The organism is Burkholderia sp. ABCPW 11, from assembly GCF_001523445.1.
GTDB lineage: Bacteria > Pseudomonadota > Gammaproteobacteria > Burkholderiales > Burkholderiaceae > Burkholderia.
Genome location: NZ_LOVM01000008.1, coordinates 1 through 224,546, shown reverse-complemented (window position 1 = coordinate 224,546; position 224,546 = coordinate 1). Strand labels below are relative to the sequence as shown.

Here is a 224,546-nt window from a genome sequence, read left to right as displayed (position 1 = left end):
GACGCTCAGCGTCGCGCAGCTCGCGACGTACGGGCCGATCTGGGTCGCCGTCGCGCTGACCGCGTGGCACAGCGCGATGCTGATGCGGCGCCTGCCCGCGCGCGGCTAACCGCATCGTCGCGATGTGCCGGCCGTGCGGAACGTGCCGCGCATCGCGTGCATCGTCGACCATCGAAAAGCGCTCGTTTCCCTGCCGAATCCGTCGATACTGACCGTCAACTGGCGCCGCGCTGACGCGAATCTGGCGACGCTGCCTGCTTCGCCGCGCAACGCGCGCGCTTGTAATCGAAGAGAAGATTCGGTTGCATTTTGTTACTTAGGGTCTCCCCCGATCGGTCATTAAACTGATCTGACCGACTTCCCTTCGTATGCAGCTTTTCAATGAACCACCTCCGTGCCGGGCCGGCCGGGTTGGCGCGATGCGAGCATACGCGTATCGCCGCCGATCGCGCTCGCCTGCTTTTTCCCGATCCCTTCTCCGGTGCGCGGCGCACCGCCGCCGCACAGGTGCGCTCATGTCGTTGAGCCCGCTGCACTCCGCCACGGTGCAGTCGTCGCGCAGCGGCCGCCTGATCGAAGTCGATTTCTTCCGCGGGCTCGTGCTGTTGATGATCGTCGTCGATCACATCGGCGCGAGCGTGCTGTCGCGCGTGACGCTGCATGCGTTCGCACTGTGCGATGCGGCCGAGGTGTTCGTGTTCCTCGGCGGCTTCGCGACCGCGAGCGCGTACGGCGCGATCGCCGAGCGGCACGGCGCGCGCGCCGCGCAACGGCGTTTCGTGCGGCGCGCGATGCAGATCTACCGCGCGTTTCTCGCGACGTCGACGCTGATGCTCGTCGTGTCGGCCGTGCTCGACCACTACGGCATCGATGCGCCGAACCTCGCGCTCGACGACGTCAGCGTGATGCTCGCGTCGCCGCTCACGGGCGCAGCCGAGCTGCTGACGTTCCAGCGCCAGCCGTATCTCGCGTCGGTGCTGCCGATGTACGTGCTGTTCGCGCTCGCGTCGCCGGTGCTGGTGCCGTTCGCGCGACGCCAGCCGTGGCTGCTCGTCGCGATCAGCGCCGCGTCGTGGCTCGCGGCGGGATGGCTCGGCCCGGAGCTGCTCGATACCGACGGCTTCCGCTGGAGCTTCAATCCGTTTGCATGGCAACTGATGTTCGTCGCCGGCGTGCTCGCGCGCTGCCAGCCGTTCTACCGGCACATCGCGCTCGGCCGCTGGGGCGCCGCGGCGACCGGGCTCGCGTGCGCGATCGTGCTCGGCTGCGCGAGCTACAAGCTGTTCTCGGGGCTGCCGGTGCCCGAAGGCGTGCTCAAGCGCGATCTCGCGCTGCCGCGTGTCGTGAGCTTCGCGGCCGTCGCGTGGCTGATGGCCGATTGCGTGCGCTTCGGCTGGATCGCGCGGATCGCGCAGGGCGTGCGGCCCGTCGTCGCGGTCGGCCAGCGCGGGCTGATCTGCTTCGTCGCGGGCGCGGCGATCTCGCTCGTGATCGATTCGTTGCTGCATCCGGTCGTGCGCAGCGCCGATCTGCGGCATGTCGGCGTGGGCCTCGTGGCCGACGCGTGCGCGCTTGGGCTGATGATGGCGGTGGCCGGTTCGGGAACGTGGATCGCGCGATGGCGTGGCGCGGTGGCGTAGGCGCGAGCGAGGGGCATGCGGCGCGGCAGGCGCCGCGCGGCGTCAGTGAGGTGAGCCGATACGGGAGCGGGGCGGGGCGGTTGCGTCGTCGGCTTCGGCGTCGTCGCGTTGGTCCTGCGCCGGGTCGTCGCGCTCCGCGAGGACCGCGTCGGCTTCGGCCGCGGCCCGGGCGGCGCGCATCGCGGTGCAGCGCTGCGCGTGCCGGATGTCCGACAGGATCCGCAAAAGTCGCGTCGTTTTGCTTTTCATCGTGCTCTCCCACCAGTGCGCATCTCGCGAAGCGGATGCATTGCCTGCAACCAGTGTAGGACGCGTTCGCGCACCTGGCGGGAGAATGTGGCGTGCAAGCCGCACGCCGAGGGATAGTACTTACTGCGCGGCCGCGACCTGCGCCTGCAGCGCTTCCTCGCGGCGCTCTTCCGTGCAGCGCTGATGCTGGCGCGACAGGCGGTTCATCAGCGGCAGCAGCAGCAGCGCGAGCAGCATGCCGATCGCGGCGAGCCAGCCGAGCTTCTCGAACAGCGACAGGTAGAGCGGCAGCGATTCGGTGGCCGGCAGTTCGTGCGACGGCATCTGCGCGAAGTTCGCGACGACGCTGCCCAGATACTGCGACACGCCCGTCGCGACGAAATACGCGCCCATCATGAAGCCGCTCATGCGCGCCGGCACGTAGCGGGCGATCATCGCGAGGCCGAGGCCGCTGACCAGCAGCTCGCCGAGCGAGTACAGGCCGTAGCCCCACACCATGAACCACGACGACACGCGGCCGTCGACCGCATAGCGGCCGCTGATCGTGAACACCAGGTAGCCCGCGGCGACCGCGCCGAAACCGAGCGCGTACTTCGCGGCGACCGGCAGGTCGCGGCCGCCCTTCGCGACGGCGTTGTAGACCCACACGAGCACCGGGCTCAGCAGCATGATCCAGATCGGGTTCAGCGCCTGGAACTGCGCGGCGCTCCACGTGAACAGCGTCGTGCCGAACAGCATGAAGCGCGGGTCGACGTTGCGCAGCGCGAACAGCGTCAGCGACGTCGACATCTGCACGTAGAAGATGAAGAACAGGATCACCTGGCCGATCAGCACGAGCGCCGCGATCAGGCCCGCGCGCTCCGAGCGCTCCGACTTCGCGATCATGTACGCGAAGATCGCGAGGATCGCGAACGCGGCCGTCCACACGCTGGCGACCGCGAGCTGCTTGTGCTGCAGCACGTACAGCGTGATCAGCGCGAGCGCGACGCCGCCGGCCGCGACCGCGCCGAGGCGCTTCCAGCGGATCGGTTCGTCGTCCGGCTGCGAGCCGATGTGCGCGAGCGTGCGGTGCATCAGCATGAAGTTGAGGATCGCGAGCAGCATGCCGCCGCAGCAGACCGCGAACGCGGTGTGCCAACCCCAGTGATCCTTGATCCACGGCGTCGCGAGCATCGACACCGTCGAGCCGATGTTGACCGCCATGTAATAGATCGTGAACGCGCTGTCGATGCGCGCGTCGTCGCCTTCGTAAATGCGGCGCACGAGGTTTGCCGCGTTGGCCTTGAACAGGCCGTTGCCGACGACGATCACGCCGAGCGATGCGTACATGTACGCCAGGTGATCGTTCGGCACCGCGAGCATCAGGTAGCCGGCGCACAGCACGGACGCGCCGATGATCATCGTGCGGCGCGCGCCGAGCACCTTGTCGCCGATCCAGCCGCCGATTGACGGCGCGGCGTAGACGAGTGCGGTGAACGCCCCCCAGGTCAGGTTCGCGTGGCTGTCGGTGAAGCCGAGGCGGTCGACCATGAAGAGGACCAGAAGCGCGGCCATGCCGTAGTAGCCGAAGCGCTCCCACATTTCGATGAGGAAGACCGTCGTGAACGATCGGGTCTGTGAAACAGGTGCGTGCATCATCAATCTCGTTTGAAACGGACGGCGCGGATCGCGCGTCGCCATGGGGGTCGAACTGGCGCCGGAGCACTGTGGCCGGGTAGGCTTGCGTCGGCGATGGAGCAGTCGGGCGGTTGGCCCGGGCCGGGGTCGGACTCCGCCCGACAAGGCGGAGCGCGGCCCCGACCGGCGCGCGAATGGTAACGTTTGCCGGTCCGGTGCGTCAGGTCCGCGCCACCTAGGGAAACTCCCGATGTGGCAGCAGCTTTCAGGAACATTTGTCTCATCATCTACTTGTAAGCTTGACGCCCGTTCTCCGCAGATTCCCGGAGAGCCGCTTGCAGCTTGCCTGTGAAGCCGGCGAGTCTGGCAAGATAGCGCGTCGTTTCGCTCGCTTCGGGCCCTGTTTAGTGCACCGGGCTCAACGCCGAAGGCGTGTGCGAACCCGAAGATTAAGCTATCTCGTATTAACTTAGTTACTTTCCATCAAACATTTTTTGACGACCACTTTTCGGCCTGCTATGGTTCCCCCCACTGAAAACTCGCGATCGGCAGACGCTGTCGCACTCGGCAGCAAGATTCGCGCGTTGCGCCAACGTCTGAAGCGCACGCTCGACGACACGGCTACCGCCGCGGGGATTTCGAAGCCGTTTCTGTCTCAAGTCGAGCGCGGGCTCGCGTCGCCGTCGCTGACGTCGCTGGCCGGTATCGCGCACGCGCTCGGTGTGACGGTGCAGTACTTCGTGGATACGCCGAGCGAGGAACGCTCGGTTTGCCGAGGCGATCAGTTGCGCTTCTTCGGGTTTGCCGATTCGGCGAACCTGTTCGCGAGGCTGACCAACGTGTCCGAAGGGCGCCAGCTGGAGGCGATCCTCGTGAGGATGCCGCCGGGGCAGAAACGGTCGGAGGTGACGACACATGCAGGAGAGGAGTTCCTGTACGTGATTGAAGGGGAAGTGTCGCTGACGCTGGAAGGCAAGACGTTCGTCCTGCAGGCCGGCGACAGTTCGCACTATCAGTCGACGGTCCCGCACAGCTGGGTCAACACCGCGAAGATCGAGTCGGTGGTGGTCTGGGTCGGTACGCCGCGACTGTTCTAACGCACGGGTATTCCTTCGTTTCTTCGACGGAATGCCCGTCGAAAGAAATGTAAGGAATACTAACATGCAATACGAGAACCACGGGCCTCCTCGATCGCTGCACCCGTCAGCGTCTCACGCGTAATCCGCGGCATCCGCCGCGCGACGCTCACCGAACAACCTTCTCAAGACTGCCACGATGAAATCCTTGCATGCCATGTCGGCCGTGCTGGCCGCGCTCGCCCTGACGCCCGTCGCCCACGCCGTAACCGTTCCGTCGAACGTCGCGCTCGCCCCCCAACAGGACCTGACGCGCCAGGTGCCGGCCGAAGTCGAGTCGCTCGACCCGGCGCACATCGAATCGTGGACCGGCAACACGATCGGCCTCGACCTGTTCGAAGGGCTCGCGCGCATCGATGCGGCCGGCCAGATCGTGCCGGGCGTCGCGCTGTCGTGGGAACGCAAGACGCCGCAGACGTGGATCTTCAAGCTTCGCCACGACGCGAAGTGGAGCAACGGGCAGCCGGTGACGGCCGCCGATTTCGTCTATTCGTGGCAGCGCCTCGTCGATCCGAAGACGGGCTCGAAATACACGATCCTCGTCGAGTTCATCAAGAATTCGAAGGACATCATCGCCGGCAAGGCCGCGCCGTCGACGCTCGGCGTGCGCGCCGTCGATCCGTACACGCTCGAGGTGACGACCGACGTGCCGGTCGCGTTCTTCCCCGAATTGACCGCGATGGCGCCGCTCGCGCCGGTGAACAAGGACGTGGTCGCGAAATTCGGCGACGCATGGACGCGCCCGGGCAACATCGTCAGCAACGGCGCGTACCAGCTCGTCGACTGGCAGCCGAACAACCGCATCGTGGCGACGAAGGACGCGAAGTACTGGAACGCGTCGAAGGTCGTGATCAACAAGGTCACGTATCTGCCGATCGAAAGCGACGAAACCGCGATGCGCATGTACCAGGCCGGCCAGATCGACTACAGCTACTCGATTCCGTCGGGCATCTTCCAGCAGGTGAGCAAGCAGTTCGGCGGCGAACTGCGCCCGGGCCTGCAGCTCGCGACCTACTACTACTACCTGAACAACAGCGACGCGGCGCTGAAGGACAAGCGCGTGCGCCAGGCGCTGTCGATGGTGATCGATCGCGACGTGCTCACGTCGAAGCTCACGCAGGCCGGCGAGAAGCCGATGTACGGGCTGATGCCGAACGGCACGAAGGGCGTGCAGCCGTTTACGCCGGAATGGGCGTCGTGGCCGATGGCCAAGCGCATCGCGACCGCGAAGGACCTGCTGAAGCAGGCCGGCTATTCGGACGCGAAGCCGCTGTCGTTCACGCTCACGTACAACACCAACGACCTGCACAAGAAGGTCGCGCTGTTCACCGCATCGGAATGGCGCACGAAGCTCGGCATCACCACGAAGCTCGAGAACGTCGAGTTCAAGGTGCTGATGAAGCAGCGGCACGACGGCAAGGTGCAGATCGCGCGCGACGGCTGGTTCGCCGACTACAACGACGCGATGACCTTCTTCGACCTGATCCGCTGCGGCAGCTCGCAGAACACCGTCGGCTATTGCAACAAGCAGATGGACGCGCTCGTCGACGAAGGCAACCAGAAGCTCGACGACAAGGCGCGCGCCGCGCTGCTCACGCAGGCGCACGACATGGCGATGAACGACACGCCGATGGTGCCGCTGTTCCAGTATTCGGCCGACCGTCTCGTGAAGCCCTACGTGGGCGGCTATTCGCTGAAGAACGTGATCGACATGCGTGCTTCGCAGGACATGTACCTGATCAAGCACTGAGCGGAGCGATCATGCTGGCCTACGCATTGAGGCGCACGTTGTGGGCGGTGCCGACGATCCTCGCGGTCATCACCGTCTGCTACCTGCTGCTGCATTTCACGCCCGGCGGCCCGTTCGATACGGAGAAGCAGCTGTCCGCCGCGACGCTCGCGAACCTGAACGCGAAGTATCACCTCGACGAGCCGCTGTGGAAGCAGTACCTGCTGTATCTCGGCTCGCTGCTGCACGGCGATCTCGGCCCGTCGTTCCGCTACGTCGACTGGTCGGTGAACGATCTCGTGAAGAAGGCGCTGCCCGTGAGCCTCGGCGTGGGCGGCGTGTCGATCCCGATCTCGATCGTGGTCGGCGTGCTGCTCGGCACCGTCGCGGCCGTGCGCCGCGACAGCGTGATCGATCGCTTCGTGATGCTGATCGGCAACTTCGGCAACGTCGTGCCGCCGTTCGTGCTCGGCCCGGTGCTGGTGTGGATCTTCGCGATCCTGCTGAAGACGTCGGCCGGCAACGGCTGGCTGCCGGCGGGCGGCTGGGGCGACGGTGGCTGGCAGTACCGGCTGCTGCCGATCGTGCTGCTCACCTTCATCAACGTGTCGCTGCTCGCGCGCGTGATGCGCGGCTCGATGATCGAGACGCTGTCGAGCAACTACATCCGCACCGCGCGCGCGAAGGGCCTGCCGGGCTCGACGATCGTACTGCGCCACGCGCTCAAGCCCGCGCTGATGCCGGTCGTGTCGCTGTTCGGCACGGTCTGCATCACGTCGATCACGGCGGCCGTCGTCACCGAATCGGTGTTCGCACTGCCGGGCCTCGGGCAGCTCGTCGTGAACGGCGCCATCAACCGCGACTACACGCTGGTGCTCGGCCTCGTCGTGCTGACGACCGTTTTCGCGGTGCTGTTCAACCTGCTGGTCGACCTCGCGTACGCGTGGCTCGATCCGCGCATCCGTTATTGAGCGAGGCACAGCGATGACTCCGACCACTCCCGTCGTCGGCCTGCCCGTGCAGACCGATTCGCCGCCGCGTTCGCGCTCGCCGCTCGAGCTCGCGTTCGCGCGCTTCCTTCACAACCGCGCGGCCGTGTTCAGCCTCGTGCTGCTCGCGTTGATCGCGCTCGCCTGTTTCGTCGGCCCGTGGCTGCTCGCAGCCGATCCCGCCGCGAGCGACTGGGCCTCGATCAGCCTGCCGCCGACCTGGGCGAACCAGCACTGGTTCGGCACCGACGAGCTCGGCCGCGACCTGCTGGTGCGCACGCTGATTGGCGGCCGCGTATCGATCGAGGTCGGCCTGCTCGGCACGCTCGTGTCGGGCCTGTTCGGCGTCGCGTGGGGCGCGACCGCGGGCTTCGCGGGCGGCCGCGTCGACTCCGTGATGATGCGCATCGTCGACATGATGTACGCGATCCCATACCTGCTGATCGCGATCCTGATGATGACCCTGTTCGGCCGCTCGTTCATGCTGGTCGTGCTGACCATCAGCGCGTTCTCGTGGATCGACATGGCGCGCGTCGTGCGTGGCCAGACGCTGTCGCTGCGCAACCGCGAGTTCGTCGATGCGGCGCGCGCGATCGGCGTGTCGCCGGCGTCGATCGTGCTGCGTCACGTCGTGCCGAACCTGCTCGGCGTGGTCGTCGTGTACGCGACGGTCTCGGTGCCCAATATCGTGCTGACCGAATCGGTGCTGTCGTTCCTCGGCCTTGGCGTGCAGGAACCGATGACGAGCTGGGGCGTGCTGATCCAGGACGGCGCGCAGAAACTGGAATCGATGCCGTGGCTGCTGCTGGCCCCGGCCGTCATGCTGTGCGTGACGCTCTACTGCGTGAACTTCGTCGGCGACGGCCTGCGTGACGCGCTCGACCCGAAGGATCGCTGAGATGACTGCACTACTCGAAGTCGACAACCTCGGCGTGCGCTTCACGCGCAAGGACGCGCCGCCGATCGACGCCGTGAATGGCGTGTCGTTCTCGCTCGAAGCCGGCAAGACGCTCGGCATCGTCGGCGAATCGGGCTCGGGCAAGAGCCAGACCGTGATGGCGCTGCTCGGCCTCCTGGCCGGCAACGGCACGACGACCGGCACCGCACGCTACCGCGGCGACAACCTGCTCGACATGGATACGCGCGCGCTGAACGCGGTGCGCGGCGACCGGATCGCGATGATCTTCCAGGATCCGATGACGTCGCTCAACCCGTTCCTGACGATCGAGCGGCAGATGACGGAGACGCTGCAGCTGCATCGCAAGCTGTCGCGCAAGGCAGCGATCAAGCGCGCGATCGAGGCGCTCGAATCGGTGCGCATTCCCGATGCGGCGCGCCGCATCCGCATGTATCCGCACGAGTTCTCGGGCGGCATGCGGCAGCGCGTGATGATCGCGATGGCGCTCTTGTCCGAACCGGAAATCCTGATCGCGGACGAGCCGACCACCGCGCTCGACGTGACCGTGCAGGCGCAGATCATCGACCTGCTGCGCGAGCTGAACCGCGAGCGCGGCACCGCGATCGTGCTGATCACGCACGACATGGGCGTGGTCGCCGGCCTCGCCGACGACGTGATGGTCATGTACGCGGGCCGCACCGTCGAATACGCGCCGGCCGAATCGATCTTCGCGGCGCCGTCGCATCCGTACACGATCGGGCTGCTCAACGCGCTGCCGCGCCTGACCGACGCGGACGATGCACCGCTCGTCGCGATTCCCGGCAACCCGCCGATGCCCGGCGCCGCGCCGGCCGGCTGTGCGTTCGCGAAGCGCTGCACGTATGCGGAAGAACGCTGCGCCGCCGCGCGCCCGGCGCTCGAAACCTATGGCGCCATGGGCGCGGTGCGCGCGTGCCACCGCCCGGTGGCCGATCTGACGGGAGGTCTGCGATGAGCGTCGATGAACGCCGCCCAGCCGGCGCGACGGACGACACGCTGCTGTCCGTCGAGAATCTGAAGGTGCATTTTCGCGTGCCGCTCGGCGGCTATCCGTGGTCGCCGAAGGGCACGCTGCGCGCGGTCGACGGCGTGTCGTTCGACGTCAGGCGCGGCGAGACGGTCGGGCTCGTCGGCGAATCGGGCTGCGGGAAATCGACGCTCGCGCGCGCGTTAATCGGCCTCGTGCCGATGACGGCCGGCACCGTGAAATGGCGCGGCCAGACCATGGCGCCCGATCACCTGCGCGGCACCGCGATGCGGCGCGAAGTGCAGATGATCTTCCAGGATCCGCTCGCGTCGCTCGACCCGCGCATGACGATCGAGCAGGTCGTCGCGGAGCCGCTCGTCACGCACCAGCCTGGCCTCGGCCGCACCGAAGTGCGCCGCCGCGTGATCGCGATGCTCGAACGCGTCGGCCTGAACGCGCATCACCTGCTGCGTTATCCGCATGAATTTTCCGGCGGGCAGTGCCAGCGCGTCGGCATTGCGCGCGCGCTGATCGGCGAGCCGCAGCTCGTGATCTGCGACGAACCCGTCTCGGCGCTCGACGTGTCGATCCAGGCGCAGATCGTGAACCTGCTGCGCGATCTGCAGCGCGAACTGTCGTTGTCCTATCTGTTCGTCGCGCACGACCTGGCGGTGGTGAAGGCCATCAGCCAGCGCGTGCTCGTGATGTATCTCGGCCGCGTGATGGAGTTCGGCACGCGGCATGACGTGTACGGCGTGCCGCAACACCCGTACACGAAGGCGCTGCTCGATGCGGCGCCGACGCCGGAGCCGGCGCGCGAGCGTGCTCGCCGTCCGATGCTGCTGGCGGGCGAGATGCCCTCGCCGCTCAACCCGCCGTCCGGCTGCGCGTTTCGCACGCGCTGCCCGGTCGCGATCGACGCGTGCGCGCAGGACGTGCCGCTGCCGGAAGTGCGGCAGGGATCGGCGGCGCGCGTCGCGTGCATCCGCGCGGGCGCGGTGTGATGTGAAGTGACGCAGCAAACATAACCAAGGCAGGTCAACAGGGGTAGGTGCGGCGCGAACGATCTTCGCGCCGCGGGTACAGGCGCGCCCTTAGCCGGGCTCGCCGGGGGGCCGGGAGCGGATCGCAACCGGTGTGGACGATATCAACACAAGACGAGAATTATTACGATGAAAAAGCAGAAGACGATCGGGACGGCATCGAAGATGTTGCTCGCATGGGGACTGCCGGCGCTCGCAGGCGTTTCGCTGACGGGCGTCGCGCACGCCGACGACGCGGCGAGCGCGCCGCTGACGGTCGCGCAGGCCGCGCCCGCTGCCGGTACCGGCGCGACCGTTGCGCAGGCAACGACTCCGAACGCCGTTGTCAACGCCGAGGCGACCCAGGCCGTCACGCCGCCCGACGAGCCGTCGGCGCAGTCGAAATCGAACGGCTTCATTGCCGACAGCCATCTCGACTTCCTGTTCCGCAACTATGCGGACGTGCTCGACGCCAAGGGCGGGCCGCATCGCCATGCGTGGATCCAGGGCGCGATGGCGAACTTCGAGTCGGGCTATACGACCGGCCTGATCGGGATCGGCTTCGATGCGTCGTTGTATGCAGCGCTGAAGCTCGACGGCGGTCAGGGCGCCGGCAGCATGGTGCACATCGCGAAGGGCGGCGGCGGCGGCAACCAGCTCGCGTGGGCCTACCCGGGCATCTACGACGTCAAGGCGCGCATTTCGAACACGGTGGTCAAGTACGGTCTGCAGGCCGTCGACAATCCGTTCATGGAGCAGCACGACAACCGTGCGCTGCCGCCGACGTTCCTCGGCGCGACGCTCGTCAGCAACGAATTCAAGAACGTGATGCTCGAGGCCGGCAGCTTCACGAAGACCGACGCGCGCGGCCATACGACGCTCACCAACCTGACGACGCAATACGGCGGCACGCGCATCAATCGCCTGACCTATGTCGGCGGCACGTGGGACTACTCGCCGAACGGCGAAGTCGCGCTGTACGCGAACCAGGCCGACGACGTGTGGCACCAGTACTACGCGTCGGTGAAGCACAGCATCGGCAGCCCGCAGACGATCAAGTGGACCGGCTTCGGCAACGTCTATTCGACGCACGACACGGGCGATGCGCTGCAGGGCAAGATCAACAACAACGCGTACAGCCTGTCGCTGGCCGCGCAGCATGGCCCGCACGAGCTGCTGCTGGGCTTCCAGCAAGTGCTCGGCGACCAGTTCTTCGACTACCTGAACGAAACGAACGGCATCTTCCTGACCAACTCGATGGACGTCGACTACAACGCCCCGCACGAGAAATCGCTGCAGTTGCGTTACACGTTCTACGGCAAGGAAGCGGGCCTGCCGGGCTTCAAGGCGATGGTGTGGGGCGTGACGGGCTGGGGTGCGGACGGCAGCGCGGGCGCGGCGAACGACCCGAGCAAGTCGAGCATCTACTGGAGCAACGGTGCGCCGGTGCAGGGCCGTCACCACGAGTTCGGCTTCATCCCGTCGTACACGTTCCAGAGCGGCAAGCTGAAGAACACGAAGGTCACGTTCATCGCGATGTGGCACAACGGCTCGGCACACTACTCGGACGCGTCGAACACCGAGTACCGTCTGGTCGTGAACCTGCCGCTGCACGCGTTTTGACGGAAGGGGGCGCAAGGCCCCCACTCTCGCACGGCCGGCCTGCGATCGGTGCGATCAGGCCGGCTTGTGCCATCCCGCGACAGGATCGCTCCCGGCGGGCGTTTCTTCCACGAGCGACGTGAGCTGGCGGCCCGTATCGCGCCATGCGTCGAGACCGCCGCGCAGCGCGAGCGCATCGGTGAAGCCTGCATCGAGCAGACGCTTCGCCATCAGCGCGGCCGTCACCTCGTTCGGGCACGAGCAATACACGACGAACTTCTGCGTGAGCGGATAGCGCGCGACGATGTCGGCGATCTGGCGCTCGTCGGCGAACTGCGCACCGGGAATCGCGAACGGGTCGAGCTTGCGGTGCTCGGGCGAGCGGACGTCGAGCACCACCGGGGCGGCGGTGTCGCGCAGCAGCACGTCGAGCTCGTCGACGCCGATCCGCGCGTTTGCGAGCTGGCGGATCAGCGCGCGGCGGCGCATCCACCGCACGGCCGCATAGATGGCGAGCAGTGCGACGATGACGAGCAGCACCGCACGGCCGAGACGGCTCGCGCCGGCGAACAGCCAGTCGATCTGCCGGTAGAACACGAGGCCGGCTACCAGCCCGACGATCGTCCACAGTGCGGCGCCGAGCGCGTCGTAGCCGGCGAACGTGCGATAGCGCGTGCCGAGCGCACCGGCCATCGGCACCGACACCAGCGACAATCCGGGAATGAAGCGCGCGACCGCGAGCACGCGCACGCCGTAGCGGCCGAAGAAGCGTTCGGTCTTTTTCACGCAGGTATCGCGCGACAGCGACAGCCGACAGATCGTCTTCAGCGTCGTGCCGCCGTACCGCCGCCCGGCGACGTACCAGACCGTGTCGCCGATCAGCGCGCCGAGCACCGACAGCACCACGACCGTCACGAGCTGCGAGCCGATCATCGCCGGATGCATCGCCGACATCGCGCCGAACAGCACGAGCGTCGGCATCGCGGGCACCGGCAGGCCGATGGCCGCCGCGAGCACGTTGGCGAACACGAGAAGCGGCCCGTACTGGGCGACGAGGTCACGTAGGAGCATGACGGCTGGCCGAAAAGGAAACGCGTGGCGGGAAATGCAGATGGGCCGATTATCGGCCTTTTTCAACGCAGCGGCGGGAATGATGCAAAGCGCCTGACGGCGGCAGGGGGATGTGGGTGAGCCGACGCATTGCGCGCGGCTCACCGTTCGGAATCACGAGGGCGTGCGGGCGAGCGATGCGGCGCCGTGGTTTTCGCCGGGCAGCTCGGCGCCGTGCGAGCGGATCGCCGCGATCAGTTCGGCCGGGGTGATCTCGTAGCGGACTTCGCGGTGGATGCCGGGCTTGCGTTCGTCGATCTCGATCAGCAGCACGCTCTTGCCGTCGCCGGTCGCTTCGAGCCGGAGCGAGCGCAGTTCGCGGCCATCGGCCGCGTCGTGTTCGGTGAGCAGGGTCATTGCCCCGGATGAGCCGGTAGTGCGCATCGAACCTATCCTCGTGTCGTGGATGCCTTGGCGGCAAAGATGTCTTTGTTGAATACGGCTTGACGCAGTTTAACGCGAACGGGCCGCAACACGGAGCATTTTCGTGGCGGTGAAATGAGGGCTGAACCACCGATCCTTCTGATGTTTGAGCCGCGCCGGGCGGGCGTCTGCACCGGATCGGGCGCCGGCCGAAACCGGTGCCCGAGCGGCGTTCTCGGCCGTGCCGACACGGGCGGCGACGCGCGCTGCGCCGCGCGTCGCCGCGGCGGCGTCAGAAGCGGTCGGCGAGCCCCATCGCCGGGTCGCTGACCGAGTGCCGGCCGGTTTCCACGCGGCCGGCCAGGCGGCGCGAGAAGCTCGCGTCGCTGTCGGCGGTGACGATGAAGTCGTACCAGTAGCCGGTCGAGTCGAGCTTCCAGTGCAGTTCGGACTGGTCGCCGGCGTGCACCGTGACGGTCCACGTGGTGCCGGCGCCATGGCCGTTGCCCCGACCCTGGTCGTTACCGTTTTCGTCGTCGCGGCCATGACCGTGGTCGTCGTTTCCGCCGTGTCCCGACAGCGGCCCGTAGACCTGGTTCGACTTCACCGTGAAGCGCACCGTGCCGCCGCCGTCGTTGCGCAGCCGCAGGTGCAGGTTGCCGCTCGCGCCCGCATAGCCGACGCGTACTTCCGGATGCGGTGCGCGCGCGCCGGCCAGGCGGCTCAGGTCGCCGGTGAAGCGGCGGTGATAGCCGTTCGGGCCGAGCACCCACAGATCATATTTACCGCCATCGTCGGCGCGTGCGGCCCAGTCGCCGTGCAGCGTCTTGCCGGGCTCGACGACGTAGCGCCGCGGCAGCCGGTCGAGGTGCAGCTTGTCATAGACGTGAAACACGGCGGCGGCGCGGCCGGTGTTCGCGAACTTCAGCGTGACCGTGCCGGCGCCGGCATCGGTGCGTGCGCTCCCGTGCAGTTCGTACGGCAACGCGCGCGACGGGCGCACGCCGGTCGCCTGCGCGGGCAGCGCGGGCGTCGCGGGCGGCACGATTTTCGGCGCGGTTTGCTGCGCGGCGCTCAGCGCGTCGACCTGGCTTTTCGTCGTACGGCCCGCGAGCGTCGGCAGCGGCTCGTTGTTCGGCGTGCGGAAATTGAACGCGCTCGTCAGGTCGCCGCACACCGCGCGGCGGTACGCGCCGATCTGCGGCTCCGCGACGCCGAAGCGCGTCTCGAGGAAGCGCAGCGTCGACGTGTGGTCGAACACCTGCGAGTTGACCCAGCCGCCGCGGCTCCACGGCGACACGATCCACATCGGCACGCGCGGGCCCGGGCCGTACGGACGGCCGTCGGTTGCCGGCTGGCTCGACGTGGCCGGCGTGAAGTCGTGATACTCGACCGCGACGTCGGCGGCCGACAGCGTATGGCCGCCCGCGAGCGTGCCGTCGGCGTTGCGCGACGGCACGGCCGGCGACGGCATGTGGTCGAAGAAGCCGTCGTTCTCGTCGTAGTTGACCAGCAGCACGGTCTTGCTCCAGACCTCCGGGTTCGCCGTCAGCGCGTCGAGCACGGCCTGCACGTACCAGCCACCCTGCGCGGGGCTCGACGGCCCCGGGTGCTCGCTGTACGCGGACGGCGGGATGATCCACGACACTTCCGGCAGCTTGCCGTTGCGGATGTCGTCGCGGAACGTTTCGAGAAAGCCGTACGGCATCGTGTTGCCGAAGCCCTTCGCGAGCGGGCTCAGCGGATCGTCGATCGCGGGGTCGTAGAACGCGCCGGCCGCCGTCACCGGCTGCGTGATATCGGTCGACGCGACGTACGCGGGCCGGCGCGCGGCCGGCATCTGCTCGATCGCCGCGCGCCAGTGGCGGAAGCTCATCATCTCGTTGCAGCCGAAGTTGTCGATCAGGCTCTGGTAGACCTTCCAGCTCACGCCCGCCCCTTGCAGCCGGTCGGCATAGGTCGTCCAGGTCCAGCCCTGGCTCGACGGGCCGATGTCGTTGCCGCCGTTGAACTGGTTGTTCAGCGCGGCGATCTTCACGCGGCTGCCGTCGGCCGGGCTGATGCCGTTCGGGCCGTTGGTGCCGCTCCAGTAGAACAGGCGGTTCGCGATCGTGCCCGTGTGCATCCCGCAGTGGTAGTGGTCGCACAGCGTGAACGCATCGGCGAGCGCGCGCTGGAACGGCACTTCGGCCGCGTCGTAATAGCCCATCGACAGCGGCGTCTTCGCGTCCGGCCAGCGGTTCATCCGGCCGTGATCCCACGCGGCCTGCGCGTCGGCCCACGTGTGCGGCGTGCCGCCCGCGCGCTGCGCGTTGCCCTGGCGCGCGTCGAGGTGATACGGCGTCACGGTCGCGGCGGGCGCCGCCTTCGTGTACGTCTGATAGAACACGTCGCGGCCGTTCGGCGACGGCACCGCGAAGCGGTCGCCATAGCCGCGCACGCCCTTGAACGTGCCGAAGTAGCTGTCGAACGCGCGGTTCTCCATCATCAGCAGCACGACGTGCTTGACGTCCTGGATGGTCCCCGTTTCATGGAAGGCGGGAATGGCGAGCGCGCGGCGAATGCTCGGCGGAAACGCGGACAGCGCGGCGGCGGCGAGGCTGGAGCCGGCGGTCTGCTGAAGGAATTTGCGGCGTGACGTCATGGCGTTCGGATCCTGTGAAGGTGGGAGCGTTCGTGAGTTCGTCCGGCGGTGCCCGCGCGTGGTCCCGCCCCGGGACGATCCGCGATGCGTGCGTGTTCGGGGCATCGGCCGTGCGTCGCGGCGGTGCACGTATCGCGCCCGACGCGCGACGTTGCGCGAATACTGCGGCCTTGCCGTCGCGATCCTGTGCGCCGCACGCATCGTGATGCGCGGGGCAGGTGCCGGCACACACCGTCCCGGCGCATGGCCGGGCTGAGGCGGCGCCCAGTCTAGGGACACGACATGACGTCGACGTGATGAAGAAATGACATCGCGTGTCGCGTGCGTGACGTTGTGTGTGCAACGATTCGTTCAAGCGCGAATGCGAGGTCGAGTATGGTAAGAAATTACCGATCGTCGCAGGGGCGACCGGTCGGAGTTTTCCGAATGTTGCGAGGACGGCACACGCGCGTTTCGTTGCGGATGCAACCTGACGTGCGCCGGTGTGACGCCCATGTTTCAAATGCGTGAAATCGGCTAAGCTCGATGCGTTGCTGTGCACGTGCGCAGTCTCCGCGCGTTCGGCGCGACTTTTCGGAACCGGCCCACCCATGACCGATATCAGGATCCGGCACAGCGAGACGCACGACGTCGACGCGATCCGGCAGATCGCCGCGCATCGCGCGGTGTACACGAATACGTTGCAGCAGCCATTTCCGTCGCTCGAGAAATGGCGGAAGCGGCTCGACGACGTGCGCGAGCACAGCGTGAGCCTCGTTGCCGAAATCGACGGTACGGTGGTCGGCCATCTCGGCCTGCATCCCGAGCCGAATCCCCGCCGGCGCCACGCGGCGGCGCTCGGCATGATGGTCGACGCGGCCCATCACGGGCGCGGCATCGGCGGCCGGCTGCTCGCGGCCGCGATCGATCTCGCGGAGAACTGGCTGAACATCACGCGTCTCGAGCTGACCGTGTTTACCGACAACCGAGCGGCGATCGCACTCTACGAGCAACACGGTTTCCGCATCGAAGGCGAATCGCCGGATTACGCGTTGCGCGACGGCGTGCATGCGTCCGTGTATCACATGGCCCGCATCAGGACGCGGCAATGAAGGGCCGGCCGTCGCGGACGTGACGGCACGCGGCCGCGGCGCCGCGCGTCATATTCAATCGAGAATTCGTTCGTTTTCCTTCGGCTATACCTGTCGTATCTTCAAACGATTTGCCGGTCGCTGCGGCCGGCTTCGTGTTTCCGTATCGATGCATGCGCGGCGCTGCATGGCGTTCGGCCTCATCGCCATCGCATCGCGGCCCTCGTTGCGCGCGCGGCATCCCCCTGAAACCGTCCTTTTCAACGGAACCCGCTTCGATGAAAACCGTTCTCCGCAATCTCACCGCCGCCTGCCTGTTCGCTGCCGCCGCTGCGGCGCTTGCCGCTGCCGCGCCCGCGGGCGTCCCGGCGGCGAACGCAGCGCCCGACGGCGCGCATCTGCCGCCCGGCATCGCGTGGCAACACGGCGACGTCGATGCCGCGTTCGCGCTCGCGAAGCGCGAGGGCAAGCCGCTGCTGCTGTACTGGGGCGCGGCATGGTGTCCGTCGTGCAACCAGGTGAAGTCGACGATCTTCAGCCAGCAGGCATTCAAGGCACGTTCGTCGTTCTTCGTGCCCGTGTATCTCGACGGCGATACCGAAAGCGCGCAGAAGCTCGGCGAGCGTTTCAAGGTGCACGGCTATCCGACGATGATCCTGTTCCGCCCCGACGGCACCGAAGTGACGCGGCTGCCGGGCGAAGCCGATCTCGACCGCTACATGCAGGCGCTGTCGCTCGGGATGACGGCCGCGCATCCGGTGCGGCAGACGCTCGCGACGGCGCTGAAGAACGGCGCGTCGCTGACGCCGGACGAATGGCGCCTGCTGGCCGACTATTCGTGGGATACCGACGGCGCGTTGCCGGTGCCGGCCGATCGCGTCGCCGAGACGCTGCAGTCGCTTGCGCAACGCGCCCGGGCGGCGGGTGCGAAAGCCGAATCGGCGCGCTTCGCGCTGAAGTCGGCGGTGGTCGCCGCGTCGGACGACCCGGCGCAGGCCGGTGCGCTCGACAAGGCCGCGCTTGCCGATTCGCTGCGCACGGTGCTGCACGATCCCGCGCTGTCGCGGGCCGATTCGGACGTGCTGGTCGCGGCGCCTGCGCGCGTGGTCGCGTATCTCGGCGGCGACGACGCGCAGCGCACGAAGTTGCGCGGCGCGTACGACACGGCGCTGGCGCGCCTGTCGACCGACGGCACGCTGTCGTCGATCGATCGGCTGATGGCGTTGCACGGCCGCGTGCTGCTCGCGCGCGGCGACGCGCGCAAGGGCGCACCGCCCGCCGCACCGGCGCTCGCCGACACCGCGCGCAAACAGATCGCCGCGTCGGTGCAGCGCGCGGCGAACGCGTACGAGCGGCAGGCGCTCGTCAGCGAAGGCGCGGACACGCTGACCGACGCAGGGCTGTACGACGAATCGGATGCGTTACTGAAGGCCGAGCTGCCGCGTTCGTCCACGCCGTACTACTTCATGTCGGGGCTGGCCGCGAACGCGAAGGCGCGCGGCGACAAGGCGGCCGCGCTCGACTGGTATCGCAAGGCGTACGACGCGGCGAGCGGGCCGGCGACGAAGCTGCGCTGGGGCGCGACTTATTTTGCGAATGCGGTCGAACTGGCGCCGGACGATTCGGCGCGCATCGAAGGGATTGCGGCCAGTGTGCTCGCGCAGGCCGACAAGACCCGGGACGCGTTCTACGGCGCGAACCTGCGCGCGCTGACCAAGGTCGTCACGCAACTGAACCGCTGGCGCGGCAGCGGCGCGCACGATGCGTCGGTCAGGTCGGTCGTGAAGCAGTTCGACGGCGTGTGCGGGAAGCTGCCGGCGGGTGATCCGCAGGCGGCGGCGTGCGCAAAGCTGATCCAGCCCGTGAAGGCGTAACGGCGCACGGAGGGATCGCCGGGCGGGCCGACGATTACCGGCCCGACTCCGACGACGCGCCGCGATCGCTGCCGTATCCGGCGTCGTGCTGACGGGCGATCTTCGCTTCGGCGGATACGATGCTGGCCGGATAGAACCAGTCGCTCGACTGGAAGCCGGCCTGCTTGAGCGCCTTGACTTCGGCGTGGACCTGCGCGCGCGTGAGCGGCGGGTTCGACTGGGCCTGCGCGGCGAACGGGGCCGAGACGGTCAGCGCGATGGCAATGGCTTGGATCAGGCGTTTCATGATGGGGACCTCCACGATTTCCGGTGAATCGCGGCGCTTCGTTCGTCGAAGCGCCGCGAGCGTTGAAACCAGTGTAGGCCGAGGCGGGTGCCTGAAAAATGCGATCGCGCCCAACGCAGTGTTTTGCTGCGGGTAACAATGGGTGGGAGCGGGGTCGGGCGATGGCCCGGGCGACGGCCGGCGTGTCGATTTGGCGCAGGGAAATGAAAATCGGACCGGATGCGCTTGCCGGAATCCGTTCCGGTGCGCATGCGGTCCGATCCTGAACGGCGAGACGGCGGCGCACGAAACGCCGCCCCGATGCCAAGGCTTACACGAGCCCCGTCGCGTAGTACACGGCGATCACGAAGAATACCGCGAGCGTCTTGATGACGGTGACCGCGAAGATGTCGCGATACGACTCGCGGTGCGTGAGGCCCGTGACGGCGAGCAGCGTGATGACCGCGCCGTTGTGCGGCAGCGTGTCCATGCCGCCGCTCGCCATCGCGACGACCCGGTGCAGCACGTCCATCGGGATGTTGGCCGCCTGCGCGCCCTTGATGAACAGGTCCGACATCGCGGCGAGCGCGATGCTCATGCCGCCGGACGCGGAGCCAGTGATACCCGCGAGCGAGCTGACCGACACGGCTGCGTTGACGAGCGGGTTCGGGATGCTCTTCAGCGCATCGCTGACGACGAGGAAGCCCGGCAGCGCGGCGATCACGCCGCCGAAGCCGTATTCCGACGCGGTGTTCATCGCGGCGAGCAGCGCGCCGGCGACGGCGGCCTTCGAGCCGGCCGCGAAGCGATCGCTGACGCGCTTGAATGCGGTCAGCACGACCAGCACGATCCCGAGCAGCAGCGCGGCCTCGACCGACCAGATCGCGACGACCGTCTTGATCGACGTCGTGACCGGCGCGTGCACGCCCGGCAGCACTTCCGGCGCGACCGTGTAAGACGCGGCGCCGTACCACTGCGGGATCAGCTTCGTGAATGCAAAGTTCGACACGCCGACGAGGATCAGCGGCAGGATCGCCAGCGCGGGATGCGGCAGCGCCGTTGCCTCGACGCGCTCCGGCTCGTTGACGAGCGACGTGCCGTAGCCTTCGCCCTTCGCCATCGCCGAACGGCGGCGCCATTCGAGATACGCGAGGCCGACGACGATGATGAACAGCGAGCCGATCGTGCCGAGCGCGGGCGCGGCCCAGGCAGTCGTCTTGAAGAACGTGGTCGGGATGATGTTCTGGATCTGCGGCGTGCCGGGCAGCGAATCCATCGTGAACGAGAACGCGCCGAGTGCAATCGCGCCGGGCATCAGCCGTTTCGGGATGTTGCTCTGACGATAGAGTTCGGCCGCGAACGGATAGACCGCGAACACCACGACGAACAGCGATACGCCGCCATAGGTGAGCAGCGCGCACACCGCGACGATCACCGCATTCGCGCGCGAGCGGCCGATGTAGCGGATCGCCGCATGGACGATCGACTCGGAGAACCCGGACAGTTCGATCACCTTGCCGAACACGGCGCCGAGCATGAAGACCGGGAAATACAGTTTGACGAAGCCGACCATCTTCTCCATGAAGATGCCGGAGAAGACCGGTGCGACGGCGGCGGGTTCGGTCAGCAGCACCGCTCCGAGCGCGGCGATCGGCGCGAACAGGATCACGCTGTAGCCGCGATACGCGGCAAACATCAGGAACGCCAGCGCGGCGAGGACGATCACGAAAGACAAGGGAGTCTCCTAATGGCTTTGGTTGTTGTTCGATCGCGCGGTGCGCCGCGGACCGGCTCAGGTTCGTGCAGGTTTCGTGCCATCGGCCGGATTGCGCCGCCGGACATGGGTCCGCTTGCGGCCGGCGGGCTCGCGCCGGTGCAGGTCTGACGATTCTACATAAAACGTCTCCATCCGGAGACGTTTTAGCCATCCGGTCGACCGTCGAAATCGTGCAGGGCTTTCCCGGACAACGCATTGCGGCGTGTCTCCGGAGTGAGATAATCCGTCTCGTTCCGGAGACATCCGGCCGACGATAAACGGAGACGAAGACACGATGATGAACGACTGGGCCCGCCTGCCCGTCAACTACGGCGACGTGCTGCGGCGCGCTGCCGAGTCGCTGTTCCGGACCTTCGAGGATTCGAGTGCGGGCACGGTGGTGGTCGATCGCAACGCGCGCGTGGTGTGGATGAACGAGCGTTACGCCGCGCGCTTCGGGTTCGCCGATCCGCAGCAGGCCGTCGGCCTCGACTGCGAGGCCGTGATTCCGAACAGCCTGATGCGCGAGGTCGTGTCGACCGGGCAGCCGATCCTGCTCGACATCATGGAGACGGGCCGCGAGCCGCTCGTCGTCACGCGCCTGCCGTTGAAGAACGAGGCCGGCGAGACGGTTGGCGCAATCGGCTTCGCGCTGTTCGACCAGTTGAAGACGCTCACGCCGATTTTTTCCCGCTACGCGCAGCTTCAGCAGCAACTGATTGCGACGCAGCGCTCGCTCGCCCAGGCGCGCCGCGCGAAATACACGTTTGCGAGCTTCGTCGGCACGAGTGCCGCGAGCCTCGAGACCAAGCGCCAGGCGCGTCGCGCCGCGCAGGTCGATTCGCCGGTGCTGCTGCTCGGCGAGACGGGCACCGGCAAGGAGCTGCTCGCCCACGCGATTCACGCGGCGTCGGCGCGTGCACTCCAGCCGCTCGTGACCGTCAACGTCGCCGCGATTCCCGACACGCTGCTCGAAACCGAATTCTTCGGCGCGGCGCCCGGCGCGTACACCGGTGCCGATCGCAAGGGGCGCGTCGGAAAATTCGAGCTGGCCGATCGCGGCACGCTGTTTCTCGACGAGATCGGCGACATGCCGCTGCCGTTGCAGGGCAAGCTGCTGCGCGTGCTGCAGGACAAGGAGTTCGAGCCGGTCGGCTCGAACCGGATCGTGCGCGCGGACGTGCGCATCATTGCCGCCACGTCGGCCGACCTGCCGGCGCTCGTGGCAGCCGGGCGGTTTCGCGCGGATCTCTATTACCGGCTGAACGTGCTGACGATTCATGCGCCGCCGTTGCGCGAGCGCGCATCCGACATCGCGGCGCTCGTCTACGCGACGCTCGAGGAACTGGCGGCTCAGCACGGGCGCGCCGCGCACTGCGAGCTGACCGACGATGCGTTGCGGATGCTGTGCGCGTATCCGTGGCCCGGCAACGTGCGCGAGTTGCGCAATACGCTCGAACGCGCGCTGATGCTGTCGGACCGTTCGGTGATCGACGCGCGTGCGCTCGCGCCGTTTCTGGGGCCGGTGCGCATCTCGCCGGAGGGCGCCGCGCCGGCGCAGCGGGTTGCCGCGGCACCGGCCGAGCAGCGCGCGGGCGATGCGTCGACGGCATCCGGTGCGCCGGCCGCCTCGTATGCCGATGCGCTGGCGGCGTGGGAGCGCCGGTTTCTGACCGATGCGCTGGCGGCCTGTGACGGGAAGGTCGTCGAAGCGGCCGCGCGTATCGGGATCGGCCGCGCGACGCTGTACAAGAAACTGGCGGCGCTCGGTATCGACCGGTAGGCCGATCGGCGACGCCGAAGCGGCTCGACGTAACGCATCGCACGGGAGATCGCGATGAAGCGGATCGGCATTGCAGGATGGCTGACCATGTTGCTCGCGAGCGCCGCACTCGCGCAGGCTGGCGACGCCGATGCGCCCGAGGCGCGGCGCAACTGGTACAACGATCCGTTCGTCGCGCTGTCGCAGGACGTGGCCGAATGCCCGTTGCCGCTCGGCCCGTGGATGACGCGCGCCGAGATGACGGACGATGCGCACTACCGCGCCGAACGCGGCACGACCTGCTGGCTCGCCCATCGCTGCACGAAGCCGAACTCGTATATGTATGACGCGTCGATCGCCGATGCCGCGAAGGCGCACTTCGCCGGCTCCGATCGTCTGCGCGGCACGAGCCTGTGGATCACCGTACAGCGACGTTTCATCTACGTCGAAGGATGCGCGGATACGGCGTTCGATCGTCAGGCGCTGCAACGCGAATTCGAGGCGCTTCCGGACGTCGAGCAGGTTTTCGTTCGCATCACCGAGGATCCGCGCAAGCACTTGCCGTACAAGGCGCGCGGGCAACCCGAGCGCACGCCGGACTGACGGCCGAAGGGCTGCCCATGGCATACTCGCGACATTCAAAAAAAGGTTGACGGGAAGAACGATGAAACACATGCTTGCGTCGGTCTGTCGGTGGCCTCGGGCGGCCGTGATGTTGGCTCTGGTTGCAGGGCTCGGCGGGTGCGGCGGCAGTGCTCCGCTGTTCACTTCGGACGGGCGTCCGACCACTCAGGTGCAATGCACCGGCAGCGACTGGAGTAATTGCACCGACAATGCCCGGGCCATGTGCAACGGAGATTTCGACGTGATCCAGCAATCGACGGATGACGCCGTGCGAAATCTTCTCTTCGCATGCAAGAAGAAGAGCGGTTATTGATCCCGAAATGACCGGCTGAGGAGATCACGATCGGGCGACGCGCTTTTCTGTTTGCTTTGAGTCCCTTGTTTTTCACGAATAACACTCATGGAGTCCCATCCATATGGCGACCTACAGGCAACTGAGCGCGCAGCTCGAACGGCTTCAGCAAAAAATCGACAAGGAACGTGAAAAGGCGGTTGCCGACGCGATTGCGGAAATCCGCGCGAAAATCGACGAATACGACATTACGCCGGAAGAGCTCGGTTTTCTTCCGGCAAAATCGGCTGCCGCCGCTATCGCCGCGAAGCCCAAGCGACCCTTGCCGCCGAAGTACCTGAACCCGAAGACGGGCGAAACCTGGAGCGGCCGCGGGCGGGCGCCCGCATGGCTGGGCAAGAATCGCGGACGTTTCCTGATCAAGGACTGACTCCCGAAAATCCTCACCTTTCGTGCGCCGACCGACGGTGCGAACGGCCATGCGGCCTTCGCACCGTTTTGTTTTGGCGCAATCGTCATGCGATTTTCCCGGGCGAATTGAAGTGCAACGCCGCGCAATCAACGGATCCCGTTTTGCGAATTCCCCGCGATCCGGCCGCATATTGCCGCGAATTCCCGTAAACAGCCGCGTAATGGCGCAATGCATGCGCATTGCCATTCGCGCTTTTCGCGGTGCATGCCTGACGCGGATTTTCATCACCTTTCGCATGCTGGCGCGGTGTGTCGTGCGATTCCCGAAGATACTCACCTTGGCTCCTGTAAATCCTCACCTTTGAGAAGCGGCTGCAGCGTCGTGCCGCGTTACGTGCATCGCGGGAAGAACAGGTGCTGCGACGCCGGCCGCGTGGGTTGCAGTCCATGGTGCGAGCATTGACGTCCGTCGAATAGCCGGCCGTTCGGCATATAGGCAGTCGCGGGCGCTTCGCCTATGCTTGGGATTCGCGTCGATCGGCGCACGGCCTGCGTGGCCGCATGCCGATCGTGTCGTCTTTCGTCACCGCAGGGAGCCGATGTGACCGTTCGCCATCTCGATGCGTTGTTCCAGCCCAAGTCCGTGGCGGTCGTCGGCGCGTCGTCGCGCGCCGGCAGTATCGGCGCGATGGTGTGGTCCCGTGTGCTCGACGGCGCGTTCCGGGGGCCCGTGTGGCCGGTCAATCCTAAATATCGCGAGCTGGACGGGCATGCGGTCGTCTCCGATGTCGACGGGCTGCCCACGCCGCCGTCGGTTGCGGTGATCTGCACGCCGCCCGCGACCTGGGCCGGCATCGTGCGCAAGCTCGGCGAGCTCGGCACGCGCGTCGCGGTGATCGTCGGCGAGGCGCGCACCGAGGCCGATCGCGCCGCGGTCGATCGCACGCTGAAGGCGGCGAAGCCGTTCGTGCTCCGTATCGTCGGGCCCGGCAGTCTCGGCGTGTCGTCGCCCGCGCGGCATGCGCATTTCGGCGCGCCTGCCTATACGGCGCGATCGGGCGGCGTCGCGTGGGTGTCGCAATCGAATGCGCTGACGAACGCGGTGCTTGGCTGGGCCGATGCACGGGGCCTCGGCTTTTCGCATGTCGTCGCGCTCGGCAGCGAATCCGATGTCGATGCGGGCGACGTCCTCGACTATCTGGCGAGCGATCCCGGCACGCGCGCGATCCTGCTCGAGCTCGATACCGTGCGCGCGGCGCGCAAGTTCATGTCGGCGGCGCGCGCGGCCGCACGCAACAAGCCGGTGCTCGCGTTGCGCACCGGCCGTGCCGATCTCGGCGATGCGCTCTATACGGCGGCGTTCCAGCGCGCGGGCATGGTGCGCGTCGATGCGCTCGACGATCTGCTCGACGAAATCGAGACGCTCGGCGTCGGCCGCGTCACCGCGCGGGGCGCGGCGACGCTCGTGACGAGCGATGCGGGCGTGGCGAAACTCGCGGTCGATGCGGTTGCGGAAGTGCGCGACGTGCTGGCCGCCTGGTCGCCCGCGGCAACGTCGGCCGTCGCGGCCGCGCTGCCGCACCTCGCGTCGCCCGGCAATCCGCTCACGCTGGGCGACGACGCGCGCCCCGAGCACTTTGCCGCGGCAATCAAGGCGCTCGCCCCGTTTCCGCAGACGGGCACGCTGTTCGTCGTTCATTCCACTTCGCACAGCGCGCCGGCCGATTCGGTCGCGCGCACGCTGATCGACGCGCGGCAGCATGCGCATCGCGGCATCCTCGCGTGTTTCTTCGGCGCGGTGGACGCGGCGACGCGCGATGCGCTGCACGCGAACGGCATTCCGGTGCACACGACGCCGCAGCGGCTCGCGCGCGCGTATGCGCGTCTGGTCGACTACAACCTCGGGCGCCAATTGCTGATGCAGACGCCGGAGGGTACGCCGCCGCAGCCGGCCGAGTGCGTGGCGTCTGCCCAGGCCGACGCACGTCGCATGGTGGAAGCCGGTCAGCATGAGCTGGCCGGCGAAGCCGCGCTGCACTGGCTGTCCCGTTTCGGTCTGCAGGGCGAGCAGCCCAACGAACCGGCCGGCAAGAACGTCGTCGACATCACGGTCGACATGTACGACGATTCGAACTTCGGTCCGGTGTTTCGCTATGCCGTGCCACCGGCCGACGGCGTATCGGCGCCGCTCGTCGTCTACGGCCTGCCGCCGCTGAACACGGTGCTCGCCCGCGCGGTGATGGAGCGTTCGCCGTATGCGCGCAGCACGCCCGTCGAGCCGACGCTCGACGCGCTGACGGCGCTGTCGCAGGTCGTGTGCGACGTACGCGAAGTCGTTGCGATGTCGATCACGCTGCGCGTGCTGTCCGACCGCACATGGGTGGTCGCGCCACGCATCACGCTGGCTTCGGGGCGTAGCCGGCTCGCGATCATGCCGTATCCGCGGCACCTCGAGCAGACGCTCGAATGGCGTGGCGAGACGGTGACGATCCGTCCGATCCGTCCGGAAGACGAGGCCGCACACAACGAGCTGCTCGGTGCGATGACGCCGGAAGATCTGCGGATGCGTTTCTTCGGCGCGGTGCGCAGTTTCGATCACTCGCAGGTGGCGCGCATGACGCAGATCGACTACGACCGTGAGATGGCTTTCATCGTGTCGTTCACCGATGTGTCGGGGCGCGACCACACGCTCGCGGTCGCGCGTGCCGTCGCCGATCCCGACAACGAGACGGCGGAGTTCGCGATCGCGGTACGGCCCGATCAAAAGGGCAAGGGGCTCGGCCGGCTGATGATGACCCGCATCATCGACTACGCGCGCTCGCGCGGCACCGCATGGATGGTCGGCGAGGCGCTGCGCGAGAATTCGGCGATGATCTCGCTCGCGAAATCGTGCGGGTTTGCGGTGTCGACGACGGAGGAGCCCGGCGTCGTGGGTTTCAGGATGAAGCTGCAGCCGTAGTCGTCGGTTTCAGGTCCGGCGCTTGGGGCAGCGCATGGGTCGACGCACCCGAACATCTCGCCATGTCGCACACTAAATAAGGAATGCAAAGCATTCGGGGCGGCCTTGAAGCAAAGCGTTCGGCAACGTGTCGGACCTGCCGGTCGAAGCGATACCGCAACGCACGCATGGTGTCCGGCGATGCTCGCAGCGTGCTGCGATATTGGCCCGCCGCAGCCGTTTCCACCGATGTGCCTGCAAGCATTCGCTGCCGTGTTCCGGCCTCGCGTTTTCAAAGCCGTCGCCAAGGTGAGACTTTTCGGGAACGGCGAGTGAGCTTTTCCGGGGCAGCATGGTGAGCCGATACGGGAGGGTTCGGTGAGCTCTCCCGGGAACGGCCGGTGAGTACCTGCGGGAGACGCCGGTGAGCCTTTCCGGGAGGCTTCGGTGAGCACCTGCGGGAGCGATTGGTGAGGACGTTCGGGAGCCGTCAGTGAGCGTCTCCGGAGTCTCGGGTGAGGCTTTTCGGGAGACCATGGTGAGCGCTTGCAGGATGCCGAGGTGAGCTTTTTCGGGAGCATGCTGACGCACGGCTCCTGTGGGCGCGACGCCGGCCCGTGCCGGCGTGAAGCGCGAGTGCGGGCACGCAGGAACCGTGCCCGCAATTACATTCACGCAGCGAGTTTCGACGCCGCGTCGTTCACCTGGTCGCGCGAAATCGCGAGTTCCTCGAGGTGCGCATCGGCATAGACTGCACCGGTTTCGCGTTCGAGGCGGGCGATCGTGAGCGCACAGCGCGCGGTGTCTTTCGGCATCGCGATGAAGCGCCTGACCGACTCGCCGGACGTGAACGCGTCGAACAGTGCGCCGCGCACGTCGTCGGGAAGCGTCTTGGTCCACTGGTACGGCTTGCCGTTGAACGTGATCGACGGCGGCAGCGTGCGTTCCTTCTTGGTCGCCGTGATGAGCCCGTAGGTGCGCGCCGCGTCGCCGATCTGCTCGGGCGAGAAGAGTTCATCGGGCGTGATGTCGAACTGCTCGATGTAGTTTTCGATCGCCTGCATTGCGGCGGCACGATCGTCGCGCTTTTTCTGCGCGCGCGCGACGATATCGCGCAACTCGTCCGCTTCCTCGGGCGTGATCGTGAAGCTTGCCTGCTTCTGCTGAAGTTCGGAGAAACGCTGGAATTCTTGATCGTTCAGAAGTTTGGCCATGACATCCATCGAATACGACGGCCGTGACAACCGGCCGCCGTAGTTTTTGAGAGGGCCGCTATTCTAGCGTAGCGCCGCGGGTGCCCGATGCGACGTCGCGCATCGGGCACCGCACGGGCGTCGCGCATATCCGGAGCCGGCGCCGCTGCGCCGTGCCCGTGCATTTTTCCGGGTAACCCGCTCGTCAGCAGGTCTCGGTGCGGCACATCGACAGATGGGCGGCCGTATCGCGCAGTGCGCCGACGACCACGTCGACGGACGGCGCCATGTGCGCATCGATGCGGCGCATGTACGGGCAGGTCAGCACCGCGATCGCGTGGCCGGCCGGCCCGAGGATCGGCACGGTCAGGTCGGTCACGCCATACGCTTGCCGGCTGTCCTGGCGCAGATAGCCGGACTGCCGGATCGACTGACACGCATTCGCGAGCTCCTGCTCGTTCAGCGGCGCCTCGCCCTTGACCTTGCAGTGCTCGGCCAGCATGTGCGCGCGTTGCTCGGCGCTTTGGTACGCCAGCATCATGCAGCCCGACGCCGTATCGGCGAGGCCGACGCGCGAGCCGAGCCGGACCGACACGCCCCACGGGCCGGGCCCGTCCACCTGCGCGATCACGAGCAGGTTGCCGCGATCGTAGACGGACAAGTGGCACGACTGCTCGGCGGCATCGGCGAAGCGCTGCATCGGCGGCAGCGCCTCGGCGATCAGCCGGTTCATCGGCGGATGCCGGTGCGCAAGTGCGAACAGCTTGAGGCTGAGCGTGTAGCGGTCGCCGCCGGTCGAACGCATCACGTAGCGGCGCGCGACGAGGCGTTCGAGCATCCGGTAGATTTCGCTCGCGTTACGGCCGAGCTCCTTCGTGATTTCGGTGCGGGTGAGTCCTTCCTTCTGCTCGGACAGGAGTTCGAGAATGTCGAGGCCCTTGTCGAGCGCGGGTGCGCGATAGCGGTCGATTGCGGCCATCGATTCCCGTGCGTCGCAGCCGGGAAGCGGGTCGTTGGTTGTCTGCATTGTCGGTGTGAGGTTGGGGGATTACCGTCGATCGGTCGGCGACGCACGCTGGCCGGTTCTGCACGCGTACAGGGCGGCCCCGCGGATGGCCATGGAAACCATCCGTGCGAGCTTAGCAATAAACATACAGTGTGCAATGCAGCGTCTTTTTACCGATCGTTACCGAACAAGAACGGATGGGCAAACGTTTTCGATGACAGGGGCACCCCGAATTGCCAGTATTCATGCACCGATGGCAGGCGCCGCCGCGAATGACGGCCGAGCGATCGACGTGGGTGCAGCGGGTGCTGCGCCGCAGCGTCGGCAGGCGCACCAATAGTCGGTATCCGTCGCGCGTCATTTCACGGCGCGCGGCCGATGGTACAAAGGCTTGCGGGCCAGCGACGGCGCGGCCGCGCGTGCAGCCGGCCGGCATGGGCCGGCACGCGTCGCGGATGCCGGGCCGTCGTCGCCGATGCGCAGACCGGCGGCCGCCCGTTCGATGCGCGCCGTACCGTCGTACGGCGCCGCGATCGCTGCGCCCGCGCGACTCTCGCGCGTCGACGGCACGCCGCATACGGCGCCGACGCGTGCACTCGACGATCGACAACCCGTCCGGCGCGCGGCCGCGAAAGGCCGCGTCGGCCGGTATCCTGTCCCATTCGACAACAGAGGTTAAGCACGATGAAACTGCTTCGCTATGGCCCGTCCGGCCAGGAAAAGCCCGGCATCCTCGACGCGGCCGGCCGGATTCGCGACTTGTCCGCGCATGTGCCGGACCTTGCCGGCGATGTGCTGTCCGACGCGGGTCTCGCGCGGCTGCGCGCGATCGATCCCGCCACGCTGCCGCTCGTGTCCGGGGAGCCGCGTATCGGCGCGTGCGTCGGTCGCGTCGGCAAGTTCATCGGCATCGGCCTGAACTATGCCGACCACGCGGCCGAAGCCGGCATGGCGGTGCCGAAGGAGCCGGTCGTGTTCGGCAAGTGGACGAGTTCGATCTGCGGCCCGAACGACGGCATCGACATCCCGAAGGGTTCGGTCAAGACCGACTGGGAAGTGGAGCTGGGTGTCGTGATCGGCGCGACGTGCAAGGACGTCGACGAAGCGCGCGCCCTCGATTACGTCGCGGGCTACTGCGTCGTCAACGACGTGTCCGAGCGCGAATGGCAGATCGAGCGCGGCGGCCAGTGGGACAAGGGCAAGGGCTTCGACACGTTCGGCCCGCTCGGCCCGTGGCTCGTCACGCGCGACGAAGTGCCGGATCCGCAGCGTCTCGACCTGTGGCTCGAAGTCGACGGCCACCGCTATCAGAACGGCAACACGCGCACGATGGTGTTCACGGTCGCGCAACTGATCGCGTATCTGTCGACCTGCATGACGCTGCAGCCGGGCGACGTGATCACGACCGGTACGCCGCCGGGCGTCGGCATGGGCATCAAGCCGTCGCCGGTGTTCCTGAGGGCCGGCCAGACGGTGCGCCTCGGGATCGAAGGGCTCGGCGAGCAGTTGCAGAGCACGCGCAACGCGCAATGAGCGCGTGAGCGGCGCGGGCCGGCGGGAACATGTAGCCGCCCGCGCGCGGGCCATGCTGCCCGATCCGTCGGCATGACCGCCGCCGCGACCGGCGCGCACCGAACGACGAGGTAGTCGAAACCATGGGCCCGGTTCCGCGCGAGGCGGAATCGGGCCTTTGTCGCTCGTCCGGCGTCCGCACGCAGCGGATCAGACGACGTTGTCGAGCTCGCAATGCGCTTCGAGCCGATACCCGTCGGGATCGACGACGAACGCCGCGTAATAGCCGGGGCCGTAGTGCTCGCGCTTGCCGGGCCCGCCGTTGTCCTTGCCGCCGTGCTCGAGCGCGGCGCGGTAGAACGCATCGACCTCGACCGGCGACGCGGCCTTGAACGACAGGTGCAATCCCGAATCGGGATCGGCGACGACGGGGCGAGCCGCGTGCTGCAACCACAGCTCGGGCTCGGTCGTGCCGTACCCGATGGCGCCGTCGTCGCTATACAGACGCTTGTAGCGAAGCGCGCCGAGCGTGATGTCGTCGTACGTGCGGCCGGCGGCGATGTGGATAACGTTGAACGAAAGACGATCGATCATCTGTGTCTCCTTGGATCGAAGGGAAGGGCAGTGCAGCCCCCTGTTTTTAACCACCATGGCGGTTATGTTAGAAATCGCTCGGACGCTTGTCAACTGGCATGGTGGTTAGATACGATCGCACCATGAGAAAAACGCAACCTTCCGTCACGACGAACTGCCTGATCCCGGCGCCGCCCGAAACGCTGAGCCTCGATTTTGCGAACACGCTGTACTGGCGCGGCAGCGACCCGCCGACGGAAACCTTCGGCACGCTGGACGACCTGCTGGCGTGGTGCCGCGAACAGGCGGGCGTACCGGCCGGGCTGGCCGACGCATGTCGCGTGCCTGACGAAGAGAAAAAGGGCGACGAGCCGACGATGCTCGCGCGGGCGCTCGCGTTGCGCGAGGCGCTATACCGGCTGTTTCACGCCCAGGCGGAGCAGCGCGAGCCGCGGGATGCCGATCTCGCGCTGCTCGGCGGCTTTCTGGCGGAAGCGTCGCCGCGCGTTGCGCCGGTGCGCGTCGATGGCCGCTATGCGTGGCGGATCGACGCGCCGGGAGCCCCGCTCGCGAGGCTGCTGAGCCCGGTGCTGTGGTCGGCGATCGACCTGCTCGGCAGCACGCGGCTCGCGAAGGTCAAGCGCTGCGCGAACGATGCATGCCAGTGGCTGTTCATCGACGACAGCAAGAACGGCAGCCGACGCTGGTGCTCGATGTCGTCGTGCGGCAATCGCGCGAAGGCGTATCGCCACTATCACAAGGCCGAATGACCGGGCGGCCCGAACCTATTTCGCCGACAGCTTCCGCCACAGCGTCGTCTTGCTGATGCCGAGCATCGCGCACGCGCGGTCGCGGTCGCCGCCGCACGCGTCGAGCACCGCGCGGATCTCGTCGGCTTCCGCGCGACGGCGGCGCGCATGCAGCGTTTGCGTGTCGTCGGCGTCGGCCGCGTCGGGCGGCGCGGCGAACAGTTCGGGCGCGATCGCCTGCAGCGCGCCGGGGGCGAGCGCCGCGCACGCGGCGCCCGGATCGCTCTCGTCGGCTTCCTCGGCCAGCTCCACCGCGATCCGCTCGACCACGTTCTGCAGTTCGCGGACGTTGCCGGGCCAGCGGTAGCGCGCGAGCGTCGCTTGCGTCGCGTCGAGCACACGCAGCGCGTCGTCGGTGTCGCGCACGCGTTCGGCGAGACGCGGCTCGCGCCGCGCAGCCTGCACGAGCAGCGTCGCCGCGAGCGCGGGAATGTCGGCCGCGCGCTCGCGCAGCGGCGGCAGGCCGACGTTCAGGATGTTGAGCCGGTAATAGAGATCCGCGCGGAACGTGCCGGCCTCGACGGCCGCGAGCAGCGGCCGGTGCGTCGCGGCGATCACGCGCACGTCGATGCGGATCGGCTCGGTCGAGCCGAGGCGGATCACCTCGCGCTCCTGCAGCGCGCGAAGCAGCCGGCTCTGCAGCGACGGCGGCATCTCGCCGATCTCGTCGAGAAACAGCGTGCCGCGGTGCGCGGCCTCGAACAGGCCGGTCTTGCCGCCGCGCCGCGCGCCGGTGAACGCGCCTTCTTCATAGCCGAACAGTTCGCTCTCGAGCAGCGCTTCCGGAAACGCGCCGCAGTTGACCGCGACGAACGGATAGTTGCGCCGCGCGGACAGCGCGTGCAGGCTCTGCGCGATCATTTCCTTGCCGGTGCCGCTTTCGCCGAGCACGAGCACGGTCGCGTCGGATTTCGCGTAGCGGCGCACGAGCTCGCGCACGCGCGTCATCGGCGCCGATGCGCCGACCACGTCGTCGAGCGCGTAGCGTGCGGCGAACTGCTGCGTGGTCGGTTGCGAACGCAACGCGCGATCGAGCCGTTCGACCGCGCGCGATTCCTGGAACGTCAGCACGCTGCCCGACGTGACGCCGCGATCGACCAGCGGCCCGCGATGCACGACGTAGCGCACGCCGCGTATCGTCGCGAGCGCGTCGCCGTCTTCGCCGCGCAGTGTGCGCAGCTCGGGCCGCAGGTCGACGAGCGCACGGCCGACGGCCGCCGCGGGTTCGACCCCGAGCGCCGACGCGAGCCGTTCGTTAATCGCCTCGACGCGGCCGTGCGCGTCGAGCGCGACCACGCCGTCGCGCAGGTGCTGCAGCAGCGTGTCGAGCCGCTGGCGGCGGAATGCCTCCGCGTGCGTCGCATACGCGACTTCGAGCGCCGTCTCGACGGCCTTGCGCACCGACGCGTGCGAATACAGGAACACCGCGCCCATGCCGGCGCTCGCCGCGAGATCGGTAACGAGGCCCGGGCCGACGATCGTTTCGATGCCGCGATCGCGCAGGTCGTGCACGCAGGCTTCCGCTTCCTGCGCGGACTGATATGACGCAAACTGCACGTCGAGGCCGTACGCGGTGACGAAGCGGCGCACCTCGGGCGGCGTTTCGCCGGCGCTGACGAGCGCGATCCGCGCGGCATCGCGCCGCGCGCGCGCGAGCGCCTGCATCACGTCGAAGCCGGTCGGCGACACGACCACCACCGGCACCTGCGCCCGCGTTTTCAGGAAGCCGCCGTTCGAGCCGGCCGCGACGATCACGTCGGGCCGCGCGGCGCCGGCCTCGGCGATCGCGCTCAGCGCGTCCTCGTACGCGCGCGTCACGATGCGCACGTCGGCGCGTTCGTCGAATTCGCCGGCGATCTCGCGAAACAGGTCGCGCAGGCGGCTGATACCCATCGCCCAGATGCGCGGGCGCACCGTGCGGTCGGCAGGGCCGACGGGCTTGGTCGAAGAGAGGTCCATGACGGCCGATTATGTGCGCGCGATTTCATTTTTGAAACATGAAATTGCCGAATTGAAATGAGAGACCGATGCAACGCCCTCGGCGGTTGCTTAAGAATCAGTGGGTTAGCGGCGTTTTGCAAGCTGGCCCGGTCCTTGCTGTTATCGGGCATTCCATCAGGAGGCCGTTCATGAGCAATACGCATCTTCAGAGCGCCGGCGCGAAATTCCGCGCGGCAGTCGCGGCCGAGCAGCCGCTGCAGGTGGTCGGCGCGATCACCGCGTACGCGGCCAAGATGGCGCAGGCCGTCGGCTTCAAGGCCGTGTACCTGTCGGGCGGCGGCGTCGCGGCGAACTCGCTCGGCATCCCCGACCTCGGCATCAGCACGATGGAAGACGTGCTGATCGACGCGACCCGGATTACCAACGCGACCGACCTGCCGCTGCTGGTCGACATCGACACGGGCTGGGGCGGCGCATTCAACATCGCGCGCACGATCCGCTCGTTCATCAACGCCGGCGTCGCGGCCGTGCACCTCGAGGACCAGGTCGGCCAGAAGCGCTGCGGCCACCGCCCGGGCAAGGAAGTCGTGCCGACCGACGAAATGGTCGATCGCGTGAAGGCCGCGGTCGATGCGCGCACCGACGACCAGTTCGTGATCATGGCGCGCACCGATGCGGCCGCCGCCGAAGGGATCGACTCGGCGATCGAGCGCGCGGTCGCGTACGTCGAAGCCGGCGCGGACATGATCTTCCCGGAAGCGATGAAGACGCTCGACGACTATCGTCGCTTCAAGGCGGCCGTGAAGGTGCCGATCCTCGCGAACCTGACCGAATTCGGCTCGACGCCGCTGTTTACGGTCGAAGAGCTGCGCGAGGCGAACGTCGACATCGCGCTGTACTGCTGCGGCGCGTATCGCGCGATGAACAAGGCTGCGCTGAACTTCTACGAAACGCTGCGCCGCGACGGCACGCAGAAGGCAGCCGTGCCGACGATGCAGACGCGCGCCGAGCTGTACGACTTCCTCGGCTATCACGAATACGAGCGCAAGCTCGACGAACTGTTCGCGCAGGGCAAGAAGTAACGCGGCCCGCACCCCCCCGATACCCATTGGAGAAGGAAAACATGAGCGAGACGAAAGACGCAGCAGCACCGGCCGCCGCAGGCGCATTCAAGCCGAAGAAGTCGGTGGCGCTGTCGGGCGTGACGGCCGGCAACACCGCGCTGTGCACGGTTGGCAAGACCGGCAACGACCTGCACTATCGCGGCTACGACATTCTCGACGTCGCCGAATCGTGCGAGTTCGAGGAAATCGCGCACCTGCTCGTGCACGGCACGCTGCCGAACCTGACCGAACTGGCCGCCTACAAGGCCAAGCTGCGCGCGCTGCGCGGCCTGCCGAGCGCGCTGAAGGCCGCACTCGAACAGATTCCGGCATCGGCCCACCCGATGGACGTGATGCGCACGGGCGTGTCGGTGCTCGGCACCGTGCTGCCGGAGAAGGACGACCACAACCTGCCGGGCGCGCGCGACATCGCCGACCGCCTGATGGCGTCGCTCGGCTCGATGCTGCTGTACTGGTATCACTTCTCGCACAACGGCAAGCGCATCGAGACCGAAACCGACGACGACTCGATCGGCGGCCACTTCCTGCACCTGCTGCACGGCAAGACGCCGTCGAAGTCGTGGGTCGAGGCGATGCACACGTCGCTGATCCTGTACGCGGAGCACGAATTCAACGCGTCGACGTTCACCGGCCGCGTGATCGCGGGCACGGGATCGGACATCTACTCGGCGATCACCGGCGCGATCGGCGCGCTGCGCGGGCCGAAGCACGGCGGCGCGAACGAAGTCGCATACGAGATCCAGAGCCGCTACAGCTCGCCGGACGACGCCGAAGCCGACATCCGCCGCCGCGTCGAGAACAAGGAAGTCGTGATCGGCTTCGGCCACCCGGTCTACATGATCTCCGATCCGCGCAACAAGGTGATCAAGGGCGTGGCGCACAAGCTGTCGAAGGAAGCGGGCGACCTGAAGCTGTACGACATCGCCGAGCGCCTGGAATCGGTGATGTGGGACGCGAAGAAGATGTTCCCGAACCTCGACTGGTTCAGCGCGGTGTCGTATCACATGATGGGCGTGCCGACCGCGATGTTCACGCCGCTGTTCGTGATCTCGCGCACGTCGGGCTGGAGCGCGCACATCATCGAGCAGCGCATCGACAACAAGATCATCCGCCCGAGCGCGAACTACACGGGCCCGGAAGACCTGCAGTTCGTGCCGATCGAGAAGCGCTGACACGCCCGCCGCGCGCACCGGCGCCCGCGAGGCGGGCGGCCGGCGCGCGCGGCGCGTCATACCCCGAATTCCCGCCCCACATCATGAATACCGCCAACCGCAAACCCCTGCCCGGCACGTCGCTGGACTATTTCGACGCGCGTGCCGCGGTCGACGCGATCGCGCCCGGCGCCTACGACACGCTGCCGTACACGTCGCGCGTGCTCGCCGAAAACCTCGTGCGCCGCTGCGATCCGGCGATCCTCGCCGAGTCGCTGAAGCAGATCGTCGAGCGCAAGCGCGAACGCGATTTCCCGTGGTTCCCGGCGCGCGTGGTGTGCCACGACATCCTCGGGCAGACGGCGCTCGTCGATCTCGCCGGCCTGCGCGACGCGATCGCGGACGGCGGCGGCGACCCGGCGAAGGTGAACCCGGTCGTGCCGGTGCAACTGATCGTCGACCACTCGCTCGCCGTCGAATGCGGCGGCTTCGATCCGGACGCGTTCGCGAAGAACCGCGCGATCGAGGATCGCCGCAACGAGGATCGCTTCCACTTCATCGAGTGGACGAAGAGGGCGTTCGAGAACGTCGACGTGATCCCGCCGGGCAACGGCATCATGCACCAGATCAATCTCGAGAAGATGTCGCCGGTGATCCAGGCGCAGGATGGCGTCGCGTTCCCGGACACCTGCGTCGGCACCGACAGCCACACGCCGCACGTCGACGCGCTCGGCGTGATCGCGATCGGCGTCGGCGGCCTCGAAGCCGAGAACGTGATGCTCGGCCGCGCGTCGTGGATGCGGCTGCCCGACATCGTCGGCGTCGAGTTGACCGGCAAGCGCCAGCCCGGCATCACCGCGACCGACGTGGTGCTCGCGCTGACCGAGTTCCTGCGCAAGGAAAAGGTGGTCGGCGCGTACCTGGAGTTCCGCGGCGAAGGCGCGGCGAGCCTGACGCTCGGCGATCGCGCGACGATCTCGAACATGGCGCCCGAATACGGCGCGACGGCCGCGATGTTCTTCATCGACGGCCAGACGATCGACTACCTGCGCCTCACCGGCCGTAGCGACGAGCAGGTGAAGCTCGTCGAGACCTACGCGAAGGCGGCCGGCCTGTGGGCCGACACGCTGGCCGACGCGCAATACGAGCGCACGCTGACGTTCGACCTGTCGAGCGTCGTGCGCAACATGGCCGGCCCGTCGAACCCGCACAAGCGGCTGCCGACGTCCGATCTCGCCGCGCGCGGCATCGCCGGCCAGTGGGAAGACAAGCCGGGCCAGATGCCCGACGGCGCGGTGATCATCGCCGCGATCACGAGCTGCACGAACACCAGCAACCCGCGCAACGTGATCGCCGCGGGCCTGCTCGCGCGCAACGCGAATGCGAAGGGCCTCACGCGCAAGCCGTGGGTGAAGAGCTCGCTCGCGCCCGGCTCGAAGGCGGTTCAGCTGTATCTCGAAGAAGCGAACCTGCTGCCGGAACTCGAGAAGCTCGGCTTCGGCATCGTCGCGTTCGCGTGCACGACCTGCAACGGGATGTCGGGCGCGCTCGACCCGAAGATCCAGCAGGAGATCGTCGATCGCGACCTGTACGCGACGGCCGTGCTGTCCGGCAACCGCAATTTCGACGGCCGCATTCACCCGTATGCGAAGCAGGCGTTCCTCGCGTCGCCGCCGCTCGTGGTCGCGTATGCGATCGCCGGCACGATCCGCTTCGACATCGAGCGGGACGTGCTCGGCCACGGCCCCGACGGCCAGCCCGTCACGCTGAAGGACATCTGGCCGACCGACGAGGAGATCGATGCGATCGTCGCGTCGAGCGTGAAGCCCGAGCAGTTCCGCAAGGTCTACGAGCCGATGTTCGCGCGCAGCGCCGACGCCGGCGAGCGCGCGGCGCCGCTGTACGACTGGCGCGCGCAGAGCACCTACATCCGCCGCCCGCCGTACTGGGAAGGGGCGCTGGCCGGCGAGCGCACGTTGAAGGGCATGCGCCCGCTCGCGGTGCTCGGCGACAACATCACGACCGACCACCTGTCGCCGTCGAACGCGATTCTGCCGAACAGCGCGGCCGGCGAATACCTCGCGAAGATGGGCCTGCCGGAAGAGGACTTCAACTCGTACGCGACGCACCGGGGAGACCACTTGACCGCGCAGCGCGCGACCTTCGCGAACCCGACGCTGATCAACGAGATGGCGGTCGTCGACGGCGCGGTGAAGAAGGGCTCGCTCGCGCGCGTCGAGCCGGAAGGCAAGGTCATGCGGATGTGGGAAGCGATCGAGACGTACATGAATCGCAAGCAGCCGCTGATCGTGATCGCCGGCGCCGACTACGGCCAGGGCTCGTCGCGCGACTGGGCCGCGAAGGGCGTGCGGCTCGCGGGCGTCGAGGCGATCGCCGCCGAAGGCTTCGAGCGGATCCACCGCACCAACCTGATCGGGATGGGCGTGCTGCCGCTCGAGTTCAAGCCGGGCACCAACCGGACGACGCTCGGTATCGACGGCACCGAGACCTTCGACGTGATCGGCGAGCGCACGCCGCGCGCCGACCTGACGCTCGTGATTCACCGCAGGAACGGCGAGCGCGTCGAGGTGCCGATGACGTGCCGGCTCGATACGGCCGAGGAAGTGTCGATCTACGAGGCCGGCGGCGTGCTGCAGCGTTTCGCGCAGGACTTCCTCGAATCGTCGCAGGCCGCCTGAACGGCGCACATTGGGAACACAGACATGGCTCATATTCCTCAAATCAGGATTCCCGCCACTTACATGCGCGGCGGCACCAGCAAGGGCGTGTTCTTCCGGCTGCAGGATCTGCCGGATGCCGCGCAGGCGCCCGGCGCCGCGCGCGACGCGCTGCTCTTGCGCGTGATCGGCAGCCCCGATCCGTACGGCAAGCAGATCGACGGGATGGGCGGCGCGACGTCGTCCACCAGCAAGACGGTGATCGTGTCGAAGAGCACGCGGCCGGGCCACGACGTCGACTACCTGTTCGGGCAGGTCGCGATCGATCGCGCGTTCGTCGATTGGACCGGCAACTGCGGCAACCTGTCGGCGGCCGTCGGCCCGTTCGCGATCGCCGGCGGCCTCGTGGATGCGGCGCGCGTGCCGCGCGACGGCGTCGCGACCGTGCGGATCTGGCAGGCGAACATCGGCAAGACGATCGTCGCTCACGTGCCGATCGTGAACGGCGCGGTGCAGGAGACGGGCGACTTCGAGCTGGACGGCGTCACGTTCCCGGCCGCCGAGGTGCAGCTCGAATTCATGGATCCGGCCGCCGAGGAAGAAGGCGCGGGCGGCTCGATGTTCCCGACCGGCAACCTCGTCGACGATCTGGCCGTGCCGGGCGTCGGCACGCTGAAGGCGACGATGATCAACGCGGGCATCCCGACGATCTTCGTCGACGCCGAAGCGATCGGCTATACGGGCACCGAGCTGCAGGACGCGATTAACGGCGACGCGAAGGCGCTCGAGAAGTTCGAGACGATCCGCGCGCACGGCGCGTTGCGGATGGGTTTGATCGACACGCTCGACGAAATCGCGACGCGGCAGCACACGCCGAAGATCGCGTTCGTCGCGAAGCCGGCCGATTACGTCGCATCGAGCGGCAAGCGCGTGAATGCGGGTGACGTCGACCTGCTGGTGCGCGCGATGTCGATGGGCAAGCTGCATCACGCGATGATGGGCACGGCGGCGGTCGCGATCGGTACGGCCGCGGCGATTCCGGGCACGCTCGTCAATCTCGCGGCGGGCGGCGGCGAACGCAACGCGGTGCGCTTCGGGCATCCGTCGGGCACGTTGCGCGTCGGTGCGGAAGCGCGGCGCGAGAACGGCGAGTGGACCGTCACGAAGGCGATCATGAGCCGCAGCGCGCGCGTGCTGATGGAAGGCTGGGTGCGAGTGCCGGGCGACGCGTTCTGATCGACGTCGTCGGTACCGGTGAGGATCCGGGCGGCTTCGGCCGCCCGCGTCGTTTTCGTCAGCCGTGCAGGAAGCGGCGCAGCGCGTCGTGGCTCAGGCGGCGCGCCGTTTCCGAGATGCGCGCGCCGGGCACGATGTCGAACCCGTGTACGCCGCCGGGCAGCACGTGCAGCTCGGTCGGCACGCCCGCGCGGAGCAGGCGCTGCGCATAGTCGAGATTCTCGTCGAGGAACAGGTCCAGCGAGCCGACCGACAGGAACGTGGGCGGCAGGCCGTCGAGCCGCGTGGCGCGCGCGGCCGCCGCGTACGGCGACACGCCGTCGATGCCCGGCGCGTGACCGAGCAGCGCGGTCCAGCCGAACCGGTTGTTGGCCGCATGCCAGATGAATTCTCCGGCATGCGGATGCGGCGTGCGCGTGCAGGTGCGATCGTCGAGCATCGGATAGATCAGGTGCTGGAACGCGAGCGGGAATTCGCCGCGGTCGCGCGCCAGCAGCGCCAGTGCGGCGGCGAGCCCGCCGCCCGCGCTTTCGCCCGCCACGCCGATCCGCGCGGCGTCGACGCCGAGCGTGTCGGCGTGACGGAACACCCAGGCGAGCGCCGCATAGCAGTCCTCGATCGCGCCGGGAAACACGGTTTCTGGCGCGAGGCGGTAGTCGACTGAGATCAGCGCGCAGCCGAGCTGCATCACGAGCGACCGGTGCACCGCTTCGAGATCCTTCGCCGCGCCGCGCACGAAGCCGCCGCCGTGCAGGTGGATGATCGCCGGCAGCGGGCGCGCGTGGCCGTCGGGCAGATAGACGAGGACCGGGACGTCCGGCGCGCCGGCGGGGCCGGGCACCGTGCGGCGTTCGAGCGTGCTGCCGGCCAGGTCGGGCGGCGGCAGCGGCAGCACGCGCTGGCGCGACTGCGCGAGGTTGTCGGCGTCGAGCGTGACGGTCGGCCAGGTCTCGAGCAGCGGGCGGATTTCGGGATCGACGAGATGCAGGGTCTTCAATGCGGGGCTCCATCCTGGGAAGTGGGCGGCGCGCCGCGGTCACAGCACGCTACGTGCGACGACCCAGCGGTGCACCTCGGTCGGGCCTTCGAAGATGCGCATCAGTCGCGCCTCGGTGGCCATCTGCTGCAACGGCATTTCCTTCGTCATGCCCATCGCGCCGAGCGTCTGCATCGCATGATCGATGACGGTCCACGCCATTTCGGTCGCGAACACCTTGACCATCGAGATCTGCGTGCGGGCATCCTGCCCGGCATCCACGCGCGCGGCCGCTTCGTAGGTCATCAGGCGGCATGCGTGGATCTGCGTGAGCGCGTCGGCGACCCACCACTGGACCGCCTGACGCTCCGCGAGCGGCACGCCGAAGGTCGTGCGCTGCTTCGCATGGTCGCACAGCAGTGCCACCGCGCGCTCGGCGCGGCCAATGCACCACGCGGCCATCTCCAGCCGCCGGTTCGCGAGCCGGGCCTGCATCGGCGCGAAGCCGGCGCCTTCCCGGCCCAGCAGTTGCGCCGCGGGAATGCGGCAGTCTTCGAGCACGATTTCGTAGGTCGACAGCCCGCCGATCATCGGAATCCGGCGCTCGATGACGAAGCCCGGCGTGCCGCGATCGACGATGAACGCCGACATGCCGCCGCGCTTGCCCTTGTTGCGATCGGTCAGCGCCATCACGATCGTCCAGTCGGCCTCGGTCGCGTGGCTGATCCAGATCTTCCGGCCGTTCAGCACCCAGCCGTCGCCGTCGCGCACGGCCGTCGTTGACAGCGCGCCCGGATCGGAGCCGGCGCCGGGCTCGGAGATCGCCATCGCCGCACGCGTGGCGCCGCGTGCGTACGGTTCGAGATAGCGCGTGCGTTGCGCATCGTCGGCCGCGTCGCACAGCATCCGCAGGTTGGGCGAGTCGGGCGGCAGGATGTACGGGGTGACGGTCGTGCCGATCGCCTCGTTCACGCCGACCATCGCGACGGCCGGCAGATCCGAGCCGCCCGCGTCGAGCGGTGCGTCGAGTCCCCACAGGCCGAGTTGCCGGGAGCGCGCGTCGAGGTGCGCGCGTTCGTCGGCGAGCAGCCCGAAGCGCTGGCCGTCGGCTTCGCGCGCCATCACCGCCGCTTCGAGCGGAATCAGTTCGTCCTTCACGAAGCGTGCGACGAGCTCGCGGATCATCCGGTGTTCGAGTTCGAGTTCGAGTTCGAAATTCATCAGCGTGGGTCCGTATGGGGAGGAAGAAGTCGCGCCGTCAGCCGGCGGTCGCGTGCGCCGCCGCGCGGGCGCGCAGCGTGCCGAGCATGGCGAGCGCGCCGGCCGCCAGCAGCGCGGCATTGAGATAGAGCCCGCTGCGCATCGACCCGGTGGCCGTGTTGAGCACGCCCATCAGGAACGGGCTCGCGAACGCGCCGATCGCGCCGGTCATCGTGATCGCCGCGATCGCGACGGCCATCGTGCGCTTGGGCAGCGCGAGTCCCGGCAGCACCCAGAACGCGGGCAGCGCCGCGGCGTGCGTGGCGACCGCGACGCACAGCGCGATCATCAGATGCGACGTGCCGGCGCTGGTCGCGAGCGCGGCGAGCGCCGCCGCGCACGCGAGCATCGCGACGGCGCCGTGCTTGCGCCATTCGCGCCGGCGCTCGGTGCGCCAGCCCATCGCGAGCATGCCGACGATGCCGCACAGGTACGGGAGCGCGGACAGCAGCCCGATCTGCATCGCGCCATGCAGGCCGCCGCGATGCAGGATCACGGGCATCCAGAACACGAGCGCGTAGCCGGCGGCCGCGATCGCGAAATTGGTCGCGCACAGCAGCCAGAAATCGCGATGCGCAAGCAACGGCCGCGCCGCGTGCGCGGCCGGCGTACCGGCTTCGGCCTGCGCATGCGCGGCGCGCAGCGCGGCCTTGTCGGCGTCGGACAGCCAGCGTGCGTCGTCCGGCCGATCGTCGAGAAAGCGCAGCGCGACGAGGCCGAGCGCGCTGCTCGGCAGCCCTTCCACGACGAACAGCCATTGCCAGCCGCTCAGGCCGGCCACGCCGTCGAAGTACGACAGGATCGCGCCCGACACGGGGCCGGCGATCAGCCCCGCGAGGTACAGCGCGGTCATGAACAGCGCGAACGCCTTGGCGCGTTGCCGCGGTGGATACCACGCGCCGAGATAGAACAGGATGCCGGGGAAGAAGCCGGCCTCGAACACGCCCAGCAGGAAGCGGCACGCGTAGAACTGCGCGGGCGTCGCGACGAACATCATCGCGGCCGAGCCGAGGCCCCACAGCACCATGATCCGGGCGATCGTCCGGCGCGTGCCGATCCGCGCGAGCCACGCGTTGCTCGGAATCTCGAACGCCATGTAGCCGATGAAGAAGATGCCCGCGCCGAGCCCGTAGACAGTGTCGGAGAAGTGCAGTTCGGCGGCCATCTGCGCGTGCGCGAAGCCGATGTTGATGCGGTCGATGAACGACAGCGTGTAGCAGAGGATCAGGAACGGCAGCAGCCGGCGCGAGATCCGGCGGTAGAGCGCCTGCGGCGCGCCGTCGTCGACGGCGCTCGGGCGGGTCGAAAGGGGCGGGGTCATGGGCACTCCGTCAGAAGCGGTGGGCGAGGCCGAGCGCGAACACCTGCTCGGTGCCGCCCGGATGCGGTTGCAGACCGGCGACGACGGTGTTGCGGGCGTCGCCGCCGTTCTTCATGTAGAGATAGCGTGCGTAGAGCGACGTCCGCTTCGACAGCGGATGGTCGTAGCCGACGCCGAGCGCGGTCGCATCGTTCGCCGAGCCCTTCACGTCGCGGCGCACGAGCGACACCAGCACGCGATCGAGCGCGCCGACGCCGATCGACGCGCCGACGCTCGCGGTCGAGAACGCGGGCAGCCGCGCCGCCGTGCCGACGCCGTACAGGAACGCGGCGTACAGCTTGACCCGCGCGAACGCGTAATTGGCCGCGAACACGTAGTGGCGGGTCGTCGACGGGGCGACGACGGGCGCCAGGCTGCCGGCCGACGTGTCGCCCTGGAAGCCTGCGCCGACGTAGAGCCCGCCGATCCGGTACTGAAGCCCGGCGCCGTAATTGCGTCCGGCCTGCGTCGATAGCGCATTCGGCGTCGGAAAGCCGTACGTGGCCATCACGCGCAGGCCGTTCCAGTCGGGGCTCAGATACGACGCCGCCTGGTTGAAGCGCGGAATCGGCGGGGTCGTGTTGCTCGTGATCGTGTCGGTCGACGTCGCGAGCAGCGCGAGCGGCGACATCCGTTCGTTGAGCCCGAACGGATCGCCGTCGTACACGACGTAGAACGCGGGCGTGTATTGCCGGCCGAGCCGCAGGTCGCCGTAGCGCGTGTTCCGCAGCGACACGTACGCCTGCCGGTAGAACAGCGTGCCGCCCTGGAGCGATCCGTCGGCCGGCGAGAAGCCGCTTTCCAGCACGAATTTCGTCGACGTGCCGCCGCCGAGATCCTCGACGCCCGTCAGTCCGAAGCGGCTCGTCGACGAGCCGCCGCCGCTTTGCCGCACGCTCGACAGGCTGCCGATGCGATCGAATTCGACGTAGCTGTCGACGATCCCGTACAGCGTGACCGACGACGCGTGCGCCGACGTGGCGCACAGCACGCACGCGCCGACCAGGAATGCTTTCCGTTGCATGAAGGTGTCTCCGTCCATGTTTTTGGGGCGCGCCCGCGTTCTGGGAGCGGTGCGCGCCGGGTGCCGCGGTGCCGTGCCGGGCTCAGCGTCCCTTGAACACCGGCTTGCGCTTTTCGAGAAACGCGCGGGCGCCCTCGATCCGGTCCTCGCTCGCGTAGACGTCGGGGCCGACGTCCAGCCGCAGCGCGGCGGCCACCGGCAGCCCCTGGCTGCGCGTCGCGGTTTCCTTGATGCGGCGGATCGTGAGCGGCGCGTTCGCGGCGATCGTCAGCGCCAGTTCGCGCACGGTGTCGTCGAGCGCGGCGCCGGGCACGACGCGGTTCAGCAGGCCGGCGCGCCGTGCTTCGTCCGCATCGAAGCGGCGGCCCGTGAACAGCAGCTCCATTGCGATCGCGCGCGGCAACATGCGCGGCAGCAGCACGCTCGCGAAGTTCGCGCCCATGCCGACCCGCGCTTCGGGCAGCGCGAAGGTCGCGTGATCGGCGGCGATTCGCAGATCGCACGCGAGGGCGATTTCGCAGCCACCGCCGATGGCGTAGCCGTTGATGGCCGCGATGGTCGGCTTGCGCAGCTCCAGGATCAGCTCGTGCACGTTGCGCGCGAGCCCGCGCATCGGCTGCATCCCGCGTATCTCGGGATCGCCGAGGTCGACGCCGGCGCTGAACGCGCGTTCGCCCGCGCCGCGGATCACGATGACGCGAATCGATGGGGTGTCGTCGAGTGTGACGAGTTCGTCGCACAGGCGACGGATCGCTTCGGCGGACAGTGCATTGGCGACGTGCGGGCGATGGATCGTCAGCCACGAGATGCCGTCGGCGTCGTCGCGCAGGATCGACGGAGCATCGTCGCCGGTCGGCGAGGAGTACGAGCGCGGGGTGGTCATGACGCGCTCCCTGCGGCGTCCGCCCGCGTGTCGTGCAGCACGCCCGCCCGCCGTAACGCGTCGCGGTGCGCCGCATCGATCCCGAATGCGTCGAGCACGGCGTCGGTGTCGGCGGCGAACGGCCGGGGCGGCCGGCGAATCGCGCCGGGCGTGCGGGACAGCTTGGCGGGGATGCCCGCGCCGGTGTACGTATCGGTATCGACGAACATCGCGTTGCGCGCCGCCTGCGGATGGCCGAATGCGTCGGCCACGGTGTTGACCGGCCCCGTCGCGACGCCGGCGTGCAGCAGTCGCTCGACGACGTCGTCTGCATGCAGTTCGGCGGTCAACCGGCCGAGCAGCGTGTCGAGCGCCTCGCGATGCGCGACGCGCTGTGCATTGGTCGCGAAGCGCGGGTCGCGCGCCAGCTCGGGCACGCCGAGGGCCTCGACGAGCCGCGCGAACGTACGGTTGTTGCCGGCGCCCGTCGCGACCGGCTTGTCCTTGCACGGATAGACGCCGTACGGCGCGATCGCGCCGTACACGTTGCCGGTCGCGACGGGCACGTCGCCGGTCGCCATCCAGCTCGTGCTGACCGGATGCAGCATCGACAGCGCGGTGCTGAACAAGTCGATGTCGACGTGTTGCCCGAGGCCGGAGCGCGTCCGCTCGACGAGCGCGATCAGGATGGTGGAGACGGCGCTCAGGCCGGCCGCGTAATCGACGACCGGAAACGGCACCTTGAGCGGCATGCCGCCCGGCTCGCCGTTGATCGACATGAAGCCGGCGAGGCCCTGCGCGACGGCGTCGTAGCCCGGAAACCGCGCGAGCGGGCCGTCGGTGCCGTAGCCGGAAATCGAGCAGTGGACGAGGCGCGGAAAGCGCGCGCGCAGGCAGTCTTCGTAGCCGATGCCCCAGCGTTCGAGCGTGCCCTGCTTGAAGTTGTCGATCAGCACGTCGGCCGTCTCGAGCATGCGGAACAGCACGTCGCGCCCGTCGGGATGCGACAGGTCGAGCGCGAGATTGCGCTTGTTGCGGTTGAGACCCCAGTAGTAGCTGGAGATGCCGCTCGGCATCGCGGGCCCCCAGTCGCGCGTTTCGTCGCCTTGCGGCGGCTCGATCTTGACGACGTCCGCGCCGTGGTCGGCGAGCGTCTGCGCGCAGAACGGCCCCGCATAGACGCGGCTCAGGTCCACCACGCGCACGCCTGCGAGCGCGCCTTCGTTGTTGCTGGTCATGACGATGTCTCCTTCGTTGTGGATTCGACGGGCCGGCCGGCATGCGCCGGCTGCACGGCCGCGATGCGTCGCGGGTTCAGCCGCGCGCGGCGAACAGCGCGTTCACCGCCGCGCGATGTTCGGGGCTGGCGTGCGCGAACGCCTGGTACGACGCCGACAGGTCGAGCAGCGAGTCGAGGCTCGCGTGGCGGCCTTCGCGCAGCAGCCGCTTGGTCAGGCGCAGCGCGGTGCCGGAATGACGGGCGATGCGGCCGGCCAGTTCGTGCGCATGCGCGAGGAGGTCGCCATCGGGCACGACGCGCGACACGAGCCCGCAGCGCAGTGCGGCCTGCGCGTCCAGCGCGTCGCCGGTGAACGACATTTCCGCGGCGACCGCGGCGCCGACGATCCGCGGCAGGAACCACGCGCCGCCGTCGCCCGGCACGAGGCCGAGCGCGATGAAACTTTCCGCGAAGCGTGCGCGCTCGGCGGCGATGCGGATGTCGCACATGCACGCGAGGTCGGTGCCGGCACCGATGGCCGGGCCGTTGACCGCCGCGATGGCCGGCACTTCGAGGTGCTGGAATGCGTGCGCGAGCCGCTGGATGCCGCGGCGATAGCTGGTCCGGATCGCGGCGGGATCGTGCGGGCCCGCTTCCGCGAACGCGCGCATCGCCTTCACGTTGCCGCCCGACGAGAACGTCGTGCCGGCACCGGTCAGGATCAGCACGCGGATCGATTCGTCGCGGTTCGCTTCGTCGCAGCAGTCGGTCAGTGCGTCGATCGCGTCGGTGTCCGAAATGGCGTTGCGGGTGTCGGGACGGTTCATCGTGACGGTCAGGATCGCGCCCTGCCGTTCACGGATCAAAAACGCTGCCATGGTGTCTCCGTATGTTCGGTGCCGCGGGGCTTCACGCCGCGGGCCGAAGCCTAGTATCGTCACGACGGTTGGCGGCGGGAAATTCCGTTCCACATACGTGGAAGGCCCGCGCCGGTCGCTGCGGAGAGGCGGGATGAGTGCAAACGTGGTCAAGAGCGCGGCGCGCGTGTTCGAGGTGCTGGAACTCTTCAGCACCTTGCAGCGGCCGCTGAGCGTGCGCGAGATCGCCACGCGCTGCGGGTATCCGGGGTCGAGCGCGGCGGCGCTGCTGACCAGCATGAAGACGCTCGGCTACCTCGCGTACGACGACGCGACGCACGCGTATGCGCCTACCGCGCGGCTCGTCAATCTCGGCGAAGCGCTGGTCGATTCGGCGGCCGGCAGCCGGCGGCACTGGCATGCCGTCGCGAAGCGGGTGGCGGCGCGCACGCACGAGGCGGTCGTGATCGCGGTGCAGAGCGACCTGTACGTGCAGTACATCGATGCGGTCGAAGGCTCGCACTCGATTCCGGTGCAGTTCTATGCGCCGATCGGCACGCGTCGCGAGATCTGCATGTCGGGACTCGGCTGGGCGCTGCTGAGCATTCAGCCGGACAGCACGATCCGCCGGCTCGTGTCGCGCAGCATCCGCCGGATCGGGAAGTCGGGCAGGACGATCGACGAGGACGTCGTGCTCGACAAGGTCGAACAGACCCGCCGGCTCGGTTATTCCTATTCGGCGCACACCGTCACGCAGGGCGCCGCGATGATCTCGATGGTGATCGCGGACGGCTGGAACGGATTGCCGCTGGCGATGGGCGTGGCCGGGCCCGTCGAGCGGATCGACCCGCATCGGGACGCGATCGTGCGCGCGATGCGGGCGGCGCTGGCCGAGCGCGCGGGCGACGGGCTTCGCTAGGGCGCGTTCACGCCTCTCTGTTCGGAGAAATTCGTTCGGGAGGCCAGCGCAAGCCCGTGATTACCGTGATCAGGCTCTGGCCGCGCGAAGCCGGCGCGCGCACGCATTCGCATAGAATCGGAACGTTTCGCCGTTCCTGCCCCGGCTGCATTTCAGCGAGGTCGCCATGCCATTGAACGCGCCGCTTTCCGGCATCCACATCGTCGAGTTCGAGGGGCTCGGCCCCGGCCCGCTCGCGGGCTGGATGCTCGCCGGTATGGGTGCACGCATCACGCTGGTCGCACGCCCGTCCGGCCGCACGAGCGCGCCGGACGCGCTGCAGGCCCGCGATGGCGACCTGCTGCGCGAAGGCAAGACGATCGTCGAACTCGACCTGAAGGCGCCGGCCGGGCGTGACGCCGCGCTCGATCTGGTCGCGCAGGCCGATGCGCTGATCGAAGGGCTGCGGCCCGGTGTGATGGAGCGGCTCGGCCTCGGGCCCGACGCTTGTGCGCACCGCAACCCGACACTCGTCTACGGACGCATGACGGGCTGGGGCCAGCACGGCCCGCTCGCGGCCGCGGCCGGGCACGACCTGAATTACGTCGCGCTGACCGGGCTGCTGTCGCTGTCCGCGCCGCGCGACGGCCGGCCGGGCGTGCCGCCGACCGTCGTCGGCGATGCGGGTGGCGCGCTCGGGCTCGCGTTCGGGATCGTCTGTGCGTTGCTCGACGTGCGCGGCGGCGGGCCGGGGCGCGTGGTCGACGGCGCGATCGTCGACATCGTGTCGATGCTCGGGTCGCTGGCGCTGTGGGCACGCGCGAACGGGCAGCTCGACGGCGCGCAGCCGAGCCTGTTCCACGATGCGCCGTTCTACGACGTGTATCGCTGCGCGGACGGCGAATGCGTGACGATCGGCGCGCTCGAGCCGCCGTTCTATGCGCTGCTGGTCGAACGGCTCGGGCTGACCGACGTCGATCCCGCGTCGCAGTACGACCGGGCGCGCTGGCCCGTGCTGAAGGCGCGTTTCGCGCAGGCGTTCGCCGGACAGCCGTCCGCGCACTGGCGCGCGCTGCTCGAAGGCACCGACGCGTGTTTCGCGCCGGTGCTGAGCGTGGCCGACGCGGCCGTGCATCCGCATAACGCGGCGCGCGGGATTTATCGGACGGACGAGTACGGGAACGTCCGGGCACGGGTGGCGCCGCGGTTTATGCCGCTGGCGGGCGGCGGGGCCGAGTAGGGATATCGAACTTCACGGGTCGAGAGCGAATTCGGTAACGCCTGTTTGGCACCAGAAATCGCACTAAATATAGTGTCAAATAAAGTACAATGTAAATTCGATCGAAAAAGGAGCAGACATGCCCCATACCATCCTGGCTAGCGTGACGGCGAGCGTCTCGGAGCTGAAGCGGAACCCGATGGGAACCGTGGCGGCGGGAGAGGGGTTCCCGGTCGCGATCCTGAATCACAACGAACCCGCGTTCTATTGCATTCCGGCGAAGACATGGGAGGCGATGGTCGAACGTCTCGAAGATATCGAAGACAACGTGCTGGCCGACTCGCGCGCCAAGGAGAAAGCCGTCAAGGTCAAGTTGAATGACCTTTGAGCTCGCCTTTCTCGAACCTGCGTTGAAGGAGTGGAGGAAGCTTGATCGCACCATTCGCGATCAGTTCAAGGCCAGACTCGTCGAACGGCTCGAGAACCCTCGCATTCCTTCGGCGAAGCTGCACGGTCATCCGGACCGCTACAAGATCAAGCTGCGCAGTATCGGTTATCGCCTCGTGTACGAAGTGCGCGATGCGGTCTATCTCGCCGCGATGAAGCGCTAGCGCGACACGCGCTGCGTGTTCGGCGTTCTTTCATTGACCTCGCGACGGGCGTCGTCTCACGCCGTTTCCTCCGGCCTGTCCGGCACCTTTCCGTCGCCGACGCGATTGATCGTGCCTTGCGCGATCGCGACGAGCCGCTCGTGATCGCCGTCGATGACGAACACGTGACACTGACAGGTCGCCTGGTGCCGGCCCGCGTAGACGAGCTTCGCGCGGGCGACGAGCGTGCCGTTCACGGCCGGCCGCAGGTAGTTGATCTTGTATTCGGCGGTGATCACGCGCGGGCCGAGCACGAGCGCGCCGGCGAACGTCAGCGCGTTGTCCGCGAGATAGCTGATGACGCCGCCGTGCACGAAGCCGTGCTGTTGCCGCAGTTCCTCGCGCACGGGCAGACACAGCGACACTTCGTTGTCGCCGATATGCATCAGCTCGGTGCCCAGCAGCATGCTGAACGGTTGCGCGCGCAATGCGCCGCGCGCGTGGTCCGTGATGTCGGTCATCGAACTTCCTTAATGAGTGCCCGCTTGCGCTGAACTCTAGGAAGGGGGCTGCGGATAAGCAAGGAAATTCGTTCGCGTTTCGGGCAAATTCCGGTGCGATGCGACGCGATTATTGCGCTGAATACCCAAAATCTCCGCGTTTGGGGGCGATTCGACGCGAATGCGCGCGCGAAGCGCGCGATAGCCCTGCGCAGCCGGCAATCGGCCTAAAGTCCGACGAAGAAATGCCGCTAATGCCGGGGCATTGCCTCATCGTCCGCTCTCCAGGAACTTCTCCATGTTCGGAAAAATCAAGCTAGCGTCGGGTCTGCTCGGCGTGTTGGCCGTGTTCTGTCTCTTCCTGTTCGCGATCGAAGCGCTCGGCTTCTGGACGCTCGCGTCGACGCGCAGCGGCGTCGACGATCTGTCGAACGTCGCGATCGCGCAGGTCGATGCGGCCAGCCGGGCGACCGAGCAACTGCTCGACGCACGCATCAACCTGTCGCGTGCCGGCACGCGGATGGTGCGCGGCGGCCCGAAGCCCGAAGACATCATCCGCCACGCGGGCGCGTCACTCGCGGAAGCGGACAAGGCATTCGCCGTGCTGACGGCAGCGCAGCCGGTCGACGACACCAACCGAGCACGCGTCGCGGCGCTCGCCGAACGCTATCGCGCGTTGCGCGGCGCGCTGGGCGAGCTCGTGCAGTTCCTCGACGCCGACAACATCCAGGCGTTCCTCGACCAGCCGACCCAAGGCTTCCAGGACGCGTACATCGCCGAACTGCATCGCTTCACCGACTATGGCGGCACCTCGAGCCGTGCGGCGCTCGACACCATTGACGGCGGCATGCTGTGGTTCAAGTCGGTCGGCATCGTGCTGCTGGTGGCGATGCTTGCGGCGAGCGCCGCGATCTACGCGGCCGCGCGGCGTGCGGTCGTCGCGCCGCTGGAGCAGGCCGGCCGTCATTTCGAGCGGATCGCGCAGGGCCGTCTCGACGAAGCCGTGCAGGCGGGCGGCGTGTTCGAGATCGACCGGATGCTGCGCGGCCTCGCCACGATGCAGACGAGCATCGCGGACACCGTGCGCACGGTGCGCCACGCGTCCGATGCGATCCACCTCGGCGCGGGCGAGATCGCGGGCGGCAACGCCGACCTGTCGGCGCGCACGGGCACGCAGGCCGCATCGCTCGAGGAAACCGCCGCGAGCATGGAGGAACTGACCGCGACCGTCCGGCAGAACACCGACAGCGCCCGTGCGGCGAGCGCGCTGGCCGACGCGGCGCTCGAAGCGACGAGCCATGGCGGCGGCGTGGTCGACAGCGTGATCGACCGGATGCGCGGCATCGCGCAGAGCTCGGGGCGGATCGCGGAAATCATCTCGGTGATCGACGGCATCGCGTTCCAGACCAACATCCTCGCGCTGAACGCGGCGGTCGAGGCCGCGCGCGCGGGCGAGCAGGGGCGCGGTTTTGCGGTGGTCGCGGGCGAAGTGCGCTCGCTCGCGCAGCGCAGCGCGCAATCGGCGAAGGAGATCAAGGCGCTGATCGAGGAGTCGGTCGCGCAGATCGACGGCGGAGCGGAGCTCGTCGAACGCGCCGGCGACGCGATGCGCACGGTGTCGGCGTCGATCACGCGGGTCGTGCAGACGATGGCGGAGATCACGGCGGCGTCGGTCGAGCAGAGCGTCGGGATCGAGCAGGTGAACCAGGCCGTCACGCAGATGGATCAGCTCACGCAGCAAAACGCGGCGCTGGTCGAGGAAGTCGCGGCCGCGGCCGCATCGCTGAACGACCAGACCGCACATCTGATGCAGGCGGTGTCGGTGTTCGAGCTGGGCGACGGACGCGCCGCACCGGGCGGCCGCGCGGCGCCGTCGTTCGCCGCGACGGGTTACGAACCGGCCGGCAGCGCCGCGTAGGCGGTCGCGAGGTGGTAGGGCGTGGTCGACGGCATGTCGGCGCGCGACACCTGGCCGTCCGCCGTCTTGCACTCGAACCAGCCGCGCGGATGCAGGAAGCGCGCGGCGAACCGCTCGATCTGGCGCGCGAGCGGCGCCGAGGCCGGCGTGCCGCCGTGGGTCGCGAGCGCGCGCAGGTATTCGGTCTGCGCCCAGATCCGCTGCGTGCCGTCGATGCACGCGCCTTGCGCGTCGAGCGCCGCGCACACGCCGCCCGTCTGCGGATCGACGCCGTATTGCTCGGCGAACGCGAACGCGCGCGACAGCGCGGCGGGAAGCCCGGTCTGCGCGAGCCGCGCACCGGCCGCGTCGACCAGATAGAACCACTCGAACTGATGGCCGGGCTCGAAACGGTTGTCGGCCGCCCCGAGCGGCAACTCGGCCACGCAGCCGGTCGCCGCATCGACGAACGTGCGCTCGACGGCCTGCGCGGTACGCGCGAGCGCATCGTCGAACGCCGGGTCGCCGAACGCATCGGCGGCCGCGAGCCACGCTTCGGTCAGATGCATCAGCGGATTCTGCAGCGGGCCGCTGCCGGATGACGAGAAATCGGCGTGGCGTGCGGCATCGAGCAACGCGTCGCCGTGGCGCGGCGCGAAGCGGTCCTGGATCAGCGCGGCGGTTTCTTCCGCCGCCGTGCGCGCGGCGGCGTCGCGCGACGCCGCATACCATGCGGCGCACGCGAACACGACGAACGCGTGCGTATAGAGATCCTTGGTCGTATCGAGCGGCGCGCCCTGAGCGTCCACGCTGTAGATCCACCCGCCATGACGCGGGTCGCGAAAGTGCCGGCGCAGCGCGTCGAACAGCGTGGCCGCGTGCGCGGAGTCGCCGGCCTGCGCGAACACGAACAGTTGCCGTGCGCACGCCATTGCGCGATAACGGGTCACGGGCAGCGGCGCGTGGGCGGCCGGATCGACGGCCTCGAACGGCAGGTGCAACGCCGGGTCGAACCCTGAACCCCGCCAGATCGGCAAGACGACGTGCGCGAAATGGTGGCGCAGTTGGGCGGCCTGGGCGGAAGCGGAGTCGGAAACGGACATGGCGGGGTTGAGCGCTTGGATCGAAACGTGTCGGCGCGGCCCGGAAATCGGCGCGGCCGGGGCCAAGGATAAAACATTCCGCGCGGCCGGCACCAAAAAAGGAGAGAAATCGGATGCTCAGCAACCTGGAACTCGTGATGCGGCTCGTGCTCGCGGCGGCGCTCGGCAGCGTCATCGGCTTCGAGCGCGAGCGCCTGTCGTGGGCGGCCGGCCTGCGCACGCACATGCTGGTGTGCGTCGGCTCGGCGCTGATTATGATCGTGTCGGCGTTCGGTTTCGCCGACGTGCTCGGCACCAGCGACCACGTCGTGCTCGATCCGTCGCGGATCGCCGCGCAGGTCGTGTCGGGCATCGGCTTCCTCGGCGCGGGCTCGATCCTGCTGCGCGGGGAGATCGTGCGCGGGTTGACGACGGCCGCGAGCCTGTGGTCGGTCGCCGCGATCGGCCTTGCGGTGGGCGGCGGGCTCTATGTCGCGTCGATTTCGGCGACGATCATCATCCTGATCATCCTGGCCGGCATCAAGCCGCTGGAGCGGCGCTATTTCACGGTGCGCCAGCGGCGCCAGCTTGCGTTGACGGTTGCGAGCGGCACGCTGACGTTCGATTCGCTGCACGCGGCGCTCGGCCCCGACAGTGCGCGCGTGAAGCAGTTCATCGTGCAGCGTGCCGACGACTCGGGCGAGCAGGACGAGGTGCGCATCGCGCTGGCGCGGGTGTCGGAACTCGAATACAAGGCGATCTGCGACAAATTGCGTGCGCTGCCGGGCGTTACGCGCTTCGACGACGGGAACGGGCTCGCGGGGGATGAATAGCGTGAATTGGTGGCGGGGCGTGCGACAATGGCCGACCACCGATTCCGTTCGACATCCGGGTCTGCGCGTGTGGGCCCCGCTATCCGATTTCCATGACCGAATCCGTTTCCACGCCACGCTCCCGTTCCACCCGCTCGTCGGCCCGTTCGCGCCCGCGCTCGGCCGCTGCCGCAGGCAGCACGTCCGCAAGAGCGACGGCACGATCCGGCGGCGCACCGGCCGGCGACGCGCTGCGCGACGAACGGACGCTTGACCTGTTCGGCGATCCGGTGCCGGAGCCGGGCGAGCGCATGCCGGTTGCGCCGCGCGATGAAGCGATCGTGGAAGCTGATGCGACGGCCGGTGCCGACGACGGGCGACAAGCCACGCTCGACGGTTTCATCCCGCCTGCGGATGCGGCAACGCATGCGGAAACCGAAGGGACGGCGACGACGGCTGGGGAGATCGCAGTCGTTCCGACGGCTGAAGGCGATATGGCCGCGAGCGTCGACGGCGCATCCGCAGCAGGTCTTGCAACGAAGGCAGCCGAATCGCCTGTGGGCGATGGCGGGGTAACGACGATCGATGTGCTCGCGGCCGACGGCGCCGCGAGTGTGGAGACGAAGCGGCTAGCCGCCGATGGCGCCGCGGCGCAGGCGGCGGAATCGCAAGCGGCAGGTCGCGAAGTCGGGCAGCCTGTCGTCGAGGCGGCAGTCATCAAATCGCGCGAAGGAAAATCTTCGGGCGACGCCGTGAAGGAGCGCCGCGCGTCGTCGGGTGGCAAGCGGCGTGCGCCTGCCGGGGCCAACGAAGCGGCGGCGACGCAAACCGTACCGGTTGCGACGAGCGTCGACTCGAAGCCGGAAGCGGTTGAATCGAACCCGCCGCCCGTCGTCGCAGCGCCGGTCGAGCCGCAGACGCCGGCACAACCGGCACATCCGCCCGAGCCGGCGATCGCCCCGCATTCCGCAAAGCCGCGCGACACGGCTCGGCAGCCCGACGCTTCGCCGTCGTCGGTTGTGCAGCCGGTGGCATCGGCCGCGTCGTTCGTGACCCGGCCATCATCGGAGCGTACGCAGCCGGCCGCGCCAGCCTTCGATCCGGACACGCACCTGCGCCCGCTGACCGACCGGCTCGCCGCGTTGCAGTCCGACGTGGACGGCCTGACGCGCTCGGCCGATCGCGAGATGCGCCGCGTCAACCGCTTGCTGCTCGCGCTGGCCGTCGTCGTGCTGGCGGGGCTCGTCGCGCTGGTGCTGCAAACGCGGCAGATCGCCCACCTGAAGCAGGACGTGGCCGCCAAGCAGCAACGGATCGATCGCCTCGCGGCCGACCTGTCGACGCAGCAGGCCACGCTGATGACGCTCGAGGAGCACCACGAAGCGCTCCTGTCGCAAGTCGACCGACTTCAGCGCAACGCGAACCGTGACGCGGCCGTCGCGAAGCGGGTTCGTCGCACGCGTTAATCGTTTCGACCCTATCCTGGAGACCTGACGAGGCAAGGATCGCCGTTCTGAGGCGGCGATCGACTGTCGCGCACGTGCGGCAAACCGATGCAGTCCACTGGCAGAGTTTAGGGAAAACCCTTAGAATGGTGTTCATCTAAGGGGAAACCCTAGCCATATCTGTCAGGAGTCTCACATGAGCTTCATCTTCGCCCTGCTGCAAAAAATCGACGACCTGTTCGTATCCCCGCACCTGCCGCTCGACGCCGAATACTCGTACGCCGCACGTCACGCCGAGGCCGAGCGCGTGCGCCGTGCGAACCTGGTGCCGATCGTTCTGTATCGTCGCTGATTCGCTGATTCGCTGATTCGCTGATTCGCTGATTCGCTGATTCGCTGATTCGGCGCGGCGTCCGCCGCACCAACCTGTCTGCCCGTTTCCCACCGCCGCATCGCGCGCCGGTGCGCCCGTCCCGCTACACTGGAAGTTCGATTCCGTTCACGGCGACCGGGCCATGTGGCAGATGCGGCCGATGACGGCCGGCGAATTCCGCGCGTACCGCACGCGAGCCATCGACGGCTACGCGAGCGATCTCGTTTCCTCCGGGCAAAATGCTGTCGACGACGCGGCCGATCGTGCGCGCGCCTGTTTCGACACGCTGCTGCCGGACGGCTTGCTGACCGCCGGCCAGACCCTCGTCACGCTCATCGACGGCGCCAGCGGCGATCCGGTGGGCGACCTCTGGTACGCGATCGTCCCCGAAGGGCCGAACCGCACACTGTTCATCTACGACCTCGACATCGTCCCGTCCCGGCGTCGCCAGGGCTGGGCCACGCGCGCGCTCGATGCGCTCGATGCCGAGGCACGCCGGTACGGCGTCACCGAGATCGGATTGTCGGTGTTCAATCACAACGCGGCGGCGCGTGCGCTGTATCGCGCGTGTGGCTTCGCGCCGATCACCACGACGTTGATCAAACCGGTCGTGTCGGACTGAATCCGCCAGCGCGCGATGCGTCGTGACATGCTGCCGGTTCCGCACGCCGTGTAGCCGGCCAACGTCGGCACGCTTCCCGCCCCTTCCTGCTGGCCGAGCGCCGACCGGCCTGTTCGATCGTCCGGCATTCACCGTCTGCCGCATCAACGCGCGCGGCCTTTCCATCTTCGCAGCAGCAACGCATTGGTCACGACGCTGACGCTGGAAAACGCCATCGCCGCGCCCGCGATCACCGGGTTCAGCCACCCGAGCGCCGCGAGCGGCACGCCGACCAGGTTGTACACGAACGCCCAGAACAGGTTCTGCTGGATCTTGCGGTACGTGCGCCTGGAGATATCGATCGCGTCGGCGACGAGCGCCGGGTCGCCGCGCATCAGCGTGATGCCGGCCGTGTGCATCGCGACGTCCGTGCCCGTCGCCATCGCGATGCCGACGTCCGCCGCGGCGAGCGCGGGCGCGTCGTTGATCCCGTCGCCGACCATCGCGACGACGCCGCCGTGCGTGCGCTTCAGCTCGGCGACGACGCGCGCCTTGTCGTCGGGCAATACCTGCGCGTGCACTTCGCCGATGCCGAGCGTCGCCGCGACGGCCGCCGCGCTGCCGCGGTTGTCGCCCGTCACGAGCGCGCTCGCGACGCCGCGCGCCGACAAAGCCGCGATCGCGTCGCGAGCGCCCGGCTTCACGGTGTCGCCGAATGCGATCAGCGCGAGCACCGCGCGCGGCACGTCGGCACGCATCAGCCACGAGATCGTGTTGCCGGCGCCCTCGAGTTCCGCCGCACGGGCGTCGAGCGCCGGCGGTACCGCGATGTCGAGTTCGTCGCGCCAGCGCGTGCTGCCGAGCGCGAGCCGCTGCCCGCCGACGTGCGCTTCCACGCCGCGTCCGGCCACGGCGCGCGCGTCGGTCGCGACGACCGACCCGGCGGCGCCGCCCCGTGCGGCCACGTCCGCGTCATGCGCGGCAACCACCGCACGTGCGAGCGGATGATCGCTCTGGCGCTGCACGGCCGCCGCGAGCGCGAGGGCTTCGTCGCGCGGCACGCCGACGGCGTCGAAGGCCGTCACGGACGGTTTGCCTTCGGTCAGCGTGCCGGTCTTGTCGAACGCGATCACGGTCGTGCGCTGCGCGAGCTCGAGCGCCTGCGCATCCTTGATCAGCACGCCGTGCCGGGCTGCGACGCCCGTGCCGGCCATGATCGCGGCGGGCGTCGCGAGACCGAGCGCGCACGGGCACGCGATCACGAGCACCGCGACCGCGTTGAGGATCGCGGTTTCCATCCCCGCGCCGGCGATCAGCCAGCCCACCAGCGTCAGCACGGCGATGCCGAGAATTGCCGGCACGAACACCTCGCTGACGCGATCGACGAGCCGCTGGATCGGCGCCTTCTCGGCCTGCGCGGATTCGACGAGGCGGATGATGCGCGCGAGCGTCGTTTCCGCACCGATCGCGGTGGTTTCGACGACGAGCGCGCCTTCGCCGTTGATCGAGCCGGCCGTGACGGCGTCGCCGTCGTCCTTCGGCACGGGCAGGCTTTCGCCGGTGATCAGCGATTCGTCGATGTGCGAGCGGCCCGACACGATCCGGCCGTCGACGGGCACGCGCTCGCCGGGCCGAATGCCGACGTGCGTGCCGACGCGCACCTGCGACAGCGGCACGTCGCGTTCGACGCCGTGCTCGACGACGCGCGCGCGATCGGGGCGCAGCGCGTTCAGCGCGCGGATCGCCTCGGTGGTCTGGCGCTTCGCGCGCGATTCGAGCCACTTGCCGAAGCGCACGAGCGTGACGATGACGGCCGACGCTTCGAAATACAGATGGCCGGGATGCGCGGGATCGTGCAGCAGCATCCACAGGCTCAGCCCGTACGCGGCCGACGTGCCGAGCGCGACGAGCAGGTCCATGTTGCCGGTGCGCGCCTTCACCGCATGCCAGGCCGCGCGGTAGAAGCGCGCGCCGAAGCCGAACTGCACGATCGACGCGAGCACGAGCTGGAGCCATCCGGGCAGCATCAGGTCGATGCCGAACGGCGCGGCGAGCATCGGCGCGACGAGCGGCGCGCTCAGCACGGCGGCCCCGATCACCAGGTTGCGTTCGCGGATCGCGTCGCGGCGCTTGCGTGCGTCGGGGTCCTGCGCGGGGCTGGCCGGTCGTAAGTCGGCGCCGGTCGTTTCGCTGGTGGGTGAGGCGGCGGGAAGCGACGCACGGTAGCCGGCCGTGGCGACTGCCGCGATCAACGTGGCGGGATCGAGTGCGCCGGCGCCGTGTACCGACGCGCGTTCGGTCGCGAGATTGACCGTCGCGCGCGCGACGCCCGGCACGGCGGCCAGCGCTTTTTCGACGCGGCCGGCGCAGGACGCGCAGGTCATGCCGCCGATGTCGAGTTCGACGTCTGCGACCGGGGAGGTGGCGGGAGGCGTGGCGACGGCAGCCGGCGTCGCTTCGTAGCCGGCCTGTTTCACCGCTTCGGCAAGCTGCGCGGCGGAGACGTCGGCCGACGCATCGACCGTCGCGCGCTCGGTCGCGAGATTGACCGATGCGCGCGTGACGCCCGGCACCTTCGCGAGCGCCTTCTCGACGCGCGGCACGCAGGACGCGCAGGTCATGCCGTCGATGTCGAGTTCGATGCTTGCGGGTGCGGCGGGCAAGGCAGTGGCAGCGGCCGGGACGGCGATGTCCGGCCCCGTCGGCGTTGCGTCATAGCCGGCCTGCTTCACGGCATCCGCCAATTGCGCGGCGGACACGCCGGCCGTGGCATCGACCGTCGCACGTTCGGTCGCGAGGTTGACCGATGCGCGCGTGACGCCCGGCACCTTCGCGAGCGCCTTCTCGACGCGCGACACGCAGGATGCGCAAGTCATGCCGTCGATGTCGAGTTCGATCGTCGCGGCGGTAGCCGGCGTCGGCGGCGCTGCGGGGAGGGGCGCGTGCGCCGAATGCGCGGCCGCGACGGTTTCGACCGCCGCTTCGCGCACCGCTGCGCGGTAGCCCGCCTCGCGGACGGCGTCGACGAGCCGACCGGGCTCGACCGTCTCCTGCGCGGTGACGGTTGCCGCATGCGCATCGAGATCGACCGCCACGCCGATGACGCCCGGCACGGCGGCCAGCGCGCGCTGCACGCGGCCGGTGCAGCCGCCGCAATGCATGCCGTCGACGCTCAGTTCGATCGTGTGCAGCGCTGCGGAGGCAAGTGGTTCAGTCATATCGGATTCCCCAAAGGCGCGGTTCGTGCCGCGAATGGTTCCAGTATCAACATTCCTATGATGGTAAGGTCAAGCGTCGGCGACGATGCGACGCATGTCGATGCACACAGATTGTCACAATGCGGAAAAAGGCGATCGCCCCGGCTTCCAGACGGACAGCCGGCGCGCGCTGAGGCGCCAGGCTTGGCGCTCGCGAGGCGTTGACGGGTTGATGCTCCCGGCGCAGTTCCAGATTTTTGCCGAATCCCGTGGACTATTTCGGATTTTTTGACGGTTCGGCTAGCGTTCTGCCCGTTATTCGGCATATTGGGGGATGCCCTTAGGCGCTATGATACCGGCCTGACATCAGCGCCCACCGTTACGAATCGTAGCGAAACGGTCATCCGGGCACGCTGGGGTGCCTTGTTTTCGCCGTTCGCGAGGCGAACAGGGCGTTGACTGAAAAGAATGATATTCGGCCAGTAATCGATGATTGAAAACCAGCGAGAATCAGTTTCTCTGCGACGCGCGTGCGCGTCGCTGGCCATTGCGGCGTTGCTTGCAGGGTGCGCGTCGCAACCGGACGCGATCCAGCGGAAAACCGGCTGGATGCGTGCGGAAGTCGCCGACTCCTATATCTATGCGTATCCGCTCGTGTTGATGGACGTCGCGAAGGAAGCGGCGACGGGCGGCGACGGCGCGCAACCGGGGCAGGCCCCGCTCAACACGCTGCGCCACGCGCAGGCGCTGCCGCCCGTCGGCGCGGTCAATCCGCCGTTGCCGGGCGTGGACACGCTCGACTCGACCGGCTGGCTCGACGTCGCCGCCGAACCCGTGATCGTCACGCTGCCCGACACGCGCGGCCGCTACTGGGACGCGCGCGCGCTCGACATGTGGACGAACGTGCTGTGGTCGTCGTCGAGCGTGGCGGCGCGCGGCGCCCGTGGCGCCGGACGGTCGCAAACGATTGCTTTCGCCGCCAAGGACTGGCAGGGCACGCTGCCGAAGGGCGCGCTGCGCGTCGACGTGCCGTCCGCCAACGCGTGGCTCGAAGTGCGGCTGCAGACGAGCGGCGGGCGCGACCTGACGAACGTGAAGAAGCTGCAGCGCGCGATCCGCGTGGTGCCGCTGTCGGTTTACACGGGCGCCGAGCGAGGTGCGTCGGTCGCGGTCCATGCGGGCAGCGCGCCGTCCGAGGCGGTGGGCGGCGGCACGCCGGCCGAGCAGGTGGCCGCGCTCGACCCGAAGGCGTTCTTCACGCGCTTCGCGCAGGCGCTGCAGGACAATCCGGCGCCGGCCGACGACGCGCACGCCCAGGAATCGCTCGCCGACATCGGCGTGAAGGCCGGCTACCCGGTACTGTGGACGGGCGACCGTCTCACGGCCGCGACGGCCGGCATTGCCGAGGCGCGCGCGCGGCTCGCGACGCCGCCGTCGAACCTGCTGAGCGCGAACGGCTGGAACTGGATCGGCGACACGGCCGGCAAGTACGGCCAGGACTACGCGCTGCGCGCGTACGCGGCCTACACGCAGTTCGGCACCGCGACGCGCGACGACGAGACGCTCGCGATCACCCGCGTCGACAGCGACGGCCATCCGCTGAACGGCGCGAACCGCTACGTGCTGCATTTCGCGCCGGGCGCACTGCCGCCGGTGCGCGCGTTCTGGACGCTCACGCCGTACACGACCAACGGCGCGCTGCCCGACGTCGGGTCGGCGCGCCGCTCGCTCGGCGATCGCGACCGGCTGCGCCGCAACCACGACGGCTCGATCGACATCGTCGTGTCGGCGTCGCCGGGCGGCACGCATGCGGCCAACTGGCTGCCGGCGCCGCGTACCGATTTCGCGCTCGCGTTGCGCCTGTACGCGCCGAAGCCGCAGGCGAGCGACGGGTCGTGGATGCCGCCCGTCGTCGTCCGGAAATGAACGGTTGACTGCCGCCGTTGTCCGACCGGCGGGCGCGGCGGTGGCGCCCGACCTCCGTACCGTCACCTCCTGAGCCTATACTTTCGGGATAGCGTGCGCGGCCGCCCGGTTCTCCGGTGCGGCCCGTCATCCATTTCCGAGACATTCAAGCATGGCAAGCGCAGACAAAGAAACCATACCCTCGACCCTCCATGCCCTCGGTGGCGTTGCACGCTCGCGCCGGACCCGGCGTATCGGCATCGGCGTGCTGATCTTCGTCGTTTTATTCGGACTGCTCGGCTTCTTCGCGGCGCCGCCGCTGATCCGCCATGTCGCCGAACAGCAACTGAGCAAGCAGCTCGACCGTCCGGCCACGATCCAGCGCATCGCACTGAACCCGTACACGCTGAACCTCGAAGCCGACGGCATCCACCTCGGCGAGCGCGGCGGCCAGGGCGACTTCATCGACATCGGCAAGCTCGTCGTGAGGCCGTCGTGGTCGTCGCTGTTCCGCGGCGCGCCGATCGTCAACGAAATCCGGCTCGATTCGCCGCGCTTTCATATCGTCCGCTACGACGCGCAGCGCTTCAACTTCACCGACCTGATCGAGAAGTTCTCGTCGCCGTCGCCGCAACCCGACAGCAAGCCGACGCAGTTCTCGGTGTCGAACATCCAGGTCAACGACGGCCGGATCGACTTCGACGATCGCCTGCTGAACGAAAAGCACGTGGTCGACAACTGGACGCTCGGTATTCCGTACATCGCGACGCTGGCATCGAAGACCGACATCTTCGTCGAGCCGAAGCTGCGCGCGCGCTTCGACGGCAGCCCGCTCTCGATCGACGGCAAGACCAAGCCGTTCGCGCAGTCGCGCGAATCGGAGATCGCGCTGAAGTTCGACCGCCTCGACGTGCCGAAGCTGATCTCGTACGTGCCGGCGAAGCTGCCGGTGGCCGTGACGAGCGGCCTGCTGAGCAGCGACCTCACGGTCAATTTCGTGATGAGCGGCGAGACGCCCGCGCTGCGCGTGTCGGGTACCGTCGACCTGAACGACGCGAAGGTGACCGACCGCGCGTCGGCGCCGCTGTTCGCCGCGCGCGGCGTGCACGTCGCGGCGGCTGGCCTCGAGCCGCTGCGCAACGCGATGCACTTCGACGAGATCCGGATCGACCAGCCGGTGGTCGACCTGTCGCGCGACAAGCAGGGCGTGCTGAACGTCGAGAAGCTCGTCGCGCAGCCGGCCGCCGCACCGAAATCCGAAGCCGCCAAGCCGGCCGCGTCGGCCGTCGCCGTTTCCGGCGCTTCCGGCGCCACCGTCGCCGCGGCCAGCGCCGCCAGCGCCGCGAAGGCCGAAGGCAGCGCCGCCGCAAAGGAAGCGCCGCCGCTCGACCTGACGATCCGTCATTTCGCGATCGACGGCGGCACGATCAACGTCGACGACCGCGTGCCGGCGACGCCGACCGCGCTGTCGCTGACGAAGCTCGCCGCGACGCTCGACGGCTTCTCGCTGCAGGGCAAGACACCCGCGAAATACACGCTGTCGACGTCGCTGTCGCGCGGCGGAGACGTGACGGCCGAAGGCGCGTTCAATCTCGCCGCGAAGCAGGCCGACACGAAGCTGACGGTCGCCGCGCTCGCGCTGCCGGCGCTGCAGCCGTACCTGGGCGAGGCGACGCGCGCGCGCGTGCTCGACGGCACGCTCGGCGCGACCGTCAACGCGAAGACCGACTGGGGCAAGACGCCGCTCGCCGCGGAAGTCGCGGACAGCACGGTCAGCCTGAAGTCGCTGAAGATCGCCGCGCCGAACGACAAGGCGCCCGCGATCGCGCTGCCCGACGCGAGCGCGAAGATCGCGAAGGTCGACGTCGCCGCACGCACCGCCGAGATCGCGAGCGTCGACGCGAGCGGGCTCGCGCTCGACGTGAAGCGCCTGAAGGACGGCAAGATCGACCTCGCGGCGCTGGCCGAACCCGCGCAGGCGGCGGTGCCGCAGCGCACGGTCGCGCGCAAGGCCCAGGCCGCCGCGCCGTCGTGGCACTACCGGATCGATGCGCTGAACGTGAAGGACGCGTCCGCGAACTTCACCGACCTGTCGACGCCGTGCCCGGTGAAGCTGGCGATCAAGCCGCTGGAGCTGTCGGTGCAGAAGGTGAGCGACGATCTGACGAAGCCGCTGCCCGTGCAACTGAAGGCGACGCTGAACCGCAAGGGCTCGCTGAACGTGTCGGGCGATGTGACCGCGCAGCCACTGAAACTTGGCCTGAAGATCAACGGCAACCGCCTCGACGCGGCCGCGTTCGAGCCGTACTTCGGCAGCGCGCTGAACGCGACGATCGCGAGCGCGCTGCTCAACGCGCAAGGCAACCTGACGTTCGCGCAGGTGAAGGACACGCCGCGCGCGACCTATCGCGGCGACGTCGCGCTGGTCGACGTGCGGATGCTTGACAAGGCGACCTCCGACCCGTTTGCAGGGTGGCGCTCGCTCGCGCTGTCGAACCTGAAGGCGAACTACGACGAGAAGGGCACCGACGTCGACGCCGCGCGCGTGACGTTCTCGAACTTCTACGGACGCGTGCTGCTCGACGCGCAGGGGCGCCTGAACCTGAAGGACGTGGTCGCGAAGGAGTCGGGCCCCGCGCAGTCGCTCACGCGCGACGCGAGCAAGGGCGAGCCGGTGCCGCTGTCGCCGGGCGTGACGCCGCCGGCCGCCGCGCAGGCCGCCTCGGCCGCGGCCGCGCAGCAGGCGTCCATGCCGGCCGCCGCGTCGGCGACGGTGGTCGTGAAGGCCGCGCCGCAGCCGCAGAATCCGGTGCGGATGCACTTCGGCGAACTGCTGCTGCAGAACGGTCGCGTCACGTACACGGACAACTTCATCAAGCCGAACTACACGGCGAACCTCGTCGCGATCAAGGGCACGATCGGCGCGTTCGGCACGGATTCGACGACGTCCGCGCCGGTCGACGTCGCCGCGAACCTCGCGGGCAACGGGCCGATCTCGATCAAGGGCTCGGTGAACCCGCTGATCGAGAAACCGGCGCTCGACCTCACGGCGACCGCGCACGACATCGAGCTGACCAACCTGACGCCATATTCAGCGAAGTACGCGGGCTACCCGATCACGAAGGGCAAGCTCAACGTCGATCTGCACTACCAGCTCGCGAACGACCAGCTGTCGGCGAACAACCACATCTTCATCGATCAGCTCACGTTCGGCGATCGTGTCGAGAACGACACGGCGACGAAGCTGCCGGTGAAGCTCGCGATCTCGCTGCTGAAGAACACGCGCGGCCAGATCGACGTGAACCTGCCGGTGTCGGGCTCGCTGTCGAATCCGGAGTTCAGCGTCGGCGGGCTGATCTGGCACGCGGTGTTGAACCTGATCGCGAAAGCCGTCACGTCGCCGTTCACGCTGCTCGCGAATGCGTTCGGCGGCAGCGGCGGCGAGGATCTCGGCTACGTCGAGTTCGCGCCGGGTTCGTACGAGCTGACCGACGCGCAGCAGAAGAAGCTCGACACCGTCGTGAAGATGCTGACCGAGAAGCCGTCGATCCGCCTCGACCTGATCGGCCGCGTCGATCCGGCGCAGGACATGCCGGGGCTGCGCGACGCGTACGTCGAGCGGCTGGTGCGCCAGCAGAAGCTGAAGGACGTGGTCGGCCAGGGCGAGAGCGTCGATCCGATGTCGGTGAAGGTCGACAAGGCCGAATACTCGAAGTACCTGACGCGCGCGTACAAGGCCGCCGATTTCAAGAAGCCGCGCAACCTCGTCGGCTTGCAGAAGACGCTGCCCGATGCGGACATGAAGCAGGCGCTCGCCGATCACGCGCCGGCCGACGACAACGCGCTGCGTGCGCTCGCGCAGCAGCGCGCGCAGGTCGTGCGCCAGTATCTCGACGGCAAGATCGACTCGAGCCGCATGTTCGTCGTCGCGCCGAAGCTCGACGCGAAGGGCATCTCGGACAAGGGCGCGACGACCCGCGTCGACTTCGGGCTGCAGTAAGCGTTGTCGCCCTCCGCCGCCGCGCCCGCACCCGCCGGGCGCGGCGGTTTTGTCAGCGCCCGGCGATCGCCGGTTCGCGCTTGTCCAGTTCCTTCCTCGCGGCCAGCGGCAGACGCGCGTCGTCCCACTGCGTCAGCCATTCGACTTCCTTGGCGGTGAACACCTGTCCGTAGTTGCGCAATGCGTACTGCAGCGCGTCGACGACGTGATGGCGAATGATTTCGGGGGTACGTGCATCGTCCAGCACGAACCGGAGAGCTTCCAGGGTTGACATAGTCGTGCTCCGGGTCAGGGAAAACCCTTTATCACACGCCAATAGTCGCGGGCCAAGCCGAAAAAAAATCCGGCCGCGCGGGCCGGCGCACGCCAAGGCCGCGTATTGCGACTGCTTCGTGTCATTTGCGATTGGTTACGTTTGACAGAGAACAGAAAGCCCCGCTTCATCCGACCGCCGCACGACGCGGCGATATTTTGCGCGCCTGACGGCAAGTCGCGTAGTTCAACATCAATCGGTGAGGTGGGGTGATGATTTCCAGGTTCATCAAGCAACGGAAAGTGGCGGTGATGGTGGCGGCTGCGCTGGCGCTCGCCAGCGCGGGCGTGCATGCGGCGCAACAGGACGGCAACGCTCACGGCGAGGGCAACGGGCGGGCAAGCCGCGTCGTGAAGCACGTGCTGCTGCTGAGCATCGACGGCCTGCACGAACAGGATCTCGCCCGCTGCATCGGTGCGAATACGTGCCCGAACATCGCGGTGCTGGCGAAGAGCGGCGTGACGTACGCGAATGCGTACACGCCGGGCCTGTCGGATTCGTTCCCGGGCCTCGCCGCGCTCGTGACGGGCGGCTCGCCGAAGACGGCCGGCCTGTTCTACGACGTGTCGTACGACCGCAACCTGTACGCGCCGAGCGACACGACGTGCTCGGGCAAGCAGGGCTGGAACGTCGTGTTCGACGAGACGGCCGGCATCGATGCGTTCAACGGCGGCGCGCTCGTGCACCTCGACGGCGGCGGCGCGTTCAATCCGCAGGCGATCCCGCATGCGAAGGTCAACGGCCAGTGCGTGCCGGTCTACCCGCACAACTACGTGAAGACCAACACGGTGTTCGAGGCCGTGAAGGCCGGCGTGCCGAATGCGCACACCGCATGGGCCGACAAGCATGCATGGGGCTACGACTGGCTGAACGGCCCGTCGGGCACAGGCGTCGACGACCTGATGCGCACCGAGATCAATTCGATCGACCCGGCGACCAACACCGCCTATACCGACGTCTACTCGCACACCGCGCGCTTCGACAACCTGCACGTGCAGGCGCTGATCAACCAGATCGGCGGCCGCGATTCGACCGGCACGAAGAACGCGCCGGTGCCGACGCTGTTCGGCGCGAACTTCCAGACGCTGAGCGTCGCGCAGAAGGCGCCAGTCGCGAAGGGCGGCGGCTATCTCGATGCCGATTTCACGCCGAACGGGCAGGTCGCGAACGCGATCACGTACGTAGACAACGCGATCGGCCATGTCGTCGCGGCGCTGAAGCAGGCCAACCTGTACACGTCGACGGCCGTGATCGTCACGGCGAAGCACGGCCAGTCGCCGACCGATCACACGAAGCTCATGAAGAACGGCGACACGCTGACGAAGCTGCTCGAAGCGAACAACTTCATCGACCCGAACGGCAACTTCGGCCAGAACAACACGGCGACGGGCAACCTGAACGACGGTTCGGGCCTGGTCGGCACGGGCTTCGTGCAGACCGACGACGTCGGGCTGATCTGGCTGCGCGATCGCAGCCAGCGCACGGCGGTCGTCCAGACGCTGAAGGCGAACCTCGGCTGCAACGCGCCGGGGATCTGCGCGGACGGCCCGCAGGCGTACGTGTTGTACGGCGCGGCGCTGGCCGACCGCTTCGGCGATCCGGCCAACGGCCGCACGCCGGACATCGTCGTCCAGCCGAATCCGGGCGTGATCTACACGTCGAGCACGAAGAAGGACGAGGAGCACGGCGGCAACGCGCCGGACGACAGCCACCTCGGCCTGCTCGTGTCGTATCCGGGCCTGCATCGTGCGCGCACGGTGAACGATCTCGTCGGCACGAAGCAGGTCGCGCCGACGATCCTCGCGCTGCTCGGCGCCGACCCGCGCCTGCTGCAGGCGGTCGTGGCCGAGAACACGCGCGTGCTGCCGGGGCTCGGTATCGGGCGTTGACGGTGTGCCGGATGCCGACGTCGCGCGGTGTCCGGCAACGGGCGCGTGCCGCCGTGCGGCGGTGCGCGCCGTTCGTTTCAGGGCGACGGCGTGCCGTCTTGCGCGCACCCGGCTTCGTCCAGCATCCATGCCCTGAAACGCCGCAATGCATCGCTCGTGTCGAGCCGCTCCGGCGCGTAGCACAGGTAGTGTCCCTGCGCGTCCACGTCGACCGGCGCGTCGAACGGCTCGACCAGCGTGCCCGCAGCGAGATTGTCGAGAATCAGGAAGCGCGGCACGAGGGCGATCCCGAGCCCGGCCTGGGCCGCCTGAATCAGCACCGAATATTGCTCGAAGCGTGGCCCGGCCAGCGCGTTCATTTGCGACGCGCGATGACGTTCCGCCCAGGCGGACCACGCGATCTCCGCCTGTTCGTGCACGAGGCGCGGCGCCGCCGCGGCATCGGCAGGCCCATGCAGCGCATGCCGGTCGGCGAATTCGCGCGAGCAGACCGGCACGAAAGTCCTCCCGCCGAGATAGTCGCTTCGCACGCCTTCCCATCCGCCGTCGCCGTAGCGGATCGCCGCGTCGAGCCCGAACGGAAACACGTCGCCGGGCGCGAGATGACGGCGAAAGCTCAGCGTGACGCCCGGCGCGGCGGCGAGAAAGCGCGTGAGCCGCGGCAACAGCCACTTCGTCGTGAAGGTCGGCACGCTCGCGATCGTCAGCAGGTCGCTGTTCTCGCGGGCGCTCAGCAGCTCGATCGACGCGTTGCCGATTTCGCGCAGCGGGCCGACGACGCGCGCGTGATACACCTGGCCGGCACGGGTGAGCGCGAGGCCGCGCCCCTCGCGCACGAACAGCTTCACGCCGAACAGCGCCTCGAGGTTCGCGATCTGCCGGCTGACCGCGCTCGGCGTCAGGCCCAGTTCGCGGGCCGCGTAGGAGAAGTTCAGGTACTTCGCGGACGTGGCGAATGCATGCAGTTCCGCCACGTTCGGATACAGATGCTTCATGGCGAGCTGTTCCGTCCTTGCACAGGTCGATGCGCGCTTTTTACGTTTTTTTCATGACGATGCCATGTCGGAACCGCACACTGCGCCGGCTTCGACAACGCATGCGGGCCTCGTCCGGCGGGCGTTGCGCGAGGATTTTTCCGATCGTCAGCGAGTGTGTTCATGCCTGCGTCAACCGCCCCGGCCGTGGCCGACGGTATTCCGATTCGTCGTAACAAACCGGCCCGGCCGCCCGTCGGGCGCCTGCTGCTGCAGGCGCTGCTCGCGGCGTTCGCGCTCTACCTGCTGTTGCCGATCGCCTTGCTGCTGATCGGCGCGGTGGGCGAATCGTGGACGAACACGTTGCTGCCCGCCGGCGTCACCGGGCACTGGTTCGCCGACCTGGCTGCGAACCGTAGCTTCACCCGCGCGTTCGGCGTGAGCTTCATCGTCGCGCTGGCGTGCTGCGCGCTCAACGCGGTGATCGGCCTGCCGCTCGCGTATGCGCTGCATCATCGCGCGCAGGCCGGCGGCGGCTTCGCGACGCGCGTCGTGATGCTGATGCCGGTCGCGGTGCCGGCGCTGACGCTCGGCTTCGGCTACATCGCGATCTTCAGCGGCGACGCGCTGCCGTGGCTCGGCACGTTGCCGCTGATGATCGCGGCGCATGCGGTGCTGACGCTGCCGTATCTGCTGCAGACGCTGCTCGGCGACCTGCGCCACCTCGGCCTCGCGCGGCTCGAGGCCTGCGCGGCGACGCTCGGTGCGACGCCGCTGCGCCAGTTCGTCACGATCGTGCTGCCGAACCTGCGCCATAGCCTGTTTTCCGGGCTCGTGATGGTGGCCGCACTGTCAATCGGCGAATTCCAGATCTCGAACCTGATCGCCGGCTTCCGCTACCGGAACTATCCGATCGTGTTGCTGCAGGCGTTCTACGGCGCGACGGGGATGGCGTGCGCCGCCACCGTCGTGCTGCTCGTGCTCGCCGTGCTGGCGACGCTCGTGTCCGTCGGCACCGTGCAACGTCTGAAGTGAGTCATCCATGAGCCTCGAATTCGAACACGTCAGCTTCCAGTATCCGGGCGCCCGCCATGGCGTCGAGGACATCACGCTGTCCGCCGCGCAGGGCGAACTGCTTGCGGTGATGGGGCGCAGCGGGTCCGGCAAATCCACGCTGCTGCGGCTCGCGGCCGGGCTGCTCGACGGCTGGCGTGGCCGCATCGCGATCGGCGGCGACGACGTGGCCGGCGTGCCCGTGTGGCGGCGCGAAGTGGGGATGGTGTTCCAGCACTACGCGCTGTTCCCGAACCTGTCGGTGGTCGACAACGTCGCGTACGGGCTGCGGATGCGCGGCGTCGCGGCCGACGTCCGGCGCCGCCGCGCGCTCGACATGCTCGAGCGGGTCGGGTTGTCGGCGCACGCGACGCGCGGCATCGCGATGCTGTCCGGCGGACAGCAGCAGCGCGTCGCGCTTGCGCGGGCGCTCGTGATCGAGCCGAAGCTGCTGCTGCTCGACGAGCCGCTGGCGGCGCTCGATGCAGGCATCCGTCATCAGCTGCGCGACGAGATCCGGGCACTGCAGCGCGCATGCGGCGCGACGACGCTGTTCGTCACGCACGACCAGGACGAAGCGTTGAGCATGGCCGACCGCGTCGCGATCGTCGACGGCGGTCGCGTGCTTCAGTCCGGCACGCCGCGCGACCTGTACGAACGTCCGGCGACCGCCCAGGTCGCGCGCTTCGTCGGGCATTCGACGCTGCTGCGCGGCCGCGTGCTCGCGCACGGCGAAATCGACGTGCGCTTCGCGACGCTGCGCGCGGAAACGGGCGCGCATCGGCCGGGGACGGAGATCGCGGTGCTGGTGCGGCCCGAGCACGTGCAGGCCGATCCGCCGGCGCAGAGCGCGAATCGCATCGAAGGGCGTCGCGGGGACGTGCGTTACTTCGGCGCAACGCAGCGCTACGACTTCATTCCGGACGGCTCGGCCGACGTGCTGCTGTGCGAAGGGCGAGAGCCCGCCGCGCGCAGCATCGCGATCGACCCGCGCCATCTGCTCGTGCTGCCGGCATCGCCGGATGCGCGCTGATTTCTTTCGTTCAACGGAGATTCACGATGTTTGCAGGCTCCTCTCTTGTGAAGGCCATGCGCGCCCGCGTGCTGGCGCTGGGCGCGCTGGTGGCGCTTTCCTGCGCGGCGGCGCAGGCCGCGCCGCTGTATCCGGGCGAAGACGCGCTGTACGCGAAGGCGGCCGACGAAGGGCTCGTCGTGTCGTTCGATACCGGCCCCGAATGGGCGAACTGGAAGGCGCTGTTCGCCGAGTTCCGCAAGCGCTACCCGAAGGTCGAGATCACCTACAACGACATCGGCTCGGCCGCGACCGTCGTCGCGCTCGACAAGTCGCGCCGCCGCCCGCAGGCCGATACCGCGTACTACTTCGCCGCGTCGGCGCTCGACGCCGCAGGCAAGGACGTCGTCGCGCCGTTCAAGCCCGTCAACTTCGACAGGCTGCCGGGCGTGTTCCGAGCGACCGACGCCCGCTGGTTCGCCGTGCATTCGCTGAACATCGCGTTCCTCGTCAACCGGAAGCTCGTCAAGAACGTACCGCAGCGCTGGTCCGACCTGCTGAAGCCCGAGTACCGCAACGCGGTGGTCTATCTCGACCCGCGCTCGACCGGGCAGGGCCAGGTCGCGGTGTTCGCGGCCGCGTATGCGAACGGCGGCAGCGTCGAGAATCCGAAGCCGGGCGCCGACTTCTTCGGCAAGCTGAAGCAGGCCGGCAACGTGCTGCGCGTGGAAGGCACGACGCCGTACGCGAAGTTCGTGAAGGGCGAGATTCCGATCCTGATCGGCTACGAGAACGACGGCCTCAAGGCGAAGTACGCGGACGGCATGGGCGACGCGGCCGACGTCGTGATTCCGCAGGACGGCAGCGTGTCGGCGCCCTACGCGATGAGTCTCGTGAAGAACGGCCCGAATCCGTCCGCCGCGCAGCTCTGGCTCAACCTCGTGATGAGCGACGTCGGGCAGGCGCTGTTCGCGCAAGGCTACGTGCGTCCGGCGGTGCCGGGCACGCCGGTCGCGCCGGAAGTCGCGGCGAAGCTGCCGAACGCGCCGCAGGTGCGCCCGCTCGATGTCGCGAAGGCGGCGGCGCGCAAGGCCGAGGTCGACCAACTCTGGTCGCAGGCCACGCTCGGCCAGTAAGGGGCGAGGGATGCAGGCTTCCTTACCCGAACGCGGCGTGCTGCGCCGCTTCGGCGCGCTTCCTGCGGCGGCATTGCTTGCCGTGTGCTTCGTGCTGCCGCTGGCCGCGCTCGTCGACGCGGCATGCGCGGGCGGCGGCCGCGCGTTCGCGGCGGTGTGGCGCGATCCGCTCGTCGCCGATGCGATCGTGCGCTCGCTGGCGCTGGCTGCAGGCGCCGGCACGCTGTCGGTCGCCGTCGGCGTGCCGGTCGCGTTCGCGCTGGCCGGACAGTCGCCGGCCCGTCGTCACTGGTCGCTCGCGTTGCTCGGCGTGCCGCTGGCGTTTTCCGGGCTGGTGATCGCGTACGGCTTCATCCTCGCGTTCGGCCGCTCAGGCTTCGTCACCACGCTGCTGGCCGCGCTGGGCGCCGATCCGACCGTGATCGGCGGCGCGATCTACACGATGCCGGGGCTCGCGGTCGCCTATGCGTATTACCTGATCCCGCGCGTCGCGCTGATGATCTACCCCACGCTCGCGAATCTCGACCGGCGGCCGCTCGAGGCGGCGCTGACGCTCGGCGCGCGGCCCTGGCGCGCGTGGCTCGACGTGGCGTGGCGCGAGCTGTGGCCGTCGGTCGCATCCGCATGGTGCCTCGTGACCGCGATCGCGCTCGGCACGTACGGCACGGCGCTGGCGCTGGCCGGCACGCAGATCAACATCCTGCCGCTGCTGATGTACTTGAAGCTGTCGGACGGGCAAACCGATTTCTCGCAGGCGGCCGTGCTGTCGATCGGGCTGACGGCCATCTGTACCTGCGTTCTGGCACTGGGGGAAGGTCTTGTTCGCCAACGACGTCATTGAATGCGCGTGGTCCGAACCGGCCCGCGACGCGCTCGCGCGACTGGCGCAGCGGCAACGCGGCATGCACCGGCACCGGATGCCGGTCGGCGTGATCGGCCCGCGCGACGCGACGGATGAACAGATGCGCGTCGCGGAACGGATCGCGCACGCGGTGGCGGCCACAGGTATCGCGCTCGTCGGCGGCGGCAAGCAGGGCGTGATGGAGGCCGCCGCGCGAGGCGCGCATGCGGCCGGCGGCTGCGCGATCGGGCTGTTGCCCGAAGACGACGCCGCGCTGGCGAATCCGTACCTGAGCGTCGCGTTGCCGACGGGGCTCGGCATCACGCGCAATGCGCTGGTCGCGCGCGCGTCGGTGTGCCTGATCGCGGTCGGCGGCGGGCTCGGCACGCTGTCCGAAATCGCGCTCGGGTTGCAGTGGGGCAAGCCGGTGTTCACGATTTGCGGTGCGCCGCAGGTCGCGGGCGTCGAGTGCTTCGACGACGCAGACCCGCTCGTCCTGCGCGTCGCGCAGTGGCTGGCCGATTCGGCGTAGCGCGGGCCCATCGGTACGGCACGTCGCCCGGCACGCGTCGCGCTCGGGCTTGAAACGGCGCGCGCAACCCGCCATATTGGCCGGGTATCACCCGTTCAACGACGTACCGAAAGGATCGCTCATGCGCCTTCTGCTTGCCCTGCTGCTCCCGTGGTTCCAGTTCTTCACGATCGGCCGCCCGATCGCCGGGATCATCTGTCTGCTCTTGCAACTCACGATCATCGGCTGGTTGCCGGCCGCGATCTGGTCGGTGTACGCGCTGAGCCAGTACAAGACCGATCGCAAGATCGAGGCGGCGCTGACCCGCAGAAGCTGATTCAAGATTGCGCCTGCTCAGGCGTGCTCGACAAAGAAGATTGGCATTTCGGTAGAAAAATATATACTTTACTTGCTGATCGTCTAGTAATTTATATATATTTCTTCCGAAAATGAGCGCGTCCTGCACGATCCAACTCCATGCCGACGGTGCCTGGCACGATATCGGCGTCGTCACCCTGTTCGGCGACCCCGGGGAAGGTTGGCGCGCGCGTGCTTATACCGGGTACGACGTCGAGTGGGCCATTCGGCATCGGCCTGCCCGCGACGCGCATGCGATGACGTGCCGTTTTCCGGTTGGCCTCGAGCCACTGGAGACACCGCATTGGCCTGTTTTCCTGATCGATCTGTTGCCGCAAGGCTTCGGCCGCGAGGAACTGTTGCGCCGCCTCGGTTTGCCGGAAACGGCAGAGGAGCATGCCGACTGGCCGCTGCTGCTCGCGGGGGCCGGTAATTCGATCGGAAATCTGCGTGTCAGGGAGGCGGCGCAATGGCTTGCCGAGCATCAGGGGCCGCGGCAAGGCTTTACCGACGAGGAGGTGGTCGCGCGAGGCGACGCGTTCAGCGAATATCTTGCCGCGCACGGATTCTTCGTTGCGGGCTCTTCGGGTGTGCAGGGCGAGTGGCCGAAGCTGCTGCTGACCCGCGCGGACGACGGGCTGCTCTATCTCGATCACACGCTGCCGGACGAGCGCGCGGTCGAGCATTACATCGTCAAGTTCGGACGCGGCACGAACGCACGCCTTGCGCAGATCCTGCGTCACGAAGCGCCCTACATGTCATTGGCCCAGCGTCTCGGCTTGCGCGTGCATGCACCGCTGGTGCTGCGCGACCGCTCGCTCTTCATTCGGCGTTTCGATCGTGCGCGTGTGGGCGGTCGCGTTGTCCGGCTCGCTCAGGAAAGCGTTGCTTCGTTGACGGGCAACGCCGGCTTCGGTGTCGTGCCGAGCCATGACGAGGTATGCCGGCATCTCGTGCGTCAATGCACGAATCCCCAGGCCGAGGTGGCTGAATACCTGTGCCGCGACGTCGCGAATCTCGCGTTGGGCAACAAGGATAACCATGCGCGAAACACCGCGTTACAGCGCGATTTCGACGGCCGCATCGCGCTGACACCGCTCTACGACTTTGCACCGATGTATCTGCATCCGGACGGCATTGCGAGGCGTATTCGTTGGGAAGGAAATGACGGCGGCCGGCCGGACTGGGCGCGCGTGCTTGATGCGGTCGTTCGGTCTAGCGAGCCGCGGGCGGGCGAGACGCATGTCGCGCTGGACCGTGCTGCATTGCAGGCGCGGCTGAGTGCGATGGCGCCGCGTTTGCAGGAAATCGCCGATCATGGCGCCGGGCTCGGATTGGAGGACGATGTGCATGCGTTCCTGAGGCCTGGACTCGAGCGGCTCGCCGGTGAACTGGATGCGCTGGGTTAGGCGGAGGACGACACGATGGACAAACGCTACAACGCGCTGCCGCTTCCCGAACAGCTTTTGCTCCGGCGGCAAGCGATCGAGGGCGTTCTCGCGCATCCCGAATGGTCGCTGCGCGAATCCGTGCGGTACCTGAAGAAGACGATGCGGCTGACGAGTGCGGAAATGGCAACGCTTGCCGGCGTGTCGACCAAGACGATTCAGGATATCGAACAGGGGCGCAGCGAAGGGACGGTGCAGACGATGAACCGCATATTCGGCATGCTGGGGCTCAAACTGGGCGTGGTGCGGCAGGACGCGTAGCCGGTCGCGCATTCGCCGCCGTCCTGCGCCGCCGATTGCCGACCCGATGTCACAAGGCGCTACGGCAGCGTGCAATACGGCGAGACGGGCGAGGGCTGGATGCGGGGCGTTGCACCCCGCTTCGCCTACTTCACCGCAAACAGCGTGAGGTTCATGAAGATCTTGAACGCATAGCCGAGCGTGACGGCGCCGATCACGCCGCCCGCCCACAGAACGACGAACCACATCCAGCCGCGCATCCGCGGCCGCGGCGCCGCAGGCGGGCGATCGGCGGAATCAGTGGTGGTAGTAATGCTGGTCTTCATGGCGCACCTTGCCTCGGAATACCCAGTAACCCATCGTCGTGTAGGCGATGATGATCGGGAGGATAACCGCTGCGCCGACCAGCGTGAAGGTCTGGCTCGAACGCGGTGCCGCCGCTTCCCAGATCGTCATCGTCTGGGGAATCGCATACGGGAACAGCGTGACGAGCAGGCCGACGTAGCCGAGCAGCACCAGCGCCAGCGCGAGCACGAACGGCGTCATGTCGTGCCGGTCGCGTACCGCGCGACGCATCCACACCGCGCACGCGGCCACCAGGAACGGCACCGGCAGCAGGCGCCAGAACAGCCCCGAATCGAACCAGCGCTGCGCGACGGCCGGATCCTGCAGCGGCGTCCACAGGCTGACGATCGCGATGAAGCCGAGCAGCACGACGGTCAGCGGCCACACGACGCGATGCAGGCGCCGCTGCAGGTCGCCTTCGGTCTTCGCGACGAGCCAGCAGCAGCCGAGCAGCGCGTACGTGACGATCAGGCCGAGGCCCGTCAGCAGGCTGAACGGCGTGAGCCAGTCGAACGCGCCGCCGGCATACACGCCGTCCTTCACGTCGATGCCCTGCAGGAACGCGCCGAGCGCGATGCCCTGGAACAGCGTCGCGCCGGCCGAGCCGCCGATGAACGCGAGATCCCACAGCTGCTTCGTGCGCCGCGCCTTCGCGCGGATCTCGAACGACACGCCGCGGAAGATCAGACACACCAGCATGAAGATCAGCGGCAGGTACAGCGCCGACAGCACCGTCGAATAGACGATCGGAAATACCGCGAACAGCCCGGCGCCGCCGAGCACGAGCCAGGTCTCGTTGCCGTCCCACACGGGCGCGACCGTGTTCATCATCAGGTCGCGTTCCCGCTCGTCCGGGAAGAACGGGAAGACGATGCCGATGCCGAGGTCGAAGCCGTCGAGCACGACGTACATGAAGAGCCCCAATGCGATGATCGCGGCCCAGATTACGGTGACGTCCATAGGTTTTCTCGTATGCGAAAGGAATGGGCTCAGACGGTCTCGATCAGCTCGTCGACGGCCGACATCGGGCGGCGCGCGGTGTGATCGGGGCGCGTGTCCGGCAGGTCGTGCGTCGCGTCGTGCTCGACGGCGGGCAGCGCGGGGCCGGCCTTCATCAGCTTCAGCATGTAGTACACGCCGGTGCCGAACACGAGGAAGTACACGATCACGAACGTCATCATCGACAGGCTGACCTGCTGCACCGACAGCGGCGACACGGCCTGCGCGGTGCGCATCACGCCATACACGACCCACGGCTGGCGGCCGGCTTCGGTCGTCACCCAGCCCGCGAGCAGCGACACGAAACCGGTCGGGCCCATCGCGAGCGCGAAGCGCTGGAACCCCTTCGATTCATACAGGCGGCCGCGGCGGCGCAGCAGCCATGCGAGCGCGGCGAGGCCGATCATCGCGAAGCCGAGGCCGACCATGATCCGGAAGCTCCAGAACACGACCGTCGAATTGGGGCGGTCTTGCGGCGGGAAGTCCTTCAGCCCGCGGATCTCGCCGTCCCAGCTGTGCGTGAGGATCAGGCTGCCGAGGTGCGGCACCTTCACCGCGTAGCGGGTCGTCTCCGCTTTCATGTCGGGGATGCCGAACAGGTTGAGCGGCGTGCCGCCCTTTTCGGTTTCCCACAGCCCTTCGATCGCGGCGATCTTCGCGGGCTGGTGCTTCAGCGTGTTGATGCCGTGCTGGTCGCCGATCACGGCCTGCAGCGGCGCGAGCACCAGCAGCAGCCACAGCGCCATCGAGAACATCTTCTTCACGCCCTTGTCGCGGCGGCCCTTCAGCAGGTGCCACGCGCCCGTCGCGGCCACCACCAGCGCGGCGACGATGAACGCGGCGATCGCCATGTGGAACAGGCGGTACGGGAACGACGGGTTGAAGACGATCGCGAACCAGTCGGTCGGCACGACGCGGCCGTCGACGATCTCGAAGCCTTGCGGCGTCTGCATCCAGCTGTTCGACGCGAGAATCCAGAACGTCGAGATCAGCGTGCCGATCGCGACCATCAGCGTCGCGCCGAAGTGCGCGCGCGGGCTCACGCGGTTCCAGCCGAACAGCATGATGCCGAGGAAGCCGGCTTCGAGGAAGAACGCGGTCATGACCTCGTACATCAGCAGCGGGCCGGTGACGGCGCCGGCGAAGCTCGAGAAGCCGGACCAGTTGGTGCCGAACTGATAGCTCATCACGACGCCGGACACGACGCCCATCCCGAACGCGACCGCGAAGATCTTCGACCAGAACAGGCAGAGCGTCTTGTAGTACTGCTTGCCGGTCTTGAGCCAGCGATATTCGAGCACGGCGATGAAGCTGGCGAGGCCGATGCTCAGTGCCGGAAAGACGATGTGAAAGGAGACGGTGAACGCGAATTGCAGGCGGGCCAGATCGAGGGCCGAAAGTGCGGTGTCCATACCAGTTGACCGAGACTTGACGATACCCGCCGGCGGGTGCCGGCGGACCCCGGCGGACGGCGTCGGGGTTGGCTGGAGTATGGGCCGCGATGTTGCACCGCGAAATGCGCCAACTCGTCGCAGATGTCCAGCCCGTCGCGCGCCCTTTCGGGTTAAATCGTTGATTCGTATCAAGAAGGCCGTTCGCGGCGTGAGTGGCCGCGGCGTGGCGGTCTGACGCACGTGCGTCAATATGGCGCGTCGCGTCATCGGAACGGTTTTGCGCGGACGACAACCGTGTGCCGGGACGGCAATCGGTTTCGATGCGTTAAACGCGTAACGCGCGCGTCCGAACGGGCGGGGCGTCCGTCACACGGGTAACGTCGCGCAACATTCGCGCGCCCGCCCGTAATGGATACCGGATCGCGTGCGGCGTAGCGTTCGGGATGTCCGGTTCGGATCGACGAACCGGCCTGCCGGAGAACGTGACGTGAATGGATTGAAGCTCGCACTGGGCGCGGCGGCCGCGGTGGCGGTCGCGACGGGCGGCGTGGCGCATGCCGCCCGGGTCGGGGTCTATATCGGCCCCGGCTACCCGTACTACGCCCCTGTCGTACCTGCGCCGTACTACTACCCGCCGCCCGTCGTCGCGGTGCCGGTCGCTCCGCCGCCGCCCGAGTATGTCGAGAAGGGACAGCCGCAGGACGACGGCGACGCGAACCTCTGGTACTACTGCGACGCGTCGAAGCATTACTACCCGTATGTGAAGACCTGCAAGTCGGGCTGGCGCGCGGTGCCGGCGCGGCCGCAGTGACGGAGGCGCGACGATGAAGACGATATTTCGACCACTGCGCCTGCCGGCCGCGCTGGCGCTGGCCGCGCTGCTCGGCGCATGCGCATACATGCCGACTGGCCCGAGCGTGATGGCGCTGCCGGGTACCGGCAAGTCGTTCGACCAGTTCCGCGCGGACGACGGCAGTTGTCGCCAGTATGCGTTTCAGCAATCGGGCGGCGTGAGCGCCGGGCAGGCATCGACCGCGAGCGCGGTCGGCAGCGCGGCCGTCGGCACCGCGCTCGGCGCGGCGGCCGGCGCCGCGTTCAACGGCGGCACCGGCGCGGCGGTCGGCGCGGGCGCGGGGCTGCTCGCGGGCAGCGTCGTCGGCGCGGGCGCCGCGCAGGGCTCGGCCTACGATGTCCAGCGCCGCTACGACTACGCGTATCTGCAGTGCATGTATGCGACCGGCAACCGCGTGCCGGTGCCGGGCGGCATGAGCGGCGGTAGCGGCGGCGGGTATGGCGGGGGCGGATACGGCACGACGGCGCCGCGCGCGGCGCCGCCGATGCCGCCGGCGGGCGTCCAGCCGCCGCCGCCGCGATATTGATCCGCGCGATCGCGTGCCTCGATCGGCACGCGCTGCGTGAATTGCGTACACTCTGAGTCTCGTTTTCGGCAGGGCCGGACGCAGGATGCCGGCTCGTTTACTCAGGGCACAGCGATGATCGATTTACGCAGCGATACCGTGACACGTCCGAGCCAGGCGATGCTGGCTGCAATGACCGCCGCCGAAACCGGCGACGACGTCTGGGGCGACGACCCGACCGTGCTGCGCCTGCAGGCGGTGATGGCCGAGCGCGCCGGCAAGGAGGCCGGCCTGTTCTTCCCGAGCGGCACGCAGAGCAACCTGGCCGCCCTGATGTCGCATTGCGAGCGCGGCGACGAGTACATCGTCGGCCAGCTCGCGCACACCTACAAGTACGAGGGCGGCGGCGCGGCCGTGCTCGGCAGCATCCAGCCGCAGCCGATCGAGAACGCGCCGGACGGCACGCTGCCGCTCGCGAAGATCGCCGCGGCGATCAAGCCGCTCGACAATCACTTTGCCCGCACGCGGCTGCTCGCGCTCGAAAACACGATCGGCGGCCAGGTCTTGCCGGAAGGCTATGTGCAGGAAGCCGTCGCGTTCGCGCGCAGCCGCGGGCTGTCCACGCACCTCGACGGCGCACGCGTATGCAATGCGGCCGTCGCATCGGGTCGCTCGATCGCCGAGCTGTGCGCGCCGTTCGACACCGTGTCGATCTGCTTCTCGAAAGGGCTCGGTGCGCCGGTCGGCTCGGTGCTGGTCGGCAGCCGTGCGCTGATCGAGCGCGCGCAGCGCTGGCGCAAGGTGCTGGGCGGCGGGATGCGGCAATCGGGCATTCTCGCGGCGGCGTGCCTGTATGCGCTCGATCACAACGTCGAGCGGCTCGCGGACGATCACGCGAATGCCGCGCATCTCGCGGCCGGCCTCGCGCGCATCGACGAAGTGAAGGTGCTGTCGCATGCGACGAACATGGTGTTCGCGCAATTCCCCGAAGCCGATTGCGCGCCGCTCGAGGCGTGGCTCAAGGCGCGCGGGATCCTTACGCAGATGCTGTATGCGTCGCGCTTCGTCACGCATTGCGACGTGTCGCGCGCGGACATCGACACGTTCGTCGGCGCGGTCGGCGCGTATTTCGCGCAGCGTCGCGCGTGAAGCGGAACGCGCCGGCCGGCGACGGGCCGGCGCGGCGTCGTACGACATGACGTCACGCACGAAGGGGTGACGCGGCGCGTGGTCGATCGATCGTTGCGGCGGATTACGCTTGCCGCGGCATGTCGGCAGGCGGTGTGCCGTCGTGAAATAGCGATTTCAGCTGCGTGCGCAGTTCGGCGCTGTCGGTGTGCTGGTGGACCGAGACCGCATGTTGCACGGCGGCCTCCAGCAGTTCGTTGTCGGAGTCGGCGGAGATTGCGACCGAGCAATGCGTCGCGCTGGGAAACTCGCGGCAATCGATATAGCGGCGGGACATGATGTTCTCCTCACACGAAAGGGAACGGCCGGACCTGGATGGTCGGCCGCGCGGCGCGTTCGCGAGGCCGATGGAAAAAGTATAGGCGGCGCGGCCGACTTTCCTGTCGCCGTGCATCCCGCGCCGGCAACGTCGATCGCCCGCGCGCCAGCGCGTCACGGCAACGGCGCGAGCAGCCGGCGCGCCGCTTCGACGACCCGCGCGGACAGCGACGCCATCGTCGGCGACTGCACGGTCCACGCGTGCCAGTACAGCGTGACGTCGGTCGGATGCGCGGGCGCGAGATCGACGAGCCCCTGCGCGTCGAGCGGCGCGGTGCCGATCAGCGGCTCCGGCACCATCGCGTAGCCGAGCCCGTGCCGCACCGCGGCGAAGTGCGAATGGGTGCCCGGCACGTAGTGGCACGGGTACGCGCCTTCGGGCAAGCCGAACTTCTCCTTCAGGAACGACGATTGCAGCGTGTCGCGCCGCGAATACGCGACGACGGGCGCGTGGCGCGCGCTCGTGCGGTTCAGGCCGCGCGGGAACCAGCGACCGGCGAACGCGGCCGCGGCGAGCAGCCGGTAGCGCATCGTGCCGAGCGGCGTCGCGATGCAGCCGCGCATCGGCTTCGGCTCGGTCGTCACGCAGCCGACCGCCATCCCGCTTTCGAGCAGCGCGAACGTGTGATCCTGATCCTCGACGATCAGCTCGAACAGGATCCGCTCGCCCGCGAGCACGGACGTCAGCGCGGGCAGGAACCACGTGCCGAGACTGTCGGCATTCAGCGCGATCGTCACCGAGATCGGCGATTCGCGCTCGGCCGCGAGCGTGCTCTGCAGGTCGGCCTGCAGCAGCGCGACGCGGCGCAGGTGCTGCAGCACGCGCTGCCCGGCTACCGTCGGGCGGCACGGCCGCGTGCGCAGCACGAGCGGCGTGCCGAGGCTCGCCTCCAGCGCGCGGACCCGCTGCGTGACGGCGGACGCGGTCACGTGCAGGCGCACGGCCGCCTGCTCGAAGCTGCCGGTATCGGCGACGGCCAGCAGTGCGGCGGCCTGCTTCGGATCGATCGTCATCGACATGTCGAGGGCATTCCTGTGATCGGAGACGAGAAGAGGCCGTAGTGTAAGGCAGCGTGCGCGGCCGCCCGGGTGCCGCGCATCGTCCCGCCGTGCGCGATTCGTCGACGGAATCGGTTGCGGGGCAGGGCGATGCCGGCGGCGCAGGCATTTTGACTTACGCTGTATGGATGTGCGAAACGCGGCCGGCGCGATGCCGCCCGCGCGGTCTCGATGTCGTCATGCCGACGTCGACGCCGGCGCCCGGCGACGCGAAGTAGCATTCCGATCAGGCTACACCCCACTGAAGCACCAGCAACGGAGCACCAGCGCCATGATCTTCCGGCAACTTTTCGACCCGCAATCGTCGACGTACACGTATCTGCTCGCCGACGGCGCATCGCGCGAGGCGCTGCTGATCGATCCCGTGTTCGAGCAGGTGCGCCGCGACGCGGCACTGCTCGACGAACTCGGGCTGCGGCTCGTCGCGACCGTCGACACGCACGTGCATGCCGATCACGTGACGGGCGCGTGGCTCCTGAAGCAGCACACGGGCAGCGCGATCGCGATCTCGGCCGCGAGCGGCGCGCAGGGCGCCGACCGCTACCTGAACGACGGCGACCGCTGCGCGTTCGGCTCGCGCTACCTGACCGTGCGCGCGACGCCCGGCCACACGAGCGGGTGCATCAGCCTCGTGCTCGACGACGAATCGATGGCGTTCACCGGCGATTGCCTGCTGATCCGCGGCACCGGCCGCACCGACTTCCAGCAGGGCGACCCGCGCGCGCTGTATCGCGCGGTGCACGGCCGGCTTTTCACGCTGCCGGCCGCGTGCCTGCTGTATCCGGCGCACGACTATCGCGGGCTCACGGTGACGAGCGTCGGCGAGGAGCGGCGCTTCAACCCGCGCCTCGGCGGCGATCTCAGCGAAGACGATTTCGCCGGCTACATGCGCAACCTCGGGCTCGCGCACCCGCGCCAGATCGACGTCGCGGTGCCGGCGAACCTCCAGTGCGGCGTCGCCGCGAACGCGCCCGATGCGCGGGCGACAGCCAACTGGGCGCCGCTCGTCTATACGTTCGCCGGTTTCTGGGAAATCGATCCGCAATGGCTCGAGGATCATCTGCCGGCCGTGCAGGTCGTCGACGTGCGCGAACCGGACGAATTCGCGGGCCCGCTCGGCCATCTGCCCGGCGCGATGCCGATCCCGCTCGGCGAACTGGCCGCGCGCACCGGCGAGATCGCGCGCGAGCGGCCGGTCGTGACCGTGTGCCGGGCCGGCGGGCGCTCCGCGCAGGCGACGGTAATCCTGAAGAAGGCCGGCTTCGACGCGGTCGCGAATCTCGGCGGCGGGATGCTGCGCTGGCGTGCCGAAGGGCGTGTCGTGGCGGATGGCCGATCGTAGCGGCCCGGGCAGCCCCTCGAAAAAAATTCCGGATCGATGTCGAAACGGCCGGGCGCCGTTCGTCGTCAAGGTATCCGATCACGTGGCGCCGCATGACGCGGCGCCGAAACCCTGAGAGACCATCAATGATGCCGACGCTTTACGCCCATCCCTTTTCGTCTTACTGCCAGAAAGTACTGACCGCGCTGTACGAGAACGGCACGCCGTTCGACTATCGCGTGCTCGCGCACGACGATCCGAAGCCGATGCAGGAGCTGGCCGCGCTGTGGCCGCTGAAGCGCTTCCCGGTGCTCGTCGACGCGGGCCGCACGGTGATCGAGGCGTCGATCATCATCGAGTATCTCGGCTTGAACCATCCGGGCCCCGTGCGCCTGCTGCCCGACGATCCGCGCGCGGCGCTCGAGGTGCGGACGATGGACCGTTTCTTCGACAACTACGTGGCGACGCCGCAGCAGAAGGTCGTGTTCGATGCGCTGCGGCCGGAAGCCGAACGCGATGCGCGTGGGGTGGCCGATGCGCGCGCGATGCTCGACACGTCGTATGCGTGGCTCGACAAGACGATGGCCGATCGCGAATGGGCGGCCGGCGACCGTTTCAGCCTCGCCGACTGCGGCGCGGCGCCGTTCCTGTTCTACGCGGACTGGACGCACCGGATCGACCCGGCGTTCGCGAACGTGATCGCGTACCGCAAGCGTCTGCTCGCGCGGCCGTCGTTCGCGCGCGCGGTCGACGAGGCGCGACCGTATCGTTCGTTCTTTCCGCTCGGCGCGCCCGATCGCGACTGACGGGCGCGGCCGTCGCACGGCGTGCCGCGGCCGCGCATGGCCGGCAGCGCGCGCCGGGGCGACGGAACGACAGCAGCAGCGGCAGCATCGCGGGGGCCCGTCACATCGTGCGCGTGGCCGACTGCGCGAGCGTCAGCAACTCGTCGAACTGCGTGATCAACTCGAAGCACAGCAGGAACGCGAGCGTATAGGCCGGCGCGGGAAAGCGCCGGATCAGCTCCATCACCGGCGGCGCGAAGCGCGACCGGATCGCGTCGCGCGTCAGCAGCCATGCGATCGCGATGCCGATCGCCGCGCCCGCGATCAGGTCGGTCGGATAGTGAAAGCCGAGATACGCGCGCGGCAGGCAGATGAACACGACCGAATACAGCAGCGCGACGATGCCGATGCGGCGCGCGATGATGAAGATGCCGGCCGCGATCGCCATCCAGAGCATCGCGTGATCGCTCGGAAACGAACTCCATGTCTGCAGCGTCGCCGCGCGCAGCCCGGCCGACGGAAAGTGCAGGTGCAGATCGGGGTTGTAGATCGGCCGCACGCGGAACGGCAGCACCTGCGCAAGTACGCGGCCGACGGCCAGCGCGATGAGCCCGCTCGCGACGGTGGCGACGACCAGCTCGCGTTGCCGTTCGCGGTTCGGGCCGGGCTGGAACCACAGCCAGCACAGCACGGGAACGAGCACGAAGCCCTTGAACGTGTAGAGGCCCGCGACCACGCGGATCGCGTGATTCATCAACGGGCCGAACGTCACGTGGGTGAGGAAGATCTGGATCGTGGTGTCGAAATCGTTCATGTCCTGTGCGACCCGGGCGGACGCGCAGCGCATGACGGGCGGCCGGCTGGATCGGAAAGCGCGCTCGCACGGAGCGCAACGGGGGGCAAGTATGTCATCCGTTATTTCGAAGAAAATGCGAAAAAATACCGGGAATCCCCTGATAAACCGGGGCCGTGTGGTGGGGCCGGATGGGAGCGCGCCGTGCGGTGCGGCAGGGACGATTCATCCGACGTTTGCGGGCGGGCGTGCACATGCGTCGGAAAAATATTTGGGTGAACTGGACAATTCGGCAGGCCGCCGTCGTCCTTGCGCCGGATGAGCGATTGCCGTGCCGGAACGGCGCGAATCTGCCGCACGGCGCAGCGTCACGTGCGCGCCGATCGAAAATAAAAAAGCGGGCAAACCGCGTGGGCTTGCCCGCCGGCATGGCGCGATGCCGATTTCAGTTGCGCCACACCCGCACGGCGAGCGCGGCCAGCGACGTCGCGACGGCCAGCGCAGTTACCGCGTTCCAGCCCAGTTGCGCGAGCAACGAACTGCCGATCGCGGCGCCGGCTGCCATCCCGATGAACATGCCGACGAACAGCACCGCGTTGAGGCGGCTGCGCGATGCGGGATCGATCCGGTAGACGATCGCCTGGTGCGCGATCAGCGTGGCCTGCACGCCGAGATCGAAGCCGATCGTCGCGAGCGCGAGCAGGACGAGCTGCGCATGCGGCGACATCAGCGGCGCCGCGGCCATCGACGCGAACGACACCGTCGCGATGCCGATACCGATCCGCGTGACGCGCTCGGGGCCGTGGTGATCGGCGAGGCGCCCGGCGATCGGGGCGGCCAGCGCGCCCGCGGCGCCCGCGAGGCCGAAGGCGCCGGCGGCCGCGCTGCCGAGGTGGAACGGCGCGCCGTGCAGCATCACCGCGAGCGTCGACCAGAACGCGCTGAAACCGACGGCCAGCAGCCCCTGCGCGAGGGCGGCGCGGCGCAGTGCCGAATGGTCGCGCCACAGCGCGCCGAGCGAGCCGATCAGCGCACGATACGGCAGCCGCGTGGTCGGCGCGAAGCGCGGCAACCCGCGTGCGGCCACGGCGCCGATCGCGGCGACGCTGACGGCCGCGAGCGCGAACATCGCGCGCCAGCCGGCCGTCTCGGCGACGAATCCGGCCACGACGCGCGACAGCAGAATGCCGAGCAGCAGCCCCGTCATCACCGTGCCGACGATGCGGCCGCGATGCGCGTCGTGCGCGAGCGTCGCGGCGGCCGGCACGACGTCCTGCGCCATCGTCGCGGCGAGGCCGATCGCGAAGCTCGCCGCGAGCAGCAGCCCGAGCGACGGCGCGACGGCGGCCAGCAGCAGCGCGACGACCAGCGCGGCGGCCTTGGTCACGATCACGCGGCGCCGGTCGAAGCGGTCGCCGAGCGGTGCGAGCAGCAGGATGCCGAGCGCATAGCCGAGCTGCGTGAGCGTCGGCACGAAGCCGATTGCTCGCGCCGAGGCGCCGAGATCGGGCGCGAGCGCGCCGAGCATCGGCTGTGCGTAGTAGAGCGGGGCGACGCCGAGGCCGGCGGCCGCCGCGAGCAGCAGCACGAGCCGGCGATCGGGCATCGAATGGGCGGCCGGATGGGCCGGGGCATGCGCCACGCGGGGCGTGGTGTCGAGACGGGTCGGGGTGGACATCGCGTACATCCTCGGTTGAAGAATGGGATGGACGCGAGTGTGGCGGTACGCGGCCGGCGACGGTAGTGCCGGCTGGCGCAGATTTGTTATACGCTACACGCATGACCGAAAAATCCTCTCCCTCTCCCGCTGCTGGCGGGTCTCGGCGCATTCAGACGGTGCCGGTGGATGGCGCCGGCTATCGTTTCGAGCTGATGGAAACCTTCGTGCGCATAGTCGAGGCCGGCAGCCTGTCGGCCGCCGCCGTGCAACTGCATACGACGCAGCCGACCGTCAGCCGGCGGTTGCAGGCGCTGGAAAATTCGCTCGGCATGCGGCTGCTGCAACGCACGACCCATACGATGCGGCTGACCGTCGACGGCGAGCGTTGCTTCAAGCGGGCGAAGGAGCTGCTGGCGAGCTGGGCGGCGTTCGAGGCCGATTTGCGCGGCGCGCAGGAGGAGCCGGACGGGCTGCTGCGCGTGGCGGTGCCGCACGCGTTCGGGCAGCAGCGTTTCGTCGCGCCGCTTGCGCAGTTCCTGCGCGACTATCCGCGCGTGTCGGTCGAGTGGCTGCTGCAGGACGAGGTGCGCGATTTCGTTGGCAGCGGCATCGATTGCGCGATCCAGGTCGGCGAGCCGACCGATCCGGGCGTGGTCGCGATCCGGCTGACGAAGGTGCCGCGCTTCGTGGTCGCCGCGCCATCCATACTGAACGGTGCCGACGTGCCGGCCGATCCGGATGCGCTCGCCGCGCTGCCGTGGCTCGCGTTGCGCACGTACTACCGTACCGAGCTCGTGCTCACGCATGCAGCGACCGGCGACACGCGGCGCATCGCGATCCGCCCGCGCATCACGACCGCGAACCTGTATGCGCTGCGCAGCGCGGCGCTGCTGGGCGTCGGCGCATGCGTCGGATCGTCATGGATGCTGGCCGACGATCTCGCGCGCGGCGATCTCGTGCACCTCGCGCCCGAATGGCAGGCCGCGCCGCTGCCCGTCTACCTGACTTATCCGCATGCGCAGTTCTATCCGTCGCGGCTCGTGCGGTTCGCCGCGATGATGCGCGAGGCCGTGCCGGCGCTCGTCGAAGGGCGCGACGGCTGAAGCGGGCGGCACCCGGGGGGCGGCTCGCGGTCAGCCGCGTCGGATCCCTTCGGGCAGCGCGCTGATGCGGCGGACTTCGGGCGAGTCGAGCCACGCGCGCGACGTCGCGCAGTCGACGAACATGTCGGTCGCGTCCTCGCCCCAGAACAGGTCGCCGTCGAGTGCGAAGGTCGGCACGCCGAACACGCCGTCGGCGATCGCGCGATCCGTGTTCGCGCGCAACGCGTCCTTGACCGGCTGGGCCTCGACGGCCGTCACGCCTTCCGGAAAGCCGACGGCTTCGCACAGTGCGGCGAAGCCTGCCGGCGTCGAGACGTCCTGGCCGTCGCGCCAGATATGCCGGAAGATCCGCCGGATCGCGTCCGGCGAATTGCCCATCGCGATCGCGAGGCGCAGCGGCCTGATCGGATTGAACGGGTGCGCGGGCGGCATCCGGAACGCAATGCCGAGCTTGTCCGCGCGATATTGCGCATGCCGATAGGTGAACACACGCTTGGCCGCGATCTCCGCCGGCGCTTTCTGGCCCCAGTGCGCGAGCAGCGCGCCGAGCACGATCGGTCGCGGCTCGAACACGGTGGCGGGCGGCAACCGGTCGAACCGTTCCTGTTGCAGGTAGGCGAACGGCGAAACGAAATCGAAATACCAGGTGGCGGTGCGCGCGGCGTTCATCGCGGTGTCTCCTCGTGCGGGTCCGGTTGACGGTTGCACGCGCGGTGCGTTGCCTGCGAACGGCGCGCTGCGTGCATCGGCGGCCAGTGTCGCATGCGGCTGCCTTTCTCGCTGCCGTGTCGCGCGCCGGATGCAACCGGCTCCCTACGACCGGGCGACGTCGTCCGCCGACGATGCGAGCCGCGCGAGACTGTCGCGCACGGCGGGCGCGTCGTAGCGCGCGCCCGCGCCGCCGAGTGCGACGGTCGCCTTCTGCGCGAGCGGCAGCAGCATCGCGAGCGCCGCCGTCATCGCCGGCGCGGCGGCGAGCCGCGATTTCGGGCCCGATACCGTCAGCGCGCCGACGCATTCTCCGGCCGCGCCGAACACGGGCACGGACGCCGAGGCCGTCTCCGGGTCGCGCTCGCCGTACGACGCGGCCCACAGCTGTTCGCGCACGTCGTTCCAGCGGGCGTCCTGCGTGTCGGTGAAAGCCAGCAGCACCTTCCCCGATGCGCCTTGGCCGACCGGAAACTCTTCGCCGACGCGGATCGATACGCGCACCGCCCGCGCGGGCTCGACGCGATAGAGCACGGAGCGCACGTCGCCCTGGCGCACATAGAACGATGCCGTTTCCCCGAGTTCGCGGCTCAGCGTCTCGAGGAGCGGCTCGACCACCGGGCCGACGCGGAACGAGCGCTGGTACAGCGCCGCAAGTCGCAACGGCTCGTGCCCGATCGCGTACTGGCCGTCGTCGAGCTTGCGCATGAAACCGCCATGTTCGAGCGCGGCGAGCAGGCGCAGGATCGTGCTCTTGTACAGCCCGGTGCGGCGCGACAATTCGGCGAGCGACAGTCGGTCGTCGGTCTGGCCGAACGCACGGAGGATCGCGAACGCGCGGTCGAGCACGGCGACGCCGCTGGATGCTTCTTCGGTCGCCGGATCGGATGCGTCGCCGGCCTGATTTGCTGGATTCCTCGGCACTACCTGGTTCCTTCGGATAACGGTCGGTCGACTATATCGTTCTATCTGGCAGAACTCAAGTTCCAGAAAAACGCAATTTCCCGGGTATACCCCGCTTATCGTCCACTCGGCACACGCTTAAAGTTCCGTCAAACAGAACTATGTTCTTTCAGATAGAACGATGAGGTGTCGAATGAAGATTTCCAACAATCCGGCGGTGCTGGTCAGCGAGGTCGGGCCGCGCGACGGGCTGCAGAGCATCAAGACCGTGATGCCGACGGCCGGCAAGCTGCGCTGGATCACCGCGCTGGCCGCGGCCGGCCTGCGCGAGATCGAGGTCGGGTCGTTCGTGCCGGCCAGACTGTTGCCGCAGATGGCCGACGTACGTGAAGTCGTGGCGCACGCGCTCGCGATTCCCGGGCTGCATGTCGCCGCGCTCGCGCCGAACCTGCGCGGTGCCGAGGACGCATTCGGCGCGGGCGTGCACAAGCTGACGCTGCCGGTCTCGGTGACGGAAGCGCATTCGCTGGCGAACATTCGCAAGACGCCCGCGCAGATGATCGACGAGGTGCGCGCGATCGTCGCGCTGCGCGACGCGCGCTTCCCGTCGGTGCAGATCGAGGCGGGCGTGTCGGTTGCGTTCGGTTGCACGATTGCGGGCGCGGTCTCCGACGACGAAACGATCGCGATGGCTGTCGCGATGGCTGAATGCGGTGTCGACGAGATCGGCCTGTCCGATACCAGCGGTTATGCGAATCCCGTACAGGTGCGCCGGCTGTTCACGCGGCTGCGGCGCGAAGTCGGCGACAAGGCCGGCGGCGCGCATTTCCACAACACGCGCGGCCAAGGGCTCGCGAACGTCGTCGCGGCGCTCGATGCGGGCGTGACGACGATCGACGCCAGCCAGGGTGGCCTGGGCGGCTGCCCGTATGCAGCGGGCGCGACCGGCAACATCGTCACCGAGGATCTCGTGTTCCTGCTCGAAGCGATGGGATACGACACGGGCATCGACGTCGACGCGCTGCTCGCCGCGCGCGCGATCCTGCATGCGGCGCTGCCGTCCGAGGCGCTGTACGGCCACGTGTCCGACGCAGGGTTGCCGAAGGGGTTCCGCTATGCGGATGGTCGTGCTCCGTCGGCCGTGCAACCGGAAGGATGTCTGCCGGGAGTCGCACGATGAACGATCGGCAATCGGCTTCCACGCTGCCGTACGCGGGCGTGCGCGTGATCGAGATGACGCACATGGTGATGGGCCCGACGTGCGGGATGCTGCTCGCGGATCTCGGCGCGGAAGTGATCAAGATCGAGCCGATCGCGGGCGACGGCACGCGGGCGCTGCGGGGTTCCGGCGCGGGCTTCTTCGGGATGTTCAACCGCAACAAGAAGAGCCTCGCGGTCGACGTTAAGGATCCGCGCGGGCTGGAGATCGTGCTGCGGCTCGTCGCGACGGCGGACGTCTTCAGCGAGAACTTCAAGAGCGGCACGATGGACCGGCTCGGTCTCGGCTACCCGGCGCTGGAGTCGCTGAATCCGCGCCTCGTGTACGTATCGCACAAGGGTTTCCTGCCGGGGCCGTACGAGCACCGCACCGCGCTCGACGAGGTCGTGCAGATGATGGGCGGCCTGGCCTACATGACGGGCCCGGAAGGGCGACCGCTGCGCGCGGGCGCGAGCGTAAACGACATCATGGGCGGCATGTTCGGCGCGATCGGCGCGATGGCCGCGCTCGCGCAGCGCGAGCGCACCGGCCGCGGCCAGCAGGTGCAGAGTTCGCTGTTCGAGAACAACGTGTTCCTCGTCGCGCAGCACATGATGCAGTTCGCGGTGACCGGGCAGGCCGCGTCGCCGATGCCGAGCCGGATTTCCGCGTGGGCCGTCTACGACGTGTTCTCCGTCAAGGACGACGAACAGATTTTCCTCGCGGTCGTGTCGGACACGCAGTGGGCGCTGTTCTGCGATGCGTTCGGCCTGCCCGCGCTGAAGGACGATCCGCGCCTCGCGACCAACAACCTGCGCGTACAGGCGCGCGAGTGGCTGCTGCCCGAGCTGCGTTCGCGGCTTGCGCCGTACTCGGCCGAGGAGATCGGCGCGATCTTCGAATCGACCGGCCTGCCGTATGCGCCGATAACGAAGCCGCAGGATCTGTTCGACGATCCGCATCTGCTCGCCACGGGCGGCCTGGAAGCCGTGACGCTGCCTGCCGACGCGAGCAGCGCCGGGCGGCCGGTCGACACGCGCACCGCGCTGCTGCCGCTGACGCTCGGAGGCGAGCGCCTGCGGCTGCGCTTGGCGCCGCCCGCGCTCGGCCAGGACACGTGCGCGCTGCTCGGCGAACTCGGCTACACGCCGGACGATGCGCGTGCGCTGCTCGATGCCGGCGTCGTAGCGGGGCAGTACGGCGCGGACGCTGCCGCGCACGGCGACGACGGGCCGGGCGGCGCGCCTTCGGCGAACGAAATGGCGAGCGCGTAGCGCGGCCGCGATTCATCGAACGAACAAAGGCGTCCCGGCCGCGCGTCGCGCGGGGGAGGATCGCCGCATCCACGGAGACAACCATGACATCCGCTTCCCCGGCGCTGGCCGCCGATCGCGAGACCGACGCGTCGATCGAGCAACGGGCCGTGCGCAAGGCCGCGTGGCGCTTCATCCCGCTGCTCGCGCTCGCGTATTTCTTCAACTATCTGGATCGCACGAGCGTCGGATTCGCGGCGCTCACGATGAACCGCGATCTCGGGCTGACCGCGACGCAGTTCGGCTGGGGCGCGGGGATCATGTTTGCCGGCTATTGCGTGTTCGAAGTGCCGAGCAATCTCGCGCTGTACCGCTTCGGTGCGCGCCGCTGGCTTGCCCGCATCATGATCACGTGGGGGTTGATGGCGGCCGCGACCGCGCTCGCGACGGGACCGACGAGTTTCTACGCGATCCGGCTGCTGCTCGGCATCGGCGAAGCCGGATTCTTTCCCGGTGTGATCTTTTTCCTTGCCGTGTGGTTTCCCGCGAGCTACCGCACGCGTGTGCTGGCGTGGTTCACCGTGTCGACGCCGCTGTCGTCGCTGATCGGCGGCCCGCTGTCGACGTGGCTGCTGCAGCTCGACGGCACGCTCGGGCTCGCCGGCTGGAAGTGGATGTTCATCGTCGAAGGGCTGCCTGCGTGTGCGCTCGGTTTCCTCGTGCTGAAGCTGCTGTCCGATTCGCCGGCGAATGCCGCGTGGCTGTCGGACGACGAGCGTGCCGCGCTGCAGCGTGCGTTCGAGCGCGACGGCGCGGCGGCCGGCCGCAAGAAGCGCTTCGGCGTCGCGTTGCGCGACGTGCGCGTGTACGTGCTCGCGCTGATTTCGTTCGGCTTCACGATGGGCTCGTACGGGATCGGCATCTGGTTGCCGCAAATGCTGAAGGCGCACGGGATGTCGACGATGCAGACCGGCTGGCTGTCCGCGGTGCCTTACTTCTTCGCAACGGTCGCGCTGCTGGGGTGGGCGAAGCGGGTGGACCGTCGCGGCCGCCCGATCGCGAACCTGGCGATCGGCTTGTGCATCGGCGCGGTGGCGCTCGGCGTGTCGACGCATTTCGTGACCCTCGGGCCGGCGCTCGTCGGCATCACGCTCGCGCTGATCGGCACGATTGCCGGCCGCACGATCTTCTACACGCTGCCGTCGCACTTTCTGTCCGGCCAGGCCGCGGCCGGCGGGCTGGCGCTGATCAATTCGATCGGCGCGCTCGGCGGCTTCGCGGGCCCCTATCTCGTCGGCTACCTGAAGGACAGCTTCGGCACTTTCACGGCCGGGATGCTCGGCCTCGCGATCGTCCTGGCGATCACGACACTGCTCACGCTGTCGCTGTACGCGTTCGACCGGAGCGAATGACATGACCTTTTCGATCAAACGGCGCCGGTTGATCGGTGCGACCGCCGCATCGCTCGCGCTGCCCGCGTTCGCCGACACGCCGGCCCACGATGGAGCTCCCCGCATGACGCAAAGCAACTACCTCGCGGTCCGTCCCGACTGGCTCGCGTCGGCGCTCGAACCGGCGCTCGAGCCCGACCTGCCGATCGTCGACGCGCATCATCACTTCTACGAACGGCCGGGCTGGATCTACATGCTCGACGACTATCTGCAGGATGCACGCTCGGGCCACAACATCCAGGCGTCCGTCTACATGCAGGCGCAGACGCGCTATCGCGATTCAGGCCCGGCGGAACTGAAGCCAGTGGGCGAGACGGCCTATGTCGCCGGCGTGACCGAGCCGCTGCAGCACGGCCCCGTGGCCGTCGCGAAAGGCATCGTCGGTCACGCGGATCTACGGCTCGGCGCGCGCGTGCGCGACGTGCTGGAAGCGCATGTCGAAGCCGGGCGCGGGCGGTTTCGCGGCATTCGGCACCTGACGACGTGGGATGCCGATCCGACGCTCGCCAATCCGCTGTCGGCGGTGCCGCGCGGGCTGCTGTCCGATCCCGCGTACCGGGCCGGCGTCGCGCAACTTGCGCCGCTCGGGCTGTCGTACGACGCGTGGCTGTTCTTTCCGCAGTTGCCCGAATTGTTCGACCTCGCGAAAGCGAACCCCGACACGCGGATCGTCGTCAACCACTGCGGTGGCGTCGTGCGGATTGCCAGCTATGCGGACAAGCGGGCGGAGGTGTTCGCGCGCTGGTCGGCGTCGATGCGCACGCTCGCGCAATTGCCGAACGTGTACGTGAAGGTCGGCGGCCTCGGGATGCGCATCAACGGGTTCGATTTCGAGAAAGGCGAGAAGCCGCCGTCGTCGGCGCAGCTCGCCGACGCGTGGAAGCCGTGGATGATGACCTGCATCGACGCATTCGGCCCTGGCCGCTGCATGTTCGAGAGCAATTTTCCGGTCGACAAGGGGTCGTATGCGTTCGTGAACGGCTGGAACGCGTTCAAGCGACTGACCGCGCAGGCCGGCGCGGACGAGCGCGACGCGCTGTTCCGCGGCACGGCTACGCGGGTGTACCGGCTCGGCTGATGCGCTTGCGCGGCGTCATCCGGTTTCCACCAGCGCCGCGAGCCGCGCCAGCGCCATTTGCCAGCCGGTCTCGTTGTCGGCGGCCGGCACGCCGGGCGGGACGCCGTCATGGACGGCGTCCACGCGCGTGCCGCCCGCTTCGTCCGACAGCGTGATCGTGATCGTCATCGCGCCGCGCAGCATCGGGTCGTCGGTTTCGAATACATCGATCTCGACGATCTGCCGGTCGGGCACGAGCGTGACGAAGCGGCCGTGATAGGTGTCGGTGCGCGCGGCGGTCTTGCCGGTGCCGGCCGACGGCGTGTCGTAGCTCAGCGACACGCGCAGCGCGCCGCCTTCGCGCGCATCGTAAGCATGCACGCGGCAGGTCATGCCGTCGGGCACCTTCCACTGTTCGACCGCGTGCGGGTCGAGCAGCGCGCGATAGACGCGCCCGCGCGGGGCGTTCAGGTGTCGGCTGACCCGGGTCGAATGCGTGTGCGTGTGCAACATGTCGCCTCCCGCCAAGCGCGCGCGACGGTGCACGCCGGCGCCCGGCGTGTCGTCGTGCTTCCTTCAGGAATCCTAGACGCGGGCGCGGCGGCATGCAATGACCGCATGCGAAGCCGCGTTCAGCGCAAGGTGGCGGCGAAGGCGTCGAGCTGCGTGATGCAGGTGTTCCAGCCCTCGAAAAAACCGAGCGCTTCGTGGCGCTCGCGCGTCGCGGCGTCGGGATGCATCACGCGCGCCTCGTAGCGGCTGCCCGCGTCGTCGTCGGCCATCGTGACGATCGCCGTGAAGCCCAGCCACGGCGCCTGCGGCCGCCAGCCGCCCGCGAGCATCGACGTGAACGCGATGCGCGATTCCGGCACGATTTCGAGGAAGCAGCCGGGGTTGTCGCTCGTGCCGCCGTCGGGGCCGCGCATGAACGTATGGAAAGCGCCGCCCGGCCGCAGGTCGAACGCGCGTACCTCGGTGGTCCACGGCTTCGGGCACCACCATTCCTTCAGCAGTTCGGGGTCGGTCCATGCGCGCCACAGCGCGTGGCGCGGCGCGCGCAACGTACGCGTGATGACGAGATCGTTGGCTTCAGCGGGTTCGACGTGGCTTGCTGACATCTTGCTCCTCCTGGTGACGGCGTTCGACGAATTCGACGAGACGATCGGATCGCGCTTCCCACTGCGCGCGCTGCGCGGCGAGCCATGCCTCGGCCTCGGTCAGCCGGCTGCCGACCAGCGCGCAGGTGCGCGAGCGGCCGGTTTTCCGGGTTGCCACGAGGCCGCTGCGCTCGAGCACGGCGACATGCTTCATGAACGACGGCAGCGCCATGTCGAACGGCGCGGCCAGCGCGGAGACGGTCCGCTCGCCCTGGCCGAGCGCGCTGACGATCGCGCAGCGCGTCGGATCGGCGAGGGCATGGAACACGTCGCTGATGCCGGGTTGAAGGTTATCCATTTGGCTAAGTGTAGCCGATGTCGAAACCGGTGCAGCGAAAATTTCCATCGCGTACGATGATGGGGCGGTAACACGCGCCGATCGGGCGCCGCGTTACCGGACGCCTGCCGCCGTCGCGCGAGCCTCGATACCCGGCCGGCGTGCGTTCCGATTCCGGCCCATGCCGAACCCGCGCATGCGGCCCATCTGATTACCGGAGAGGGCATGACCGAACCTGTTACCGTCCGCCGCGTCGGCGCGAGCGAAGCGATGGCCTGTGTCGATGCGCTGGCCGACGTGCTGATCGATTGCGTCGAAGGCGGCGCATCCGTCAGCTTCATGCTGCCGATCGAGCGGCCGACCGCCGTCGCATTCTGGACGCGCGTGGCCGAGGGCGTCGCGAACGACGAGCGCATTCTGCTCGTCGCCGAGGATACGTCGGGCCGGATCGTCGGCACCGTGCAGCTCGTGACCGCGCAGCCCGAGAACCAGCCGCATCGCGCGGACGTCGCGAAGATGCTCGTGGCGCGGCACGCGCGCCGGCAGGGCATCGCCGCGCGGCTGATGGAGGCGGCCGACGCGGCCGCGCGCGACGCCGGCAAGACCGTGCTCGTGCTCGACACGGTGACGGGCGGCGACGCCGAGCGGCTGTACGAGCGGGCCGGCTGGCAACGCGTGGGCGTCGTGCCGAACTACGCGCTGATGCCCGACGGCGCGCTCTGCGCGACGACGTATTTCCACAAGCAGCTCGCGTGATGGCATCCGTCAAACCGTCGCCTCGATGAAACGCACCCATATCGCTTTCGTTCTCGCGGGCCTGCTCGTCACGCTGCCGATTGCCGCGTATGCGCTCGTCAAGCCGCTGCGCGTCGTCGCGCCCGCGCTGGTTCCCGGCGTGTCGTGCCCGAGCGCCGACATCTGCACGGACGATGCCGCGGCGCTCGGCGCTGCGCAGCAGCTCTATCGCGACGGCGCCGCGCGCGCGGCGGCGGCCGTCGGCGCGTTCCGCGCCGCACCGCGCATCGTGTTCTGCGCGACGCGCACGTGCGCCGATGCATTCGGCCTCGGCACGCGCGCGGCGCTGACGCTCGGCGATTTCGGCATCGTGATCGCGCCGCGCGGCTGGCAGACCTACTTTCTCGCGCACGAGTTGATCCATCATCGCCAGGCCGAAGTGCTCGGCAACCTGGCCGTCTTGACCAAGCCGCGCTGGCTGATCGAAGGGATGGCGTATTCGCTCAGCGACGATCCGCGCCAACCGCTCGCGCAACCGTTCGAATCGTGGCGCACGCAGTTCGCCGCGTGGAATGCGGCGCGCGGCACGCAGCCGCTGTGGGATGCCGCGCGGGCGATCGAATAGCGCGACCAGGACGGCGGCGCCGCGCCGAAACGCGCGCCGTTACGCCGACGCGACTGGATCGCCGTGTCGGCCGGTCAGCGCGTCCCGCCCCGCGTCGAGAATCTCGTCGGCCAGCGCGGGATCGCTGCCGGCGATCGCGCGGGACAGCACGAGCGCACCGACCATCTGGCTGAAAACGGCAAGCGCGTCGCGACGCGTCTGCTCCGGCGTGGCGCCGTCGGTCGCCACCATCCGTTCCAGTCGATCGAGATACACGGCGAGTCCGTGCGCGTAGCATCCGCGCGCCGTATCGGTCAGCCGCGGCGCATCGCCCGCGAAGCCGGACAGCGGACACCCGGCCTCGACGTTGTCGCGATGCGCGGGCGACAGATACGCCGCCACTTGCGCGTCGAGGCTGCCGGCGTTCGGAGAATCCGCGCGGTCGCGCATCGCCTTTTCCATGACTTCGGCGACCAGCGCGTCTTTCGACTTGAAGTGGTTGTAGAAGCCGCCCTGCGTGAAGCCGGCCTCCTTCATCAGCTCCGTCAATCCCACCGCATCGACGCCGCGCACGCGGAACAGCCGCTCGGCGGCCGCGACGATCGCGCTTCGGTTCTCGGCCGCCTGCTGTCTGGATACGCCCATCGATCTCTCCCTGATTGTTGCCGATCGCCTCGATTGAAAAACACAATGGTGATCGCCATTGACATGCTCGCCCGGCGCGAACACAATGCATCGTAAAGACGATGGTGAGCGCCATTGACATCGAGTGTAGCCGACTTGGCAGGCAACGCAAAGCCAGGGCGGGGCACGGACGGCAATCGGTCGACGTTTGCGACGTCGCGGAGTCATGCCGGCAGCGGATGGACGGCTCGTCGTTCGCCACCGGCGGCGCAACGGCTCGGCTCGCGACGGCAGCCTCGTTTTTCTCCGGATCTCATGCGCGCGGCGAGCCGGCGCGCAGGCGATTCATCACGCGAAAGGAAAGATCATGAAGATCGAAGGTGCAGTCGTTTTCGTCACGGGCGCGAACCGCGGGCTGGGGCTCGAGTTTGCGAAGCAGGCGCTCGCCCGAGGGGCGCGCAAGGTCTATGCAGCGGCGCGTGATCCGGCCAGCGTGACGCTGCCGGGCGTCGTGCCCGTGAAGCTCGACGTGACGGATCCGGCGGCGGTCGCGGCGGCGGCCGATGCCGCACCCGACGTCACGCTGCTGATCAACAATGCCGGCATTGCGCGGCTCGGTAGCCTGACCGACGACGGTGCGGTCGACGCATTGCGCGCTCACCTGGAGACGAACGTGTTCGGGATGCTGGCGATGTCGCGGGCGTTTGCGGGCACCCTCGCGGCTCACGGCGGCGGCGCGATCCTGAACATCCTGTCGGTCGCGAGCTGGGTGAACCGGCCGATCCTGTCGGGCTACGGCGTATCGAAATCGGCCGCATGGGCGCTGACCAACGGGCTGCGCCATTCGCTGCGCGAGCAGCGTACGCAGGTGGTCGGGCTGCATGCCGGCTTCATCGATACCGACCTGACGGCCGGTCTCGACGTGCCGAAGGCCACGCCGGCCGACGTCGTGCGCCAGGCGTACGACGCCATCGAAGCGGGGGCGGAGGAAGTGTCGACCGACGAATTCACGCGGCAGGTGAAGGCCGCGTTGTCGTCGGGCGTCTATCTGGAAGAGCCGGCGCCGTGTTGACGCCGCCGGCAATGCGGGCCCGCCGCACGCGCGGCGGCGGGGCGTGCCGTTAGACCGTCGTGTCGATGATGCCCGGGATCTTCACGTCCGGGTTCACGTCCGCGTCGTAGTCGACACCGGCGATCTCGAAGCCGAACAGGCGCAGGAACTCGGTCTTGTAGCCGGCGAAGTCGGTCATCTCGTACAGGTTCTCGTTCGTCACCTTGTCCCACATCGCGACGACCTTGTTCTGTACTTGCGGATCGAGTTCCTTGTAGTCCGCGCGCAGGCGGCCTTCCTCGTCGACGTGCGGCGTCGCGCCGTACAGGCTGTCCTTCAGGAGCCCGTACACCTGCTCGATGCAGCCTTCGTGCGTGCCGGTTTCCTTCATCACCTTGAACAGCAGCGACAGGTACAGCGGCATCATCGGGATTGCCGAGCTGGCCTGCGTGACGACGGCCTTCAGCACCGCCACGCGGGCATCGCCGCCGTGCGCGGCCAGCTTGTCGCGGATCGACAGCACCTTCTTGTCGAGATCCTTCTTCGCTTCGCCGATCGAGCCGTTCCAGTAGATGTCGTGCGTGATCTGCTCGCCGAGGTACGTGAACGCGGTGGTCTTCGCGCCGTCGGCCAGCACGCCGGCGTCGGCCAGCGCGTCGATCCACATCTGCCAGTCCTCGCCGCCCATCACCGCAACGGTGCCGTCGATCTCTTCCTGCGTCGCCGGTTCGAGCGACACGTCGCGGATCACTTCCTTGTCGGTGTCGAGGCCGCGGAACGTGACGGCCTTGCCGACCGGCTTGAGCGTCGAGCTGATGGTTTCGCCCGTCTTCGGGTGCGTGCGGCGCGGCGCCGCGAGGCTGTAGACGACCAGGTCGACCTTGCCGAGATCCTGCTTGATGGTGTCGATCGTGACCTGCTTGACCTTGTCGGAGAAGGCGTCGCCGTTGATGCTGCGCGCATACAGCCCCTTTTCCGCGGCGAATTTCTCGAACGCGGCGCTGTTGTACCAGCCTGCCGTGCCCGGCTTCGTTTCGCTGCCGGCGCGCTCGAAGAACACGCCGAGCGTGTCCGCGCCCGAGCCGAATGCGGCCGAGATCCGGGCGGCGAGGCCGTAGCCGGTCGACGCGCCGATCACGAGCACCTTTTTCGGGCCATTGGCGATCGGGCCGTGCGAAGTCACGTAGTCGATCTGTTCCTTGACGTTGGCTTCGCAGCCGACGGGATGAGTCGTCACGCAGATGAAGCCACGCACGCGCGGTTTGATGATCATGGAAACCTCTGTCTATCAGAAAGGCGGGGACGGCCTGAAATCGGAAAAATCCCGCGCATTGTAAAGGAAGCGGCCGATCGCGGGCGGGCGCAGCCGGAAGGCGTCGGATCGCCCGGTTATTTCTCTCTTGACACAAATGCGCGCTGCGCGACTTCACGAATCGGCCGCACGCCGATTTCGCGCCCGCGGCCTGCCATCTCCCGCGAGGTCGTGTATAAATTCCGCGTGAACGCGTTCGGAGCCTGCCGTGTGCCCCGAACGCCCCGCACCCGCCCCCACAAGGAGACCGCATGCTGCACGTCCTCGGCAAGATTCCGTCCATCAACGTCCGCAAGGTGCTGTGGCTGTGCACCGAACTGAACCTGCCGTTCGAACAGGAAGACTGGGGCGCGGGCTTTCGCACCACCCACGATCCGGCCTATCTCGCGCTGAATCCGAACGCGCTCGTCCCCGTCATCAAGGATGACGATTTCGTGCTCTGGGAATCGAACACGATCATCCGCTACCTCGCGAACCGCTACGGCGGCGATGCGCTGTATCCGGCCGAGCCGCAGGCGCGTGCGCGGGTCGACCAGTGGATCGACTGGCAAGGCTCGGACCTGAACCGCTCGTGGGTCGGCGCATTCCTTGGCCTCGTGCGCAAATCGCCCGACCATCAGGATCCGGACGGCATCGCGCAGTCGATCGCGGGCTGGACGAAGCACATGCAGGTGCTGAATGCGCAGCTCGAAAAGACCGGTGCGTACGTGGCCGGCAACACGTTCACGCTCGCGGACATTCCGATCGGCCTGTCGGTGAACCGCTGGTTCGGCACGCCGTTCGAGCATCCGGACCTGCCGGCGGTGTCGCGCTATATCGAACGTCTCGCGACGCGCGAGGGTTTCAAGCAGTACGCGGGCAGCGCGAATCCGTAATGCAGCGCAGATAGCGCGCGAAGCGGCGGCGTTCCTGCCGCCGCCTTGTCGCGTCCGGCGGGCCACGGCCCGTCGTCACGCCCCAGACGCCGGCACCGCGTCGAGCACGCGCGCGAGAAACGCCTCGTGATTCCACGCGGCTTCCGGCCGCGACAGCCCGAGCCGCACGACCACCAACTGACGGCTCGGCACCACGCTCACGAACTGGCCTTCATGGCCGACCGCGTGAAACGCGTCGGCCGGCATCGCGTGTGCATGCGGATCGCGGTCGTTGAACGGCTCCGGCACCTTGACCCACAGGTGCGCGCCGAATTCCTGCCGCGACGACTGCGGCGTCGCGCGCGTCAGATAGCGCACCCAGCCTTCCGGCAGCAGCCGCTGCCCGTTCCACACGCCGTCCTGCAGCAGAAGTTGCCCGAAGCGCGCCCAGTCGCGTGCGCTCGCATACATGTACGACGCGCTGACGAGCGTGCCGGACGCATCGGGCTCGAACACCGCGCTGTGCATCCCGAGCGGCGCGAACAGCGCACGGCGCGGAAACGCGAGGTAGTCGGCGTCGCTGCCGCCCAGCGCTTCGCGCATCACGCGCGCGACGATCGCGCTCGTGCCGCTCGAGTAGGACCATTGCGCGCCGGGCGTCGCGGCAAGCGGCTTCGCCGATGCGAACCGCGCGGTATCGGGTTGCGTGAACAGCATCACCGCGACGTCGGACAGCGGGTCGTCGTAGTCCTCGTTGAACTGCAGGCCGCTCGTCATCCGCAGCAACTCGTCGAGCGTGATGGCCGCGCGCGGATCGCCGCTGCCGCGCCATTCGGGCAGCAACGCCGACGCGTCCGGCGACAGCTTGTGCCGCGCGACCAGCGTGCCGACCAGCGCGGCCGTCACGGTCTTCGTCATCGACCAGCCGGGCAGCGGCGTGTCGGCCGTGAAGCCGGGCGCATAGCGTTCGGCGATCACCTGGCCGCGCCACATCACGACCACCGCCCGCGTGCGCCGCGGCCGCGCCGGATCGGGTTCGTCGAACGCGCGGTCGAGTGCGGTTTGCAGCTTGTGTGCGTCGATGCCGGCGGGCGGCGTGGCCGGCGCGGGCGGTGCGGGCGGTGCGGGTGGTGCGGGTGGCGCGGGCGGCGGATCGGGGAGGGGCGGCAATGCGGCGGGCAAGGTGGCCGCCGCCGCACCGGTCGGGGGCACGAGTGCGAGCGTGCAGCCGAGTCCCGGCCGGAAGTCGGCTTCGCGTTCGGCGAAGCCGGCGAAGGTCGCCACCGCGCGATGACGGTCGGGGTCGATCGACGGGCGCACCAGTTTCAGCAACGGATGGACGCCGGCCATGATGTCGACGTCGATCACGGATGCGGCCGGGCGGCCCGACACGAACACGCCGGAGCACAGCGCCTTGGCTGCATAGCCGGTCGCGATCGGCGCAAGCCGGGACAGCATGTAGCCCGTGTAGCCGATCGCGGCAACGAGCGCGAACGCGATACCGCGCAGAATCAGCTTCTTGAGGGGGATCGTCATGCGCGAGCATCCTCGGTGGCGTGCCGGCCGGCAACGATCCGGCAGTGTCGCAGGTTCGGGCGAGGCGTTGCAATCGCAGCCGCGTGACGCGCGATGACGGCCGCGTGCGTTCGCGCTGCCGCGTGCCCGACAGGCCGGCCGGCGTCGTGCGATCGGCGAGTTGATATCGGGCCGGCCATCGGCCGATAATCGTCCGGCATTGCTCTCTCCCCGTTCCACTGTCCAACCGAGATCGGAAAACGCCATGTCCTATGACAACAACAACCCGTTCGCCAGGATCCTGCGCGGCGAACTGCCCTGCGTGAAGGTCGCCGAAGACGACGCGACGCTCGCGATCATGGATCTGATGCCGCAGGCCGACGGCCACGTGCTCGTGATTCCGAAGGAGCCGGCCGCGCAGATCTTCGAGCTGTCCGGCGATGCGGCCGCGGCCGGCATCCGCATGACGCAGCGCGTCGCGGCGGCAGTGCGCGCGGCGCTCGAGCCGGACGGCGTGTTCATCGGCCAGTTCAACGGCGCGGCCGCTGGCCAGACGGTCCCGCACGTGCATTTCCACGTGATTCCGCGCTGGGAAGGCGCGGAGCTGCGGATGCATGCGCGCGACGTCGCCGACGCGGCGACGCTCGAAGCGCTCGCGCAGCGCATCCGCGCCCGCTTCGTGTAACGGCCCGACGCACCCGGTGCAGCCGCCGTCCACCGGCCGCCGTGCCGCCCGAGCCTGTTTCAGCGGTCACACCAGGTAACACGTGTAACCGGCCGGGAAACTCGGCCGGCCGGGCCCGGCGCTAGACTCCGCGCATTGTTTCATCGAGCGACAGGAAGGGCGGATCGCCTCTTCGTGCCGGCCGCCGCCCGTCGCGGCGGCACGGCCTTCGCGCGGTGCCATTCGTCTTTCGCGCCGGGAACCGAGCCATGTCCAGACTTCTCATTACGCTTGCCCTGATCGCCGGCCTGTCCGGCTGCTACGTCGCGCCGCCATACGGTTACGCGCCCGCGCCGGCTTACTACGGGTACGGCTACGGCTATGCGCCCGCGTACTACGCGCCGCCCGTCAGCATCGGAATCGGCGGCCACTTCCGCATCCGCTGATCCGCCGCAGTGCGCCAGCCCGGGCCATACCGGCCCCGGTTGGCCGCGTGCGGCTTGACGATGCGCGCGCCGCATGACGGCGGCGCACGGCACCGGGTGTGTGCAGTTCCTATACTTCACGGGAAAGCACGCCCCCGCGAGGCCGTCATCATGACAGTTACCCCCAAGCTCGTCGTCCTGTCGAGCGTCGCCACGCTCGTCTACCTCGGGCTCGCCGTGCTCGGCAGCGGCGGGTTCGCCGCGTTCTTCTCGCATCCGCCGTTGATCGTCGTCGTCGTCGCGACGTTCGCGATGGCCGTCGCCGCACTGTTCACCGAAGGCAACCTGAGCAGCGGCGAGCGCGAGAACCGCGACAATCGCTGGGTGCTCGCGGCGTTCGCGGCGAGCGGCTTCCTGCTCGCGTACTTGCCCGCGCTGACCGACCGGCTCGACGTCTGGACCTTCGGCGGCGACACCGTGCGCTGGACCGGCGTCGTGCTGTACATCGCGGGCGGCGTGCTGCGCATCTGGCCCGTGTTCGTGCTCGGCAAGCGCTTCAGCGGGCTCGTCGCGATCCAGCCGGGCCATACGCTCGTGACGGGCGGCGTCTACAGCCGCATCCGCAATCCGAGCTATCTCGGTCTGCTCGTCAATTCGCTTGGCTGGGCGCTGGCGTTTCGCTCGGGCATCGGCGTGCTGCTGGTCGCCCTGATGCTGGTGCCGCTCGTTGCACGGATCCGTTCGGAGGAGGCATTGCTGCGTTCGCAATTCGGCGCCGAATACGACGCGTACTGCGCGCGGACGTGGCGGTTGCTGCCCGGTGTGTACTGACCCCGTCAACTTTTCTCCGCCCACCGTTTGGAGGCCGCTTACGGCATGTGCAGATGTGTTGCCACGTGTGTCTCAAACGTGCGTTCGCGCGCATGAGCGGTCTGCGTCGGTGTGGGGCCGGACCCTTGCTTGAGTCAATACCAGCAAGGATTTCGAGCGATTTCCGGTACGCGTTCGACATGCGTGATTCGTAAACAACTTGTTACCAGAATGTCCACGGCAGGAATGCGGGACCGGTGCTATTCTTCGCCGCAAGCTCATTGAAATGAATTGGTCCGCGGTTCGGCACAATGCCTGGCCCGACGTCGATCGATTCAGATCGTCGTAACGAGCGGACTTCGATAACCAGAATTGCGAACAAGGAAGAATACGGGAATGTGGAAGAAAATCGCCCCCGCTCTCGTCGTCGCCGTGCTGACCGGCGCGACCGCACTGCCGGCAGTGGCCGGTGACTTGAACAACGCGCTCGGCGGCGCGCTCGGCGGGGTTGCCGGCGCAGCGGTCGGCGGCGCGGTCGGCGGCAGCACCGGCTCCGTCATCGGCGGCGCGATCGGCGGCGGCGCCGGCGGCGCGGTGACGTCGAACCGTCGCGAGCGCACCGGCGCGATCATCGGCGGCGCCCTTGGCGGCGGCGCAGGTACCGCCGCAGGCAACGCGATGGGCGGCCGTACGGGCGGCCTGCTGGGCGCGGCAGTCGGCGGCGGCGCCGGCGCGGCACTCGGCGGCAACATGTCGCGCAGTTCGTACGATCGCGATCACGGCGACCGCGGCTACCGTCACCGCAAGCATCGTCACCACCGCGACTGGGACTGATCGCCGCTGGCGCGGTACGGTGCGCGAGCCGCGCACCGGCGCGCCGACGGCGTCGGCATCCCGACGCGAGCTTCAGCCCGGCGTCCTGCCGGGCCGCTTCGCCGGCCAGACTGGCGATTGTCCTCCAACTGCATCAGCCGCTGTCATGTGCCCGATCGACGGCCGGCCATTCTCCTCCCGCCGTTTTGCCCGTTTCTCGACGACACCAGTCGCCGCGTCGTAACGCGTCCGAATGCGTCCGCACAGGATCGGCCGAACGACATCTGCTTTTCCTTCGACACGTCGACTCGTTCCAACCTGACTTGACCTGATCGTCTCCCGCGATCCTGCCGCAGCGATCCGCTGCCGCGCACGTAGCAACCGACTTCGATCCGCGTCACGAAATGCACCGAGACCGTCGCTTGCGCGCCGCGTTGCCGTGTATGGACGCATTGCACGAACGTCGCGACCGTCAGGATTTCCCTGATAGTCAGCGCGCCTCGCGACGCCTCCCGACCGCGCGTCGCAGGCGCCGCCGGGTAGTGGTAAATCGAATGGATGTCATCGCAACATTTAATTGGTCGATCGCGATCGACTTCGCTATCGTCGGCGATGCTCGCGTACGGAGTCGAACCGTGCCGTCGTCCGCGCCTCGCCGCATGATCGCGAGTGCGGCGGCCCGGCCGCCGGCCCGACGACCCGGCCCGCCGCGTCCCCCGAACCGGACGGACCCGACGCGAAGCCTGGCCGACCGATCGAAGGCGCATGCGCTTTCAAGCCACCCCGGCAACGATGTCCCGCCGCCGCATGCGTGCCCCACGCGTATGCGAACCGCCCGATGCCGTTTGCGCCCGGGGCCGGACCAACCCATTGCCTGGATGCAATATGTCTAAGACAACGTATTACGCGCCGCACGGCGGCCACCCGCCGCAAACGGATCTGCTGACCGATCGCGCGATGTTCACCGAGGCGTACGCGGTGATTCCGAAGGGTGTGATGCGCGACATCGTCACGAGCTGGCTGCCGTTCTGGACCCACACGCGCCTGTGGGTGATCGCCCGCCCGCTGTCGGGTTTCGCGGAAACCTTCTCGCAGTACATCGTCGAAGTGAATCCGGGCGGCGGCAGCGACAAGCCCGAGCAGGACAAGAACGCCGAAGCCGTGCTGTTCGTCGTCGAAGGCGAAGCCGAGCTGACGCTGCAAGGCAAGCAGCACACGCTGAAGCCGGGCGGCTACGCGTTCATTCCGCCGGGCGCGGACTGGACGCTGCACAACGTCAGCGATGCGGCGGTGCGTTTCCACTGGATCCGCAAGCATTACCAGGCCGTCGACGGCATTCCGCTGCCCGAAGCGTTCGTGACCAACGAGCAGGACGTCGAGCCGATCCCGATGCCGGGCACCAACGGCGCATGGGTGACGACGCGCTTCGTCGACATGAGCGACATGCGTCACGACATGCACGTGAACATCGTGACGTTCGAGCCGGGCGGCGTGATTCCGTTCGCCGAAACGCACGTGATGGAGCACGGCCTGTACGTGCTGGAAGGCAAGGCCGTTTATCGCCTGAACCAGGACTGGGTCGAGGTGGAAGCCGGCGACTTCATGTGGCTGCGCGCGTTCTGCCCGCAGGCGTGCTATTCGGGCGGGCCTGGGCGGTTCCGTTATCTGCTGTACAAGGATGTGAATCGTCACATGAACCTGACGCTGAACCCGGCGCGCTGAAGCGCCGCGCAAGTGGGACGCGAAAGCCCGCCGGTGTGAGCCGGTGGGCTTTTTTCATCGGCGATGCGCGCGGTGTGGGGTTACCGGTCAAGCGCGGCCGCAGCCAGCGCGGCGACCTGCAGCCGCGTATCGGGCGGCAGATCGTCTTCGATCAACCATATGGCCGACAGCCCCGACCACGCGAGTATCCATTGCAGCAACCGCCGCCGGTCGAGTTGCGCCGCGTCGGCCACGAGCACGACGCGCCGCTCGAAACGCACCGGATCGACCGCGATGTCGTGCGCGGGATTGCAGAACAGGTTCGCGTAATCGAACGTGCGCTCGCCGCGCAGCCCTTTCGGGTCGATCGCGCGCCAGCCGCGATCGCCGAAATGAAGGATGTTGCCGTGGTGGATGTCGCCGTGCAGCACGACTTCGTCGACGGATGGCTCGGCCAGCAACTGGCGTGCGCTCGTTGCGGAGCGGCGCAGCGTGTCGTTGTCGGCATCGCTCGACAGCAGCGCGTAGAACCAGTCGTGCAGCGGCACGACCGCAGGCACCTGCGGCGCACGATGCGCGTGCAGCCGCGCGACGACGTCGCAGGCGATGCGCATCGTGTCGTCGTCGTGGCCCGCCGCCGACAACGCGGCCAGCGACGGCGCCGGCTGCGCGCGTTCGAGCAGGATCGCGTCGCCGTCGTGCCGCCACACCTGCGCGGCGCCTTGCCCGTTCCACCAGGTCATCAGCGCATTGCCGCGGCGCTCTTCGTCGCAGGTGGCGACTTTCAGCATCGCGGGCCGCGCGTGCCAGACGACCGGCAACAGGCCGCCGCTCGCGGTCAGGATCGGGCCGCCGTCGGGGGCGAGGCCCCACAGGTCGAGATATCGATCGAACATCCGACGATGGTACAAGCGAACCGGTTCATGCGCCCGGTGCGCTCGGTCGCGACGACGTGCCGCAGACCCGCATACACGGCGCGAGCCGGCCCCAAAGCGCTTTCCTAAATAAAATTTAGCCAGCCAAACTTTGGCTAAAGAATGTTCCGGTTTCACGTGATCCCTTCGACAATGCGCGCCTTTCGCGACCGATCGGCGCCGCTCGCGCGCCGGCCGTCGCGGCATTGAAGAAGGAGCCCGACATGACCGACCCCACCGCCAGTCCGCCGCCGCCCGCGCCTCCATCCGCACCGCCGCGCCGCCGTCGCGTATGGCGTACGCTCGCGGGCGCGCTGCTCGGCCTGACGCTTGCGTGCGCAGGCATCGGCGCATGGACGATCGATCGCATCTGGACGCAGTTGCCGTCCGTCGAACACCTGGCCGTCTATCGTCCCGCGCTGCCGCTGCGGATCTTCTCGCGCGACGGCGACCTGCTGGCCGAATACGGCGTCGAGCGGCGCGAGTTCGTGCCGCTCGAACGCATCCCGCCGCTGATGCGGCATGCGCTGCTCGCGGCCGAGGACGCGAAATTCTACGAACACGGCCCGGTCGATGTGGGCGGCCTCGCGCGCGCGACGTTCGCGAACGTCGTCACCGGGCAGCCGGGGCAAGGCGGCAGCACGATCACGATGCAGGTCGCACGCAACTTCTACCTGACGCGCGACAAGGTGCTGAGCCGCAAGCTCGCCGAGATCCTGATGGCGGCCAAGCTCGAACGCGAATACAGCAAGGACAAGCTGCTCGAGCTGTACATGAACGAGATCTATCTGGGCGAGCGCGCGTACGGCTTCGCGGCGGCCGCGCACGTGTACTTCGGCAAGCCGCTCGATGCGCTGAGCGCGGGCGAGGCGGCTGTGCTCGCCGGGTTGCCGAAGGCGCCGTCCGCGTTCAATCCGGTCGTCAACCCGGCGCGCGCGACCGCGCGGCGCAACTACGTGCTCGGCCGGATGCATGCGCTCGGCCAGCTCGACGACGCGGCGTATCGCACGGCCGTCGACGCGCCGATCGTGCTGGCGACCACGCCGCCGCCGGGGATCGTCGCGGCCCCGTACGTTGCCGAGCGCGCGCGCCGCATGATGGTCGAGCGGTTTCACGACGACGCGTACACGTTGGGCCTCGACGTGACGACGACGATCTCGATGCGCGACCAGCGCGCGGCCGAAGCCGCGCTCGAGCGTACGCTGAGCCGGCAGCCGCGCGCGAAGCGCGACATGCGCAACGGGCTCGAAGGCGCGCTCGTGTCGCTCGATGCGGCCACCGGCGACATGCTCGCGCTGGTCGGCGGCGCGGATTTCGACCGCAACGTGTTCGACCATGCACTGCAGGCGTATCGCCAGCCGGGCTCGAGCTTCAAGCCGTTCGTCTATTCGGCCGCGCTGGAGAAGGGCTACTTCCCCGGCGTGCTCGTCGACGATACGCAGCGCACGCTCACGCACGCGGAAACCGGCGCGCGGCCGTGGCGTCCGCGTAATTTCGGCAATCGCTACGAAGGCTTCATCCCGGTGCGGCGCGGGCTCGTGCGCTCGAAGAACCTGGTCGCGGTCAGCCTGATGCAGGCCGCCGACGCGCGCTACGTGCAGCAGCACGCGGTGCGTTTCGGCTTCGACGCGCAGCGCAATCCGGCGTCGCTGCCGCTCGCGCTCGGCGCGGGCGCCGTGACGCCGCTCGAACTCGCGAGCGCATACGGCGTGTTCGCGAACGGCGGGACGCGGATGGAGCCGCGCCTGATCCTGTCGGTGAAGCAGCGCCACGGCGGCGCGATGTACGAGGCGACCGTGCCGGCGGGCGAGCGGGTCGTATCGGCGCGCAATGCGTTCGTGATGGACAGCATGCTGCGCGACGTCGTGCGGGCCGGCACCGCGCGCGGCGCGCTCGCGCTGCGGCGTGACGACACGGCGGGCAAGACGGGCACGTCGAACGGGTCGAAGGACGTATGGTTCGCCGGCTACTCGTCGGGCATCGTCGCGGTCGCGTGGCTCGGCTACGACACGCCGCGCCCGATGGGGCGCGCGACCGGCGCGACGCTGGCGCTGCCGGTCTGGCTCGACTACATGAAGACGGCCGTCGACGGGCGCACGCCGGTCGCTGCGACGCCGCCGCAGGACGTCGCGCTCGTCGACGGCGATTTCGTCTACGCCGAATACACGCGCGGCACGTGCACGGCCGACGTGCCGCCGTATATCCGCAGCCGCTTTGCATGCGGCGGCGCGGCAGCCGTCGATGCGCCGGATGCGCCGGCCGACCACGGCAAGCGCGACGCACCGATGCCTGTCGCCGTCGATGCGGCCGAGCGCGAACGCGTGCTCGACCTGTTCCGGACCGACGACTGACGCGCGCCATGCATACGCTCTATCTGATTGCGATCGTCGCGGAAGCGATGTCGGGGGCGCTGATGGGCATGCGCCGCGGGATGGACCGCTTCGGGCTCGCGCTCGTGGGCGCGGTGACGGCGCTCGGCGGCGGCACCGTGCGCGACGTGCTGCTCGGCCACTATCCGCTCGGCTGGATCGCGCATCCCGAATACCTGGTGATCACGCTCGTTGCGGCGACCGTCGCGTCGTGGGCGGCGCGGCACGTCGCGCGGATGAAGACGCTGTTCGTCACCGTCGATGCGATCGGCCTCGCGGCGTTCACGATCATCGGCTGCGACGTCGGCGCGTCGACCGGCACGGCGCCGATCATCGTCGTGCTGGCCGGCGCGATCACGGGCGTGTGCGGCGGGATGCTGCGCGACCTGCTGTGCAACGAGATGCCGCTGATCCTGCGCGAGGAACTGTATGCGAGCGTCGCGTTCGTTACGGGCGCGCTGTATGTCGGGATGCAGCATCTCGGCATCGACGCGGGATTCGCGACGCTCGTCGCTCTGGCGGCCGGTTTCTCGATGCGGATGCTCGCCGTGCGGCTCGGCTGGAAGATGCGCAGCTTCGGCGCGGCGGACGTCGAGCATTGAGTGCTCGCGCCCGTGCCTGCCGGGCCGGCATTCAGTCCGGCTGCATCACCTGAAAGACGTTCCCTTCCGGATCGATGCCGTCGACCATCCGGTACGGGAAGCCGTCGTAGCGCTTCAGCGCGCGCACGGTCACGCCGTCGCGGGCGAGCCGGTCGCGATACGCGTCGATATCGGCGTCGATCGTGAATACGAGCTTCACGTTGCCGGCGGCCGCGTTCGCGTTCGTGCTTGCCGATGCGGCCGCATGGCGGAACGCCGGGCCGGCCCGATGCAGCGCGAGTTCGATCGCGCCCGCGTCGAGTACGGCCCATTCGCCGTCGATTTCCTCGATGACGGGCAGCGCGAAATGCCGTCGATAGAACGCCTTCAGCAACGCGACGTTGCGGACGTACAGGATGATGCGGGTCATCGGAAGCGGCACGGGGGCTCCTCGAAGGGGAGATACGACGGATCTGGAAAGAACGCCGCAGCCAAAGGCAGCGTACGACATCGAGCGACGCAACGATCCTGCGATACGCGCCCCCGCGCTACGCGGGCACCATCACCGGCGGCGTCCCGTCGCCGGTTTCCACCATCTTCACCGCGAAGCCATAGCACCGCGCGATATGGGCAGGCGTCATCACGTCGCGCGGTGCGCCATGCGCGACGATCGTGCCGCCGACGAGCATCGCGATCGCATCTGCATGCCGCGCGGCGAGGTTCGGATCGTGGACGATCGCGAGCACGCCGAGCTGCCATTCGCGCGCGATGGCGCGCACGGTATCGAGCAGGCGGTGCTGGTGCGCGAGATCGAGCGCGGCGGTCGGCTCATCGAGCAGCAGGTAACGCGGGCCGGGTTCCGTCGTGTGGTGGTCGGGCCACAGCTGCGCGAGGACGCGGGCGAACTGCACGCGCGCGAGTTCGCCGCCCGACAGCGTCGTGACGTCGCGGCCGACGAGCGCATCGGCGCCCGCGCGTTCGAGCGCGCGCCACGCGATGTCGCGATCGCGGTGTGCGATTACGTGCCGCACACCGCCGCGCCGCGCATGCGGATAGCGGCCGAGCAGCACGATTTCGTCGACGCTGAACGGGAAGGCCGGCTGCGCGGCCTGCGGCAGCACCGCGCGCAGGCACGCGAGCCGCCGCGCGTCGATGCGCGCGAGCGGTTCGCCGTTCAGCGTGACGTCGCCCGTCACGCGCACGCCGTTCGGCGCGACGCTGCCGGTCAGCTCGCCGGCGAAGGTTTTCAGCAGCGTGCTCTTGCCCGCGCCGTTGCGGCCGAGCAGCGCCGTCACGCGGCCGGGTTCGATCGACAGCGACAGGTCGCGCAGGATCGTGCCGTGCCGGCGAGTGACGTCGAGGTGGTGGGCGGTCAGCATGGTCGTCGTGAAGAAGGGATTACCCGCCGAGCGCGCCGCGGTTCTTCCACAGCAGCGCGAGGAAGAACGGTGCGCCGAGCAGCGCGGTCAGCACGCCGAGCGGAATGTCGGCGGGCGCGGCGACGGTGCGCGCGGCGAGATCGGCCGCGAGCGTCAGCAACGCGCCGAGCAATGCGGCGCCGGGCAACACGATGCGCTGGTCGGGACCGCACGCGAGGCGCACGCAATGCGGCGCGACGAGCCCGATGAAGCCGACGATGCCCACGCACGACACGAGCGCGCCCACGGCGAGCGCGACCGCGACGAGCACGCGCCGCTTCAGTTGCTGCACGGGTACGCCGAGATGCAGCGCTTCGGTTTCGCCGAGCTGCAGCGCATTCAGCGCATCGCGTTCGCGCACGAGCAGCATGCAGCCGAGCGCGACGCACGGCGCGACGGCCGCCAGCGTCGACCATTGCGCGCCGCCGAGGCTGCCGAGGCTCCAGAAGGTCAGCGAACGCAGCTGTGCATCGTCGGCGACGAACGTGAGCAGCCCGATCGCCGCGCCGGCCAGCGCATTGATTGCGATGCCGGCGAGCAGCAGCAGCGGCAGCGCAAGCCGGCCGCGCGATGCGGCCAGCCGGTAGACGAGCGCCGCGACCGCGAGGCCGCCCGCGAACGCGGCAACCGGCAGCGCGGCCGCGCTCGCGTGTGCGGCGAAGAGCGCGGGACCGAGCACGATCAGCACGGTCGCGCCGAGCGCGGCGCCGCTCGACACGCCGACGAGTCCCGGATCGGCGAGCGGATTGCGGAACAGCGCCTGCATTGCGGCGCCGGTTGCGCCGAAGCCGCCGCCGACCAGCAGCGCGAGCGCGACGCGCGGTGCGCGGATGTCGAACAGCACGGCGCGCGCCTGTTGCGCGGCTGCGTCGCCGCTCAGTGCGGCCCAGGCTTGCGCCAGCGGGATGCGGTACGCGCCGACGCACAGCGCGACGACGGACATCGCGCCCACCAGAACGGCGAGCGCGGCCAGGACGAACGGCGCGAAGCGGCGTGACGTGCCGATGCGCGCGGCGCCGGCGCGCGAGGCGGACGATGGCGCGTTGAAGGGCGAAACGTGAGCGGGCATCGGGTCGATCCGGAATCAGGCGAGCGCATCCGACAGGCGTCGATGCAGGGTCGTGACGGCGAGCGGCAGGCGCGGGCCGAAGCCGAGCAGGAACAGCGCGTCGAGCGAGACGACGCGCCGCGCGCGGCCGGCCGGCGTCGCGCCGAAGCCGGGTGTCGCGAGCAGCGCGGCGTGACCGCCGACGGCCGCCAGCCCTTCGTCGGAGATCAGCACGACGTCGGGTGCGGCCGCCGCGAGCGCCTCGGTCGTCAGCGGCTTGTAGTGATCGAAGCCCTGCATCGCGTTGCGCCCGCCCGCATAGCGGATCATCGCGTCGGCGGCGGTGCGCTGGCCGGCGACGAGCGCCTGGGTGCCGGTATGGTTCAGCACGAACAGCACGCGTGGCGGCTGCGCGCCGCCGGGCACGCGCGCGGCGACCGCGTCGCGCGCGGCCTGCCAGTCGCGATCGAAACGCCGCAGCAGCGCGGCGCCGGCGTCGCGCACGTCGAGCGCCTGCGCGACGCCGGCGATCTTCGCGCGCACCGATTCGACGTCGTGGTGTTCGTCGAACGTCGTCACCGTCACGCCGGCGCCTTTCACCTGCGCGATCGCCGTCGGCGGGCCGGCTTCCGCCGATGCCAGCACGAGATCGGGCCGCAGCGACAGCAGCCCTTCGGCCGACAGCGCGCGCTGGTAGCCGATCTTCGGCAGGCGCTTCGCGGCGTCGGGATACGTGCAGGTCGTGTCGGCGCCGACGAGCCGGTAACGCGGCGTCTCGGCGCCGCCGAGCGCGAACGCGGTCTCCGCGAGCGCACCGCCGATCACGATCACGCGCTTCGGTGCGGCGGGCGCAACTTGTGCGAGCACGCTACCGGGCAGCCCCGCCGCGAGCGCGCCGGCCGCCGCGCCGGCCAGCAGCGTACGGCGGCGCGGATCGAATGGCCGCGCGCTCACCGCGCGGCTCCGCGTGCGGCCGGCGGCAGCGTCGCGACGAGCGCGCGCCAGTCGTCGCGTTCGACCTTTCCCGGCTTGCGTTCGCCGAACAGCAGCGCGACATGGTCGCCCTGCCGGTCGAACAGCTCGAGCGACGTGACGATGCCGTCGCTCGTCGGCTTCTTCACGACCCAGGCGGCGGCGATCAGGTCTTCGCGCACATGCAGGTTGAAACCCGGATCGAGCACGTTGATCCACGCGCCGACCTCGCGCACGTTCGCGACGGGGCCCGTATGGATCTGGATCATCCCCGCGTTGCCGACGAACACCATGATCGGCTGGCCGCTTTTGGCCGCCTGTTCGAGCACGTGGCGCAACGCATGCGCGGTTTCGACCGGATACGCGTATTGCGGATCGGCGAGGCGCAGCGCCTGCATGCGGCTCACGCCGAAGCGCTGCGTGATGCCGAAGAACTGGTGCGTGTCGGTCATCGCGTCCCACGCGGCGCGAAAGCCCGCGACGTCGATCTCGGTGTCCGCGCGCTCGGGCGTTTTCGGCGCGGCGGGCGCGACCTCGAGGCCCGGCTCCTGCGACGGCGCGCGCCAGCGTTCGACGAACGCGTCGTATGCGGCATGATCGCTGTGCGCGCGCAGGTAGACCTTGTGGATCGCATGGCCCTGCGCGTCGAAGAACTGCAGGCTCTTCAGCGGGCCGTGCGCGGTTTCGTCGCGCACCGCGAACGCCGACACCCAGTGACGATAGAAGATGCGCAGGTCGATGTCGCCGAGCGCGAGGCCGACGGGGCCGTCGTGGCTCATCTGCGCGTACTCGCCGTCTTTTTCGTGGACGGCCGTGTCGTTGCGCGTGAGCGCCATCACGCGGCCGAGACGCGGCATTTCCTCGAACATCGTCGGAAAGCGCGCGTCGAGCCGCACGACGTGCTCGCCGACGAATGCGGCGAGCGCCTCGGCTTCGCTGACGCCGAGCGCCTGTGCGACGTCGCGGTTGCGCAGTTGGCGCTCGGTCTTGAGCTTGATGAACGCGTCGCGCAGCGCGGCGGCCGCGCGGGCCGGCGTGGCCGATTGACCGGGAAGGGCGGATGGCATCATGTCGGACTCCTTCAAGTAACGGTTGGGGTGGCAGCGCGGGCACCGCGCATCAGAAATCCACTTTCATGCTGACGGCGACCGTGCGGCCGGGCGACGAATACGCATCGAGCACCTGTGAATCGGCCGCGATGCCGCGCACGTCCGACCAGTTCCAGTACTTGCGGTCGAACAGGTTGCGGATGCCGATCGTCGCGCTCACGTGCTTGTTGAAGCGGTAGCCGCCGCGCAGGTCGACGACGAACGACGACGGCGGCGTGAAGCACGCCTTGTTCGAACAGTCGGACTTGTCGATGTCCTTGTCGCGTTTGGCGGCCTGGAACAGCAGGTCGGTCTGCACGAACCAGCGTTCGCCCGGTTCGTACCGCACGCCGAACACGGCCGAGAACGGGTTCACGGTGTTGAGCGGCTGGCTGGCCGCGCCGTCGTTCTGCGTCGAGCCTTTCGTGAACGCCATCGCCGTCTTCAGCGTGATGCCGTTCGGCATCACCCATTCGGCGCGGCCTTCGAGGCCGTGGATGCGCGCGTCGGCGAAGTTCACGTACTGGAACACGAACGGGTCGACCGGGCGGCCGCTGCCGGCGATCGTCGTGCGCGAGATGAAGTTGCGGTAGCGGCCGGTGAACGCGGCCGCGCTGTAGCGCACGACGCCGTAGCCGGTGCCGGCCTTGCCGCGCAGGCCGGCTTCGAACGTGTCGCTGGTTTCGGGCTTCAGGTTCGGATTGCCGATCGACGTGTAGCCGTACACCGGATTCGAGAAGCTGCTGTTCACCTGGTCGGGCGTCGGCGCGCGGAAGCCGTGCGCGTACTGCACGTACGGAATGACCGCAGGCGTGATCTCGTAGAGCACGGCGACGCGCGGGGACAGTTCGTTCGCGCTCGTCGACACGGCCTTGCCGGTGAACAGCGGATCGTTTTCGGTCGGGCTCAGCCGGTACGTGTCGAAGCGCAGGCCCGGCGTGACGAGCAGGCGGCCGTAGCCGATCTGGTCCTGCACGAACGCGCCGAACAGCGTGTAGTCGGTGTCGGGGAACGCCTTGTTCGGGAACGCTTCGCCGACGCCCGGCACCGTGCCGTCGCGCATGTTCGTCACGCGCGACAGGCTGCCGTCCACGCCGTACAGCAGCTTGTGCGCGAGCGGGCCGGTCGCGAAGCCGCTTTCGGCGAACGCGGCGCCGCCGAACGTGCGTTCCTTGTACTGGTTGTCGCGCGAGCGCGATTTCAGCGGCGCACTGCGCGTCTCGAACGCGTACTGGTCCTGCTTCGCGTCCTGGTAGTAGAACTGCACGTGCGCGGTCTGGAACCAGCGGAATGCGTCGTCGCGGAAGTCGTAGTCGACGCTGAAGCGATTGCGCTCGAGCCGGTCGTGAGTCGTGAGGCCGAGCGTCGCCGGCGCATTGATCGCGGAGAGCACGTCCGTGCTCACGCGCCGCTGCACCGTTTCGGCGGTGAGCTTGACCGTGTCGCGCGCAGTCGGCGTCAGCACGAGCTTGCCGAGCAGCGATTCCGAATAGACGTCCTGCGGGTTCGACGTCGTGCGCAGCGTGCTCGCCGAGTTGTTGCCGCCGCGCGTGTCGACCTCGTGGCCGCGCCGGCCGTCGGCGATGATCATCCCCTGGATGCGGTCGTTGCCGCCTGCTGCCGACACGGTCGCGCCGATGCTGCGGTCGGTCGAGTCGTAGCTCGGCCGGAACGAGAAGTAATAGGGTTTGTCGTGGATCGACAGCAGGTCGCGCGGGTCTTTCGTGATGAAGTTCACCGCGCCGGTCAGGCCGTCGCTGCCGTAGAGCGCCGACGCCGGCCCGCGCAGGATCTCGATGCGCTTGAGCGTGTCGAGATCGGCGTAGCCGCCGCGACCCGCTTCGAGCGGCCCGAACGAGAACGCGTTCGGCAGGCGGATGCCGTCTTCCATCAGCAGCACGCGATTGCCTTCGAGGCCGCGGATGTTGATGCTCGAATCGCCGTCGCGGCCGCCGCCGAGCGCGGCGCTGCCGGGCCGGTACGCGGTGCGGCGCACCGTGATGCCGGGCTCGTAGCGCAGCGCGTCCTTGATGTTGGTGGCCTGCTGCGCTTCGAGATCCTCGTCGGTGATCACCGACACGGACGCCGCCGTGCGGCTCGCCGCGGTGGCGGTGCGGGTGGCCGTGACGGTGACGGGGTCGAGCAGCGCCGCATCGCCGCGCGTGGACGCGGCGGCGGTCAGGACGGCGGCAGGCGGGGTGGCGCCTTGCGGCGACGAATCGGCGTGAGCCGTGGCGGCGGACAGGCCGAACGCGCCGAACAGCGCGGCACAGATCGGCCGCCGCGCCAGCGTATAGCAATGCACAGGTGGTCTCCCATTGACGATAACAAGCCCGAAGGCTGGCTGGGTGACGCGTTCACCTGGCTGGCCCGTTTGCGCGCGGCATGCGGCAAACGGCGATTTGAAAGGCAACTGACAATTTTGTCAGTGTAAATGAGAATTATTATCAATACAAGGACACGAAGCGACCCACGCGAGTGAGTGCTCGCATGCGCGGCTCGCGCGAGCCGGGACGGAAATTTCGGGGAAATGGGGCCTTAAGCGAGCGCTTCGATGCGAATCAGCAGGTTGCGCGCATGCGCGATGAACGCATCGTGTGTCGCGCGATCGCCGTGGCCTTCGATACCGGCCTGTTCGGCGAACGCGATCTGTTCGGTGCAGAGATCGACGAGCGCACGGCGTTCGTCAAGGGGAAGCGCGCGGATCATCGACACGATCAGCAGTTCCTGTGCGCGAAGCATGCCGGACAGCGATTGGGCGTTCATGCTGGCCTCCTCGGACGATGCGGCGGCGGGCCGCTCTTTCCATACTAGGCGGTCGACAGTCGCCGCGCACGCGCGGCACGCGAGACGGTGACGCGGGAAGCCGATTCGACGACGATGCCTCGGCCCGAAACGACGAGGTGCCGCGCGAGCCGATACGCGCCGCGTGCATCCGCGGATCGCGAACCGAAGCGTGCCGCGACGCGAATGGAATCAGCCGGCCGCCGTCGCGGCCTGTGCATCGCGCACGACCTGCGCGACGCGTTCGACGAACGCGGCGTCGACGCTCGACAGCGCTTCGCGCTTGCCGTCGGGCATCTCGACCATCAGGCGATACGTGATGTCCTGCGTGGCCCAGGCGAGATAGCCGACGACGACGAGCATCACGCCGACCACCAGCGCGGCGCTCGACGCGCCGATGCCGCCGGCGACGGCGATGGCCGCGCCGATCAGCGAGATCAGCGACGGCACGAGCCGGTTCTTCGGAATCTTGACGACGTCGACGTGGCGAATGTCACGCAGTGCGAATACCTGCCCGGCGGCCGACAGGCCGTTGCGCGTGACCATGACGCCACGTTCGTTGAATGCGTTTTCCATCGTGTGTTGCGTGGACGAAAACGCGCAGCGTAGCAGGTTTCGTTGCCGCGTCAAACGAGACCGACTGCCGCACGATGCGTGCGGCGCGGCCGAAAGACGGGAGGCGGGTGGAGCGCAAACGCGCTCAGAACTGCAGCCGGCCGTCGCCGTAAAGCCGGCCCGGCACGTGCGACGCGACGACCTCGGCGATCTCTTCGTCGGTCGATTCGGCCGGCACGATCTGGCGCCGCGCGGGTGCGTCGAGATGCATCGTCCACTCGACGAGGCGATACGGACGGCCCCAGGGGCGCTGCATTTCCACCGAGACCCGGCAACTCTGGACCGGCAGCGAGTGTTGGCACGTCAGAATCGCGTGCAGATGGCTGAAAACGGTATCTTCGATCATCGTGGCCTCCGATCCTGTCTTGTGGGCAGTTGATGGCGGTGCCGTAGGGGTGTCTCAAAAAAAAAGCCGCCGATGCTCAGGCGGCCAACAGGGGGGGTGAGAGCATCCTCTCAGCCCAGAATTAAGCGAAACTTAAAAGCCCATAAAAAAGCGCCCCGCGTGAAGCGGGGCGCTGCTTGCCGTCGTGATCCACGCGTGGCGCGGACAGTTAAGCGGATGCTTTAGAACTTGTGACGGATACCGATACGTGCGGCGATCTGGTTCTTCGAACCCGTGCCCGACGTGTTGAAGTAGCTCGTGCTCGAGCCGATCTGCGCTTGCACGCCCTTGCCCGACGCTTGCTGGTACACGACCAGGCCGTACACGTCCGTACGCTTGCTGAGTGCGTAGTCGGCGATACCGTTGACCTGGTTCCAGTGCCACGAGTTGCCGTTCTGCGTGGCGTTCGTGTACGTGTAGCCGAGGCCGCCCGACAGTGCCGGCGTGAACGCGTACTTCGCGCCTGCTTCATATGCGTTGTAGAACGTGCCGCCCGCGCCCGACACGGTCGAGAACTGCGTACGCGTCCACAGCAGCCATGCCGTCGCCGGGCCCCAGACGTAGCGGCCACCCACGCCGTACGTGCGCAGGTCGCGGACGTTGCCGGTGCTCAGGTTCGCGATCGTCGTCGAGAAGGCCGGCGTCGACTGGCTCGGGAAGCGGATGTCCGTGTAGGCAGCGCCGAGCGAGAACGGGCCGTTCGCGTAGTTCAGGCCGAAGCTGTATGCGCGCGACGAGCCTGCCGTCGTCGTCGTGCCCGTCGTCGTCGCCGGTGCGCCTGCGAAGTCGGTCGAGTTCGAGAAGCCGTACAACGCGCCGAACGTGAAGCCCGAGTAGTTCGCGCTCTGGAACTTCACGGCGTTGTTGATGCGGCTCGACGTGAGTTGGTCGATGTCGTTCACGTGGTACGCGTAGTTACCCGCGACCGTGTTGCCGCCCGTCGAGTAGTTCGAGCCGAGGATGTCGGTCGAGAACGAGTACTGGCGGCCGAACGTGACCGTGCCGTATTGCGACTGGCTCAGGCCGACGTAAGCCTGGCGACCGAAGATCGCGCCACCCTGGCCGATCGTGCCGTTGCCGCTGTTGAAGCCGTTTTCGAGCACGAAGATCGCCTTCAGGCCGCCACCGAGGTCTTCGGTGCCGCGCAGGCCCCAACGGCTGCCCTGGGCCACGCCGTCGTCGTACTTGAACAGCTTGCCCGTGCCGCCGTTGGCGGTCTTGCTGTGGTTCACATAGCTGATACCGGCATCGATGACGCCGTACAGGGTCACGCTGCTTTGTGCGTGTGCCGTGCCGGCCGTTGCTGCCAGGGCGGCGAGGGTCAACAGTTTCTTGTTCAAAGGATTCTCCGAGCGAATGAATGGCGTGTCCAGTTGCGGTTCCGGCGCACTCTATGGGCGCTTTCACGGACCGGCGCAACTTTATCGGCGGGCCACGTAATGAATATGACAGCGACTGTCATATGAAGAATGTGTGGTGCCGATGCGACACTGGATTTTGCCCGGTTGTACAGCAGGGAGTTATACCGATTCCGCCTGAGATTCGATGAGGGCCAGGAATATGCACATGAAATAAGCTTGGTTGGTGCCGTTCCGGCCCCGTGCCACGATGCGCGCTTCAACAACGACACGGGACAAGAGGACACCATGCGACGTTCGATCCTGACCGGCCTCGGCGCACTCGCCGCCGCGCTGGCATTCGCCGCGCCCGGCGCGCACGCCGACCCGCAAACGCTGAAGATCGGCACGATGAGCGGCCCCGACGCGCAGATCTGGACCGAAGTGACGAAGGTCGCCGCGCGCGAAGGTCTCGCGATCAAGGTCATTGAATTCAACGACTACGTGCAGCCGAACGCGGCGCTCGATGCCGGCGATCTCGATGCGAACGGCTTCCAGCACCAGCCGTTCCTCGACAGCCAGATCAAGCAGCGCGGCTACAAGATCGTCAACGTCGGGCTCACCTATACCGCGCCGATGGGCTTCTATTCGAAGAAGCTCAAGTCGCTGAAGGATTTGCCGGTCGGCGCGAAGGTCGGGATCCAGAACGATCCGTCGAACGGCAACCGCGCGCTCTTGCTGCTGCAGAAGTACGGGGTAATCAAGCTGAAGGCCGGCGTCGGCACGAACGGCGTGAACGCGACGCCGCTCGACGTCGCCGAGAACCCGAAGAAGATCAGGATCGTCGAGCTCGACGCCGCGCAACTGCCGCGCGCGCTGCCCGACGTCGATGCCGCGTCGATCAACACCGACTACGCGGTCAAGGCCGGGCTCACGCCGGTGAAGGATGCGATCGCGATCGAGGATCTGCGCGGGCCGTACGCGAACCTGATCGCGGTGCGCGCGCAGGACAAGGACAAGCCGTGGGTGAAGAAGCTCGTCGCGGCCTATGAATCGGACGACGTGCGCAAGTTCATCGACCGGAAGTTCGGCGGCGCGATCGTGCCGGCGTTCTGAACGGCGTTCGCGCGCGGGAGGCGGCGGGCGATCGTCGGCCGCCGACGCGCGCTCCGGAAAGCCAATCGCCCGCGCTAGCGGGCGATTGCGTTGGTGCATGCGAGTGCATGCGCAGTGCGGGACGGCCCGGCGCGCGGGCCGCGCACCCAGGCTCAGGCGGACAGCAGCGAGCCGGTGCGGATCGCGGTGGCGCCGGCGATGCGCGCGACTTCCATGCCGGCCGTCGCGAAGCGCACGACCTGACGCGCGTACAGCACGCCCGACACGCTGCTCTTCAGCGTGACGACGCGATCGGTCAGCGGATCGACGATGTCGGCCACGGCCTGGCCTGCCTCGATCATCGCGCCGACCGGCGTACGGAACACGATCACGCCCGACACGGGCGCGACGAGCGGATCGGTGCCCGCGAGCGGCGTGGCCGGGTGCGCGAGCGGCGGCAGCGGCGCCGGCGTGCCTTCGACGATGCCGCGCTCGGTCAGGTATTCGACGATCGCCTGCGCGTCCTTTTCCGCGAACTCGTACGACACGTCGCGTTCGCTGCGCAGCTCCACCGTGACGGAAATCGCGCCGTTCGGGATCGGGAAGCGGTCGCCGAAGCGGCTGCGCAGGTCGGACCAGCAGAAGCTGTGGATTTCGTCGAACGGGTTGCCGACCGAATTCAGCGCGAGCAGCGACGCTTTCGCATCGAGATAGCGCGCCAGCGGCTCGACGTCCGGCCACAGATCGGGGTTCGTGTAGAGATGCATCACCGCATCGCTGTCGCAGTGCAGGTCGAGCACGATATCGGCGTCGAACGACAACTTCTGCAGCGCGAGGCGCTGCGAGTCGAGTTCGGTGCGCGGCTTCTGCTCGTCGAGCGCTTCGCGCATCGCGGTGCGCACGACGGCGAGATTGCGCTGCGCATCGTTCGTGAGGCGGTCTTCGACACGCGGCAGCACGAGCGCCGCGAGATCGTAGAAATTGCGGTTGAAGTTCTGCATCGAGCCGAGCTCGAAGCGGCCGAGGTGATCGCCGAACACGTGTTGCGACAGGCCGATCGGATTGGGCACGGGCACGACGACGATTTCGCCGCGCAGCTTGCCGGCTGCTTCGAGCGCGGCGATCTTGCGGCGCAGCAGCGTGGCGACCAGCATGCCGGGCAGCTCGTCCGCGTGCAGCGACGACTGGATGTAGACCTTCTTGCCGCCGCGCGGGCCGTAATGGAAGCTGGTGATCTGGCGTTCGGTACCGACGGCGGGGGAAATCAGCGGATGGGTCTGCGTTTGCATGATGAGGGGAGTGCGGCGCAGCCGCGAATGATCCATGTGCGTGGAAGATCGATTGTACGTTGCCTTTCTCGCCGCCATCAAACCGGCGCCAGAACGCGCGGTTTTCCGTTGCGAATCATCGGGTTGATGCGGAAAAAATAACGTCGCCGGCGCCGCGCGCAAAAAAAACGGGCTCCTCGCGGAGCCCGTTCTCATCGCGCCGATTCGCGCGTGCGTCGGCCGGATTACTTGCCGTAGACGTCGAAATCGAAGTACTTCTTCGCGATCTTGTCGTACGTGCCGTCCTTGCGCATGCTGGCGATCGCGCCGTCGATCTTCGCCTTCAGGTCGGTGTCTTCCTTGCGCAGGCCGATACCGGCGCCGTTGCCGAGCGTCTTCGGATCGTCGAGATCCTTGCCGGCGAAGTCGAAGTTCGCGCCGCGCGGCGTCTTTAGGAAGCCGATCTCGGCTTGCACCGCGTCCTGCAGCGCGCCGTCCAGACGGCCGGAGATCAGGTCGGCGTAGACCTGGTCCTGGTTCTGGTAAGGCACGACGTTCACGCCCTTCGACGCCCAGTACGTCTTCGCGTAGGTTTCCTGGATCGTGCCCTGCTCGACGCCGACCGACTTGCCCTTCAGCGATTCGGCCGTCGGCATCAGGCCGGCGCCCTTCTTCGTGACGAGGCGCGTCGGCGTGTTGAACAGCTTCGCCGAGAACGCGATCTGTTCCTGACGCGCCGGCGTCATCGACATCGACGACAGCACGCCGTCGAACTTGCGGGCCTTCAGCGCCGGGATCATCCCGTCGAAGTCGTTTTCGATCCACACGCACTTCGCGTTCAAGCGGCGGCAGATTTCGTTGCCCAGATCGACGTCGAAGCCGACCACCTTGCCGTCGGCGCCTTTCGATTCGAAAGGCGGGTAGCTTGCGTCGACGCCGAACCGCACGGTCGTCCAGTCTTTCGCGTACGCGCTGCCGGCCGATACGGCGAGCAGGGCCACGGTCACAGCCGCAAGAATCTTTTTCACTCGGTGACTCCTCGTTTTGTTCGATGGGTGCGCGGTTGTGCCGCGCCGTAAGCCTTCGGCCCGCCGCGGCTTCGCGTCGGACAGTCCGTTTCGCCCGCCCGATGGGGGCGCGCGACGTGCGCAAGATTATCAAGACAAAATACCGGCAGGGCGCCTAGGACAAGCCCCGATACCGGGCCCGGCGGCGGCGCGTCGGACGCGCCGCCGTTTCACACACAGGAACGATTCAGCCGAGCGTTTCGTTGACCGCGCGCTGCAGGCACGTGACGAAGTGCGAGACGGCCGGCGTGGGCAGCAGGTCGCGCCGCGCGATGATCGACAGGTCGAAGCGCGGCATGCTTTCGTCGAGTTCGGCCGTGCGGATGCCGAGCGGCGCGACCATCGCGGCGAGCGGGCGCGTGAAGCAGCCGATCACGTCCGAGCGCGCGACGAGCCCCAGCGTCACCGCGAACGACATCGGCGAGCGCAGCAAACGTTTCGGCAGCGGCAGCCCGTGCGCCTCGAACATCCCGACCATCACGCTGTGCGGAAACTGCTCGGCGCCGACGGTGACGATCCATTCGGCGTCGAGCAGTTCCTCTAACCGGCGCGCATGCGCGAGCGGATGACCGTCGCGCATCACGATCGTGAATTCGGTCGACAGCAGCGGCAATTGCGTGAAATCGCGGTCGAGCGCGGGCACATGGTGCATCGCAGCGATGTCGAGCGTGCCGTTGCGCAACTGCGCGAGCGCGTCGGGCACCGTCACTTCCTCCAGATGCAGGCTGACGTTCGGCATCGACTCGCGGAATGCCGTCACCGCGTGCGGCAACGCGGTCAGCGCGATCGACGGCATCGTGCCGACCGCGACGCGGCCCGACATCTCGCCTTTCACCTGCTCGACCGCCTCGACCGTGCGGCGGATGTCGCCGAGCAATTGCTCGGCGCGCGGCAGCAGCGCCTCGCCGCAGGCGGTCAGCTCGACGCCGCGCACGCTGCGGGCGAGCAGCTCCGCGTTGAGCGCGGTTTCGAGCTCGCGGATCGTGTGCGTGATCGCCGGCTGCGTGACGCCGAGCTCGCGGGCGGCGGCGCGCAGGCTCTTGTGGTGCGCGGCGGAGACGAACGCCTGGAGCTGCGCGATGTTCAAGGGGTTGCGGATGCGGGTCATGGATCGAGTCCGGTGGGCGCGAAAGGGGGCGGCGGATTTATGCTTCGGCGGGGCGATCCCGATGCGCGTTACGCATCGGCGCGCGCGCGGAACGCCTGCCGATAACGCTGCGGCGAGGTGCCGACGATGCGCGCGAAGCGTTCGCGAAACGCGGTGACCGAACCGAACCCGGCTTCCGTCGCCACATGTTCGATCGACAGCTCGGTCACCTCCAGCAACTGCTGCGCATGCCGCACGCGCGCGATCTGCAGCCATTGCCCCGGCGACGTGCCCGTCTGCTCCCGGAAGCGCCGCGTCAGCGTGCGCACGCTCGTCGACGCCTTGCGCGCGATCGCGTCGAGCGTCAGCGGCTTGCGCAGGTTGGCCTGCAGCCAGTCCATCAGGTCGTGCAGGCCGTCGCCGCCGGCCGGCCATTCGGGTGCGATGAACTGCGCCTGCCCGCCTTCGCGCACGCGCGGCGCCACCGCGCTGCGGGCGGCGTCGACGGCGACCGCCGCGCCGTAGTCGGCCTGGATCATGTGCAGGCACAGATCGAGGCCGGCCGCTGCACCGGCCGACGTCAGGATCTGGCCGTTGTCGACGAACAGCACGTTCGGGTCGACGTCGACGGTCGGATAGCGGCGCGCGAGTTCGGCGGCTGCGAGCCAGTGCGTCGTCGCGCGCAGGCCGTCGAGCAGCCCCGCTTCCGCGAGCACGAACGCGCCGCTGCAGATCGATGCGATCCGGCATCCGCGCGCGGCCGCCGCGCGCAGCGCGTCGAGCACGCGGCGCGACGTGGGCGCGAGCGGCGCCGACGTGCCGGGCACCATGATCGTATCGGCGTCGGCCAGCGCATCGAGACGAAACGGCGGACGCAGCTCGAACAGCTCGCCGCCGACGCGCGGCTGCTCGCTGCACACGCGCACGCGGTACGCGGGCGCGACGTCGGGCGCCCGCACGCGCGCGAACGTGTCGCAGGCGACGCCCAGATCGAACGGGACGACATCGGGCAACGCAAGAACGGCGACCGTGTGCATGGCGTGTGCGGCCGTGGCCGGAATCCGTTGAAAGATGTCATTCTAGCCAATGGCTCGAACCCGCACCACACGCGACAATCGCGGCGAACCTACCTGGAGCCCGCCGATGAAACAAGACGATCGCAACGCGTTGCGGAACCTGCAATACCTGTCGCTGCTGGAGGCGACCACACTCGTCGTGCTGGTGTGCGTGGCCGTGCCGCTCAAGCATCTGGCCGGCTATCCGGTCGCGGTATCGATCATGGGCCCGGTTCACGGCATCGCATTCGTCATGTATGGATGGGCGGTGGTCGGCACCGCGTCGAGCGGGCTGTGGAGCAAGAGCGAGGTCGCGCGGCTCGTGCTGTCGGCCGTCGTGCCGTTCGCGGGGCTGGCGAGCGCGGGCTGGATCGCGCGCAGGCGGCACGCACGATGATCTACCTGGTGCTGAAGGCCGTGCATCTGGTCGCCGTCGTCACGTTCGTCCGCGGGTTGCTGTTGTCGTCCGTCGGGGTCCGGATTGCGAACCTCGCCGTGCATCGCGCGGTGCGGCGCTGGGATCGCACGGTGACGGCGCCCGCGCTCGCGCTGAGCGGTCACTGGTTCGGCGCCGCGTGGCTGTCGGCGAAGCTTGCACTCGTCGCCGCGCTGTCGGTGCTGCACGGGATCCTGGCCGGCACGCTGCGGCGCATGGAGCGCGACGATCTCGTCGTCATGCCGGCGCCGTGGCTCGGGCAAGCGGCGGGCGCGGCGATCGTCGCGATCGGGCTCGTCGTCGGGCTGGCCGTGATCAAGCCGTTCTGACGGCGCGACGCCGCGAACGTGGCGCCGGGCGCGAACGGGTATCGCGCCGTTGTCGCGAAGCGCGTCACGCGGCGCCGTACGGGCAAAAAAGGCCTGGAAACTCGCGTTCCCAGGCCTGGAGACCATCGACGACGATGGTGGAGGAGACGATCTCGTCCCGATGCGCGTCACCCTTGTGCAGGCGACGTCGCGCAGGTGTCGCGCTCAGATTGCCCAGCCGCCGAGATAGAACGTGACGAGCACGGCCGCGATGAGCACGGTGCCGACGTTGAGCTTGCGGAATTCGCCGCTGGCGATGCGGCCGATCACGAGCGTCGAGAAGCCGAGCATGATGCCCGTCACGATGTTCGCGGTCAGCACGATGAACACCGCGCACACGAGGCCCGACATCGCGTCGACCATGTCGTCCATGTGCAGCTTGCTCACGCTGCCGAGCATCAACAGGCCGACGTACATCAGCGCCGGTGCGGTGGCGTACGACGGCACGAGTCCCGCGAGCGGCGAGAAGAACATCACGACGAGGAACAGCAGGCCGACCACGGCTGCCGCGAGCCCCGTCTTCGCGCCGGCGGCCACGCCGACGCTCGACTCGATGTAGGCCGCCGCCGGCGCGCCGCCGAGGAAACCGGAGAAGATCGAGCTGATCGAATCGGCGGTCAGTGCGCGGCCGCCATTGATGATGCGGCCGTTTTCGTCGAGCTGGCCGGCCTGCCCGGCGACCGCGAGGATGGTGCCGGTCGCGTCGAACACGGCGGTCATCACCAGCGCGAGCACGCTCGGCAGTACGGCCATCGACAGCGCGCCCTTGATGTCCATCGCGCCGATCAGCGATGCGTGACCCGGCGCGCTGAGCGACGGCAGCGCGAAGATGCCGCGGTATTTCACGCCCGGATCGAAGATCAGGCCGAATACCGAGATCGCGATCACGACGAGCAGGATGCCGCCCGGCACGCGACGCTTTTCGAGGCCGAAGATCGCGGCGAGGCCGACGATCGACATGATGACCGGGAACGCGGTGATCTGGCCGAGCGAGACCGGCAGGCCGGCGCCCGGGTTCTTGATCACGAGGCCGACGTCGTTCGATGCGATCAGCAGCAGGAACAGGCCGATGCCGATCCCGGTGCCGTGCGCGACGCCCGCGGGCAGGTTGCGCAGGATCCACGACCGCACGCCGGTGACCGAGATGCCGGTAAACACGAGGCCCATCAGGAACACGGCGCCGAGCGCGACCGTCGGAGGCAGCCCCTTGCCGAGCACGAGGCCGAACGCGGTGAACGCGGTCAGCGAGATCGCGCAGCCGATCGCGATCGGCAGCTTCGCCCACAGGCCCATCAGCAGCGAGCCGAACGCGGTGGTGAGACAGACCGCGACGAACACGGCGCTCGTGTCGAAACCGGCCTTGCCGAACATGCCGGGCACGACGAACACGGAATAGACCATCGCGAGGAAGGTGGTCACGCCCGCAATGATCTCGCGACGCTGCGTGCTGCCGCGCGACGAAACGCCGAAGTACCGGTCGATGACTCCCTGGGCGCCAAAGTCAGTTTCTTCCGCGCCGACGCCGACCGTCGGCTGCACCGGGGTATCGCTCATGAGCTTGCTCCTTTATCAGCATGCTGAAACGGTCCGTAGCGAACCGTCGTCAGGGTGTCTCGTATCTGGTTGGGATTGTTCGGCAACGTCGTGGAGACGAATGACGCGCGAATCGAAACGATCGCGAGGGTGTCGCGTCGGACGACGCGTGGTGTGGTCGACCCCGTCACGTGTGCTTTGCCGTAGCGAAGGTTAGGCGAGCCGCCGATCACGTCCCATCGGGGGACGAGCATGCAGCGCATGTCGCAGCGCTTATATCGGCGTGCAACGGGGCTCCGTCGCGCCGACACGCGTGTATACGCCTAGTTCGAATCCGTTAAGGCGACTATTTGAATGCAGGGTCGGCGGGCGGGGTGGAAGCGGGCGACGCATTGGATATTACGAACGACTTTCAATATGGCCGGGAACGCCGGTGCGAACAGGGGCGGGCGGCGGAATTCGCGGCCGCGCAACCTGCATGCGGGCGATACGGCCGGCGCGCGTGCGCGGCCTCCGTGCCGGCGCGGGCTCAATCGTGCGCGAGATGTGCGAGATATGCGCAGAACATGTCGGCCATCGCGGCGGAATAGGCGTCGATTTCCGCCGGCGTGCGCGCCGTTTCGGAGAACGCCTTGCCGCCGGCCGTGAGCGTCGTCATGATCAGCTCGCACGCGAGCGCATGCGTGGCGTCGGATACGTCGGGCAGCGCTTCGCGCATGAACGCGTTGAACACCCGGTGGCTCTCCGCCTTCACTGCCTGCGCCTCGGGGGCGTCTCGATAGAGCGGCGCGGCATCGTCGAGGGCGACGCGCATCGGCGCCTCGTCGCATTCCGAACGGATGAACGCGTGGACGGCGGTGCGCAGCCGCTCGGGCGGCGTCTTCCGCGTGTCCTGCAGCATCCCGCACAGCATGTCGTGCGTCTGCCGCCACTCGTCGTGCTGGAGCCGGAACAGCACGGACGCCTTGTTCGGGAAGTACTGATACAGCGAGCCCACGCTCACGCCGGCCCGCTCGGCGACGCGCGCCATCGTGAAGCGCTGCGCGCCTTCGCTCGCCAAAACCTGAATAGCCGCCTCGAGGACGTCCTCGACGAGACGGGTCGAACGCGCCTGCCGAGGCTGCTTGCGCGTGGCAATCGGGGTGTTTCGGCGGTCGGCCATGAGCGGTCTGCCAATGCGAATAGTAAAACCTGAATAGTTCGTCATATTCTAGTCGCACTCAACCCGATACAGGAGATTCGCATGACCACCCTGATGCTCGACCCGCTGGCTTCGCTGCTGGCGCGCCTGTTCGACGAAGCCGACGCGTCGTCGCCCGCGACGAGCCCGGACTTCGCCAACGTGTCGCGCGACGAGCAAGCGCGGCTGATGCGCAGCAAGACGGACTACGCCGATCTGTATGCGCGCCTGAAGGACTATCCGCTCGCCGTGTCGCGCGAGACGGGCACGCTGCTGTACATGCTCGCGCGCGGCGTCGGTGCGAAGGTAATTGTCGAATTCGGCACGTCGTTCGGCATTTCGACGCTGCATCTCGCGGCCGCGCTGCGCGACAACGGCGGCGGGCGGCTGATCACGAGCGAGTTCGAGCCGTCGAAGGTCGTGCGTGCGCACGCGAATCTGGCGGCGGGCGGATTGGCCGATCTCGTGGAGATTCGCGAAGGCGATGCGCTGCGCACGCTGGCCGCCGGTCTTCCGGATCCGGTCGACCTGCTGCTGCTCGACGGGGCGAAGGCGCTGTACCCGGAGATTCTCGCGCTGGTCGAGCCGCGGCTCAGGGCGGGGGCGTTCGTCGTGGCCGACAACGCGGAATACAGCCCCGACTATCTTGCTTACGTGCGTGCGGCGGAAAACGGCTATCTGTCGGTGCCGTTCGGTGGCGACGTCGAAGTGTCGATGCGGACGGGGCGAGCGGCCTGAACGAGCGTGTCGGCGGTTTCGCGCATGTGTGCCTGAAAGACAGGATAACTGAGTAACTGACGGGCTGCCGTGACGACGCCCGGCGCCAGCGGTGCCGCGCGCGTCACTTCAGGAACACGTAGCGCGCGAAGTACGGGAAGCGGCCGACCGCATGCTCGGTCGTGCACGTCGCGGCCGGCGGCGTGCCGCCCGCCGTGTCGAGCCGCTGCACGAAGCGCACGCCGGCGAGCGTGCCGGTTGCTGCTGGCGTCGCCGCGAGCAGCAGTTGCGGGATACTGGCCGGGCTTGCGCTCGGCGCTTCCGCGAGCTTCTTGCCGGTAATGCGGCTACCGTCGAGTGTTTCCCACGACGGCCCCGCACCGTGCCGGACGACGAGCGTGCCGCCGCCGTCGAACAGCATCGCCTCCGGGCGCTTGAAGGTCCACGCGAGCCGGTGGTCGGCATCGTATTCGCACGAATAGATCTGCACGCCGGTCGCGGTGGTCGTCAGCACCGGCGTGGCCGGCGCTGGCGCCGTGAGGCCGGCGGCCTCGTCGGCTTGTGCGGGCGAGGTAAAGGCCGCCAGGGAAAAAACGGCCGCAAGGGCCAGCAGCATGTCGCGTGTCGGGGAGAGGCTTGGCATGACGGAGCGTCCTTTCAGGTCGGGTGACGGTCGTACGGCGTCGATCCCGTCAACGTTAGACGTCGATCGCACCGGCTGCAATGCGGAAATGGCAATCGCGGCGATAGTCGCCGCGATTGCCGAAGGACGGATGCGCGATCAGCGGATCGCGACCGGGTTGATGTTGACCTGCGTGGAGTCGACGGACAGCGGCTGACCGGGCACGAACGGGAGAATCGTTCAGGCCGCGGCTTGCGCGAGCGTCGGGTAGTCGGTCAGGCCGTGGGCGCCGCCGCCGAACAGCGTGTTGCGGTCGTGCGGCGCGAGCGCGGCACCGGTGCGCAGCCGCTCGGGCAGGTCGGGGTTCGCGACGAACGGGCGGCCGAATGCGATGAGGTCGGCCCAGCCGGCGGCGATCGCTTCGCGTGCGCGCTCGGCGGTGTACGCGCCGGCATAGATCAGCACGCCCGGGAACGCGGCGCGCAATTGCTGCTTGAAGGCGACCGGCATCAGCGGTGCGTCGTCCCAGTCGGCTTCCGCGATGTGCAGGTAGCCGACGCCGAGTTCGCCGAGCAGCTTCGCGGCGGCGACGTAGGTCGTTTCCGGATCGTCGTCGACGCAGCCGTTCAGCGTGGTCAGCGGCGCCAGGCGGATGCCGACGCGCGACGCGTCGCCGGCGCCTTCGATCAGCGCCTGCGCGACTTCGCGCAGGAAGCGCAGCCGGTTTTCCAGCGAGCCGCCGTACGCGTCGGTGCGCGTGTTCGCGTTCGAGTCGATGAACTGGTTCACGAGGTAGCCGTTCGCGCCGTGCAGCTCGACGCCGTCGAAGCCGGCTTCGATCGCGTGGCGGGCGGCGGCGCGGTATTGATCGACGATCTCGCGGATCTCGTCGATCGACAGCGCGCGCGGCTCGGACGCCTGCACGAAACCCGGCGTGCTGCCGTCTTCGCCGGCGATGAACACGTTCACGCCCTTCGCCTGGAGCGGCGACGACGACACGGGCTGCGCGCCGCCGAGCAGGCTCGTGTGGCTCAGCCGGCCGACGTGCCACAGCTGCGCGAAGATGCGGCCGTGCGCGGCATGCACGGCGTCCGTCACCTTGCGCCAGCCGGCGACTTGCGATGGCGTATGAATGCCCGGCGTCCATGCGTAACCTTTGCCGAGCGGCGCGATGTAGGTGCCTTCGCTGACGATCAGCCCCGCACTCGCGCGCTGCGCGTAATACGCGGCCATCAGTTCGTTGGCTTCGTCGCCGGGCTGGCTCGCGCGCGAGCGCGTCATCGGCGGCATCACGATGCGGTTCGGCAGCGTCAGCGCGCCGAGTCGCAGCGGTTGGAAAAGCGGGTCCTGGGTCATGGTGGTGTCCTGTCGGTGCCGCGGCCGGCGGGCCGCGACGGGTCATGTCGGATGAGGGCGCGGCGCGCTCAGTCCCACTTCGGCGCGAGGCCGGCCGGGTCGACTTCGCGACCGTTGCGTTCGAGCGCGGCGATCTGCGCCATGTCTTCGTCGGTCAGGCGCAGCGTCTGCGCGAGCAGGTTGCTCGCGAGGTTCTCGCGCCTGGTCGACGAAGGAATCACCGAGTAGCCGAGCTGCAGCGCCCATGCGAGTGCGACTTGCGCCGGCGTCGCGTCGTGGCGCTGCGCGATTGCGCCGAGCACCGGATCGCCGAGCACGTTGCCGTACGCGAGCGTCATGTACGACGTCACGTGGATGCCTTCGGCGTTCAGGAACTCGACCAGCTTGCGGTTCTGCAGGTACGGGCTCAGCTCGATCTGGTTCGTCGCGATCGCGTCCTTGCCGACGGCCGCGATCGCTTCCTTCGTCAGTTCGATGTTGAAGTTCGAGATGCCGATCCGGCGCGTGAGGCCCTTCGCCTTCGCGTCGGCCAGCGCGGTCATGAACGCGTCGATCGACACGCCGTTGCCCGGCGCCGGCCAATGGATCAGCGTCAGGTCGACGTAGTCGGTGCGCAGCTTGCGCAGGCTTTCCTCGAGGCTGGCCGCCAGCTTGTCCGGCGCGTAGTTGTCGACCCAGATCTTCGTCGTGAGAAACAGGTCTTCGCGGCGCACGCCCGACGCGGCGATCGCTTCGCCGACTTCGGCTTCGTTGCCGTAGATCTGCGCGGTGTCGATCGCGCGGTAGCCGACTTCGAGGCCGTTGCGCACCGAGTCGATGACCACGTGGCCTTGCAGGCGGAACGTACCGAGGCCGAAGGCGGGAATCTTGCTCATCTGTGCTCCTGAAAGAGGGGGAACGATTGCGGTATCGGAATCATTCTGGCGCTTGAAACTGATGAAATAAACGCCTTTAGATATCGAAAATATTTGATTTGAAATCAAATATTGGTTGGCGCTTCGCCTATGGGAAGATGCTCGTCGGCCTTATGCGGCACGCGTCTGCGGATTCGTTTGCGGATGGAATGCGGGCAGCACGTCCGCCGCGATCTCGGCCATCGTTTCGTCGAGCGGCCGCCGGTTGCGGCGGAAATGCAGGCCGATGTGCTGCACGCCCGCGTCGCGCATCGCCGCGAGTTCCTCCGTCAGCGCGACGCGTCCCGCGCGGGCGCCGAAGCGATGCCGCTGCAGCGGCGCGTGCGGATCTTCCGCGAGGTCGAGATGGATGAAGCTCACGTACGGCTTGTCGCCGGCCACCGCACGCCAGCTCGCGGCGCGCTGCAGATGATCGGCGGGCGTGCCCGGATACGCGAGGCAGCCGTCCATGTGCTCGCCGATCCACGCGGGCGTCTGCTGCGCGAGGCCCGCGACGAGCAGCGGCACCGGCGAACGGGCCGCGGGAAGCACGTCCAGGCCGGGCGGCAGATGCCCGCGCGCGCCGTCGCGCAGCAGCGCGACCTGGTCGCGGAAGGTCGCGCCGCGCGTGGCGAAGTCGCGGCCGAACAGCGGATATTCGACCGGCCGGTCGCCGCTCGCGACGCCGAGCAGCAGGCGCCCGCCGCTCAATTCCTGGATCGTCGCCGCCGATTTCAGCGTCAGCAGCGGTTCGCGCAGCGGCAGCACGACGGCCGCGGTGCCGAGCAGGATGTCGCGCGTGATCCCGGCGAGGTAACCGAGATACGAGAACGTCTCGAACACCTGCGCGGCGTCGCCGAACGACGGGTCGTACACCGGCACGTCGCGCACCCAGAGCGCGCGGAAGCCGAGCGTGTCGGCCAGTTGCGCGAGCTCCGCGTGGATCTCCATATCGGGCACGCCGGGGCGGCGGCCGTCATGCTGGCGCTTCGCGTCGCCGGCCGGCGACCAGTCGTTGTCGATCGGCAGTTCGATGCCGATGCTGAAGCCGCCGTCTGCGAGCTTGTCGAGCGACGTGGACATGATGGCGCCTCCGTTCAGACCGCGCGCAGGCTGCCGTCGAGCCGGTAGAAATCGAGCGACGACGCGGTGAAGAACGAGCGCGACGTGCCGGCGGCGAAATCGTCGATATGCACGACGGTGGCGCGATCGGCTTCCTGCCACGAGATCGCGTAGGTCTCGCCGGCGACGCGCTGCCACGTGTATTCGACTTCGCCCTTCGCGCCTGCGTACGGGCCTTCGGTGATCTCGTAGCGCATGTGACGGCCGTCTTCGTCGTATGCGTTGAGCGCGGTGAGGCCGTCGTAACGGACTTCGAAAGTCTTGCCGGCGAACGGCGGGCGTGAGGTCGATGCGTTCATGCTGGTGGCTCCTGTAAAAAAGTGGCGTTCAATGGGCGAGTTCGATGGGGCCGGCCGTGCGCTCGGGCAGCCCGTGGCGGCGGTCGAGACGGCCGCTCAGCGCGGTGAGTGCGAATGCGCCGAGCGTGACGACGGCGGCGATCCACGGCGTGTGGCCGAGGCCGACGTTCGCGACGATCAGGCCGCCGAGCGACGAGCCGCCGGCCACGCCGAGGTTGAAGGCGGCGATGTTGAAGCCCGATGCGACGTCGGTGGCGTCCGGCGCGAAGTGGCGTGCCTGCTTGACGACGTACACCTGCAGCCCCGGCACGTTGCCGAACGCCACGGCGCCCCACGCGAGCATCGTCAGGACCGCGAGCCATTTCGCGTGGATCGTGAAGGTCAACGCGAGCAGCACGATCGCGAGCAGCAGGAAGATCCGCTTGAGCGCCTTCACGGGGCCGACGGCGTCCGCGAGCTTGCCGCCCCACACGTTGCCGACCGCGACCGATACGCCGTAGCCGACGAGCACGAGGCTGACCTGCGACGGCGTGAAGCGGGCGATCCGTTCGAGCAGCGGCGCCATATAGGTGAACGCGATCAGCGAGCCGCCATAACCGACGGCCGTCATCGCATAGACGAGCAGCAGGCGCGGCTGGGCCAGCACGCGCAACTGGCGGGCGAGGGGCGCCGGCGGCGTCTGCGGCAGCCCGCGCGGCACGAATGCGACCGCGCCGACGAACGCGACGAGGCCGAACAGCGCGACGATCAGGAACGTCGCACGCCAGCCGAAGTGCTGGCCGATGAAGGTGCCGAGCGGAATGCCGGCGACGAACGCGACGGTCATGCCGCTGAACATCGTCGCGATCGCGCTGGCGGCCTTGTCCTTCGGCACGAGCGTGGTCGCGATGATCGAGCCGACCGAGAAGAACACGCCATGCGCGAGGCCGGTGAGGACGCGCGCGACGATCAGCGATTCGTAGCCGGGCGCCTGCCACGCGACGAGGTTGCCGACGGTGAAGAGCGCCATCAGCCCGGCGAGCAGCGCCTTGCGCGGCACGCGGCCGGTGAGCGCGGTGAGCAGTGGCGCGCCGATCGCGACGCTCAGCGCATACAGGCTGACGAGCAGGCCGGCGGACGGCAGGCTGACGCCGAGGTCCGCACCGATCGTCGGGATCAGCCCGACGATCACGAATTCGGTGGTGCCGATGGCAAAGGCGCTGATGGTCAACGCAAGCAACGCGAGTGGCATGACAGGATCCGGGTTTCAGTAGGAATGGATCGCAGTGTGCCGGCTTTACTTTTGCTGAAAAACTGGTCTATAAACCAAATTGTTTTGATTTCAAATCAACAATGAAGACCACCCTCGACGAACTCCAGGCCTTTATCGCCGTGGTCGACACCGGTTCGATCACGGCCGCCGCCCAGCACCTCGACCTCACCGTGTCGGCGACGAGCCGCACGCTCGCGCGGCTCGAGGAGAAGCTGAAGACCACACTGCTGCGCCGGACCACGCGGCGGCTCGAACTGACCGAGGAAGGGCGCGCATTCCTGCAGGACGCGCGCGCGATCATCGAATCGGTCGAGAGTGCGGAAGAGCAGATGCTCGCGCGGCGCGAGATGCCATCCGGACGCCTGCGCGTCGACGCCGCGACGCCGTTCATGCTGCACGTGATCGTGCCGCTCGTGCGCGGCTACCGCGAACGCTTTCCGAAGGTCGAGTTGGAATTGAACAGCAACGAGGGCATCACCGACCTGCTGGAGCGGCGCACCGACGTCGCGATCCGGATCGGCCGGTTGAAGGATTCGACGCTGCACAGCCGGCGCATCGGCAACAGCCGGGTGCGCATGCTCGCGAGCCCCGCCTACATCGAAGCGCACGGCCAGCCACGCAAGGTCGAGGATCTCGCGAAGCACACGCTGCTCGGCTTCACGCAGCCCGAATCGCTGAACGTATGGCCGATTCTCGGCACGGACGGCGAGCCTTACCGCATCGAGCCCGACGTCTGGTCGTCGAGCGGCGAGACGCTGCGGCAGCTCGCGCTGGAGGGCACGGGCGTCGTGTGCCTGTCGGATTTCGTGACCGCGCAGGATCGCGAGGCCGGGCGGCTCGTGCAGGTGCTCGCGCGGCAGACGCTCGAGGTCGAGCAGCCGATCAACGCGGTGTATTACCGGAACACCGCGATCTCGTCGCGGATCGCGTCGTTCGTCGATTACATGATCGAGATGCTCGGCGCCGGCAGCGGGCGCGATGCGCCGGCTCGGCGCAAGGCCACGTGGCTGCTGTCGCCGTAGCGACGCGGCGCAGGCGGCGCGGCCCCGGCCGGCAACGGGCGTGCCGCGCGGCGGCACGCCGTCGGGCTGCGCTTACGCCTCTTCGGCCCACGACATCCCGTCGCGCGCGAGCAGCGCCGACGAGGCCGCGGGCCCGAACGTGCCGGCCGTGTACAGGCGCGGCCGGTCGCCGAGCTGCTTCCAGCCGTCGAGGATCGGCTCGACCCACGACCACGCCGCTTCGAGTTCGTCGCGGCGCATGAAGTGCGTGAGGCGGCCGCGGATCACGTCGATCAGCAGCCGTTCGTACGCTTCCGCGCGCCGCTCCGGGATCGCCTGCTGCAGGTCGAGGTTCAGGCTCACCGGCACCATGTTCATCCCGCTACCCGGCTCCTTCGCGAGCATCTGCAACTGGATCGACTCTTCCGGCTGAAGCTGGATCACGAGGCGGTTGCTGTAGTGCCGCGGGCCGGTCGGGATGATCGAGAACGGCATGTCCGCGAACTCGATCACGATTTCCGACTGGCGGCGCTGCAGCCGCTTGCCGGTGCGCAGGAAGAACGGCACGTTCGCCCAGCGCCAGTTGTTGATGTACGCGCGCAGCGCGACGAAGGTTTCCGCGCGGCTGTCCGCCGGCACGTTGTCTTCCTCGAGATAGCCCTTGACCGGCTGGCCGTCGACCGCGCCGGCCGTGTACTGGCCGCGCACCGTGTCGCGCGCGACGTCCGACAGCGACATCGGCCGCAGCGAGCGCAGCACCTTCAGCTTCTCGTCGCGCACCGCGTCCGGGTCGAGCGACACGGGCGGCTCCATCGCGACGATGCACAGCAGTTGCAGCAGGTGGTTCTGCACCATGTCGCGCAGCGCGCCGGTGTGGTCGTAGAAGCCCGCGCGACTGCCGACGCCGACCGTTTCCGCGACCGTGATCTGCACGCTGCGGATGCTCGGCGCCTGCCACAGCGGCCCGAAGATCGGGTTGCCGAAGCGCAGCACCATCAGGTTCTGCACGGTTTCCTTGCCGAGGTAATGGTCGATCCGGTAGATCTGCGATTCCTCGAAGTGCTTGCCGACCGCGTCGTTGATCGCCTTCGCGGACGCGAGATCGTGGCCCAGCGGCTTTTCGAGGACGACGCGCGAATGCGCGTCGACGAGGTGCGCGGCCGACAGGTTGTCGCAGATCGTCGTGAACAGCTCCGGCGACGTCGACAGGTAGAACACGCGGATCGCGTCGCTACGTGCCGCTTCGGCGAGCCGCCGGTAGTCGTCCGGCGCGTTCACGTCGATCAGCACGTACTTGAACAGGTCGAGGAAGCGGCTCCACGCGTCGGCGTCGAACGCCTTCTCGTCGATGAACGGGCGCGACTGCTCGTCCATGAACTTGCGGTAGCCGTCGATGCCCCAGTCGCGGCGGCCGACGGCGATGATGCGCGTCTCGGGCGGAAGATTGCAGTGCAGGTGCGCCATGTACAGCGCGGGCAACAGCTTGCGGGCGGCGAGGTCGCCGCCGCCGCCGAAGATGATCATGTCGACGGGCCGGTCGGCCGCGGTCTGGGAAGGCTGATTCGTCATGGGAGGTTCGCGGTTTGAAACGGTGAACGTGAAACGAACGTCGAGGGCATCGGGCGCCGGATGGCCGGCGCCGGTACGGCAAAACGCTAATAGTGCACCGTTTTGATGGATTGCGTATGCGTTCCCCCGGATGTAACCGGGCTTGCATTCTCGACGTCGGGTTGATTATGATTGAGCGCTCACTCATTAAAGGAATCGAACGTGGCCCGACCGCGCAGTCCCGACAAGCACGAAGCCATCCTCGCCGCGGCCGCGCGCGCGCTCGCCGAGGACGGCGCAACCGCGACGACCGCACGCATCGCGCGGCTCGCCGGCGTGGCGGAAGGCACGGTGTTCACGTACTTCGAGACCAAGGATGCGTTGCTGAACGCACTGTATCTGAGCCTGAAGGCCGACTTGCGCGAAGCGATGATGGCCGGGTTTCCGGAGCGCGCGCCGGCCGAGCAGGCCGTGCGGCATGCGTGGAACGGCTATGTGTCGTGGGGCATCGCGAATCCGGACGGCCGGCGCGCGCTGCAGCAACTGGGCGTGAGCGGGCGCATCGACCACGCGCATCGCGCGGCCGGCGCGGAAGGCTTCGGCGCGATCGGCACGCTGCTGCGCGAGCAGGTCGCCGCGTCGGGCGCGCTGAACCGGGACGAAGCGCATGCGTTCTGCTCGGCGTTGTTTACGTCGATCGCGGAAACCGCGATGGAGTCCATCGCACGCGATCCGACGCGGGCCGATGCCTACCGGGAAGCGGGGTTTCGCGCGTTGTGGGCCGTGTTGCGCGCGGTGTGAGTCGAGGATCGCCGTCGTGGCGTCGCGTGCTGCGACGACCGGCAGAGCGTTTCAGGGAGGGCGATGCAGTCCGCAAGGGCTGCTACGTCGCCCATATTAATGAGTGAGTAATCATTCATTTTCGTCGTTTCATCACGATCAAGGAGCGGAAAATGTCGAAAGTCTGGTTGGTAACGGGGGCTGCACGCGGCCTGGGGCGAGCGATTTCGGAAGCGGTGCTGGCAGCCGGCGACCGGCTGGTGGCCGGCGCGCGCGATCCGGCGCGACTGGCCGATCTGGCCGAGCGTCATGGCGACCGGCTGCTGCCGGTCGAACTCGACGTCACCGACGAAGCGGCAGCCGCGCAAGCCGTCGCCGCGGCACGCGCCGCGTTCGGGCGCATCGACGTGCTGGTGAACAACGCGGGCTACGGCCACACGGCGCCGTTCGAGCAGACGGGCGCCGACGTCTTTCGCGACCAGATCGAAACGAACCTGTTCGGCGTGATCAACCTGACGCGCGCGGTGTTGCCGACGATGCGTGCGCAGCGCGCGGGGCACATCTTCCAGGTGTCGTCGGTCGGCGGGCGGACGTCGACGCCGGGATTGTCCGCGTACCAGGCTGCGAAGTGGGCGGTCGGCGGGTTCAGCGACGTGCTCGCGAAGGAAGTCGCGCCGTTCGGCGTGCGCGTGTGCACGCTCGAACCGGGCGGGATGCGTACCGAATGGGCCGCGCGGGCGAAGCGCGGGATCGACGATCTGCTGCCGGACTATCGGCCGTCGGTCGGAAAGATTCTCGACCTGCTCGGCGCGTATGGCGGCCACGAGGTCGGCGATCTCGCCCGGATCGCGGCGCTGATCGTCGAGCTGTCCCGTCGCGACGACGTGCCGATGCGCCTGCTCCTCGGCGGCGATGCGCTGTTCGTCTGCGAGCAGGCGGAGCGGCAGCGCGCGGAAGAGGCGGCGCGGTGGCGCGATGCGACGCTGTCCACGCAGTTTCCGGATGCGACGCTGCCGGACGGGCTGCAAGCGTTGAAGCAGGTCGAGTAGGGGCGAGGCGGCCGCGGCGTCGGCGGCGGCGGCGGGTGTGCCGCGCCGCCGTTGCGCCGGGGCGCGCGGCGGCCGATCGAAGACGGACGCGTGCACGTCAGGATCGCCAGGCAGTCGCCGCGGCCATCGACGCAGCGCCCGCTTCCTGTCACTCGCCGAAGCAAGTCGCGCACGAGAGGGTGAGCTTGACGAGGCCGCCGCGTTGCGCGCCTATCCGGGAGACCTTGTCTTTTACACGAATGTCCGGACTGTCCTTCGATGGTATCGGCGGGCGTAGATGCGCTTCGCGACTATCTCAGAGAATCGAGCGGTAGGTGCCGCCCTCGACGCGCACCGCGGCGCCATTGGATGCCGCGCCCAAAGGACTGGCCAGCAACGCCACCATCGCGGCAATCTCGTCGGCCTCGATCATGCGGGCAATCAGCGAGCTTGGACGATACGTGTCGAAGAAGTGCGATTCGATTTCCGCATCGGTCATATCGGGCCGTGGCGCGGTTTGCCGAAGATAGGCGACGATGCCTTCGGATCGCGTGGCGGATGGCAGTACGCTGTTGACGGTCACGCCGGTTCCCTTCGTCAGTTCGGCCATTCCGCGCGAGACCGCGAGTTGAGCCGATTTGCTGACACCGTAGTGCACCATGTCCGACGGTGTGAATGCGCCGACTTCGCTGGACATGAAGATCACACGCCCCCAGTTCTTCGCAAGCATGCGAGGAAAGTAATGACGTGACAGCCTGACACCCGACATCACGTTGACGTCGATCATTTTCAGCCAGTCGTCATCGGTGATCTCCGCGAACGGCTTCGCTTCGTAGTAGCCGAGATTGTTCACGAGAATATCCGTGTCCGGCTGGACATCGATCAGTTCCGCGACACCTCGGTCGTTGCTCACGTCGGCGACGATGCCGCGGACGTTGCCACGCTGCGCGCTAGCGGAAAGCTCGGCCACGGCCGGGTCGAGCTTGTCACGTTGCCGCCCGGTGATCGTGACCGCGACGCCTTCCGCGGCCAACGTTCGCGCGATCGCCATGCCGATGCCGGCAGTGGCGCCGGTGACGATCGCGGTTTTTCCTTCAAGTTGCAGATCCACGGTTTGCTTCTCCTTGACTCATCGAGGAACCGGCATTGCCGGTCGATTGCACGGCTTGCTTGAGCCGCTTCAGCATTTCGCCGGCGACGTCCAGCGCCGACGCCGGATTCTGTCCGGTGATCAATTCGCGGTCGGTCACCACGTGCGCGGTAAACGGCACCTCGTTACTGCTATAAATGCCGCCCGCGCGTTGCAATGCAGTCTGCGGATAGAACTTCATCGCGCCGCCGCCGAGCAGCCCTTTGGCTTGCTCTTCTTCCGCGTTGCTGATCACCGTCATCCGGTAACCGGCGTAGATCCATTTCGTGTCGCCGTCGCCTGCGTTTCCCGCCGCGAGCTTTCGTGCAAAGCCGGGCGCATCGGGCAGGGTCGACAGCAGCGCGATCGGGCCATGGCAAACGAGCGCCGTGGTCTTGCCGCGCGCGTGAAAGTCGGCCAGCAATCTGCCCACGGCGGGGCTGGTCGACAGGTCCTGCATCGGCGCATGGCCGCCGGGAACATAGACGGCGTCGAAGTGCCCGTAACCGATCTGCTCCACCCGAGCCAGGCTGATCACCGGCGAATGCTCGCGCGACGTGATATGTAGCCGGTCGAGCAAGGCCCGGTAGTCGCGCATCGCGTGGTCGTCGCCGCCGAAGTACATCTTGTCGGCCGACGTGACGTCCAGCGTCGGCGCCTTGCCCTGCGGCGTGGCGAAGGTCACCTGATGGCCGGCATCGAGCAGCGCCTTCACGGGCTGCATCAGCTCGTTCAGGTAGAAGCCCGTCGCGAAAACCTTGTCATCCTTCAGGTCGAGGTGATCGGAATCCGACAACACCACGAGCACGTTGGCCGCGTGAGCGCCGTATGCGGCCATGCCGAGCAGTGCCGCCACGGCGAGCTTGCGCATCGAATACATCGTTTTCTCCATCGGGAAGTTTCAGGCTTGTCGTGAACGGGTGAGCAACAGATGACGCATCGCGGCGCCTACGCCGGAAGCCGACTGCGGGTTCTGGCCAGTCACGAGCCGTCCGTCGACGACGACCTTCGCGGTCCAGTTCGGCGCGGGATCGTGAAGTGCGCCACGCTGCTTCAAGGTGCTCGCGAGCAGGAAGGGGACGACGCGATCGAGCTGGACCGCCCGTTCTTCTTCGTCCGTGAATGCGCTCAGATTCTTGCCGGCGACGAGATATGTCCCGTCGTCGAGCTTCACGTCGACCAATGCGGCCGGGCCGTGACAGACGGCGCCGACCACGCCACCCGCTTCGTGGACCGTGCGCGTCACCTTTTCCACGTCGGCATTGCCGGGAAAATCCCACATTGCGCCATGACCGCCGGCAAAGAAGACCGCCGCATATTTCGACGCGTCGACGTCGCCGAGCCGCTGCGTGTGGCGCAGCGCGTCGCGGAAAGCCGCATCGCGCCAATACCGGGCGTTGATTTCGTCGTCGAGATCGAGCCCGTCGACCGGCGGTTCGCCGCCCTGAATGGACGCGAATTCGACGGGAATGCCGGCGGCGTCCAGTTCGGCCAGCGGATGCGTCACTTCGCCGAGATAGAAACCGGTCGGCTCGCCGGTCGAGCCTTTCTTCGCGTGGCTCGTGAGTACGAATAGAACCGACAGATCCTGCCGGTCGCGATGTTGGCCATTCATGCTGTGCTCCTGGATTTCAATGGGTGACTCGGCGATGCAGTCACGACGCACGCACTTTATTTGGCTCGCCAGCGGAGATAAACTCGCGCGAAAGTAAATCTTTTGTTCTTCGGAGGACAAGATGGCGCGCAAATTCGACCATCTCGGTGACGTGGAAGCGTTCGTGACGGTGGTCGAAAAAGGCTCGATGACGGCCGGCGCGGTGGCATTGGGCAGCACGCCGTCCGTGTTGAGCCGGGCCATCACCCGTCTGGAAGCCCGGCTGGGCACGCAGTTGCTGCGTCGTTCCACGCGGCGGTTGAGCCTGACGGAGCACGGCAGGCTCTATCTGGAACAATCGCGCGCGGCGTTTTTGCTGATCGATGACGCCGAGCGGGCCATTCAGGGGCACGGCGGTACCTTGACCGGCCATGTCCGGCTGAGCGTACCGACGACGTACGGGCACTATCGTCTGCCGCCGCTGCTTCGACGGTTCACGCGGGAACACCCGCACGTTCGCGTGGAGTTGAACATCGCGAACCGGAACGTGGATCTCGTGGCCGAAGGTTTCGACCTGGCGATTCGTCTGGGCGAATTACCGGACAGCGGTCTGGTCGCGCACAAGCTCGAGGATGCGGCGCTGTGCCTTGTCGCGTCGCCCGAGTACGTCGCCCACGCCGGCACGCCCGCAAACGTGGCCGACCTGGAGCACCATCTTTGTTTGCCGTTCATGCTGCCCAGCAGCGGCCGTATCGCGCCCTGGGTATTCCGTGACGGCGATCGGGACATCGATTGGCTGCCGGCTTCGAACGTCGCGGTGTCCGACGATGTGCTCGGTGTCGTGTCGATGGCGCAGAGTGGCGGCGGTATCTGCCAGACCTACGACTTCATCGTTGAGGATCGGATCCGGGCCGGAAATCTCGTCGAAGTGTTACCCCATCTGCGCGGGCGCACACGGCCGTTTTCGGTCGTCTACGCGCCGCATCGCCGCCTGTCGGCCGCGTCCCGCAATTTGATCGACATGTTGGTCACCTCGGCGGCCGAGGCTTGAAGCGATTGCGATACATCCTTCGCCGTGGCACGCGATGAAAGGGCGGCGCCACTTGCCGGGTCGGGCTTCCCGGTCAGGGTGGAAAGCCGTTTTCGACTGGGTGTACGGGCTATCCATCGTGAGCCTGAATCCCTATCCGATCGAAAGCTACACCGGACCGACGCCCCCGTATTAACCCTGATTAAAAAACCTTATCGCGGTGAAAAATTCCGCATCTTATTGCGCGGATATCGGCTCGCTATAGTGGCTCGCTTTCCCGCACGCATCCCCCGCGTGCGCAGACGAACGGCAGGAGCCCCTTGATGACCACCGCTACCCGATTCACCGAAGTCGAGGATCTGATGCCCGCCGCAGGCGGGCTGCGCGAGATCCGTCACCACATCCATCACCATCCCGAACTCGCGTACGAAGAGCACGACACGGCCGCGCTCGTCGCGGACAAGCTCGAGCAATGGGGCTGGCAGGTGACGCGCGGGGTCGGCAAGACGGGCGTCGTCGGTACGCTGCGGGTGGGCGACGGCGCGCGCAGCATCGGCATTCGCGCCGACATGGATGCGCTGCCGATCGTCGAGGCGACCGGCCTGCCGTATGCGAGCGGCACGCACGGCAAGATGCACGCATGCGGCCACGACGGCCACACGACGATGCTGCTCGGCGCCGCGCAGCATCTCGCGAAGACGCGCAACTTCTCGGGCACCGTGCACCTGTATTTCCAGCCGGCGGAAGAGCACGGCGTCGACAGTGGCGCGAAGAAGATGATCGACGACGGCCTGTTCGAGCGTTTCCCGTGCGACGCCGTGTTCGGCATGCACAACCATCCGGGCGCGGCGCCCGGCGTCTTCCTCACGCGGCGCGGCCCGTTCATGTCGGCGGGCGACAAGGCGATCGTCACGATCGAAGGCGTCGGCGGCCACGCGGCGCGGCCGCATCTGACCGTCGACCCGGTGGTGGTCGCGGCGAGCATCGTGATGGCGCTGCAGACGATCGTCGCGCGCAACGTCGACCCGTCGCAGCCGGCGGTGGTCACGGTCGGCTCGATGCACGCGGGCACCGCGAACAACGTGATTCCGAACGGCGCGCGCCTCGAACTCAGCGTGCGTTCGTTCAGCCCCGAGGTGCGCGCGCTGCTCAAGCGCCGCATCATCGAGCTGGCCGAAACGCAGGCCGCGAGCTACGGCGCGACCGCGAACGTCGAATACATCGAAGGCTATCCGGTCGTCGTCAATACGGATGCCGAAACGGATTTCGCCGCGCAGGTCGCGCGCGAACTCGTCGGGGATGCGCACGTGGTCGAGCAGGCCGACCTGCTGATGGGCAGCGAGGATTTCGCATTCATGCTGCAGCAGCGGCCTGGCTCGTTCGTGCGGCTCGGCAACGGCGAAGGCGAGGACGGCTGCATGGTGCACAACCCGAAATACGACTTCAACGATCGCAACCTGCCGATCGGCGCCGCGTTCTGGACGCGCCTCGTCGAGCGTTACCTCGGGCAGTGATTGCAACGGCGGCGCGCAGCCGGCGCTTCCGGCCGCATTGAGAGGAGAGGAGAGCGATGCAGAAAGACCATCTCGCGCTGCACCCCGCGTCGCCGGGCGCCGCCGAAGCCGGGGCGCCCGGCGCGCCTGCCGTCACGCGGCGCGGCGCGATCGCCGCGGCCGTGATCGGCAACTGGCTGGAATTCTTCGATTTCACCGTGTACGGCTTCTTCGCGGTGCTGATCGGCAAGCTGTTCTTCCCGTCGAGCGACCCGACCACGTCGCTGCTGCTGTCGGTCGCGACGTTCGCCGCCGGCTTCTTCACGCGGCCGCTCGGCAGCGTCGTGCTGGGCGTCTACGCCGACCGCAAGGGGCGCAAGGCCGCGCTGAACCTGACGATCATGCTGATGGCGCTCGGCACCGGCCTGATCGCGATCGCGCCGACCTATGCGCAGGTGGGCGTGGCCGCGCCGCTGCTCGTGGTGTTCGCGCGGTTGCTGCAGGGCTTCTCGCAAGGCGGCGAATTCGGCGCGGCGACGTCGACGCTGCTCGAACAGGGCGGCACGTCGCGTCGCGGGTTCCGCGCGAGCTGGCAGCTCGCGACGCAAGGCGGCGCCGCGCTGATGGGCTCGGGGTTCGCGGCGCTGCTGTCGAACACGATGACGAAGGACGCGCTGGAAGGCTGGGGCTGGCGGCTGCCGTTCCTCGTCGGCGTGCTGATCGCGCCGGTCGGGATGTTTTTGCGTCGCCGGCTCGCGGACGACGCGCCCGGCGACCGCCATCACGGCATCGAGCGCGGCGTGCTGCACGAGCTGTTCTCGAAGCACGCGCGCACGGTGCTGCTGCTGATGCTCACGGTGATGGGCGGCACGGTGTCGACCTACATCCTGACGTTCTACATGCCGACCTACGCGATCCACACGCTCGGCCTGCCGATGAAGCTGTCGATGTTCGTCGGCGTCGCGTCGGGCTGCGTGATGCTGGTTACGTGCCCGCTGTTCGGCTGGCTGTCGGACAAGCTCGGCAGCCGGCGCCTGCCGATCTTCGTCGGCCGCGGCGTGCTGGTCGCGCTGCTGTTTCCGGCATTCTGGCTGATGAACCATCATCCGACGCTGTCGGTGATCCTGCCGCTGACCGCGCTGATGCTGCTGTTCTATTCGCTCGGCTCCGCATCGGAAATGGCGCTGATGTGCGAGTCGCTGCCGCGCCACGTGCGGGCGACGGGCATCTCGATCGCGTATGCGCTCGCGGTGACGATCTTCGGCGGCACCGCGCAGTTGATCGCGACCTGGCTCGTGAAGACGACCGGCAGCAAGCTCGCACCGGCGGGCTACGTGGCCGCGTGCGTGGTGCTGTCGCTGATCGCGGTCGCGATGCTGCGCGAGACCGCGCGCGAATCGCTGGACTGACGCGCGAGGCGTGATGGGGGCGGCGCGCGCGGCCGTATGCGCTTACCGCCCGCGCACCACCCTCAGATACGACGCGAGCATCGTCGCGAGTTCCTGCGCGGCCGGCGTCAGCGGTACGGCCGCGCGCTGCAGCAGGCAGACGTCCTGCGCTTCGGCCCGTTCGCGCACGGGCACCTTCACGAGCGCGCCGGCGAACGGCCCGTGCCGCGTGATCGCTTCGGTTTCGAGCGCGAGGGAATCGGTCTGCGTGACGATCTGCAGCGTCTCGAACATCCCTTCGACGGTCGCGAGGATCTTCGGCGGCGGCTGGCCGTGCGCGTCGAAGTACGCGAGCAGCCGGTTGACGACCGGGTCGGCGCTCAGGTTCGGCGAGCGCGTGGACACCCACGCGTGGTCGGCCAGCTCGGCGAGCGATCGCGCATGCATCGCCGGGTGCCCGTTGCGGCAGACGACCACCGGCGCCGACGTGCGCAGCGGCGTGACCGTGAGATCGGTCGTATCGGTCTGCTTCGCGACCAGCGCGATCGCGAAATCGACCGCGCTTTCGCGCAGCCAGCCGATCATCATCCGCGACGTGCCGGTGCGCAGGTGCACGTCCACCTTGTCGAAGCGCGAGCGGAACGCGGTCAGCACCGGCGCGAACGCGTCGATCAGCGGCTCGGTCACGAGGCCGAGCGTGACGGTGCCTTCGTAGGCGCCGCTCAACTGACGAATTTCCCGCTCGACCTGATCGCATTCGCCGAGGATCGAACCGGAGCGCGCGAGCAGCCGCTGGCCGACGGCCGTCGGCACGATCCCGCGATTGGTGCGTGTGAACAGCGTCGCGCCGAGCGTCGCCTCGAGGCCCTGCAGTTGCTGCGAGACGCCGCTTTGCGCGAGATCGAGCGCGCGTGCGGCCGCGCGCAGGCTGCCGTGCTCGACGACGGCCTGGAAGATGCGGAGCTGGGACAGCGTGAACGCCATGGGAAGCTGCGAGGCCGGTGATCGGAAATACCGATCATGATAAGTCAGCCGATGGTTCCGGCGGCAGCCGGCGGCCCCTACGATCGCAGGCAGTCCGGCGCATGCCGTTCGTCCCGCTACCTGCCCATCGTCGATCATGAAACGTCTCCTCGTCCCGCTCGTTTCCCTGTGCATTGGCCTGGCGGCCACGTCCGCGTTTGCGCTCGACGCGCACGTGGTGCGGCTCGGCATCGACCCGACCTATCCGCCGATGGATGCGAAAGCGCCCGACGGCAGCCTGAAAGGCTTCGACGTCGATCTCGGCAACGAGATCTGCCGCCGCGCGCAGTTGCGCTGCCAGTGGGTCGAACTCGAATTCTCCGGGATGATCCCCGCGTTGCAGGCGCGCAAGATCGACGCGATCCTGTCGTCGATGGCGATCACCGCGAAGCGCGAGAAACAGATCCTGTTCTCGTCGAAGCTGTTCCGCTTCAAGTCGCGGCTCGTCGCGCGGCCCGGCAGCGGGCTCGACGGCACGGCGGCGTCGCTGGCCGGCAAGCGCGTCGGCGTGCAGTCGGGCACGCAGTTCGAATCGTGGGCGCTCGCGCACTGGGCGCCGGCCGGCGTCGGCGTGGTGCCGTACAAGAGCCAGGACGACGTGTTCGCCGATCTCGTGAACGGCCGCCTCGACGCGGCGCTGCTCGGCACCGTGGAAGCCGACTATGGGTTCCTGCGCCAGCCGCGCGGCAAGGGCTTCGCGTTCGTCGGCGCGCCGCTCGACATGGGCGATCGCGGCGTCGGCATCGGCATGCGGCAGTCGGATACCGCGCTCAAGGCGTCGATCGACGGCGCGATCGCGTCGATGCTGAAGGACGGTACGTACGACCGGATCGCGAAGCAGTATTTCGATTTCAACCCGTACGGCGACTGAGCGCCGTGCAGGCCCGTCGTTCCGATTCCCCGTTTTCATCCGTTCGAGACCATCGATGCAGATTCGCACCACGCCGCTCCTGTCGCCGTCGATCGGCACGCAGCGCACGCTGACGAGCTTTCATTTCGGGCCGGCCGGCAGCGGCCGCAAGATCTACCTGCAGGCCGCGTTGCACGCGGACGAGACGCCGGCGATGCTCGCGGCGGTCGTGCTGAAGCAGCGCCTCGCGCAACTCGACGCCGCAGGCCGGCTCGCGGCCGAAGTCGTGCTCGTGCCGGTGTCGAACCCGGTCGGTCTCAATCATCATCTGCTCGGGCAGTTCATCGGCCGTTTCGACCTCGCGAGCGGCCGCAACTTCAATCGCGGCTTCCTGCCGCTCGCGGAGATCGCCGCGCGGGCGCGCGACCGGCTGGGCGGCGACGGCGCGCGCAATCGCGCGATCGTGCGCGAATGCGTCGGCGCGGCGCTCGACGACATCGCGCCGCGCACCGAATTCGATGCGCTGCAGCTTGCGCTGCTGAAGCTGTCGCACGACGCCGACGTCGTGATCGACCTGCATTGCTCGCTCGAAGCGGTGATGCACGTATACACGAGCGATACCGCGTGGCCGGACGTCGAGCCGCTCGCGCGTTATCTCGGTGCGGAGGTGTCGCTGCTCGCCGAGGATTCGGGCGGCCATGCGTTCGACGACGCGCATCACCTGCTGTGGTCGCGATTGCGCGCGCATTTGCCGGAGGGCACGCCGATGGCCGCCGGCACCGTGGCTGTGACCGTCGAGTGCCGCGGCCAGCGCGACGTGACGTACGACTATGCGCAACGCGACGCCGACGCGCTCGTCGACTATCTCGTGTGGTGCGGCGCGGTGCGCGGCGAACGTGCGCCGCTGCCGCCGCTGGCCGCGCCGGCCACGCCGCTTGCGGGCAGCGAGCAGTTTTACGCGCCGGTGAGCGGGATTCTCGTGCACCGTGCGGCGATCGGCGCGACGATCCGTGCGGGCGATCCGCTGTTCGACATCGTCGATCCGCTGACGGATGCGGTCACGACGATCTCGAGCGCGACCGATGGCGTGTTCTACATGCGGCGCGCGATCCGTTTCGTGACGGCCGGCGCGCCGCTCGGCCGCGTGACGGGCACGGTGCCGGTGCGAACGGGGATGTTGCTGGGCGCGTGAGCGGCGCCGGGTGCGCGCGGTGTCCGAAATGCGCCGTGCAATTTCGTTCTCGTCAAATTGACCGGGCGTTGCCGCGCTCCTAAATTGGGCGATGCGGAGCGCGCTCCGTGTTCCGTGAGAAGGACGTTGCAAACAGAGTCAGAGAGTTGAGCGGGCGGCGCATGCCGCCCGTCTTTTTATCCGCTTCGCGCCACGCGATCCCTCCATCCCCGTCTTGCCGGTTCGCCGGGCGAACGATCGCTCAGCCGCGCCGCGCCACCAGCTCCGATACCGTCTGCGCGGCCTGCTGCAGCGGCCCGAGAAACTCCTTCACCATCTGCTTCGCGGTATGCCGCTGTGCGTTGCCGCTGATGTTCATCGCGGCGATCACCTGCCCGCGCCGGTTGCGGATCGGCGCGGAGATCGACATCAAGCCCACCTCGAGTTCCTGGTCGACCACGGCCCAGCCTTGCTGGCGCACCTGCGCGATCGTCGCCTTGAGTTCGCCGATGTCGGTGATCGTGCGCGGCGTATGCGCGCGGATCCCGCTTTGCGCGAGCGTTTCGTCGAGCGTCGCGTCGTCGAGCGCGGACAGCAGCACGCGGCCCATCGACGTGCAATACGCAGGCAGCCGGCTGCCGATCGACAGGTTGATCGTCATGATCTTGCGGGTCGGCACGCGCAGCACGTAGACGATCTCGGTGCGGTCGAGCACCGCGGCCGAGCAGCTTTCGTGGATCTGCGCGGACAACTGCTCCATCACCGGATCGGCGAGATTCCAGAACGGCATCGACGTCAGGTACGCGAAGCCGAGCTCGAGGATCTTCGGCGTGAGCCGGAACAGCCGGCCGTCGGCCTCGACGTAGCCGAGCGTCTGCAGCGTGAGCAGGATCCGGCGCGCGCCCGCGCGCGTGAGGCCGGTGGCCGACGCGACCTCGGTGAGCGTCTGCTCCGGGCGCGCCGCGTCGAATGCGCGGATCACCGCGAGGCCGCGCGCGAACGACTGCACATAGGAGTCGCCGGGTTTCGTTTGAATATCGTCGGTTGTCATGAGCGCCTGGAATGTCGTGCAGCCGAGAAGATAGCGCAAGGGGCCCGACACGCCAACCGCACGGCGGACCGCGCCCTTGACAGGTCGTCCCTGCACTCCCTATGATGCGTTGAACGTTCGATACACGATCTTATGTTCGTATATAGAACATTTAAGCGCATCCCGGCGGGCAATGCAAGGGGGCGCCCCGTTCATTTCCCAGCCTTTCACGGGACCGGAGACACTGATGACCGAAGCTTTTCTGTGTGATGCGATCCGTACGCCGATCGGGCGTTACGGCGGTGCACTGTCCGGCGTGCGCGCCGACGATCTGGGCGCGGTGCCGCTCAAGGCGCTCGTCGAGCGCAACCGCGACGTCGACTGGACGGCGATCGACGACGTGATCTACGGCTGCGCGAACCAGGCCGGCGAGGACAACCGCAACGTCGCGCGCATGTCGGCGCTGCTGGCGGGCCTGCCGGAGGGCGTGCCCGGTTCGACGATCAACCGCCTGTGCGGCTCCGGAATGGATGCGGTCGGCGTGGCCGCGCGCGCGATCAAGTCGGGCGAAGCCGCGCTGATGGTGGCGGGCGGCGTCGAGAGCATGACGCGTGCGCCGTTCGTGATGGGCAAGGCCGCGAGCGCATTCGCGCGCCAGGCCGACATCTACGATACGACGATCGGCTGGCGTTTCGTCAATCCGCTGATGAAGCAGCTGTATGGCGTCGATTCGATGCCGGAGACGGCCGAGAACGTCGCAGTCGATTACCACGTCAGCCGCGCGGATCAGGACCTGTTCGCGCTGCGCAGCCAGCAGAAGGCCGCGCGTGCGCAGCAGGACGGTACGCTCGCAGAGGAAATCGTGTCGGTCACGATTGCGCAGAAGAAGGGCGATCCGGTGGTCGTGTCGCGTGACGAGCATCCGCGCGAAACGTCGCTCGAAGCGCTCGCGAAGCTGAAGGGCGTCGTGCGCCCGGACGGCTCGGTCACGGCCGGCAACGCGTCGGGCGTCAACGACGGCGCCGCCGCGCTGCTGCTGGCGAACGAGGCAACCGCGAAGCGCTTCGGCCTGACGCCGCGCGCCCGCGTGCTGGGGATCGCGACGGCCGGCGTCGCGCCGCGCGTGATGGGCATCGGCCCCGCGCCGGCCACGCAGAAGCTGCTCGCGCGGCTCGGGATGACGATCGACCAGTTCGACGTGATCGAGCTGAACGAAGCGTTCGCGTCGCAGGGTCTCGCGGTGCTGCGCATGCTCGGCGTCGCCGACGACGATCCGCGCGTGAACCCGAACGGCGGTGCGATCGCGCTCGGTCACCCGCTCGGCGCATCGGGTGCGCGCCTCGTGACGACAGCGATGTACCAGTTGCATCGCACGAACGGCCGCTTTGCGCTGTGCACGATGTGCATCGGCGTCGGTCAGGGCATCGCGATCGCGATCGAACGCGTCTGACCGGCGCGATGGGGTGAAGCGGCCGGATACGCGCCGCTTTACCGCCGCGCCGTTTCCGCCACGATGGGCGGCACGAGGTGTCTCGTGCCGCCCATCGTCGTTAACCGGCTGGCGACAGCTGCCTGAGCCGCGCGTCGAGCGCGTCGATCTCGGTGTCCGCGAACACCTCGATGCCATGCGCGCGCAGCAGCGCCGCCGTGACGCCGGCGCCCGCGTGCCGCCGGCTCTCGAAACTTCCGTCGTAGATGAACGTGCTGCCGCACGAGGGACTGCCATCGGCGAGGATCGCGAAGCGGCAGCCGTGTGCCTGCGCGAGGGCCAGCGCGGTCTGCGCGCCGGCCACGAATGGGGCCGTCACGTCGGTGCCGTCCACGTCGACGATGCGTGCGTGACCCGACAGCACCTGCTGCCCCGATGCGCCGCCGGCGATCTCGGCAGGCGGGCGCGGCACGCCGAGGCCGCCCGCCAGCTCCGGGCAGACGGCCACGAGACGCCCTTCGCGTTGCCACCGTTCGAGCGCCTCGTGCGCGGCGGTCTTCGCCGAGCCGTTGTAACGGACCGGATGGCCGACCACGCACATGCTGACGAGGATCTTCGGCGTGGCGGGCGGTGGCGGGTCGTCGTTCAATGTCGCGCTCCGTGACGTGCTGACGGCAACTGATGGGGCTGTGGCGGCGCGCAAAATTCTACGCTTCATCCGCATGCTGGGCGGTCACGCCGTCGGCCCTTCGAGGTGAATGTCTTCGGGCTCGAGTGCGTAAAGCTCGGGATCGGGCGCCGCGCTGACCGTGAAGCCGAGCCGCAGGTAGAAGTCGATCGTGCGCTGCGACGGCGTGGCCGACACGTACAGACGCTCGGCGCCCATCGTGCGTGCCTGCGCCTGCGCCGCGCGATAGAGCTGTTCGCCGAGCCCGCAACCGCGCCAATCGTGGCTCACGTGCAGGAACTTCAACTGCAGCATGTCGCGCCGCGGGCCGAGCGGCCGGCTGTCGACGACGACGGCCGCAACGAGCCGCGTGCCGTCGAACCGCCCGAGAAACCAGCCGCCGCGGTCGTGACAGTCGAGCAGGATCGGCGTGTAGTGCTCGGCTTCGCCGTCGGGCCAGCCGGCCACGTCGTAGAACTCGGGCACGAGATGCAGCGCGCCGTCGCGCAGCACGTACAGGTGTTCGATGATTTCACGCCGGTCGATGGTCCACACGAGCGGCACGTCGTCGCGGGCCAGCAGGCGGGCCGACAGCGCGTCGCGCGCGGCCGCGGTGCGGCGCGTCATGCGGCCACCCGGTGCGCGGCGATTGCGTACATCAACGGCAACCGCGGCATGCCTTCGGGCGGCACCATCCGGCGGCCGTCCAGCTCGCGCATGCCGTCGAAGCCCTTCCAGCCGTTCGCGTACGGATATTCGGTCAAGCGATCGATCGCGAGACCGGCCGATATCAGTGCATTCGCTACTTCGCCGATGCCCCACATGAACTCGTAGCTCGGATGCGGGTTCGCGAAATCGACGATGCCCGGGCGGTCGTGTTGCGCGCCGAGCCCCGTGCCGGACGCCGCGACGTAATCGCCGACGCCTGCGGGTTCCTCGGTCGCGTCGTCCTTGAAGTAGTCGTAGTGCGGCTGCCAGTGTTCGTCGAAATACAGTGAGAACGGATGGAACTCGACCATCGCGAAGCGGCCGCCCGATGCGAGCAGCGAGGCGATCCCGTGCGCCCATGCGGTCAGGTCCGACAGCCAGTAGATCGCGCCGTACGACGTGAACACGCGATCGAAGCGCTCGCCGCGCGCGGCGGCTTCGGGCATCCAGTCGAGTACGTCGGCGCGCTCGAATCGCGCGGGCAGGCCCGCGTCGGCCGACAGTTGCCGCGCGAAGTCGATCGCCTCGTCGGAGATGTCGACGCCGGTTGCGTCCGCGCCCTCGCGCACGAGGCTCAGCGTGTCCTGCCCCGCGTTGCATTGCAGGTGCAAGAGCCGCAGACCCGCGAGATCGCCGAGTAGTTCGCGTTCTTCCGGAAACAGCGTCGAGCCGCCATTGCGGAAAAATGCGGCCTGATCGCCTTTATGGCTGTTATGCGCGACCGTCGCCTTATTCCAGGACAACCGATTCAGTTCGTGCAATGCCTTTTTCATCGAATTCGAATTCCGGTGGGAATGGAGCAGGATAAGTCAAATCGTTTCGCCGCGCGCAACGGATGCCGGCATCGGCACGCCGGGCGGCGCGTTGTGACAAGTCGATAAACACGTGCCGCGATTATCGCCGGAATATTTGATCGAAATCATGGTAATGGCGGAATTGCATGCATGATGCGCGACAGGATTAAGGTTTCCCGGTGCATTGCCGACAAAGGACGAGAGTGTCGTAAAGCGATCAACCGTTTTTCGGCTACTGAGCGCGATTTCAGCGCGATGCGGACGACAGATCCGCCTTTCGGAGCCTTGCATGCGCAACAACCAGCCCGTTACTCAACAGGAATTCGATTTTCCCGACGACGTCACACTGATGTCGACGACCGATGCCGACAGCGTCATCACCTACGCGAACACGACGTTCGCGCAGGTGAGCGGGTTCTCGAACGAGGAACTCGTCGGCCAGCCGCACAACGTGGTGCGGCACCCGGACATGCCGAAGGAGGCGTTCGCCGACATGTGGGCGACGCTCAGGCGCGGCGAGCCGTGGACCGCGCTCGTGAAGAACCGCCGCAAGAACGGCGACCATTACTGGGTGCGCGCGAACGCGATTCCGGTGATGCGCAACGGGCAGCCGAAGGGCTACATGTCGGTGCGCACGAAGGCGACGCGCGACGAGACCCAGGCCGCGGACGCGCTGTATCGCGCGTTTCGCGAAGGCAAGAACGGTCGGCGCCGGTTCCACAAGGGGCTCGTCATCCGCACCGGGCTGCTGCGGATCGCGTCGCTGCCGCAGACGATGTCGGTGCGTGCGCGCGTTCATTCGGCATCGTGTGTGCTGGCGCCGGCGATCGTCGGCGCGGGCTGGGCCTGCGGGCTGACCGGCAACGGGCTCGCGGCGTTTGCCGGTGTGACGATCGGCGTGGCGGCCGCCGCCGGCTGGTGGCTCGATGCGCAGATCGTGCAACCGCTGAAGCGGCTGCACGAGCAGGCGCTGAACGTCGCGACCGGCGAGAGCCGGCGCGGCGTGCGGATGAATCGCGTCGACGAGATCGGCATGACGCTGCGCACGATCAACCAGCTCGGGCTGATGTTCCGCTGGCTCGTCGACGACGTCAGCGAGCAGGTGCACAACGTGCAGCGCGCGAGCAACGAGATCGCGCAAGGCAACAACGACCTCAGCGCGCGTACCGAGCAGGCCGCGTCCAGCGTGCAGCAGACCGCCGCGTCGATGGCGGAAATGACGGCCACCGTGTCGAGCAATGCGGAAACGGCGCTGCAGGCGAATCGGTTGTCCGTTTCCGCGAGCGACGCGGCCGAGCGTGGCGGGCAGGCGGTGAGCGAGGTCGTCGCGACGATGAGCGAGATCACCGAGAGTTCGCGCAAGATTGCCGACATCATCGGCGTGATCGACGGCATCGCGTTCCAGACCAACATCCTCGCGCTGAATGCGGCGGTCGAGGCCGCACGCGCGGGCGAGCAGGGTCGTGGTTTCGCGGTGGTCGCAGGCGAGGTGCGCGCGCTCGCACAGCGCAGCGCGAACGCGGCGAAGGAGATCAAGACGCTGATCGGCGCGAGCGTCGAGCGGGTGGAGTCGGGCGCGCGGCGCGTGGACGAGGCGGGCCGGACGATGGAGGACATCGTCACGCAGGTGAAGCGCGTGTCCGGTCTGATCGCGGAAATCAGCTCGTCGACGGCTGAGCAGAGCACGGGCGTCGCGCAGGTCGACCAGGCGGTCGTGCATCTGGACAACATCACGCAGCAGAACGCGGCGCTCGTCGAGCAGAGCACGGCGGCGTCGGAAAGCCTGAAGCAGCAGGCGACGCGGCTGGTGGAGGCGGTGAACGTATTCCGCTGATTGCGGAGAAGGCAGGTGACGCGGGCACGGCGGAGAGGGATACCGGCCCGCGTCGTGACCGCCCGGTTCCGGCCGGGCGGCCGGGGCCTGCCGCTCGCGCGCCAGGCCCGGAACCGTCAGACGGCCAGGCAGAGGTACTTGATCACGACGTAGTCGTCGATGCCGTAGTGCGAACCTTCGCGGCCGAGGCCCGACTGCTTCACGCCGCCGAACGGCGCGACTTCGTTCGAGATCAGGCCCGTGTTCACGCCGACCATCCCGTATTCGAGCGCTTCGGCGACCTTCCACACGCGGCCGATGTCGCGGCTGTAGAAGTACGCGGCGAGGCCGAATTCGGTGTCGTTCGCGAGGCGGATCACCTCGTCGTCGCTGCCGAACTTGAACAGCGGCGCGAGCGGCCCGAACGTCTCTTCCTTCGCGACCTTCATCGCCGGCGTGACGCCGGTCAGCACCGTCGGCTCGAAGAAGCCGTGACCGAGCGCGTGACGCTTGCCGCCCGTCACGACGGTCGCGCCCTTCGCGAGCGCGTCCTCGATGTGCGCCTCGACCTTCAGCACGGCTGCTTCGTTGATCAGCGGGCCTTGCGTGACGCCCGGCTCCGTGCCGCGGCCGACCTTCAACTGGCCGACGGCCGCCGCGAGCTTCTGCGCGAACTGGTCGTACACGGCTTCATGCACGTAGAAGCGGTTCGTGCACACGCACGTCTGGCCGCTGTTGCGGTACTTCGACGCGATCGCCCCCTGCACGGCCGCGTCGAGGTCGGCGTCGTCGAACACGATGAACGGCGCGTTGCCGCCGAGCTCCAGCGACACCTTCTTGACCGTCGCCGCGCACTGCGCCATCAACAGGCGGCCGACCGGTGTCGAGCCTGTGAACGACAGCTTGCGCACGATCGGGTTCGACGTCAGTTCGCCGCCGATCGCCTTCGGGTCGCCCGTGACGACGCTGAACACGCCGGCCGGCACGCCAGCGCGCTCGGCCAGCGCGGCCATCGCGAGCGCGGAGAACGGCGTCGCCTCGGCCGGCTTCACGACGATCGGGCAGCCTGCCGCGAGCGCCGGGCCGACCTTGCGGGTGATCATTGCCGCCGGGAAGTTCCACGGCGTGATCGCCGCGCACACGCCGATCGCTTCCTTCGTCACGACGATGCGCTTGTCGCTCGCCGGCGTCGGGATCGTGTCGCCGTACACGCGCTTGCCCTCTTCCGCGAACCACTCGAGGAACGACGCCGCGTAGCCGATCTCGCCCTTCGCTTCGGCCAGCGACTTGCCCTGCTCGGTGGTGAGGATCAGCGCGAGGTCGTCGGCGTTCTCCATCATCAGGTCGTGCCACTTGCGCAGGATGACCGCGCGTTCCTTCGCGGTCTTCTTGCGCCACGCCGGCCATGCGGCATTCGCGGCGTCGATCGCGTGACGCGTTTCCGCCGCGCCCATCGCCGGCACGGTGCCGAGCAGGCCGCCCGTCGCCGGGTTGCGGACGTCGAACGTCTCGCCGTTCGTTGCGCGTTGCCATTCGCCGTTGACGTACGCCTCTTGGCGGAACAGCGACGGATCTTTCAGTGCCAGGGTTTCCTGAACCGTGCTCATATGAATCACCTGCTTTGAAAAGGACGGATGCAAACGGCCGCCGCCGTCTTCACGACGGCGGGCGGCGCATTCAGTCGGGGACGGGCACTCAGGCCGGCACGCCGACCGTTTCCTTCAGCACTTCCTCGAGGATCGCGAGCGCTTCGTCGAACACGGCTTGCGGGATCGTCAGCGGGAACAGGAAGCGCACGACGTTCGAGTACACGCCGCACACGAGCAGCAGCAGCCCGCGCTCGAGCGCACGCGCCTGCACGCGCTTCGTGAACTCGGCATCCGGCTCGCCCGAACCCGGCTTCAGGAATTCGACCGCGATCATCGCGCCCGGGCCGCGCACGTCGGCGATCTGCGGCACGTCCGCCTGCAGCGCATTCAGCTTCGCCTTCAGCACGTCGCCGAGCTGCGTCGCGCGCTCGCACAGCTTCTCTTCGTCGATGATCTCGAGCACCGCGTGCGCCGACGCGACGGCCAGCGGATTGCCCGCGTAGGTGCCGCCGAGGCCGCCGGGCGCGGCGGCGTCCATCACGTCCGCACGGCCGACGACGCCCGACAGCGGCATGCCGCCGGCAAGGCTCTTCGCCATCGTGATCAGGTCGGCCAGCACGTCGTAGTGCTGCATCGCGAACAGCTTGCCGGTGCGCGCGAAGCCCGTCTGCACTTCGTCGGCGATCAGCAGGATGCCGTGTTCGTTACAGATCTTGCGCAGCGCGCGCACGAACTCGGCCGGCGCCGGGTTGAAGCCGCCTTCGCCCTGGACCGGTTCGAAGATGATCGCGGCGACGCGCTTCGGATCGATGTCGGCCTTGAACAGCATCTCGATCGCCTTGATCGAGTCGGCCGTCGTCACGCCGTGCAGCGCGTTCGGGTACGGCGCGTGGAACACGTCGCCCGGGAACGGGCCGAAGTTCAGCTTGTACGGGGCGACCTTGCCGGTCAGCGCCATGCCCATCATCGTGCGGCCGTGGAAGCCGCCCGAGAATGCGATGACGCCCGGACGGCCGGTCGCCGCACGCGCGATCTTGATCGCGTTTTCGACGGCTTCGGCGCCGGTCGTGAAGAACGCCGTCTTCTTCGGGAAGTCGCCCGGCGCGCGTGCGTTGATCTTTTCCGCCAGCTCGACGTACGACGCGTACGGGACGATCTGGTAGGCGGTGTGCGTGAAGCTGTTCAACTGATCCGCGATCGCCTTGACGATCTTCGGGTGGCGGTGGCCCGTGTTCAGCACCGCGATGCCGGCGGCGAAATCGATGAAGCGGCGGCCTTCGACATCCCACAGCTCCGCGTTCTCGGCGCGGGCTGCGTAGAAATCGCACATCACGCCGACGCCGCGCGGGGTGGCGGCGTTCTTGCGGGCCTGCAGGTCGGCATTCTTCACGGTCATCTCCTTGATGTTCGGTCCGGTGGGTAGAAAATCGGGCGCCTTGGCAGCCCATGGACGCGACTATAATCACATTTGGCTCCGGCAATCAGAGCCATTTCAATAAATAATCAGGAGCCAATCATGCGCGCAAGCGTGTTGTCGGACTGGCTGGCGCAGCGCCTCGTGCGCGGCGGCGAACAGCCGATCTACCGCCAGCTTCACCGGCTGCTGCAACAGGCGATCCTGTCGCGCGAACTGCCGGCCGGCACGCGCGTGCCGTCGTCGCGGCTGCTGGCCGCCGAGCTCGGGATCGCGCGCAACACGGTCACGCAGGTATACGAACAGCTTGTGCTCGAAGGCTATGTGCACTCGGCGACGGGTCGCGGCACGTTCGTCGCCGACAGCGCGCCGGACGAGATCGTCGGCGCGCCTCCCGACGTGGCGGCCGGGCCGGCCGTCGTGACGCCGTCCGTGCGGCGCCTGTCCGCGCGCGGCACGCGGCTCGTCGAAGGCGCCGGCGTGTCGAAGCGTCAGGGCGGCGCGTTCATGCCGGGCGTGCCCGATGTGTCGCGATTTCCGGCGCGCGTATGGACGCGGCTGCACAACAAGTACTGGCGGCGCTTGCGCCCGGACCTGCTGACCTATGCGCCCGGCGGCGGCCTCGCGCTGCTGCGCGAGGCGCTGGCCGACTACCTGCGCACGTCGCGCTCGGTGCGCTGCACGCCCGAGCAGATCGTGATCACGACCGGCATCCACCAGTCGATCGACCTCGCGGTGCGGCTGCTGACCGATCCGGGCGATGCGATCTGGACCGAGGATCCGTGCTATTGGGGCGTGCGCAGCGTGCTGAACGTGTCGGGGCTCACCACGCGGCCGATTCCGGTCGACGACGAAGGCATCGCGCCGTCGGCCGCCGATCTCGCCGCGCCGCCGAAGCTGATGCTCGTCACGCCGTCGCATCAGTATCCGCTCGGAATGGTGATGAGCCTCGCGCGCCGCCGGATGTTGCTCGAATACGCGCGCCAGCACGGTTGCTGGATCATCGAGGACGACTACGACAGCGAATTCCGCTACGGCAGCCGGCCGCTCGCGTCGCTGCAGGGGCTCGACACGGCCGGGCAGGTGATCTACGTCGGGAGTTTCGGCAAGACGCTGTTCCCGGGGCTGCGGGTCGGCTATCTGGTCGCGCCGGAGCCGCTCGCGGAGAGTTTTGCGACCGCGAGCGCCGAGCTGTATCGCGAAGGCCAGTTGCTGCAGCAGGCCGTGCTCGCCGAATTCATCGCGGAAGGGCACTTCGTGTCGCATATCCGCAAGATGCGCACGCTGTACGGACAACGCCGCGAGGTGCTGCTCGACGCGGTCGCGCGCCGCTACGGCGATACGCTGCACGCGCTCGGCAGCGACGCGGGGCTGCATCTCGTCACGCGGCTGCCGGACGGTGCCGACGATCGAGCCGTCGCGCAGGCCGCGCTCGAGCGCAACATCGTCGTGCGGCCGTTGTCCGGCTACTACGCGCACCGCGAGCGCGCGGCATCGGGCTTGCTGCTCGGCTATGCGTGCGTGCCGGAGGACGAGATCGCGACGGCGTTCGCGACGCTGGCCGAGGCGATCGACGAGCGGGCGTTCGGCGGGGCCGTTGCGCTGGCGTGACGTGCGAGCACGGCGATATCGACTCGTTGCGATTCCGTCGAAGCTCGATACGCTCCGCAACGAGGCGCGTGTTTTTCGCGCGCGGCCAGCCCGCCTGCTTCCGCGTCGTTGAACGGGAGTCGCCAACCGGTTCATGCGGCTCCCCCTCTGGCAAGAGCGGCGGGCAATATTGCAAGGCACAGCGGCGCGGAGAGGGCATCTCGCGGAATCGGTCGTGAAGGCCGGCACCGGCTATGGGCCCGGTGCGGGCGTTACAGCCGGATCAACGCCGCGCCCGTCACCACCAGCGCGCATGCGACGAGCCGCTGCGGACCAGGCCGCTCGCGCATCGCGAACCAGCCGATCGCGACCGCGAAGATCGAGCTCGTTTCGCGCAGCGCCGACACGGTCGCGACCGGCAGGTGCCGGTACGCGAGGATCACGATCCCGTACGCGGCGAGCGAGATCGTGCCGGCGATCGCGCCCTGCGCAAGGGCGGTGCGCGAGCCGAGCACCGCGCGCGGGCCGCCGCGCCATGCGCAGACGAGCGCGAGCTGCGGCACGCTCCACAGCAGGTACACCCATGCGATGTAGCCGAGCGCGCTGCCGGACACGCGCGAGCCGATGCCGTCGCAGAGCGAATACGCGGCGATGAACACGCCCGTGAGCAACGCGTACGGCACGCCTTCTCCGGAGAACCTGAAGCCGCGCCGCAGCGCGAGCGACATGATCCCGAACGATACGAGCGCGATGCCCGCGAAGCCGAGCGAAGTCGGTCGTTCGTGCAGCACGGCGAACGCGAGCACCGACACCAGCAGCGGCGACATCCCGCGCGCGATCGGATAGATCTGCCCGAATTCGCCGTTGCGGTATGCGCGCGCGAGCGTGAAACAGTACGCGACCTCGAGCACCGCGGATGCGGCGACGTACGGCCATGCGGCGGGCGCCGGCGCGGGCAGCAGCACGGCGCCGGCGATGCCGAACGCGAGATACGGCAGCGACATCGCGCCGAGTTGCACCAACCGGTCTTCGCTGACGTGGAGGAACGCGTTCCAGATCGCGTGCAGCAGAGCCGAGCACAGCACGAGGGCGACGAAGAGGTGATCCATCGATCAATGAGGAAGCGAGCAAGGGCGGGAGCCGGCAAGGGCCGTCAATTATGTGGGTATCGGGCGCGCTCGCGCGGAATTGTCGATAATGGAGCGTTGTTATTCACCGTATTCACCGGATGCCGACGATGACCGAAGCCACTCAAGCCCAGCCTGCCGTTCCGCGCCTCACGAGCCTGTCGCACGGGGGCGGCTGCGGCTGCAAGATCGCGCCGGGCGTGCTGTCCGAGCTGCTCAAGCGCGCGACGCCGCCCGCGCTGTTCCCTGACCTGCTGGTCGGCACCGAAACCTCCGACGACGCGGCCGTCTACCGGCTCAACGACGAGCAGGCGATCGTCGCGACCACCGATTTCTTCATGCCGATCGTCGACGATCCGTTCGACTTCGGCCGCATCGCGGCCACCAACGCGCTGTCCGACGTCTACGCGATGGGCGGCAAGCCGATCCTCGCCCTTGCGCTGGTCGGCATGCCGATCAACGTGCTGCCGCACGAGACGATCGCCGCCGTGCTGCGCGGCGGCGAATCGGTGTGCGCGGATGCCGGCATTCCGGTCGCGGGCGGCCATTCGATCGATTCGGTCGAGCCGATCTACGGGCTCGCGGCGATCGGCGTCGTGCATCCGTCGCGCGTGAAGCGCAACGCGGCCGCGCGCGCGGGCGACGTGCTCGTGCTCGGCAAGCCGCTCGGCGTCGGCGTGTTGTCGGCCGCGCTGAAGAAGAACCAGCTCGATGCCGACGGTTACGCGCAAATGGTCGCGACCACCACCAAGCTGAACCGGCCGGGCGCCGAGCTCGCCGCGCTGCCGGGCGTGCATGCGCTGACCGACGTCACGGGCTTCGGGCTGCTCGGCCATACGCTCGAACTGGCGCGCGGCGCGCAACTCACCGTGCGCGTGCACTATGCGTCGCTGCCGTGGCTCGCGGGCGTCGAGGCGTTCGTTGCCGACGGGGTGTTCACCGGCGCGTCGGGCCGCAACTGGGCCGCGTACGGCGCCGATGTGCGGCTCGCCGACGGGCTGCCGCCCGTCGCGCAGGCGCTGCTGACCGATCCGCAGACGTCGGGCGGGTTGCTGGTCGCGTGCGCGCCGGAAGCGGTCGACGACGTGCTCGCGTGCTTCCGTGCCGACGGGTTCGACCGCGCGGCCGTGATCGGCGAGATGGTGGACGGGCCCGCACGCGTCGACGTCGCCTGAGTGCCGATTCACACACCGAATCGTTTCGACGTCGCTGGAATCGATGTCTTTCATCGACGGTATTGAATTGATGCGCTGGACGACCGATGAGCGACTTCCTGTTCGGGCTGACGATCGCGCTGTCGGTCGGGCCCGTCGCGCTGATGATCGCGAATTACGGCATGCGCGCCGGCACGGCGACCGGCGTGCGCGCGGCGATCGGGGTAGCCGCTGCCGATGGCTGCTATGCAATCGTCGCGTTCACGATCGGTGCGATGCTCGCGAACACGCTTGCGTCGCATCTGGCGCTGTTCCGTATGGTCGGTGCACTCGTGTTGCTCGCGATGGGCGCGCGGATGCTGTGGGAGGCGCTGCGTGACCGGCGCCGCTCGCTCGACGGCGACGGAGCGCCGCCCCCGGGCGATCGCCCGTTCATGTCGATGTTCTTCGTCACGCTCGCGAACCCGCTGACCATCCTGTTGTTCTACGGCTATGCGACGGCTGCCGCCGGTGCGCATCGGCACTGGTTGTTCGGCGCCGCGTGCGTGTTTGCGGGTAGCCTGGCGGGGCAGCTCGTGTTCGCGTTCGGCGGCAGCGCGATCGGGCGCTTCGTGAAATCGCCGGGGTGGCTCGCCGCGAGCCATGTAGTCGCCGCACTCGTCGTGCTCGGTTACGGCGTGGCTGGGCTGATGCGCGTGTAGCGCGGCGCGAAGCAGCCGACGTCGCACGCGGCGACGAACCCGATAGCATTCCTGATGTTTTAAAGGCGGTGACGAACGCGCGATTTTCCGTCGCGCAACACGCATCCGTTCGCACGAAACATCGCCAGTCGTTTCGTAGTCGGGTTCCGCATCGCGCATGCCCGTTCTATACTCGTCGCGCAGTCTCCGACAGCCGTTCTCACCCAACGTCACCGAAACAAGGAACGCCGATGCTGACTCGCTCCATTCTTTCCGCCGCCGCATTCTCGCTTGCCGCCTGCGCGACCGCGCCGTCGATCGCGCAGGACAACCAGGGCAACGATGCCGGCAACGCGGCATTCGCCGAGACCGGCTCGCATGGCCGCCCGGTCAAGGTCATGATCATCACGATGTTCGGGCCGGAGGGCCAGGCGTGGCTCGACCGGCTCGGCCCGTGGCGCGACATCGCCGTGCCCGGCCTGTCGCCCGACTATCCGGCTGTCCACTGCAACAAGCAGGACGTGTGCGTGGTCACGACCGGCATGGGCTATGCGAATGCGTCGGCGACGATCATGGCGCTCACGTTCTCGCAACGCTTCGATTTGCGCCGCACGTATTTCCTGGTCTCGGGCATCGCGGGCGTCGACCCCGCGCAAGGTACGGTCGGATCGGCCGCGTGGTCGAAATACCTCGTCGATTTCAGCCTGCAGTGGGAACTCGATGCGCGCGAGATTCCGGCCGGCTGGAACACCGGCTATCTCGGCATCAACACGAAGAGCCCGAACGACAAGCCGCCGCTCGACTATCGCACCGAAGTGTTCCAGCTCAACCCGCAACTGACCGACGCCGCCTACGCGCTGTCGCGCAACGTCGTGCTGGCAGACAGCGCGCAGGCGCAGGCCGCGCGTGCGAAGTTCACGTATGCGCCGGCAAACCGGCCGCCGACGGTGATCCAGTGCGACACGTCATCGGGCAACACGTGGTTCTCGGGCACGCTGATCGGCGAGCGCGCACGCCAGTGGACCAAGATCCTGACGGACGGCAAGGGCACCTACTGCATGACCGCGCAGGAAGACAACGCGACGTACGAAGCGCTCAAGCGCGCGGCGAGCGTGAAGCGGGTCGACCTGTCGCGCGTGGCCGTGCTGCGCACGGGGTCCGATTTCGATCGGCCGTACGCGGGGCAGACGAGCGCCGACAACCTGCTGAACTACGCGGACCAGGGCGGTTTCGCCCCGGCGACCGAAAATCTGTACCGCGCGGGCAATCCGCTGGTGCAGGACATCGTCACGCACTGGGGCGAATGGCGCGACGGCGTGCCGCGCCGTTGACGGCCGGACGATGATTCAGCCGGCGTCAATGCGATTGCGGGGCCGAACGGAACGGCGTCCACACCGGAGTCGTGTCGTCCCAGTGATCGAGCGGCGAAGGAAGTGGGTCGTTCATCATGTACTCCTGCAACTAACTGACTGACTCGACGAGTCGTCGACAACGTCGTTCGAGACGCCGCGCACCGGGCAATCCGCTGCGCGGCGTCGTGCGTTTACCGGCCCCCGCCGGCGAGCTGGTTGCCTTCCGGAATCGGGCGATACGGGCCTTGCGCGAGTTCGAGCCCTTGCGGATACGAAGTCGCCTTGCGCAGGTACGCGAGCGTGCCGTCCTTGCGTGCCTGCTCGACTTCCGCGCTCACTTCGGCGCGCGTACGCGGGCCGTTGTGCTGCGTGTACCACGACGTGTTGCCGTAGTTGCCGGCGTGCGGGGTGTCCGAATCGGCGAAGGCCGATGCGGACACGGCGAGCGTGAGCGCAAGGGCCGAGAGAAGATGGCGGCGGTTCATGGCGTAACTCCTGGAGATGTCGGAGCGCGCGCCTGAGCGCTGACTCCGGTCCCGCGGGCGGGATCTGTTCGATGCGCAACGAGGTGCGCGACAGGGTTTACTCTAGGTTGCCGTTCCGTCGCGATAAATGCAGCAGGCGCGAATTGAATTGTCGTGTCAGTGGAACAATCGCCATCCGCACCGCCGGCAGGGTTATGCGGAAATGGCCGGGAGTTCCGCGGCACGGGCTTCGCAGGGAGGGGCGGCGGCGACGCGCAACGACACGCAACGACGCACGCGGCCGATTGCCGCACACCGCGCAAGGATTTACTGCGGATTCGGGAAGGATCGCGGCGCCGCGCGCGAAAGGCGTGCCCAGGCCGCGCTCAGGCAGGATGGCGCGCGGGCGCTGCGGCCCGCGCGTGGAGGTCGGTCGATTATGCGACCCACTCGTTGATGACCGGCGTATCGAGCACCGGCGCGCGCTCGGCTTCCTCGAACGTGCGCTTGCTGCACGTCGCGTCGAGGCTGCCCTTGCCGCTCAGCAGCGGGCACCGGTCGAACACCTCGGCAATCCAGTCGACGAACACGCGCACCTTCGGCGACAGATGACGGCTGTGCGGATACACGACCGAGATCGGCATCGGCAGCGGCTTGACGCCGGGCAGGACTTCCTTGAGCCGGCCTTCGCGCAGGTGCGGCAGCACCATGAACAGCGGCGGCTGGATCAGGCCGAAGCCCTCGATTCCGCACGTCACGTACGCATCCGCGTCGTTCACCGACACGATGCCCTCCATCTTCATCTCGACTTCCTTGCCTTCGATCAGGAACGTCCAGTCGATCGTGCGGCCGGTGCGGCTCGAGAAGTAGTTGACGGCCTTGTGCTGGCTCAGGTCGTCGATCGTCTGTGGCTCGCCGTGGCGCTCGAGATAGTCGGGCGATGCGACCGTCACGCATTCGAACAGGCCGACGCGGCGTGCGACGAGCGACGAATCCTGCAGCGCCCCGACGCGGATCACGCAGTCGACGCCTTCCTGCAGCAGGTCGACCGGCCGATCGGACAGGCCGAGTTGCAGGTCGATGTCCGGATAGCGCGTATGAAACTCGCACAGCGACGGAATCACGAGCAGCCGCCCGATCGAGCCCGGCATGTCGATACGCAACTTTCCGTGCGGCTTCCGGTTGTTGGCCTGGAAGCTTGCTTCGGTTTCCTCGACGTCCGCGAGGATCCGCACGCAACGTTCGTAGTAGGCGGCGCCGTCCGGCGTGAGGGAGAGCCGGCGCGTGGTCCGGTGCATCAGCCGTACGCCGAGGAATGCTTCGAGATTCTGGATGATCGTCGTGACGGACGCTCGCGGCAAGCCGAGCGTTTCTGCTGCCTTGGTGAAGCTGCTTGTATCGACGACGCGAGTAAACACCTGCATGGCCTGAAGCCGGTCCATCACAACCTCCGCAATCTAATGAGCCCGCGAACGACAAGGCTGCGCTACCTCGTGGGTAAACGCAGCCTCGGATTGTTCGGGGGCGTTGAATTGTGTTGCCGGATTATAGGCATTTATCCCAATGTCTGCCGGACCCAGAATTCGTTCCATCTCGAAATGGATGCTGCATCGTCATGGACGCTTCTGAATTCAGCAAATTCCTGAAAGCCGCATTGCCCGCGCAAGCCATGGCGGGCGCGGCACTGACGGTGGCCGAAGTCGAAATTCCCGGCTACGCACAGGACATCGTGCTGCGCCTCTACCGCCGCCCGGACAAGACCGGGTTGCCAGTAGTGCTTTATTTCCACGGCGGCGGCTTCGTCCGCGGTTCGCTCGAAGACGCGGACTTCGCCGCGCGCTTTTTAGCAGAACGCTTACCAGCTCTCGTAGTGTCGGTCGATTATTCGCTCGCGCCGGCCTTTCCTTTTCCGGCCGCGCCGGAGGATGCGTATCGCGCCGCCGTCTGGGCCGCGACGCGCGCCCGCGCGTTCGGCGGCAACCCGAAGAAGATCGGGGTCGCCGGGCACGACGCGGGCGGCCAGCTCGCGAACTGCCTGGCCTTCATCGCACGCGACCGCGGCGAAGTGTCGATCGTCGCGCAAGCGCTGTTCGGGCCGATGCTCGACCCGAGCATGACGCGCATCGGCGACGCCGAGCGCCTCGCGTCCGACATCACCGCGCGCGAATGCGCGGCCTGCTATCGCGCGTACTTGCCGCAGGCGGCGCAGCGGATGCACCCGTACGCGGCGCCGATCGAATCGGTGCGCCTCGCGGGGCTGCCGCCGACGCTCGTCGTCACCGCGCAGAACGACGTGCTGCACGTCGAAGCGGAGAAATATGCGGGCTGCCTGATTTCGTCGGGTGTGCTCACGCAGGTGATCCGCTATCCGGACATCACGCACGCCGCGCTCGCCACGCACGAAGCCGCGTTCGAGGAAGCCGTGCGCTTCTTCCAGTGCCGCTTCCAGGCGCGCCAGCCGAACCGTTCCGAATAACCAGACCAATCCACGCTTACTGGAGATCCACATGGCCATCCTACGCACCACCCGTTCCCGAATCGCGACCGCGGCGATCGTCACGCTCGCCGTCGTCGGCCTCGGCACGTTCGGCGCGATGCGCGTCAACGCGAACGCACCCGAAAAAGCGGCGGCGCCGCTGCCCGAAGTCGACGTCGCGACCGTCGTGCCGCAGACCGTGACCGACTGGCAAAGCTACTCGGGCCGTCTCGAAGCGGTCGAGAAAGTCGACGTGCGCCCGCAGGTGTCGGGCACGATCGTCGCGGTGAACTTCAAGGACGGCGCGCTCGTGAAGAAGGGCGACGTCCTGTTCGTGATCGACCCGCGCCCGTATCAGGCGGAAGTCGACCGCGCGGCCGCGCAGCTCGCGGCCGCGCAGGCACGCAACGGCTACGCGCAGACGGACTGGCAGCGCGCGCAGCGGCTGATCGGCGACAACGCGATCGCGAAGCGCGACTACGACGAAAAGCAGAACGCGGCACGCGAAGCGAGCGCGAACCTGAAGGCTGCCGAAGCCGCGCTGGAAACGGCGCGCATCAACCTCGGCTATACGCGCATCACCGCGCCGGTATCGGGCCGCGTGTCGCGCGCGGAAATCACGCTCGGCAACGTCGTGTCGGCCGGCGCATCGGCCGCGCCGTTGACGACGCTGGTGTCGGTGTCGCCGATCTACGCATCGTTCGATGCGGACGAGCAGACCTACCTGCAATACATCAACGGCGCGCGCAGCGGCCGCAAGGTGCCGGTCGAGCTCGGCCTTGCCAACGAAACCGGCTACTCGCGCAGCGGCGAGATCGATTCGGTCGACAACCGGCTCGACACGTCGTCCGGCACGATCCGCGTGCGCGCACGCTTCGACAACGCGGACGGCACGCTCGTCCCGGGCCTCTATGCGCGCGTGAAGGTGGGCGGCAGCGCGCCGCACGAGGCGCTGCTCGTCGACGACGCGGCGATCAACACCGACCAGGACAAGAAGTTCGTGTTCGTCGTCGACCAGCAGGGCCGCGTGTCGTATCGCGAAGTGCAGCCGGGGATGCAGCACGGCAACCGGCGCGTGATCGTCAGCGGTCTCGCCGCCGGCGATCGCGTGATCGTGAACGGCACGCAGCGCGTGCGCCCCGGCGAGCAGGTGAAGCCGCACATGGTCCCGATGACGGGCGGCGACGAGCCGTCCGCGCCGCTCGCGAACACCGCGAAGCCGGCCGCACCGGCGAAGGCGGATTCGTAAGCGGCGCGCCCGCTTCGCATCCGCGTTCAACCAGACAGAGCCACACATGAACATTTCCAAATTCTTTATCGACCGGCCGATCTTTGCAGGAGTCCTATCGGTGGTCATCCTGCTCGGCGGGGTGATCGCGATGTTCCTGCTGCCGATTTCGGAATATCCGGAAGTCGTGCCGCCTTCCGTGATCGTGAAGGCGCAGTACCCGGGCGCGAACCCGAAAGTGATCGCCGAGACGGTCGCGTCGCCGCTGGAAGAACAGATCAACGGCGTCGAGGACATGCTCTACATGCAGTCGCAGGCGAACAGCGACGGCAACATGACGATCACCGTCACGTTCAAGCTCGGCACCGATCCGGACAAGGCCACGCAGCTCGTGCAGAACCGCGTGAACCAGGCGCTGCCGCGCCTGCCGGAAGACGTGCAGCGGCTCGGCATCACCACGGTGAAGAGCTCGCCGACGCTGACGATGGTGGTCCACCTGATCTCGCCGGACAACCGCTACGACATGACCTACCTGCGCAACTACGCGCTGATCAACGTGAAGGATCGCCTGTCGCGGATCCAGGGCGTCGGCCAGGTGCAGCTGTGGGGTTCGGGCGACTACGCGATGCGCGTGTGGCTCGATCCGCAGAAGGTCGCGCAGCGCGGGCTGTCGGCCGAGGACGTCGTGCAGGCGATCCGCGAGCAGAACGTGCAGGTCGCGGCCGGCGTGATCGGCGCATCGCCGTCGCTGCCCGGCACGCCGCTGCAGCTGTCGGTGAATGCGCGCGGCCGTCTGCAGACGGAAGAAGAGTTTGGCGACATCGTCGTGAAGACGACGCCGGACGGCGGCGTCACGCACCTGCGCGACATCGCGCGGATCGAGCTCGACGCGTCCGAATACGGGCTGCGCTCGCTGCTCGACAACAAGCCGGCCGTCGCGATGGCGATCAACCAATCGCCGGGCGCGAACTCGCTGCAGATCTCCGACGAAGTGCGCAAGACGATGGCCGAGCTGAAGCAGGACATGCCGGCGGGCGTCGACTACAAGATCGTCTACGACCCGACGCAGTTCGTGCGTTCGTCGATCAAGGCCGTCGTGCACACGCTGCTCGAGGCGATCGCGCTGGTCGTGATCGTCGTGATCGTGTTCCTGCAGACCTGGCGCGCGTCGATCATTCCGCTGATCGCGGTGCCGGTGTCGATCGTCGGCACGTTCTCGTTGCTGCTGGCGTTCGGGTATTCGATCAACGCGTTGTCGTTGTTCGGGATGGTGCTCGCGATCGGGATCGTGGTCGACGATGCGATCGTGGTCGTCGAGAACGTCGAGCGCAACATCGAGAACGGGATGACCGCGCGGCAGGCGACCTACAAGGCGATGCAGGAAGTGAGCGGGCCGATCATCGCGATCGCGCTGACGCTCGTCGCCGTGTTCGTGCCGCTCGCGTTCATGTCGGGCCTGACCGGCCAGTTCTACAAGCAGTTCGCGATGACGATCGCGATCTCGACGGTGATCTCGGCGTTCAACTCGCTGACGCTGTCGCCGGCGCTGTCCGCGATCCTGCTCAAGGGCCATGGCGACAAGGAAGACTGGCTCACGCGCGTGATGAACCGCGTGCTCGGCGGCTTCTTCCGCCGTTTCAACAAGGTGTTCCATCGCGGCGCGGAGAACTACGGGCGCGGCGTGCGCGGCGTGCTGTCGCGCAAGACGCTGATGCTCGGCGTGTACCTCGTGCTGGTGGGGGCGACGGTGCTGGTGTCGAAGGTCGTGCCGGGCGGCTTCGTGCCCGCGCAGGACAAGGAATACCTGATCGCGTTCGCGCAACTGCCGAACGGTGCGTCGCTCGACCGCACCGAGAAGGTGATCCGCGACATGGGTTCGATCGCGCTGAAGCAGCCAGGCGTCGAGAGCGCGGTCGCGTTCCCGGGGCTGTCGGTGAACGGCTTCACCAACAGCTCGAGCGCGGGCATCGTGTTCGTCACGCTGAAGCCGTTCTCGGAACGGCACGGCAAGGCGCTGTCGGCCGGCGCGATCGCCGGTGCGCTGAACCAGAAATACGGCGCGATCAAGGATTCGTTCGTCGCGGTGTTCCCGCCGCCGCCGGTGCTCGGCCTCGGTACGCTCGGTGGGTTCAAGATGCAGATCGAGGATCGCGGCGCGGTCGGTTACGCGAAGCTGTCGGATGCGACCAACGACTTCATCAAGCGTGCGCAGCAGGCGCCTGAGCTCGGCCCGTTGTTCACGAGCTACCAGATCAACGTGCCGCAGCTCAACGTCGATCTCGATCGCGTGAAGGCGAAGCAGCTCGGCGTGCCGGTGACCGACGTGTTCAACACGATGCAGGTGTATCTCGGTTCGCTGTACGTGAACGACTTCAACCGCTTCGGGCGCGTGTACCAGGTTCGCGTGCAGGCCGATGCGCCGTTCCGCCAGCGCGCGGACGACATCCTGCAACTGAAGACACGCAACGACCGTGGCGAGATGGTGCCGCTGTCGTCGCTCGTCACGGTGACGCCGACGTTCGGCCCGGAAATGGTCGTGCGCTACAACGGCTACACGGCGGCCGACATCAACGGCGGCCCGGCGCCCGGCTTCTCGTCGGGGCAGGCGCAGGCCGCGGTCGAACGCATCGCGCACGAAACGCTGCCGCGCGGCGTGCGCTTCGAGTGGACCGACCTCACGTACCAGCAGATCCTCGCGGGCGATTCGGCGATGTATGTGTTCCCGATCAGCGTGCTGCTCGTGTTTCTCGTGCTTGCCGCGCTGTATGAAAGCCTGACGCTGCCGCTCGCGGTGATCCTGATCGTGCCGATGAGCATTCTGTCGGCGCTGACGGGCGTGTGGCTCACGCAGGGCGACAACAACATCTTCACGCAGATCGGCCTGATGGTGCTGGTGGGGTTGTCGGCGAAGAACGCGATTCTGATCGTCGAATTCGCACGCGAGCTCGAACACGACGGCAGAACGCCGCTCGAGGCCGCGATCGAGGCGAGCCGGTTGCGGCTGCGCCCGATCCTGATGACGTCGATCGCCTTCATCATGGGCGTGGTGCCGCTCGTCACGTCGACGGGCGCCGGTTCGGAAATGCGCCATGCGATGGGGGTCGCGGTGTTCTTCGGGATGCTCGGCGTGACGCTGTTCGGGCTGATGCTGACGCCGGTGTTCTACGTCGTGCTGCGTACGCTCGCGGGCGGCAAGATCCACGTCGCCGGCAAGGATTCGACGGGGTACGGCGTACCGGCGCCCGATGCTTGAGGACCAGAAAATGAATGACTTGCACAACACGAATGGCCTGATGCGTTTCGCGAAGGTGGCGGCCGCGAGCACCCTGCTCGCGACGCTGCTCGCCGCGTGCGCGGTCGGCCCAGACTACAAGCGTCCGGATGCGGCGGCGCCCGCCGCGTTCAAGGAAGCGCCGACCCTCGCTGCCGGCGAGCAGGCCGGCACGTGGAAGACGGCCGAGCCGTCGGACGGCGAACATCGCGGCGAATGGTGGAAGGTGTTCGGCGATCCGGTGCTCGATTCGCTCGAGACGCAGGCGCTCGCCGCGAACCAGAACCTCAAGGCCGCGGCCGCGCGGGTCGAGGAAGCGCGTGCGGCGACCCGTTCGGCGCGCTCGCAATGGTTCCCGCAGATCGGCGCCGGGTTCGGGCCGACGCGCGAGGGGCTGTCGTCGGCATCGCAGTTCCAGCCGCAGGGCACGGGCCCGACCAACGCGACGCTGTGGCGCGCGCAGGGCACGGTGTCGTACGAGGCCGACCTGTTCGGCCGCGTCGGCCGCAACGTCGAGGCGTCGCGTGCCGACCAGGCGCAGAGCGAAGCGCTGTTCCGCTCGGTGCAGCTCGCCCTGCAGGCCGACGTCGCGCAGAACTACTTCGAGCTGCGTCAGCTCGACTCGGACCAGGATTTGTACCGCCGCACGGTGGAGCTGCGTCAGCAGGCGCTGAATCTCGTGCAACGCCGCTTCAACGAAGGCGACATCAGCGAGCTCGACGTGTCGCGCGCGAAGAACGAACTGGCCAGCGCGCAGGCCGATGCGGTCGGCGTCGCGCGCCGGCGCGCGGCGTCCGAGCATGCGCTCGCGATCCTGCTCGGCAAGGCGCCCGCGGATTTCGCGTTCAAGGAAACGCCGATCGTGCCGGTCGCGGTGAAGATTCCGCCGGGCCTGCCGTCCGCGCTGCTGGAACGCCGCCCGGACGTGGCGGCGGCCGAGCGCGCGATGGCGGCCGCGAACGCACGGATCGGGCTCGCGAAGTCGGCGTACTTCCCGAAGCTCGATATCACCGGATCGTTCGGCTATGAGGCGTCGACGCTCGGCAACCTGTTCCTGTGGTCGAGCCGCACGTTCCTGCTCGGGCCGTTCGCCGGCACCGCGCTGACGTTGCCGCTGTTCGACGGTGGGCGACGGGCGGCCGGCGTGCAGCAGGCGCGCGCGCAGTACGACGAACAGGTCGCGAACTACCGGCAGCAGGTGCTCGTCGCGTTCCGCGAGGTCGAGGACAATCTCGCCGATCTGCGCCTGCTCGACGACCAGATCCGCGCGCAGGATGCCGCCGTCAACGCGTCGCGCCGGGCGGCGAAGCTGTCGCGTACGCAGTATCAGGAAGGCGAAGTCGCGTATCTCGACGTGATCGACAGCGAGCGCTCGGTATTGCAGTCGCAATTGCAGGCGAACCAGTTGACGGGGGCGCAGGCGGTGTCGACCGTCAACCTGATCCGTGCGTTGGGTGGCGGGTGGGGTGCGGCGCCGACGGCGGTCGGCGGTGCGGCGACCGGCAAGGAGGATGTGGCTGCGCGTTGAGTATCAGTGGCGCGCAGCGCCATGCGACGGCGGCCGATACGGCCGCATGTCGAAAAGGAAAACCCGATCCGTGGCGACGCGGATCGGGTTTTTTTACAGGCAGCGCGCCTGCGTGCGGTTGCACGGCTACGCACCGATGCAATTCGTGATCGGTCGCGGATGGCGATTCAGACTGCCGCAGCGACAGTGCGGTAGTTGCAACTAACGGTCGAGTCGGCGAGCATCGACCACCGGTACCGCGGCTACGCGCGGCGGCTGGTGGTGAAGCGCAATGCGTGCATTGCTGAGGGACTTCAGGAAAGAAGGGGAGACGGGCGGAACGAACCCCGCCCGATCGCGTTACGTCGCGACGAACTCGTGCACGTAACGATTGAACACCGCGGGGCTTGCCGCGTTCATCCCGTGCGATGCGCCGGCGACGGTCTGCCGTTGTGCATTGCCGATCCATTGCGACAGCGTGTCGACGTTGTGGCGGAACATCTTCGGGCTGCGCTGGCCGTCGATCAACAGCGTGCGGCAGGCGATATCGCCTGCGGTTTCGGCCGAATAGGCGGGCAGCGGATCGCGCAGCTGCTTCGGCAGCGTGCTCGCGTTGTCGATCGCCATCGTGCGAAAGCGCGACGTGCTCTTCTTCCATGCACCGGGCAGGCTCACGGAATCGACGAACATCTCGAGGCCGGCCTCGACATCGCCTTGCTCGATCAGGTTCACGGCTTTCGTGCGCAGCGCGAGCGCGGCGGCCGGCAGCGCGGCTTCGCGCACGCCGGGTTGCTGGAGCGGGCCGCCCGGATCGGCGAGCGTCAGCGATTCGACGAGGTGCGGATGTTGACGTGCGACGTTGAACGCGACGCTGCCGCCGCGCGAATGACCGACCAGATGCACGGGGCCGAGATCGAGCGCGTCGATGAATTCGGCGAGCTCGTCGACGTGGTTCTGCCAACTGAACTCGTCCTGGATGCCCGCTTCGACGGCCGGCCAGTAATGACTCAGGCTCGGCGCGATGCAGCGGTAATGAGCCGACAGCGATGCGAGCTGCGGATCCCAGTAACGGTAGTCGCACAGCGAACCGTGAACGAACACCATCGGCGCGCCGCTGCCCCGCTCGACATACGGCAGGCTGATGCCTGACGAAAGCGTCGCAAATTGCAGGTCGGGGTTCGCGAGCACGGACGGCTCGATTCGCATGTTCATGACTGAAAGACTCAAAGGTGCGTCAACACGACGCAACTATGCATCACGGCGAGCTGCAAGCAAAACGCATAATTTTCATCGCGACGATCAATTTTATTGATGGCTTCGCCGGAAACCCTTGTCGGAGCGTGCTCATGTGCCGAAGCCTTCAATCATCCGACGAATCATTTCGATGCTGAAAGGGCGTGCGACGGCCTCCACGCACGCACCTTGGCCTTGGGAAAGGGAAGGTTTGCCGGTCAGCGCACCGCTAACACCGGCGCGCTCCGAACCTCGACCGGCAGATCATTGTCCGCCGCAAACCGCATCGCGAAGTCGAACGCATCCGCGCACACGTCGCGCAATTCGTCCGACACGAACAGGCATTTGACGCCGCCGTCGACGACCGGCATCGCGAGCCGTGACAGCGCGCACGGATAGCCGGGCCGCCGTTCGCCGACGAACAGCGTGATGACGCCCGCGAGCCGCTCGGGCCAGTCGCTCGGGCGAAAGGTTTTCCGCGCGTGCGTGACGCCGCGGATCAGGTGGCCGGCGAGACGGCCCCGTTCGGTGATGTCGATGCGATCCATGCCGATGTGCGTATCCTCTCGTTCGCGTCATTCGCCGCCGTCGGCCGCCGCGTCGCCGCGCGCGGGAATCCGCAGGTGACGCAACTTGTGATAGAGCGTTTTCTTCGGCATGCCGAGCGCCTCGCTCGCATCCGCGACGTTGCCGCCGTGACGCCGCAGCATGTCCTCGATCAGCATCCGCTCGAAATACGCGAGCTGTTCCGCGAGCGTGCTGCCGGCCGTCGGCGCGCCGCCGGACGACAGCAGGCTGTCGCCGGTCAGCCCGAGCACGAAGCGGTCGGCCACGTTCTGCAGTTCGCGCACGTTGCCGGGCCATGCGTGCGTCATCAGTTCGGACACCTGCGCGGCGGTGACGACCGGCGCCGGCTGCCCGAAGCGCCGCGCGGCCGCGAGCACGAAATGCTCGAACAGCAGCGGCACGTCCTCGCGCCGCTCGCGCAGCGGCGGCAGCTCGATCTGCGCGACGTTGAGGCGATACAGCAAATCCGCACGAAAGCGGCCGTCGGCCGCGAGTTCGGCGAGATCGGCCTTCGATGCGGCGATGACGCGGCAGTCGACCGGAATCAGTTCGTTCGCGCCGAGCCGCTCGATCACGCGCTCCTGCAGCACGCGCAGCATCTTGATCTGCAGCGCAATCGGCATCGTCTCGATCTCGTCGAGGAACAGCGTGCCGCCGTCCGCCCATTCGATCTTGCCGATGCGTTTCTTGATCGCGCCGGTGAACGCGCCGGCTTCATGGCCGAACAGCTCGCTCTCGAACACCTGCTCGGGCAGGCCGCCGCAGTTCAGCGCGACGAAATGCGCATCGCGCCGGCCGCCGAAGTCGTGCAGGCTGCGCGCGATCAGCTCCTTGCCGGTGCCCGTCTCGCCGGTGATCAGCACCGACACCGACGTATCCGCGAGGCGCAGGATCTTCTTGCGCACGTCGGCCATCGCGGGCGACTTGCCGAGCACGAACGCCTCGATGCCCTGCCAGTTGTTCAGCGCCGCACGCAGCCCCTGCACCTCGAGCGTGAGCCGGCGTTTCTCGACGGCGCGCGCGACGCGGCCGGCGATCAGGTCCGACGAGAACGGCTTCTCGATGAAATCGTACGCGCCGACCTGCATCGCGCCGACGGCCGTCGAGATGTCCGCGTGGCCGCTGATCAGCACGACCGGGATCTGCGCATCGACGGCCATCACGCGGTCGAGCAACTGCAGCCCGTCGATGCCCGGCATCCGCACGTCCGACACGATCACCACCCGCGCGCCGGGCGCGACGTGGGCGAGCGCGTCGGTGGCGGACGCGAACGCGTCGACCGGGAACCCGGCGAGCGCGACGGCCTGCTCGACGCCGATCCGGACGTTCTCATCGTCCTCGACGACCAGCACCCGAATCTCATGTTCCATGCTCTGTCCTTTGTTGCGGCGTCGCCGCCGCGAATTCGATGGTGAACTGCGCGCCGCCTTCGTCGCGGTTCGTCGCGGCGATCTTCGCGCCGAACGCCTCGACGATGCGCGACGTGATCGCGAGGCCGAGCCCGAGGCCCTGGCCGCGCGGCTTGGTCGTGACGAACGGCTCGAACAGGTGCGGCAGCACGTCGGGCGCGATGCCGGCGCCGCTGTCGGCCACCGTGAAGCGCACGCGGCCGGCATCGTCCGCTTCGGCCGCCTCGATGACGATGCGGCGCACCGGCGCGTCGTGCACCGCGTCGAGCGCGTTGCCGAGCAGGTTCACGATCACCTGCTGCAACTGGCTCGATTCGGCCGAGACCGTCGTGCCGGGCGCGATGTTCACGTCGAGCCGCACGCCTTCGTCGCGAATGCGCGCGTCGTAGATGAGCCGCGCATGCGCGACGGCCTCGTTCAGCGACACCGCGACGCGCTCGACGTCGGGCTTGCGCGCGAAGGTCTTCAACTCGCCGGTGAGCACGGCCATGCCGTCGACCAGCTTGCCGACCCGTTCGAGGTTCGCGAGCGCCGGCGCCGGCTGGCCGCGTTCGAAGAACGTGCGCGCGTTGTCGCACAGCGTGCGGATCGCGACGAGCGGCTGGTTCAGCTCGTGCGTGAGGCCGGCGGCCATCTGCCCGAGCACCGCGAGCTTGCCCGCGTGCACGACCTCCTGCTGCGACGCGCGCAGGCGCTGCTCGGTGCGTTCGCGCTCGTCGATCTCGCGCTGCATCCGCTCGTTCGCGGCCGTGAGCGCGGCCGTACGCTGCGCGACCGTCAGCTCGAGCCGGTCGTTCGCGCGGCGCAGCGCGTCCTGCGCGCTCAGCCGCGCGATGATCGCCCGGCGCCGCTGGATTGCATAGCCGACGAGCAGCGCGACGATCAGGAACGCGCCGGTGACGAACACGAACGCGGTCTGCTGCTGGCGCCGCGCGCCCGCGATGTCGAGCAGCACCATCAGCGAATCGCCGGCCTGCGGCGCGGGGCGCGACATCACGAGATAGCGCGCGGTGCGGCCGGCGCGGTGCGGATCGGGAAAGGTGCCGAACCAGGCGGCCGAGCTGCGGTCGCCGATGCGGCGATAGGGCAGCGCGTCGACGGTGCGGCCCGCGTACTGGCGCGACGCCTGGATGTCGCGCTGCTGCTGCGCGGTGATCGGGCGCAGCGCGGTGAATTTCCACGAAGGCTCGGTCGAGATCACGACCACGCCGTTGCCGTCGACCACCAGCGCGGCGACGCCCGGCGCGCGCCACGCCGATTCGAGCGGGTCGACGCTGATCTTCACGGCGGCCACGCCGATCGGCACGCCGTCGCTGCGCACCGCGCTCGCGAAGTAGACGCCCGGCACGCCGGTGTTGGTGCCGATGCCGAAGAAGCGGCCGCTGCCGCGCGCGAGCGCGTCCTTGAAGTACGGCCGGTACGACACGTTGGTGCCGACGAAACTGATCGTCTCGTTCCAGTTGCTGGCGGCGATCACGTCGCCTTGCAGATCGATCACGTCGACCGCGCCGCTGCCCGCGTCGCGATTCACGGCTTCGAGGTAGGTGTTCACCGCATGCACGAGTTCGGGCGCATCGTTCGGCGCGGCTTTCAGCATCGCCCGCACGCCGTCCTGCCGCGCGACCAGGCCGGGCAGGATCTCGAAGCGGCCGAGCTCGCTTTTCAGGCTCGACGCGTACAGGTCGAGCCGGTGCGCGCCGGCCTCCTCGAGCGCGTCGATCGCGCGTTCCCACGCGAAATCGACAGCCGCGCCGGCCACGCCGACATACAGCACCGCGGCCGATGCCCAGCCCCACCACGGGATTCCCTTGAAGCTCTTCTGCACGTTCGCCCTCATCAAGCCCGCTACTGGTCGTCCGCTACCGGCCCTCCGCAACCGCCCGCTCCGAACGACGCGCGCCGCGCGCCGGCAGGGCCGGCGGCGGCGCGTGCGAAGCAGCCGGCGCGACGATGCGCGCGGCCGCGCGTTATCCGAAGTGCGCGACCAGGATCAGCGTCACCGTGACGACGATCGCGCCGCCGATCCGCGTGGCGATCTGCGCGAACGGCATCAGCTGCATCCGGTTCGCGGCGGTCAGGATCGCGACGTCGCCGGTGCCGCCTTGCCCGCTGTGGCAGGCGTTCACGATTGCGGTGTCGATAGGGTACATCTTCAGCAGGCGGCCGACCACGAAACCGGTGCCCATCAGCGTCGCGACGGTCGACACGATCGTGACCACGTTCACGATCGTGAAGGCGGCGGTCAGCTTGTCCCACGGCGTCATCGCGACGCCGATCGCGAACAGCAGCGGATACGTGACGGCTGTCGAGAAGAACTTGTAGACGACGAACGCGCCTTCCTGCAGCGGCGGCGACACCGCACGCGCGAGCTTCACCAGCACCGCGAGGAACAGCATCGCGACCGGCGCGGGCAGGCCGAACAGCTTGTGCGCCATCAGGCCGACGAGGTACAGCGTGATCGCCGTGATGCCGGCGCCCGCGATGTGCGTGACGTCGACGTGGCCGCGGATCTCCTCGCTTTCCGGCGTCATGTCGCCGCTTTCGCCGACTTGCAGGCGGCCGTTGCCGGTCAGGTGCGGCAGGCGCTTGCCGAGCATGTCGAGCGCGCCCGACAGGATGATCGCGGTCAGGCTGCCGAGCATCACCGATGGCAGCACCATCGCGAACATCTCGCCTTGCGGCAGGTGCATCAGTTCCGAGTAGCCGATCGACAGCGGAATCGCGCCTTCGCCGACGCCGCCCGCCATGATCGGCACGACGATGTACAGCAGCGTGTGGCGCGCGCCGAGGCCGAGCGCGGTGCCGACCGCCGTGCCGACGATCGCGGCCGCGATGGAGCCGACGGCGAGCGGGACGAAGATCTTCACGAAGCCCTGGATCAGCACGCGCCGGTCCATGCTCAAGATGCTGCCGACGATGATCGACGCGATGAACAGGTACAGGAAGTTGGTCGACTTCGTGAATTCGACCGTCAGGTTCAGCACCGGCTTCGGCAGCACGTGGTAATAGGTGAGCGCCGACGGCACGAAGGTCGCGAAGATCGCGGCCGCGCCGATGTTGCGCAGCAGCGGCAGGCGCTTGCCCAGTTCCGCGCAGGTGAAGCCGAAGAACGCGAGGACGGCGATCGCCATCGAGATTTCGCCGGGCACCTTGCCCGTCACCGCGAAGCCGACGATCAGCCCGAACAGGATCACGTAGACCGGCAGCGGGATGATGCCGATGCGGATTTCCATCAGCTTCCACCAGCCTTGCGGCCAGAAGCGTTCGCGCGTGGCGGGACCGGCTGCGGCAATCGGCTCGGGATGGGACGGAGTTTGGATAGAGGTCTGCAAGACGTGTCTCCTGATGTTTGGAATGCCTGCATTCGCTTCGCGGCATCGTGTGCCGTCTATTACGCAACCCCCGTGCCAACATTGCAGCCCACCGGAATATTTTTAATGCATTGATTCATAAGGGATTTATTTCGTCTGCGGAAAGGGTTCTCCACGCCGGCTGGCCGAGATTTCGGAATCGGCGCGGCGGGCAGGCCGAGATTTCGGCCTGGCGGCGCCCGGGCAGCCGGCTGTTGCTCCGCTACGGCGCGCGCGGGCGATCGGCGCGGCATGGCCGGTATTCGGTCTGCCGGGCGGCGCAGCGCGCCCGACGCCGCCATATCGCCGCGCGCGATTTTCTTCGCACAATCGCTTCGTAGACCGTCCTCCCGCCGCTCTCTATCATCGGCTGATCCTTTTCCGATGCAACGACGACTGTCCGGAGAGCGCCCGTGCGTTCGCCGCGGCGTCGCTCATCCGTCGATACCGTCTTTGGACAGGAGAGTGGTTTCCATGCTGCATCCCGTTTTTTCCGCCCGCTTTTCCGCCGGCCGCCTGGCCCGCCTGCTGACGGCCGCGCTGCTCGCGGCATGGCTCGGCCTCGTGCTGCCGAACGGCGCGCGCGCCGACACCGCGCCGCTGAAGGTCGGCATCTCGACCAGCCCGCAGATCGAGGCGCTGAAGATCGCCGCGAAGGAGGCGAAGGCGCAGGGCCTCGACGTGAAGATCGTCGAATTCACCGACTGGAATACGCCCAACGCGGCGCTCGCGAACAAGGACATCGACGTCAACTACTTCCAGCACATCCCGTTTCTCGAGAACGCGAAGAAGCAGGGCGGCTACGACTTCATCGCGATCGCGCCCGGCACGATCATGAAGATCGGCCTCTATTCGAAGAAGGTGAAAAGCTTCGCCGAGCTGAAGGACGGCGCGCGCGTCGCGATCGCGAACGATCCGGTCAACGGCGGGCGCGGTCTGTTGCTGTTGCAGCGCGCGGGGTTGATCGCGCTGAAGCCGGGCGCCGACTACCGTGCGACGACGCACGACATCGTCGCCAATCCGAAGCACCTGAAGATCATTCCGCTCGAAGCGTCGCAGCTCGCGCGTTCGCTCGACGACGTCGACCTCGCGCAGGGCTACCCGAGCTTCATCAAGCTTGCGGGCACGGCCGACCCGAACAGCGCGCTGCTGTTCGACGGCACCGAGAACAAGAACTTCGCGATCCAGTGGGTCGTGCGGCCCGAGAGTGCGAACGACCCGCGCATCCGCAAGTTCATCGCGATCTACCAGCACTCGCCGGCCGTGCGCCGGGCACTCGACAACGCGTTCGGCTCGCTGTACGCGATCGCGTGGTGATGGAGCGAGACATGACGACGGCGAACCGCAAGAAGATCCTGCTCAACGCGTTCAACATGAACTGCGTCGGGCACATCAACCATGGGCTGTGGACGCATCCGCGCGACCGCTCCGCGCACTACACCGATCTCGACTACTGGGCCGATCTCGCGAAGACGCTCGAACGCGGCAAATTCGACGGGATCTTTCTCGCGGACATCGTCGGCGTGTACGACGTGTTCGGCGGCGGGCCGGACGCCGCGTTGCGCGAATCGGTGCAGGTGCCCGTCAACGATCCGCTGCTGCTCGTGCCGGCGATGGCGCAGGTCACGCGGCATCTCGGCTTCGGCGTGACCGCGAACCTGACCTACGAGCCGCCGTACCTGTTCGCGCGCCGCATGTCGACGCTCGATCATCTGACGAAAGGGCGCGTGGGCTGGAACATCGTGACCGGCTATCTCGACAGCGCCGCGCGCGGGATGGGTCTCGCGCAGCAGATCGGCCACGACGACCGCTACGAGCGCGCCGACGATTACATGGACGTCGTCTACAAGCTGTGGGAACGGAGCTGGGACGACGACGCGGTGATCCGCGACGCGCAGGCGCGTGTGTTCGCGCAGCCGGGCAAGGTGCGGCGCGTGAAGCACGACGGCCCGTTCTATTCGATCGATGCGATTCATCTGAGCGAACCATCGCTGCAGCGCACGCCGGTGCTGTACCAGGCCGGCTCGTCCGCGCGCGGCGTCGAGTTCGCGGGCCGCCACGCGGAATGCGTGTTCGTGAACGGGCAGAGCAAGGCCGCGGCGCGCGCGGCGGCGCTCGACATCCGCGCGGCCGCCGCGCGGCAGGGGCGCGACCCGGCATCGATCAGGATTTTCGCCGGGGTGAGCGTCGTGACCGCCGAGACCGAGCGGCTCGCGCGCGAGAAATTCGACGAGTACCGGCGCTACGCGAGCCCGGAAGCCGGCCTCGCGCACTTCGCGAGCTCGACCGGCATCGACTTCGCGAAATACGGCCTCGACGAGCCGATCTCGTACGTGAAGACCGATTCGATCCAGTCGGCGGTCGACGCGATCTCGCGCAAGAGCACGACGGGCACGTGGACGGTGCGCCGGATGCTCGAGCAGATGTCGCTCGGCGGCCGTTATGCGCCGATCGTCGGTTCGCCGTCGCAGGTCGCGGGCGAACTGCAGTCGTGGATCGACGAGACGGGCATCGACGGTTTCAACCTGACGCGCACCGTGATGCCGGAATCGTTCGAGGATTTCGTCGATTGGGTCGTGCCCGAGCTGCAGAACCGTGGCGTCTACAAGGAAGACTACGATCCCGCGCCGACGCTGCGCGAGAAGCTGTTCGGCGCGGGCCCGCGCCTGCCTGCCTGGCACACCGGCGCGCAGCACCGGCCGACGGCCGTATCCGAACCCGCGCATCCCGCGCATGCCTGAACGTGACGGAGCGAAGCGATGACGCAATTGTTCGATACGCTGGGTTTCATCGAGGCATCGGCCGTACGCGCCGGCGCCGCTGCGACGGCGCATGAGGAAACGGCCGCGCCGGCCGACGGCGCGGCCGTGTCGCTGGAGCAGGTCGGCAAGGTGTTCGCGACGCCGCGCGGCCACGCCGCCGCGCTGCGCGACGTGACGCTCGACGTGCGGAGCGGCGAGGTGTTCGGGATCATCGGCCGCAGCGGGGCCGGCAAGTCGACGCTGCTGCGGCTCGTGAACGGCCTCGAACGGCCGAGCTCGGGCCGCGTGCGCGTGCAGGGCGTCGACGTCGGCGCGCTCGACGAGGATGGCCTCGTCGCGTTGCGGCGCCGCACCGGCATGGTGTTCCAGCATTTCAACCTGCTGTCCGCGAAGACGGTGTTCGAGAACGTCGCGCTGCCGCTGAAGATCGCCGGCGTGCCGAAGGCCGAACGCGTGCGCAAGGTCGAGGCGCTGCTCGATCTCGTCGGGCTCGCCGCGAAGCGCGATGCGTATCCGGCGAGCCTGTCGGGCGGACAGAAGCAGCGTGTCGGCATTGCGCGGGCGCTCGTGCACGATCCCGAGGTGCTGCTGTGCGACGAGGCGACGTCGGCGCTCGATCCGGAAACCACGCAATCGATCCTCGCGCTGCTCGCGGACATCAACCGCCGCCTCGGGCTGACGATCGTGCTGATCACGCACGAGATGGAGGTGATTCGCGCGGTGTGCGACACCGTGGCGGTCATCGAACAGGGCGAGGTCGTCGAAACGGGGCCGGTATGGCGCGTGTTCGGCGATCCGCGCCACGGCGCGACGCGTGCGTTGCTGAGCACGCTCGGGTACGACCTGCCGGCCGAGCTGGCCGCGCGCGTGCGGCCGCTGCCCGAGCCGGCCGCGCTGCCCGACGGCGCGCAGGTCGTGCTCGACGTCCGCTATACGGGCGAGAGCGGCGGCGAGCCGGACGTCGGCGCGCTGGCAGCGGCGCTCGGCGGCTCGGTGCGGTTCCTGCACGGCGGCATCGAAAGCATCCGCGGGCATGCGCAGGGGCGGCTCGTGATCGCCGCGACGCCGCGTGCGGACGACGCCGGCCCGTCGGCGGCGCGCGGCGGTGCGGTCGCCGCGCTGCTCGAACGCGCGCGCCGCCATGCGAATCGCGCGGAGGTGCTCGGCTATGTTTGAGCTCTGGTGGCCCGAACTGCTCGACGCGATCCGCGACACGCTGTCGATGGTCGCCGCGTCGGCCGCGATCGCCGCGCTGATCGGCATCCCGCTCGCGGTGATTCTCGTGACCACCGCGCCCAGCGGCATCTACGCGCGGCGCGGCGTGAACGCGGTGCTCGGCGCGCTCGTCAACGTGTTCCGCTCGACGCCGTTCATCATCCTGCTGGTCGCACTGCTGCCGTTCACGCGCGTGCTGATCGGCACGACGATCGGTGTCTGGGCGGCCGTCGTGCCGCTGTCGATCGCCGCGATCCCGTTCTTCGCGCGGATCGCCGAAGTGAGCCTGCGCGAAGTCGATCGCGGGCTGATCGAGGCCGCGCTCGCGATGGGCGCGAAGCGCCGCCACATCGTGTGGCACGTGCTGCTGCCCGAAGCGCTGCCCGGCATGCTCGGCGGTTTCACGATCACCGTCGTCGCGCTGATCGGCTCGACCGCGATGGCGGGCGCCGTCGGCGCGGGCGGGCTCGGCGATCTCGCGATCCGCTACGGCTATCAACGTTTCGACACCACCGTCATGGCGACCGTGATCGTGATCCTGATCGCGCTCGTCTCGGCCGTGCAAATCACGGGCGACTGCCTGGTCCGACGCGTGACCCGGCGCACCTGAGCGACGCCACGAGCGTCCGCTTGCTTCCTTCACGATCCTGAGAGAGAAAAACGATGACCTTGCCCCTCGGCGCGCCGCGCGAATGGAACGGACAATTCGAGGAAGCGCTGTTTCTCGACGTGGCGCGACGCCATCGTCCGGACTTCCCCGACAAATTGGCGACGCCGCCGCGCGAGCCGCGCGACGACGACGAGCTGGCCGCCGTCGCCGACTACTACACGAAGATGGCGTCGCACGACCTGTTCATCGTGCAGGTCGTCGCGAAGGCGATCGACACGCTGTTCCGCGACGATCCACATTTCCAGCTGATCCTGTCGCGCCAGCTCGGCGACGACGGCGCGCATGCGGTGATCGGCCGCGAGCGCGTGGCCGCACTCACCGGGCGCGACCCGCTGCCGGAAGTCGACCGGCTCGTCGCCGCGCACTGGGCACGCATCGGCGACATCGCGGTGCGCGACGTCGCGGGGTTTCTCGCGTTCGAATGGCATTACGAGTTGCACATCCTCGCGAAGCTGTGGATTCAGCGCAAGACCGGCCGCATCGGCGACAGTGCGATGCGCGAGCACGGCGAGAACCGGATTCGCCCGGACGAGGAGTGGCATCGCGTGCAGATCGTCCAGTGGTGGTTCGACACGCTGCAGGCGCTGCCGGCCGCCGAGCGCGACGCGCTGATCGATCGTGTGATCGCGGCCGACGAGGAAACCCAGGCGCGGCTCGACGGCTACCTGCACGACGAGTACGCGCACACGGCGCTGGTGTTCGGCGCGGATATCGCGGAATATCGTGCGATCTACGACGACTGGCGGCGCGAGATCCTGTCGCGGCTGACCGGCCGCCGGCTTGGCGCGCTCGTACCGCTGTCGGGCGAAACCGCTGAACAGGAAGCCGTCGCATGAACGATCCACGCCGCCCGGCGACCCTCGAGCCGGATACCGATCCGCCGGCCGTCGACCGCGCTGCGCTGGCGCGCGCGATCGACGCACTGCGCGCGAGCGCCGCGGAGCGCGACCGCGCGGGCGGTCATGCGGCGCAGGAGAAGCAGTGGCTCGCCGATGCGGGCCTGCTGACGCTCGCGGTGCCGCGCGCATTCGGCGGTCAGGAAGCGGCGTGGCCCGCGATCTACGACGTCATCCGGCAGGTCGCGCGGGTCGACAGCGCGCTCGCGCATCTCGTCGGGTTCCAGTGCCTGCAAGTGGTGAGCGTCGACGTGTGGGGCAGCGCCGCGCAGCGCGAGCGCTACCTGCGCGGCACGGTCGACGAGCGCTGGTGGTGGGGCAACGCGGTCAATCCGCTCGACACGCGGCTCGTGGCCACGGCGACGGCCGACGGCGGCTACCGGCTCGACGGCGTGAAGGGCTTCTGTTCCGGCACGCGCGGCTCGCAGCGGATGACGGTGTCCGCGCACGATCCCGCCACCGGCCGGACCGTGTTCGGCGTGGTGCCGACCGATCGGGTGGGGATCACCGTCAACGAGGATTGGGACCCGATCGGCCAGCGCCAGACCGACAGCGGCAGCGTGCGCTTCGACGGCGTGGCGCTCGCGGCGGACGAGGTGCTGCATCGTTCCGAGACTCCGCCGACGCCGCGCGCGACGCTGCGCACGCTCGTGTCGCAGCTCGTGCTGACGAACCTGTTCGTCGGCCTGGCGGAAGGCGCGCTGGCCGAGGCACGCGATTACGTGCGACGGCATGGCCGCCCGTGGATTCACTCGGGCGTCGAGCGGGCCGAAGACGATCCGTACACGCTCCAGCGCTTCGGCGACATGCGCGTGCGCGCGATCGCCGCGGCGGCGCTGGCCGATCGCGCGGCCGGCACGTTGCAGCACGCGTGGGCGCGGCAGGATGCGCTGACGGCCGACGAACGCGCCGAAGTCGCGCTCGCGGTATCGGAAGCGAAGATCGTCGCGCAGCGCGCGGCGCTCGACAACGGCGAGGCGCTGTTCGATGCGTGCGGCGCGCGCGCGACGGCCGCATCGCTCGGCCTCGACCGCTTCTGGCGGAATGCGCGCACCCATACGCTGCACGACCCGCTCGACTACCGGCTGCGCGACGTGGGCCGGTTCGCGCTCACCGCGGAATTGCCGCCGGCGTCGCTCTATACGTGATACGCAGCGCGGCGGCACCGGCAAGGCGCCGCGTGCTGCCGCCTTCGCCGTTGCCACATCGATGAGCCGGCCTGCTGGACGTCTGGAATGATATGTTATATCGTAGCGATACAATATATCATTTCATTCTCAACGCCCTGTTCCGGAATCGCCGATGAGCCCCGCCCTTCACCCGTCCACGCGGCTTCCCGTAACCGTCCTGTCCGGCTTTCTCGGCGCGGGCAAGACGACGCTGCTCAACCACATCCTCAACAACCGCGAGGGCCGGCGCGTCGCGGTCATCGTCAACGACATGTCGGAGGTCAACATCGATGCGGCGCTCGTGCGCGACGGCGGCGCGGGGCTGTCGCGCACCGACGAGAAGCTGGTCGAGATGAGCAACGGCTGCATCTGCTGCACGCTGCGCGAGGATCTGCTGATCGAAGTCGACCGCCTCGCGCGCGAAGGGCGCTTCGATCAGCTGGTGATCGAATCGACCGGCATCTCGGAGCCGCTGCCGGTGGCCGAGACGTTCACGTTCGAAGGCGAGGACGGCCGCAGTCTCGGCGAAGTCGCGCGGCTCGACACGATGGTGACGGTGGTCGACGCGTTCAATTTCCTGCGCGACTACGCGTCGCGCGACAGCCTGCAATCGCGCGGCGAATCGATGGGCGACGAGGACGCACGCACGGTCGTCGATCTGCTGATCGACCAGATCGAGTTCTGCGACGTGCTCGTGATCAACAAGATCGACCTGATCGACGGCAGCGCGCGCGAGCGGCTGGTCGCGCTGCTGCGCGGGCTGAACCCGCGTGCGCGGATCGAGATCGCCGAATTCGGCAAGGTGCCGCTCGAGCGTGTGCTCGACACGGGCCTGTTCGACTTCGACGCGGCGTCGCGCGCGCCGGGCTGGCTGCAGGAGCTGCGCGGCACGCACACGCCGGAGACCGACGAATACGGCATTCGCAGCTTCGTCTATCGCGCGCGGCGGCCGTTCCATCCGCAGCGCTTCCTCGATCTCGTCGAAAGCGAATGGCCGGGCGTCGTCCGCTCGAAGGGGTTCTTCTGGCTGGCCACGCATCCGACCGTCGCCGGTTCGTGGTCGCAGGCGGGCGCGGTTGCGCGGCACGGGCCGGCCGGCCACTGGTGGGCGGCCGTGCCGCCCGAGCGCTGGCCGCAGGATCCGGAAGCCGTCGCGCAGATCCGCGCACGCTGGGACGAGCACGTCGGCGACGCACGGCAGGAGCTCGTGCTGATCGGCATGGACATGGACGAGCCGGCGCTGCGCGCGCGCTTCGACGCGTGCCTGCTGACCGATGCCGAGATGGCGACCGGCCCCGAACACTGGACCACGTGGGACAACCCGTTTCGCGACTGGCCCTGACCTGAACGCGCGCTGCCTGCATCGATCCGGATGGAGAAGGCGCTCCACCGGATTCCAGACATGAATGCAGCGCTTCCCGATATTTCACTGACCGATGCCGCGCCGGGCCTTGGCCCGCTCGAATGGGTCGGCATGCAGGGCGTCGATCTGCCCGTCGTCGTGGCGGAGCCCGGCTGCCGGCGCGACGCGCATGCGCGTGCCGACGTCCAGGTCGATCTGCCTGCGCCGCGGGTGAAAGGCATCCACATGTCGCGGCTGTACGGGCTGCTCGACCGGCTGGCCGATGGTGAAGCGCTGTCGCCGGCAGGCTTGCAGCGCATGCTGCGCGCGATGATCGACAGCCACCGCGACTGCGACACGCGCAGCGCGCGCGTGCGGCTGCGCTTCGACCTGCTGGCCCGTCGCGCCGCGCTCGTGACCGACGGGCTGGCCGGCTGGAAGGCTTATCCGGTGCAGATCGACGCGACGCTGGCCGGGGATGCGTTCGCGCTGCGTGCGCAGGCGACGATCGTCTATTCGTCGACGTGCCCGTGCTCGGCGGCGCTGTCGCGGCACTGGGTCGAACAGGCGTTTCTGGCGGCATTCGGCCGCGACGATCGCGTGGAGCCGGCGGCGGTCGCCGCGTGGCTGAAACGGCATGCGACGGCCGCCACGCCGCACAGCCAGCGCAGCGAAGCCGTCGTCGGCGTGGCGCTGCCGGCCGATGGCGCGACACTGGGGCTGATCGACCTCATCGATCGCGTCGAGCATGCGCTGGGCACGCCGGTGCAGACGGCCGTCAAGCGTGCGGACGAGCAGGCGTTCGCGGTGCTGAACGGCGAGAACCTGATGTTCGTCGAGGATGCCGCGCGCCGCGTGCAGGCCGCGCTGGAAGATCGCCATGCAAGCCCGCGCGTGCACGTGCGCCATCTCGAAAGCCTGCATCCGCACGATGCAGTGGCGTGGGCCGCACCGGTACGCGAAGGAGGCGACGCATGCTGATCCGCAAGCTGTTCCGGTTCGAGAACGCACACGTCGTACGCGGCTGCAGCACGCGGCGTTGCTCGCATTCGATCCATGGCCACTCGTACCGCGTCGAGTTGCTGCTCGAGGCGCATGCGCTGGATCACGGGCAGATGATCTACGACTTCGGGCTGCTCAAGGGCGACGTGCGCGACCTGATCGACGCGTTCGACCATGCGGTGACGCTGTGGTCGGACGACGATCCGCACTACGTCGAAAGCATGAGCCGGCATTCGGAGCGCTGGGTGCGGCTGCCGGTATCGCCGAGCGCCGAGCAATTCTCGCGCGTGCTGTTCCGGCTCGTCGATGCCGCGTTGTCGGGCACGCCGATGTCGAACGGCGAAGCTGACGTGCGACTGTATTCGGTGATCGTTCACGAAACCGAGACCGGCTACGCACAGTGCTTCCGCGACGATGCATTCAACCCGCGCATGGGCCGCATCGACCTCGACGCGATCGTCTTCGCGCCAGCCATCGTCGCGCAGTGGCGCGATCCGGGCCTGTTCGAGCGGCTCAAGCGCGGCCAGGTCCTTTCCATACAGGAATCCTCATGATCAGGAAGAACCCGCGCGGCGACCTGCCGCAGATTCATCCGAACGCGTTCGTCGACCCGACCGCCATCCTGTGCGGGCGTGTGATCGTCGAGGAGAACGTGTTCATCGGCCCGTACGCGGTGATCCGCGCCGACGAAACGGATGCGGACGGCCAGATCGCGCCGATCGTGATCGGTGCGCATTCGAACATCCAGGACGGCGTCGTGATCCATTCGAAATCGGGCGCGAGCGTGACGATCGGCAGGCACACGTCGATCGCGCATCGCGCGATCGTCCACGGGCCGTGCACGGTCGGCGACGGCGTGTTCGTCGGATTCAACAGCGTGCTGTTCAATTGCACGATCGACGACGGCTGCGTGGTGCGCTACAACGCGGTCGTCGACGGTTGCCGCCTGCCGCCAGGCTTCTACGTGCGCTCGACCGAACGCATCGGGCCGGAAACCGACCTCGCCGCGTTGCCGCAGGTGACGCCCGACGCGAGCGATTTCTCCGAGGACGTCGCGCGGACGAACAATGCGCTGGTGCGCGGTTACAAGCACATCCAGAACGAGTTTTGATTCATGGGCGAGCGGGTGCGACGGGAACGCTGCGACCGGCCGGAACGACGCCACGTCGATCTGCTGGTGTACGGCGGCACGGTGATGACGCCCAACGGCGCCGAGCGGATCGACGTCGCGTGCGTGGATGGCCGCGTCGTCGCGCTGGGCGTGTTGCGCGGTACGTGGAGCGCCGACGTGCTGCTCGATGCGCGCGGATTGCACGTGCTGCCCGGCGTGGTCGACAGTCAGGTGCATTTCCGCGAACCGGGGCTCACGCACAAGGAGACCATCGAGGCCGGCACGCGCGGTGCAGTGCTCGGCGGCGTCACGACGATCTTCGAGATGCCCAATACTCATCCGCTGACGTTGAGCGAGCAGGATCTGAACGCCAAGCGGGATCTTGCGTGCGGTCGTGCGTGGTGCGACTACGCGTTCTACATCGGCGGCTCGGCCGCCAATGCCGAACGGTTGCCGGTGCTCGAACGTTTGCCCGGCTGCGCGGGGGTGAAGGTCTTCATGGGCAGTTCGTTCGGCGATCTGCTGGCCGACGACGAAACCGTGTTGCGCCGGATCCTGCGCAACGGGCAACGACGCATGGCCGTGCATGCGGAGGACGAGGCGCGGCTACGCGAACGCAAGGCGATCGCCGAGGCCAGCGGCGACGTGCGCGACCATCCGCGCTGGCGCGACGCGCAAAGCGCGCTGGCCGCGACGCGGCGCATCGTCGGACTGGCCGCGGAGGCAGGGCGCCGACTGCATGTGCTGCACGTGTCCACGGCGGATGAAATGGCGTTTCTCGCGCGGCACCGGCGGCGCGTGACGGTCGAAGTCACGCCGCATCACCTGAGCCTCCATGCGCCGGATTGCTACGAGCGGCTCGGCACGTTCGCGCAGATGAATCCGCCGGTGCGCGAACGGCATCATCGGGACGCGCTGTGGCAGGCCGTCCGCGACGGCGTGGTCGACGTCATCGGCAGCGATCACGCGCCGCATACGCGCGACGAAAAGCGCCGCCCGTATCCGCGCTCGCCGAGCGGGATGACCGGCGTGCAGACGCTGCTGCCGCTGATGCTCGATCACGTGAATGCCGGCCGCCTGAGCCTGGAACGGCTGGTCGACCTGACCAGCGCCGGGCCGGCGCGCATCTTCGGCATCGAAGGAAAGGGGCGCATTGCGGCCGGCTACGACGCCGATTTCAGCATCGTCGACTTGCGCGCGCGGCGGGTCATCCGCGACGAATGGATCGCGAGCGTGAGCGGCTGGACGCCGTACGACGGATGCGCGGTCGCGGGCTGGCCCGTGCATACGGTCGTGCGCGGGCAGGTCGTCGTGCGTGACGGCGAATTGAACGGGCAGCCGGCCGGGGAGGCCGTGACGTTTCTCGACACCTAGATCGGCAGCCGTACCGTCTGCTTGATGCGCTTCAGCGGAATCTCGGTTTCGACGTTGCGTACGCCCTCGATCTGCGTGAGCGTTTCCATCTGAAAGCGCTGATAGTCGTCGAGATCCTTCGCGATCACGCGCAGCAGATAGTCGTAGCTGCCGGCCATCAGATGGCATTCGAGCACTTCCGGCGCCCGTTCCATCTCGCGCGCGAAGCGTTCGACCGTCGTCTTGTCCTGGCGCTCCAGCGTGACGCGCACGAATGCCGTGAAGCGCAACTCGACGGCCGCCGGGTTCAGCAACGCGACATAGGCGTCGATTACGCCCTGTTCCTCGAGCAGGTGAACGCGGCGCAGGCACGGCGTGGGCGACAGTCCGACCTGCTGCGCGATGTCGGCGTTCGTCTGGTTCGAATTCTGCTGCAATGCACGCAAAATGCGTCGATCGATTGCATCCAGTTTGATTGGCATTTTTGGCTACCCGCAATACGAGTATTGGAGAATAACTCCAAATACATAGCGGAAAGTAGCCGAGTTTGCATCCAATCTCCAACGGAAGTTGCCGATAATCTGACGACTGCCCGGCCCGGGCGCGCGATCCCCGCCCGCCGCGGCGCCACTTTCAGGAGCTTCCCGATGCCGCACGTCGCCTGGTTGCCGTTCATGGCCACCTCCCTTCTGATCATTCTGACGCCGGGCCAGGACATGGTGCTCGTGATGTCGCGCACGCTGTCCGGCGGCACGCGCGCGGGCCTTGTGACCGCCGCGGGCGTCAGCGTCGGGCTGCTCGTCCATACGATGCTCGCGACGCTCGGGCTGGGTGCGCTGCTTCAGGCATCCGAATGGCTGTTCACCGCGCTGAAGGCGATCGGCGCGCTGTACCTGTTGTACCTCGGCATCACGCTGCTGCGTTCGTCGGGCGAATTGACGCTCGCGGGCAACGGCAATGCGCCGGCATCGCGGCTCCGGACGTTCGCGCAAGGCGCGCTGTCCAACGTGTCGAACCCGAAAGTCGCGCTTTTCTATCTGGCATTCCTGCCGCAATTCGTTCCGGCGGGCGCCCCGCATCCGATGCTGTCGCTGTTCGTGCTCGGCGCGACGTTCGCCGGGCTGACGTTTCTCGTCAAGGGGCCGGTCGCGTTGTTCGCCGGCCTGCTGTCGGCGTCGATCCGCCGCAACCCGCGCATCCTGACGCGCATGCATCGCGTCAGCGGCGTCGTCTTGCTGGTGCTGGGCGTGAAGCTGGCGCTCGAGCGCCGCTGATCGGGCGCGATGCCGGCGCGCCGGCCGGCGCTACGCCGCCGGCAACGCGTCCGCCAGCGCCCGCATCGCATCCACCGTTTCCGGATTCGCCGGAAAGAACGCCTCGATCGCCAGTTCCGACAGCGTCACGTCGACCGGCGTGCCGAACACCGTCGTCGTACTGAAGAACGTCAGCTCGCCGCTCGCCGTGCGCAACCGCAGCGGCACGGCGATATCCGCGAAATCGGTGCGCGCGGGCGCGTCGTCGGGCTGGCCGGCCGGCGCCGGATACGCGGCGAGTTCGTCGCGCAGCGTATGCAGCGTGCGATCGCCGCTCGCATCGATCTGCCGCTGCAACCGATGCAGGATGTGCGCGCGCCATTCGTGCCAGTTGACGATCTGCGATGCGAGACCGTCCGGATGCAGGCTCAACCGCAGCACGTTGACGGGCGGCTGCAGCAGCGCCGGATCGGCCTGCGCGACCAGCGCGCCGAGCATCCGGTTCGCCGCGAGCAGCGTCCAGTGGCGGTCCACCGCAAGCGCCGGGTACGGCTCGTGCCCGCGCAGCACGGCCTCGACCGCATGACGCGCCGCATCCAGTTCCGGGTCCGAAAACGGCCGTTCGCGAAACAGCGGCGCAAAGCCGGCCGCGACGAGCAGCGCATTGCGTTCGCGCAGCGGCACGTCGAGGCGTTCGGCCAGATGCAGCACCATCTCGCGGCTCGGCTGCGCGCGGCCCGATTCGACGAAGCTCAGGTGGCGCGCGGAAACCTCCGCGTCGAGCGCGAGCGCCATCTGGCTCAGGCGCCGGCGTTGCCGCCACGTGCGCAGCAGCGGACCGATGCCGGACGCGCGGCCGGCGGACGGGGAGGGCGAATGGAGGGCGGCGGTCGGGTTCATGGCGCAGATGATAGGCAATCCCGCGCCGCTTTGGCATTACCTGCGAGGTAAGCGCCGCGCCACGCCCACCCCGGCGCGCGCAGCCGCTGCGTTACCATAGCCCCCGTGCCACCTGAGAGGCGGCGCCGGACCCGCGACGACAACGCATGGGCCGGCCGCCGCGCACATCGACAACAAGGCATTCCAGGGGAATCCAACAATGAAAAAACTCGCCGTCCGGCTCGCCTGCGTGGCGACGCTCGCACTCGCCGCGACCAGCGGCCACGCGCAGACCGAAGCTGCGCAGGTGGAAATGAGGGCCGCCGCCGCGGCCGCCAACGAAGCGGTCGTGAAGGGGCCGACCGACATCGACGTGAAACACGAAGCCGTGCTGAAGCTGAAGGCCGGCGAATCGTTCGTGCCGGCCGCCGAGGCCGGCCGCTACCTGCGTTCGATGGGCAACGCGATCGACGAATCGAAGCTGGTCGGCCTCGTGCTGCCCGACGATCCCGACGCCGACTGGATCTCTGTCGTGTCGTTCGAGCCGAGCGGCTACATCCGCGACGACGACGCGAAGGACTGGAAGCCCGACGAACTGCTGAAAAGCCTGCAGGCCGGCACCGAGGCGAACAACCCGGCGCGCAAGGAGCGCGGCCTGCCCGAAACCGAGGTGGTCGGCTGGGCGAAGGCGCCCGCATACGACGCGGCCACGCACCGGCTCGTGTGGTCGGCGATCATCCGCGACAAGGGCGCGGCGCCGAATGCCGGGAACGACGGCGTGAACTATCGGACGCTCGTGCTCGGCCGCGACGGCTACCTGTCGCTGACGATGGCGTCGACGCTCGCCGATCTGCCCAAGTACAAGGCATCGGCCGACGCGCTGCTGGCGAACATCAGCTTCAACGACGGCAAGCGCTATGCCGATTTCAACAAGTCGACGGACCACGTCGCCGAGTACGGGCTCGCGGCGCTGATCGTCGGCGTCGGTGCGAAAAAGCTCGGGCTGCTCGCGCTGATCGGCGCGTTCGCGGCGAAGTTCTTCAAGAGCGGCGCGGTCGCGCTGCTGGCCGGCGGAGCGGCGCTCAAGCGCTTCTTCGGGCGCAAGCCGAAGGCGGCCGCGGTGCCGGCCGTCGCCGACGCATCCGCCACGGAGCGCAAGGAATGACCAAGCTGTTGCTGCTGATCTTCGGCGGCCTGAAGCTCGGCAAGGTGCTCGTATCGGCCGGCACGATGCTCGCGTCGATCGCGGTCTATGCGCTGTTCTACGGCTGGCGTTTCGCGGCCGGTTTCGTCGCATTGCTGCTGGTGCACGAAGCCGGCCATTACCTCGCCGCGCAGCGGCGCGGGCTCGACGTCGGGCTGCCGACCTTCATCCCGTTCGTCGGCGCGTGGATCCAGTTGAAGGAAATGCCGCACGACGCGGAAACGGAGGCATACGTCGGGCTCGCCGGGCCGTTCGTCGGTACGCTCGGCGCACTGGCCTGCTATGCGGCCGCGCGCCACTACGACAGCAACCTGCTGCTCGCGCTGTCGTACACGGGTTTCTTCCTGAATCTCTTCAACATGATTCCGCTGTCGCCGTTCGACGGCGGGCGGATCACCGCGGTGCTGTCGCCGCGCATCTGGTTCGCCGGCGTGCCGGTGCTGATCGCGCTGTTCGTGTATCGGCCGAGCCCGCTGCTGATCGTGATGGCGATCCTCGCGCTGCCGCAACTGAAGCGCGCGTGGCGCTACGATCCCGACGCGCCGGAGAATCGGGTGTACTACGCGACGTCGATCGAGACGAAGACGACCTACGCACTCTGCTACGTCGGCCTGCTTGCGTTCCTCGCGCTGATGACGTCCGACGTGCACGACATGCTGCGCGTCGTGCATGTGTCGACCTGACGTCGATTCGATGCAAAAAAACGGCGGCCGCTGCTACGCGGCCGCCGTTTCTCTAAGGTCGAACTTCACGCGTCGCGATGACGCAGTTCGACGCGCTTGATGTCCTTCACGATCACGAGATAGCTGAACACGGTGACGAGCGCGTTCAACCCGACGAACACGAGCGCGCCGTTGAACGAGCCGCTCGCGCCGACGAGGTAGCCGATCGCGATCGGCGCGACGATGCCCGCCGTATTGCCGAACATGTTGAACAGGCTGCCCGACAGGCCGATCGCCTCTTTCGGCGCGGTATCCGCGACGACGGCCCAGCCGAGCGAGCCGATCCCCTTGCCGAAGAACGACACGGCCATCAGCGCGATGACCAGCGCTTCGCTGTCGACGTAGTTGCAGCCGATGATCGCCATCGACAGCGCCATCCCGCCGACGATCGGAATCTTGCGTGCGAGCGTCAGCGACACGCCGCGGCGGATCAGCGCGTCCGACAGCATCCCGCCGAGCACGCCGCCGAGGAACCCGCAGATCGCCGGCAGCGACGTCATGAAGCCGGCCTTCAGCAGGGACATCCCGCGCGCCTGCACGAGGTAGATCGGGAACCACGTGAGGAAGAAGTACGTCAGCACGTTCACGCAGTACTGGCCGAGATAGACGCCGAGCAGCATCCGGTTCGACAGTAGCTGGCGCACGTAGTACCAACCCGCCACGCGGCTGCCTTCGGAGGCGCCGCCGTTGCCGCGTGCGCCGGTAGGCCGGCCCGTCGACCGCACCAGGCCGCCGCCCTGTTCGATATGCTCGAGCTCCGCGCGATTCACGCCCGGATGGTCGACCGGATCCTTCATCACGCGCAGCCACAGGCAGGCAAGCGCGATGCCGGCGAGACCGAGCCACAGATACACGTGGTGCCAGCCGTATGCATGCGTGAGCCACGCCATCAGCGGCGAGAACACGACGGCCGCGAAATACTGCGCGGCGTTGAAGATCGCCGATGCCGTGCCGCGCTCGGCGGTCGGGAACCAGCTCGCGACGACCTTCGCGTTCGCCGGAAACGCGGGCGCTTCCGCGATGCCGACCGCGAAGCGCATCGCGAACAGCGCGGCGACCGCGAACGCGGCGCTGCCGCCGAGGCCGATCGTGCTCTGCAGCAGCGTGAACGCCGACCACAGGAAGATGCTCGCCGCATACACGCGCCGCGCGCCGAAGCGGTCGAGCAGCCAGCCGCTCGGCAGTTGCGCGAGCACGTACGCCCAGCTGAATGCCGAGAAGATGTAGCCCATCGTCACCGGATCGATGCCGAACGCCTTGCGGATCGGCGTGCCCGTGATCGACAGCGTCGCGCGGTCCGCGTAGTTGAGCGTCGTGACGACGAACAGCATCGCCAGGATCCAGTAGCGCACGGCGGTTCGACGCGCGGTGCGCGCGAGGTCGAGCGGGAGATCGCGAGGGGAGGTCTGATTGCTCACTTTAAATGTACGTCGTCGTATGACATGAGCGAAAGTTTATTGACGATAGGCGAATCCAGAAACCTCGGGTTTTCCCTCGGGAATCGTCGTCACAATATGGGAAGAACGGGATTCGCTGGCCGCGCGAGGCTGGCGGGTGTATCGTCGGCGCCTTCGCGGGCGGCGCGATGCCGTCGGCAGACATCGTATCTGTTGAGCTACAATGAGCAATCCATTCCCGAACCACGGAGCACACCCCATGCAACTGACAGGAGAGATGCTGATCGGCGCCGAAGCGGTGGTCGGCTCGGCCGGAACCTTGCACGCGTTCGACCCGACGAAGGGTGCGCCGATCGACGTTCCGGCGTTCGGCGTCGCGACGCAGGCCGACGTCGACCGCGCGTGCGAACTCGCACGCGACGCGTTCGACGCGTACCGCACGCAGCCGCTCGCGGCCCGTGCGGCGTTTCTCGACGCGATCGCCGATGAAATCGTCGCGCTCGGCGATGCGCTGATCGAGCGCGCGCATGCCGAAACGGGCCTGCCGGTCGCGCGGCTGCAGGGCGAGCGCGGCCGCACCGTCGGCCAGCTTCGGCTGTTCGCGCGCGTCGTGCGCGACGGGCGCTTCCTTGCCGCGTCGATCGATCCCGCGCAGCCGGCCCGCACGCCGCTGCCGCGTTCGGACCTGCGGCTGCAGAAAATCGCGCTCGGGCCCGTCGCCGTGTTCGGCGCGAGCAATTTCCCGCTCGCGTTCTCGGTGGCCGGCGGCGATACCGCGTCGGCACTCGCGGCCGGCTGCCCGGTGATCGTGAAGGCGCATGAAGCGCACCTCGGCACGTCCGAGCTGGTCGGCCGTGCGATCCGCGCCGCGGTCGCGAAAACCGGCATGCCGGCCGGCGTGTTCTCGCTGCTGGTCGGCCCCGGCCGCGTGACCGGCGCGGCGCTGGTCAGCCACCCGGCGATCCAGGCCGTCGGTTTCACCGGTTCCCGGCAGGGCGGGATGGCGCTCGTGCAGCTCGCGAACGCGCGCCCGCAGCCGATTCCCGTCTATGCGGAAATGAGCAGCATCAACCCCGTCGTGCTGTTCCCGGCCGCGCTGGCCGCGCGCGGCGACGCGATCGCGACGGGCTTCGTCGATTCGCTGACGCTCGGCGTCGGCCAGTTCTGTACCAATCCGGGCCTCGTGCTCGCGATCGACGGTCCCGATCTCGACCGCTTCGAGACGGTCGCCGCGCAGGCGCTCGCGAAGAAGCCGGCCGGCGTGATGCTCACGCGCGGCATCGCCGATGCGTACCGCAACGGTCGCGGCAAGCTCGCCGAGCTGCCCGGCGTGCGCGAAATTGGCGCGGGCGAGGCTGCGCAGACCGACTGCCAGGCGGGCGGCGCGCTGTACGAAGTCGGCGCGCAGGCGTTCCTGGCCGAGCCGGCGTTCAGTCACGAGGTGTTCGGGCCGGCGTCGCTGATCGTGCGCTGCCGCGATCTCGACGAAGTCGCGCGCGTGCTCGACGCGCTCGAAGGTCAGTTGACGGCCACGCTGCAGATCGATGCCGACGACAAGCCGCTCGCGCGCCGGCTGCTGCCGATCCTCGAACGCAAGGCCGGGCGCCTGCTCGTCAACGGCTACCCGACCGGCGTCGAAGTGTGCGATGCGATGGTGCACGGCGGCCCGTTCCCCGCCACGTCGAACCCGTCCGTCACGTCGGTCGGAGCGACCGCGATCGAGCGATTCCTGCGGCCGGTGTGCTATCAGGACTTCCCGGACGACCTCTTGCCCGAAGGGCTGCAGGAAAGCAATCCGCTGGCGATTCCGCGGCTGCGCGACGGCAAGGCGGGGTGACGTGGCGTAACCGCTGAACGCAGCGTCCCGGAAGGGACGCGTTCCGGCACGTCGAAACACGGCGGCGGGGCCCACGGGCCCCGCCGCCTTTTTTATTCAACGCGGGCTTTCGTGCCGGTTTCGCCCGGTCAGTGAGCGGAGCGGGCGACGAGTTCCAGGCGCTCCGCTGCAGCCAGCAGGCGCCGGTCGCGCGTCCATAGCTTGCTGCCGCTGGTTTCAATAACGACATCAAATGGTGCTCTCGGTGATGCGCAGACGGGGGGAGATGTCGGCTTTCCTGTTGCCCGCGTTTCTCTTACAGTAGCGAAGCCGCGGGCCGTCTGGCCCGCAGGCGAGCCTGAGAGAACGCACAAGACAATAAGGAACCATCCGATGAATATCAGCAAGCGTGGCGACCACTTGTTCGCGGCCGGATTGTGGAAAGCGATCGGCGACGTCGCGAAATCGGTTCGCACCCAGATCGGCGAATACAGCGAAGGGCGCGTGCTGGCCGACGCGCTGTTCGCGCTGCAGCGCGAGCTGGGCGGCAGCGAATTCGACGTGACGATCAACCAGGGGCGGCCCGTCGCGGGCTCCGATCCGCATTCGTTGATCTTCGGCAGAGCCGTCGAGCGCTTCAAGTACGACATGCAGGCGGTGGTGTTCGCGCTGAAGCATCGTCGCAGTATCGACGCGCCGAACGGTGCGCAGCGCGCCGACGCGCTCACGCAGGCCAATACGCATCTCGCCACCGCGAAGCAGTACGCGATGTTCACCGTCGGGCGGTTCTTCGATGCGGTCGTCGACCGCGACGTGCTGGAACAGATCGTGGGAGCCGAGTCGCCGGCGCGCGGCCGGCCGCTTGCGGCGCGCAAAGGGATCGACGAGACGCAGCGTACGCTCGCGAGCGTGCGGCAGCGGATCATCGGCGCGATCGCACAGATGTAATGAAGTGGCCGCGCCGGCTCGTCGAGCCGCGCGGCCATCGCGTGATACGGATACGGACGAGTGCGGGAGCCGGCGCGCCGTGCCGATGAAGGCCCCGCGCCGCCGGCGAATCCCGCTTACTGCGGGCCCATCTTCTTGATCAGCACGTCGAGCTCGGCCGCTTCGGCGTCGGTCAGGTCGACGAGCGGGGCGCGCACCGGGCCCGCGTCGTGGCCGACGAGCTTCGCGCCCGCCTTCACGATGCTGACCGCGTAGCCTGCGCGGCGATTGCGGATCTTCAGGTACGGCAGGAAGAACGCGTCGATCAGGCGGCCGACCGTCGCGTGGTCGTCCTTCGCGATCGCTTCGTAGAATTCCATCGCCGTCTTCGGGATGAAGTTGAACACCGCCGACGAGTACACCGGCACGCCGAGCGCCTTGTACGCGGCCGCATAGACTTCGGCCGTGGGCAGGCCGCCGAGGTACGCGAAACGATCGCCGAGGCGGCGGCGGATCGTGACCATGCTTTCGATTTCGCCGACGCCGTCCTTGAAGCCGATCAGGTTCGGGCAACGGTCGGCGAGGCGCTCGAGCATGTCGGCATTCAGCTTCGAATTCGCGCGGTTGTACACCACGACGCCGATCTTCAGCGCGCGGCAGACCTGCTCGACATGCTCGGCGATCCCTTCCTGGCTCGCTTCGGTCAGGTAGTGCGGCATCAGCAGCACGCCGCTCGCGCCGAGGCGCTCGGCTTCCTGCGCATATTCGATCGCCACGCGCGTCGCGCCGCCCGCACCGGCGAGGATCGGCACCTTGCCCTTGCAGGTTTCCGTCGCGACGCGGATCACGTCCGAATACTCGCGCTGCGTGAGCGAGAAGAATTCGCCGGTGCCGCCGGCCGCGAACAGTGCGCTCGCGCCATACGGCGCCAGCCATTCCAGGCGCTCGGCATAGGTGGACGGGCGGAAGCTGCCGTCGGCGTCGAAATCCGTCAGCGGAAACGACAGCAGGCCGTGGGAGATGATCTGTTTGAGTTCTTGCGGTGAAGTCATGGTTGGGTCGTCCGTCTAGCGCGAGTGCGGGGTTCGTCGGTACGGCATCCGAGCCATATTGGCGATGTCGTTGTATGTCATCGTACAACGCACGAATGAGCGGCGCAAGCGGTTTGCTGGCCAGTCAAGGGTAGGGTCTTTCCGGATAAGGGTTTACGCAGCATCGTCGATTGAGGTTGAATGTCGTATGATGACTAACGATATCGCAGATAGCACCAGGAATTCCATGACTGCTTCCCCTCTCTACATCCGCGTGCATCCGGACGACAACGTCGCGATCGTCGTCAACGACGGCGGTCTGCCCGCAGGCGCGACGTTCGCCGACGGGCTGACGCTGTGCGAAGGCGTGCCGCAGGGGCACAAGGTTGCGCTCGTCGACCTCGCGGCCGGCGACCCGGTCGTTCGCTACAACGTGGTGATCGGCTATGCGCTGACCGACCTGCGGCGCGGCAGCTGGGTCAACGAGCGCACGATGCGCATGCCCGAGCCGCCGGGCCTCGACGACCTGCCGCTCGCCACGCGTGCCGCGCCGCCGCTCGAGCCGCTCGAAGGCTATACGTTCGAGGGCTTTCGCAATGCCGACGGCTCGGTCGGCACGCGCAACATCCTTGCGATCACGACGACCGTGCAGTGCGTGTCGGGCGTCGTCGAGCATGCGGTGAAGCGGATCAAGGACGAACTGCTGCCGCGCTACCCGAACGTCGACGACGTGGTCGGGCTCGAACACACGTACGGCTGCGGCGTCGCGATCGACGCGCCCGACGCCGACATCCCGATCCGCACGCTGCGCAACATCAGCCTGAATCCGAACTTCGGCGGCGAAGTGATGACCGTGAGCCTCGGCTGCGAGAAGCTGCAGCCCGAGCGCCTGCTGCCGCCGGGCGCGATTCCGGTGGCGGCCGACGGCGCGACGGACAACGGCGGCGTGGTGTGCCTGCAGGACGCCGCGCACGTCGGCTTCAACTCGATGATCGACTCGATCATGAAGATGGCCGAATCGCATCTCGATCGGCTGAACCGCCGCCGTCGCGAAACCTGCCCGGCGTCGGATCTCGTCGTCGGCGTGCAGTGCGGCGGCAGCGACGCGTTCTCGGGGCTCACCGCGAATCCGGCGGTCGGCTTCGCGGCCGACCTGCTGGTGCGCGCGGGCGCGACGATCATGTTCTCGGAGGTGACCGAAGTGCGCGACGGCGTCGCGCAGCTCACGTCGCGCGCGGCGAACGAGGACGTCGCCCGCGAGATCATCCGCGAGATGGACTGGTACGACCGTTACCTGCAGCGCGGCCGCGTCGACCGCAGCGCGAACACGACGCCGGGCAACAAGAAGGGCGGCCTGTCGAACATCGTCGAGAAGGCGATGGGGTCGATCGTGAAGTCGGGCAGCGCGCCGATCGCCGGCGTCGTGCGCCCCGGCGATCGCGCGCGGCAAAAGGGGCTACTGTACGCGGCGACGCCCGCGAGCGATTTCATCTGCGGCACGCTGCAGCTCGCGGCGGGGATGAACCTGCACATTTTCACGACCGGCCGCGGCACGCCGTACGGCCTCGCGCAGGTGCCGGTGATCAAGGTCGCGACGCGCAGCGATCTCGCGCGCCGCTGGCACGACCTGATGGATCTCGATGCGGGGCAGATCGCGACCGGCGCGGCGACGATCGAGGACACGGGCTGGGCACTGTTCCGGCTGATGCTCGACGTCGCCAGCGGCAAGCGCCGCACGTGGGCCGAGCAATGGAAGCTCGCGAACGCGCTGACGCTGTTCAATCCGGCGCCGGTGACCTGACGCGCAGCGGGGGCGGCGGCAAGACGATGCGGGCGCCTTCGGGCGCCCGTTTTCGTTGCGATGCACGTGGCGGTTGCGCGTGGGCATGCGGCGCGTGGCCGGCGCGATTTCCTTACCTCCCGCGTAATCGACCGCCCCCGCCGGCCGGGCGACGATAGCGGCACGCGGACACGAAACGTCCGCGACAAAGTTCGTCACCGACACAAGGAGCCTCGCCATGAACACCGCTCAATCCGCATCGTCCGTTCACGCCGATCTGATCGACCGCTACTTCGACGCCTGGAACGAACCCGACGTCGTGCGCCGCCGCGCGCTGATCGATGCGACGTACGCGAGCGACGCGGCCTATCGCGATCCGCTGATGGCCGGCGACGGCCATGCGGGCATCGACACGATGATCGCCGCCGTGCAGCAACGTTTCCCCGCATACCGCTTCCGGCGCACGACCGACGTCGACGCGTTCGGCCAGCACCTGCGATTCTCGTGGGCGCTCGTGTCGCCCGACGGCGCGGCGATCGTGAAGGGCTCGGACTTCGGCACCGTCGACGCGTCGGGCCGCCTCGCATCGGTCACGGGTTTCATCGACGAAATGCCGGCCGCGGCGTCGTGACCTGAACGATGTATGCACCGCGGCCGCCGGGATCGGGTAACGTTATGCGATTCGTTCCTGAACCCGGAGACTAGCCCACATGTTGAAGAATCTCGATCCGCTGCTGCACGCCGACATCCTGCACACGCTGCGCGCGATGGGTCACGGCGACGAAATCGCGATCTGCGATGCGAATTTCCCCGCGGAATCCGTCGCGGAGCACACGGTGGTCGGCCGTGCGCTGCGGATCGACGGCGCCGATTCGGCGCGCGTCGTGCGCGCAGTGCTGTCGGTGCTGCCGCTCGATACGTTCGTCGACACGCCCGCGTGGCGGATGGAAGTCGTCGGCGATGCCGCCGTGGTGCCGCCCGTGCAGCGCGAAGTGCAGGCCGAGATCGACCGCGCGGAAGGGCGTTCAGTGCCGCTTACCGGCGTCGAGCGTTTCGCGTTCTATGAGCGCGCGCAGCAGACGTACGCGGTGATCGTCACCGGCGAAACGCGCGGCTACGGCTGCTTCATCTTCAAGAAGGGCGTGCTGTTGAGCGACGCGGGCTAAACGCGTTTGTCAGCGCGCCGGGCTGCCGGCGCCGCCGCCGCGGTGTAAAGATTTGCTACAACCTTTTTCTTGGACACCGCGAAAAGACCCTCTATGCTGGCCCATTTGCCGCGCGCCCTTCCGGGGCCGCGCGGCGCCGAACCGCACGGGCGCACCCGGGCGGGCGGCCGAATTGCATACGAGGAGAGAGGCATGACGCGTACCGTCGATTCCGGCGTCATTTTTTTCGCACGCCTGGCGCTGGCGGCGTTGTTCTTGTGGGGCGGCATCATGAAACTGCTCGGCTACAGCGATTTCGTCGCGTACCTGCACACGATGAACGTGCCCTATCAACAGGTCGTCGCGCCGATCGTCGTCGCCATCGAGGGGCTGGGCGGCCTGCTGTTGATCGTCGGCTACAAGGTACGGCCGCTCGCGTTGCTGATGGCGGTCTACACGATCGCGACCGCGATGGTCGGGCACAATTTCTGGGACGCGACCAACGCGGCCGTCCAGCACGACATGGTGATTCACTTCTGGAAGAACGTTGCGATTTCCGGCGGGTTCCTGCTGCTGTTCGTCACCGGCGCCGGCGGCGCGAGCATCGACGCGTTGCGCCGGCCGAGTTCGTCGTACGGCGTGCTGCGTTGAACTGACCGGACGCGCGCCGCTACGCGCAGGCAAGTCGAAAGGGCCGAATCCCGCACGCCGCGGGATTCGGCCCTTCGTTCATCCGGCGGGCGCGCGGGCGCCGGCGTTCAGTGCGTGCCCTGCACTTCCTTCGCATCCTTCGAGAACTGCACGGCAATCGCGCCGAGCACGCAGATCGCCGCGACGTACACGACCGGTGCGAGCGGATTCGACTTCATCATCAGCGACACGATCACCGGCGTGAGGCCGCCGAAGATCGCATACGCGACGTTGTACGAGAACGAGATGCCCGAGAAGCGCACGACGGCCGGGAAGCTCTTCACCATCACGAACGGCACCGCGCCGATCGTGCCGACCATGAAGCCCGCGATCCCGTAGTAGAGCGGCAGCGTCGACGCATCGGCCGCGACCTGCACGAACAGCAGGTAGTAGCACGCAGCCAACCCGATGCCGCCGATGCCGAGCACGCGCTTCGCGCCGATCCAGCCCGCGAGCGAACCCGCGGTGATGCAGCCGGCCGTCAGGCACAGCGTCGCGACGCTGTTCGCGAACAGCGTCGTCGCCGGCGTCAGGTGGAACTGCTTCTGCAGCAGCGCGGGCGTCATCAGGATCACGACGACGATCGCAGCCGACAGCATCCACGTGAGCAGCATCGACACGATCACCGCGCGGCCGTGGTCGCGCAATACCGCCTTCAGCGGAATCTCGGCCGCGAGCGCCTTCTTCGCCTTCATCTCGGCGAACACCGGCGTTTCATGCAGCCAGCGGCGCAGGTACACGGAGAACAGCCCGAACACGCCGCCGAGCAGGAACGGGATGCGCCACGCGAACGCGGCGACTTCGGCCGTCGAGTAGCGGCTGTTGATGCCGGCCGCGACGAGCGAGCCGAGCAGGATGCCGGCCGTCAGGCCCGCGGTCAGCGTGCCGCATGCGTAGCCGATATGGCGCGACGGCACGTGCTCGGACACGAACACCCACGCGCCCGGCACTTCGCCGCCGACCGCCGCGCCCTGCAGCACGCGAAACAGCAGCAGCAACACCGGCGCGAGGATGCCGATCGTGTCGTAGGTGGGCAGCAGGCCCATCAGCAGCGTCGGCACCGACATCATCAGCACGCTCAGCGTGAACATCCGCTTGCGGCCGAACAGGTCGCCGAAGTGCGCCATGATCACGCCGCCGAGCGGGCGCGCGAGATAGCCGGCCGCGAAGATGCCGAACGTCTGCAACTGGCGCAGCCAGTCGGGAATGTCGTGCGGGAAGAAGAGTTGTCCTATCGCCGGCGCGAAGAACACGAAGATGATGAAGTCGTAGAACTCGAGGGCGCCGCCGAGTGCGGCAAGGCCAAGGGTCTTGTAGTCGCTGCGCGTGAGCGCGCGTTCGGCGGCGCGAGGCACGCCGCTCAATTCGGAAGCTTGCATGGTCAGGACGATCGGTTTTCGAATGTTGTTGTCGGTGCTGCGTCTCCAGAGCCCGCTATCGGCATGGACTGACAAGGCGCGGCTTGCGTCGTCGAAGCATGCCGCGTGCCGGGTGAGGCACGCAACACGCGCCGCCGCACCGGGATGGGGCACGGCGGAGACGAGGCGTCAAAGCGGGTGGGGGGATTCTACAGGAGCGCGAAATGCCTGCACGCGGGCGCGTGCCGGGAACGGCTTCGGACCATGCAGCCGAAGTGCGCGCAGCGCGGGCGGCCGGTGAGCCGCTGGCGCGCCGCGCGAGGCAGGGGCCCGCGTAATCAGTTGCCGGCGATCGTGTCGACCGGCTTGAACGCGCCGCGCTCGACCTTGTAGATCGTCACCGGCGCATCCTTCAGGTCGCCCTTCGGGTCGTACGCGATGCTCGCGGCCGACACGCCCTTGATCGACACCTTGCCGAGGTACGGCGTGTACACCTTCGGATCGGTCGAATTCGCTTCCTTCATCGCGGTGAGCAGCGCGATCGTTCCGTCGTACGAGTACGGCGAGTACGTGATCACGTCTTCGTTGAAGCGCGCCTTGTAGCGTGCGGCGTAGCCGGAGAAGCCCGGCATCTTTTCCTTCGGCAGCCCGCCCATGTAGACGATCGCGCCTTCGGCCGCGTCGCCGCCGACCTTCAGGAACGTCGGCGAGCGCGACATCTCGCCCGTCACGAACGCCGACTTCATCCCGAGCTGGCGCATCTTGCGGATCATCGGCGACGATTGCGCATCGCCGCCGCCGTAGAAGACCGCGTCCGGATTCACGCCCTTCAGGTTGGTCAGGATCGCCGAGAAATCGAGCGCCTTGTCGTTCGTGAAGTCGCGCTTGACGATCGTGCCGCCGGCCGCTTCCACGGCCTTCGCGAATTCGTCGGCGATGCCCTGGCCGTAGGCCGTGCGGTCGTCGATGATCGCGATGCGCTTGAAGCGCAGCGTCTTCACCGCGTACGTGCCGACGATGCGGCCGGCCTGCGCGTCGCTCGTCAGCAGCCGGTAGGTCGTCTTGTAGCCGCGCGCCGTGTATTGCGGCGACGTCGCCATCGAGATCTGCGGCAGCCCCGCGCGATCGTACAGGTCGGACGCGGGGATGCTGGTGCCCGAGTTGAAGTGGCCGATGATCCCGCGGACGTTGTCGTCGATCAGCCGCTGCGCGACCGTCGTGCCGGTGCGCGGGTCGGCCTGGTCGTCCTGCGAGTCGAGCTGGAACGTGACCGGCTTGCCGCCGATCGTCGGATGCGTCGCGTTGAAATCGGCGATCGCGAGCTGCACGCCCTTCTGCATGTCCGTGCCGTAATTCGACTGCGGGCCGGTCAGCGGTGCGGCGAAACCGATCTTGACGACGTCGGCGGCGACGGCGTGCGCGCCCGACAGTGCGCAGGCGGCGGCCAGCGCGACGTGCGATACCTTCAGCTTCACTTTCACTTCCCCTTGATGGCGTGGTTGGGCCGCCGCCGGCATGCGGGCCGGCGCCGGTAAACCGGGCGAGACGTATCGGTCCGCAGGCCGACGTGCAGGCCGTGCGTGCTTGTCGCGTGCTGCGCGCGCTGTGCCGGAATCGGCGTGCGCGGCGGCGGATGCGGTCGGCCGCGCGTGCCGATTCCGGCAGCGGCGGGATGTCGTCTCGCGACCGTGAAGCGAAGTCTAGATAGCGAAAATACGTGCGTCTTGCGCGTTCGATGCGTGGCCGGCGACGATATCGGCATATCGTCGATAACCCTGATATATGCCGAAATCGTCATCACGAATGCGCAAACCCGCCAAGACGCGGGCCGTCGGCATTTTTAGGATGACGGATTCGGGTGCGTTGCGCCGGCGTGTCGATGCGCTGCGGCGGCAGCGGTGCAAGCGGAGCGACTGCCGGCCGCGCACTGCCGCGTAGTGGCGTAGTAGTTGCGTGCGCAACTTGTCCAGCCGACCGACGGAAACGGCCGGGACACGCGATGCAACCGGCCGTCGTCTTGCCTGCCCCGCGTTCGGCGCGACGCGATCTAAGGGGCGCTCCTATAATCGACGCCATCTGCCACTCGCTTCGCGGTTGCCGGGATGACGACCTTGCTTGCCGTACCGCCCATGAGCCTGTCCGACACATTGCGCTACCAGCCCGACAACGCCGATCTCGGTGCGATGCTCGCGCATTTCCGCCTGCTCGAACCGGTATTCGATGCGCTGCCGGATGTCGCGTTTTTCGTGAAGGACGGGAGCGGCCGCTACGCGCTCGTCAATCGCACGCTGGCGATGCGCTGCGGCTACAAGGACAAGCGCGACCTGCTCGGCAAGACGGCCGACGAGGTGTTTCCGCGCCGCTTCGGCCGGAGTTACTTCGAGCAGGACATGGCGACGATCAACGCCGGCCAGCAGTTGATGGACCAGCTCGAGCTGCACCTGTATCCGGGCCGCCAGCCGGGCTGGTGCCTGACCTGCAAGGAGCCGCTGCGCGACGCCGCGGGCCGGGTGGTCGGCCTCGCGGGCATCTCGCGCGACCTGAAGGCGCACGAGGGATCGCACCCGGCGTACAGCCGGCTCGCCGACGTGGTCCAGCACATCCAGGATCACTACGTGCAGCCGCTGAACCTGAAGCAGCTCGCGCAGATGGCCGGGATGTCGGTCGCGCAGCTCGAACGCTACTTCCACAAGGTGTTCCACCTGACGCCGCGCCAGGTGCTGCTGAAGACGCGGCTCGACGCGGCCACCGCGCTGCTGGTCACCCACGACAAGGTGACCGACGTCGCGGCGCTATGCGGCTACACGGATCACAGCGCGTTCACGCGCCAGTTCAAGGCGACGGTCGGCGTGACGCCGACGGAATACCGGTTGATGCTGCAGGAGCGGGCAGGGTGACGCGACTCGCCGGCGTGGCCGGCGGGTCGCGGGGATCGGTGTCGTGCGGGAAGGGGGAAAGAGGGAAAGGGTGAAGCCGGCGGCTCAGCGGTAGCCGAGCCCTTTCAGGACGGCAGTGCCGTCTTCGGTCAGCCGGAAGCTCGGGGCCGTATCGGGGTCGAGCTTGACCATTTCGACGAGGCCGGCTTCCTGCAGCGCGGGCAATTCGGGTTTGGCGTTCGCGCCGATCGGTGCATGCAGCAGCACGAGCAACGTCGCGATTTCATGATGACTGAGCAGGCGGCGCAGCATCGTCTTCTTTGCAGGGGGCGCGGCCGGGCGGCCCGCGGGTGCTTCTACGGCGCTCATCGCTTTCCTCCTTTTCAAGATAACCATCGGGTACTGGTTGCGGATGGTGCCGTCGAAGACTTAAGCGATTCTTAAAACCGTGGCGGGCGACGCAATGCTGCACTGCGGCACGGGTTACCGGATGTAACGTCGGACGTTGCGCGGCTTCCGGCACGACCGCGGGCCGGAAGCGCTTTGCCACGATGGCGCGGGCGAGCGGTGCCCGTCCGTTCGACTGCCGAAGTGCGAGCGCGGTCGCGCCCCAAACGCCGGTTCGTGTCCGCTCCTTATTTCCTGCGCTGCGCCTGCGCGGCGAGCCGCACGGCCGCATTCGCGGCGCCGTAGCCGTCGTACCCGCCGCGCCGCTCGACGATCTCGAGCGAGAAGCGGTTGTCGACCAGTTCCGTATACGCATGCAGGAATTCGCCGCCCTGTTCGTCGCGGTCGTAGAGCAGGTGGTGCGTGCTCAGCGTGTCGATCAGTTCGTCCGGCAACGCGTAACGCGCGGCGAGATCGTCGTAGTAGTTGGCCGGAATGCGCAGGAACGGCACGCCGTCGGCCGCGAACGCGGCGACCGTCTTCACGATGTCGTCCGTGCGGAACGCGACGTGGTTCAGCCCGGTGCCGTGGTAGCGGTCGAGCGATTCGGCGACGGCCGTGTGGCGGTCGACCGATGCGTTCAGCGCGATCCGAACCGAGCCGTCGGCGCTGCGCACCGCGCGGCTGCGCATCAGCCCGTACGGGTCGGGCACGAGCCAGCTGCGCTCGGCTTCGAAGCCGAATGCGGTCTTGAAGAACAGGATCCACGTGTCGAGCGCGTCGGCCGGCAGCGCGAGGCACACGTGATCGATGCCCGTCAGCGGGCCGACTTCGCTCGGGCCGTCGATGTCGGTCAGTACGAAGTCCGATTCATACAGCGTCGGCGCATCCGGCGCTTCGTCGACGAAATATTCGAGGCTGCCGTCCGGCGCCTTCACGCTCGGCAGCACGCGTTCGTTCGGCCCGACCCGGCCCGAGAACGGCGCGTAGCCGAAGCCGGCCGCGCGTTCGAACGCCACTTTGGCGTCGTCGACGCGGAACGCCGACGCGCACAGCGACAGCCCGTGCTGCTGGAAGAACGCATCGGCGAACGAGTCGCGCTCGGCGTTCAGCACGATCGATGCGGCGCCGTGCTGGAACAGCGTCACGTCCTTCGAGCGATGCCGGCCGGCGAGCCGGAAACGCATCCGGCCGAGCCATTCGCCGACGGTTGCCGCCGCCTGCGCGTCGACCGCGAATTCGATGAACTGGAACCCGACGTGCGCCGGCGGCGCGGGCGGTGCGAACAGCGGCTGGCCGGCGGCCGGCGCGCGACCCTCCTGTGCGAGCCGCGCGCGTGTCAGGTCTTCCAGGTAGAGCAGCGAGCGATGGCCGTCCGCGGCCGTGAGCGCGGTCGGCGCTGCGCGGAAACCGTCGTTGAAGATCTCGAGCGACAGCGGCCCCGTATAACCCGACTCGATCACGCGCGCGGTGAAGCGCGCCAGGTCGAAGTCGCCCTGGCCCGGAAACGAGCGGTAGTGGCGGCTCCATTCGAGCACGTCCATCGCGAGCTTCGGCGCGTCGGCGATCTGCACGAACGCAATCCGGTCGCCGGGGATGTCGGCGATCGCGTCCGGCGAATCGTCGAGCGACAGCGTGTGGAAGCTGTCGAGCGCAAGGCCGAGGTGCGGGCTGTTCACCGCATTCACGAGCTGCCACGCGTGGCCGTACCGTTTCACGACGCGGCCCCACGCAAGCGCTTCGTACGCGGCGACCACACCGGCCTGCCGCGCGGCCTCGGCGAGCGCGCCGAGCTGATCGACGAGCAATCCGTCGTCGGCGATCGTATCGGCCGCCACACTGCTGCAGACGAGGATGCGGTCGGTGCCGAGCGCATGCATCACGTCGAACTTGCGCTTGATCCGGTCGAGATTGCGCGCGAGCTGGGCCGCGCTCACGCCCTCGAAGTCGCGAAACGGCTGGAACAGCACGATGTCGAGGCCGAGATCGGCGGCCATGCGCCGGACGTCGGCCGGCGATCCGTCGAAGTAGACGAGGTCGTTTTCGAAGATTTCGACGCCATCGAAGCCCGCAGCCTGGATGGCGGCGAGCTTCTCGGCGAGCGTGCCGGACAGGGACACTGTGGCGATCGAGCGCTGCATGGGCGATTCCTGCGGGTGAGCGGGGCATGGCACCGGTCGAACCGACCCTGAATGAACCAGTCGTTGAGTTCGGCGCGGGCGCCATATCCCGAATTTACTGGGCTAGTGATGCATATTGTACAAACTAACTAGATGGTACAAATTAGCGAAAACCCGAAAAGACATTGCGCTTGCGCAAGCGCACACTAGCGCCAAATCTTGACGTCAGGGGGCGGAGTCGGCTCACGATTCGCCCCCGTTTCTGGAGCAAAGTCACATGAGCAAGCACAAGGTGCTGGTGCTGAACGGCCCGAATCTGAATTTGCTGGGCACGCGCGAGCCCCACATCTACGGCGCGGAAACGCTCGCCGATCTCGAGCAGCGCTGCCGCACGGCGGCGGAAGGGCTCGGGCTGGAAATCGAGTTCCGCCAGTCGAACGCCGAGCATCAACTGATCGACTGGCTGCATGCCGCGCGTCACGACACGCACGGCATCGTGATCAACCCGGCCGCCTATACGCATACGTCGGTGGCGTTGGCCGACGCGCTGTCCGCGATCGCGAAGCCGGTGATCGAGGTGCATATCTCGAACGTCCATCGCCGCGAGGCGTTTCGCCACCATTCGTATGTGTCGGCGATCGCCGAAGCCGTGATCTGCGGCTGCGGCACCGAAGGCTACGTGTTCGCGCTGCAGCGCCTGGCGACGCTGTTCGCGCAGGGAGCCGCCCGATGAGCCGCCCGTCGTTTCTGATCGGCCTGATCGGCCAGGGCATCGGCGGTTCGCTGTCGCCCGCGATGCACGAGGAAGAGGGATTCCGCCAGGGCTTCGGCTACGTGTACCGGCGCATCGATCTCGACGTGCTGGGCGTGAACGTCGACGCGCTGCCGCAGCTGCTCGAGGCCGCGCAGCGGATGGGCTACAACGGGCTGAACATCACGCACCCGTGCAAGCAGCGCGTGATCGAGCATCTCGACGCGCTGTCGGACGACGCGCGGGCACTCGGCGCGGTGAACACCGTGCTGTTCAAGGACGGCAAGCGGATCGGCCACAACACCGACTGGTCGGGCTTCGCGAAATCGTTCCGCCGCGGGCTGCCCGACGCGTCGCTCGAACGCGTCGTCCAGCTCGGCGCGGGCGGCGCGGGCGCGGCTGTCGCGCACGCGGCGCTGCAGATGGGCGCGGCCGAACTGACGATTTTCGATGTCGACGGCACGCGGGCCACCGCGCTGGCGGGCGAATTGCAGCAGCGCTTCCCCGCGGCCCGGGTCGCACCGGGTAACGATCTCGCGGCCGCGATGCGCGCCGCGACCGGCCTGATCCACGCAACGCCGACCGGCATGGTCAAGCATCCGGGCCTGCCGCTGCCGGCCGAGCTGCTCCACGCTGGCATGTGGGTGGCCGACATCGTGTATTTCCCGCTCGAAACCGAGCTGATCCACGCTGCCCGCGCGGCCGGCTGCGCGACGCTGCCGGGCGGCGGGATGGCCGTGTACCAGGCCGTCGACGCGTTCGAGCTCTTCACCGGACGCACGCCCGACGCCGAGCGGATGTTCGATCACTTTCAGTCGCTCGTCGCGCGCTGACCCCTTACAGATAGATACGGAAAGAGACCAGGAGACGACCATGCAGCACACCACCCACACGAGCGCCGCGCCGGCGCAGGCGGCCGGCACGGTCCGGCGCACGTCGGCGCGCTACAAGATCCTCGCGCTGCTCGCGATCGGCACGATGATCAACTATCTCGACCGCACCGTGCTGGGCGTGGCTGCGCCGCAGCTCACCAAGGAGCTCGGCATCAACGCGGCCGTGATGGGCATCATGTTCTCCGCGTTTTCGTGGACGTACGTGGCGATGCAGGTTCCGGGCGGCCTGTTCCTCGACCGCTTCGGCAGCAAGATCACCTACTACTGGTCGATGACGCTGTGGTCGCTGTGCACGTTCCTGCAAGGCTTCGTGCCGGGCGTCGCGACGCTGCTCGCGTGCCGCCTCGGCCTCGGCATCACCGAGGCGCCGTGCTTCCCCACCAACAGCCGCGTCGTCGCGACGTGGTTTCCGCAGAACGAACGCGCGATGGCGACGGGCACCTATACCGTCGGCGAATACATCGGCCTCGCGTTCTTCAGCCCCGTGCTGTTCGCGCTGATGGGCGCATTCGGCTGGCGCTCGCTGTTCTGGGTCGTGGGCGCGGTCGGCATTGCGTTCGGCCTCGTCTGGTGGAAGCTCTACCACGAGCCGCGCAACCATCCGGGCGCGAACGCGGCGGAGCTTGCTTATATCGAGGCGGGCGGCGGTCTCGTGCACGGCGTGCGCAAGACCGACGACAAGAGCGGCAAGGCCGCGCAGCCGAAGTTCAGCTGGGCGATGGCCGGCAAACTGCTGAAGAAGCGCCAGCTCGCGGGCATCTGCCTCGGCCAGTTCGCCGGCAACTCGACGCTCGTGTTCTTCCTGACCTGGTTCCCGACCTATCTGGCAACCGAGCGCCACATGGGCTGGCTGAAGATCGGCTTCTTCGCGGTGATGCCGTTCATCGCCGCGTCGGTCGGCGTGATGTTCGGCGGAATCTTCTCCGACTGGCTGCTGCGCCGCGGCAAGTCCGCGAACCTCGCGCGCAAGCTGCCGATCATCGCGGGCCTGCTGCTCGCGTCGACGATCATTCTCGCGAACTACGTGCAGAGCAACGAAGCGGTGATCGCGATCATGTCCGTCGCGTTCTTCGCGCAGGGGATGGCCGCACTCGGCTGGACGCTCGTGTCGGACATCGCGCCGGACGGCCTGCTCGGCGTGACGGGCGGCATCTTCAACTTCGCGGCGAACCTCGCCGGCATCATCACGCCGCTCGTCGTCGGCGTCATCGTCGCGTCGACCGGCTCGTTCGTCGGCGCGCTCGTGTTCATCGGCGTGATCGCGCTGGTCGGCGCGCTGTCGTACATCTTCGTCGTCGGCGACATCAAGCGGATCGAGTTGTAAGGACCGGTTCCCCGCACATTCGGTGCGTTCGCCCGGCGGCCGATCGGCCGTCGGGCGTTTTTATTTGCGCGTGCCGGCCGCCGGCCGGCACGTACGCAATTTCATGCGTGCTGCATCGCGATGCCGAGCGATTCGACCGCGGCCGCGATGGCGGCGACCGCACGCCGGATATCGTTCGCGTCGATCGCGCCGATGCAGCCGACGCGGAACGTCTCGAGGCGCGTGAGCTTGCCCGGATACAGGATGAAGCCCGCGTCGCGCACCGCGTCGTAGAAGCGGCGGAAATCGTAGGCCGGATGGTCGGGCGCGTGGAACGTGACGATCACCGGCGCTTGCACGCTGGCGTCGAGGAACGGCACGAAGCCGAGCGCGCGCATCGATTCGACCAGCGTCCGGCAGTTGTCCGCATAGCGGGCGCCGCGCGCCGGCTGGCCGCCTTCGGCGAGGTACTGGTCGAGCGCGGCGCGCAACGCGGCGATCACGTGCGTCGGCGGCGTGAAGCGCCATTGCCCGGTCTTGCGCAGATACGCGTACTGATCGTGGAGATCGAGCGCGAGCGACGGCGAGTTGCCTTCGCTCGCGTCGAGCGCATCGCGCCGCACGATCGCGAACCCCATTCCCGGCACGCCTTCGAGGCATTTGCCGCTGGCCGAGATCAGCGCGTCGATGCCGCTGTCCGCCAGCGCGATCGGCAGCGCGCCGAACGAACTCATCGCATCGACGATCAGCCGCTTGCCGTGCCGCCGGCACGCGGCCGCGATCGCATCGAGCGGATTCAGGATCCCGGCGCTCGTTTCCAGGTGCACGAGCGCGACGTGCGTGATGCGCGGCTCGCGTGCGAACGCGGCTTCGACGGCCGCGGCTTCGACAGCCGCGTCTTCGCCGAACGGCAACGCGATCGCGTCGATACCGAGCCGGCCGAGAATCTTCAGAATGCGCGCGCAATACGCGCCGTTGTCGGGAACCAGCACGACGCCGTCGCGCGGCACCAGCGTGCCGAGCGCGGCTTCGACCGAGAACGTGCCGCTGCCCTGCATCGGCACGCACACGTACGCGTCGCCGCCACCCGCGATGGCGACGAGGTCGGTACAGACGCTGGCCGTCAGTTGATTGAAAGCGGCATCCCACGACCCCCAGTCATGTTGCATTGCGTGGCGTGTTGTGGCGGACGTGGTGAGCGGGCCGGGCGTGAGCAGGATCGGGTCGGGCATGGTTTTTATCTCCGGCAAAGGGCGAATGAAACGCGGGACGGCATTTCTGAATGACTTGCATGATAGTGGCAAAATGTGTCATTTTTTGGAAATTGTGGCATTCGTCACGGGTTTGTCATCGAACGCTGTGATCCTTCGGTTGCCGCGCGACACCCAGCCTGAGCGCGGCAGCGAGGCGGGCCGCCAGGCGGCCTGCCCGGAGACGACAGGAGAGCCGGATCGTGCCCGGCCGTTTGGTGTTCCGCCTACGGAGAAGTGAGATGACACTGCAGAAACCCTCGCGCGCCGCTGCCGGCGCGTTCCGCAAGCTCGCGCTGGCCGCCTGCGCGGCCGGCCTGCTGCAAGGCGCCGCGATGCCGGCGCATGCGGCAAACGCGGTCGTGCTGTACACGGCGGACGGCCTCGAGAACCTCTATCGCGATGTGCTGCCGGCCTTCGAGAAGAAGGAAGGCGTGAAGGTCAACATCGTGACGGCAGGCAGCGGCGAGGTGGTGAACCGCGCGAACATCGAGAAGAATTCCCCGAAGGCCGACGTGATCGTCACGCTGCCGCCGTTCATCCAGCAAGCCGGCCAGATGGGCCTGCTGCAGCCGTACCAGAGCGTGAACTACAAGAACGTGCCGGCCATCGCGAAGGCCGAGGACGGCACGTGGGCGACCTTCGTGAACAACTACTTCTCGTTCGCGATCAACCCGGACGTCGTGAAGAACCAGCCGAAGACGTTCGCCGACCTGCTCGCGCCGGCCTACGCCGGCAAGGTCGCGTACTCGAACCCGGCCACGGCCGGCGACGGGATGGCCGTGCTGATCCTGACGACGTCGCTGATGGGCGAGGACAAGGCCTTCGACTACCTCGCGAAGCTGTCGCAGAGCGTGAAGTTCCACACGAAGGGCACGGGCTACCTGAACGTGCTGCTGTCGCGTAACGAGATCAGCGTCGCGAACGGCGACCTGCAGATGGACCTCGACGACGCCGAGCACGGCGCGCTGTCCGTCAAGCCGATCTTCCTGGCCGCGAAGGACGGCGACCAGCCGACCACGTTCCAGCTCCCGTACGGCATCGGCCTGATCAAGAGCGGCCCGAACCAGGACGCCGGCCGCAAGCTGATCGACTACCTGATGTCGACGGAAGTGCAATCGAAGGTGCCGGACATGTACGGCATCCCGGGCCGCACCGACGTGCCGCTGGCCGGCAAGAACGGCGAAGCGGTCAAGAAGGCGATCGCGGGCGTGAAGCTGATTCCGGTCGACTGGACCCAGGTGATGGCGAAGAAGCCGGTGTGGATCGAGCGCTGGAAGAAGGACGTGATCGGCAGCTCGGGCAAGCAGCTCGACGTCGTCAAGCCGAAGTGACCGGCGCACGCCGCCAGTATCAGCGAGCAAGAGGATGAACCCGGTGGAAACCACCCTGACCCATCCCGGCGCATTCGGCGCCGCCGAACCGCACGCGACGCTGCGGTCCGGCGCGCCGGGCGGCGTGCAGATCGAACACCTGAGCGTGCGCTACGGCGCACGCACGGTGCTCGACGATCTGTCGCTGTCGATCGGCGCCGGTGAATTTCTGACCGTGCTCGGCAAGAGCGGCTGCGGCAAGACCACGCTGCTGCGCTTCATCGCCGGGTTCGTGAAGGCCGACGGCCTGACCGGCACGCTGACCGTCGCCGGACGCGACCTGACCTATGCGCCGCCGCACAAGCGCAACCTCGGTCTGCTGTTCCAGAATTACGCGCTGTTCCCGCACCTGTCGGTGTTCGAGAACGTCGCATTCGGGCTGCGCGCACGCGGCATGGCGTCGTCGGAAGTGACGCGCCGCGTCGCCGATGCGCTCAAGCTCGTGCAACTCGGCGATGCCGGCCACCATCTGCCCGCGCAACTGTCGGGCGGGATGCAGCAGCGCGTCGCGCTGGCCCGCGCGCTCGTGATCGAGCCCGACGTGCTGCTGCTCGACGAGCCGCTGTCGGCGCTCGACGCCAACCTGCGTGCATCGGTGCGCAGCGAACTGAAGGCGTTGCACGAGCGCTTGCCGAACCTGACCGTCGTCTGCGTGACGCACGACCGCGACGACGCGCTCGTGCTGTCCGATCGCGCGCTGCTGATGCGCGACGGCCACATCGCGCAGCTCGGCACGCCGCAGCAGTTGTACGACGCGCCGCGCGACGGTTACGTCGCGCGCTATCTCGGCCCGGCGAACCTGCTGCCGCCGCACGTGATCTTCCCGCTCGGCGATCCGCGCCACGAGGTGCGCGGCAAGGTCGCATGCGTGCGTCCCGAGCGGCTGACCGTGATGCCGCCTGCGGCGGGCGGCCTGCACGGCACCGTATCGTCGGTCGAATGGCAGGGCGCGGACCTGTCGATCGCGGTCGTGATCGACGCGGCGCCCGACGAGCCCGTGCGCGTCACGATGCAACGCGGCCGCGGCGCGGCCCCCGAGCGCGGTGCGCGCGTGTCCCTGCATTGCGAGGCAGACGATGTCGTCCTTATCGAGCCCTGAAACCGGCCTGCCGCCGCACGTGCTCGCGTCGGCCGCCGCGCATGCCGCCGCCGCGCGGCGCCGCAGGCGCATGGGCGACCTGCACCTGGCCGCGCTCGCGATCGTCGTGCTCGGCCCGCTTGTCGTCTATCCGCTGGTGAAGCTCGTGCTGCTGAGCGTCTCGGGCGATCACGGGTTGAGTTTCGCCGCGTACCGGACTTTCTTCGGCAATCCCGACACGCGCAACGTGCTGCTGACGACGCTCGGCGTCCTGTTCGCGAGCGCCGGCACCGCGTCGGTGCTCGGCGTGCTGCTGGCTGCGCTGCTGTTCTTCAGGCCGTTTCCGGGCGCGTCGCTCGTCACGCGCTTCCTGGAGCTGTACGTCGCGTTTCCGTCGTTCCTCGTCGCGTTCACGCTGATCTTCCTGTACGGCTCGCAGGGCTCGATCAGCATCGCGCTGCAGCACCTGTTCCATCTCGAGAACCCGCCGCTCGACTTCCTGTTCGGGATCGGCGGCGTGATCCTTGCTCAGACCGTGTTCTACACGCCGTTCGTCGTGCGGCCGACGCTTGCGTCGTTCGCGACGCTCGACCTGCGGTTGATCGAAGCCGCGCGCAGCCTCGGCGCGCCGGGCTGGATGCTCGCGCGCCGCGTCGTGCTGCCGATCGCGTGGCCGGGTATCGCCGCCGGCACCGTGTTGTGCTTCCTGCTGACGCTGAACGAATTCGGGATTCTGCTCGTGCTCGGCAGCGCGCGGCTCGTGACGCTGCCGGTCGCGATCTACAGCAGCGCGACCGTCGATCTCGATCTGCCGACCGCGTCGGCCGGCGCCGTCGTGATGTTGTCGTTGTCGCTGGCGCTGTATACGGTTTATCGCCGGGTGAACCGGCGTGCGACGGGAGGAAACGATGTCCACTGAATTCCGTATTGGGCACGCCGTGCCGCGCCACCCGATCGGCTGGACCGACGCGCTGCTCAAGCATGCGTCGCGCGTCGCGCTCGCGCTGGCCGCATTCGCATGCTTCTGGCTGTTCGTGCTGCCGGTAATCGTCGTCGCGCTGTCGAGCGTGTCGACGCAGTGGTCGGGCACGATCCTGCCGGCCGGCTACAGCTTGCGGTGGTTCGAGCGGCTCGGCTCGCAGGAGTACGACGCGCTGCTGACGAGCCTCGAAATCGGCTTCGGCGTATCGGCGCTCGGCACGATCCTCGGGCTCTGGCTGGCGCTCGCGCTCGAAGGGCGCGACCGGCGCGGCCTCGGCGCGGTCGTCGACGCGCTCGTGATGGTGCCGAACGGCGTACCGAGCGTCGTGCTCGGGCTCGCGGTGCTGATCGCGTATCACCAGAAGCCGCTCGACCTGTCGAGCTCGGCGGCGATCGTCGTGCTGGTGCAACTGGCGCTGATTTTGCCGTTCTGCTATCGCTGCGCCGCCGCCGCGTTGCGTCCGGAGCTGACCGTGCTGCGCGAGGCGGCCGCGAGCCTGGGTGCGCCGCCCGCGATGGTGCTGCGCCGCGTGCTGCTGCCGCAACTCGTGCCGGCGCTGCGCGCGAGTCTCGCGCTCGGCTTTGCGCTGTCGCTCGGCGAGCTCGGCGCGACGCTCACGGTTTATCCGCCCGGCTTCGCGACCGTGCCGATCGTCGTGATCGGCCAGGTGGAGCGCGGCTATTACCTGCCGGCGTCGGCGCTGTCGCTGCTGATGCTCGGCGCGTCGCTCGCGGCGCTGCTGCTGATCGCCGCGCGCGTGCCGCGCGGCACGCGGGCGGCATCATGAACGCCGCGTTCGCGTTGCGCCATCCCGGCGATGCGTCGCCCGCCGGCGCGTCGACCGGTCTCGCCGGACGCTCGATCGACGTCAATGGCCGGTGCTATCGGCTGCCGGTCGAGCCGACCGTCGTCGTCTGTGTCGACGGCTGCGAGTACGACTATCTCGAACGCGCGGTGGAAGCGGGCGTCGCACCGTTCATCGGCCGGATGATCGCGGAAGGCACGGCCTGGCGCGCCGATTGCGTCGTGCCGACCTTCACCAACCCGAACAACCTGTCGATCGTCTGCGGCGTGCCGCCGTCGGTCCACGGCATCTGCGGCAACTATTTCTGGGATCCGGCCGCCGACGGCGGGCGCGGCGCCGAAGTCATGATGAACGACCCGGCCTATCTGCGGGCTGGCACGCTGCTCGCGGCGGCGGCCGACGTCGGCGCACGGGTGGCCGTCGTGACCGCGAAGGACAAGCTGCGCAGGCTGCTCGGCTGGCGGCTGAACGGCATCTGCTTTTCGGCCGAGAAGGCCGCACAGGCCAATCTCGCGGAAAACGGGATCGTCGACGTGCTCGACTGGGTCGGCCTGCCGTCGCCGGACGTGTACAGCGCGGCATTGTCCGAATTCGTGTTCGCGGCCGGCGTGCGGCTCGCGCAGACGCGCCAGGTCGACCTGATGTACCTGTCGACCACCGACTACGTGCAGCACAAGTGCGCGCCGGGCAGTGCCGGCGCGAACGCGTTCTACGCGATGATGGACGGCTACCTCGCCCAGCTCGACGCGCTCGGCTGGGCGATCGGCCTCACGGCCGATCACGGGATGAACGCGAAGCACGATCCGGCGACGGGCCGGCCGAACGTGATCTATCTGCAGGATGCCTTCGACGGCTGGTACGGCGCGCAGGCTGCGCGCGTGATCCTGCCGATCACCGATCCGTACGTCGTGCACCACGGTGCGCTCGGTTCGTTCGCGACGATCTACCTCGCGCCAGGTATCGACCGGGCCGAGGCGATGTGGCGCGTCGGCGGCCTCGACGGCGTCGAGCTCGTGCTCGACAACGCGGAAGCCGCCGCGCGCTTCGAACTGCCGGCCGACCGGATCGGCGATCTCGTCGTGATCGGCCGCCGCGACATGACGCTCGGCACGCGCGAGCGCGAACACGACCTGTCGGGTCTCACGGTGCCGCTGCGTTCGCATGGCGGCGTGTCCGAGCAGGAAGTGCCGCTGCTGTTCAATCGCCGTATCGAGCGGGACGATCCCGCACGTCGCCCGCGCAACTTCGACGTGTTCGATTTCGTGTTGAACCGGATCGCGACATGATGGCTCATCCGCGGCAGGATCATCCGTCGTTTCGTGCGGAAGCATTGCGCTGGCGCGGCACGCCCGCGATGCGCGAACGCACGCTCGACGTCACGGATCCATACACCGGAACACGCGTCGGCACCGCGCCGCTCGCCAGCGTCGACGACGTGCGCGCGGCGTTCGATTACGCGATGGCCTACCGGCCGATGCTCACGCGCTACGAGCGTTCGCAGATTCTCGAACGTGCGGCCGCGCTGCTGCGCGAGCGCACCGAGGAGGCGTCCGACCTGATCACGCTCGAGTCGGGGCTGTCGAAACGGGATTCGCGCTACGAGATCGGCCGGGTGGCCGACGTGCTGAAGTTCGCGGCGGTCGAGGCGCTGCGCGACGATGCGCAGAGTTTCTCGTGTGACCTGACGCCCCACGGCAAGGCGCGGCGCGTGTTCTCGCAGCGGCAGCCGCTCGACGGCGTGATCGTCGCGATCACGCCGTTCAATCATCCGATGAACCAGGTGGCGCACAAGGTCGCGCCGGCGATCGCGACCAACAATCGCGTGATCGTGAAGCCGTCGGAGAAGGTGCCGCTGTCGGCGTTCTATCTGGCCGACCTGTTATATGAAGCGGGGCTGCCGGAGCCGATGCTGCAGGTGCTGACCGGCGACCCGGCCGAGATCGCGGACGAACTCGTCACGCATCCGCATGCGTCGCTGATCACGTTCACGGGCGGCGTCGCGATCGGCAAGGCGATTGCCGCACGGGCCGGTTACCGGCGCATCGTGCTGGAACTGGGCGGTAACGATCCGCTGATCGTCCTTGCCGATGCCGATCTCGACCGCGCGGCGTCGCTCGCGGTGCTCGGCTCGTACCGGAATTCGGGCCAGCGCTGTACGGCCGTCAAGCGGATGCTGGTGCAGCGCTCGATCGCGCCCGCGTTCACCGAGTTGCTCGTCGAGAAGACGCGCGCATGGAAATACGGCGATCCATTCGATCCAGCGAACGAAATGGGCACGGTGATCGACGAGGCAGCGGCACGGCTGTTCGAGGCGCGCGTGAACGAGGCGGTCGCGCAGGGGGCGCGCCTGCTGACCGGCAATGTGCGGCGCGGCGCGCTGTACGCGCCCACCGTGCTCGACAACGTCGATCCGTCGATGACGATCGTGCGTGAGGAGACCTTCGGCCCCGTCTCGCCCGTCATCGCGTTCGACACGATCGACGACGCGATCCGGATCAGTAACGGGACGGCGTTCGGGTTGTCGTCGGGTGTCTGTACGGACAGCACGGCGGCCGTCGTGCGGTTCGTGAACGAACTGAACGTCGGCACGGTGAACGTGTGGGAAGTGCCGGGATACCGGATCGAACTGTCGCCGTTCGGCGGCGTCAAGGATTCGGGGCTCGGCTACAAGGAAGGCGTTCAGGAGGCGATGAAGAGCTTCACGAACCTGAAGACGTTTTCGCTGCCTTGGGAGTAAATGGAATGGCGCTGACGGTGGAAGAGATCCACGGGCTGTATCGCGAACATGGCCATGTGGCCTATAGCGGCGAACCGGTCACGCAGCTCGAGCATGCATTGCAGAGCGGATTGCTGGCGGAGGCGTCCGGCGCGGACGAAGCGCTGGTCGCGGCGGCGTTCCTGCACGACCTCGGCCATTTGCTGAATCGCCAGGGCGAGACGCCGAGTGCGCGCGGGATCGACGATCTGCATCAGTATTATGTGCTGCCGTTCCTGCGGCCGTTGTTCAACGATGCGGTGCTCGAGCCGATCCGGCTGCACGTCGACGCGAAGCGCTGTCTGTGCCGCACGGATGCCGGCTACGTCGAGAGCCTGTCGCCGGACTCGGTGCGCAGTCTGGCGTTACAGGGCGGCGTCTTCAGTGAAGAGGAGGCAGCAGCGTTCCTGCTGCGCCCGTTCGCGGAGGACGCTTTGCGCCTGCGCCGCTGGGACGACACGGCGAAGGAGGAAGGCAAGGTGACACCGGATCTCGATCACTATATGGAGATCGTCGCGCGCCAGGTGCGCGCGGCCTCCTGACGGTTCGGCTGCTTCTATATAAGGCGCCGCACGCGGTAGCGTGCGGCGCCTTATATTTTTTGCGAAACCCCTTGCGCGATTGCCGGGGGATGCATAAAATCACGCCTCTTTCGCGCTAACGGAAACGCGGCGCGGGAGGAAGGGAAGCGGTGCTGTTGGGGTTCGGGGGTAACGAGCCCGACGGCGCAGGAAGATGACCCCGCAGTCGCAACGATGTCGTGCAGAAAGTTGTTGACGCGCTGCGAAACACGGTTCATAATCTCGCTTCTCTGCTGCTGAAAACGCAGCGCTGCTGAGGGGTTCAAGATCCCTCGCAGAATGCTCTTTAAAAATTAACAGCCGATAAGTGTGGGCGCTTGATGGAAGCGAGCTGATCCTCGGATCAGATAGCAAAAGTATCAAGAGTCTCACACTAAAGTAAGTCAGGTTTATGAAGCAATTCATATTCCTGTCAG

208 protein-coding genes (1 of these 208 running past the window's edge) are annotated in these 224,546 nt (G+C 68.1%); 118 read left to right on the top strand and 90 right to left on the bottom strand.

What is annotated here, in order from left to right:
* Window positions 1-109: the 3' end of an EamA family transporter RarD gene (gene rarD / locus WS61_RS05085; RefSeq protein ID WP_059499527.1), read on the top strand. Its footprint begins 791 nt before the window's first position; the window shows 109 of its 900 coding nt (coding positions 792-900); its start codon lies beyond the left edge, outside the window; it ends in the stop codon at window positions 107-109.
* 406 nt (window positions 110-515) lie between these two features.
* Window positions 516-1,640, top strand: a complete 1,125-nt coding sequence (locus WS61_RS05080; protein WP_059499526.1) for an OpgC domain-containing protein — start codon at window positions 516-518, stop codon at window positions 1,638-1,640.
* 42 nt (window positions 1,641-1,682) lie between these two features.
* On the opposite strand, the gene WS61_RS05075 is transcribed toward WS61_RS05080, so the two are convergent.
* Together WS61_RS05075 and WS61_RS05070 are read right to left on the bottom strand one after the other, a co-directional pair.
* The gene (locus WS61_RS05075) at window positions 1,683-1,889 is read right to left on the bottom strand and encodes a hypothetical protein (RefSeq protein ID WP_059499525.1); all 207 of its coding nucleotides are present in this window, start codon (window positions 1,887-1,889) and stop codon (window positions 1,683-1,685) included.
* 120 nt (window positions 1,890-2,009) lie between these two features.
* On the bottom strand, window positions 2,010-3,527 hold the full coding sequence (locus tag WS61_RS05070) for a peptide MFS transporter (RefSeq protein ID WP_059499628.1): 1,518 nt from the start codon (window positions 3,525-3,527) through the stop codon (window positions 2,010-2,012).
* 497 nt (window positions 3,528-4,024) lie between these two features.
* Here WS61_RS05070 and WS61_RS05065 point away from each other — a divergent pair, with 497 nt between their 5' ends.
* The 7 genes from WS61_RS05065 (at window position 4,025) to WS61_RS05035 (ending at window position 11,909) form a co-directional block, all read left to right on the top strand.
* On the top strand, window positions 4,025-4,603 hold the full coding sequence (locus tag WS61_RS05065) for a cupin domain-containing protein (RefSeq protein ID WP_011548888.1): 579 nt from the start codon (window positions 4,025-4,027) through the stop codon (window positions 4,601-4,603).
* Window positions 4,604-4,781: 178 nt separating this feature from the next.
* Window positions 4,782-6,392, top strand: coding sequence for a peptide ABC transporter substrate-binding protein (locus tag WS61_RS05060; protein WP_059499524.1), 1,611 nt, complete (start codon window positions 4,782-4,784; stop codon window positions 6,390-6,392).
* Window positions 6,393-6,403: 11 nt separating this feature from the next.
* The gene (locus WS61_RS05055) at window positions 6,404-7,342 is read left to right on the top strand and encodes an ABC transporter permease subunit (protein WP_027781695.1); all 939 of its coding nucleotides are present in this window, start codon (window positions 6,404-6,406) and stop codon (window positions 7,340-7,342) included.
* A 13-nt stretch (window positions 7,343-7,355) separates the two neighbouring features.
* Entirely contained in the window at window positions 7,356-8,258 is a 903-nt protein-coding gene (locus tag WS61_RS05050; protein ID WP_059499523.1) for an ABC transporter permease, read from the top strand.
* 1 nt (window position 8,259) lies between these two features.
* Window positions 8,260-9,252 carry an ABC transporter ATP-binding protein gene (locus WS61_RS05045; RefSeq protein ID WP_059499522.1) on the top strand — a complete coding sequence of 331 codons (993 nt, stop codon included), beginning with the start codon at window positions 8,260-8,262 and terminating at the stop codon, window positions 9,250-9,252.
* Window positions 9,249-10,268 carry an ABC transporter ATP-binding protein gene (locus tag WS61_RS05040; protein WP_059499521.1) on the top strand — a complete coding sequence of 340 codons (1,020 nt, stop codon included), beginning with the start codon at window positions 9,249-9,251 and terminating at the stop codon, window positions 10,266-10,268. Before WS61_RS05045 ends, WS61_RS05040 begins: the two co-directional genes overlap by 4 nt.
* 168 nt (window positions 10,269-10,436) lie before the next feature.
* Window positions 10,437-11,909, top strand: a complete 1,473-nt coding sequence (locus WS61_RS05035) for an OprD family outer membrane porin (protein ID WP_059499520.1) — start codon at window positions 10,437-10,439, stop codon at window positions 11,907-11,909.
* Between the two features lie 54 nt (window positions 11,910-11,963).
* Here the strand turns inward: WS61_RS05035 and WS61_RS05030 are convergent, their stop codons facing one another.
* The 3 genes from WS61_RS05030 to WS61_RS05020 form a co-directional block, all read right to left on the bottom strand.
* The gene (locus tag WS61_RS05030) at window positions 11,964-12,959 is read right to left on the bottom strand and encodes a DedA family protein/thiosulfate sulfurtransferase GlpE (protein ID WP_059499519.1); all 996 of its coding nucleotides are present in this window, start codon (window positions 12,957-12,959) and stop codon (window positions 11,964-11,966) included.
* 153 nt (window positions 12,960-13,112) lie between these two features.
* The gene (locus WS61_RS05025; protein ID WP_006480304.1) at window positions 13,113-13,382 is read right to left on the bottom strand and encodes a hypothetical protein; all 270 of its coding nucleotides are present in this window, start codon (window positions 13,380-13,382) and stop codon (window positions 13,113-13,115) included.
* A 271-nt stretch (window positions 13,383-13,653) separates the two neighbouring features.
* Window positions 13,654-16,005 (bottom strand): phosphocholine-specific phospholipase C, encoded by a 2,352-nt coding sequence (locus tag WS61_RS05020; RefSeq protein WP_059499518.1) that lies wholly within the window; start codon window positions 16,003-16,005, stop codon window positions 13,654-13,656.
* 590 nt (window positions 16,006-16,595) lie between these two features.
* On the opposite strand from WS61_RS05020, the gene WS61_RS05015 reads away from it, so the two are divergent.
* Both WS61_RS05015 and WS61_RS05010 read left to right on the top strand, forming a co-directional pair.
* Window positions 16,596-17,096, top strand: coding sequence for a GNAT family N-acetyltransferase (locus WS61_RS05015; RefSeq protein WP_059499517.1), 501 nt, complete (start codon window positions 16,596-16,598; stop codon window positions 17,094-17,096).
* Window positions 17,097-17,353: 257 nt separating this feature from the next.
* The gene (locus tag WS61_RS05010) at window positions 17,354-18,949 is read left to right on the top strand and encodes a thioredoxin family protein (RefSeq protein WP_059499516.1); all 1,596 of its coding nucleotides are present in this window, start codon (window positions 17,354-17,356) and stop codon (window positions 18,947-18,949) included.
* Window positions 18,950-18,983: 34 nt separating this feature from the next.
* Here WS61_RS05010 and WS61_RS05005 read toward each other — a convergent pair whose 3' ends face one another.
* Window positions 18,984-19,235: a DUF4148 domain-containing protein gene (locus tag WS61_RS05005; RefSeq protein ID WP_059499515.1), complete on the bottom strand. Its 252-nt coding sequence runs from the start codon at window positions 19,233-19,235 to the stop codon at window positions 18,984-18,986.
* A 310-nt stretch (window positions 19,236-19,545) separates the two neighbouring features.
* The gene (locus tag WS61_RS05000; protein WP_059499514.1) at window positions 19,546-20,949 is read right to left on the bottom strand and encodes a GntP family permease; all 1,404 of its coding nucleotides are present in this window, start codon (window positions 20,947-20,949) and stop codon (window positions 19,546-19,548) included.
* A gap of 316 nt (window positions 20,950-21,265) precedes the next feature.
* Here WS61_RS05000 and WS61_RS04995 point away from each other — a divergent pair, with 316 nt between their 5' ends.
* The 5 genes from WS61_RS04995 to WS61_RS04975 all read left to right on the top strand — a co-directional run bounded on the left by WS61_RS04995 (window position 21,266) and on the right by WS61_RS04975 (window position 27,018).
* Window positions 21,266-22,753, top strand: a complete 1,488-nt coding sequence (locus tag WS61_RS04995; protein WP_059499513.1) for a sigma-54-dependent Fis family transcriptional regulator — start codon at window positions 21,266-21,268, stop codon at window positions 22,751-22,753.
* Between the two features lie 54 nt (window positions 22,754-22,807).
* Window positions 22,808-23,335 (top strand): BON domain-containing protein, encoded by a 528-nt coding sequence (locus tag WS61_RS04990; protein WP_059499512.1) that lies wholly within the window; start codon window positions 22,808-22,810, stop codon window positions 23,333-23,335.
* Between the two features lie 61 nt (window positions 23,336-23,396).
* A complete protein-coding gene (locus tag WS61_RS04985) occupies window positions 23,397-23,669 on the top strand; it encodes a hypothetical protein (protein ID WP_082741903.1) in 273 nt (90 codons plus the stop codon).
* A 103-nt stretch (window positions 23,670-23,772) separates the two neighbouring features.
* Complete coding sequence (locus WS61_RS04980) at window positions 23,773-24,078, top strand: H-NS family nucleoid-associated regulatory protein (RefSeq protein ID WP_059499511.1); 306 nt, start codon at window positions 23,773-23,775, stop codon at window positions 24,076-24,078.
* Window positions 24,079-24,660: 582 nt separating this feature from the next.
* Entirely contained in the window at window positions 24,661-27,018 is a 2,358-nt protein-coding gene (locus WS61_RS04975; RefSeq protein ID WP_059499510.1) for a GNAT family N-acetyltransferase, read from the top strand.
* 650 nt (window positions 27,019-27,668) lie between these two features.
* Here WS61_RS04975 and WS61_RS04970 read toward each other — a convergent pair.
* Window positions 27,669-28,220: a hypothetical protein gene (locus WS61_RS04970; protein WP_059499509.1), complete on the bottom strand. Its 552-nt coding sequence runs from the start codon at window positions 28,218-28,220 to the stop codon at window positions 27,669-27,671.
* Window positions 28,221-28,395: 175 nt separating this feature from the next.
* Complete coding sequence (locus WS61_RS04965; protein WP_059499508.1) at window positions 28,396-29,217, bottom strand: IclR family transcriptional regulator; 822 nt, start codon at window positions 29,215-29,217, stop codon at window positions 28,396-28,398.
* 663 nt (window positions 29,218-29,880) lie between these two features.
* Here WS61_RS04965 and WS61_RS04955 point away from each other — a divergent pair.
* On the top strand, window positions 29,881-30,729 hold the full coding sequence (locus tag WS61_RS04955) for an ureidoglycolate lyase (protein ID WP_059499507.1): 849 nt from the start codon (window positions 29,881-29,883) through the stop codon (window positions 30,727-30,729).
* Between the two features lie 189 nt (window positions 30,730-30,918).
* Here the strand turns inward: WS61_RS04955 and WS61_RS04950 are convergent, their stop codons facing one another.
* Entirely contained in the window at window positions 30,919-31,302 is a 384-nt protein-coding gene (locus WS61_RS04950) for a VOC family protein (RefSeq protein ID WP_059499506.1), read from the bottom strand.
* A 122-nt stretch (window positions 31,303-31,424) separates the two neighbouring features.
* On the opposite strand from WS61_RS04950, the gene WS61_RS04945 reads away from it, so the two are divergent.
* Window positions 31,425-32,051, top strand: coding sequence for an ABATE domain-containing protein (locus tag WS61_RS04945; RefSeq protein ID WP_257127030.1), 627 nt, complete (start codon window positions 31,425-31,427; stop codon window positions 32,049-32,051).
* 15 nt (window positions 32,052-32,066) lie between these two features.
* On the opposite strand, the gene prpR is transcribed toward WS61_RS04945, so the two are convergent.
* A complete protein-coding gene (gene prpR, locus WS61_RS04940) occupies window positions 32,067-34,049 on the bottom strand; it encodes a propionate catabolism operon regulatory protein PrpR (RefSeq protein WP_059499504.1) in 1,983 nt (660 codons plus the stop codon).
* 170 nt (window positions 34,050-34,219) lie between these two features.
* On the opposite strand from prpR, the gene prpB reads away from it, so the two are divergent.
* From prpB to prpF, 4 genes are all read left to right on the top strand, one after another.
* Window positions 34,220-35,113: a methylisocitrate lyase gene (gene prpB, locus WS61_RS04935; RefSeq protein ID WP_059499503.1), complete on the top strand. Its 894-nt coding sequence runs from the start codon at window positions 34,220-34,222 to the stop codon at window positions 35,111-35,113.
* Between the two features lie 41 nt (window positions 35,114-35,154).
* Window positions 35,155-36,327 (top strand): 2-methylcitrate synthase, encoded by a 1,173-nt coding sequence (prpC, locus tag WS61_RS04930; protein WP_059499502.1) that lies wholly within the window; start codon window positions 35,155-35,157, stop codon window positions 36,325-36,327.
* Window positions 36,328-36,410: 83 nt separating this feature from the next.
* Window positions 36,411-39,005: a Fe/S-dependent 2-methylisocitrate dehydratase AcnD gene (gene acnD, locus WS61_RS04925; protein WP_059499501.1), complete on the top strand. Its 2,595-nt coding sequence runs from the start codon at window positions 36,411-36,413 to the stop codon at window positions 39,003-39,005.
* Window positions 39,006-39,029: 24 nt separating this feature from the next.
* Window positions 39,030-40,220: a 2-methylaconitate cis-trans isomerase PrpF gene (gene prpF / locus WS61_RS04920; protein ID WP_059499500.1), complete on the top strand. Its 1,191-nt coding sequence runs from the start codon at window positions 39,030-39,032 to the stop codon at window positions 40,218-40,220.
* Between the two features lie 58 nt (window positions 40,221-40,278).
* On the opposite strand, the gene WS61_RS04915 is transcribed toward prpF, so the two are convergent.
* From WS61_RS04915 to WS61_RS04885, 7 genes are all read right to left on the bottom strand, one after another.
* The gene (locus WS61_RS04915) at window positions 40,279-41,217 is read right to left on the bottom strand and encodes an alpha/beta hydrolase (protein WP_059499499.1); all 939 of its coding nucleotides are present in this window, start codon (window positions 41,215-41,217) and stop codon (window positions 40,279-40,281) included.
* A gap of 39 nt (window positions 41,218-41,256) precedes the next feature.
* On the bottom strand, window positions 41,257-42,417 hold the full coding sequence (locus WS61_RS04910) for an acyl-CoA dehydrogenase family protein (RefSeq protein ID WP_059499498.1): 1,161 nt from the start codon (window positions 42,415-42,417) through the stop codon (window positions 41,257-41,259).
* Between the two features lie 37 nt (window positions 42,418-42,454).
* Window positions 42,455-43,777, bottom strand: a complete 1,323-nt coding sequence (locus WS61_RS04905) for an MFS transporter (RefSeq protein ID WP_059499497.1) — start codon at window positions 43,775-43,777, stop codon at window positions 42,455-42,457.
* Window positions 43,778-43,787: 10 nt separating this feature from the next.
* A complete protein-coding gene (locus WS61_RS04900; RefSeq protein ID WP_059499496.1) occupies window positions 43,788-44,840 on the bottom strand; it encodes a porin in 1,053 nt (350 codons plus the stop codon).
* 82 nt (window positions 44,841-44,922) lie between these two features.
* Window positions 44,923-45,723: an enoyl-CoA hydratase/isomerase family protein gene (locus tag WS61_RS04895; RefSeq protein WP_095211598.1), complete on the bottom strand. Its 801-nt coding sequence runs from the start codon at window positions 45,721-45,723 to the stop codon at window positions 44,923-44,925.
* Entirely contained in the window at window positions 45,720-46,940 is a 1,221-nt protein-coding gene (locus tag WS61_RS04890) for a CaiB/BaiF CoA-transferase family protein (protein WP_059499495.1), read from the bottom strand. Before WS61_RS04890 ends, WS61_RS04895 begins: the two co-directional genes overlap by 4 nt.
* Window positions 46,941-47,016: 76 nt before the next feature.
* Entirely contained in the window at window positions 47,017-47,799 is a 783-nt protein-coding gene (locus WS61_RS04885; RefSeq protein ID WP_059499494.1) for a crotonase/enoyl-CoA hydratase family protein, read from the bottom strand.
* Between the two features lie 133 nt (window positions 47,800-47,932).
* On the opposite strand from WS61_RS04885, the gene WS61_RS04880 reads away from it, so the two are divergent.
* The 4 genes from WS61_RS04880 (at window position 47,933) to WS61_RS04865 (ending at window position 50,506) form a co-directional block, all read left to right on the top strand.
* Window positions 47,933-48,697 carry an IclR family transcriptional regulator gene (locus WS61_RS04880; RefSeq protein WP_059499493.1) on the top strand — a complete coding sequence of 255 codons (765 nt, stop codon included), beginning with the start codon at window positions 47,933-47,935 and terminating at the stop codon, window positions 48,695-48,697.
* A 166-nt stretch (window positions 48,698-48,863) separates the two neighbouring features.
* On the top strand, window positions 48,864-49,916 hold the full coding sequence (locus WS61_RS04875; RefSeq protein WP_059499492.1) for a CaiB/BaiF CoA-transferase family protein: 1,053 nt from the start codon (window positions 48,864-48,866) through the stop codon (window positions 49,914-49,916).
* Between the two features lie 118 nt (window positions 49,917-50,034).
* Window positions 50,035-50,283: a type II toxin-antitoxin system Phd/YefM family antitoxin gene (locus WS61_RS04870; RefSeq protein ID WP_034205945.1), complete on the top strand. Its 249-nt coding sequence runs from the start codon at window positions 50,035-50,037 to the stop codon at window positions 50,281-50,283.
* Window positions 50,273-50,506, top strand: coding sequence for a type II toxin-antitoxin system RelE/ParE family toxin (locus WS61_RS04865; RefSeq protein ID WP_059499491.1), 234 nt, complete (start codon window positions 50,273-50,275; stop codon window positions 50,504-50,506). Before WS61_RS04870 ends, WS61_RS04865 begins: the two co-directional genes overlap by 11 nt.
* Before the next feature lie 56 nt (window positions 50,507-50,562).
* Here WS61_RS04865 and WS61_RS04860 read toward each other — a convergent pair whose 3' ends face one another.
* On the bottom strand, window positions 50,563-51,006 hold the full coding sequence (locus WS61_RS04860) for a PaaI family thioesterase (protein ID WP_059499490.1): 444 nt from the start codon (window positions 51,004-51,006) through the stop codon (window positions 50,563-50,565).
* A gap of 277 nt (window positions 51,007-51,283) precedes the next feature.
* Between WS61_RS04860 and WS61_RS04855 the strand changes: the two genes are divergently transcribed.
* Entirely contained in the window at window positions 51,284-52,903 is a 1,620-nt protein-coding gene (locus WS61_RS04855; RefSeq protein WP_059499489.1) for a methyl-accepting chemotaxis protein, read from the top strand.
* On the opposite strand, the gene WS61_RS04850 is transcribed toward WS61_RS04855, so the two are convergent.
* Window positions 52,876-53,985 carry an AGE family epimerase/isomerase gene (locus tag WS61_RS04850; protein WP_059499488.1) on the bottom strand — a complete coding sequence of 370 codons (1,110 nt, stop codon included), beginning with the start codon at window positions 53,983-53,985 and terminating at the stop codon, window positions 52,876-52,878. The genes WS61_RS04855 and WS61_RS04850 overlap by 28 nt on opposite strands.
* 113 nt (window positions 53,986-54,098) lie before the next feature.
* Between WS61_RS04850 and WS61_RS04845 the strand changes: the two genes are divergently transcribed.
* The 4 genes from WS61_RS04845 to WS61_RS04835 all read left to right on the top strand — a co-directional run bounded on the left by WS61_RS04845 (window position 54,099) and on the right by WS61_RS04835 (window position 57,216).
* The gene (locus tag WS61_RS04845) at window positions 54,099-54,797 is read left to right on the top strand and encodes an MgtC/SapB family protein (RefSeq protein WP_059499487.1); all 699 of its coding nucleotides are present in this window, start codon (window positions 54,099-54,101) and stop codon (window positions 54,795-54,797) included.
* Between the two features lie 92 nt (window positions 54,798-54,889).
* Complete coding sequence (locus WS61_RS04840; RefSeq protein ID WP_059499486.1) at window positions 54,890-56,242, top strand: hypothetical protein; 1,353 nt, start codon at window positions 54,890-54,892, stop codon at window positions 56,240-56,242.
* Between the two features lie 175 nt (window positions 56,243-56,417).
* A complete protein-coding gene (locus WS61_RS35150) occupies window positions 56,418-56,573 on the top strand; it encodes a hypothetical protein (protein ID WP_011548928.1) in 156 nt (51 codons plus the stop codon).
* A 163-nt stretch (window positions 56,574-56,736) separates the two neighbouring features.
* The gene (locus WS61_RS04835) at window positions 56,737-57,216 is read left to right on the top strand and encodes a GNAT family N-acetyltransferase (protein ID WP_059499485.1); all 480 of its coding nucleotides are present in this window, start codon (window positions 56,737-56,739) and stop codon (window positions 57,214-57,216) included.
* A gap of 143 nt (window positions 57,217-57,359) precedes the next feature.
* Here the strand turns inward: WS61_RS04835 and WS61_RS04830 are convergent, their stop codons facing one another.
* Window positions 57,360-60,413: a heavy metal translocating P-type ATPase gene (locus WS61_RS04830; RefSeq protein WP_095211597.1), complete on the bottom strand. Its 3,054-nt coding sequence runs from the start codon at window positions 60,411-60,413 to the stop codon at window positions 57,360-57,362.
* Window positions 60,414-60,881: 468 nt separating this feature from the next.
* Between WS61_RS04830 and WS61_RS04825 the strand changes: the two genes are divergently transcribed.
* Both WS61_RS04825 and WS61_RS04820 read left to right on the top strand, forming a co-directional pair.
* Window positions 60,882-62,318: a DUF1254 domain-containing protein gene (locus WS61_RS04825; protein ID WP_059499484.1), complete on the top strand. Its 1,437-nt coding sequence runs from the start codon at window positions 60,882-60,884 to the stop codon at window positions 62,316-62,318.
* 151 nt (window positions 62,319-62,469) lie between these two features.
* Window positions 62,470-66,297 carry a DUF748 domain-containing protein gene (locus WS61_RS04820; RefSeq protein WP_059499483.1) on the top strand — a complete coding sequence of 1,276 codons (3,828 nt, stop codon included), beginning with the start codon at window positions 62,470-62,472 and terminating at the stop codon, window positions 66,295-66,297.
* A 52-nt stretch (window positions 66,298-66,349) separates the two neighbouring features.
* Here the strand turns inward: WS61_RS04820 and WS61_RS04815 are convergent, their stop codons facing one another.
* Window positions 66,350-66,571, bottom strand: a complete 222-nt coding sequence (locus tag WS61_RS04815) for a hypothetical protein (protein ID WP_011548933.1) — start codon at window positions 66,569-66,571, stop codon at window positions 66,350-66,352.
* A gap of 251 nt (window positions 66,572-66,822) precedes the next feature.
* On the opposite strand from WS61_RS04815, the gene WS61_RS04810 reads away from it, so the two are divergent.
* Window positions 66,823-68,499 carry an alkaline phosphatase family protein gene (locus tag WS61_RS04810; RefSeq protein WP_059499482.1) on the top strand — a complete coding sequence of 559 codons (1,677 nt, stop codon included), beginning with the start codon at window positions 66,823-66,825 and terminating at the stop codon, window positions 68,497-68,499.
* Window positions 68,500-68,576: 77 nt separating this feature from the next.
* Here WS61_RS04810 and WS61_RS04805 read toward each other — a convergent pair whose 3' ends face one another.
* Window positions 68,577-69,494, bottom strand: a complete 918-nt coding sequence (locus WS61_RS04805; protein ID WP_059499481.1) for a LysR substrate-binding domain-containing protein — start codon at window positions 69,492-69,494, stop codon at window positions 68,577-68,579.
* A gap of 162 nt (window positions 69,495-69,656) precedes the next feature.
* Between WS61_RS04805 and WS61_RS04800 the strand changes: the two genes are divergently transcribed.
* The 8 genes from WS61_RS04800 to WS61_RS04765 all read left to right on the top strand — a co-directional run bounded on the left by WS61_RS04800 (window position 69,657) and on the right by WS61_RS04765 (window position 76,092).
* A complete protein-coding gene (locus tag WS61_RS04800; RefSeq protein ID WP_059499480.1) occupies window positions 69,657-70,508 on the top strand; it encodes an ABC transporter permease in 852 nt (283 codons plus the stop codon).
* Between the two features lie 7 nt (window positions 70,509-70,515).
* Window positions 70,516-71,559 carry an ABC transporter ATP-binding protein gene (locus tag WS61_RS04795; RefSeq protein WP_059499479.1) on the top strand — a complete coding sequence of 348 codons (1,044 nt, stop codon included), beginning with the start codon at window positions 70,516-70,518 and terminating at the stop codon, window positions 71,557-71,559.
* 26 nt (window positions 71,560-71,585) lie between these two features.
* Window positions 71,586-72,674 (top strand): extracellular solute-binding protein, encoded by a 1,089-nt coding sequence (locus WS61_RS04790; protein WP_059499478.1) that lies wholly within the window; start codon window positions 71,586-71,588, stop codon window positions 72,672-72,674.
* Window positions 72,675-72,684: 10 nt separating this feature from the next.
* Entirely contained in the window at window positions 72,685-73,515 is an 831-nt protein-coding gene (locus tag WS61_RS04785; RefSeq protein WP_059499477.1) for an ABC transporter permease, read from the top strand.
* A gap of 61 nt (window positions 73,516-73,576) precedes the next feature.
* Window positions 73,577-74,047 (top strand): TIGR00725 family protein, encoded by a 471-nt coding sequence (locus WS61_RS04780; protein WP_095211607.1) that lies wholly within the window; start codon window positions 73,577-73,579, stop codon window positions 74,045-74,047.
* A 121-nt stretch (window positions 74,048-74,168) separates the two neighbouring features.
* The gene (locus WS61_RS04775; RefSeq protein WP_027781657.1) at window positions 74,169-74,363 is read left to right on the top strand and encodes a YqaE/Pmp3 family membrane protein; all 195 of its coding nucleotides are present in this window, start codon (window positions 74,169-74,171) and stop codon (window positions 74,361-74,363) included.
* A 112-nt stretch (window positions 74,364-74,475) separates the two neighbouring features.
* The gene (locus WS61_RS04770; RefSeq protein ID WP_059499475.1) at window positions 74,476-75,792 is read left to right on the top strand and encodes a type II toxin-antitoxin system HipA family toxin; all 1,317 of its coding nucleotides are present in this window, start codon (window positions 74,476-74,478) and stop codon (window positions 75,790-75,792) included.
* A gap of 15 nt (window positions 75,793-75,807) precedes the next feature.
* Complete coding sequence (locus WS61_RS04765) at window positions 75,808-76,092, top strand: helix-turn-helix domain-containing protein (protein WP_059499474.1); 285 nt, start codon at window positions 75,808-75,810, stop codon at window positions 76,090-76,092.
* 125 nt (window positions 76,093-76,217) lie between these two features.
* Here WS61_RS04765 and WS61_RS04760 read toward each other — a convergent pair whose 3' ends face one another.
* Genes WS61_RS04760 through WS61_RS04750 form a run of 3 tightly spaced genes read right to left on the bottom strand, consistent with a single transcriptional unit; the run spans window position 76,218 to window position 78,827 of the window.
* Entirely contained in the window at window positions 76,218-76,397 is a 180-nt protein-coding gene (locus WS61_RS04760) for a hypothetical protein (RefSeq protein ID WP_059499473.1), read from the bottom strand.
* Window positions 76,369-77,376 carry a cytochrome d ubiquinol oxidase subunit II gene (gene cydB, locus WS61_RS04755; protein ID WP_059499472.1) on the bottom strand — a complete coding sequence of 336 codons (1,008 nt, stop codon included), beginning with the start codon at window positions 77,374-77,376 and terminating at the stop codon, window positions 76,369-76,371. Before cydB ends, WS61_RS04760 begins: the two co-directional genes overlap by 29 nt.
* Before the next feature lie 29 nt (window positions 77,377-77,405).
* Entirely contained in the window at window positions 77,406-78,827 is a 1,422-nt protein-coding gene (locus WS61_RS04750; protein WP_059499471.1) for a cytochrome ubiquinol oxidase subunit I, read from the bottom strand.
* Window positions 78,828-79,296: 469 nt separating this feature from the next.
* Between WS61_RS04750 and WS61_RS04745 the strand changes: the two genes are divergently transcribed.
* The 3 genes from WS61_RS04745 to ltaE all read left to right on the top strand — a co-directional run bounded on the left by WS61_RS04745 (window position 79,297) and on the right by ltaE (window position 81,316).
* On the top strand, window positions 79,297-79,620 hold the full coding sequence (locus tag WS61_RS04745; protein WP_059499470.1) for a hypothetical protein: 324 nt from the start codon (window positions 79,297-79,299) through the stop codon (window positions 79,618-79,620).
* Between the two features lie 13 nt (window positions 79,621-79,633).
* Window positions 79,634-80,188 carry a YMGG-like glycine zipper-containing protein gene (locus tag WS61_RS04740; RefSeq protein ID WP_059499469.1) on the top strand — a complete coding sequence of 185 codons (555 nt, stop codon included), beginning with the start codon at window positions 79,634-79,636 and terminating at the stop codon, window positions 80,186-80,188.
* 114 nt (window positions 80,189-80,302) lie between these two features.
* Window positions 80,303-81,316 (top strand): low-specificity L-threonine aldolase, encoded by a 1,014-nt coding sequence (gene ltaE / locus WS61_RS04735; RefSeq protein WP_059499468.1) that lies wholly within the window; start codon window positions 80,303-80,305, stop codon window positions 81,314-81,316.
* A gap of 103 nt (window positions 81,317-81,419) precedes the next feature.
* Here ltaE and WS61_RS04730 read toward each other — a convergent pair whose 3' ends face one another.
* Together WS61_RS04730 and WS61_RS04725 are read right to left on the bottom strand one after the other, a co-directional pair.
* Complete coding sequence (locus tag WS61_RS04730) at window positions 81,420-81,632, bottom strand: DUF1059 domain-containing protein (RefSeq protein WP_034205979.1); 213 nt, start codon at window positions 81,630-81,632, stop codon at window positions 81,420-81,422.
* A 155-nt stretch (window positions 81,633-81,787) separates the two neighbouring features.
* The gene (locus WS61_RS04725; protein WP_059499467.1) at window positions 81,788-82,693 is read right to left on the bottom strand and encodes an HTH-type transcriptional regulator ArgP; all 906 of its coding nucleotides are present in this window, start codon (window positions 82,691-82,693) and stop codon (window positions 81,788-81,790) included.
* Window positions 82,694-83,003: 310 nt separating this feature from the next.
* Here WS61_RS04725 and WS61_RS04715 point away from each other — a divergent pair, with 310 nt between their 5' ends.
* A complete protein-coding gene (locus tag WS61_RS04715) occupies window positions 83,004-84,074 on the top strand; it encodes an MBL fold metallo-hydrolase (RefSeq protein ID WP_059499465.1) in 1,071 nt (356 codons plus the stop codon).
* A gap of 125 nt (window positions 84,075-84,199) precedes the next feature.
* Window positions 84,200-84,859 carry a glutathione S-transferase family protein gene (locus tag WS61_RS04710; protein WP_059499464.1) on the top strand — a complete coding sequence of 220 codons (660 nt, stop codon included), beginning with the start codon at window positions 84,200-84,202 and terminating at the stop codon, window positions 84,857-84,859.
* A 100-nt stretch (window positions 84,860-84,959) separates the two neighbouring features.
* Here WS61_RS04710 and WS61_RS04705 read toward each other — a convergent pair whose 3' ends face one another.
* Both WS61_RS04705 and WS61_RS04700 read right to left on the bottom strand, forming a co-directional pair.
* Window positions 84,960-85,652 carry a phosphatase PAP2 family protein gene (locus WS61_RS04705; protein ID WP_059499624.1) on the bottom strand — a complete coding sequence of 231 codons (693 nt, stop codon included), beginning with the start codon at window positions 85,650-85,652 and terminating at the stop codon, window positions 84,960-84,962.
* A gap of 424 nt (window positions 85,653-86,076) precedes the next feature.
* Window positions 86,077-87,309 (bottom strand): MFS transporter, encoded by a 1,233-nt coding sequence (locus WS61_RS04700; RefSeq protein WP_059499623.1) that lies wholly within the window; start codon window positions 87,307-87,309, stop codon window positions 86,077-86,079.
* 101 nt (window positions 87,310-87,410) lie between these two features.
* On the opposite strand from WS61_RS04700, the gene WS61_RS04695 reads away from it, so the two are divergent.
* A complete protein-coding gene (locus WS61_RS04695; protein WP_082742142.1) occupies window positions 87,411-88,394 on the top strand; it encodes a LysR family transcriptional regulator in 984 nt (327 codons plus the stop codon).
* Between the two features lie 30 nt (window positions 88,395-88,424).
* Here WS61_RS04695 and WS61_RS04690 read toward each other — a convergent pair whose 3' ends face one another.
* The gene (locus WS61_RS04690) at window positions 88,425-89,063 is read right to left on the bottom strand and encodes a 2-hydroxychromene-2-carboxylate isomerase (protein ID WP_059499462.1); all 639 of its coding nucleotides are present in this window, start codon (window positions 89,061-89,063) and stop codon (window positions 88,425-88,427) included.
* Between the two features lie 144 nt (window positions 89,064-89,207).
* The gene (locus WS61_RS04685) at window positions 89,208-90,026 is read right to left on the bottom strand and encodes an IclR family transcriptional regulator (protein ID WP_059499461.1); all 819 of its coding nucleotides are present in this window, start codon (window positions 90,024-90,026) and stop codon (window positions 89,208-89,210) included.
* Between the two features lie 172 nt (window positions 90,027-90,198).
* Between WS61_RS04685 and WS61_RS04680 the strand changes: the two genes are divergently transcribed.
* The 4 genes from WS61_RS04680 to WS61_RS04665 all read left to right on the top strand — a co-directional run bounded on the left by WS61_RS04680 (window position 90,199) and on the right by WS61_RS04665 (window position 94,985).
* Complete coding sequence (locus tag WS61_RS04680) at window positions 90,199-91,185, top strand: hydroxymethylglutaryl-CoA lyase (protein WP_059499460.1); 987 nt, start codon at window positions 90,199-90,201, stop codon at window positions 91,183-91,185.
* Complete coding sequence (locus WS61_RS04675; protein WP_059499459.1) at window positions 91,182-92,477, top strand: CaiB/BaiF CoA-transferase family protein; 1,296 nt, start codon at window positions 91,182-91,184, stop codon at window positions 92,475-92,477. The genes WS61_RS04680 and WS61_RS04675 overlap by 4 nt, the downstream gene beginning before the upstream one ends.
* 83 nt (window positions 92,478-92,560) lie before the next feature.
* The gene (locus tag WS61_RS04670) at window positions 92,561-93,868 is read left to right on the top strand and encodes an MFS transporter (RefSeq protein WP_059499458.1); all 1,308 of its coding nucleotides are present in this window, start codon (window positions 92,561-92,563) and stop codon (window positions 93,866-93,868) included.
* A 1-nt stretch (window position 93,869) separates the two neighbouring features.
* Window positions 93,870-94,985, top strand: coding sequence for an amidohydrolase (locus WS61_RS04665; RefSeq protein ID WP_059499457.1), 1,116 nt, complete (start codon window positions 93,870-93,872; stop codon window positions 94,983-94,985).
* 15 nt (window positions 94,986-95,000) lie between these two features.
* Here WS61_RS04665 and WS61_RS04660 read toward each other — a convergent pair whose 3' ends face one another.
* From WS61_RS04660 to WS61_RS04650, 3 genes are all read right to left on the bottom strand, one after another.
* Entirely contained in the window at window positions 95,001-95,477 is a 477-nt protein-coding gene (locus WS61_RS04660; RefSeq protein WP_059499456.1) for an SRPBCC family protein, read from the bottom strand.
* A 119-nt stretch (window positions 95,478-95,596) separates the two neighbouring features.
* Window positions 95,597-96,082, bottom strand: a complete 486-nt coding sequence (locus WS61_RS04655) for an SRPBCC family protein (protein ID WP_059499455.1) — start codon at window positions 96,080-96,082, stop codon at window positions 95,597-95,599.
* The gene (locus WS61_RS04650; protein ID WP_059499454.1) at window positions 96,054-96,419 is read right to left on the bottom strand and encodes a helix-turn-helix transcriptional regulator; all 366 of its coding nucleotides are present in this window, start codon (window positions 96,417-96,419) and stop codon (window positions 96,054-96,056) included. The genes WS61_RS04655 and WS61_RS04650 overlap by 29 nt, the downstream gene beginning before the upstream one ends.
* Window positions 96,420-96,623: 204 nt before the next feature.
* Between WS61_RS04650 and WS61_RS04645 the strand changes: the two genes are divergently transcribed.
* Both WS61_RS04645 and WS61_RS04640 read left to right on the top strand, forming a co-directional pair.
* The gene (locus WS61_RS04645; protein WP_059499453.1) at window positions 96,624-97,154 is read left to right on the top strand and encodes a GNAT family N-acetyltransferase; all 531 of its coding nucleotides are present in this window, start codon (window positions 96,624-96,626) and stop codon (window positions 97,152-97,154) included.
* Window positions 97,155-97,179: 25 nt separating this feature from the next.
* On the top strand, window positions 97,180-97,758 hold the full coding sequence (locus WS61_RS04640) for a hypothetical protein (protein WP_059499452.1): 579 nt from the start codon (window positions 97,180-97,182) through the stop codon (window positions 97,756-97,758).
* A 39-nt stretch (window positions 97,759-97,797) separates the two neighbouring features.
* Here WS61_RS04640 and WS61_RS04635 read toward each other — a convergent pair whose 3' ends face one another.
* Complete coding sequence (locus WS61_RS04635; protein WP_059499451.1) at window positions 97,798-98,382, bottom strand: TetR/AcrR family transcriptional regulator; 585 nt, start codon at window positions 98,380-98,382, stop codon at window positions 97,798-97,800.
* A gap of 346 nt (window positions 98,383-98,728) precedes the next feature.
* Here WS61_RS04635 and WS61_RS04630 point away from each other — a divergent pair, with 346 nt between their 5' ends.
* Complete coding sequence (locus WS61_RS04630) at window positions 98,729-99,433, top strand: SDR family oxidoreductase (protein WP_059499450.1); 705 nt, start codon at window positions 98,729-98,731, stop codon at window positions 99,431-99,433.
* A gap of 49 nt (window positions 99,434-99,482) precedes the next feature.
* Here WS61_RS04630 and fabV read toward each other — a convergent pair whose 3' ends face one another.
* A complete protein-coding gene (fabV, locus tag WS61_RS04625; protein ID WP_059499449.1) occupies window positions 99,483-100,685 on the bottom strand; it encodes an enoyl-ACP reductase FabV in 1,203 nt (400 codons plus the stop codon).
* 290 nt (window positions 100,686-100,975) lie between these two features.
* Here fabV and WS61_RS04620 point away from each other — a divergent pair, with 290 nt between their 5' ends.
* Entirely contained in the window at window positions 100,976-101,599 is a 624-nt protein-coding gene (locus WS61_RS04620) for a glutathione S-transferase family protein (protein WP_059499448.1), read from the top strand.
* A gap of 75 nt (window positions 101,600-101,674) precedes the next feature.
* Here WS61_RS04620 and WS61_RS04615 read toward each other — a convergent pair whose 3' ends face one another.
* Window positions 101,675-103,114 (bottom strand): serine hydrolase, encoded by a 1,440-nt coding sequence (locus WS61_RS04615; RefSeq protein ID WP_059499447.1) that lies wholly within the window; start codon window positions 103,112-103,114, stop codon window positions 101,675-101,677.
* 244 nt (window positions 103,115-103,358) lie between these two features.
* Here WS61_RS04615 and WS61_RS04610 point away from each other — a divergent pair, with 244 nt between their 5' ends.
* The 5 genes from WS61_RS04610 to WS61_RS04595 all read left to right on the top strand — a co-directional run bounded on the left by WS61_RS04610 (window position 103,359) and on the right by WS61_RS04595 (window position 107,527).
* Window positions 103,359-103,778, top strand: a complete 420-nt coding sequence (locus tag WS61_RS04610; protein WP_011548975.1) for an HIT family protein — start codon at window positions 103,359-103,361, stop codon at window positions 103,776-103,778.
* 248 nt (window positions 103,779-104,026) lie between these two features.
* Window positions 104,027-104,203 (top strand): hypothetical protein, encoded by a 177-nt coding sequence (locus WS61_RS35145; protein ID WP_179949655.1) that lies wholly within the window; start codon window positions 104,027-104,029, stop codon window positions 104,201-104,203.
* Window positions 104,204-104,353: 150 nt separating this feature from the next.
* Window positions 104,354-105,013, top strand: coding sequence for an isoprenylcysteine carboxylmethyltransferase family protein (locus WS61_RS04605; RefSeq protein WP_059499446.1), 660 nt, complete (start codon window positions 104,354-104,356; stop codon window positions 105,011-105,013).
* Between the two features lie 375 nt (window positions 105,014-105,388).
* Complete coding sequence (locus WS61_RS04600) at window positions 105,389-105,826, top strand: hypothetical protein (RefSeq protein ID WP_027781621.1); 438 nt, start codon at window positions 105,389-105,391, stop codon at window positions 105,824-105,826.
* 864 nt (window positions 105,827-106,690) lie between these two features.
* Window positions 106,691-107,527 carry a bifunctional allantoicase/(S)-ureidoglycine aminohydrolase gene (locus WS61_RS04595; protein ID WP_034206005.1) on the top strand — a complete coding sequence of 279 codons (837 nt, stop codon included), beginning with the start codon at window positions 106,691-106,693 and terminating at the stop codon, window positions 107,525-107,527.
* 80 nt (window positions 107,528-107,607) lie between these two features.
* Here WS61_RS04595 and WS61_RS04590 read toward each other — a convergent pair whose 3' ends face one another.
* A complete protein-coding gene (locus tag WS61_RS04590) occupies window positions 107,608-108,402 on the bottom strand; it encodes an aminoglycoside phosphotransferase family protein (protein WP_059499445.1) in 795 nt (264 codons plus the stop codon).
* Window positions 108,403-108,644: 242 nt separating this feature from the next.
* Here WS61_RS04590 and WS61_RS04585 point away from each other — a divergent pair, with 242 nt between their 5' ends.
* Both WS61_RS04585 and WS61_RS04580 read left to right on the top strand, forming a co-directional pair.
* The gene (locus WS61_RS04585; protein WP_059499444.1) at window positions 108,645-110,771 is read left to right on the top strand and encodes a penicillin-binding protein 1A; all 2,127 of its coding nucleotides are present in this window, start codon (window positions 108,645-108,647) and stop codon (window positions 110,769-110,771) included.
* 8 nt (window positions 110,772-110,779) lie between these two features.
* A complete protein-coding gene (locus WS61_RS04580) occupies window positions 110,780-111,391 on the top strand; it encodes a trimeric intracellular cation channel family protein (protein WP_059499443.1) in 612 nt (203 codons plus the stop codon).
* A 31-nt stretch (window positions 111,392-111,422) separates the two neighbouring features.
* Here WS61_RS04580 and WS61_RS04575 read toward each other — a convergent pair whose 3' ends face one another.
* The 10 genes from WS61_RS04575 to WS61_RS04525 form a co-directional block, all read right to left on the bottom strand.
* A complete protein-coding gene (locus tag WS61_RS04575) occupies window positions 111,423-111,812 on the bottom strand; it encodes a VOC family protein (RefSeq protein WP_059499442.1) in 390 nt (129 codons plus the stop codon).
* Between the two features lie 106 nt (window positions 111,813-111,918).
* Complete coding sequence (locus WS61_RS04570) at window positions 111,919-112,749, bottom strand: heme ABC transporter ATP-binding protein (protein WP_059499441.1); 831 nt, start codon at window positions 112,747-112,749, stop codon at window positions 111,919-111,921.
* Window positions 112,750-112,768: 19 nt separating this feature from the next.
* Window positions 112,769-113,857, bottom strand: coding sequence for an iron ABC transporter permease (locus WS61_RS04565; RefSeq protein WP_059499440.1), 1,089 nt, complete (start codon window positions 113,855-113,857; stop codon window positions 112,769-112,771).
* 15 nt (window positions 113,858-113,872) lie between these two features.
* Window positions 113,873-114,790 carry a hemin ABC transporter substrate-binding protein gene (locus tag WS61_RS04560; protein WP_059499439.1) on the bottom strand — a complete coding sequence of 306 codons (918 nt, stop codon included), beginning with the start codon at window positions 114,788-114,790 and terminating at the stop codon, window positions 113,873-113,875.
* Window positions 114,787-115,878 (bottom strand): hemin-degrading factor, encoded by a 1,092-nt coding sequence (locus WS61_RS04555; RefSeq protein WP_059499438.1) that lies wholly within the window; start codon window positions 115,876-115,878, stop codon window positions 114,787-114,789. Before WS61_RS04555 ends, WS61_RS04560 begins: the two co-directional genes overlap by 4 nt.
* Window positions 115,879-115,927: 49 nt before the next feature.
* Window positions 115,928-118,201 (bottom strand): TonB-dependent hemoglobin/transferrin/lactoferrin family receptor, encoded by a 2,274-nt coding sequence (locus tag WS61_RS04550; RefSeq protein ID WP_059499437.1) that lies wholly within the window; start codon window positions 118,199-118,201, stop codon window positions 115,928-115,930.
* A gap of 233 nt (window positions 118,202-118,434) precedes the next feature.
* Complete coding sequence (locus WS61_RS04545) at window positions 118,435-118,662, bottom strand: hypothetical protein (protein ID WP_059499436.1); 228 nt, start codon at window positions 118,660-118,662, stop codon at window positions 118,435-118,437.
* 210 nt (window positions 118,663-118,872) lie between these two features.
* Window positions 118,873-119,256 (bottom strand): DUF6232 family protein, encoded by a 384-nt coding sequence (locus WS61_RS04535; protein ID WP_059499434.1) that lies wholly within the window; start codon window positions 119,254-119,256, stop codon window positions 118,873-118,875.
* Window positions 119,257-119,380: 124 nt separating this feature from the next.
* On the bottom strand, window positions 119,381-119,641 hold the full coding sequence (locus tag WS61_RS04530) for a DUF2866 domain-containing protein (protein ID WP_011548992.1): 261 nt from the start codon (window positions 119,639-119,641) through the stop codon (window positions 119,381-119,383).
* 221 nt (window positions 119,642-119,862) lie between these two features.
* On the bottom strand, window positions 119,863-121,020 hold the full coding sequence (locus WS61_RS04525) for a porin (protein ID WP_034206016.1): 1,158 nt from the start codon (window positions 121,018-121,020) through the stop codon (window positions 119,863-119,865).
* Window positions 121,021-121,326: 306 nt separating this feature from the next.
* On the opposite strand from WS61_RS04525, the gene WS61_RS04520 reads away from it, so the two are divergent.
* Entirely contained in the window at window positions 121,327-122,133 is an 807-nt protein-coding gene (locus WS61_RS04520; RefSeq protein ID WP_059499433.1) for a MetQ/NlpA family ABC transporter substrate-binding protein, read from the top strand.
* A 152-nt stretch (window positions 122,134-122,285) separates the two neighbouring features.
* On the opposite strand, the gene WS61_RS04515 is transcribed toward WS61_RS04520, so the two are convergent.
* The 4 genes from WS61_RS04515 to WS61_RS04500 all read right to left on the bottom strand — a co-directional run bounded on the left by WS61_RS04515 (window position 122,286) and on the right by WS61_RS04500 (window position 126,571).
* The gene (locus WS61_RS04515; protein ID WP_059499622.1) at window positions 122,286-123,401 is read right to left on the bottom strand and encodes a succinylglutamate desuccinylase/aspartoacylase family protein; all 1,116 of its coding nucleotides are present in this window, start codon (window positions 123,399-123,401) and stop codon (window positions 122,286-122,288) included.
* Between the two features lie 224 nt (window positions 123,402-123,625).
* A complete protein-coding gene (locus WS61_RS04510) occupies window positions 123,626-124,408 on the bottom strand; it encodes an ABC transporter substrate-binding protein (protein ID WP_059499432.1) in 783 nt (260 codons plus the stop codon).
* A gap of 226 nt (window positions 124,409-124,634) precedes the next feature.
* Window positions 124,635-125,555 (bottom strand): LysR substrate-binding domain-containing protein, encoded by a 921-nt coding sequence (locus tag WS61_RS04505; RefSeq protein WP_059499431.1) that lies wholly within the window; start codon window positions 125,553-125,555, stop codon window positions 124,635-124,637.
* 68 nt (window positions 125,556-125,623) lie between these two features.
* Window positions 125,624-126,571 (bottom strand): GlxA family transcriptional regulator, encoded by a 948-nt coding sequence (locus tag WS61_RS04500; RefSeq protein ID WP_059499430.1) that lies wholly within the window; start codon window positions 126,569-126,571, stop codon window positions 125,624-125,626.
* Between the two features lie 106 nt (window positions 126,572-126,677).
* On the opposite strand from WS61_RS04500, the gene WS61_RS04495 reads away from it, so the two are divergent.
* Together WS61_RS04495 and WS61_RS04490 are read left to right on the top strand one after the other, a co-directional pair.
* Window positions 126,678-126,986: a DUF3817 domain-containing protein gene (locus tag WS61_RS04495; RefSeq protein ID WP_059499429.1), complete on the top strand. Its 309-nt coding sequence runs from the start codon at window positions 126,678-126,680 to the stop codon at window positions 126,984-126,986.
* On the top strand, window positions 126,983-127,354 hold the full coding sequence (locus WS61_RS04490; protein ID WP_059499428.1) for a hypothetical protein: 372 nt from the start codon (window positions 126,983-126,985) through the stop codon (window positions 127,352-127,354). The genes WS61_RS04495 and WS61_RS04490 overlap by 4 nt, the downstream gene beginning before the upstream one ends.
* A 204-nt stretch (window positions 127,355-127,558) precedes the next feature.
* Here WS61_RS04490 and WS61_RS04485 read toward each other — a convergent pair whose 3' ends face one another.
* Together WS61_RS04485 and WS61_RS04480 are read right to left on the bottom strand one after the other, a co-directional pair.
* The gene (locus WS61_RS04485; RefSeq protein ID WP_059499427.1) at window positions 127,559-128,947 is read right to left on the bottom strand and encodes an NCS2 family permease; all 1,389 of its coding nucleotides are present in this window, start codon (window positions 128,945-128,947) and stop codon (window positions 127,559-127,561) included.
* A 508-nt stretch (window positions 128,948-129,455) separates the two neighbouring features.
* Window positions 129,456-130,133, bottom strand: a complete 678-nt coding sequence (locus WS61_RS04480; RefSeq protein WP_059499426.1) for a TetR family transcriptional regulator — start codon at window positions 130,131-130,133, stop codon at window positions 129,456-129,458.
* Between the two features lie 36 nt (window positions 130,134-130,169).
* On the opposite strand from WS61_RS04480, the gene WS61_RS04475 reads away from it, so the two are divergent.
* Window positions 130,170-130,844, top strand: coding sequence for an O-methyltransferase (locus WS61_RS04475; protein ID WP_059499425.1), 675 nt, complete (start codon window positions 130,170-130,172; stop codon window positions 130,842-130,844).
* A gap of 103 nt (window positions 130,845-130,947) precedes the next feature.
* Here WS61_RS04475 and WS61_RS04470 read toward each other — a convergent pair whose 3' ends face one another.
* On the bottom strand, window positions 130,948-131,466 hold the full coding sequence (locus WS61_RS04470) for a DUF3455 domain-containing protein (RefSeq protein WP_059499424.1): 519 nt from the start codon (window positions 131,464-131,466) through the stop codon (window positions 130,948-130,950).
* Between WS61_RS04470 and WS61_RS34695 the strand changes: the two genes are divergently transcribed.
* On the top strand, window positions 131,465-131,662 hold the full coding sequence (locus tag WS61_RS34695; RefSeq protein ID WP_157692676.1) for a hypothetical protein: 198 nt from the start codon (window positions 131,465-131,467) through the stop codon (window positions 131,660-131,662). The two genes, WS61_RS04470 and WS61_RS34695, sit on opposite strands and share 2 nt — an antisense overlap.
* A gap of 23 nt (window positions 131,663-131,685) precedes the next feature.
* Here WS61_RS34695 and WS61_RS04465 read toward each other — a convergent pair whose 3' ends face one another.
* The 5 genes from WS61_RS04465 to WS61_RS04445 all read right to left on the bottom strand — a co-directional run bounded on the left by WS61_RS04465 (window position 131,686) and on the right by WS61_RS04445 (window position 136,346).
* The gene (locus WS61_RS04465; protein WP_059499423.1) at window positions 131,686-132,801 is read right to left on the bottom strand and encodes an alkene reductase; all 1,116 of its coding nucleotides are present in this window, start codon (window positions 132,799-132,801) and stop codon (window positions 131,686-131,688) included.
* A 68-nt stretch (window positions 132,802-132,869) separates the two neighbouring features.
* Complete coding sequence (dkgB, locus tag WS61_RS04460) at window positions 132,870-133,676, bottom strand: 2,5-didehydrogluconate reductase DkgB (protein WP_059499422.1); 807 nt, start codon at window positions 133,674-133,676, stop codon at window positions 132,870-132,872.
* Window positions 133,677-133,826: 150 nt separating this feature from the next.
* A complete protein-coding gene (locus tag WS61_RS04455; RefSeq protein ID WP_059499421.1) occupies window positions 133,827-134,777 on the bottom strand; it encodes an LLM class oxidoreductase in 951 nt (316 codons plus the stop codon).
* 14 nt (window positions 134,778-134,791) lie between these two features.
* On the bottom strand, window positions 134,792-135,115 hold the full coding sequence (locus tag WS61_RS04450) for a hypothetical protein (protein WP_059499420.1): 324 nt from the start codon (window positions 135,113-135,115) through the stop codon (window positions 134,792-134,794).
* 28 nt (window positions 135,116-135,143) lie between these two features.
* A complete protein-coding gene (locus WS61_RS04445; protein WP_059499419.1) occupies window positions 135,144-136,346 on the bottom strand; it encodes an MFS transporter in 1,203 nt (400 codons plus the stop codon).
* A gap of 101 nt (window positions 136,347-136,447) precedes the next feature.
* Between WS61_RS04445 and WS61_RS04440 the strand changes: the two genes are divergently transcribed.
* Complete coding sequence (locus WS61_RS04440; RefSeq protein ID WP_059499418.1) at window positions 136,448-137,389, top strand: LysR family transcriptional regulator; 942 nt, start codon at window positions 136,448-136,450, stop codon at window positions 137,387-137,389.
* Between the two features lie 72 nt (window positions 137,390-137,461).
* On the opposite strand, the gene zwf is transcribed toward WS61_RS04440, so the two are convergent.
* The gene (gene zwf, locus WS61_RS04435) at window positions 137,462-138,937 is read right to left on the bottom strand and encodes a glucose-6-phosphate dehydrogenase (protein ID WP_059499417.1); all 1,476 of its coding nucleotides are present in this window, start codon (window positions 138,935-138,937) and stop codon (window positions 137,462-137,464) included.
* 201 nt (window positions 138,938-139,138) lie between these two features.
* On the opposite strand from zwf, the gene WS61_RS04430 reads away from it, so the two are divergent.
* Entirely contained in the window at window positions 139,139-139,717 is a 579-nt protein-coding gene (locus WS61_RS04430) for a TetR/AcrR family transcriptional regulator (protein ID WP_059499416.1), read from the top strand.
* A 152-nt stretch (window positions 139,718-139,869) separates the two neighbouring features.
* The gene (locus WS61_RS04425; protein WP_059499415.1) at window positions 139,870-140,745 is read left to right on the top strand and encodes an SDR family NAD(P)-dependent oxidoreductase; all 876 of its coding nucleotides are present in this window, start codon (window positions 139,870-139,872) and stop codon (window positions 140,743-140,745) included.
* A 295-nt stretch (window positions 140,746-141,040) separates the two neighbouring features.
* Here WS61_RS04425 and WS61_RS04420 read toward each other — a convergent pair whose 3' ends face one another.
* Genes WS61_RS04420 through WS61_RS04410 form a run of 3 tightly spaced genes read right to left on the bottom strand, consistent with a single transcriptional unit; the run spans window position 141,041 to window position 143,468 of the window.
* Window positions 141,041-141,835, bottom strand: a complete 795-nt coding sequence (locus tag WS61_RS04420) for an SDR family NAD(P)-dependent oxidoreductase (protein ID WP_059499414.1) — start codon at window positions 141,833-141,835, stop codon at window positions 141,041-141,043.
* Window positions 141,819-142,745 (bottom strand): type 1 glutamine amidotransferase domain-containing protein, encoded by a 927-nt coding sequence (locus WS61_RS04415; protein ID WP_257126951.1) that lies wholly within the window; start codon window positions 142,743-142,745, stop codon window positions 141,819-141,821. Before WS61_RS04415 ends, WS61_RS04420 begins: the two co-directional genes overlap by 17 nt.
* Window positions 142,746-142,754: 9 nt before the next feature.
* The gene (locus WS61_RS04410) at window positions 142,755-143,468 is read right to left on the bottom strand and encodes a type 1 glutamine amidotransferase domain-containing protein (RefSeq protein ID WP_059499413.1); all 714 of its coding nucleotides are present in this window, start codon (window positions 143,466-143,468) and stop codon (window positions 142,755-142,757) included.
* Between the two features lie 121 nt (window positions 143,469-143,589).
* On the opposite strand from WS61_RS04410, the gene WS61_RS04405 reads away from it, so the two are divergent.
* From WS61_RS04405 to WS61_RS04395, 3 genes are all read left to right on the top strand, one after another.
* On the top strand, window positions 143,590-144,498 hold the full coding sequence (locus WS61_RS04405; protein ID WP_059499412.1) for a LysR family transcriptional regulator: 909 nt from the start codon (window positions 143,590-143,592) through the stop codon (window positions 144,496-144,498).
* A 302-nt stretch (window positions 144,499-144,800) separates the two neighbouring features.
* Window positions 144,801-145,991: a M20 aminoacylase family protein gene (locus WS61_RS04400; RefSeq protein ID WP_059499411.1), complete on the top strand. Its 1,191-nt coding sequence runs from the start codon at window positions 144,801-144,803 to the stop codon at window positions 145,989-145,991.
* Between the two features lie 56 nt (window positions 145,992-146,047).
* Window positions 146,048-147,379 (top strand): MFS transporter, encoded by a 1,332-nt coding sequence (locus tag WS61_RS04395; protein ID WP_059499410.1) that lies wholly within the window; start codon window positions 146,048-146,050, stop codon window positions 147,377-147,379.
* 42 nt (window positions 147,380-147,421) lie between these two features.
* Here WS61_RS04395 and WS61_RS04390 read toward each other — a convergent pair whose 3' ends face one another.
* Window positions 147,422-148,342, bottom strand: coding sequence for a LysR family transcriptional regulator (locus WS61_RS04390; RefSeq protein WP_059499409.1), 921 nt, complete (start codon window positions 148,340-148,342; stop codon window positions 147,422-147,424).
* A 136-nt stretch (window positions 148,343-148,478) separates the two neighbouring features.
* Between WS61_RS04390 and WS61_RS04385 the strand changes: the two genes are divergently transcribed.
* Together WS61_RS04385 and WS61_RS04380 are read left to right on the top strand one after the other, a co-directional pair.
* On the top strand, window positions 148,479-149,252 hold the full coding sequence (locus tag WS61_RS04385) for a transporter substrate-binding domain-containing protein (protein ID WP_059499408.1): 774 nt from the start codon (window positions 148,479-148,481) through the stop codon (window positions 149,250-149,252).
* A 55-nt stretch (window positions 149,253-149,307) separates the two neighbouring features.
* Complete coding sequence (locus tag WS61_RS04380) at window positions 149,308-150,423, top strand: succinylglutamate desuccinylase/aspartoacylase family protein (RefSeq protein ID WP_059499407.1); 1,116 nt, start codon at window positions 149,308-149,310, stop codon at window positions 150,421-150,423.
* A 241-nt stretch (window positions 150,424-150,664) separates the two neighbouring features.
* On the opposite strand, the gene WS61_RS04375 is transcribed toward WS61_RS04380, so the two are convergent.
* A complete protein-coding gene (locus tag WS61_RS04375; protein ID WP_059499406.1) occupies window positions 150,665-151,453 on the bottom strand; it encodes an IclR family transcriptional regulator in 789 nt (262 codons plus the stop codon).
* A 226-nt stretch (window positions 151,454-151,679) separates the two neighbouring features.
* Here WS61_RS04375 and pcaF point away from each other — a divergent pair, with 226 nt between their 5' ends.
* Window positions 151,680-152,882 carry a 3-oxoadipyl-CoA thiolase gene (gene pcaF, locus WS61_RS04370; protein ID WP_059499405.1) on the top strand — a complete coding sequence of 401 codons (1,203 nt, stop codon included), beginning with the start codon at window positions 151,680-151,682 and terminating at the stop codon, window positions 152,880-152,882.
* Between the two features lie 100 nt (window positions 152,883-152,982).
* Here pcaF and WS61_RS04365 read toward each other — a convergent pair whose 3' ends face one another.
* The 4 genes from WS61_RS04365 to WS61_RS34690 form a co-directional block, all read right to left on the bottom strand.
* On the bottom strand, window positions 152,983-153,510 hold the full coding sequence (locus WS61_RS04365; protein ID WP_059499404.1) for a DUF523 domain-containing protein: 528 nt from the start codon (window positions 153,508-153,510) through the stop codon (window positions 152,983-152,985).
* 84 nt (window positions 153,511-153,594) lie between these two features.
* Window positions 153,595-154,155, bottom strand: a complete 561-nt coding sequence (locus WS61_RS04360; RefSeq protein WP_059499403.1) for a GNAT family N-acetyltransferase — start codon at window positions 154,153-154,155, stop codon at window positions 153,595-153,597.
* Window positions 154,152-155,009, bottom strand: coding sequence for a bifunctional 2-polyprenyl-6-hydroxyphenol methylase/3-demethylubiquinol 3-O-methyltransferase UbiG (locus WS61_RS04355; protein ID WP_059499402.1), 858 nt, complete (start codon window positions 155,007-155,009; stop codon window positions 154,152-154,154). The genes WS61_RS04360 and WS61_RS04355 overlap by 4 nt, the downstream gene beginning before the upstream one ends.
* Before the next feature lie 36 nt (window positions 155,010-155,045).
* A complete protein-coding gene (locus tag WS61_RS34690; protein WP_156440575.1) occupies window positions 155,046-155,321 on the bottom strand; it encodes a hypothetical protein in 276 nt (91 codons plus the stop codon).
* Between WS61_RS34690 and WS61_RS04350 the strand changes: the two genes are divergently transcribed.
* Window positions 155,320-156,864: a PAS domain-containing methyl-accepting chemotaxis protein gene (locus WS61_RS04350; RefSeq protein ID WP_059499401.1), complete on the top strand. Its 1,545-nt coding sequence runs from the start codon at window positions 155,320-155,322 to the stop codon at window positions 156,862-156,864. The two genes, WS61_RS34690 and WS61_RS04350, sit on opposite strands and share 2 nt — an antisense overlap.
* Window positions 156,865-156,980: 116 nt before the next feature.
* On the opposite strand, the gene gabD is transcribed toward WS61_RS04350, so the two are convergent.
* Window positions 156,981-158,450, bottom strand: coding sequence for an NADP-dependent succinate-semialdehyde dehydrogenase (gene gabD, locus WS61_RS04345; RefSeq protein WP_059499400.1), 1,470 nt, complete (start codon window positions 158,448-158,450; stop codon window positions 156,981-156,983).
* A gap of 88 nt (window positions 158,451-158,538) precedes the next feature.
* On the bottom strand, window positions 158,539-159,822 hold the full coding sequence (locus WS61_RS04340; RefSeq protein ID WP_095211605.1) for a 4-aminobutyrate--2-oxoglutarate transaminase: 1,284 nt from the start codon (window positions 159,820-159,822) through the stop codon (window positions 158,539-158,541).
* A 126-nt stretch (window positions 159,823-159,948) separates the two neighbouring features.
* Here WS61_RS04340 and WS61_RS04335 point away from each other — a divergent pair, with 126 nt between their 5' ends.
* Window positions 159,949-161,457 carry a PLP-dependent aminotransferase family protein gene (locus WS61_RS04335; RefSeq protein WP_059499398.1) on the top strand — a complete coding sequence of 503 codons (1,509 nt, stop codon included), beginning with the start codon at window positions 159,949-159,951 and terminating at the stop codon, window positions 161,455-161,457.
* 251 nt (window positions 161,458-161,708) lie between these two features.
* Here the strand turns inward: WS61_RS04335 and WS61_RS04330 are convergent, their stop codons facing one another.
* Window positions 161,709-162,545 (bottom strand): DMT family transporter, encoded by an 837-nt coding sequence (locus WS61_RS04330; RefSeq protein ID WP_059499397.1) that lies wholly within the window; start codon window positions 162,543-162,545, stop codon window positions 161,709-161,711.
* A 128-nt stretch (window positions 162,546-162,673) separates the two neighbouring features.
* On the opposite strand from WS61_RS04330, the gene selD reads away from it, so the two are divergent.
* The 3 genes from selD to WS61_RS04315 all read left to right on the top strand — a co-directional run bounded on the left by selD (window position 162,674) and on the right by WS61_RS04315 (window position 165,728).
* The gene (gene selD / locus WS61_RS04325; RefSeq protein ID WP_095211604.1) at window positions 162,674-163,738 is read left to right on the top strand and encodes a selenide, water dikinase SelD; all 1,065 of its coding nucleotides are present in this window, start codon (window positions 162,674-162,676) and stop codon (window positions 163,736-163,738) included.
* A gap of 86 nt (window positions 163,739-163,824) precedes the next feature.
* On the top strand, window positions 163,825-164,418 hold the full coding sequence (locus WS61_RS04320) for a LysE family translocator (protein WP_059499395.1): 594 nt from the start codon (window positions 163,825-163,827) through the stop codon (window positions 164,416-164,418).
* 230 nt (window positions 164,419-164,648) lie between these two features.
* Window positions 164,649-165,728, top strand: a complete 1,080-nt coding sequence (locus tag WS61_RS04315; protein ID WP_059499394.1) for a purine nucleoside permease — start codon at window positions 164,649-164,651, stop codon at window positions 165,726-165,728.
* Between the two features lie 212 nt (window positions 165,729-165,940).
* Here the strand turns inward: WS61_RS04315 and WS61_RS04310 are convergent, their stop codons facing one another.
* Both WS61_RS04310 and ceoR read right to left on the bottom strand, forming a co-directional pair.
* Window positions 165,941-166,234 (bottom strand): DUF4148 domain-containing protein, encoded by a 294-nt coding sequence (locus WS61_RS04310; protein WP_059499393.1) that lies wholly within the window; start codon window positions 166,232-166,234, stop codon window positions 165,941-165,943.
* 416 nt (window positions 166,235-166,650) lie between these two features.
* Complete coding sequence (gene ceoR, locus WS61_RS04305) at window positions 166,651-167,655, bottom strand: putative multidrug efflux transcriptional regulator CeoR (protein ID WP_059499392.1); 1,005 nt, start codon at window positions 167,653-167,655, stop codon at window positions 166,651-166,653.
* A 173-nt stretch (window positions 167,656-167,828) separates the two neighbouring features.
* On the opposite strand from ceoR, the gene WS61_RS04300 reads away from it, so the two are divergent.
* The 4 genes from WS61_RS04300 to opcM are packed head-to-tail and all read left to right on the top strand — an operon-like array spanning window position 167,829 to window position 174,716.
* Entirely contained in the window at window positions 167,829-168,689 is an 861-nt protein-coding gene (locus WS61_RS04300) for an alpha/beta hydrolase (protein ID WP_034206051.1), read from the top strand.
* Window positions 168,690-168,720: 31 nt separating this feature from the next.
* Window positions 168,721-169,938 carry a multidrug efflux RND transporter periplasmic adaptor subunit CeoA gene (gene ceoA / locus WS61_RS04295; RefSeq protein ID WP_059499391.1) on the top strand — a complete coding sequence of 406 codons (1,218 nt, stop codon included), beginning with the start codon at window positions 168,721-168,723 and terminating at the stop codon, window positions 169,936-169,938.
* Window positions 169,939-169,984: 46 nt separating this feature from the next.
* Window positions 169,985-173,170 carry a multidrug efflux RND transporter permease subunit CeoB gene (ceoB, locus tag WS61_RS04290; RefSeq protein ID WP_059499390.1) on the top strand — a complete coding sequence of 1,062 codons (3,186 nt, stop codon included), beginning with the start codon at window positions 169,985-169,987 and terminating at the stop codon, window positions 173,168-173,170.
* 10 nt (window positions 173,171-173,180) lie between these two features.
* Window positions 173,181-174,716 (top strand): multidrug efflux transporter outer membrane subunit OpcM, encoded by a 1,536-nt coding sequence (gene opcM, locus WS61_RS04285; RefSeq protein WP_059499621.1) that lies wholly within the window; start codon window positions 173,181-173,183, stop codon window positions 174,714-174,716.
* A 339-nt stretch (window positions 174,717-175,055) separates the two neighbouring features.
* Here opcM and WS61_RS04280 read toward each other — a convergent pair whose 3' ends face one another.
* The 5 genes from WS61_RS04280 to WS61_RS04260 all read right to left on the bottom strand — a co-directional run bounded on the left by WS61_RS04280 (window position 175,056) and on the right by WS61_RS04260 (window position 181,236).
* Window positions 175,056-175,907 carry an alpha/beta fold hydrolase gene (locus WS61_RS04280; protein WP_059499389.1) on the bottom strand — a complete coding sequence of 284 codons (852 nt, stop codon included), beginning with the start codon at window positions 175,905-175,907 and terminating at the stop codon, window positions 175,056-175,058.
* A gap of 239 nt (window positions 175,908-176,146) precedes the next feature.
* Entirely contained in the window at window positions 176,147-176,476 is a 330-nt protein-coding gene (locus tag WS61_RS04275; RefSeq protein WP_059499388.1) for a DUF3579 domain-containing protein, read from the bottom strand.
* Window positions 176,477-176,503: 27 nt separating this feature from the next.
* Window positions 176,504-177,865 (bottom strand): sigma-54 dependent transcriptional regulator, encoded by a 1,362-nt coding sequence (locus WS61_RS04270; RefSeq protein WP_059499387.1) that lies wholly within the window; start codon window positions 177,863-177,865, stop codon window positions 176,504-176,506.
* The gene (locus WS61_RS04265; RefSeq protein ID WP_059499386.1) at window positions 177,855-179,741 is read right to left on the bottom strand and encodes an ATP-binding protein; all 1,887 of its coding nucleotides are present in this window, start codon (window positions 179,739-179,741) and stop codon (window positions 177,855-177,857) included. Before WS61_RS04265 ends, WS61_RS04270 begins: the two co-directional genes overlap by 11 nt.
* A 130-nt stretch (window positions 179,742-179,871) precedes the next feature.
* Entirely contained in the window at window positions 179,872-181,236 is a 1,365-nt protein-coding gene (locus WS61_RS04260) for a 2-hydroxycarboxylate transporter family protein (RefSeq protein WP_059499385.1), read from the bottom strand.
* A gap of 492 nt (window positions 181,237-181,728) precedes the next feature.
* Between WS61_RS04260 and WS61_RS04255 the strand changes: the two genes are divergently transcribed.
* From WS61_RS04255 to WS61_RS04205, 11 genes are all read left to right on the top strand, one after another.
* Window positions 181,729-182,571 carry a MetQ/NlpA family ABC transporter substrate-binding protein gene (locus WS61_RS04255; protein ID WP_059499384.1) on the top strand — a complete coding sequence of 281 codons (843 nt, stop codon included), beginning with the start codon at window positions 181,729-181,731 and terminating at the stop codon, window positions 182,569-182,571.
* A gap of 11 nt (window positions 182,572-182,582) precedes the next feature.
* On the top strand, window positions 182,583-183,995 hold the full coding sequence (locus tag WS61_RS04250) for an LLM class flavin-dependent oxidoreductase (RefSeq protein ID WP_059499383.1): 1,413 nt from the start codon (window positions 182,583-182,585) through the stop codon (window positions 183,993-183,995).
* A gap of 18 nt (window positions 183,996-184,013) precedes the next feature.
* Entirely contained in the window at window positions 184,014-185,192 is a 1,179-nt protein-coding gene (locus WS61_RS04245) for a methionine ABC transporter ATP-binding protein (protein WP_059499382.1), read from the top strand.
* Window positions 185,185-185,841 carry a methionine ABC transporter permease gene (locus WS61_RS04240; RefSeq protein ID WP_059499381.1) on the top strand — a complete coding sequence of 219 codons (657 nt, stop codon included), beginning with the start codon at window positions 185,185-185,187 and terminating at the stop codon, window positions 185,839-185,841. Before WS61_RS04245 ends, WS61_RS04240 begins: the two co-directional genes overlap by 8 nt.
* Before the next feature lie 53 nt (window positions 185,842-185,894).
* Window positions 185,895-186,737, top strand: coding sequence for a hypothetical protein (locus tag WS61_RS04235; protein ID WP_059499380.1), 843 nt, complete (start codon window positions 185,895-185,897; stop codon window positions 186,735-186,737).
* Window positions 186,734-187,945: an acyl-CoA dehydrogenase family protein gene (locus WS61_RS04230; protein ID WP_059499379.1), complete on the top strand. Its 1,212-nt coding sequence runs from the start codon at window positions 186,734-186,736 to the stop codon at window positions 187,943-187,945. Before WS61_RS04235 ends, WS61_RS04230 begins: the two co-directional genes overlap by 4 nt.
* 154 nt (window positions 187,946-188,099) lie before the next feature.
* Window positions 188,100-189,308 carry a zinc metallochaperone GTPase ZigA gene (gene zigA, locus WS61_RS04225; RefSeq protein ID WP_059499378.1) on the top strand — a complete coding sequence of 403 codons (1,209 nt, stop codon included), beginning with the start codon at window positions 188,100-188,102 and terminating at the stop codon, window positions 189,306-189,308.
* A 60-nt stretch (window positions 189,309-189,368) separates the two neighbouring features.
* Window positions 189,369-190,289, top strand: coding sequence for a GTP cyclohydrolase FolE2 (folE2, locus tag WS61_RS04220; RefSeq protein WP_179949654.1), 921 nt, complete (start codon window positions 189,369-189,371; stop codon window positions 190,287-190,289).
* Window positions 190,283-190,864 carry a 6-carboxytetrahydropterin synthase gene (locus tag WS61_RS04215; RefSeq protein ID WP_059499376.1) on the top strand — a complete coding sequence of 194 codons (582 nt, stop codon included), beginning with the start codon at window positions 190,283-190,285 and terminating at the stop codon, window positions 190,862-190,864. Before folE2 ends, WS61_RS04215 begins: the two co-directional genes overlap by 7 nt.
* Window positions 190,861-191,421 (top strand): carbonate dehydratase, encoded by a 561-nt coding sequence (locus WS61_RS04210; protein WP_034206075.1) that lies wholly within the window; start codon window positions 190,861-190,863, stop codon window positions 191,419-191,421. Before WS61_RS04215 ends, WS61_RS04210 begins: the two co-directional genes overlap by 4 nt.
* Before the next feature lie 3 nt (window positions 191,422-191,424).
* Window positions 191,425-192,795 (top strand): dihydroorotase, encoded by a 1,371-nt coding sequence (locus WS61_RS04205; protein ID WP_059499375.1) that lies wholly within the window; start codon window positions 191,425-191,427, stop codon window positions 192,793-192,795.
* On the opposite strand, the gene WS61_RS04200 is transcribed toward WS61_RS04205, so the two are convergent.
* Window positions 192,792-193,256, bottom strand: a complete 465-nt coding sequence (locus WS61_RS04200) for an Lrp/AsnC family transcriptional regulator (RefSeq protein ID WP_095211593.1) — start codon at window positions 193,254-193,256, stop codon at window positions 192,792-192,794. The two genes, WS61_RS04205 and WS61_RS04200, sit on opposite strands and share 4 nt — an antisense overlap.
* A gap of 165 nt (window positions 193,257-193,421) precedes the next feature.
* Here WS61_RS04200 and WS61_RS04195 point away from each other — a divergent pair, with 165 nt between their 5' ends.
* A complete protein-coding gene (locus tag WS61_RS04195) occupies window positions 193,422-194,048 on the top strand; it encodes a LysE family translocator (RefSeq protein WP_059499374.1) in 627 nt (208 codons plus the stop codon).
* 30 nt (window positions 194,049-194,078) lie between these two features.
* Here WS61_RS04195 and WS61_RS04190 read toward each other — a convergent pair whose 3' ends face one another.
* Window positions 194,079-194,927: a helix-turn-helix domain-containing protein gene (locus tag WS61_RS04190; RefSeq protein WP_059499373.1), complete on the bottom strand. Its 849-nt coding sequence runs from the start codon at window positions 194,925-194,927 to the stop codon at window positions 194,079-194,081.
* 199 nt (window positions 194,928-195,126) lie between these two features.
* On the opposite strand from WS61_RS04190, the gene WS61_RS04185 reads away from it, so the two are divergent.
* Window positions 195,127-196,071: a DUF2167 domain-containing protein gene (locus tag WS61_RS04185; RefSeq protein ID WP_059499372.1), complete on the top strand. Its 945-nt coding sequence runs from the start codon at window positions 195,127-195,129 to the stop codon at window positions 196,069-196,071.
* The gene (locus WS61_RS04180) at window positions 196,068-196,793 is read left to right on the top strand and encodes a site-2 protease family protein (RefSeq protein ID WP_059499371.1); all 726 of its coding nucleotides are present in this window, start codon (window positions 196,068-196,070) and stop codon (window positions 196,791-196,793) included. The genes WS61_RS04185 and WS61_RS04180 overlap by 4 nt, the downstream gene beginning before the upstream one ends.
* A gap of 65 nt (window positions 196,794-196,858) precedes the next feature.
* Here the strand turns inward: WS61_RS04180 and WS61_RS04175 are convergent, their stop codons facing one another.
* The gene (locus WS61_RS04175) at window positions 196,859-198,250 is read right to left on the bottom strand and encodes an MFS transporter (protein ID WP_059499370.1); all 1,392 of its coding nucleotides are present in this window, start codon (window positions 198,248-198,250) and stop codon (window positions 196,859-196,861) included.
* A 238-nt stretch (window positions 198,251-198,488) separates the two neighbouring features.
* Here WS61_RS04175 and WS61_RS04170 point away from each other — a divergent pair, with 238 nt between their 5' ends.
* Together WS61_RS04170 and WS61_RS04165 are read left to right on the top strand one after the other, a co-directional pair.
* On the top strand, window positions 198,489-200,066 hold the full coding sequence (locus WS61_RS04170; RefSeq protein WP_059499369.1) for an aldehyde dehydrogenase (NADP(+)): 1,578 nt from the start codon (window positions 198,489-198,491) through the stop codon (window positions 200,064-200,066).
* 372 nt (window positions 200,067-200,438) lie between these two features.
* Window positions 200,439-200,993 (top strand): hypothetical protein, encoded by a 555-nt coding sequence (locus WS61_RS04165; protein ID WP_059499368.1) that lies wholly within the window; start codon window positions 200,439-200,441, stop codon window positions 200,991-200,993.
* Between the two features lie 116 nt (window positions 200,994-201,109).
* Here WS61_RS04165 and kdgD read toward each other — a convergent pair whose 3' ends face one another.
* Window positions 201,110-202,024, bottom strand: coding sequence for a 5-dehydro-4-deoxyglucarate dehydratase (gene kdgD, locus WS61_RS04160; protein WP_059499367.1), 915 nt, complete (start codon window positions 202,022-202,024; stop codon window positions 201,110-201,112).
* A gap of 226 nt (window positions 202,025-202,250) precedes the next feature.
* Between kdgD and garD the strand changes: the two genes are divergently transcribed.
* From garD to WS61_RS04140, 4 genes are all read left to right on the top strand, one after another.
* Entirely contained in the window at window positions 202,251-203,804 is a 1,554-nt protein-coding gene (gene garD, locus WS61_RS04155; protein WP_059499366.1) for a galactarate dehydratase, read from the top strand.
* Window positions 203,805-204,021: 217 nt separating this feature from the next.
* A complete protein-coding gene (locus WS61_RS04150) occupies window positions 204,022-204,414 on the top strand; it encodes a nuclear transport factor 2 family protein (RefSeq protein WP_059499365.1) in 393 nt (130 codons plus the stop codon).
* Window positions 204,415-204,493: 79 nt separating this feature from the next.
* Window positions 204,494-204,949: an RbsD/FucU family protein gene (locus WS61_RS04145; RefSeq protein ID WP_059499364.1), complete on the top strand. Its 456-nt coding sequence runs from the start codon at window positions 204,494-204,496 to the stop codon at window positions 204,947-204,949.
* 192 nt (window positions 204,950-205,141) lie between these two features.
* A complete protein-coding gene (locus WS61_RS04140; protein WP_059499363.1) occupies window positions 205,142-205,579 on the top strand; it encodes a DoxX family protein in 438 nt (145 codons plus the stop codon).
* Between the two features lie 107 nt (window positions 205,580-205,686).
* Here WS61_RS04140 and WS61_RS04135 read toward each other — a convergent pair whose 3' ends face one another.
* On the bottom strand, window positions 205,687-206,997 hold the full coding sequence (locus WS61_RS04135) for an MFS transporter (RefSeq protein WP_059499362.1): 1,311 nt from the start codon (window positions 206,995-206,997) through the stop codon (window positions 205,687-205,689).
* Window positions 206,998-207,314: 317 nt separating this feature from the next.
* Window positions 207,315-208,493: a branched-chain amino acid ABC transporter substrate-binding protein gene (locus WS61_RS04130; protein ID WP_059499361.1), complete on the bottom strand. Its 1,179-nt coding sequence runs from the start codon at window positions 208,491-208,493 to the stop codon at window positions 207,315-207,317.
* 585 nt (window positions 208,494-209,078) lie between these two features.
* Here WS61_RS04130 and WS61_RS04125 point away from each other — a divergent pair.
* Entirely contained in the window at window positions 209,079-209,873 is a 795-nt protein-coding gene (locus WS61_RS04125) for an AraC family transcriptional regulator (protein ID WP_059499360.1), read from the top strand.
* A gap of 84 nt (window positions 209,874-209,957) precedes the next feature.
* Here the strand turns inward: WS61_RS04125 and WS61_RS04120 are convergent, their stop codons facing one another.
* A complete protein-coding gene (locus tag WS61_RS04120; RefSeq protein ID WP_006489463.1) occupies window positions 209,958-210,221 on the bottom strand; it encodes a hypothetical protein in 264 nt (87 codons plus the stop codon).
* A 266-nt stretch (window positions 210,222-210,487) separates the two neighbouring features.
* Window positions 210,488-212,380, bottom strand: coding sequence for a bifunctional sugar phosphate isomerase/epimerase/4-hydroxyphenylpyruvate dioxygenase family protein (locus WS61_RS04115; protein ID WP_059499359.1), 1,893 nt, complete (start codon window positions 212,378-212,380; stop codon window positions 210,488-210,490).
* 256 nt (window positions 212,381-212,636) lie between these two features.
* Between WS61_RS04115 and aroQ the strand changes: the two genes are divergently transcribed.
* The 3 genes from aroQ to WS61_RS04100 are packed head-to-tail and all read left to right on the top strand — an operon-like array spanning window position 212,637 to window position 215,327.
* Complete coding sequence (gene aroQ / locus WS61_RS04110; protein ID WP_027781502.1) at window positions 212,637-213,092, top strand: type II 3-dehydroquinate dehydratase; 456 nt, start codon at window positions 212,637-212,639, stop codon at window positions 213,090-213,092.
* Window positions 213,089-213,943, top strand: coding sequence for a shikimate dehydrogenase (locus WS61_RS04105; protein WP_059499358.1), 855 nt, complete (start codon window positions 213,089-213,091; stop codon window positions 213,941-213,943). Before aroQ ends, WS61_RS04105 begins: the two co-directional genes overlap by 4 nt.
* Window positions 213,944-213,983: 40 nt before the next feature.
* Entirely contained in the window at window positions 213,984-215,327 is a 1,344-nt protein-coding gene (locus WS61_RS04100) for an MFS transporter (RefSeq protein WP_059499357.1), read from the top strand.
* Between the two features lie 101 nt (window positions 215,328-215,428).
* Here WS61_RS04100 and WS61_RS04095 read toward each other — a convergent pair whose 3' ends face one another.
* Window positions 215,429-216,538: a 2-aminoethylphosphonate--pyruvate transaminase gene (locus WS61_RS04095; protein WP_059499356.1), complete on the bottom strand. Its 1,110-nt coding sequence runs from the start codon at window positions 216,536-216,538 to the stop codon at window positions 215,429-215,431.
* On the opposite strand from WS61_RS04095, the gene WS61_RS32585 reads away from it, so the two are divergent.
* Genes WS61_RS32585 through WS61_RS04060 form a run of 8 tightly spaced genes read left to right on the top strand, consistent with a single transcriptional unit; the run spans window position 216,537 to window position 224,091 of the window.
* A complete protein-coding gene (locus tag WS61_RS32585) occupies window positions 216,537-216,797 on the top strand; it encodes a hypothetical protein (protein ID WP_257126940.1) in 261 nt (86 codons plus the stop codon). The genes WS61_RS04095 and WS61_RS32585 overlap by 2 nt on opposite strands.
* 1 nt (window position 216,798) lies before the next feature.
* Entirely contained in the window at window positions 216,799-217,890 is a 1,092-nt protein-coding gene (gene phnS, locus WS61_RS04090) for a 2-aminoethylphosphonate ABC transporter substrate-binding protein (protein WP_059499355.1), read from the top strand.
* Between the two features lie 34 nt (window positions 217,891-217,924).
* A complete protein-coding gene (gene phnT / locus WS61_RS04085; RefSeq protein ID WP_034206097.1) occupies window positions 217,925-219,028 on the top strand; it encodes a 2-aminoethylphosphonate ABC transport system ATP-binding subunit PhnT in 1,104 nt (367 codons plus the stop codon).
* The gene (gene phnU, locus WS61_RS04080; RefSeq protein ID WP_059499354.1) at window positions 219,006-219,926 is read left to right on the top strand and encodes a 2-aminoethylphosphonate ABC transporter permease subunit; all 921 of its coding nucleotides are present in this window, start codon (window positions 219,006-219,008) and stop codon (window positions 219,924-219,926) included. The genes phnT and phnU overlap by 23 nt, the downstream gene beginning before the upstream one ends.
* A complete protein-coding gene (gene phnV, locus WS61_RS04075) occupies window positions 219,916-220,776 on the top strand; it encodes a 2-aminoethylphosphonate ABC transport system, membrane component PhnV (RefSeq protein ID WP_059499353.1) in 861 nt (286 codons plus the stop codon). Before phnU ends, phnV begins: the two co-directional genes overlap by 11 nt.
* Window positions 220,773-222,080 (top strand): phosphonoacetate hydrolase, encoded by a 1,308-nt coding sequence (gene phnA, locus WS61_RS04070; protein ID WP_059499352.1) that lies wholly within the window; start codon window positions 220,773-220,775, stop codon window positions 222,078-222,080. Before phnV ends, phnA begins: the two co-directional genes overlap by 4 nt.
* A complete protein-coding gene (phnY, locus tag WS61_RS04065; protein WP_059499351.1) occupies window positions 222,077-223,531 on the top strand; it encodes a phosphonoacetaldehyde dehydrogenase in 1,455 nt (484 codons plus the stop codon). The genes phnA and phnY overlap by 4 nt, the downstream gene beginning before the upstream one ends.
* 5 nt (window positions 223,532-223,536) lie before the next feature.
* The gene (locus tag WS61_RS04060; protein WP_059499350.1) at window positions 223,537-224,091 is read left to right on the top strand and encodes a phosphonate degradation HD-domain oxygenase; all 555 of its coding nucleotides are present in this window, start codon (window positions 223,537-223,539) and stop codon (window positions 224,089-224,091) included.
* The last annotated feature ends 455 nt before the right edge of the window (window positions 224,092-224,546 follow it).

Bases quoted from the DNA above. Each gene is read 5' to 3' on its own strand.
- WS61_RS05035 (WP_059499520.1), top strand. From the start codon at position 10,437: ATGAAAAAGCAGAAGACGATCGGGACGGCATCGAAGATGTTGCTCGCA.
- acnD (WP_059499501.1), top strand. From the start codon at position 36,411: ATGAATACCGCCAACCGCAAACCCCTGCCCGGCACGTCGCTGGACTAT.
- WS61_RS04645 (WP_059499453.1), top strand. From the start codon at position 96,624: ATGACCGAACCTGTTACCGTCCGCCGCGTCGGCGCGAGCGAAGCGATG.
- WS61_RS04830 (WP_095211597.1), bottom strand. From the start codon at position 60,413: ATGACTGAACCACTTGCCTCCGCAGCGCTGCACACGATCGAACTGAGC.
- WS61_RS04205 (WP_059499375.1), top strand. From the start codon at position 191,425: ATGGGCGAGCGGGTGCGACGGGAACGCTGCGACCGGCCGGAACGACGC.
- WS61_RS04410 (WP_059499413.1), bottom strand. From the start codon at position 143,468: ATGAATGGCCAACATCGCGACCGGCAGGATCTGTCGGTTCTATTCGTA.
- WS61_RS04215 (WP_059499376.1), top strand. From the start codon at position 190,283: ATGCTGATCCGCAAGCTGTTCCGGTTCGAGAACGCACACGTCGTACGC.
- WS61_RS04350 (WP_059499401.1), top strand. From the start codon at position 155,320: ATGCGCAACAACCAGCCCGTTACTCAACAGGAATTCGATTTTCCCGAC.
- WS61_RS04585 (WP_059499444.1), top strand. From the start codon at position 108,645: ATGACCGACCCCACCGCCAGTCCGCCGCCGCCCGCGCCTCCATCCGCA.
- WS61_RS04355 (WP_059499402.1), bottom strand. From the start codon at position 155,009: ATGAAAAAGGCATTGCACGAACTGAATCGGTTGTCCTGGAATAAGGCG.
- WS61_RS04450 (WP_059499420.1), bottom strand. From the start codon at position 135,115: ATGAACGCATCGACCTCACGCCCGCCGTTCGCCGGCAAGACTTTCGAA.
- WS61_RS04505 (WP_059499431.1), bottom strand. From the start codon at position 125,555: ATGACCCGCATCCGCAACCCCTTGAACATCGCGCAGCTCCAGGCGTTC.
- WS61_RS05075 (WP_059499525.1), bottom strand. From the start codon at position 1,889: ATGAAAAGCAAAACGACGCGACTTTTGCGGATCCTGTCGGACATCCGG.
- WS61_RS35145 (WP_179949655.1), top strand. From the start codon at position 104,027: ATGTCCAGACTTCTCATTACGCTTGCCCTGATCGCCGGCCTGTCCGGC.
- WS61_RS04810 (WP_059499482.1), top strand. From the start codon at position 66,823: ATGATTTCCAGGTTCATCAAGCAACGGAAAGTGGCGGTGATGGTGGCG.
- phnY (WP_059499351.1), top strand. From the start codon at position 222,077: ATGATGGCTCATCCGCGGCAGGATCATCCGTCGTTTCGTGCGGAAGCA.
- gabD (WP_059499400.1), bottom strand. From the start codon at position 158,450: ATGAGCACGGTTCAGGAAACCCTGGCACTGAAAGATCCGTCGCTGTTC.
- WS61_RS04970 (WP_059499509.1), bottom strand. From the start codon at position 28,220: ATGGATGTCATGGCCAAACTTCTGAACGATCAAGAATTCCAGCGTTTC.
- ceoB (WP_059499390.1), top strand. From the start codon at position 169,985: ATGAACATTTCCAAATTCTTTATCGACCGGCCGATCTTTGCAGGAGTC.
- WS61_RS04495 (WP_059499429.1), top strand. From the start codon at position 126,678: ATGAAACAAGACGATCGCAACGCGTTGCGGAACCTGCAATACCTGTCG.
- WS61_RS04885 (WP_059499494.1), bottom strand. From the start codon at position 47,799: ATGGCAGCGTTTTTGATCCGTGAACGGCAGGGCGCGATCCTGACCGTC.
- WS61_RS04100 (WP_059499357.1), top strand. From the start codon at position 213,984: ATGCAGCACACCACCCACACGAGCGCCGCGCCGGCGCAGGCGGCCGGC.
- WS61_RS04210 (WP_034206075.1), top strand. From the start codon at position 190,861: ATGATCAGGAAGAACCCGCGCGGCGACCTGCCGCAGATTCATCCGAAC.
- WS61_RS35150 (WP_011548928.1), top strand. From the start codon at position 56,418: ATGAGCTTCATCTTCGCCCTGCTGCAAAAAATCGACGACCTGTTCGTA.
- WS61_RS04265 (WP_059499386.1), bottom strand. From the start codon at position 179,741: ATGAGGGCGAACGTGCAGAAGAGCTTCAAGGGAATCCCGTGGTGGGGC.
- WS61_RS04255 (WP_059499384.1), top strand. From the start codon at position 181,729: ATGCTGCATCCCGTTTTTTCCGCCCGCTTTTCCGCCGGCCGCCTGGCC.
- phnS (WP_059499355.1), top strand. From the start codon at position 216,799: ATGACACTGCAGAAACCCTCGCGCGCCGCTGCCGGCGCGTTCCGCAAG.
- WS61_RS04695 (WP_082742142.1), top strand. From the start codon at position 87,411: ATGACCGAAAAATCCTCTCCCTCTCCCGCTGCTGGCGGGTCTCGGCGC.
- WS61_RS04775 (WP_027781657.1), top strand. From the start codon at position 74,169: ATGCGCCTTCTGCTTGCCCTGCTGCTCCCGTGGTTCCAGTTCTTCACG.
- WS61_RS04190 (WP_059499373.1), bottom strand. From the start codon at position 194,927: ATGAACCCGACCGCCGCCCTCCATTCGCCCTCCCCGTCCGCCGGCCGC.
- WS61_RS04815 (WP_011548933.1), bottom strand. From the start codon at position 66,571: ATGTCAACCCTGGAAGCTCTCCGGTTCGTGCTGGACGATGCACGTACC.
- WS61_RS04725 (WP_059499467.1), bottom strand. From the start codon at position 82,693: ATGTCGATGACGATCGATCCGAAGCAGGCCGCCGCACTGCTGGCCGTC.
- WS61_RS04580 (WP_059499443.1), top strand. From the start codon at position 110,780: ATGCATACGCTCTATCTGATTGCGATCGTCGCGGAAGCGATGTCGGGG.
- WS61_RS04445 (WP_059499419.1), bottom strand. From the start codon at position 136,346: ATGCCACTCGCGTTGCTTGCGTTGACCATCAGCGCCTTTGCCATCGGC.
- WS61_RS04800 (WP_059499480.1), top strand. From the start codon at position 69,657: ATGCCTGCGTCAACCGCCCCGGCCGTGGCCGACGGTATTCCGATTCGT.
- pcaF (WP_059499405.1), top strand. From the start codon at position 151,680: ATGACCGAAGCTTTTCTGTGTGATGCGATCCGTACGCCGATCGGGCGT.
- phnV (WP_059499353.1), top strand. From the start codon at position 219,916: ATGTCCACTGAATTCCGTATTGGGCACGCCGTGCCGCGCCACCCGATC.
- WS61_RS04475 (WP_059499425.1), top strand. From the start codon at position 130,170: ATGACCACCCTGATGCTCGACCCGCTGGCTTCGCTGCTGGCGCGCCTG.
- WS61_RS04900 (WP_059499496.1), bottom strand. From the start codon at position 44,840: ATGCAACGGAAAGCATTCCTGGTCGGCGCGTGCGTGCTGTGCGCCACG.
- WS61_RS04180 (WP_059499371.1), top strand. From the start codon at position 196,068: ATGACCAAGCTGTTGCTGCTGATCTTCGGCGGCCTGAAGCTCGGCAAG.
- WS61_RS04985 (WP_082741903.1), top strand. From the start codon at position 23,397: ATGAAACACATGCTTGCGTCGGTCTGTCGGTGGCCTCGGGCGGCCGTG.
- folE2 (WP_179949654.1), top strand. From the start codon at position 189,369: ATGAATGCAGCGCTTCCCGATATTTCACTGACCGATGCCGCGCCGGGC.
- WS61_RS04150 (WP_059499365.1), top strand. From the start codon at position 204,022: ATGAACACCGCTCAATCCGCATCGTCCGTTCACGCCGATCTGATCGAC.
- WS61_RS05020 (WP_059499518.1), bottom strand. From the start codon at position 16,005: ATGACGTCACGCCGCAAATTCCTTCAGCAGACCGCCGGCTCCAGCCTC.
- WS61_RS04320 (WP_059499395.1), top strand. From the start codon at position 163,825: ATGAGCGACTTCCTGTTCGGGCTGACGATCGCGCTGTCGGTCGGGCCC.
- WS61_RS04705 (WP_059499624.1), bottom strand. From the start codon at position 85,652: ATGAACGATTTCGACACCACGATCCAGATCTTCCTCACCCACGTGACG.
- WS61_RS04545 (WP_059499436.1), bottom strand. From the start codon at position 118,662: ATGAACGCCCAATCGCTGTCCGGCATGCTTCGCGCACAGGAACTGCTG.
- WS61_RS04700 (WP_059499623.1), bottom strand. From the start codon at position 87,309: ATGTCCACCCCGACCCGTCTCGACACCACGCCCCGCGTGGCGCATGCC.
- WS61_RS05060 (WP_059499524.1), top strand. From the start codon at position 4,782: ATGAAATCCTTGCATGCCATGTCGGCCGTGCTGGCCGCGCTCGCCCTG.
- WS61_RS32585 (WP_257126940.1), top strand. From the start codon at position 216,537: ATGGTTTTTATCTCCGGCAAAGGGCGAATGAAACGCGGGACGGCATTT.
- prpF (WP_059499500.1), top strand. From the start codon at position 39,030: ATGGCTCATATTCCTCAAATCAGGATTCCCGCCACTTACATGCGCGGC.
- WS61_RS04850 (WP_059499488.1), bottom strand. From the start codon at position 53,985: ATGTCCGTTTCCGACTCCGCTTCCGCCCAGGCCGCCCAACTGCGCCAC.
- WS61_RS04380 (WP_059499407.1), top strand. From the start codon at position 149,308: ATGCAGATTCGCACCACGCCGCTCCTGTCGCCGTCGATCGGCACGCAG.
- WS61_RS04465 (WP_059499423.1), bottom strand. From the start codon at position 132,801: ATGACCCAGGACCCGCTTTTCCAACCGCTGCGACTCGGCGCGCTGACG.
- WS61_RS34695 (WP_157692676.1), top strand. From the start codon at position 131,465: ATGACGGAGCGTCCTTTCAGGTCGGGTGACGGTCGTACGGCGTCGATC.
- WS61_RS04955 (WP_059499507.1), top strand. From the start codon at position 29,881: ATGAAACTGCTTCGCTATGGCCCGTCCGGCCAGGAAAAGCCCGGCATC.
- WS61_RS04650 (WP_059499454.1), bottom strand. From the start codon at position 96,419: ATGGATAACCTTCAACCCGGCATCAGCGACGTGTTCCATGCCCTCGCC.
- dkgB (WP_059499422.1), bottom strand. From the start codon at position 133,676: ATGAGCAAGATTCCCGCCTTCGGCCTCGGTACGTTCCGCCTGCAAGGC.
- WS61_RS04760 (WP_059499473.1), bottom strand. From the start codon at position 76,397: ATGAAGACCAGCATTACTACCACCACTGATTCCGCCGATCGCCCGCCT.
- aroQ (WP_027781502.1), top strand. From the start codon at position 212,637: ATGAGCAAGCACAAGGTGCTGGTGCTGAACGGCCCGAATCTGAATTTG.
- WS61_RS04270 (WP_059499387.1), bottom strand. From the start codon at position 177,865: ATGGAACATGAGATTCGGGTGCTGGTCGTCGAGGACGATGAGAACGTC.
- opcM (WP_059499621.1), top strand. From the start codon at position 173,181: ATGAATGACTTGCACAACACGAATGGCCTGATGCGTTTCGCGAAGGTG.
- WS61_RS04730 (WP_034205979.1), bottom strand. From the start codon at position 81,632: ATGTCCCGCCGCTATATCGATTGCCGCGAGTTTCCCAGCGCGACGCAT.
- WS61_RS04825 (WP_059499484.1), top strand. From the start codon at position 60,882: ATGATTGAAAACCAGCGAGAATCAGTTTCTCTGCGACGCGCGTGCGCG.
- WS61_RS04360 (WP_059499403.1), bottom strand. From the start codon at position 154,155: ATGACGCGCCGCACCGCGGCCGCGCGCGACGCGCTGTCGGCCCGCCTG.
- WS61_RS04855 (WP_059499489.1), top strand. From the start codon at position 51,284: ATGTTCGGAAAAATCAAGCTAGCGTCGGGTCTGCTCGGCGTGTTGGCC.
- WS61_RS04425 (WP_059499415.1), top strand. From the start codon at position 139,870: ATGTCGAAAGTCTGGTTGGTAACGGGGGCTGCACGCGGCCTGGGGCGA.
- WS61_RS05040 (WP_059499521.1), top strand. From the start codon at position 9,249: ATGAGCGTCGATGAACGCCGCCCAGCCGGCGCGACGGACGACACGCTG.
- WS61_RS04275 (WP_059499388.1), bottom strand. From the start codon at position 176,476: ATGGATCGCATCGACATCACCGAACGGGGCCGTCTCGCCGGCCACCTG.
- WS61_RS04250 (WP_059499383.1), top strand. From the start codon at position 182,583: ATGACGACGGCGAACCGCAAGAAGATCCTGCTCAACGCGTTCAACATG.
- WS61_RS04145 (WP_059499364.1), top strand. From the start codon at position 204,494: ATGTTGAAGAATCTCGATCCGCTGCTGCACGCCGACATCCTGCACACG.
- WS61_RS04980 (WP_059499511.1), top strand. From the start codon at position 23,773: ATGGCGACCTACAGGCAACTGAGCGCGCAGCTCGAACGGCTTCAGCAA.
- zigA (WP_059499378.1), top strand. From the start codon at position 188,100: ATGAGCCCCGCCCTTCACCCGTCCACGCGGCTTCCCGTAACCGTCCTG.
- WS61_RS04910 (WP_059499498.1), bottom strand. From the start codon at position 42,417: ATGAATTTCGAACTCGAACTCGAACTCGAACACCGGATGATCCGCGAG.
- WS61_RS04890 (WP_059499495.1), bottom strand. From the start codon at position 46,940: ATGACCAGCAACAACGAAGGCGCGCTCGCAGGCGTGCGCGTGGTGGAC.
- WS61_RS04245 (WP_059499382.1), top strand. From the start codon at position 184,014: ATGACGCAATTGTTCGATACGCTGGGTTTCATCGAGGCATCGGCCGTA.
- WS61_RS04240 (WP_059499381.1), top strand. From the start codon at position 185,185: ATGTTTGAGCTCTGGTGGCCCGAACTGCTCGACGCGATCCGCGACACG.
- WS61_RS04790 (WP_059499478.1), top strand. From the start codon at position 71,586: ATGTTTGCAGGCTCCTCTCTTGTGAAGGCCATGCGCGCCCGCGTGCTG.
- prpC (WP_059499502.1), top strand. From the start codon at position 35,155: ATGAGCGAGACGAAAGACGCAGCAGCACCGGCCGCCGCAGGCGCATTC.
- WS61_RS04740 (WP_059499469.1), top strand. From the start codon at position 79,634: ATGAAGACGATATTTCGACCACTGCGCCTGCCGGCCGCGCTGGCGCTG.
- WS61_RS04880 (WP_059499493.1), top strand. From the start codon at position 47,933: ATGAGTGCAAACGTGGTCAAGAGCGCGGCGCGCGTGTTCGAGGTGCTG.
- WS61_RS05045 (WP_059499522.1), top strand. From the start codon at position 8,260: ATGACTGCACTACTCGAAGTCGACAACCTCGGCGTGCGCTTCACGCGC.
- cydB (WP_059499472.1), bottom strand. From the start codon at position 77,376: ATGGACGTCACCGTAATCTGGGCCGCGATCATCGCATTGGGGCTCTTC.
- WS61_RS04440 (WP_059499418.1), top strand. From the start codon at position 136,448: ATGAAGACCACCCTCGACGAACTCCAGGCCTTTATCGCCGTGGTCGAC.
- WS61_RS04315 (WP_059499394.1), top strand. From the start codon at position 164,649: ATGCTGACTCGCTCCATTCTTTCCGCCGCCGCATTCTCGCTTGCCGCC.
- WS61_RS04590 (WP_059499445.1), bottom strand. From the start codon at position 108,402: ATGTTCGATCGATATCTCGACCTGTGGGGCCTCGCCCCCGACGGCGGC.
- WS61_RS04990 (WP_059499512.1), top strand. From the start codon at position 22,808: ATGAAGCGGATCGGCATTGCAGGATGGCTGACCATGTTGCTCGCGAGC.
- WS61_RS04555 (WP_059499438.1), bottom strand. From the start codon at position 115,878: ATGATGCCATCCGCCCTTCCCGGTCAATCGGCCACGCCGGCCCGCGCG.
- WS61_RS05025 (WP_006480304.1), bottom strand. From the start codon at position 13,382: ATGCGCACTACCGGCTCATCCGGGGCAATGACCCTGCTCACCGAACAC.
- WS61_RS04565 (WP_059499440.1), bottom strand. From the start codon at position 113,857: ATGCCCGCTCACGTTTCGCCCTTCAACGCGCCATCGTCCGCCTCGCGC.
- WS61_RS04665 (WP_059499457.1), top strand. From the start codon at position 93,870: ATGACCTTTTCGATCAAACGGCGCCGGTTGATCGGTGCGACCGCCGCA.
- WS61_RS04140 (WP_059499363.1), top strand. From the start codon at position 205,142: ATGACGCGTACCGTCGATTCCGGCGTCATTTTTTTCGCACGCCTGGCG.
- WS61_RS04655 (WP_059499455.1), bottom strand. From the start codon at position 96,082: ATGTCAGCAAGCCACGTCGAACCCGCTGAAGCCAACGATCTCGTCATC.
- garD (WP_059499366.1), top strand. From the start codon at position 202,251: ATGACTGCTTCCCCTCTCTACATCCGCGTGCATCCGGACGACAACGTC.
- WS61_RS04875 (WP_059499492.1), top strand. From the start codon at position 48,864: ATGCCATTGAACGCGCCGCTTTCCGGCATCCACATCGTCGAGTTCGAG.
- fabV (WP_059499449.1), bottom strand. From the start codon at position 100,685: ATGATCATCAAACCGCGCGTGCGTGGCTTCATCTGCGTGACGACTCAT.
- WS61_RS04385 (WP_059499408.1), top strand. From the start codon at position 148,479: ATGAAACGTCTCCTCGTCCCGCTCGTTTCCCTGTGCATTGGCCTGGCG.
- WS61_RS04490 (WP_059499428.1), top strand. From the start codon at position 126,983: ATGATCTACCTGGTGCTGAAGGCCGTGCATCTGGTCGCCGTCGTCACG.
- WS61_RS04455 (WP_059499421.1), bottom strand. From the start codon at position 134,777: ATGTCCACGTCGCTCGACAAGCTCGCAGACGGCGGCTTCAGCATCGGC.
- WS61_RS04515 (WP_059499622.1), bottom strand. From the start codon at position 123,401: ATGCAAACGCAGACCCATCCGCTGATTTCCCCCGCCGTCGGTACCGAA.
- WS61_RS04995 (WP_059499513.1), top strand. From the start codon at position 21,266: ATGATGAACGACTGGGCCCGCCTGCCCGTCAACTACGGCGACGTGCTG.
- WS61_RS04095 (WP_059499356.1), bottom strand. From the start codon at position 216,538: ATGCCCGACCCGATCCTGCTCACGCCCGGCCCGCTCACCACGTCCGCC.
- WS61_RS04670 (WP_059499458.1), top strand. From the start codon at position 92,561: ATGACATCCGCTTCCCCGGCGCTGGCCGCCGATCGCGAGACCGACGCG.
- phnT (WP_034206097.1), top strand. From the start codon at position 217,925: ATGAACCCGGTGGAAACCACCCTGACCCATCCCGGCGCATTCGGCGCC.
- WS61_RS04770 (WP_059499475.1), top strand. From the start codon at position 74,476: ATGAGCGCGTCCTGCACGATCCAACTCCATGCCGACGGTGCCTGGCAC.
- WS61_RS05050 (WP_059499523.1), top strand. From the start codon at position 7,356: ATGACTCCGACCACTCCCGTCGTCGGCCTGCCCGTGCAGACCGATTCG.
- WS61_RS04795 (WP_059499479.1), top strand. From the start codon at position 70,516: ATGAGCCTCGAATTCGAACACGTCAGCTTCCAGTATCCGGGCGCCCGC.
- WS61_RS04375 (WP_059499406.1), bottom strand. From the start codon at position 151,453: ATGACAACCGACGATATTCAAACGAAACCCGGCGACTCCTATGTGCAG.
- WS61_RS05055 (WP_027781695.1), top strand. From the start codon at position 6,404: ATGCTGGCCTACGCATTGAGGCGCACGTTGTGGGCGGTGCCGACGATC.
- WS61_RS04715 (WP_059499465.1), top strand. From the start codon at position 83,004: ATGATCTTCCGGCAACTTTTCGACCCGCAATCGTCGACGTACACGTAT.
- WS61_RS04600 (WP_027781621.1), top strand. From the start codon at position 105,389: ATGTGGAAGAAAATCGCCCCCGCTCTCGTCGTCGCCGTGCTGACCGGC.
- WS61_RS04230 (WP_059499379.1), top strand. From the start codon at position 186,734: ATGAACGATCCACGCCGCCCGGCGACCCTCGAGCCGGATACCGATCCG.
- WS61_RS04330 (WP_059499397.1), bottom strand. From the start codon at position 162,545: ATGGATCACCTCTTCGTCGCCCTCGTGCTGTGCTCGGCTCTGCTGCAC.
- WS61_RS04135 (WP_059499362.1), bottom strand. From the start codon at position 206,997: ATGCAAGCTTCCGAATTGAGCGGCGTGCCTCGCGCCGCCGAACGCGCG.
- WS61_RS04595 (WP_034206005.1), top strand. From the start codon at position 106,691: ATGTCTAAGACAACGTATTACGCGCCGCACGGCGGCCACCCGCCGCAA.
- WS61_RS04860 (WP_059499490.1), bottom strand. From the start codon at position 51,006: ATGACCGACATCACGGACCACGCGCGCGGCGCATTGCGCGCGCAACCG.
- WS61_RS04905 (WP_059499497.1), bottom strand. From the start codon at position 43,777: ATGACCCCGCCCCTTTCGACCCGCCCGAGCGCCGTCGACGACGGCGCG.
- WS61_RS04485 (WP_059499427.1), bottom strand. From the start codon at position 128,947: ATGAGCGATACCCCGGTGCAGCCGACGGTCGGCGTCGGCGCGGAAGAA.
- WS61_RS05015 (WP_059499517.1), top strand. From the start codon at position 16,596: ATGACCGATATCAGGATCCGGCACAGCGAGACGCACGACGTCGACGCG.
- WS61_RS04805 (WP_059499481.1), bottom strand. From the start codon at position 69,494: ATGAAGCATCTGTATCCGAACGTGGCGGAACTGCATGCATTCGCCACG.
- prpR (WP_059499504.1), bottom strand. From the start codon at position 34,049: ATGGACCTCTCTTCGACCAAGCCCGTCGGCCCTGCCGACCGCACGGTG.
- WS61_RS04945 (WP_257127030.1), top strand. From the start codon at position 31,425: ATGAGAAAAACGCAACCTTCCGTCACGACGAACTGCCTGATCCCGGCG.
- WS61_RS04750 (WP_059499471.1), bottom strand. From the start codon at position 78,827: ATGGACACCGCACTTTCGGCCCTCGATCTGGCCCGCCTGCAATTCGCG.
- WS61_RS04235 (WP_059499380.1), top strand. From the start codon at position 185,895: ATGACCTTGCCCCTCGGCGCGCCGCGCGAATGGAACGGACAATTCGAG.
- WS61_RS04185 (WP_059499372.1), top strand. From the start codon at position 195,127: ATGAAAAAACTCGCCGTCCGGCTCGCCTGCGTGGCGACGCTCGCACTC.
- WS61_RS34690 (WP_156440575.1), bottom strand. From the start codon at position 155,321: ATGCAAGGCTCCGAAAGGCGGATCTGTCGTCCGCATCGCGCTGAAATC.
- WS61_RS05005 (WP_059499515.1), bottom strand. From the start codon at position 19,235: ATGAAACGCCTGATCCAAGCCATTGCCATCGCGCTGACCGTCTCGGCC.
- WS61_RS04520 (WP_059499433.1), top strand. From the start codon at position 121,327: ATGCGACGTTCGATCCTGACCGGCCTCGGCGCACTCGCCGCCGCGCTG.
- phnU (WP_059499354.1), top strand. From the start codon at position 219,006: ATGTCGTCCTTATCGAGCCCTGAAACCGGCCTGCCGCCGCACGTGCTC.
- WS61_RS04390 (WP_059499409.1), bottom strand. From the start codon at position 148,342: ATGGCGTTCACGCTGTCCCAGCTCCGCATCTTCCAGGCCGTCGTCGAG.
- WS61_RS04130 (WP_059499361.1), bottom strand. From the start codon at position 208,493: ATGCCGGCGGCGGCCCAACCACGCCATCAAGGGGAAGTGAAAGTGAAG.
- WS61_RS04820 (WP_059499483.1), top strand. From the start codon at position 62,470: ATGGCAAGCGCAGACAAAGAAACCATACCCTCGACCCTCCATGCCCTC.
- ltaE (WP_059499468.1), top strand. From the start codon at position 80,303: ATGATCGATTTACGCAGCGATACCGTGACACGTCCGAGCCAGGCGATG.
- kdgD (WP_059499367.1), bottom strand. From the start codon at position 202,024: ATGACTTCACCGCAAGAACTCAAACAGATCATCTCCCACGGCCTGCTG.
- WS61_RS04300 (WP_034206051.1), top strand. From the start codon at position 167,829: ATGGACGCTTCTGAATTCAGCAAATTCCTGAAAGCCGCATTGCCCGCG.
- WS61_RS04680 (WP_059499460.1), top strand. From the start codon at position 90,199: ATGAAGATTTCCAACAATCCGGCGGTGCTGGTCAGCGAGGTCGGGCCG.
- WS61_RS04780 (WP_095211607.1), top strand. From the start codon at position 73,577: ATGCACCGGCACCGGATGCCGGTCGGCGTGATCGGCCCGCGCGACGCG.
- WS61_RS04280 (WP_059499389.1), bottom strand. From the start codon at position 175,907: ATGAACATGCGAATCGAGCCGTCCGTGCTCGCGAACCCCGACCTGCAA.
- WS61_RS04060 (WP_059499350.1), top strand. From the start codon at position 223,537: ATGGCGCTGACGGTGGAAGAGATCCACGGGCTGTATCGCGAACATGGC.
- WS61_RS04530 (WP_011548992.1), bottom strand. From the start codon at position 119,641: ATGATCGAAGATACCGTTTTCAGCCATCTGCACGCGATTCTGACGTGC.
- WS61_RS04480 (WP_059499426.1), bottom strand. From the start codon at position 130,133: ATGACGAACTATTCAGGTTTTACTATTCGCATTGGCAGACCGCTCATG.
- WS61_RS04660 (WP_059499456.1), bottom strand. From the start codon at position 95,477: ATGTTGCACACGCACACGCATTCGACCCGGGTCAGCCGACACCTGAAC.
- WS61_RS04865 (WP_059499491.1), top strand. From the start codon at position 50,273: ATGACCTTTGAGCTCGCCTTTCTCGAACCTGCGTTGAAGGAGTGGAGG.
- WS61_RS04950 (WP_059499506.1), bottom strand. From the start codon at position 31,302: ATGATCGATCGTCTTTCGTTCAACGTTATCCACATCGCCGCCGGCCGC.
- WS61_RS05080 (WP_059499526.1), top strand. From the start codon at position 516: ATGTCGTTGAGCCCGCTGCACTCCGCCACGGTGCAGTCGTCGCGCAGC.
- WS61_RS04335 (WP_059499398.1), top strand. From the start codon at position 159,949: ATGCGCGCAAGCGTGTTGTCGGACTGGCTGGCGCAGCGCCTCGTGCGC.
- WS61_RS04765 (WP_059499474.1), top strand. From the start codon at position 75,808: ATGGACAAACGCTACAACGCGCTGCCGCTTCCCGAACAGCTTTTGCTC.
- ceoA (WP_059499391.1), top strand. From the start codon at position 168,721: ATGGCCATCCTACGCACCACCCGTTCCCGAATCGCGACCGCGGCGATC.
- WS61_RS04470 (WP_059499424.1), bottom strand. From the start codon at position 131,466: ATGCCAAGCCTCTCCCCGACACGCGACATGCTGCTGGCCCTTGCGGCC.
- WS61_RS04710 (WP_059499464.1), top strand. From the start codon at position 84,200: ATGATGCCGACGCTTTACGCCCATCCCTTTTCGTCTTACTGCCAGAAA.
- WS61_RS04675 (WP_059499459.1), top strand. From the start codon at position 91,182: ATGAACGATCGGCAATCGGCTTCCACGCTGCCGTACGCGGGCGTGCGC.
- WS61_RS04195 (WP_059499374.1), top strand. From the start codon at position 193,422: ATGCCGCACGTCGCCTGGTTGCCGTTCATGGCCACCTCCCTTCTGATC.
- WS61_RS04535 (WP_059499434.1), bottom strand. From the start codon at position 119,256: ATGGAAAACGCATTCAACGAACGTGGCGTCATGGTCACGCGCAACGGC.
- WS61_RS04630 (WP_059499450.1), top strand. From the start codon at position 98,729: ATGAAGATCGAAGGTGCAGTCGTTTTCGTCACGGGCGCGAACCGCGGG.
- WS61_RS04785 (WP_059499477.1), top strand. From the start codon at position 72,685: ATGCAGGCTTCCTTACCCGAACGCGGCGTGCTGCGCCGCTTCGGCGCG.
- WS61_RS04310 (WP_059499393.1), bottom strand. From the start codon at position 166,234: ATGAACCGCCGCCATCTTCTCTCGGCCCTTGCGCTCACGCTCGCCGTG.
- WS61_RS04845 (WP_059499487.1), top strand. From the start codon at position 54,099: ATGCTCAGCAACCTGGAACTCGTGATGCGGCTCGTGCTCGCGGCGGCG.
- prpB (WP_059499503.1), top strand. From the start codon at position 34,220: ATGAGCAATACGCATCTTCAGAGCGCCGGCGCGAAATTCCGCGCGGCA.
- WS61_RS04125 (WP_059499360.1), top strand. From the start codon at position 209,079: ATGACGACCTTGCTTGCCGTACCGCCCATGAGCCTGTCCGACACATTG.
- WS61_RS04400 (WP_059499411.1), top strand. From the start codon at position 144,801: ATGACCACCGCTACCCGATTCACCGAAGTCGAGGATCTGATGCCCGCC.
- WS61_RS04170 (WP_059499369.1), top strand. From the start codon at position 198,489: ATGCAACTGACAGGAGAGATGCTGATCGGCGCCGAAGCGGTGGTCGGC.
- zwf (WP_059499417.1), bottom strand. From the start codon at position 138,937: ATGACGAATCAGCCTTCCCAGACCGCGGCCGACCGGCCCGTCGACATG.
- WS61_RS04615 (WP_059499447.1), bottom strand. From the start codon at position 103,114: ATGACGATCCCCCTCAAGAAGCTGATTCTGCGCGGTATCGCGTTCGCG.
- WS61_RS05065 (WP_011548888.1), top strand. From the start codon at position 4,025: ATGGTTCCCCCCACTGAAAACTCGCGATCGGCAGACGCTGTCGCACTC.
- WS61_RS05010 (WP_059499516.1), top strand. From the start codon at position 17,354: ATGAAAACCGTTCTCCGCAATCTCACCGCCGCCTGCCTGTTCGCTGCC.
- WS61_RS04115 (WP_059499359.1), bottom strand. From the start codon at position 212,380: ATGCAGCGCTCGATCGCCACAGTGTCCCTGTCCGGCACGCTCGCCGAG.
- WS61_RS04620 (WP_059499448.1), top strand. From the start codon at position 100,976: ATGCTGCACGTCCTCGGCAAGATTCCGTCCATCAACGTCCGCAAGGTG.
- WS61_RS04405 (WP_059499412.1), top strand. From the start codon at position 143,590: ATGGCGCGCAAATTCGACCATCTCGGTGACGTGGAAGCGTTCGTGACG.
- WS61_RS04120 (WP_006489463.1), bottom strand. From the start codon at position 210,221: ATGAGCGCCGTAGAAGCACCCGCGGGCCGCCCGGCCGCGCCCCCTGCA.
- WS61_RS04200 (WP_095211593.1), bottom strand. From the start codon at position 193,256: ATGCCAATCAAACTGGATGCAATCGATCGACGCATTTTGCGTGCATTG.
- WS61_RS04415 (WP_257126951.1), bottom strand. From the start codon at position 142,745: ATGGAGAAAACGATGTATTCGATGCGCAAGCTCGCCGTGGCGGCACTG.
- selD (WP_095211604.1), top strand. From the start codon at position 162,674: ATGACCGAAGCCACTCAAGCCCAGCCTGCCGTTCCGCGCCTCACGAGC.
- WS61_RS04835 (WP_059499485.1), top strand. From the start codon at position 56,737: ATGTGGCAGATGCGGCCGATGACGGCCGGCGAATTCCGCGCGTACCGC.
- WS61_RS04165 (WP_059499368.1), top strand. From the start codon at position 200,439: ATGAATATCAGCAAGCGTGGCGACCACTTGTTCGCGGCCGGATTGTGG.
- WS61_RS04395 (WP_059499410.1), top strand. From the start codon at position 146,048: ATGCAGAAAGACCATCTCGCGCTGCACCCCGCGTCGCCGGGCGCCGCC.
- WS61_RS04635 (WP_059499451.1), bottom strand. From the start codon at position 98,382: ATGGGCGTATCCAGACAGCAGGCGGCCGAGAACCGAAGCGCGATCGTC.
- WS61_RS04570 (WP_059499441.1), bottom strand. From the start codon at position 112,749: ATGCTGACCGCCCACCACCTCGACGTCACTCGCCGGCACGGCACGATC.
- WS61_RS04870 (WP_034205945.1), top strand. From the start codon at position 50,035: ATGCCCCATACCATCCTGGCTAGCGTGACGGCGAGCGTCTCGGAGCTG.
- WS61_RS05070 (WP_059499628.1), bottom strand. From the start codon at position 3,527: ATGATGCACGCACCTGTTTCACAGACCCGATCGTTCACGACGGTCTTC.
- WS61_RS04105 (WP_059499358.1), top strand. From the start codon at position 213,089: ATGAGCCGCCCGTCGTTTCTGATCGGCCTGATCGGCCAGGGCATCGGC.
- WS61_RS04605 (WP_059499446.1), top strand. From the start codon at position 104,354: ATGACAGTTACCCCCAAGCTCGTCGTCCTGTCGAGCGTCGCCACGCTC.
- WS61_RS04640 (WP_059499452.1), top strand. From the start codon at position 97,180: ATGAAACGCACCCATATCGCTTTCGTTCTCGCGGGCCTGCTCGTCACG.
- WS61_RS04895 (WP_095211598.1), bottom strand. From the start codon at position 45,723: ATGACCACCCCGCGCTCGTACTCCTCGCCGACCGGCGACGATGCTCCG.
- WS61_RS04965 (WP_059499508.1), bottom strand. From the start codon at position 29,217: ATGCAGACAACCAACGACCCGCTTCCCGGCTGCGACGCACGGGAATCG.
- WS61_RS05030 (WP_059499519.1), bottom strand. From the start codon at position 12,959: ATGCTCCTACGTGACCTCGTCGCCCAGTACGGGCCGCTTCTCGTGTTC.
- phnA (WP_059499352.1), top strand. From the start codon at position 220,773: ATGAACGCCGCGTTCGCGTTGCGCCATCCCGGCGATGCGTCGCCCGCC.
- ceoR (WP_059499392.1), bottom strand. From the start codon at position 167,655: ATGGACCGGCTTCAGGCCATGCAGGTGTTTACTCGCGTCGTCGATACA.
- WS61_RS04500 (WP_059499430.1), bottom strand. From the start codon at position 126,571: ATGCACACGGTCGCCGTTCTTGCGTTGCCCGATGTCGTCCCGTTCGAT.
- WS61_RS04690 (WP_059499462.1), bottom strand. From the start codon at position 89,063: ATGAACGCCGCGCGCACCGCCACCTGGTATTTCGATTTCGTTTCGCCG.
- WS61_RS04840 (WP_059499486.1), top strand. From the start codon at position 54,890: ATGACCGAATCCGTTTCCACGCCACGCTCCCGTTCCACCCGCTCGTCG.
- WS61_RS04610 (WP_011548975.1), top strand. From the start codon at position 103,359: ATGTCCTATGACAACAACAACCCGTTCGCCAGGATCCTGCGCGGCGAA.